Source organism: Xanthomonas sp. CFBP 8151 (assembly GCF_011761885.1).
GTDB classification, from domain to species: domain Bacteria; phylum Pseudomonadota; class Gammaproteobacteria; order Xanthomonadales; family Xanthomonadaceae; genus Xanthomonas; species Xanthomonas arboricola_B.
In genome coordinates this window covers 1,266,648-1,497,333 of record NZ_JAASQZ010000001.1, presented here as the reverse complement: position 1 = coordinate 1,497,333, position 230,686 = coordinate 1,266,648, and the positions used below count along the sequence as shown (strand labels likewise).

184 protein-coding genes, 6 tRNA genes and 7 pseudogenes (2 of these 197 only partly in view) are annotated in these 230,686 nt (G+C 63.8%); 42 read left to right on the top strand and 155 right to left on the bottom strand.

Translation table 11 applies throughout. The features are described from left to right. From FHT08_RS06345 to rsmD, 7 genes are all read right to left on the bottom strand, one after another. Positions 1-225 carry the 5' end (the start) of a glycoside hydrolase family 9 protein gene (locus FHT08_RS06345; RefSeq protein ID WP_166774584.1) on the bottom strand. It extends 1,533 nt beyond the left edge of the window, so only the first 225 of its 1,758 coding nucleotides appear in the window; it begins with the start codon at positions 223-225; its stop codon lies beyond the left edge, outside the window. Between the two features lie 241 nt (positions 226-466). After that, positions 467-2,245: a gamma-glutamyltransferase gene (gene ggt, locus FHT08_RS06340; RefSeq protein ID WP_166774583.1), complete on the bottom strand. Its 1,779-nt coding sequence runs from the start codon at positions 2,243-2,245 to the stop codon at positions 467-469. Beyond that, positions 2,242-2,526: a YfhL family 4Fe-4S dicluster ferredoxin gene (locus FHT08_RS06335; protein WP_003489796.1), complete on the bottom strand. Its 285-nt coding sequence runs from the start codon at positions 2,524-2,526 to the stop codon at positions 2,242-2,244. The genes ggt and FHT08_RS06335 overlap by 4 nt, the downstream gene beginning before the upstream one ends. After that, the gene (locus FHT08_RS06330) at positions 2,517-2,699 is read right to left on the bottom strand and encodes a hypothetical protein (protein WP_166774582.1); all 183 of its coding nucleotides are present in this window, start codon (positions 2,697-2,699) and stop codon (positions 2,517-2,519) included. The genes FHT08_RS06335 and FHT08_RS06330 overlap by 10 nt, the downstream gene beginning before the upstream one ends. 58 nt (positions 2,700-2,757) lie before the next feature. Then, the gene (locus FHT08_RS06325; protein WP_065031646.1) at positions 2,758-3,255 is read right to left on the bottom strand and encodes a hypothetical protein; all 498 of its coding nucleotides are present in this window, start codon (positions 3,253-3,255) and stop codon (positions 2,758-2,760) included. 47 nt (positions 3,256-3,302) lie between these two features. Continuing rightward, on the bottom strand, positions 3,303-3,809 hold the full coding sequence (gene coaD, locus FHT08_RS06320) for a pantetheine-phosphate adenylyltransferase (protein ID WP_006448932.1): 507 nt from the start codon (positions 3,807-3,809) through the stop codon (positions 3,303-3,305). Continuing rightward, the gene (gene rsmD / locus FHT08_RS06315) at positions 3,806-4,495 is read right to left on the bottom strand and encodes a 16S rRNA (guanine(966)-N(2))-methyltransferase RsmD (protein ID WP_208408835.1); all 690 of its coding nucleotides are present in this window, start codon (positions 4,493-4,495) and stop codon (positions 3,806-3,808) included. The genes coaD and rsmD overlap by 4 nt, the downstream gene beginning before the upstream one ends. A 173-nt stretch (positions 4,496-4,668) precedes the next feature. Here rsmD and htpG point away from each other — a divergent pair, with 173 nt between their 5' ends. From htpG to FHT08_RS06295, 3 genes and pseudogenes are all read left to right on the top strand, one after another. After that, the gene (gene htpG, locus FHT08_RS06310; RefSeq protein WP_166774581.1) at positions 4,669-6,573 is read left to right on the top strand and encodes a molecular chaperone HtpG; all 1,905 of its coding nucleotides are present in this window, start codon (positions 4,669-4,671) and stop codon (positions 6,571-6,573) included. A gap of 299 nt (positions 6,574-6,872) precedes the next feature. Further along, a pseudogene (locus tag FHT08_RS06300) lies at positions 6,873-11,645 on the top strand (RHS repeat-associated core domain-containing protein). A gap of 4 nt (positions 11,646-11,649) precedes the next feature. After that, positions 11,650-12,141, top strand: coding sequence for a hypothetical protein (locus FHT08_RS06295; protein WP_166774579.1), 492 nt, complete (start codon positions 11,650-11,652; stop codon positions 12,139-12,141). A 209-nt stretch (positions 12,142-12,350) separates the two neighbouring features. Here the strand turns inward: FHT08_RS06295 and FHT08_RS06290 are convergent, their stop codons facing one another. From FHT08_RS06290 to FHT08_RS06280, 3 genes are all read right to left on the bottom strand, one after another. Next, a complete protein-coding gene (locus tag FHT08_RS06290) occupies positions 12,351-14,726 on the bottom strand; it encodes a glycoside hydrolase family 127 protein (RefSeq protein WP_166774578.1) in 2,376 nt (791 codons plus the stop codon). 147 nt (positions 14,727-14,873) lie between these two features. Continuing rightward, entirely contained in the window at positions 14,874-17,771 is a 2,898-nt protein-coding gene (locus FHT08_RS06285) for a TonB-dependent receptor (protein ID WP_166774577.1), read from the bottom strand. Positions 17,772-18,366: 595 nt separating this feature from the next. Further along, entirely contained in the window at positions 18,367-20,724 is a 2,358-nt protein-coding gene (locus FHT08_RS06280) for a Tat pathway signal protein (RefSeq protein ID WP_166774576.1), read from the bottom strand. A gap of 280 nt (positions 20,725-21,004) precedes the next feature. Between FHT08_RS06280 and FHT08_RS06275 the strand changes: the two genes are divergently transcribed. Next, complete coding sequence (locus FHT08_RS06275; protein ID WP_243848951.1) at positions 21,005-22,171, top strand: DUF5694 domain-containing protein; 1,167 nt, start codon at positions 21,005-21,007, stop codon at positions 22,169-22,171. Between the two features lie 645 nt (positions 22,172-22,816). On the opposite strand, the gene FHT08_RS06270 is transcribed toward FHT08_RS06275, so the two are convergent. The 13 genes from FHT08_RS06270 to FHT08_RS06210 all read right to left on the bottom strand — a co-directional run bounded on the left by FHT08_RS06270 (position 22,817) and on the right by FHT08_RS06210 (position 40,351). Beyond that, a complete protein-coding gene (locus FHT08_RS06270; protein WP_104606462.1) occupies positions 22,817-23,113 on the bottom strand; it encodes a hypothetical protein in 297 nt (98 codons plus the stop codon). A 229-nt stretch (positions 23,114-23,342) separates the two neighbouring features. Continuing rightward, a complete protein-coding gene (locus FHT08_RS06265; protein WP_166774575.1) occupies positions 23,343-24,983 on the bottom strand; it encodes a DUF5597 domain-containing protein in 1,641 nt (546 codons plus the stop codon). Beyond that, positions 24,980-27,328: a S9 family peptidase gene (locus FHT08_RS06260; protein WP_166774574.1), complete on the bottom strand. Its 2,349-nt coding sequence runs from the start codon at positions 27,326-27,328 to the stop codon at positions 24,980-24,982. Before FHT08_RS06260 ends, FHT08_RS06265 begins: the two co-directional genes overlap by 4 nt. After that, positions 27,318-28,904 (bottom strand): APC family permease, encoded by a 1,587-nt coding sequence (locus FHT08_RS06255; protein WP_166774573.1) that lies wholly within the window; start codon positions 28,902-28,904, stop codon positions 27,318-27,320. The genes FHT08_RS06260 and FHT08_RS06255 overlap by 11 nt, the downstream gene beginning before the upstream one ends. Before the next feature lie 65 nt (positions 28,905-28,969). Further along, positions 28,970-30,841 (bottom strand): DUF885 family protein, encoded by a 1,872-nt coding sequence (locus FHT08_RS06250; RefSeq protein WP_166774572.1) that lies wholly within the window; start codon positions 30,839-30,841, stop codon positions 28,970-28,972. Continuing rightward, the gene (locus FHT08_RS06245; protein WP_166774571.1) at positions 30,838-32,655 is read right to left on the bottom strand and encodes a DUF885 family protein; all 1,818 of its coding nucleotides are present in this window, start codon (positions 32,653-32,655) and stop codon (positions 30,838-30,840) included. The genes FHT08_RS06250 and FHT08_RS06245 overlap by 4 nt, the downstream gene beginning before the upstream one ends. Positions 32,656-32,770: 115 nt before the next feature. After that, entirely contained in the window at positions 32,771-33,970 is a 1,200-nt protein-coding gene (locus tag FHT08_RS06240) for a Xaa-Pro peptidase family protein (protein WP_166774570.1), read from the bottom strand. After that, positions 33,967-35,583 (bottom strand): aldehyde dehydrogenase family protein, encoded by a 1,617-nt coding sequence (locus tag FHT08_RS06235; protein ID WP_166774569.1) that lies wholly within the window; start codon positions 35,581-35,583, stop codon positions 33,967-33,969. The genes FHT08_RS06240 and FHT08_RS06235 overlap by 4 nt, the downstream gene beginning before the upstream one ends. A gap of 186 nt (positions 35,584-35,769) precedes the next feature. After that, the gene (locus tag FHT08_RS06230; protein ID WP_166774568.1) at positions 35,770-36,678 is read right to left on the bottom strand and encodes a dihydrodipicolinate synthase family protein; all 909 of its coding nucleotides are present in this window, start codon (positions 36,676-36,678) and stop codon (positions 35,770-35,772) included. Further along, positions 36,675-37,988, bottom strand: coding sequence for an FAD/NAD(P)-binding oxidoreductase (locus tag FHT08_RS06225; RefSeq protein WP_166774567.1), 1,314 nt, complete (start codon positions 37,986-37,988; stop codon positions 36,675-36,677). The genes FHT08_RS06230 and FHT08_RS06225 overlap by 4 nt, the downstream gene beginning before the upstream one ends. Beyond that, entirely contained in the window at positions 37,981-38,226 is a 246-nt protein-coding gene (locus FHT08_RS06220) for a 2Fe-2S iron-sulfur cluster-binding protein (RefSeq protein WP_104536954.1), read from the bottom strand. The genes FHT08_RS06225 and FHT08_RS06220 overlap by 8 nt, the downstream gene beginning before the upstream one ends. Next, on the bottom strand, positions 38,223-39,413 hold the full coding sequence (locus FHT08_RS06215; protein ID WP_243848950.1) for an FAD-dependent oxidoreductase: 1,191 nt from the start codon (positions 39,411-39,413) through the stop codon (positions 38,223-38,225). The genes FHT08_RS06220 and FHT08_RS06215 overlap by 4 nt, the downstream gene beginning before the upstream one ends. Beyond that, on the bottom strand, positions 39,413-40,351 hold the full coding sequence (locus FHT08_RS06210; RefSeq protein ID WP_166774566.1) for a proline racemase family protein: 939 nt from the start codon (positions 40,349-40,351) through the stop codon (positions 39,413-39,415). The genes FHT08_RS06215 and FHT08_RS06210 overlap by 1 nt, the downstream gene beginning before the upstream one ends. 160 nt (positions 40,352-40,511) lie before the next feature. Between FHT08_RS06210 and FHT08_RS06205 the strand changes: the two genes are divergently transcribed. The 4 genes from FHT08_RS06205 (at position 40,512) to FHT08_RS06190 (ending at position 44,790) form a co-directional block, all read left to right on the top strand. Further along, a complete protein-coding gene (locus FHT08_RS06205; protein ID WP_104606512.1) occupies positions 40,512-41,228 on the top strand; it encodes an AraC family transcriptional regulator in 717 nt (238 codons plus the stop codon). Between the two features lie 205 nt (positions 41,229-41,433). Continuing rightward, the gene (ftsY, locus tag FHT08_RS06200; protein WP_166774565.1) at positions 41,434-43,089 is read left to right on the top strand and encodes a signal recognition particle-docking protein FtsY; all 1,656 of its coding nucleotides are present in this window, start codon (positions 41,434-41,436) and stop codon (positions 43,087-43,089) included. Positions 43,090-43,415: 326 nt separating this feature from the next. After that, a complete protein-coding gene (gene mutY, locus FHT08_RS06195) occupies positions 43,416-44,489 on the top strand; it encodes an A/G-specific adenine glycosylase (RefSeq protein WP_166774564.1) in 1,074 nt (357 codons plus the stop codon). Positions 44,490-44,511: 22 nt separating this feature from the next. Continuing rightward, entirely contained in the window at positions 44,512-44,790 is a 279-nt protein-coding gene (locus tag FHT08_RS06190; RefSeq protein ID WP_104606474.1) for an oxidative damage protection protein, read from the top strand. 277 nt (positions 44,791-45,067) lie between these two features. Here FHT08_RS06190 and FHT08_RS06185 read toward each other — a convergent pair whose 3' ends face one another. Further along, on the bottom strand, positions 45,068-46,693 hold the full coding sequence (locus tag FHT08_RS06185) for a hybrid sensor histidine kinase/response regulator (RefSeq protein WP_166774563.1): 1,626 nt from the start codon (positions 46,691-46,693) through the stop codon (positions 45,068-45,070). 337 nt (positions 46,694-47,030) lie between these two features. Between FHT08_RS06185 and FHT08_RS06180 the strand changes: the two genes are divergently transcribed. Continuing rightward, a complete protein-coding gene (locus FHT08_RS06180) occupies positions 47,031-47,705 on the top strand; it encodes a methyltransferase domain-containing protein (protein ID WP_104536940.1) in 675 nt (224 codons plus the stop codon). Positions 47,706-47,837: 132 nt separating this feature from the next. Here FHT08_RS06180 and FHT08_RS06175 read toward each other — a convergent pair whose 3' ends face one another. Together FHT08_RS06175 and FHT08_RS06170 are read right to left on the bottom strand one after the other, a co-directional pair. Continuing rightward, a complete protein-coding gene (locus FHT08_RS06175; protein WP_104536938.1) occupies positions 47,838-48,095 on the bottom strand; it encodes a hypothetical protein in 258 nt (85 codons plus the stop codon). A 404-nt stretch (positions 48,096-48,499) separates the two neighbouring features. Then, a tRNA-Phe gene (locus FHT08_RS06170) sits at positions 48,500-48,575 on the bottom strand. A gap of 179 nt (positions 48,576-48,754) precedes the next feature. Here FHT08_RS06170 and FHT08_RS06165 point away from each other — a divergent pair. From FHT08_RS06165 to dxs, 5 genes are all read left to right on the top strand, one after another. Then, entirely contained in the window at positions 48,755-49,291 is a 537-nt protein-coding gene (locus FHT08_RS06165; RefSeq protein WP_104536936.1) for a lipocalin family protein, read from the top strand. 136 nt (positions 49,292-49,427) lie between these two features. Continuing rightward, positions 49,428-49,904, top strand: a complete 477-nt coding sequence (locus FHT08_RS06160) for an LEA type 2 family protein (protein ID WP_166774562.1) — start codon at positions 49,428-49,430, stop codon at positions 49,902-49,904. Between the two features lie 37 nt (positions 49,905-49,941). Next, positions 49,942-51,735 (top strand): acyl-CoA dehydrogenase C-terminal domain-containing protein, encoded by a 1,794-nt coding sequence (locus FHT08_RS06155; RefSeq protein ID WP_166774561.1) that lies wholly within the window; start codon positions 49,942-49,944, stop codon positions 51,733-51,735. Between the two features lie 542 nt (positions 51,736-52,277). After that, a complete protein-coding gene (locus FHT08_RS06150; protein ID WP_104589787.1) occupies positions 52,278-52,934 on the top strand; it encodes an HNH endonuclease in 657 nt (218 codons plus the stop codon). A gap of 359 nt (positions 52,935-53,293) precedes the next feature. Further along, the gene (gene dxs, locus FHT08_RS06145; RefSeq protein WP_047129680.1) at positions 53,294-55,210 is read left to right on the top strand and encodes a 1-deoxy-D-xylulose-5-phosphate synthase; all 1,917 of its coding nucleotides are present in this window, start codon (positions 53,294-53,296) and stop codon (positions 55,208-55,210) included. A 137-nt stretch (positions 55,211-55,347) separates the two neighbouring features. On the opposite strand, the gene FHT08_RS06140 is transcribed toward dxs, so the two are convergent. From FHT08_RS06140 to thrS, 29 genes are all read right to left on the bottom strand, one after another. Next, the gene (locus FHT08_RS06140; RefSeq protein WP_166774560.1) at positions 55,348-56,604 is read right to left on the bottom strand and encodes a glycosyltransferase; all 1,257 of its coding nucleotides are present in this window, start codon (positions 56,602-56,604) and stop codon (positions 55,348-55,350) included. Then, on the bottom strand, positions 56,594-57,205 hold the full coding sequence (locus FHT08_RS06135) for a hypothetical protein (protein WP_166774559.1): 612 nt from the start codon (positions 57,203-57,205) through the stop codon (positions 56,594-56,596). The genes FHT08_RS06140 and FHT08_RS06135 overlap by 11 nt, the downstream gene beginning before the upstream one ends. Continuing rightward, positions 57,183-58,334, bottom strand: coding sequence for a glycosyltransferase (locus FHT08_RS06130; protein ID WP_166774558.1), 1,152 nt, complete (start codon positions 58,332-58,334; stop codon positions 57,183-57,185). Before FHT08_RS06130 ends, FHT08_RS06135 begins: the two co-directional genes overlap by 23 nt. After that, on the bottom strand, positions 58,325-59,284 hold the full coding sequence (locus FHT08_RS06125; protein ID WP_166774557.1) for an NAD(P)-dependent oxidoreductase: 960 nt from the start codon (positions 59,282-59,284) through the stop codon (positions 58,325-58,327). Before FHT08_RS06125 ends, FHT08_RS06130 begins: the two co-directional genes overlap by 10 nt. Next, on the bottom strand, positions 59,281-60,129 hold the full coding sequence (locus FHT08_RS06120) for an MBL fold metallo-hydrolase (protein WP_166774784.1): 849 nt from the start codon (positions 60,127-60,129) through the stop codon (positions 59,281-59,283). The genes FHT08_RS06125 and FHT08_RS06120 overlap by 4 nt, the downstream gene beginning before the upstream one ends. A gap of 35 nt (positions 60,130-60,164) precedes the next feature. Next, positions 60,165-61,196, bottom strand: coding sequence for a 3-oxoacyl-[acyl-carrier-protein] synthase III C-terminal domain-containing protein (locus FHT08_RS06115; protein ID WP_166774783.1), 1,032 nt, complete (start codon positions 61,194-61,196; stop codon positions 60,165-60,167). A gap of 132 nt (positions 61,197-61,328) precedes the next feature. Then, positions 61,329-62,360: a TraB/GumN family protein gene (locus FHT08_RS06110; protein WP_166774556.1), complete on the bottom strand. Its 1,032-nt coding sequence runs from the start codon at positions 62,358-62,360 to the stop codon at positions 61,329-61,331. A 92-nt stretch (positions 62,361-62,452) separates the two neighbouring features. Further along, positions 62,453-62,914 (bottom strand): cupin domain-containing protein, encoded by a 462-nt coding sequence (locus FHT08_RS06105; RefSeq protein ID WP_166774555.1) that lies wholly within the window; start codon positions 62,912-62,914, stop codon positions 62,453-62,455. Positions 62,915-62,949: 35 nt separating this feature from the next. Beyond that, positions 62,950-63,744 carry a WecB/TagA/CpsF family glycosyltransferase gene (locus FHT08_RS06100; RefSeq protein WP_166774554.1) on the bottom strand — a complete coding sequence of 265 codons (795 nt, stop codon included), beginning with the start codon at positions 63,742-63,744 and terminating at the stop codon, positions 62,950-62,952. A 4-nt stretch (positions 63,745-63,748) separates the two neighbouring features. Continuing rightward, positions 63,749-64,543, bottom strand: coding sequence for a polysaccharide pyruvyl transferase family protein (locus FHT08_RS06095; RefSeq protein WP_039522111.1), 795 nt, complete (start codon positions 64,541-64,543; stop codon positions 63,749-63,751). A gap of 33 nt (positions 64,544-64,576) precedes the next feature. After that, positions 64,577-65,776: a glycosyltransferase gene (locus tag FHT08_RS06090; protein WP_104536928.1), complete on the bottom strand. Its 1,200-nt coding sequence runs from the start codon at positions 65,774-65,776 to the stop codon at positions 64,577-64,579. A 64-nt stretch (positions 65,777-65,840) separates the two neighbouring features. After that, complete coding sequence (locus FHT08_RS06085; RefSeq protein WP_104536926.1) at positions 65,841-67,325, bottom strand: lipopolysaccharide biosynthesis protein; 1,485 nt, start codon at positions 67,323-67,325, stop codon at positions 65,841-65,843. 17 nt (positions 67,326-67,342) lie between these two features. After that, positions 67,343-68,392: a glycosyltransferase gene (locus FHT08_RS06080; protein WP_166774553.1), complete on the bottom strand. Its 1,050-nt coding sequence runs from the start codon at positions 68,390-68,392 to the stop codon at positions 67,343-67,345. Further along, positions 68,389-69,531, bottom strand: a complete 1,143-nt coding sequence (locus tag FHT08_RS06075) for a glycosyltransferase family 4 protein (RefSeq protein WP_104606491.1) — start codon at positions 69,529-69,531, stop codon at positions 68,389-68,391. The genes FHT08_RS06080 and FHT08_RS06075 overlap by 4 nt, the downstream gene beginning before the upstream one ends. Positions 69,532-69,598: 67 nt before the next feature. After that, a complete protein-coding gene (locus FHT08_RS06070; protein WP_343204132.1) occupies positions 69,599-70,723 on the bottom strand; it encodes an acyltransferase family protein in 1,125 nt (374 codons plus the stop codon). Continuing rightward, positions 70,701-71,792 carry an acyltransferase family protein gene (locus FHT08_RS06065; RefSeq protein WP_166774551.1) on the bottom strand — a complete coding sequence of 364 codons (1,092 nt, stop codon included), beginning with the start codon at positions 71,790-71,792 and terminating at the stop codon, positions 70,701-70,703. The genes FHT08_RS06070 and FHT08_RS06065 overlap by 23 nt, the downstream gene beginning before the upstream one ends. After that, complete coding sequence (locus tag FHT08_RS06060; RefSeq protein WP_166774782.1) at positions 71,789-73,075, bottom strand: polysaccharide biosynthesis protein GumE; 1,287 nt, start codon at positions 73,073-73,075, stop codon at positions 71,789-71,791. The genes FHT08_RS06065 and FHT08_RS06060 overlap by 4 nt, the downstream gene beginning before the upstream one ends. 94 nt (positions 73,076-73,169) lie before the next feature. Further along, positions 73,170-74,624, bottom strand: coding sequence for an undecaprenyl-phosphate glucose phosphotransferase (locus FHT08_RS06055; RefSeq protein WP_039522126.1), 1,455 nt, complete (start codon positions 74,622-74,624; stop codon positions 73,170-73,172). Positions 74,625-74,867: 243 nt separating this feature from the next. After that, positions 74,868-76,307 (bottom strand): GumC family protein, encoded by a 1,440-nt coding sequence (locus FHT08_RS06050; RefSeq protein WP_181100829.1) that lies wholly within the window; start codon positions 76,305-76,307, stop codon positions 74,868-74,870. After that, positions 76,289-76,987, bottom strand: a complete 699-nt coding sequence (locus FHT08_RS06045; RefSeq protein WP_016903310.1) for a polysaccharide biosynthesis/export family protein — start codon at positions 76,985-76,987, stop codon at positions 76,289-76,291. The genes FHT08_RS06050 and FHT08_RS06045 overlap by 19 nt, the downstream gene beginning before the upstream one ends. 473 nt (positions 76,988-77,460) lie before the next feature. Further along, positions 77,461-77,537, bottom strand: a tRNA-Pro gene (locus FHT08_RS06040). A 60-nt stretch (positions 77,538-77,597) separates the two neighbouring features. Then, the gene (locus FHT08_RS06035) at positions 77,598-77,954 is read right to left on the bottom strand and encodes a MerR family transcriptional regulator (RefSeq protein WP_005995911.1); all 357 of its coding nucleotides are present in this window, start codon (positions 77,952-77,954) and stop codon (positions 77,598-77,600) included. After that, complete coding sequence (locus FHT08_RS06030; RefSeq protein ID WP_002811076.1) at positions 77,935-78,234, bottom strand: integration host factor subunit alpha; 300 nt, start codon at positions 78,232-78,234, stop codon at positions 77,935-77,937. The genes FHT08_RS06035 and FHT08_RS06030 overlap by 20 nt, the downstream gene beginning before the upstream one ends. Positions 78,235-78,255: 21 nt before the next feature. Next, a complete protein-coding gene (gene pheT, locus FHT08_RS06025; RefSeq protein WP_166774550.1) occupies positions 78,256-80,634 on the bottom strand; it encodes a phenylalanine--tRNA ligase subunit beta in 2,379 nt (792 codons plus the stop codon). Between the two features lie 125 nt (positions 80,635-80,759). Then, a complete protein-coding gene (pheS, locus tag FHT08_RS06020; protein WP_104606496.1) occupies positions 80,760-81,755 on the bottom strand; it encodes a phenylalanine--tRNA ligase subunit alpha in 996 nt (331 codons plus the stop codon). A gap of 261 nt (positions 81,756-82,016) precedes the next feature. Continuing rightward, the gene (rplT, locus tag FHT08_RS06015; protein ID WP_003484828.1) at positions 82,017-82,376 is read right to left on the bottom strand and encodes a 50S ribosomal protein L20; all 360 of its coding nucleotides are present in this window, start codon (positions 82,374-82,376) and stop codon (positions 82,017-82,019) included. Positions 82,377-82,386: 10 nt separating this feature from the next. After that, positions 82,387-82,584, bottom strand: coding sequence for a 50S ribosomal protein L35 (rpmI, locus tag FHT08_RS06010; protein ID WP_002811096.1), 198 nt, complete (start codon positions 82,582-82,584; stop codon positions 82,387-82,389). A 240-nt stretch (positions 82,585-82,824) separates the two neighbouring features. Further along, a complete protein-coding gene (infC, locus tag FHT08_RS06005; protein ID WP_304941635.1) occupies positions 82,825-83,352 on the bottom strand; it encodes a translation initiation factor IF-3 in 528 nt (175 codons plus the stop codon). A 63-nt stretch (positions 83,353-83,415) separates the two neighbouring features. After that, a complete protein-coding gene (gene thrS / locus FHT08_RS06000) occupies positions 83,416-85,320 on the bottom strand; it encodes a threonine--tRNA ligase (RefSeq protein ID WP_104536910.1) in 1,905 nt (634 codons plus the stop codon). A gap of 325 nt (positions 85,321-85,645) precedes the next feature. Between thrS and FHT08_RS05995 the strand changes: the two genes are divergently transcribed. Then, positions 85,646-86,767, top strand: a complete 1,122-nt coding sequence (locus FHT08_RS05995; RefSeq protein ID WP_104536908.1) for a LacI family DNA-binding transcriptional regulator — start codon at positions 85,646-85,648, stop codon at positions 86,765-86,767. Positions 86,768-86,888: 121 nt separating this feature from the next. Here FHT08_RS05995 and FHT08_RS05990 read toward each other — a convergent pair whose 3' ends face one another. From FHT08_RS05990 to FHT08_RS05980, 3 genes are read right to left on the bottom strand one after another with little or no spacing between them, the layout of a single operon-like run. Next, the gene (locus FHT08_RS05990) at positions 86,889-88,550 is read right to left on the bottom strand and encodes an alpha-amylase family glycosyl hydrolase (protein WP_166774781.1); all 1,662 of its coding nucleotides are present in this window, start codon (positions 88,548-88,550) and stop codon (positions 86,889-86,891) included. Between the two features lie 11 nt (positions 88,551-88,561). After that, positions 88,562-90,040 (bottom strand): MFS transporter, encoded by a 1,479-nt coding sequence (locus tag FHT08_RS05985; protein WP_166774549.1) that lies wholly within the window; start codon positions 90,038-90,040, stop codon positions 88,562-88,564. Continuing rightward, positions 90,037-92,223 (bottom strand): Six-hairpin glycosidase-like protein, encoded by a 2,187-nt coding sequence (locus FHT08_RS05980; RefSeq protein ID WP_047130687.1) that lies wholly within the window; start codon positions 92,221-92,223, stop codon positions 90,037-90,039. Before FHT08_RS05980 ends, FHT08_RS05985 begins: the two co-directional genes overlap by 4 nt. 242 nt (positions 92,224-92,465) lie before the next feature. On the opposite strand from FHT08_RS05980, the gene FHT08_RS05975 reads away from it, so the two are divergent. After that, positions 92,466-94,544, top strand: a complete 2,079-nt coding sequence (locus FHT08_RS05975) for a glycoside hydrolase family 97 protein (protein WP_166774548.1) — start codon at positions 92,466-92,468, stop codon at positions 94,542-94,544. Between the two features lie 315 nt (positions 94,545-94,859). After that, positions 94,860-97,619 carry a TonB-dependent receptor gene (locus tag FHT08_RS05970; RefSeq protein WP_166774547.1) on the top strand — a complete coding sequence of 920 codons (2,760 nt, stop codon included), beginning with the start codon at positions 94,860-94,862 and terminating at the stop codon, positions 97,617-97,619. An 839-nt stretch (positions 97,620-98,458) separates the two neighbouring features. Here FHT08_RS05970 and FHT08_RS05965 read toward each other — a convergent pair. From FHT08_RS05965 to uvrB, 22 genes and pseudogenes are all read right to left on the bottom strand, one after another. Next, positions 98,459-100,075 (bottom strand): alpha-glucosidase, encoded by a 1,617-nt coding sequence (locus FHT08_RS05965; protein ID WP_166774546.1) that lies wholly within the window; start codon positions 100,073-100,075, stop codon positions 98,459-98,461. Between the two features lie 659 nt (positions 100,076-100,734). Continuing rightward, positions 100,735-101,232, bottom strand: coding sequence for a DUF4189 domain-containing protein (locus tag FHT08_RS05960; protein ID WP_104606517.1), 498 nt, complete (start codon positions 101,230-101,232; stop codon positions 100,735-100,737). A gap of 20 nt (positions 101,233-101,252) precedes the next feature. Continuing rightward, a pseudogene (locus tag FHT08_RS05955) lies at positions 101,253-102,323 on the bottom strand (type IV secretion system protein). Between the two features lie 39 nt (positions 102,324-102,362). Continuing rightward, positions 102,363-103,652 (bottom strand): annotated as a pseudogene (locus tag FHT08_RS05950) (peptidoglycan-binding domain-containing protein). 158 nt (positions 103,653-103,810) lie between these two features. Then, complete coding sequence (locus tag FHT08_RS05945) at positions 103,811-104,173, bottom strand: hypothetical protein (protein ID WP_243848948.1); 363 nt, start codon at positions 104,171-104,173, stop codon at positions 103,811-103,813. A gap of 438 nt (positions 104,174-104,611) precedes the next feature. Next, positions 104,612-105,016 (bottom strand): DUF4189 domain-containing protein, encoded by a 405-nt coding sequence (locus FHT08_RS05940; protein ID WP_166774780.1) that lies wholly within the window; start codon positions 105,014-105,016, stop codon positions 104,612-104,614. A gap of 33 nt (positions 105,017-105,049) precedes the next feature. Beyond that, a complete protein-coding gene (locus FHT08_RS05935; protein WP_243848947.1) occupies positions 105,050-105,565 on the bottom strand; it encodes a DUF4189 domain-containing protein in 516 nt (171 codons plus the stop codon). After that, positions 105,562-106,641 carry a type IV secretion system protein gene (locus tag FHT08_RS05930; RefSeq protein ID WP_166774545.1) on the bottom strand — a complete coding sequence of 360 codons (1,080 nt, stop codon included), beginning with the start codon at positions 106,639-106,641 and terminating at the stop codon, positions 105,562-105,564. The genes FHT08_RS05935 and FHT08_RS05930 overlap by 4 nt, the downstream gene beginning before the upstream one ends. A 93-nt stretch (positions 106,642-106,734) precedes the next feature. Further along, on the bottom strand, positions 106,735-107,556 hold the full coding sequence (locus tag FHT08_RS05925; protein ID WP_181141489.1) for a hypothetical protein: 822 nt from the start codon (positions 107,554-107,556) through the stop codon (positions 106,735-106,737). Beyond that, positions 107,549-110,002, bottom strand: coding sequence for a VirB4 family type IV secretion/conjugal transfer ATPase (locus tag FHT08_RS05920; protein ID WP_166774544.1), 2,454 nt, complete (start codon positions 110,000-110,002; stop codon positions 107,549-107,551). Before FHT08_RS05920 ends, FHT08_RS05925 begins: the two co-directional genes overlap by 8 nt. 102 nt (positions 110,003-110,104) lie before the next feature. Continuing rightward, complete coding sequence (locus FHT08_RS05915; RefSeq protein ID WP_104533768.1) at positions 110,105-110,416, bottom strand: VirB3 family type IV secretion system protein; 312 nt, start codon at positions 110,414-110,416, stop codon at positions 110,105-110,107. Continuing rightward, positions 110,409-110,819: a TrbC/VirB2 family protein gene (locus FHT08_RS05910; protein ID WP_104606048.1), complete on the bottom strand. Its 411-nt coding sequence runs from the start codon at positions 110,817-110,819 to the stop codon at positions 110,409-110,411. The genes FHT08_RS05915 and FHT08_RS05910 overlap by 8 nt, the downstream gene beginning before the upstream one ends. A gap of 58 nt (positions 110,820-110,877) precedes the next feature. Further along, entirely contained in the window at positions 110,878-111,705 is an 828-nt protein-coding gene (locus FHT08_RS05905; protein WP_166774779.1) for a lytic transglycosylase domain-containing protein, read from the bottom strand. A gap of 61 nt (positions 111,706-111,766) precedes the next feature. Then, positions 111,767-112,807: a P-type DNA transfer ATPase VirB11 gene (gene virB11, locus FHT08_RS05900; protein ID WP_166774543.1), complete on the bottom strand. Its 1,041-nt coding sequence runs from the start codon at positions 112,805-112,807 to the stop codon at positions 111,767-111,769. Positions 112,808-112,821: 14 nt separating this feature from the next. Continuing rightward, entirely contained in the window at positions 112,822-113,991 is a 1,170-nt protein-coding gene (locus tag FHT08_RS05895; protein WP_104606045.1) for a TrbI/VirB10 family protein, read from the bottom strand. Continuing rightward, positions 113,988-114,755: a TrbG/VirB9 family P-type conjugative transfer protein gene (locus FHT08_RS05890; RefSeq protein WP_039516403.1), complete on the bottom strand. Its 768-nt coding sequence runs from the start codon at positions 114,753-114,755 to the stop codon at positions 113,988-113,990. Before FHT08_RS05890 ends, FHT08_RS05895 begins: the two co-directional genes overlap by 4 nt. Continuing rightward, a complete protein-coding gene (locus FHT08_RS05885) occupies positions 114,752-115,771 on the bottom strand; it encodes a type IV secretion system protein (protein ID WP_166774542.1) in 1,020 nt (339 codons plus the stop codon). The genes FHT08_RS05890 and FHT08_RS05885 overlap by 4 nt, the downstream gene beginning before the upstream one ends. A 126-nt stretch (positions 115,772-115,897) precedes the next feature. Beyond that, positions 115,898-116,308 carry a TcpQ domain-containing protein gene (locus FHT08_RS05880; protein ID WP_024937947.1) on the bottom strand — a complete coding sequence of 137 codons (411 nt, stop codon included), beginning with the start codon at positions 116,306-116,308 and terminating at the stop codon, positions 115,898-115,900. Positions 116,309-116,656: 348 nt separating this feature from the next. Then, positions 116,657-118,330: a type IV secretory system conjugative DNA transfer family protein gene (locus FHT08_RS05875; RefSeq protein ID WP_166774541.1), complete on the bottom strand. Its 1,674-nt coding sequence runs from the start codon at positions 118,328-118,330 to the stop codon at positions 116,657-116,659. A 35-nt stretch (positions 118,331-118,365) separates the two neighbouring features. Beyond that, positions 118,366-118,608 carry a hypothetical protein gene (locus tag FHT08_RS05870; protein WP_166774540.1) on the bottom strand — a complete coding sequence of 81 codons (243 nt, stop codon included), beginning with the start codon at positions 118,606-118,608 and terminating at the stop codon, positions 118,366-118,368. A gap of 526 nt (positions 118,609-119,134) precedes the next feature. Next, positions 119,135-119,209 (bottom strand) — tRNA-Val (locus FHT08_RS05865). Positions 119,210-119,327: 118 nt separating this feature from the next. Continuing rightward, entirely contained in the window at positions 119,328-121,349 is a 2,022-nt protein-coding gene (uvrB, locus tag FHT08_RS05860; protein WP_166774539.1) for an excinuclease ABC subunit UvrB, read from the bottom strand. A gap of 140 nt (positions 121,350-121,489) precedes the next feature. Here uvrB and FHT08_RS05855 point away from each other — a divergent pair, with 140 nt between their 5' ends. After that, positions 121,490-122,032: a GspH/FimT family pseudopilin gene (locus FHT08_RS05855; protein ID WP_026064032.1), complete on the top strand. Its 543-nt coding sequence runs from the start codon at positions 121,490-121,492 to the stop codon at positions 122,030-122,032. Between the two features lie 51 nt (positions 122,033-122,083). Here the strand turns inward: FHT08_RS05855 and FHT08_RS05850 are convergent. The 12 genes from FHT08_RS05850 to grxD form a co-directional block, all read right to left on the bottom strand. Further along, positions 122,084-122,160: transfer RNA gene (locus FHT08_RS05850), tRNA-Asn, on the bottom strand. A gap of 66 nt (positions 122,161-122,226) precedes the next feature. After that, positions 122,227-122,670: a type IV pilin protein gene (locus tag FHT08_RS05845; RefSeq protein WP_166774538.1), complete on the bottom strand. Its 444-nt coding sequence runs from the start codon at positions 122,668-122,670 to the stop codon at positions 122,227-122,229. Continuing rightward, positions 122,667-126,413, bottom strand: coding sequence for a PilC/PilY family type IV pilus protein (locus FHT08_RS05840; protein WP_166774537.1), 3,747 nt, complete (start codon positions 126,411-126,413; stop codon positions 122,667-122,669). Before FHT08_RS05840 ends, FHT08_RS05845 begins: the two co-directional genes overlap by 4 nt. A gap of 10 nt (positions 126,414-126,423) precedes the next feature. Continuing rightward, positions 126,424-126,951 carry a PilX N-terminal domain-containing pilus assembly protein gene (locus tag FHT08_RS05835; protein WP_166774536.1) on the bottom strand — a complete coding sequence of 176 codons (528 nt, stop codon included), beginning with the start codon at positions 126,949-126,951 and terminating at the stop codon, positions 126,424-126,426. A gap of 2 nt (positions 126,952-126,953) precedes the next feature. Next, on the bottom strand, positions 126,954-128,114 hold the full coding sequence (locus FHT08_RS05830) for a PilW family protein (RefSeq protein WP_046343307.1): 1,161 nt from the start codon (positions 128,112-128,114) through the stop codon (positions 126,954-126,956). A 4-nt stretch (positions 128,115-128,118) separates the two neighbouring features. Then, the gene (gene pilV, locus FHT08_RS05825) at positions 128,119-128,598 is read right to left on the bottom strand and encodes a type IV pilus modification protein PilV (RefSeq protein ID WP_046343309.1); all 480 of its coding nucleotides are present in this window, start codon (positions 128,596-128,598) and stop codon (positions 128,119-128,121) included. Beyond that, positions 128,595-129,113: a Tfp pilus assembly protein FimT/FimU gene (locus tag FHT08_RS05820; protein ID WP_046343312.1), complete on the bottom strand. Its 519-nt coding sequence runs from the start codon at positions 129,111-129,113 to the stop codon at positions 128,595-128,597. Before FHT08_RS05820 ends, pilV begins: the two co-directional genes overlap by 4 nt. 131 nt (positions 129,114-129,244) lie before the next feature. Continuing rightward, complete coding sequence (gene ppnN / locus FHT08_RS05815) at positions 129,245-130,630, bottom strand: nucleotide 5'-monophosphate nucleosidase PpnN (protein WP_166774535.1); 1,386 nt, start codon at positions 130,628-130,630, stop codon at positions 129,245-129,247. Between the two features lie 105 nt (positions 130,631-130,735). Continuing rightward, positions 130,736-133,981 carry a TonB-dependent receptor gene (locus FHT08_RS05810; RefSeq protein WP_126943988.1) on the bottom strand — a complete coding sequence of 1,082 codons (3,246 nt, stop codon included), beginning with the start codon at positions 133,979-133,981 and terminating at the stop codon, positions 130,736-130,738. A gap of 453 nt (positions 133,982-134,434) precedes the next feature. Beyond that, positions 134,435-135,034: a YhgN family NAAT transporter gene (locus FHT08_RS05805; protein ID WP_005996031.1), complete on the bottom strand. Its 600-nt coding sequence runs from the start codon at positions 135,032-135,034 to the stop codon at positions 134,435-134,437. Next, the gene (locus FHT08_RS05800) at positions 135,031-135,774 is read right to left on the bottom strand and encodes an SDR family NAD(P)-dependent oxidoreductase (RefSeq protein ID WP_166774534.1); all 744 of its coding nucleotides are present in this window, start codon (positions 135,772-135,774) and stop codon (positions 135,031-135,033) included. Before FHT08_RS05800 ends, FHT08_RS05805 begins: the two co-directional genes overlap by 4 nt. Beyond that, positions 135,771-136,091 (bottom strand): Grx4 family monothiol glutaredoxin, encoded by a 321-nt coding sequence (gene grxD, locus FHT08_RS05795; RefSeq protein ID WP_006450539.1) that lies wholly within the window; start codon positions 136,089-136,091, stop codon positions 135,771-135,773. Before grxD ends, FHT08_RS05800 begins: the two co-directional genes overlap by 4 nt. A gap of 121 nt (positions 136,092-136,212) precedes the next feature. Here grxD and FHT08_RS05790 point away from each other — a divergent pair, with 121 nt between their 5' ends. Continuing rightward, positions 136,213-136,791 (top strand): Fe-Mn family superoxide dismutase, encoded by a 579-nt coding sequence (locus tag FHT08_RS05790; protein ID WP_166774533.1) that lies wholly within the window; start codon positions 136,213-136,215, stop codon positions 136,789-136,791. Between the two features lie 110 nt (positions 136,792-136,901). Here FHT08_RS05790 and FHT08_RS05785 read toward each other — a convergent pair whose 3' ends face one another. Both FHT08_RS05785 and purE read right to left on the bottom strand, forming a co-directional pair. Continuing rightward, on the bottom strand, positions 136,902-138,047 hold the full coding sequence (locus FHT08_RS05785; RefSeq protein WP_104606037.1) for a 5-(carboxyamino)imidazole ribonucleotide synthase: 1,146 nt from the start codon (positions 138,045-138,047) through the stop codon (positions 136,902-136,904). Continuing rightward, positions 138,044-138,547, bottom strand: a complete 504-nt coding sequence (purE, locus tag FHT08_RS05780; RefSeq protein ID WP_166774532.1) for a 5-(carboxyamino)imidazole ribonucleotide mutase — start codon at positions 138,545-138,547, stop codon at positions 138,044-138,046. Before purE ends, FHT08_RS05785 begins: the two co-directional genes overlap by 4 nt. Positions 138,548-138,605: 58 nt before the next feature. Here purE and FHT08_RS05775 point away from each other — a divergent pair, with 58 nt between their 5' ends. From FHT08_RS05775 to FHT08_RS05765, 3 genes are all read left to right on the top strand, one after another. Next, on the top strand, positions 138,606-138,875 hold the full coding sequence (locus tag FHT08_RS05775) for a Trm112 family protein (RefSeq protein WP_016901089.1): 270 nt from the start codon (positions 138,606-138,608) through the stop codon (positions 138,873-138,875). Next, entirely contained in the window at positions 138,872-139,756 is an 885-nt protein-coding gene (nadC, locus tag FHT08_RS05770; RefSeq protein ID WP_104606036.1) for a carboxylating nicotinate-nucleotide diphosphorylase, read from the top strand. The genes FHT08_RS05775 and nadC overlap by 4 nt, the downstream gene beginning before the upstream one ends. A gap of 62 nt (positions 139,757-139,818) precedes the next feature. After that, on the top strand, positions 139,819-140,871 hold the full coding sequence (locus tag FHT08_RS05765) for a DUF2272 domain-containing protein (protein ID WP_104606035.1): 1,053 nt from the start codon (positions 139,819-139,821) through the stop codon (positions 140,869-140,871). 223 nt (positions 140,872-141,094) lie between these two features. Here the strand turns inward: FHT08_RS05765 and pnp are convergent, their stop codons facing one another. The 25 genes from pnp to tpiA form a co-directional block, all read right to left on the bottom strand. Next, positions 141,095-143,209: a polyribonucleotide nucleotidyltransferase gene (gene pnp, locus FHT08_RS05760; RefSeq protein WP_104606034.1), complete on the bottom strand. Its 2,115-nt coding sequence runs from the start codon at positions 143,207-143,209 to the stop codon at positions 141,095-141,097. A 169-nt stretch (positions 143,210-143,378) separates the two neighbouring features. Continuing rightward, the gene (gene rpsO, locus FHT08_RS05755; RefSeq protein ID WP_166774531.1) at positions 143,379-143,639 is read right to left on the bottom strand and encodes a 30S ribosomal protein S15; all 261 of its coding nucleotides are present in this window, start codon (positions 143,637-143,639) and stop codon (positions 143,379-143,381) included. A 157-nt stretch (positions 143,640-143,796) separates the two neighbouring features. After that, positions 143,797-144,723: a tRNA pseudouridine(55) synthase TruB gene (truB, locus tag FHT08_RS05750; RefSeq protein ID WP_166774530.1), complete on the bottom strand. Its 927-nt coding sequence runs from the start codon at positions 144,721-144,723 to the stop codon at positions 143,797-143,799. Between the two features lie 80 nt (positions 144,724-144,803). Next, positions 144,804-145,196, bottom strand: a complete 393-nt coding sequence (gene rbfA / locus FHT08_RS05745) for a 30S ribosome-binding factor RbfA (RefSeq protein ID WP_024937968.1) — start codon at positions 145,194-145,196, stop codon at positions 144,804-144,806. Positions 145,197-145,337: 141 nt separating this feature from the next. Beyond that, positions 145,338-148,046, bottom strand: a complete 2,709-nt coding sequence (gene infB, locus FHT08_RS05740) for a translation initiation factor IF-2 (RefSeq protein ID WP_166774529.1) — start codon at positions 148,044-148,046, stop codon at positions 145,338-145,340. Positions 148,047-148,141: 95 nt separating this feature from the next. Then, on the bottom strand, positions 148,142-149,653 hold the full coding sequence (gene nusA, locus FHT08_RS05735; protein WP_016903006.1) for a transcription termination factor NusA: 1,512 nt from the start codon (positions 149,651-149,653) through the stop codon (positions 148,142-148,144). A gap of 4 nt (positions 149,654-149,657) precedes the next feature. Next, positions 149,658-150,248 (bottom strand): ribosome maturation factor RimP, encoded by a 591-nt coding sequence (gene rimP / locus FHT08_RS05730; protein WP_104606032.1) that lies wholly within the window; start codon positions 150,246-150,248, stop codon positions 149,658-149,660. Between the two features lie 210 nt (positions 150,249-150,458). Then, positions 150,459-150,535: transfer RNA gene (locus FHT08_RS05725), tRNA-Met, on the bottom strand. Positions 150,536-150,736: 201 nt separating this feature from the next. Further along, positions 150,737-152,197, bottom strand: a complete 1,461-nt coding sequence (gene nuoN, locus FHT08_RS05720; protein WP_166774528.1) for an NADH-quinone oxidoreductase subunit NuoN — start codon at positions 152,195-152,197, stop codon at positions 150,737-150,739. Positions 152,198-152,233: 36 nt separating this feature from the next. Then, positions 152,234-153,736 (bottom strand): NADH-quinone oxidoreductase subunit M, encoded by a 1,503-nt coding sequence (locus FHT08_RS05715; RefSeq protein WP_166774527.1) that lies wholly within the window; start codon positions 153,734-153,736, stop codon positions 152,234-152,236. A gap of 20 nt (positions 153,737-153,756) precedes the next feature. After that, positions 153,757-155,931 carry an NADH-quinone oxidoreductase subunit L gene (gene nuoL, locus FHT08_RS05710; RefSeq protein ID WP_104536849.1) on the bottom strand — a complete coding sequence of 725 codons (2,175 nt, stop codon included), beginning with the start codon at positions 155,929-155,931 and terminating at the stop codon, positions 153,757-153,759. 7 nt (positions 155,932-155,938) lie between these two features. Next, positions 155,939-156,244, bottom strand: coding sequence for an NADH-quinone oxidoreductase subunit NuoK (gene nuoK, locus FHT08_RS05705; RefSeq protein WP_006450557.1), 306 nt, complete (start codon positions 156,242-156,244; stop codon positions 155,939-155,941). After that, positions 156,241-156,903, bottom strand: coding sequence for an NADH-quinone oxidoreductase subunit J (locus FHT08_RS05700; protein ID WP_181109131.1), 663 nt, complete (start codon positions 156,901-156,903; stop codon positions 156,241-156,243). The genes nuoK and FHT08_RS05700 overlap by 4 nt, the downstream gene beginning before the upstream one ends. A gap of 4 nt (positions 156,904-156,907) precedes the next feature. After that, a complete protein-coding gene (gene nuoI, locus FHT08_RS05695; RefSeq protein WP_002810206.1) occupies positions 156,908-157,396 on the bottom strand; it encodes an NADH-quinone oxidoreductase subunit NuoI in 489 nt (162 codons plus the stop codon). A gap of 3 nt (positions 157,397-157,399) precedes the next feature. Then, on the bottom strand, positions 157,400-158,491 hold the full coding sequence (gene nuoH / locus FHT08_RS05690) for an NADH-quinone oxidoreductase subunit NuoH (protein WP_104536848.1): 1,092 nt from the start codon (positions 158,489-158,491) through the stop codon (positions 157,400-157,402). Further along, on the bottom strand, positions 158,488-160,722 hold the full coding sequence (nuoG, locus tag FHT08_RS05685) for an NADH-quinone oxidoreductase subunit NuoG (protein ID WP_166774526.1): 2,235 nt from the start codon (positions 160,720-160,722) through the stop codon (positions 158,488-158,490). Before nuoG ends, nuoH begins: the two co-directional genes overlap by 4 nt. Then, complete coding sequence (gene nuoF / locus FHT08_RS05680; protein WP_024937978.1) at positions 160,719-162,053, bottom strand: NADH-quinone oxidoreductase subunit NuoF; 1,335 nt, start codon at positions 162,051-162,053, stop codon at positions 160,719-160,721. The genes nuoG and nuoF overlap by 4 nt, the downstream gene beginning before the upstream one ends. A 3-nt stretch (positions 162,054-162,056) precedes the next feature. Next, a complete protein-coding gene (gene nuoE, locus FHT08_RS05675; protein WP_166774525.1) occupies positions 162,057-162,584 on the bottom strand; it encodes an NADH-quinone oxidoreductase subunit NuoE in 528 nt (175 codons plus the stop codon). Then, on the bottom strand, positions 162,581-163,888 hold the full coding sequence (locus tag FHT08_RS05670; protein WP_016902995.1) for an NADH-quinone oxidoreductase subunit D: 1,308 nt from the start codon (positions 163,886-163,888) through the stop codon (positions 162,581-162,583). Before FHT08_RS05670 ends, nuoE begins: the two co-directional genes overlap by 4 nt. Further along, positions 163,885-164,637, bottom strand: a complete 753-nt coding sequence (locus tag FHT08_RS05665) for an NADH-quinone oxidoreductase subunit C (RefSeq protein ID WP_024937980.1) — start codon at positions 164,635-164,637, stop codon at positions 163,885-163,887. Before FHT08_RS05665 ends, FHT08_RS05670 begins: the two co-directional genes overlap by 4 nt. Before the next feature lie 36 nt (positions 164,638-164,673). Beyond that, the gene (locus FHT08_RS05660) at positions 164,674-165,228 is read right to left on the bottom strand and encodes an NADH-quinone oxidoreductase subunit B (protein ID WP_166774524.1); all 555 of its coding nucleotides are present in this window, start codon (positions 165,226-165,228) and stop codon (positions 164,674-164,676) included. Continuing rightward, positions 165,219-165,575, bottom strand: a complete 357-nt coding sequence (locus FHT08_RS05655; RefSeq protein WP_003485539.1) for an NADH-quinone oxidoreductase subunit A — start codon at positions 165,573-165,575, stop codon at positions 165,219-165,221. The genes FHT08_RS05660 and FHT08_RS05655 overlap by 10 nt, the downstream gene beginning before the upstream one ends. A gap of 102 nt (positions 165,576-165,677) precedes the next feature. Further along, positions 165,678-165,762 (bottom strand) — tRNA-Leu (locus tag FHT08_RS05650). A gap of 49 nt (positions 165,763-165,811) precedes the next feature. Then, positions 165,812-166,273: a preprotein translocase subunit SecG gene (gene secG, locus FHT08_RS05645; protein ID WP_104606026.1), complete on the bottom strand. Its 462-nt coding sequence runs from the start codon at positions 166,271-166,273 to the stop codon at positions 165,812-165,814. Between the two features lie 33 nt (positions 166,274-166,306). After that, a complete protein-coding gene (gene tpiA / locus FHT08_RS05640; RefSeq protein ID WP_104606025.1) occupies positions 166,307-167,062 on the bottom strand; it encodes a triose-phosphate isomerase in 756 nt (251 codons plus the stop codon). A 112-nt stretch (positions 167,063-167,174) separates the two neighbouring features. Here tpiA and FHT08_RS05635 point away from each other — a divergent pair, with 112 nt between their 5' ends. Next, on the top strand, positions 167,175-167,975 hold the full coding sequence (locus FHT08_RS05635) for an SDR family oxidoreductase (protein ID WP_104606024.1): 801 nt from the start codon (positions 167,175-167,177) through the stop codon (positions 167,973-167,975). A gap of 281 nt (positions 167,976-168,256) precedes the next feature. On the opposite strand, the gene FHT08_RS05630 is transcribed toward FHT08_RS05635, so the two are convergent. The 7 genes from FHT08_RS05630 to accD form a co-directional block, all read right to left on the bottom strand. Next, positions 168,257-168,685, bottom strand: coding sequence for a group 1 truncated hemoglobin (locus FHT08_RS05630; protein WP_166774523.1), 429 nt, complete (start codon positions 168,683-168,685; stop codon positions 168,257-168,259). Then, positions 168,685-169,557 carry a DUF3034 family protein gene (locus tag FHT08_RS05625; RefSeq protein ID WP_166774522.1) on the bottom strand — a complete coding sequence of 291 codons (873 nt, stop codon included), beginning with the start codon at positions 169,555-169,557 and terminating at the stop codon, positions 168,685-168,687. The genes FHT08_RS05630 and FHT08_RS05625 overlap by 1 nt, the downstream gene beginning before the upstream one ends. Then, the gene (locus FHT08_RS05620) at positions 169,557-171,920 is read right to left on the bottom strand and encodes an EAL domain-containing protein (RefSeq protein WP_166774521.1); all 2,364 of its coding nucleotides are present in this window, start codon (positions 171,918-171,920) and stop codon (positions 169,557-169,559) included. Before FHT08_RS05620 ends, FHT08_RS05625 begins: the two co-directional genes overlap by 1 nt. Next, complete coding sequence (locus tag FHT08_RS05615) at positions 171,917-172,603, bottom strand: methylamine utilization protein (RefSeq protein ID WP_166774520.1); 687 nt, start codon at positions 172,601-172,603, stop codon at positions 171,917-171,919. The genes FHT08_RS05620 and FHT08_RS05615 overlap by 4 nt, the downstream gene beginning before the upstream one ends. A gap of 198 nt (positions 172,604-172,801) precedes the next feature. Beyond that, positions 172,802-173,740 carry a 2-oxoglutarate and iron-dependent oxygenase domain-containing protein gene (locus tag FHT08_RS05610; protein WP_104536830.1) on the bottom strand — a complete coding sequence of 313 codons (939 nt, stop codon included), beginning with the start codon at positions 173,738-173,740 and terminating at the stop codon, positions 172,802-172,804. 124 nt (positions 173,741-173,864) lie between these two features. After that, entirely contained in the window at positions 173,865-175,214 is a 1,350-nt protein-coding gene (glmM, locus tag FHT08_RS05605; RefSeq protein ID WP_104536828.1) for a phosphoglucosamine mutase, read from the bottom strand. A gap of 82 nt (positions 175,215-175,296) precedes the next feature. Continuing rightward, positions 175,297-176,181 (bottom strand): acetyl-CoA carboxylase, carboxyltransferase subunit beta, encoded by an 885-nt coding sequence (gene accD / locus FHT08_RS05600; protein ID WP_166774519.1) that lies wholly within the window; start codon positions 176,179-176,181, stop codon positions 175,297-175,299. A 280-nt stretch (positions 176,182-176,461) separates the two neighbouring features. Here accD and FHT08_RS05595 point away from each other — a divergent pair, with 280 nt between their 5' ends. After that, positions 176,462-177,214 carry a hypothetical protein gene (locus tag FHT08_RS05595; protein ID WP_146096297.1) on the top strand — a complete coding sequence of 251 codons (753 nt, stop codon included), beginning with the start codon at positions 176,462-176,464 and terminating at the stop codon, positions 177,212-177,214. 12 nt (positions 177,215-177,226) lie between these two features. On the opposite strand, the gene trpA is transcribed toward FHT08_RS05595, so the two are convergent. Genes trpA through trpB form a run of 3 tightly spaced genes read right to left on the bottom strand, consistent with a single transcriptional unit; the run spans position 177,227 to position 179,496 of the window. Continuing rightward, the gene (trpA, locus tag FHT08_RS05590) at positions 177,227-178,030 is read right to left on the bottom strand and encodes a tryptophan synthase subunit alpha (protein WP_104536825.1); all 804 of its coding nucleotides are present in this window, start codon (positions 178,028-178,030) and stop codon (positions 177,227-177,229) included. 39 nt (positions 178,031-178,069) lie between these two features. Next, positions 178,070-178,279: a hypothetical protein gene (locus tag FHT08_RS05585; RefSeq protein WP_104536822.1), complete on the bottom strand. Its 210-nt coding sequence runs from the start codon at positions 178,277-178,279 to the stop codon at positions 178,070-178,072. After that, positions 178,279-179,496, bottom strand: a complete 1,218-nt coding sequence (trpB, locus tag FHT08_RS05580; RefSeq protein ID WP_104536820.1) for a tryptophan synthase subunit beta — start codon at positions 179,494-179,496, stop codon at positions 178,279-178,281. The genes FHT08_RS05585 and trpB overlap by 1 nt, the downstream gene beginning before the upstream one ends. A gap of 106 nt (positions 179,497-179,602) precedes the next feature. On the opposite strand from trpB, the gene FHT08_RS05575 reads away from it, so the two are divergent. Beyond that, entirely contained in the window at positions 179,603-180,523 is a 921-nt protein-coding gene (locus FHT08_RS05575; RefSeq protein WP_166774518.1) for a LysR family transcriptional regulator, read from the top strand. 133 nt (positions 180,524-180,656) lie between these two features. Here the strand turns inward: FHT08_RS05575 and FHT08_RS05570 are convergent, their stop codons facing one another. The 9 genes from FHT08_RS05570 to prmB form a co-directional block, all read right to left on the bottom strand. Further along, the gene (locus FHT08_RS05570) at positions 180,657-181,325 is read right to left on the bottom strand and encodes a phosphoribosylanthranilate isomerase (RefSeq protein ID WP_104536816.1); all 669 of its coding nucleotides are present in this window, start codon (positions 181,323-181,325) and stop codon (positions 180,657-180,659) included. Then, positions 181,322-182,095: a tRNA pseudouridine(38-40) synthase TruA gene (gene truA / locus FHT08_RS05565; protein ID WP_104536814.1), complete on the bottom strand. Its 774-nt coding sequence runs from the start codon at positions 182,093-182,095 to the stop codon at positions 181,322-181,324. Before truA ends, FHT08_RS05570 begins: the two co-directional genes overlap by 4 nt. Positions 182,096-182,135: 40 nt before the next feature. After that, entirely contained in the window at positions 182,136-182,522 is a 387-nt protein-coding gene (locus FHT08_RS05560; RefSeq protein ID WP_166774517.1) for a VOC family protein, read from the bottom strand. Further along, a complete protein-coding gene (locus tag FHT08_RS05555; RefSeq protein WP_166774516.1) occupies positions 182,519-184,489 on the bottom strand; it encodes a FimV/HubP family polar landmark protein in 1,971 nt (656 codons plus the stop codon). Before FHT08_RS05555 ends, FHT08_RS05560 begins: the two co-directional genes overlap by 4 nt. A 219-nt stretch (positions 184,490-184,708) precedes the next feature. Next, the gene (locus FHT08_RS05550) at positions 184,709-185,734 is read right to left on the bottom strand and encodes an aspartate-semialdehyde dehydrogenase (protein WP_104536811.1); all 1,026 of its coding nucleotides are present in this window, start codon (positions 185,732-185,734) and stop codon (positions 184,709-184,711) included. An 87-nt stretch (positions 185,735-185,821) separates the two neighbouring features. After that, a complete protein-coding gene (locus FHT08_RS05545; RefSeq protein ID WP_166774515.1) occupies positions 185,822-186,904 on the bottom strand; it encodes a D-glycerate dehydrogenase in 1,083 nt (360 codons plus the stop codon). Beyond that, complete coding sequence (gene aroC / locus FHT08_RS05540) at positions 186,897-188,000, bottom strand: chorismate synthase (RefSeq protein WP_166774514.1); 1,104 nt, start codon at positions 187,998-188,000, stop codon at positions 186,897-186,899. Before aroC ends, FHT08_RS05545 begins: the two co-directional genes overlap by 8 nt. Then, on the bottom strand, positions 187,990-188,478 hold the full coding sequence (locus FHT08_RS05535) for a hypothetical protein (protein WP_166774513.1): 489 nt from the start codon (positions 188,476-188,478) through the stop codon (positions 187,990-187,992). The genes aroC and FHT08_RS05535 overlap by 11 nt, the downstream gene beginning before the upstream one ends. Further along, positions 188,468-189,394, bottom strand: coding sequence for a 50S ribosomal protein L3 N(5)-glutamine methyltransferase (gene prmB / locus FHT08_RS05530; protein ID WP_166774512.1), 927 nt, complete (start codon positions 189,392-189,394; stop codon positions 188,468-188,470). Before prmB ends, FHT08_RS05535 begins: the two co-directional genes overlap by 11 nt. An 80-nt stretch (positions 189,395-189,474) precedes the next feature. Between prmB and FHT08_RS05525 the strand changes: the two genes are divergently transcribed. Next, positions 189,475-190,125, top strand: coding sequence for an SCO family protein (locus FHT08_RS05525; RefSeq protein ID WP_166774511.1), 651 nt, complete (start codon positions 189,475-189,477; stop codon positions 190,123-190,125). Continuing rightward, complete coding sequence (gene asd / locus FHT08_RS05520) at positions 190,122-190,970, top strand: archaetidylserine decarboxylase (RefSeq protein ID WP_166774510.1); 849 nt, start codon at positions 190,122-190,124, stop codon at positions 190,968-190,970. Before FHT08_RS05525 ends, asd begins: the two co-directional genes overlap by 4 nt. A 627-nt stretch (positions 190,971-191,597) precedes the next feature. Here asd and FHT08_RS05515 read toward each other — a convergent pair. After that, positions 191,598-193,181 carry a transglycosylase SLT domain-containing protein gene (locus FHT08_RS05515; protein ID WP_166774509.1) on the bottom strand — a complete coding sequence of 528 codons (1,584 nt, stop codon included), beginning with the start codon at positions 193,179-193,181 and terminating at the stop codon, positions 191,598-191,600. Between the two features lie 281 nt (positions 193,182-193,462). Here FHT08_RS05515 and FHT08_RS05510 point away from each other — a divergent pair, with 281 nt between their 5' ends. Next, the gene (locus FHT08_RS05510; RefSeq protein ID WP_166774508.1) at positions 193,463-194,968 is read left to right on the top strand and encodes a helicase HerA-like domain-containing protein; all 1,506 of its coding nucleotides are present in this window, start codon (positions 193,463-193,465) and stop codon (positions 194,966-194,968) included. 72 nt (positions 194,969-195,040) lie between these two features. Here the strand turns inward: FHT08_RS05510 and nudK are convergent, their stop codons facing one another. Next, the gene (gene nudK, locus FHT08_RS05505) at positions 195,041-195,640 is read right to left on the bottom strand and encodes a GDP-mannose pyrophosphatase NudK (protein ID WP_104536796.1); all 600 of its coding nucleotides are present in this window, start codon (positions 195,638-195,640) and stop codon (positions 195,041-195,043) included. A gap of 357 nt (positions 195,641-195,997) precedes the next feature. Here nudK and FHT08_RS05500 point away from each other — a divergent pair, with 357 nt between their 5' ends. Then, positions 195,998-197,272, top strand: coding sequence for a hypothetical protein (locus FHT08_RS05500; RefSeq protein WP_166774507.1), 1,275 nt, complete (start codon positions 195,998-196,000; stop codon positions 197,270-197,272). A 412-nt stretch (positions 197,273-197,684) separates the two neighbouring features. Here FHT08_RS05500 and FHT08_RS05495 read toward each other — a convergent pair whose 3' ends face one another. Continuing rightward, positions 197,685-199,151 (bottom strand): rhomboid family intramembrane serine protease, encoded by a 1,467-nt coding sequence (locus FHT08_RS05495; RefSeq protein ID WP_166774506.1) that lies wholly within the window; start codon positions 199,149-199,151, stop codon positions 197,685-197,687. 106 nt (positions 199,152-199,257) lie between these two features. On the opposite strand from FHT08_RS05495, the gene greB reads away from it, so the two are divergent. Further along, positions 199,258-199,764, top strand: coding sequence for a transcription elongation factor GreB (gene greB / locus FHT08_RS05490; RefSeq protein WP_104537844.1), 507 nt, complete (start codon positions 199,258-199,260; stop codon positions 199,762-199,764). Between the two features lie 79 nt (positions 199,765-199,843). Here the strand turns inward: greB and rimO are convergent, their stop codons facing one another. Continuing rightward, positions 199,844-201,217, bottom strand: coding sequence for a 30S ribosomal protein S12 methylthiotransferase RimO (rimO, locus tag FHT08_RS05485; protein WP_104536792.1), 1,374 nt, complete (start codon positions 201,215-201,217; stop codon positions 199,844-199,846). A gap of 182 nt (positions 201,218-201,399) precedes the next feature. Between rimO and FHT08_RS05480 the strand changes: the two genes are divergently transcribed. The 4 genes from FHT08_RS05480 to FHT08_RS05465 all read left to right on the top strand — a co-directional run bounded on the left by FHT08_RS05480 (position 201,400) and on the right by FHT08_RS05465 (position 203,272). Then, the gene (locus FHT08_RS05480; protein WP_047126793.1) at positions 201,400-202,062 is read left to right on the top strand and encodes a dienelactone hydrolase family protein; all 663 of its coding nucleotides are present in this window, start codon (positions 201,400-201,402) and stop codon (positions 202,060-202,062) included. Continuing rightward, complete coding sequence (locus tag FHT08_RS05475; protein WP_047126794.1) at positions 202,059-202,496, top strand: HIT family protein; 438 nt, start codon at positions 202,059-202,061, stop codon at positions 202,494-202,496. The genes FHT08_RS05480 and FHT08_RS05475 overlap by 4 nt, the downstream gene beginning before the upstream one ends. Before the next feature lie 27 nt (positions 202,497-202,523). After that, positions 202,524-202,691 (top strand): DUF5668 domain-containing protein, encoded by a 168-nt coding sequence (locus FHT08_RS05470; RefSeq protein WP_006452352.1) that lies wholly within the window; start codon positions 202,524-202,526, stop codon positions 202,689-202,691. 395 nt (positions 202,692-203,086) lie between these two features. Further along, positions 203,087-203,272 carry a DUF5668 domain-containing protein gene (locus tag FHT08_RS05465; RefSeq protein WP_166774505.1) on the top strand — a complete coding sequence of 62 codons (186 nt, stop codon included), beginning with the start codon at positions 203,087-203,089 and terminating at the stop codon, positions 203,270-203,272. A 21-nt stretch (positions 203,273-203,293) separates the two neighbouring features. Here the strand turns inward: FHT08_RS05465 and dcd are convergent, their stop codons facing one another. Together dcd and apbC are read right to left on the bottom strand one after the other, a co-directional pair. Further along, entirely contained in the window at positions 203,294-203,863 is a 570-nt protein-coding gene (dcd, locus tag FHT08_RS05460; protein WP_010366727.1) for a dCTP deaminase, read from the bottom strand. A gap of 97 nt (positions 203,864-203,960) precedes the next feature. Then, positions 203,961-204,812 carry an iron-sulfur cluster carrier protein ApbC gene (gene apbC, locus FHT08_RS05455; protein WP_166774504.1) on the bottom strand — a complete coding sequence of 284 codons (852 nt, stop codon included), beginning with the start codon at positions 204,810-204,812 and terminating at the stop codon, positions 203,961-203,963. A gap of 337 nt (positions 204,813-205,149) precedes the next feature. Between apbC and FHT08_RS05450 the strand changes: the two are divergent. Further along, a pseudogene (locus FHT08_RS05450) lies at positions 205,150-208,139 on the top strand (TonB-dependent receptor). A 375-nt stretch (positions 208,140-208,514) separates the two neighbouring features. Then, positions 208,515-211,589, top strand: coding sequence for a TonB-dependent receptor (locus tag FHT08_RS05445; protein WP_166774503.1), 3,075 nt, complete (start codon positions 208,515-208,517; stop codon positions 211,587-211,589). 349 nt (positions 211,590-211,938) lie between these two features. Here the strand turns inward: FHT08_RS05445 and FHT08_RS19955 are convergent. From FHT08_RS19955 to FHT08_RS05435, 3 genes and pseudogenes are all read right to left on the bottom strand, one after another. Then, positions 211,939-212,034, bottom strand: a pseudogene (locus FHT08_RS19955) (transposase); the annotation flags it as partial. A 423-nt stretch (positions 212,035-212,457) separates the two neighbouring features. Beyond that, positions 212,458-212,853, bottom strand: a complete 396-nt coding sequence (locus FHT08_RS05440) for a hypothetical protein (protein ID WP_322634238.1) — start codon at positions 212,851-212,853, stop codon at positions 212,458-212,460. Between the two features lie 178 nt (positions 212,854-213,031). Beyond that, positions 213,032-214,645, bottom strand: a pseudogene (locus FHT08_RS05435) (NAD(P)/FAD-dependent oxidoreductase). 346 nt (positions 214,646-214,991) lie between these two features. On the opposite strand from FHT08_RS05435, the gene FHT08_RS05430 reads away from it, so the two are divergent. Together FHT08_RS05430 and FHT08_RS05425 are read left to right on the top strand one after the other, a co-directional pair. Further along, the gene (locus FHT08_RS05430) at positions 214,992-217,094 is read left to right on the top strand and encodes a M13-type metalloendopeptidase (protein WP_166774777.1); all 2,103 of its coding nucleotides are present in this window, start codon (positions 214,992-214,994) and stop codon (positions 217,092-217,094) included. 370 nt (positions 217,095-217,464) lie between these two features. Next, positions 217,465-219,477 carry a M13 family metallopeptidase gene (locus FHT08_RS05425; protein WP_166774502.1) on the top strand — a complete coding sequence of 671 codons (2,013 nt, stop codon included), beginning with the start codon at positions 217,465-217,467 and terminating at the stop codon, positions 219,475-219,477. A gap of 215 nt (positions 219,478-219,692) precedes the next feature. Here FHT08_RS05425 and FHT08_RS05420 read toward each other — a convergent pair whose 3' ends face one another. The 6 genes and pseudogenes from FHT08_RS05420 to FHT08_RS05395 all read right to left on the bottom strand — a co-directional run bounded on the left by FHT08_RS05420 (position 219,693) and on the right by FHT08_RS05395 (position 224,700). Continuing rightward, positions 219,693-220,391: a rhomboid family intramembrane serine protease gene (locus tag FHT08_RS05420; RefSeq protein WP_166774501.1), complete on the bottom strand. Its 699-nt coding sequence runs from the start codon at positions 220,389-220,391 to the stop codon at positions 219,693-219,695. A 40-nt stretch (positions 220,392-220,431) separates the two neighbouring features. Continuing rightward, the gene (locus tag FHT08_RS05415) at positions 220,432-220,839 is read right to left on the bottom strand and encodes an MGMT family protein (RefSeq protein ID WP_166774500.1); all 408 of its coding nucleotides are present in this window, start codon (positions 220,837-220,839) and stop codon (positions 220,432-220,434) included. Positions 220,840-221,029: 190 nt separating this feature from the next. Next, on the bottom strand, positions 221,030-222,400 hold the full coding sequence (gorA, locus tag FHT08_RS05410) for a glutathione-disulfide reductase (protein WP_104535806.1): 1,371 nt from the start codon (positions 222,398-222,400) through the stop codon (positions 221,030-221,032). After that, positions 222,397-222,647, bottom strand: a pseudogene (locus FHT08_RS05405) (amino acid dehydrogenase); the annotation flags it as partial. The pseudogene FHT08_RS05405 and the gene gorA, both read right to left, overlap by 4 nt. Before the next feature lie 121 nt (positions 222,648-222,768). Beyond that, entirely contained in the window at positions 222,769-224,013 is a 1,245-nt protein-coding gene (locus FHT08_RS05400) for a DUF418 domain-containing protein (RefSeq protein WP_166774499.1), read from the bottom strand. Positions 224,014-224,220: 207 nt separating this feature from the next. Further along, the gene (locus FHT08_RS05395) at positions 224,221-224,700 is read right to left on the bottom strand and encodes a peptidylprolyl isomerase (protein ID WP_104535809.1); all 480 of its coding nucleotides are present in this window, start codon (positions 224,698-224,700) and stop codon (positions 224,221-224,223) included. A 108-nt stretch (positions 224,701-224,808) separates the two neighbouring features. Between FHT08_RS05395 and FHT08_RS05390 the strand changes: the two genes are divergently transcribed. Beyond that, on the top strand, positions 224,809-225,354 hold the full coding sequence (locus FHT08_RS05390) for a C40 family peptidase (protein WP_166774498.1): 546 nt from the start codon (positions 224,809-224,811) through the stop codon (positions 225,352-225,354). Between the two features lie 172 nt (positions 225,355-225,526). Then, positions 225,527-226,213 (top strand): C40 family peptidase, encoded by a 687-nt coding sequence (locus FHT08_RS05385; protein WP_308686135.1) that lies wholly within the window; start codon positions 225,527-225,529, stop codon positions 226,211-226,213. A 146-nt stretch (positions 226,214-226,359) separates the two neighbouring features. Here the strand turns inward: FHT08_RS05385 and FHT08_RS05380 are convergent, their stop codons facing one another. Both FHT08_RS05380 and FHT08_RS05375 read right to left on the bottom strand, forming a co-directional pair. Beyond that, a complete protein-coding gene (locus FHT08_RS05380) occupies positions 226,360-226,851 on the bottom strand; it encodes an acyl-CoA thioesterase (protein ID WP_104535811.1) in 492 nt (163 codons plus the stop codon). A gap of 362 nt (positions 226,852-227,213) precedes the next feature. Beyond that, on the bottom strand, positions 227,214-228,554 hold the full coding sequence (locus tag FHT08_RS05375) for a dicarboxylate/amino acid:cation symporter (protein ID WP_104535812.1): 1,341 nt from the start codon (positions 228,552-228,554) through the stop codon (positions 227,214-227,216). A 142-nt stretch (positions 228,555-228,696) separates the two neighbouring features. On the opposite strand from FHT08_RS05375, the gene FHT08_RS05370 reads away from it, so the two are divergent. Next, positions 228,697-230,403 (top strand): alkaline phosphatase, encoded by a 1,707-nt coding sequence (locus FHT08_RS05370; RefSeq protein ID WP_166774497.1) that lies wholly within the window; start codon positions 228,697-228,699, stop codon positions 230,401-230,403. 94 nt (positions 230,404-230,497) lie between these two features. Then, positions 230,498-230,686, top strand: the 5' portion of a protein-coding gene (gene tilS / locus FHT08_RS05365; RefSeq protein WP_166774776.1) for a tRNA lysidine(34) synthetase TilS. The gene runs 1,107 nt beyond the window's last position; 189 of the gene's 1,296 nt are visible here — the first part of the coding sequence; its start codon is at positions 230,498-230,500; its stop codon lies beyond the right edge, outside the window.

Below are 230,686 nucleotides of genomic sequence, written 5' to 3'. Positions count from 1 at the left end.
GCGGCCCTGCGCATCCTCGACCGTGAAACGGTCCGCGATGGGCGCCGCGCCTTGCGGCAATCCGAGCACCGCAAGCTTGGCCGAACCCGGCAGATAGCCGAGCTGATTGACGTGGATGGCAGCGCCCGTTGCCGCTAAGGTCTGGTCGCCGGTGGTATCGGCCGCGCAGGCGGCGATGGGCGATGCGATCACCATGCCGGTGAGCAGAGTCTGGAAAATGTTCATGCCGCGATGGTCGCTGCATTGGCGCAGGGCGACAAGTCCAATCCGGGCATAGGCAACCGCGTGGAAATGCATCGCTGCGGTCGCGTGCCTGCATCGATGGTGGCGAGCACCTGCGGCCAACCGCTTCATCGCGCAGGCCATACCCTGGCACGGGGCGGCAGATGCAACCCGCAACACCCGCTGCCATCCGGCGATGCCTGCCCTCGCCTACGAGGACAGGCACATCTTGATCAATCAGCCGTCAGCGCGCCGCAGCCTCCAGCTGCACCTGCGCCTTGCCCACCGGGTTGCGCGGGTCGCTTCCGCCGGTGAGCACGTTGCTGCGCTTGTCCCATTCCACCGTCTGCAGGTTGCCCCAGACGTGGCTGGAACCGCGGCCGCCCTCGGCGGTGTCGCCCGGCAGCTTGAGCGCGTGGCCCATCGCCTGCAGCGCCTTGGCGGTCTGCGGCGAGAACGCGTTGCTCTCGGCCTCGATCACGTCCGGCAGCCACTGGTGGTGATAGCGCGGCAAGGCGCTGACCTGCTGCGCGTCCAGGCCGGCGTCGTAGCCCAAGATGCCGAGCAGCACCATGGTGATGATGCGGCTGCCGCCCGGGGTGCCGATCACCGCGACCTTGTCGGCCGATTCCATGAAGGTCGGCGTCATCGAGCTGAGCATGCGCTTGCCCGGCTTGGGCGCGTTGGCCGCGTAGCCCATCACGCCGAAGGCATTGGGTGTGCCCGGCTTGAGCGCGAAGTCGTCCATCTCGTCGTTGAGCAGCACGCCGGTGCCCTTGGGGATCAGGCCCGAGCCGTACAGCAGGTTGACGGTCTGAGTGGCGCCGACGCGGTTGCCTTCGCCATCGATGATGGAAAAGTGCGTGGTTTCGTCGTCTTCCAGCGGGGTCGGGTTGCCCGACAGCAGATCGCTGGGGGTGGCCTTGTCCGGGTTGATCGTGGCGCGCAGGCCTTGCGCGTAATCCTTGCTGGTCAGCACGCGCTGCGGCACGGCGACAAAGTCCGGGTCGCCCAGGAAGAAGGTGCGGTCGCGGTAGGCGCGGCGCATCGCCTCCACCACCAGATGGGTGCGGTGCGCATCGTCGAGCGTGTCCAGCTCCCAGCCTTCCAGGATCTGCAGCATGGCGGCGAGTGCGATCCCGCCGGAGGATGGCGGCGGCGCGGTGGTGATCTTCCAGCCGCGGTAGTCGAACTGGATCGGCGTGCGCTGCTTGACCCGGTACCCGGACAGCTCGGCGGCCTTCCACTGTCCGCCGGCCTGCTTGACGCCGGCCAGCAGCTTCTTGGCGGTTTCGCCCTTGTAGAAGCCATCGAAGCCCTTGTCGCCGAGCAGCTGCAGGGTATGCGCCAGCTCTGGCTGCTTGAAGATGTCGCCTTCGGCAATCGGCTTGCCGCCGCGCAGATACACCTGGCGCGTGCCGGGGTAACGCTCCATCACCTCGCGCCGCGAGGCGTAGCCCTTGGCCATGCGCGCGTACACCGGGAAGCCTTCGCTGGCGATGCGGATCGACGGCGCCAGCGACTGCTTCAGCGGCAGCCGGCCGTGCCTGGTGGCCAGTTCCACCAGCGCTGCAGGCAGCCCGGGAATACCGGCCGACCAGGGGCCGTTGACCGAGCGGTCGCGGTCCAGCGCGCCCTGCTTGTCGAGGAATTGCGCCTCGCTGGCCGACTCGGGCGCGGTCTCGCGCGCGTCCAGCATCACGTCCTTGCCGGTCTTGGCATCGTGCAGCAGGAAGAAGCCGCCACCACCCAGCCCCGAGCTGATCGGCTCGACCACCGCCAGCGTGGACGACACCGCGATCGCCGCATCGAACGCATTGCCGCCCTCGCGCAGGATCTGCAGGCCGGCGTCGGTGGCCAGTGCATGACCGCTGGCAATCGCCGCACCGGGCGGATGCTCCGCCACCGGCGAGGTCGTCGATGCTGCAGGCTTGGCGCCATCGGCAGCCCAGGCCGGCGGTGCCAGCACCAGAGCCAGCAGCAACAGGCCGCGCAAAGAAACACGTCGGGAAAAGATGCTCACGGGGCGGGAGGCTCCTGTTCGTACAGTTCGGGGTGGTCGCGCTGCAGCTGCATGAGCTTGGCGAGCAGTTGATCGTGGGTTTCCGGTATCGCCGGGTCCGGGTCGATGCATTCGACCGGGCACACCACCACGCATTGCGCTTCGTCGAAATGGCCCACGCACTCGGTGCAGCGTGCCGGGTCGATCACGTAGATGGTTTCGCCCATCGAGATGGCCTGGTTCGGGCACGCCGGCTCGCAGACATCGCAGTTGACGCAGAGCTCGTTGATCTTCAGCGACATAGCGGCACCACCATGCGATGCGGCGCGGCGCGATGCAACGCCAGGCGCTGGAACGCAACGTACTGCCGGAAGCGGACGCACGGGGCGTAGCGCGGTGCACGGACAACGCCATGCGCGTGGCCGGCAACCGGTCCGAGCGGACCGGCGCCGACGGTGTGCGGGATCAGCAGCATGCTGCGATCCCGCACGGCGGCCGGACGCGCCCTCCCGCGCCTCCGGCCTGGTACGGCATTACTTGGCTTCAACGAAGGTGTATTCCACGCCCTTGGGCTGGACGATGCTCTGCACGCGCGCATTCTCGGCCGCATTGCCGATGAACAGCACGCGCACGCCCTTCATCGAATCGGCCGGCACGTCCTTGAACGCGGCGTCGATCAGGTCGGCCATCTTGGTCGAGGCGGACGAACCGAAGGCCAGCATGTTGCCCGGCTGCACGCCACGCGCCAGTGCGGTCTTGACGCTTTCCAGCTGACGCTCGTAGCTGCCGGCGAACTCGGCATCGGACTCCGGCGGCAAGTAATACAGGAACGGGCTGTTGGTGGTGGTGCCCAGGTTCTGGCCGACCACTTCCTGCAGGTACTTCTTCCAGCCGGCGTTGTCGTCCTTGGCCGGCGCGGTCAGCGCAGCCGGAGCGGCGGCGGCGGTCGGTGCCGGCTCTTCCTTCTTGCAGGCGGTGACGGCCAGAGCGGCGACCGAAGCGAGCACCAGCGCGCGCATTGTGTGTTTCATGAAACTCCTCCCTTTGAAAAGCATGTGGTGATGTGACTGCTAGAGAATCAGGCCTGCGCGCGGGATTGCCGCACCTGCCGCAAGGCTTCGACGACCGAAGCCGGAACGAAACCGGACACGTCCCCGCCCAGCCGCGCGATTTCGCGCACCAGCGAGGACGAGATGAAGCTGTACTGCTCGGCCGGGGTGAGAAACAGCGTCTCCACCTCCGGGATCAGATGGCGGTTCATGCTGGCCATCTGGAATTCGTATTCGAAGTCGGACACCGCGCGTAGGCCGCGCAACAGCACACCGGCGCCCATGTCGCGCACGAAGTGGGCCAGCAGCGTGTCGAAGCCGCGCACTTCCACATTGGCATGCGCGGCCAGTGCTTCCTGGGCCAGCTCCACGCGGCGTTCCAGCGGCAGGGCCGGACCCTTGGAGGGGCTGTAGGCCACGCCGACCACCACGCGCTCGAACAACGGCGCGGCGCGGTTCACCAGATCGATATGCCCGTTGGTGATCGGGTCGAAGGTACCGGGATAGACGGCGGTGCGGCTGTTGGCCACGCTCATACGGAAACTACCGGGGTCGGATCGCCGTTCAGTGTAGCAGCGGCCCGGCGGTACAGCGCATAGCGCACCTGCTGGGTGGCGCCTTCGCGGTGCAGATGCCAGCCGGCCGGTACCTGCGGCGGGACTTCGGCCGGGCCTTCCAGGTACAGCCAGGCGTCAGCGCTCAGGTGTGCGGGCAGACGTTCCAGCACGCTGGGCCACAGCCCGGCGGCAAACGGCGGGTCGACGAACGCGATGCTGGCCTGCGCCACCGGCGCACGCTCCAGCCAGCGCAGCGCATCCTCCTGCAGCACCTGCACCTGATCGGCCGCATCCAGCCTGGTCACGTGCTGGCGCAGGCGCTGCACCAGGCCAGGGTCGCGCTCGATCAGGGTCGCGTGCGCGGCGCCGCGCGACACCGCCTCCAGGCCCAGCGCGCCCGACCCGGCAAACAGGTCCAGCACGCGCGCGCCGGGCAGGCGCGGCATCAGCCAGTTGAATACCGTTTCGCGGACGCGGTCGCTGCTCGGGCGCAGGCCGGGCAGGTCCGGCACCGCCAGCTTGGTGTTGCGCCAGCGCCCGCCGACGATGCGCACCTGCCCTTCCGCGCCGCGCGGCGCCGGCCGTGCGGGGCGGCTCATCGCCACACGCCGGGTGCGGGCGAACGGGTGCAGGACGGCGGCAGCGCAAATGGCGACATGGTTCAAGGCAGGCGGGACGGACGGCCATGATACCGCCGCAATTGCCGCAGCCGCCCTCCCCCCGCCGGCCTGGACGTAGGCCATCAGGCGCACGCCCGCCTTGAAAAAATCCCCTTACGGCCTCATCCCCCAGGCCATCGGCCGCGTTGCGGCCTGGGCCACCATGGAGCACGACCCCAATGACCGTTGATACCGACAAGCAGACGCTTGGCTTCCAGACCGAGGTCAAGCAGCTGCTGCAGCTGATGATCCACTCGTTGTACTCGAACAAGGAAATCTTCCTGCGCGAGCTGGTCTCCAATGCCGCCGACGCCGCCGACAAGCTGCGTTTCGAGGCACTGGTGAAGCCGGAGCTGCTGGAAGGCGGCGGCGCGCTGCGCATCCGCGTGGACTACGACAAGGACGCGCGCACCGTCACCATCGACGACAACGGCATCGGCATGAGCCGCGAGGATGCGGTCTCGCATCTGGGCACCATCGCCAAGTCCGGCACTGCCGACTTCCTCAAGCACCTCAGCGGCGACCAAAAGAAGGACGCCAACCTGATCGGCCAGTTCGGCGTGGGCTTCTACAGCGCCTTCATCGTCGCCGACCAGGTCGACGTGTACTCGCGTCGCGCCGGCCTGCCCGCCAACGAGGGTGTGCACTGGTCTTCGCGTGGCGAAGGCGAGTTCGAGGTCGCCAGCGTCGACAAGCCCGAGCGCGGCACCCGCATCGTGCTGCACCTGAAGGACGGCGAAGACGGCTTTGCCGACGGCTGGACGCTGCGCGGCATCCTCAAGAAATACTCCGACCACATCGGCCTGCCGATCGAGATGCGCAAGGAGCACCACGGCGAACAGGCCGACGCGCCCGCCGAGCCGGAGTGGGAAGCGGTCAACCGCGCCAGCGCGCTGTGGACGCGGCCCAAGTCCGAGATCAAGGACGAAGAATACCAGGAGTTCTACAAGCACGTCGCGCACGATGCCGGTAACCCGCTGGCGTGGAGCCACAACAAGGTCGAAGGCAAGCTGGAATACACCTCGCTGCTGTTCGTGCCCGGCCGCGCCCCGTTCGACCTGTATCACCGCGATTCGGCCAAGGGCCTGAAGCTGTACGTGCAGCGCGTTTTCATCATGGACCAGGCCGAGCAGTTCCTGCCGCTGTACCTGCGTTTCATCAAGGGCGTGGTGGATTCGTCCGACCTGTCGCTCAATGTGTCGCGCGAGATCCTGCAGTCCGGCCCGGTGGTGGACTCGATGAAGTCGGCGCTGACCAAGCGCTCGCTGGACATGCTGGAGAAGCTGGCCAAGGACAAGCCGGACGACTATGCGACGTTCTGGCGCAACTTCGGCCAGGCGCTGAAGGAAGGCCCGGCCGAGGATTACGCCAACCGCGAAAAGATTGCCGGTCTGCTGCGCTTCTCCTCCACGCACGACACCACCGGCGCGCAGAGCGTGGGCCTGGCCGATTACGTGCGTCGTCTGGCCGAGGGCCAGGACAAGCTGTACTACCTCACCGGCGAAAGCTACGCGCAGATCAAGGACAGCCCGCATCTGGAAGTGTTCCGCAAGAAAGGCATCGAAGTGCTGCTGCTCACCGACCGCATCGACGAATGGTTGATGAGCTACCTCACCGAATTCGACGGCAAGTCGTTCGTGGACGTGGCGCGCGGCGACCTGGACCTGGGTAAGCTGGATTCGGAAGAAGACAAGAAGGCGCAGGAAGAAGTCGCCAAATCCAAGGAAGGCCTGGCCTCGCGCATCAAGGCCGCCCTGGGCGAGGACGTGGCCGAAGTACGCGTCTCGCACCGCCTGACCGATTCCCCGGCGATCCTGGCCATTGGCCAGGGCGACCTGGGCTTGCAGATGCGTCAGCTGCTGGAAGCCAGCGGCCAGGCCGTGCCGGAAACCAAGCCGGTGTTCGAGTTCAACCCGGCTCACCCGCTGATCGAAAAGCTGGATGCGGAAGCCGACATGGACCGCTTCGGCGATCTGAGCCGGGTGCTGTTCGACCAGGCGGCACTGGCGGCGGGCGACAGCCTCAAGGATCCTGCGGCGTATGTGCGGCGGTTGAATAAGTTGTTGTTGGAGTTGTCTGCTTAATCTTAATCAGCAGCGGTGATATGCAAACAAAGACCGGCCTGATGGCCGGTCTTTGTATTTGAGTATCTTCATGGGCCTTTAAAAATCATCTGTCTCGCCAATCGCTCCAGGACCAAATCTCACCGCTGAATAGCCTAGTTCTGACGAATGGCTGCCGCCTACTCTGCTCCAGCACTGGACGCTGTGAGAACGAGAGCGTAGGCTCCGACGCGACTGCATGGATCGTTGCGTCAAACAGGAAGTACTCCCGCCGGCCAAGCCGACAGGAGACTTAAAGGCTCGTATCAAAGGAAGATTGCATGGATAAGGTTTCCCAGGGAAACAATTCCGCATTGCACTGGTGTCTTGTCAAGCTGCCCATCGTCATGGCGAGAGTGGTAGTGTGTTCGATCGCCTATATTGCATCAGTTCCAATCGAGCCAGTTCGCGCGCAGGCGTTGCCACCCGCCGAATTCTGCATCTCGGGAGGATGCTATCCGACTCAGGTGGAGGCACTGGCAGCGTTGGCGGCCAGCACGCGATACGCCGGCGTCGGACAGTATCTCCAACACACATTCACATCTGTGACCAATCCGCTTACGGGGCAGCTTTCGCTCCGTTACGACGTTTTGGACCGTCCAGCGAAACAAATTGCCGATCCGATCTATACGGTTGACATGGGTGTCCACGGCCAAGGCAATCCTGGCTGTGCCGCGCCGCAGGATCCAAATTATTCGACATATTGCACGAACGAGGGTGAACTGATTAGCGCTGCGTTAGCGCATCTTCGTACTCGCATCAAAAGTGGATGCAGCCTCGACCTCGGAAAAACAACCCGCGACTACAACACCACCAACCTCGGCTTGAGCGGAAATGCCATCCGCTACGGTCAAAAAGACTTCAGCAGCGAGACCACCTGCACCGCATCTAACGGCGCAGTGACGAAGGGAAAGCTCAATTGGTCGATCTACAAGCGACGCCTGATTTCGTGTGAGTCCGGACTTTCCCCCAACTTCGGCGGCGGCTGGACCGATAGCGAGCTTCCGCAGGCGCTGATGTGCGGATCTAGCGCGGATTTCTCGTTCATGTCCGCCAGAGCGAGCCAGGTATCGAGTTGCTCCACCGCAAACCCCTGTCACCCCACCACTGGCGACAAGACGCGGACCGAAACCGACTTCATGTTCGCGGGAAAACCCTTTTCCAGGTACTACCACTCACTCGCTCAATTCCACGATCGCGACAATCCTTTTGCGGTTGGCTGGTCGCATAGCTACAGCGACTATATGGTCTCAACGGACACGTACTCTCCCGTCTTGATAGATGCGGAGGGGAACTACGAAAACTTCGTCAAAGTAGATGGAAACATTTATCGAGGAGCAAACTCGAATCGCATTATGATTTATCTAAATACGCCATAGGCGCAGTATCGGCTCTTCGAGGCTTCTGGTGAGACTCGGGACTTCAACCGCAACGGTGCGCTGCTATCCGTACGAAATGCGGCAACCCCTTCTAATGACGTCACACTCTCTTACATCGAAGAACAATTGACTTCGGCGACCGATGCGTCCGGCAGAAAGATCCAATTCAACTACGCACTTGATCGCCTTCGGTCGATCACACTTCCCGATGGCAGCCTGATCAGTTATGAATATGATCGCGACTCAAATCTTACCGCAGCAGATTATGGCGATGGCAGCGTAAAGCGCTATCACTATCACGAGCAAGGTCTTGCCGACCCTAAATTGATACATCACCTCACCGGCATAACATCGGAAGATGGGCGTCGCTACGGCACGTTTAATTACGAACCCTATGGCCGCGTCATTGGTAGTGCTTTGGAGTCAGGAAGCGAACAGGTGGACGCCGTCTCGCTTAGCTACGATAGCTCGACGACAACCAGCGTGACCTATGCACTTGGCGAAAAGAAGATATTCAGTGCAGGATCCGGCCTGTATCGATCGCTGGAGAACCTCGCCAGTGAAGCTGGCAGCGACAAGAATACTTACCTTACCGACGGACGCTTGCAATCGAAAACCGATCGTGCGGGAACCGTCACGAAGTACGAGTACCAGCCGACATATCTATCCGCAATCGTCACGGCTGCGGGGACCGCACAGCAACAACGCGAGGAGTTCGTTCGCGATGTTGCCAAAAACGCACTGCTCGAACACCGGATTTACGACCCCAAAGGCAAGTTACGCCAGTCCACCGTTCTTACCTACAATGGACGTGGCCAGCAAATTGTCCGGACACAAACAGACGCTGTCACCGGTGTAGTGAGAACCTTACGCAATGAATACTGCGAACAAGCAGCTCTCGATGCGGGTGGCTGCACTATCCTGGGGCTGATCACAATGTCCGATGGCGCCCGCACAGATGTACCGGATACGACTGCCTACACCTACTACGGAAGCGACGATAGTTCGTGCGCTGGAGCGCCCACAACTTGCCCGCACCGCAAAGGCGATCTTTGGAAAGCCACAAATGCACTTGGACAGGTGACTGAGTATCTCGCCTACAATGGCGCAGGCCGTCCGCTTTCCATCAAGGATGCAAACGGTAACATTACCGATTACAGCTACCACCGTCGCGGCTGGTTGACCGCAACCAAAGTGCGCGGAGCCAATGCAGCGAGCGACTTGGACGACCGTATCACCCGCATCGACTACTGGCCCACCGGCTTGATCAAGCAAGTTACGCAGCCTGACGGCGCATTCGCTGCTTTTACGTATGACGGTGCGCATCGCCTGACCGATATTGCCGACAATGCCGGCAACACGCTCCACTACACCTTGGACAACGCCGGCAACCGGATCAAGGAAGACACCAGAGATGCCGCCGGAACGCTGAAGCGTACATTGTCACGCATGTATAACCAGCTTGGACAACTCAAGACGCAGGCAACAGCTGCAAGTGATCCGACTGACTTTGCTTATGATGCGAAAGGCAACACCATCGCAGTGAACGACGCCCTGGGCACCGCCGCACTGAGCGATTATGACCCGCTAAATAGGCTCTCACGCACGTTGCAGGATGCTAACGGCATCAAGGCCGAAACCAAGTTTGTCTATGACTACCAAGGCAACCTAGCCAAGGTCACCGATCCGAAGGGGTTGGGCACCACGTACGAGTACAATGGATTCGGCGACCTGACAAAACTGGCAAGTCCAGACACCGGCGTAACCGCTTACACCTACGACAGCGCCGGCAACCGTGCCAATCAGACTGATGCACGCGGGGTTATTACGACTTACGGCTATGACGCGCTCAATCGCCTGACCAAGCTGACCTATCCAAAGCCAACCGATGGCCTGGATATCAATTACACCTACGATATCGTGCCCACCGTCTGCGCGCCTGGCGAAGCATTTCTCATTGGCCGCCTGGCTCGCATGAGCGATGGCAGTGGGACCACCGAGTACTGCTACAACGCGTTTGGCGATGTAACCCGCAAAGTGCAGACCAGCAACGGCAAGACATTAGTGCTGCGCTACGACTACACCGTCGGCGGCCAGCTGCGGCGCATGACCTATCCGGACGGCGCGGTGGTCGATTACGTGCGTAACGCGCAAGGCCAGACCACCGAAGTCGGCGTTACCCCGGCTGGAGGCGGCCGGCAGGTGCTGCTGGGCAATGCCAGCTACTACCCGTTCGGCCCGGCCGCCGGCTGGATCTACGGCAATGGCCGCAGCCTCGCCCGCCAGTACGATCTGGATTACCGCCCGCAGGCCATCCAGGACACCCGCCCAGGTGGGCTGGAAGTGGGCTTCGGCTTCGACCCGGTGGGCAGTCTCACCGCGCTCACCCCAGCAGGCAACCCCACGCCGGAAATCGGTCTGGGCTACGACAGCCTAGGCCGCCTCACCGCCCTCACCGATGGTGTCACCGGAACCGTCATTGACGGCTACAGCTACGACGCCACCGGCAATCGCCTCAGCGCCAAGGTCGGCAGCGTGACACAGGCTTACACCTATCCAACGACCAACCATCGTCTCAGTTCGGTAGCTAGCGTGGCGCGCACTTACGATAAAACGGGAAATACGCTGACGATCGGCGGCAAAGCGAGGGAGTTCTCCTACGACGCCGCCGGCCGCATGAGCATGGCCAAGCGTGCAGGCGCGCTGGTGATGAACTACCGCTACAACGGGCGTGGCGAGCAGGTACGTCGCTTCCTGGGCACAACCAACACCTACACGCTCTACGATGAAGCCGGCCACTGGCTGGGCGACTACGACAACAACGGTGTGCCCAAACAACAGGCAATCTTGCTGGACGACCTACCGGTAGGCTTGCTGGCTAACGCAAACAAGCTGCACTACATCGAACCCGATCACCTGGGCAGCCCACGCGTGGTGATCGACCCAACCCGCGATGTAGCGGTATGGACATGGAGCTTGAAGGGCGAAGCCTTCGGTAATACCGCGCCGAATCAGGATCCTGATGGAGATGGTGCGGCGCTGGTGTTGGATATGCGCTTCCCGGGGCAGCGGTTTGATGCAGCGAGTGGGTTGAATCAGAATTACTTCCGAGATTACGAGGCCGCTACCGGGCGGTATGGGCAGAGTGATCCGATTGGGCTAGACGGTGGCATCAATACATATGGTTATGTTGCCGGGCAACCTTTGAGTTTAATGGACCCAACTGGCCAAAATCCGATTGCTGCTGGCGCATGCTTAATACCTGGAATTGGCTGGGGTGGTTGTGCAATTGTCGGAGCGACAGTGGCAGTTGGCACTTGCTACGTCACCGGTGCATGTCAAAGGGCAGCACAGTCTGCTGGAAACTGGTTAGATGAACAGCTTGGAGCGTTGTCTGAAAGTGGACTCGCCGCTGGCCCAGCCCCCTATGATCACTATCAAGAAAACGCGGCCCTTCACTTTACTCCAGATCCATTTGGCGGTGATGAAGCATGCAAGAAGCTCGCTCACGCAATTAAAGTGTTGCGGGCACAAATTTCGTGGAGGCGAACCGACTTGAATCCGCGCTCCGCAAGTTATAAAGGACACTCCACACGAATTGCAATATTATCAGCGACTCTTGCAAAACTTGAGTCGTCATATAGGAACATTTGTGGCGGAAATTGCCCAGGATAAAAAAATGCGCGAATTTGATATTGAAAAAAGTGTTTCTAGATTGGACGGATTCCTCTCGGGGATTGCATCTTTTAGCGGAAACATTAGAGACTATTCAGCCTATGCTTTTATTGCCTCACTGGAGGATGAAAAATCCTGTGAAGCTGCTATAAAAAACCATTTCAGCTGGCTTCCTGATCTTGAATTTTCAAATATTCAAGTTCTTCAGCATAACTTTCGCGACCTTGAGATTGAGATCAGACCGTTCCTTGTTCGAGACTTTCACTACGGAAATGCCGAAGAAACCACCAAACTTCAGAACTATCTTTCATTTCGCATCATGGATGATATTTCCGCCGCAATAAGTGGAAATAAGGTGAACCAAGTCATAAAATTGACCGCGACCCCTGACTCTCAAAGCTCAGACTCGGTGTTTTTTTGCATATGCACGGAAAATAACGCCATTGTTATGCAATTTAACAATGACATCAATTTCATAAAAATAATTAAAAACTAGAAAGCCGAATAACCACATGGAAAATTTAATTAAAAATGGCTCTGAAGCCATTTTATACAGAACACCCCTATTTTGCAGTGAAAGAAGAGGGCGTGACTGATCTTTTCGCTTAGTTTTTTGGACACCTCCAGGATTTGTTTAGTTGTTGGCTACTTTTTTGATACATCGCAAGAATCCCGTCGCACCCTGGGATGCACTTGCTGCGGCATTCACGCCGACTCCAATAGCCAACACCCAAACGCGGGCCCAGCGGAATAGCCAGTCTCCGGTTCGATACGGATCTGCAGGGTGGCGCGGCCGGCGACTGCTGCAGGCAAGGCGTAATCCACGTCGACGAAGTCCAGGCCGCGGTTGCCGGCCAGGCGTTCGTTGGCGATGAGTTCGCCGTCGGCGAGGATGCGGAAGCGGCGGCGGGTTTCGTCGCCCCAGTAGCGTAGGCGCAGGATGCGGGCCTTCGCGGTGTTGCGCAGGGTGAAGGCGATGAAACCGCCAGTGCGGGCGTCGCGGCCGGCGCGGCGGCGGTAGCTCAGTGCGTAGGAGCTTTCGCTGTGCAGGCCGTGGGCTTTTTCAGAGGCTGCATCGCCCAGGGCGATGCGGTCCAGTGCGCGCGTGTCCAACGCCTGTTGTTTCGCGTCTGCTGCGGCCTGCTCGGCTTGATGCTGCTGCCATGCGGCGGCATCGCGATGCTCCAGGTAGGGCGCGCTGCGGCGATCGAACTGGGCGTAGAACGGGGAGAACCGCCAGTGCTGTGCGCCGTCGCTGTAGTCGAACGCTGTTTTGCCTGGCACCGGCTGCAGGCGCTGCAGGATGTCATCGCCTCCGATCAATGCCGGGGTCTTGCCCGACCAGGGTTTTGCGGCATCGCCCAGGTCGGCCGCCAGCACCAGCGGCCCGCGCAGCACCGAGACCCAGGCCGGGTCGTCCGGTGTGGTTTCCAGGCGCAGCGGCATCTCGAACGACAGCGTGAGCGTGTCGCCGGCGCGCCAGACCCGGGCGATGCGCAGGTAGCCCTCGTTGACGGTGGAATCGACCGGCTGGCCGTTGAGCTGCAGCTTCGGCGACTGCGCCCAACCGGGCACGCGCAGTGCGAGCATGCGTTGCTCGGCCGGCGCGGCGTCGATGCGTAGCGAGGCGCTGCCCTGCTCCGGCATCGTGCTGCGCAGGGTCATGTCCAGCCCGGCGGCATCGTGCACGCTGGAGGGCACATACAGATTGACGTAGACGCCCTGCCCGTCCTGCCAGTAGATCGAATCGCCGAACTGGGCATGCGCCTCCATGCCGCTGCCGACGCAGCACCAGAAATCGTCGAACGGCGAGGACCAGGCGCGCGCTTCGCCGGCCAGCATCGGTGTCATGTAAGTGAACATGCCGGTGCGCGGATGCTGCTGCGCCATTACGTGATTGAGCAGCGTGCGCTCGTAGTAATCGAAGAACTCGGCCTGCGGGCCCCATTGGTAAAGGTGCCGGGTGAGCTTGAGCATGTTGTAGCTGGCGCAGTGCTCGCAGGTCTGCTCGGTGACAAACTTCGAAATGCTATCCGGCTGCTGGAAATACTCGCGGTCGCCATTGCCGCCGATCACGTAGGTATGGTGGTTGGTGACGGTGTGCCAGAAGAAGCGCGCTGCCGCGCCGGATGCTGCATCGCCGGTGACTTCGTACTCGCGTGCCAGGCCGATCAGCTTGGGGATGTTGGTGTTGGAATGCTGGTGCACCAGCTCGTCGCGTTGGGCGATAAGCGGATCCAGCACGGCGTGGTGGTGCAGGCGCTGCGCCAGTGCCAGCCATTGCGCATCGCCGGTCCGCACATGCAGCTCGACGAAGGATTCGTTGAGGCCACCGAATTCGCACGACAGCACCTTCTGCAGCTGCGCGGCGTCGAGCGCGGCGAAGATGCCTTGCAGATAGCCGGCCAGGCCCACCGCCACCTGCAGCGCCTGCGCATTGTCGCAATGCGCGTGCACGTCGAGCAGGCCGGCAAACAACTTGTGCCAGGTGTACAGCGGTGCCCAGCTGCCGTTGAGGTAGAACGGCGCCGGGTCGATCTTGCCGCGCCTGAGTTCATCGAACACCACGCGGCCGCTTTCGATCTTCCCTGCGGCGTTCTTGCGGGTGAACCCGGCGACGTAGCCATCGCCTGCATGCGCCTGGCAGCGTGCCAGCTCTGCGACCAGGTACCCGGCGCGCGTGCGGCATTGCGCATCGCCGGTCTGCGCATGCATCAGTGCCAATGCGCTGAGATAGTGACCGAGCGTATGCCCGGCGATGGTGTCCGCCTCCCAGCCGCCGTATGCAGGCGCCTTGGGATCGAGGCCGGCGTACAGTACGAAGTTGTGCAACAGCCGGTCCGGCTCCAGCCGCATCAGGTAACGTCGATTGGTGTGCAGCGCGTCCAGGAACAACGACGGCGTGAGCCGCACCTGCGCCAGCGGCACGGCGCGCACGCTGCCGGGTTGTGCGGCGCTGGCCTGGGCCGGAAAGCGCAGGAAACCCGCCGCAACCGCCAGGCTGCTCCAGGCCAGAAAACGGCGCCGCGACAAGCTCGGCGCATGGTCGTTGGGCAACTCGCTCGGGTACGTCTCGGTCATGGGCTCAGCTTAGCTCCTGTCGGCGCGTGCAGACCGCGCGCGCCGTTACAACAACAACTGCGCAGTCGCGGTAACTCGCGCGTACACACACATGACGCCCGCGACCGATGGCATCTGGGCGCAGGCCACCGCGATACAGCGGCCCGATCAGAACTTCACCGTGGCACGCGCCCAGTAGAACCGACCCAGCAGATCGTAGGTGGCCACATCGGTATTGGCGTTGCCGACGTTGTTGGAGTAATACAACGGCGGCTGCTTGTTGGCGATATTGTCCACGCCCACTTCGAAGCGCGTGTGCCACGGTTCGACGTTGTAGCCGAGCTGCAGGTTGTTGTAGACGTAGGCGCCGATCTTGCGCACCACCATCGGCTCGCTGGAATCGGCGGACAGGCTCTGGTCCGGATCCGAATTGCCGATGGCGGTGTGGCCCACGTAGCGGATGCGCCAGGTGGCGCTCCAGTCGTCCAACGCCCAGTTCACCGTGCCCAGCGCACGCCAGCGCGGGAAATTGCCGTAGGCCTGGGTGTAGCGGCCGACGTTGTGGATGGTGACCGAGCTGGGGTCGGTGGTATCGGGCAGCACGTCGTAACGGGTGAGATAGGTGCCGTTGAGCCCGGCGCTGAGATTGCCCCATGCGGTGGGCGGCGCGCGGTAGGTCAGATTGAAGTCCATGCCCTTGGCCCACAGCTTACCCAGGTTGACGGTGGGTTCGGCAATGTAATTGATGGTGCCGTTGCCGTTGCGATGGATCAACGCGCAAAAGGAGCTGGCCGGGTTGGCGAAGCATTGATTGAGCACGGTCTGCGCCGACACCGTGGTGATGGTGTCTTCCAGATCGATGCGCCACCAGTCCGCGCTCAGCGACAGGCCATCGATCCACTGCGGGTCGTACACCAGCCCCACGTCGTAGGACTTGCCAGTTTCCGGCTTGAGCTGGTACCCCGCCACTGCCGCGCCGGACACCTTGCCCGACACCTGGCCATCGGATTGCTGGTAGCTGCCGTCGGTGGGCACATTGGCGCAGGCCACGCTATTGCCGCCGGTATAGCCATTGCACGGGTCGTTGACGGTGGCCGCATCGCCGGCCACGCCGGCATACAGCTCGTTGATGTTGGGCGCGCGGAACACCTCCGACACCGTGCCGCGGATCAGCAGGTTCTCGATCGGGCGATATTCCAGCGACACCTTGCTGTTGGTCTTGCTGCCGACCGAGCTGAAGTCGGAAAAGCGCGTGCCCAGCGTGATGTTCAAGGCGTTGATGCCGGGCAGGTCCTTCAGCAGCGGAAACAGCGCTTCTGCATAGGCCTCCTTGACGTCGAAACTGCCGGCCAGGGTGGACGAACAGAATTCGATCACCCCGCACAGGCCGTCTTCATCGCCGGTCCATAGCGGGTCGGAGGCGGTGGTCGAACGCTCCTTGCGATAGGAGACGCCGGTCGCCAGGCTGACCGTGCCGGCCGGCAGTTCGAACAGCGAACCGTTGGCATTGGCCTCGAATTGCTTGACGGTATAGACGCTGGTCACGATGGGGTTGACCACCATGCCCTGCAGGTTGGACAGGTTGGCGCTGTCGTTGAGGTTGAAGAAGTTCAGCGGTGTGCAGCCGGCGATCGCCGCGCCTGCACTGCCGCACTTGACCACGCCATCGCTGTCCAGGAACGAGGGACCGATGGCCTGATTGAACGCGGCATAGTCGAGAAAGCCGTTGTTGATCGACTTCTGTTTGACCTTGCCGTAGTTGAAGGTAGCATCCCACTGCCAGGAACTGTCGCCGAAGCGGCCGCGCAAACCGGGGCTGATCTGGAAGTTGTAGGTGTTGTATTGATAGCTGCGATTGCCCAACACGGTGGCGCGCGTGTTGAGGTCGTTGTAGGAGGTGCCGGTGCTGCGATCGGTGCCGAAGTTCACCCCGAACGGGTTGTAGTAACTCTGCGACGACACCAGGATGTTGTCGCCGTTGGAGAAGATCGGAATCGGCGCAATGATCGAGGCGGATTCGGTTTTACTGAACCAGGTGTTGACGTAGCCCTCGACGTTGTCGGTGAAGCGATAGGTGCCCAGCAAAAACGCATTGGTGCGCTTCTGCGGGGTCTGCAACAGGTTGAACGGCTGGTAGTTGTAGGAGTCGGCGCTGGCGTTGTAACAGTGGAAATCGCCCGGGCCGGCGCGACCGCTCACGCCGCTGTTGAGGGTGACACGCCCGCAGCCGTTGGCCTGCGCAAGCTGCGTGGACTGATCCGAGCCATCGTTGAAATTCACGGTACCGGTCGGCGTTGCGGACGAGCCCTGCTTCACCGGTTGCCCGTTGGTCAACGCAAGCGCGTCCTTGGAATAGTCGCGCGCCGCTGCCGAGACTGGATCGATGTTGTGGTACGACAGGCCGCCGATCAGGCTGCCACGCTCCCAGGTCTTGCCGGTGGTCAGGGTGAAGTTGCGCCGGTTGCCGTCGCCTTCGCTGCTGGTGCCGAAGTCGCTGCTGAACTGCACACCGTCGAACTGGCTGCGCAGGATGAAATTGACCACGCCACCGATAGCGTCGGAGCCATACACCGCGGAGGCACCGTCGCTGAGCACTTCGATGCGCTCGATCATACTGGACGGAATCGCGTTGACGTCGTTGTAGGCCAGTCGAATACCGTTGACCAGCACCAAGGTGCGCTTGTCGCCCAGACCGCGCAGCGAAATGGCCGACGCACCGGTGCCGCCGCCGTTGTTGGTATACGGATTGGTGGCGTTGCCGGCGATCGACGGCAGCTCCTGCAGCAGATCGCCCACCGTGGCCTTGCCGGTCGCGGCGATCTGTTCCTGGCTGACGGTGACCACCGGGTTGGCGGTTTCGGTATCCACGCGGCGCAGACGCGAGCCGGTGACGACCACGCTGTCCAGCGTTTGCGGCGCATCACTACTGCCGCCGGCCTGCTGCGCAGACACCGGTGCGCTGACGCCTGCAGACAGCGCAACCAGCAACGCGGCGCTGAGCATGCTCGGCACCGGGCGCGTGGGCGTGCCGGAGGTCCGGGAGAAAGGCAACAGCGGCATCGGCATGCAAGGCTCCTGATTCGTATGGCAGACAAACGATGGGCAACACACACCCGTGCCGGCGGACGCCAGCGCAGGGCAAGATGGATGGCAGACGCGCACGCAGCGAAACTTCTCGCCAGCGCTGTGCTGCAGACATGCAGACAACCTGCGACGCGCACGACCACGCAGGGTCACGCAGCAGCGCGTGTTGTCAAAAAGGGTGTTGGTTCCGCACCGGAGGCGCCCATGCGCTCCAGTTTCATCAGCTGGTCACAATGTGCCTGTGCGCACGCGCCACGTCTTGTCGCATTTGGCGACAGCGCATGCGGAAAACAGCATGGTTTGCAAATGAACGGGCATGCGGTGGCGTTGCGCCCTGCAGCGATACCCGCAGGTGGACATCACGCGCAAAACGATGGCGATACACCCGAGGCGATGCATCGCTCGCAACCATGTGCGATGACGGTCGATCCCAGGCGTCGAGCAAACCTATGCATGCGGCAACCCAGGACACGGCAGACGGCAACACCGCTTCAGCGATCGCCGGTCGAGGCCGCCGTGGTTGATGACGACCACGATGAGGCGACGAGGCCGGCATGGTCGTCGCGGCAATGGTCCATCACCCGTACCAGGCCTGCACCTTCACTGCCGCTGCGCTGCCGGGCAACGCCACGCGATCTGCATGCGGGCCCTGCGCACGCGCCGGCTTGCCGTCCACGAGCACGCGCGTGAGCGTGCTGCCCTCGGGCACACGCAGGCTCAGCCAGGTGCACCTTGGGGACCGCTCCGGCAGTTGCACTTCGGCATCGATGCGGCGTGCCGCCACGTCGGTGCGCAGTGTCAGCGTGAGCTTGCCCCAGCGTGTGGGCGCAGCCGTGATGCCGATCGTAGCGCCACTGCCCAGCCACGCGCGCGGCAGCGCACGCGCAAGGAACACCTGCTCGCCTGCGCTGTCGTCGCTGACCAGCATCCAGCGCAGCAGCAACGGGATGGTCATCTGCGCAGGGATGCAGAACAGCGGCATGCCACCGGTGATGCCGCTGACCTCGCCGGCGGTCCAGCTGCCGCGGGTATGCACCTGGTAGCGATGCGCATAGACGAACAACAGATACTCTTCGATGCGGTCCAGCCGCAGCAGCTGTTGCGCATAGCCGTAGGAAATGAAGCCGAGCAGATCGCGGCTGCCCGGCTCCGGCGGTGCGATGTTGGCCACCACGCCGATGCTGGTGCCGCCATGGCCGCGCAGGCAATCGATCACCAGGTTGGCCAGGTCGTCGGGCAGGACATCGGCCTGCAGCAATTCCGCATACGCGCGGTGCGGCCATTGCTGCTCGCTGGGCTTTTCCTGCAGCAACGATTGGCGAAACGTCAGTGTGGTGCCCGGCAACGGGCCGACATACGGCGGCGACAGCTCACGACGCACGTTGGCGCGCAGGCTGGTTTCCAGCCGTGCACGCAACTGCCTGGCGCGACGCTGCCATTGCGTGGCCAGGCCGGCATCGCCACCGAGCGTGCTCCAGACCTGGGCGATGTCTTCCCAGCCGCGTATCGTCAGCGCGCTGTTGGCGTAATACGGTTTCCACCACAGCGACGGGTCGGGAAACAGGCAGGCATCGGATTCGTTCCAGCCGTGCAGCAGGCCATGGCCATGCGCGCTGCGCGGTAATGCCAGCGCCTGGTCGTGCAGCTCGCACAGCAGCTGCGCGGTGGCGGCGATCTTGGGCAGCAGGCGGCGCAGCCGCGTCGCATCGCCGGTGTAGCGCAGATAGCGCGCCAGCAGCGACAGGGTCAGCCCGAACTGCCCGACCTCCGGCCCGCGCATGTTCGGCAGGCCATCGTCCTGCACGAAGTCGTCGAAGTAGTTGTCCAGTACCGCGGCGGCCTGCGCGAAGCGGCCCCATTCCAGATTGGCGTAGAACGAGCTGGTGAAGGTGTCCTGGAAACCGTCGTACTCGTTGCCGTAGTAGTCGCGCTCTACCGCACCGTACTTCGGATAGTCGCCACCGGGGCGCACCACCAGCTCGCGCGCGAACGCGAATTGCGCCATGTCGTTCCAGCTGGCATCGGGCAGCTGTGCCTGCACCGTGCCGTCCAGGGCCTGTTGCCAGTACGCGGCGAAATCGATCAACCCCGCATAGAACTGCTCGGCGGTGGCCGGCTTGCGCGACGGCGCAAACGCCGGATAGCTGTGGGTGTAATGCACGCCGACGATCTCGCCGCCGCGTACGTGCATCGTGCGATGCCAGGTCTGCACCACGAAGCGATCGCTGGCACGCACATCGGCAAACACCAGTACGTCGTACCAGCCATCATCCTCGCCTTCGCGCCGCATGACCTTGCGCACCGCCGGCATCCAGCCACCCAGCAAGCCCTCCTCGCGCCGTTTGATCAACGCCTCTTCGCCCAGCTCGGCGAAGGCATGTTCCGGCCGCGAGGTGCGGCTGCGGCCGTTGGGCAGGATCGGCATGGTGTCCAGGCTTTCGCGCGTGCCGACGAAGGTGGTCCACGGCCAGCGCCCGCCATTGTCCTTGGGGTCGAGCAGCGAGGCCGGCGGCGGCGCGACATCGCGCACCTGCGCCTCGTCCGGGTCGCCATCGCGCAGCAGGCGGTCGGCGAGCAGATCGGCCTGCGCCATCGCCACCTCGGCCAGCGACATCCCGAAGTACGGCTTGCCCTCGGCCGGATAGGCCGGCTCGGTGCGTTTGTCCAGGCGCAGCATGCCGCTGTCGGTCCACAGCGTCAGCTGGCCCTGCGGGCTGTCGAGGTGCTCGTAGACGGTCCAGTCCTGCTGCAGATGCCGAAAGCGGCAAAGCGTGCTGCCGACATGCGCGGCCGATGGCAGCGCCTCAAGACGCGGCAGTGCCGGTGGCGGCAACGTCGCCGGGGTGTGCGGCGTGCCCAGCATCGCGAGTGCGGCACCTGCGCCCACCGCCGCGGTTGCCGCCATGCCCTGACGCAAAAAGCTTCTGCGGTCCATCGTCGCGCCCTCGGTTGATCTCATCCACATCGTGCGCGACGGCGCGGCTTGCGTCTTGTGGCAGCTGTCTGGCGCGTATGCGGAAATCCGCACACAAGCAGCTGTTGCTGCGCAGCCATCGCGGCGACGCACAGCGCCTGCCAGTCGCCACCCCTGCCATTTAGCCACGTGACTTTCTGGCCACGCCGGTATCTGCGGTGGCAGCCACACTGGCTGCACAGACGCAGGCGGCACTGTCGCCAGACCGCCGCGCAATCCACGCCCACCCACAAGGAACGTCATGCAGCCATCCCCATCGCGCATCGCACACAGTGCCCGCGCCGCAGCGCGGTTTTTCGATGCCGGCAGCGCGTCCGCCAGGCAGTTGCAACGTCCGGCACATTGCTGGCTGTGGCTGGCCCTGATCGTGCCCTGCCTCGCGCAGGCGCAGGTGGACCTGTCGCAGCTGGATGCCGAGATGGCCGCGCCGCGCACCCAGGTGCTGGTGCTTGGCAGCGTGCACCTGTCGCAGTTGCCCAAGGGCAGCGACATCCGTGCAGCGCGCCTGCAACCGCTGATGGACCGGCTGGCCGCGTACGCGCCGACCATCATCACCACCGAGGACCTGTCGGGCGAAACCTGCGACCTGATGCGGCGCCATCCTGCCGTCTATCTGCCCGAGGACACCACGACCTATTGCCCCGACACCGGCGAGGCAGCACGTGCCACCGGGCTGGACGTTCCCGCCGCTCTCGGCCAGGTCCGTGTAGCGCTCCGCAGCTTGCCCAGTGCGCCCACACCGGCACAGCGTCGGCACCTGGCTGCGCTGTTTCTGGCCTCGGGCGAGCCGCCTTCTGCGCTGGTGCAATGGCTGCAGCTTGCGCCGGCAGAACAGCGCAGCGGCGATGGCCTGGATGCGGCGCTGGTGGCGCGACTGCGCAGCATGGAACAGCGCCCCAACGAGAGTTACCAGATCGCCGCGCGATTGGCGGCGCGTCTTGGCCTGCAGCGCGTCCACCCGGCCGACGATCACACCGGCGACAACGTGGACCTGGGCGACCCGGCGGCGTACGGCAAGGCGATCCAGGCCGCCTGGGACAAGGCCGCGCCGCGGGCGCGCGCCATGCGTGAGCACGAGGACCAGTTGGCAAGTCGAGGCAAGTTGCTGGAGCTCTATCGCGCGATCAACCTGCCGGCCAGCCAGCAACTGGCCATCGCGGTGGATTTTCGCGCCGCATTGAGCGAGGGCTCGCCGCAGCACTACGGCTACCGCTACATGTCCGGCTGGGAAATCCGCAACCTGCGCATGGTGTCCAACGTGCGCGCCAGCTTTGCCGAACAACCCGGCGCAAAAGTGCTGGCAGTGGTCGGTGCCATGCACAAGCCCTGGTTCGACAACTGGCTGGGACAGCTGCAGGGCGTGGATATCGTGGATGCGGCGCAGGTGTTGGGTGCCGACGGAAAGTGAGCGACAGTGAGTACAACGGCTTCAGCGTGACGCTCTAAGTCAAAAGCCTGATTGGTCGAGCGCGCGGTGCCCTCGCCGCTCGTGGGACACGCCGTGAACCTTTCGCTGGGGGCGCGGTTTCGGCATCCATGCCGCCATACGGTCCCGCAACCGGCGAGGACACCGCACCAGAGAGTTGGTCGGTGATTTGGCAAAAATCTGCTTGTTGCTCGGGGTGCATTGGAAGGCTGATCGGAGGCGACGCTCCAAACAACACACGTCATGTTTTGCTCGCGACCTTGCGCGCCGACCATCTCGACTGGTCCTTGCCCGCCTACCGTCGCGGGACCTTACGCGGCATGGATGCCGCGTAAGAGCCTACAAGGACGTACTTGCGGCGTGTCCCGCGATGGTGGGCGGGCAAGGGCCCGGCAGCCGGGTAACAGATCAGCCGCTCTACGCTTGCGAGCTGCCCGCACGGTCCTAACACCCGCAGACAAGACAACTGCAGTTATCGATACCGGCATAAGCAGCAGCCATCAATTCGCTGACTCCACGAAATGCAGAACGTAAATCCGGTTTCAGGTGCAGCCAGATGCGGCATCACGGCGAAGGCCGTGCACCTAATGCACTAGATCGACAACCGGCCTTCGTCAATCCAGGCTCTCAGGTCAGCACATCCAGCAAGCTGCCCAGCATCTCGTCGGAGCGCCGTAGTGCAGTGGCGTTGGCCTGGAAGTCGTTGCGTGCCGAGAGGCCTTCGACCAGATCGGTGGCAGGTGCCGATGGATCGGAGGCGGCATCGACCACGCTGGCCGCCACGCCGGCATTGGCCTGCGTACTGGCTGCAACGGCCTGACGTGGACTGCCGTCCACCGGCTGGCGTGCCACATTGCTGGCGGCCACCTGCTGACGCAGCGCGGCGACCTGCATTCCGGAACTGGCGATGCTGCTGATGCTCATGATGGCTCCGGTGCGGAAACGATGAAAAACCCGATGATGCTCGTCTATTCACAAACCAGCGCAGTGCCGATGACAGGGCGCGCCGTACTGCCGTCGCTATTACCGCAAACAAGCCACACGGCAAGCCTTCCTTGCGCGAACAACACCGGCGGACAGGAACCGCGACCCACCCGTGCCATCCGATTTCAGCCACGCCCGCCTCCAGGCCGCGCAGCGGTCTGACGCAGGCTCAATAGGTGCCTACCCGCACGCGCAACACCACCGGCACCTCGCCCGCCGCATCCACCCGCCCGACGTTGAGTCCGTAGTCGGTCTGGTCGCCGTTGAGCTGTCTTTCGACCTGCCAGCGCCCGTCCACGTACCGCCCCTGCTCCACCCGCAACAGTTGTCCATGACGGGTATCGGCCGCCTCGCGAAAAAATTCAATCCGCGCGGCCATGCCGGTGACCAGGAACTCCTCCGGCCCTAGCTGCGCCACCAGCAGCCGGCCAGCGTGGTCGTCGTTGCCGGGCAGGATCGCCGGCGCATCGCCCCACATCGGCGCACCGAACGACACCTTGGCCTGCCAGTCGCCGAAGCGCAGCGTGCGTTGCGGCGCGCCGGGCTGTTCGGCCACCGCCTGCAGCCGGCCGTCGAAGGCGGCCTGGGCGATCACGTGCTGCAGCGGCGCCAGCAGCTTGAAGTTGGCGGCGTGCGCAGCGATCGCGTCGCGGTTGGCCTGACTGTCCTGGTTGCCATCCATGCCGAACACCGAAAAGCCGATCCCGCCCTGCCCCAGCACATGGAACAGATACGGCGCGGTGGCCGCCTCGAAGCCGGTCTCCGAAACCCAGGCCGGGTTGTCCGGCCGCGCATACTGGCCGATGACCTTGGTGTACTCGTTGTAGTCGTTGGTATAGATATCGGTGCCGATGAAGTCGACCGACGGCGTGGCCGCGCGCCACAGCGCGAACACATTCACCGTCGCACCGCCGGACGGATAATCCATGCCCGGGTAACGCTTGCCCTTGTAGCGCAGCCAGGTGTTGACGTAGAGCGGCAGCGGATACGCGCGCTTGCCGGCCGCGGCCACCTGTTCGATATACGCCGCCGTCGCATGCGCATTGAAGGCTTCGGCGGCTTCGGCACCAAACAACTGCTGCCAGCTACCCTGCGATTTGCCCAGTTTTTGCGCGATCGCGGCGGGTACCGGTTGCGCGAACGCCGCCTCGCCGGCCGGGCCATGGTCGCGCACCGTGCCGATCGCGCCGGGCTCGTTTTCCACCTGTACCAGGATCACCGTGTGGCGGTCGCCATCGACCTTGCGCAGGTGCTGCATCAATGCGGTGAACGCACGCACATCGGCCTGCACGTTGGCGGCCACATGCGGCGACAGCACATCCACCGGCTCGCCATTGGCGTCGCGCATGCGCGGGTAGGTGGCGTCGTCGCGCTTGATCCACTCCGGCACGTAATGCATCTGGCCGTTCTTCCAGCTGCCGAACCACAGCAGGGCCACGCGCAGGCCGCGCTTGCGCGCGCCGGCAATCAAGGCATCCACGTTGGTGGTATCGAAGCGCCCGGGCGCCGGCTCGAACTGCTCCCAGTACACCGGCGCCTCCACCGTGTTGGCGTGCAGCGCGACCACCTCGTCCAGCGCCTTGGGCAGCACCGCCGGCCAGGCGCTGGAATTGTGCAGCTGCGCGGCCAGCACGGTGTACGGCGCGCCATCGACGAACAGCGCATGGCGGCCGTTTTGGGTAACGAAGCGCGGCAGTTCTTCCGCGCTGGCCAGCAATGGCACGCAACCGGCCAACATCGCCAGCGACCACAGCAGGGCTGTGATGCGGCTACGCGGCCGCGGCATCTTCAGGGCAAGCAAACGCGTCATCGCGCCTCCGACGGTAGTGAATTCCAATGCGGCGTGGGTTCGTCGCGCAGATGGCGCACGAAGAAGTCGTACTGGCGACGCTGCACATAGTCGATCGGCCCGCTGGAGCGGCCTACCGAATGCTCGCCACCAGGCACGTTGAGCAGCTCGAAGTCCTTGCCGGCCTTGATCAGCGCATCGACCACCTGCGCGGTGGAGGCCGGGTCCACATTGCTGTCCTGCTCGCCGACGATCAGCAGCAGGTCGCCCTGCAACTTGGCCGCATTGACCACGCCCGAGGCCTGCGCATAACCGGCGTCCACCGGCCACCCCATCCACTGCTCGTTCCAGCTGATCTTGTCCATGCGGTTGTCGTAGCAACCGGCAAACGCCACACCCACCTTGTAGAAGTCCGGATGGCGCTCAAGCGCGCCCAGCGTGCTTTGCCCGCCGGCCGAGGCGCCATAGATGCCGACCCGGCCGATGTCGTAGGAAGGGTCCCTGGCCGCCAATGCACGGTGCCAGGCGATGCGATCGGCAAACCCGGAATCACCCAGGTTCTTCCACGCCACATCGTGGAAGGCCTTGGAGCGGTTGGCGGTGCCCATGCCGTCGATCATCACCACAATAAAGCCCAGATCCGCCTGCGCCTGCATGCCGATCTGCTTGTCGCCGCCGGAGTGATAGCCAAACGGCCAGAACGTCTTGGGCACAAAGGAGTCGTGCGGGCCGGCGTAGATGTTTTCGATCACCGGATACCTCTTGTGCGGGTCGTAATCGCGTGGGCGCACCACCATGCCCCAGATGTCGGTGCGGCCATCGCGGCCCTTGGCCACGAAGGTCTCCGGCGCGCGCCAGCCGGCGGCCAGCAATTTGTCGATCTTGCCCTGTTCCACCTGCTGCTGCAGCCGGCCATCGATGGCGTGCAGCTCCATCACCGGCGGCAGGTCCGGTCGCGAATAGACATCGACGTAATGCCGGCCGTCGTCCGCGATCGCCACATCGTGATCGGCATCGGCGTGGGTCAGCCGGGTCAACTGGCTGCCATCGAAATCCACGCTATACAGCTGCCGGTAGTACTGGTCCTTGCCCGCATCCATGCCGCTGGCGGTGAACCAGATGCGCCGCTGCGCGTCGTCCACGCGCAGTACATCGCGCACGATCCACGGCCCGTGCGTGAGCTGCCGCTTGAACCTGCCGCTGCGGCCATCGACCAGGTACAGGTGCCGCCAGCCGTCGCGCTCGGAGATCCAAAGCAACGCATCGCCGCGCCCATCCACGTCATGGCGAAAGCTGCGGTCGGCGTAGACGAAGGTGCGCGCATCCTCGCCGACCGCCACGTGCGCGCGACCGCTCTGCGCATCCACCGCGATCACCCGCATGCGCTGAAAGCCGCGTTGCACGTAGTCGAAGCTCACGCTGTGGCCATCGCTGCGCCACTGCAGCGGCGACAGCGCATACGGATTGGCGAACAGGGCAGTGTCCACCTCGCGGCGTGTGCCGTCCACGGCAAACAGCACCGGCCGCTCCACATCCACCGCATCGCCGGGCTTGGGGTACAGCTGGGCGCGCACGCGCGGCTGGCCGCCGCCTGCAGGCGCCGCTTCCACACGGGTGACGCGGCGGGCCAACCCGGGACGCACGCGATACACCGCCAGTCGCTGCGAATCCGGCGACCAGGCGATGCTCTCCGGGTCGAAGTAATCGTTTGCGCGGCCATCGTCGCTGAGCCGGGTCAGCTGGCCATCGGCAACGCGACGCAGCAGCAGGTTCCAGCCATCGGCGAGCGCTTCCCAGCGGCCATCGGGCGAACGGCGCGGCGTGTTGTCGGCTGGCACCGCAGGGTCGCGCACCACACCGAAGCCGCGTGGACGCTGCTGTGCAGCGGCGTCATCGCGGGCGCAGCGGTCGTCCGTCAGGCTGCAACGCCAGGGCGCTTCGCCAAGCGCGAAGCGAATCGCCCCGTCGCTGCGCTCGCCGTCCGGCGCATAGGCAAAGCGCTCGAATGGCAACTGCAACGCGGTGTAGGGTGTGCCGGTCGCGGCACTCAATGCCTGCGCCACGCGCAGCTGGTCGAACGCCGGCGTTTTCTGCAGCGTGGCGACATCCATACGGACGAAGGCGAATCCGCCCGGCACCGTCTTGCGGTAATGGAAGCTGCCGGCGGTTTGCCATTGCGCCGGCCAGGCCACGTTCTCGGTCAGCGTGCTCCATTGCGCGCGCAAGCCCAGCGCGCGTTGGTAATCGGCCACACTGGGCGCGGCCTGTGCCGCAGCCGACAGCAACACGATGCACGCAGCCACCCCATTCAAGCAGCCACGCAACCAGCGCGATGCACCCACGCCGTGGCGCAGCTCACTCGCCATCGTCCTCCTCCAACGCCAGCTCATCGCTGCGCAAGCCGCTGCGCGCGCCCCAGTGATAGATGAAGAATGCAATCACCGCCACGCTCAAGGTGTCGAACGGATGCGCGATCCAGCCGTGACCGCCGAACGTGCCGGCCCAGGACACCGCCATCACCAGCACGAAGAACACGATCAACCACAGCGACGCGCGCACCTGGCGCAGCAGGCGTGCCCTGCCCTGGCGCGATGGCAGGCGATACAGCACATACAGCACGAACGCGACCACCTGCAGGCCGAGCAACCACGACAAGGTGGGCCAGGTCGACCAGTAGACGATCAAGGCGGCGACGATGAACGACAGCGGCCCCAGCACGGCAAGGCCACGGACGCGGAACGGCCGCGGCAAGTCCGGCGCACTGCGGCGTAATGCGGCTACGGTGACCGGTGCCACTGCGTAACTCAGCACCAGGGCGGCCGACACCACGCCGATCAGGGTCTCCCACGAGGGGAACGGCAGCGTCCAGAAGATCGACAAGCCCAGGCTCACCCACAATGCCGGACGCGGAATGCCCGATTGCGGATCCACCCGCGTCAGCACCGGCAAGAACCCGCCGCTGCGCGCCCAGCCGTACACCACGCGCGGGGTGGCATTCATATAGATGTTGCCGGTGCCGCTGGGCGAGACCATTGCATCGCAGATCACCAGCGCTGCCAGCCACGCCATTCCCAACGTCAGCGCGATGTCGTGGTACGGCAAGGCAAACACCTTGTCGATGCCGCTCCAACCCGGTGCCAGTTGCGCGGCCGGAATGCTGCCCAGGAATGCCAGCTGCAGCAGCACGTAGATCACCGTGGACAAAGCCACCGACAGGATCAGGGCGATCGGAATATTGCGCTGCGGGTCGCGCACCTCGCTGGCCACCGACACGATCGGGGTCAGGCCCAGGTAGGCAAAGATGATGCCACCGGCAGAGATCGCCGCTTCCACCCCGGCCATGCCCGAGGGCGCAAACCCGTGCACGCTCAGGTTACCCGGATTGAAGTGCTTCATCAGCAGCACGATCACCAGAATCGGCACCAGGAACTTGAAGATGCTGACGATGTTGTTGGCCAGCGCGAAGGTCTTGACGCTGAAATAGTTGAGCAGGAAAAACAGCACCAGCAAGGCCAGTTGCACCAGCCAGCCCCACACGCTGGGATGGCTGCCGCCGGGTTGGTTGAGCAGCGGAAACCACGCCGCCGCATACTGGCGCGCAGCCTCCACCTCGATCGCGATCAGGCTGGAAAACGCGATCAGGGTGATGAAGCCGGTCAACGAGCCGAGCAAGGCGCCATGCGAATACTCCGGGTAGCGCACCACGCCACCGGCGCGTGGCAGCGCGGCGCCGAGTTCGCAATACACCAGGCCGAGCAGCAACACCGCGATGCCGCCGAGGATCCACGACAGGATGCCGGCCGGCCCGGCGATGGAAGAGACATGGCTGGCCGAGAACAACCAGCCCGAGCCGAAGATCGAACCCAGCCCGATAAAGGTCAGGTCGGTCAGGCTGAGTCGCTTGTGGAACTTGCCTTGCGTGGTCGCACCGTGTGTGGTCATTGGTCGCCCCGAAGCGTGGATACGCGGTTGGTGTAGCGAAGAACGTCGGCGGGTGATGTCCTGGATCAGTCGCTGGCAGATGCCTTGGCCGCTGCGGCCGCCGACCCGGTAGCATCTTCGGCGGCATACGGCGAGACACCACCGTCGGCGATGAAGCGGTCGATGCGCGCCTCCAGCACCGGCAAGGGCACCGAGCCGGTCTGCAGCACCGCATCGTGGAAATGGCGCAAATCGAATTTTTCGCCCAGGGCGGCTTCGGCCTTGCGCCGCAGCTGCAGGATCTTCAGCTCGCCCAGGTAATACGACAACGCCTGCCCCGGCCAGGCGATGTAGCGGTCCACCTCGGTGGTGACTTCGTGCTCGCTCAAGGCGGTGTTGTCGCGCAGATAGGCCTGCGCCTGCGCGCGCGTCCAGCCCTTGTGGTGGATGCCGGTATCGATCACCAGGCGGCAGGCGCGCCACATCTGGTAGGTGAGATAGCCGAAGCGGTCATAGGGCGTGTCGTACATGCCCATCTCCTGGCCCAGGTACTCCGAATACAGGGCCCAGCCTTCGCCATAGGCAGAGATGTAGGCGTAGCGGCGAAACTCCGGCAGCCCTTGCGCCTCTGCCGCCAGCGGCATCTGCAGCGCGTGGCCGGGCGAGGACTCGTGCAACGTCAGTGCGGTCAGGTTGTACAGCGGCCGCGACGGCAGGTTGTAGGTGTTGACCAGATAGATGCCCGGGCCACCGCGCCCGCCGGTGTAGAACGGCGCCAGCTCCGGCGGTACCGGCTCGATCGCGAAGCGTCGGCGCGGCAGCCGGCCGATGTAATCGCCCACCTTGGCGTCCACGCGCTTGGCGATCCAGGCGGCCTGCTTGAGCAACTGTTCCGGCGTCTTGGCATAGAACTGCGGGTCGCTGCGCAGGAACTGCAGGAAGGCAGGAAACACCGCCTGCCCGGCCGGCGCCTTGAAGCCGCTGGCGGCGATGGTCTGATCCATCTGCGTGCGCAGCCTGGCCACTTCCTGCAGACCGATCTGGTGGATCTGCTCCGGGCTCAACTCCAGCGTGGTGAACTCGCGGATCTGCGCGCGGTAATACGCCTGCCCGTCCGGCAAGGCCTCGCCGGCCAGCGTGGTGCGCGCGCGCGGCTGGTACTCGTTGCGGATGAAGTCCAGCAGCTTCGCGTAGGCCGGCAGCACCTGCGTATCGATGGTCTGCACTGCCTGCTGGCGCAATTGCGCCTGCACATCGGCAGGCAGCGTGGCCGGCATCTGCTTGAACGGTGCGTAGAACGGATTGGCCTCGCCCTTGGCCTGCACCATGTCGGCGATGGACTGGTCGCGCCCGTTCAGGGTCACCCGGGGCTGGCTGAAACCGCGCGCCAGGCCGGCACGCATATTGTCGGTGTGCTCGGCGAAATAGCGCGGGATATCGGCCAGCATCTTCAGATAGCGCTGGTAGTCCTCGCGCGTACGCAGCTTGGCCTCGGCGCTGAAACCCAGGTCGCTCCAGAACGCCGAGTCGCTGTTGAACGGCATTTCCCAGGCGCGAAAATGCTGCTGATCCAGCAGCACCAGCAACTGCTGCCGGTACACCTGGTAGCTCACCTGATCTTCGGCCGGCAACTGCGTTGCCGGAATCGCATCCAGCTCCTTCAACGCCTGTTGCCAGTACGCAGTGCGCAGGTTTTGCGTGGCCACATCGACCTTGGGCAGATGGTCGGACTGCCTGTCCTGCGTGGCCTGGTTGTCTTCATCCACCGCGCCGGACAGCTGCGCCTGGCGCCAGCGCCATTCGCGCATGTACAGCGCCTTGAAGCGTGCCGCTGCACTGTCTTGCGTGCTTGCTGCGGGTGCAGGTGCAGCGGCCTGTGCTTGCGACACGGTACCGCCCAGGCTGGCAACAATCAGCACACTCAATGCGCTCGCGCGCCAGACACTGCTGGTCTTCATCCGCGTGCCTCCGGCGCCGCCTTGGCCTGTGCAATCCACTGGCGCACGCGCTGCTGCAGCATCGCCAGCGGCATTGCGCCGCCGCCGAGCACCGCATCGTGGAAGGCGCGCACATCGAAGCGATCGCCGAGTTCTTTTTCCGCCTCGGCACGCAGCGCAAGAATCTGCAGCTGCCCCAACTTGTAGCCCAACGCCTGGCCCGGCCAGACGATGTAGCGATCGGTTTCGGACTGGATGCTGGGCTCGTCATCGGACGGATGCGCATGGAAGAAATCCACCATCTGCTGGCGGTTCCAGCGCTTGTAATGCACGCCGGTGTCGAGCACCAGGCGATTGGCGCGCAACAGCTCGCCGGACAGCCGGCCGTAGTCGTTGTACGGGTCCTTGAAGAAACCGATCTCCTTGCCCAGGCGCTCGGCGTACAGCGCCCAGCCTTCGATATAGGCGTTGTAGCCGGCCTGCTGGCGGAACGGCGGCAATGGCAGCGTCTGGGCGAGCGAGATCTGCAGGTGATGGCCCGGCACGCCCTCGTGATAGGCGGTGGTTTCGATATTGACCAGCGTGCGGCTGGCGAAGTCGCTGGTGTTGACCTTGACGATGGCCGGCTTGGTGCCTTCCGGATTGCTCTGCCAGTATTCGGCGCCGGGCGCGCTGCGTCGGAATGCTGGCATCGCCTGCACTTCCAATGGCGTCTTCGGCAAATGGCCGAACAGCTTGGGCAACTCGGGTTCCATCGCGGCGATGTAATCGCGGTACTGCTGCAGGATCTGCTCGCCGGAGCTGGCGAAGTGGCGCTTGTCGGTGTCCACCGCCTTGCGGAAGCTGGCCAGGTCGGCAAAGCCCTGCGCCTTGGCGATCACCGTCATCTCGCCTTCGATGCGCGCCACTTCCTTCAGGCCGATCTGATGGATCTCCTCCGGCGCCATGTCGGTGGTGGTCTGGGTGCGGATGGCGTAGCGATAGCGGCGTTCGCCATCGGGCAGCGACCACAGGCCTTCCTGCGCACGCCCTTGCGCGGCGTACTCGTCGCGCACGAACGCGGCCAGCTTGGCGTAGGCCGGGCGCACCTGCTGCTCGATCGCGGCCAGCAACTGCGTGCGCAGCGCAGCGCGCTGGTCGGCCGGCACTGCGGCATCGAGTTTTTTCAGCGGCGAGGCGAACGGGCTCTGCTCGCCGGTCAGCGCGGCGATCTTGTCGATCTGCTCGGGCAGGCGCTCCAGCAGATAACGCGGCTGCACCAGCCCCTCCTTGGCGCCCTGCCGCGACACCGCAATCACCTGGTCGATCACCGTCGGAATGGTCTGCAGGCGCTTGATGTAGTCCTGATAATCCTTGGCGTTCTCAAACGGAAACGCATCGCCGTAACCGGCCAGCCCCAGCTGGATGCCACCGATCGGCTCCAGCGGCATCGCATAGGTCTTCAGGTCGATGCCTTCCAGCTTGTCGCGCAACTGGCCGAGCATCATCTGCAGGCTGAGCTGGCGTTGCTCGTCCAGCGTCTTGCTGTCGATCGCTTCGAATTGCGTGAGCAGCTCGGCAGTGGCGGTGCGCTCGGCCTGCACGGCCTGAAGCGAATAATCGCTCCAACGATCGTTGTAACGCTTGTCGCCGATGATGCTGGCGAACTCCGGGTTGTGCTGCAACTGGTACTGCCATTGCTTGTCCAGCAGCGCATCGAAGGCCTCGGCGGCCTGTTCGCTGGTTGGCGCAGGCGTGGCCGCAGCTGCCGTCTCCGCTGCCGGCGGTGCCGGCTTGCAGGCAGTGAACAAGGCGGCGGCCAGCAGGCCGATGGCGACGGGACGCAGGTGGTTCATGCAGTGACTCCAAGATGCAACGGCGACTGTAGGAGCGCGCCTGAGCGCGACGGCTTTATCGGGACTGCCCGTCGCGCCCGGGCGCGCTCCTACGCGTGCGTGAGCCTGTAACGGCTCATGCAAACGGTTGATCGATCGCCGGCGACGGCGGCGTAAACCACTGCGCGCCGGTATCGGTGACGTAAAAGTGGTCTTCCAGGCGCACCCCGAACGCACCGGGCACCACGATCATCGGCTCGTTGCTGGCGCACATGCCCGGCTGCAGCGGCTGCGCATTGCCGCGCACCAGATACGGCGCTTCGTGGATCGCCAGGCCGCAGCCATGGCCGGTGCGGTGCGGCAATCCCGGCAAGCGGTAGTCCGGCCCCAGCCCTGCGGCCTCCAGCACGCTGCGCGCGGCCTGGTCCACCGCTTCGCAGGCGAGCCCGGGGCGGATCGCCGCAAACGCCGCTGCCTGCGCCGCCTGCTCCAGGTCCCAGATGCGCCGTTGCGCGTCGTCGGGCGTGCCGTAGATCCAGGTGCGGGTGATATCGGAGTGATAACCCTGCACGGTGCAGCCGGTGTCGATCAGCACCAGTTCGCCTGCGCGCAGGTGCTGCACGCCGGGAATGCCGTGCGGAAACGCGGTGGCATGGCCGAACTGCACGATGCAGAAGGTCGAGCCGTTGTCCGCGCCCAGCGCGCGGTGCGCCTCGTCGATGAAGCGCACCAGCTGGTCGGTGCCGATGCCCTCCTGCGCGATGCCGGCGGCCAGCCGCTGCACCAGCAAGGTCATGTCGCAGGCCTGCTGCATCAGCGCCAGCTCGGCCGGCGACTTGCACATGCGGCAGCCGTCGATGATGGCCGCGGCATCGCGGATCGCCGTGCCCAGGTGCGCGCGCAGGCCGGTGTGCACGGCAAAGGCGATGCCCGGATCCAGCGCCAGCGCATGCGCGTGGCGGTCGTCCATCACCTGCACCACCAGCGCGTACGGATCCTCGTGTTCTTCCCACAGATGTTTGGCGACCGCGATCTTCAGCACCGCATCCAGCGAGCCTTCTTCGAACGCGGGGCAGATCAGCACCGGGTCGCCGTCCAGCGTGAGCAGCAGCGCGACCAGGCGCTCGCTCGCGCCCCAGGGCACGCCGGTGAAATAACGCAGCGAGGTGCCCGCGCCGATCAACAGCGCATCCACGCCGTGCGCGCGCATCAGGCGGCGTGCGCGTTCGATGCGCTGTGCGTACTCCTGCGCGGCGATCGGTGCGGCGCGCTGCGTCCACGGCGTCAACTGCGCGCGCGCCTGCTCCAGCGACACCCCGCCGATCTGGCTGCTCATGCGCCCGCTCCGAGGTCGGCGGTGCTCCATTGCCCATCGACCAGACGCGCCACACCGCCCGGATTGCGCTGGCGCAATTCGGCCGGCAACAAGGCGTCCGGCACCGCGTCGTAGCTGTGCAAGGCGGCGAAGCGGCGGATCGAACCGGGCATGCCCACCGCGGTGAACCCCGGGTGCCCGGTGCTGGGGAACGGCCCGCCATGATTCTGCGCCGCGCTCACCGCCACGCCGGTCGGCATCTTGCTGTTGATCAACCGCCCCACCCGCGCCCGCAGCACCGGTGCGATGGCCTGCCAGGCCGCATCGTCGCTGCCATCGGTTGCGCGATACAAGGTGCCGGTGAGATTGCCTTCGAACGCAGCGGCGACCTGCGTCATCTGCGCGAGGTCGCGCGCACGTACCAGCAGGCTCACTGGCCCGAAGGCCTCGGTCTGCAGCGCATGCGGGCTGGCGAGGAACGCCTGCCCATCCACGCTCAACAACGTCGGCGCATAGCGATAGCCGTCTTCGCCGGTATGCCCGCCGGCAAGCAGCGCGGCGCCGGCAGCGCGCAGGGCTGCCACACCGTGTTGCACGCCTTCCACGCCGGCACCGGAAAACAGCACCATCGGCATGGCGGCCTCGAAATGCGCCGTGGTCGCGGCCACGAACGCATCGCCGGCCTCGCCCTGCGGCACCACCACCACCCCGGGATTGGTGCAGAACTGGCCGCTGCCCAGGGTGCACGAGGAGAAGAATTCCTGCGCCAGCGCGGCGCCGCGTTCGGCCAGTGCGCCCGGCAGCAGGAACACCGGGTTGACGCTGGACAGCTCGGCATAGAACGGCACGCCGGCCGCATCGGCGGCCGCCTTCAGCGCCAGCCCGCCCGCACGGCTGCCGGTGAAGCCGATCGCTCCCAGCCGCGCATCGCCGGCCAGCCGCAGGCCGGTGGCGTTGTCGACGTGATACAGCAGCTGCACCGCCGCAGCCGGCAGGCCCGCCGCAAGCAAGGCTGTGTGCGCAAGCTGGGCCATGCGCCGGCTGGTGGCCGGATGCAGCGGATGCGCCTTGGCGATTACCGGGTTGCGCGCGGCAATGGCAGAGGCGAAATCGCTGCCGGCAATGGCATTGAAGGCGAACGGGAAATTGTTCGGGCCAAACACCACCACCGGCTTGCCGAGCGGCGCCAGATGCGAACGCAGATCGGCAGCGGTGTCGATGATGGGCTGGGTCCAGCCATAGCTGCGCACTGCCTGGGCGGCCTGACGCAACTGCCCGCTGGTGCGCGGCAGCTCGTTGCCACGCAGGCGCGTGGGCGCCGGCAATGCGGTTTCTGCATGGGCAAGCGCCACCAGGGTGTCGGCATCGGCATCCAGCGCGTCGGCGTAGGCGTCCAGGAATGCGGCAATCCTTTCGACCGGTGCTGCCGCAAGTTCCGCTGCAACCGCCTGCGCTGCCGCAACCGCAATGTCGACATCCTCCGCACCGCTGACCGGAAACTGCGGCCCGATCGCCTTGCCCGTGCTCGGGTCGGCGGCACGGAAGCTGGCGCTCGCCGCGCGACTGGGTTGCCACCGGCCGGCCAGCAATACCTCGGCCTGCTGTGTTGGCGGGGAGTGGAGCGTCTCGTTCATTGCGGCACCTTCGGTTGCATGAGGACAGACCCTGCGCACTGTGCAGCAGGGGCCGACCAAAAAACGACGCGGATGTCGCGCTGATGCGACATCCTCATCGACCCACCTCGCGCTACGCCGGCCACCGCGTCCGCGCGTGAATCCGCGCGCGGCCTCCATCCGGTGGCGTGCAGCGCGAGCTCATCGTCAGGACAGTTTGGGCGCAGTGGCGATGGCGTGATCGATGACCTTGAGCGCCGCCTCGCGCTCGGCGCCGTCGACCACCAGGCGCGGGGCGCGCACGCGCTCGCTGCCCACGCCGACCTTTTCCTGCACCAGTTTGATCAACTGCACGAACTTGGGCACGGTATCCAGGCGCAGCAGCGGCAGGAACCAGTCGTAGAGTTCCTTCGCCGCCGGGTAGCCGCCGTCGCGCGCGAGTTCGAACAGGCGCACCGATTCCTTCGGGTACGCGTTGACCAGGCCGGCGATCCAGCCCTTGGCGCCCATGCTCAGGCCTTCGACGATGGCATCGTCCATACCCACCAGCAGCGCCAGACGCTCGCCCAGCAGCTCCTGCAGCGCGGCGAAGCGGCGCACGTCGCCCGAGGATTCCTTCACTGCCTGCAGGTTGGGGAATTCGGCGGCCAGCTCGGCGATCTGCGCCGGGCCGAAATCGGTCTTGTAGGCCACCGGGTTGTTGTACAGGATCACCGGCAGGTCGGTGGCGGCGATCACCGCGCGCACATGCGCGCCCATCTCGCGCCAGTCGGTGGAGTAGACGTAGGGCGGCAACACCATCAGCCCGCCGCAACCGAGGTCCTTGGCCGCCTTGGCCAGCGCCACCGCCTCACCGGTCGCCAGGCTGGCGATGCCCGGCACCACCGGCACGCGGCCGTTCAATGCGCCGACCAGCGTCTTGAGCACGGCCAGCTTGTCGTCCACGCTCAAGGTGGCCGCTTCGCCCAGCGAACCCAGCGGCACGATCGCGGTGCAGCCGGCATCCACCAGTTGATTGGCGTGCTTGGCGAGGAAGTCGTGATCGATCTCGCCGGAGGCGGTGAACGGGGTGGTGATGGCCGGCAGCACGCCGTGCCAGAACGCAGCAATACTCATGGATGATTCCCTTGCGAGTCGGAAGTGAACGGGTCGGCTAGCGCCGCGAGGCGGACCGGGAACAACGGCGGCCGGCGGCCGGCGTCGGTGGAAAGCGTGGGCGGGCAACGCCCCAGTTCGGTGAGCGCGGTGCCGCAGATGCGGCCCTGGCAGGCGCCCATGCCGCAGCGCGAAGCGAGCTTGGCATCGCGTGCATCGTTGAAGTTGTCCAGCGCGGCCAGCGGCACGTCCTCGCAGCGGCACACCAGCGTGTCGGGCTGCGCCAGCGCGCGGATGCGTGGATTCAGCGCGAACTGCCGTTGCAGCACCTCGGCGAACGCACGCGCGGCACGCCGCCGCGGCTGCAGGCGCAGCGCAGCGTCCGGTGCGTCGGCAGCCATGTGCCCGGCCATGGCGCCCTCGATCAGCGCGCAGTCGCGTCCGCCGATGCCGCAGGCTTCGCCGGCTGCAAAGACCTGCCTGACGCTGGTGCGCAGCAACGCATCCACATGCACCTGTTGATGCGCGCCATACGCATCCAGCCGGCAACCGAGCAGCTGTGCAAGCTCGGTGTTGGGCACCAGGCCATAGCCCACCGCCAACTGGTCGCAGGCAAGCCGCGTGCGACCGGCAGGCCCTTCGATCTCGATTTCGCGCAGTTGTGTGTCGCCATCTGCGGAGACGACAAAGCTGCCGGCGCGATAGGCCACCGCGCGCAATTGCAGGCGTAGCGCCACCGCCTGCGCCGCCTTGCCCGGCCAGCGCCACAACTGCAATGCAAACTGCCGCAACGCAGCTTTAGAGGTCTGTTCGTGGATGCCGAGCACCCGCGCGCCATGCCGTTGCAGCGTGGCCGCACTGGCCAGCAGCAGCGGGCCGCTGCCGGCGACCACCACGCGCTTGCCGGCCAGCGGCCAGCCCTGCTTGGCCAGCGCCTGCGCCGCGCCGGCGCCGGTGACGCCGGGCAAGGTCCAGCCCGGAAACGGCAGCAGCAATTCGCGTGCGCCGGTGGCCAGCACCAGGGCGGCGTAATGCAGTTGCACGGAACCGTCCGGGCCATCGGCCAACAGCCAGCCCGGCTGCGCCAGCAGGATCTGCGTCTGCGTCAGCAGCGTGATCGATGACGCGGCCTGTACCTGCCGCAACAGCGCGCGCGCATCGGCCGGTGCGCCGTGCCGCACATCGTTGCGCCACACCTGCCCGCCGGCACGCGGCTGCATGTCGACCACGCCGACCCGCACGCCATGACCGGCTGCCGCCTGCGCCGCCGCCAGGCCGGCCGGGCCGGCGCCGATCACCAGCACGTCGAAATGCTGCACGCGCTCAGCCATCGGTGCGTACCTGCATGCCGTTACGCGCATCCACCAGGCAGGCGCGTTGCTGGCCGACGCCGTCGATGCGCACCCGGCATTCGAAACACACGCCCATGCCGCACAACGGCGCGCGCGGCTGGCCGCTGCATGATTGCCGGAAATGCAGCGTCGCCAGCGCCACCGCAGCGGCCACGCTGGCGCCGGCCGGCACCTCGACCGCTTGCGCATCCACGTGCAGACGCACCATCGCGCTCATGCGGCCGCACCGTGCACGGCGCGCGCCGGAGCGTACGGGCTGGGGTCGATGGCCGGGGTACGCCCGAGCAGGCTGTCCACGATCACCCGCGCGCTCCCCAGCGCCGTGGTGACCCCCAACCCCTCGTGACCGGCGGCCACCCACACGTCGCGCCGGCCGGGCACCGCCCCGAGATACGGGCGCCCGTCCGGCGTGGCCGGGCGCAGCCCGGTCCACACCCGGATCGCCTGCAACTCGCGCAGCACCGGCAGATACGCGAATGCGCGCTGCAACATCTGCTGCAGCACCGGCAGCGACAGCGCGCGGTCGTGCTCGCCGAACTGGCGCGAGGAGCCGATCAGGATCTGCCCGGTCGGCCGCGGCTGCACATTGAACGCCACGCTGGTGGCGTCGGCGCCATGCGCCGAATCGGCGTAGCCCAGTTCCAGTAGCTGATGCCGGATCAAGCCCGGATGCCGGTCGGTGATGACCAGATGGCCCTTGCGCGGGCGCAGTGCCAGCTCGGGCAACAACTGCGGCAAGGCCACGCCGCTGGCCACCAGCACCGGGCCGGCCAACAGCTGGCCATCGTCCAGACGCACCCCATGCGCCTGCAGCTGCTCCACCTTGCGGCCCGCAAACAGGTGCGCACCTGCCTTGCAGGCCAGGCTCACCAGATGCCGCGCCACCCGCGGCGGATACACCACGGCTTCACCGGGCACGCGCATGCCGCCGGCCAGGCCCGGCGCCAGTTGCGGCTCCAGTGCATACAACTGGCCGGCATCGATGGCGTCGGCATGCAGGCCGGCCGCCGCCAGCCGCGCGATCTTGGCCGGCACCGTCGCCAGTTCGCGCGCATCGCGGGCCACCCACAGCGTGCCGCAGCGGCTGAATTCGGCCTCGCTCAGTTGTGCAAAACGCTCCCACAGCCGCAGCGAATACGCCGACAGCGCCAGCTCGGCGGGGTCGTCGTCCATCGCCACCAAGTGCCCCATCGCCGCCGCGGTGGAACCGCCACCGATCGGCCCCGGCTCGACGATCGCCACGCGCAGCCCTTCGCACGCGGCCGCCTCGGCGCAGGCCGCGCCGACGATGCCCGCGCCCACCACGATCAGGTCGTAGCTGCGTCGCGTGGACGCTGCCGACGGCGCCGCATCGGCGGCCGGCGCGCTGCCAACTCCCTCCGATGCTGGCCGCACGGCGTCCATCAGGCCACGATTCCCCAGGCGAACGGGTCGGCCGGGTCGATCAGCAGCTGCGCGCGTGCGGTGATGTAGGCGTGCCCGCTGATGCGTGGCGCAATGCCACGCCCGCTGAGGCGATAGCTGCCTTCGAAGGCGCTGCCCAGAATGCCCTGCTGCACCCAGCGCTCGCCTTCGGCCAGCTTGCCGTCGGCGGCCAGGCAGGCCAGCTTGGCACTGGTGCCGGTGCCGCACGGCGAGCGGTCGTAGGCCAGCCCCGGGCACAGCACGAAGTTGCGCGCCGCGCCGCTGCCGTCGGGCGCGGCGCCGTTGATTTCGATATGGTCGATCTCGCCGCCGGCCTCGCCGCTGATGCCGGCCGCGTCCAGCGCCAGCCGGATCGCTTCGGTATAGGCGGTCAGCTCGCGCTGATGCGCCAGGTCCAGCGCACACGGCGCCTGCCCGGTGATGAAGAACCAGTTGCCGCCCCAGGCCACATCGCCGCGCACCGTTCCGTAACCCGGTACGTCCACGTCCACCTCGGTCGCTATGCGATAGCTCTCGACATTGTCGACCGACACCGTGCCGTCTTCGGCCAGTTCCACGCCCACCGTGCCGACCGGCGTCTCGATGCGGTGCTGGCCCGGCGCGATGCGCCCCAGCTCGGCCAGCGTGCGCACCACCCCCATGGTGCCGTGCCCGCACATACCCAGGTAGCCGACGTTGTTGAAGAAGATCACCCCGGTGCAGGCGCTAGGGTCGCGGGCGGGCAGCAGCAAGGCGCCGACCATGGTGTCCGAGCCGCGCGGTTCGCAGGCGATCGCGCTGCGCCACTGGTCGAATTCGCGGCCAAACCGCTCGCGGCATTGCGCCAGATCGCCATCGCCCAGATCGGGGAAGCCGGAGAGGACCACGCGGGTAGGTTCGCCGGCCGTATGGGAATCGATGACGTCGATGCTGTGCATGGCTCATGCTCCCACTGCCGGCTGGCAGGCGACTAGCGTCCAATGCGAGTTGCAAATGCGGAACTCTGCACAATCGACAAGCCGGCCCACAGCCCCGCGTTTGCGCTAGGATCAATACAGGGCCGCGCCTTTCGTGCAGCCGTCAATCGTGACCGCCACCATGACGCCGATGGACCTCAACCTTCCCGCGCTGGAAATGCAGACGCTGTTCGATGCGCTGCCGGACGTGGTGTTCTTCATCAAGGACAGCGAGGGCCGCTACACCCACTGCAACCTGACGCTGGTGCGCCGGCTCGGACGCAAGCTGCGTAGCGAAATCATCGGCCGCTCGCCACTGGAAGTGTTTCCGCTGCCGCTGGGCGGAAGCTACATGATGCAGGACCGCCGCGTGCTGTGTGGCGAGCTCATCGACAACCAGTTGGAGGTGCATCTGTATCCCAACCGCCTGCCCGGCTGGTGCCTGACCTTCAAGCGCCCGCTCTGCGAGGCCAACGAAGTGATTGGCGTGGTCGGCATCTCGCGCGATCTGGGCCAGCCCGACAGCCGGCACTCGGCGTACGAGCGTCTGAGCCAGGTGATGGATCACATGCAGGCCCATTTCGGCGACAACCTGCGCGTGCAGAGTCTGGCCGACCTGGCCGGTCTGTCGGTGGCGCAGCTGGAACGGCACTTCCGTCGCGTGTTCCAGGTGACCCCGCAGCAACTGCTGACCAAGCTGCGCATCGAATCGGCGATGCGGCTGCTGTACGGCGACGACAGCATCGCCAGCATCGGGCAACGCTGCGGCTTCGCCGACCAGAGCGCATTCGCACGTCAGTTCAAGGCAACCGTCGGCATGACCCCGCGCGATTACCGTGCGCTCAAGGGTCAATTGTAGGCACGTAAACATACCCTGACACAGCGCTGGCACAAATGCCGAATTCGGCAGCATTTGTGGTGCTGCGGCGACGCAGTTTGCCCCGGTTGTTGCACTGCTGTTGCGGTGCTTAGGATGTGGCCCGGACAGGGTCGCGCTGAAGGTCGCGTCAAGGCGACCCTGGGCCCGGATGGTAGAATTTCGGGTTTCCCCTACTGCGTTGCCAATGGCCAGCTTTTTCCGCCGCAACAAACCAACCACGCCCGACAGCGCGCGTACCTCGCGCTATAGCCTGGAAGAACTGGCAGCCGCATTCCCCACCGCGCCGTCTGCCGCCACCCCGGCATCGCCGGTCGAGGCAATGCCGACTGCCGAACCCGGCACATCGGCAACGACAGCGTCGCCCGCCCCCACCACACCCGCGCGCAGCGATGCGGTAACGCCAACGCCAGCCGCAACGCCGCCTGTTGCGGCGCCGGCCGAACAGCTTGCGCAGGACATCGCCACGCGCACTGGCCAGGCGCAGAGCATTGCCGCGGTTCCCAGCGCGCCCGCGCCGCCGGCGACGCCCGCGCCTGCGGCCTTGCAGGCGCTGCCCGATCCGGTTCCGTCTGCCGCGTCACAGGCTCCCATTGCAGTGGTGGTGCCGACAGTAGTGGTGCCACCAGTAGTCGCGCAGCCTCATAGCGCGCCCATGCAGCCGGCAGGCACGCCGGCACCGACGCCTGCGCAAGGCGCCATGCCCGCAGTCGTACCGTCGACCACAACGCCTGCTGTCGTTGCACCTGCTGTCGTGACGCCTGCCGCCACAACAGCTGCGCCCGCAGTGCAACCGGCCCTCGCCCCGTTGCCCGCCGCCGCGCCCAGTGTCGTCGCCCCTGCCGTGATCGGCGCTCCAGCGCCGGCCAGCTCCGACAACGACAGCATCGTCGGCCAGCGCGATGCGCTACCGGCCGCTCCGGCCGGCAAGCCGGGCTGGCGCGATCGTCTGCGCAACAGCAGCTTCGCGCGCAGCTTCGGCGGTCTGTTCTCACGCAACCCCAAGCTCGACGACGATCTGCTTGACGAGATCGAAACCGCGCTGATCACCGCCGACGTCGGGATCGGCGCGACCACCGCCCTGGTCGAAGGGCTGCGCAAGCGCATGAAGTCGCGCGAGTTCGTCGATGCGCAGGCGATGTTCAAGGCCTTGCGCGCCGACCTCATCGCGCTGTTGCAGCCGGTCTCCAAACCGCTGGTCATCGACCGTTCGGCCAAGCCCTTCGTGGTGCTCACCGTCGGCGTCAACGGGGTCGGCAAGACCACCACCATCGGCAAGCTGGCCAAGCGCTTCAAGGACGACGGCAACAGCCTGATGCTGGCCGCCGGCGACACCTTCCGCGCCGCGGCAGTGGCGCAGCTGCAGGCCTGGGGCGATCGCAACGGCGTGGCGGTGATCGCGCAGGGGCAGAATGCCGACGCGGCCTCGGTGGCGTTCGACGCGCTGCAGGCCGCCAAGGCGCGCGGCACCGAGGTATTGATCGCCGACACCGCCGGCCGCCTGCATACCCAGACCGGGCTGATGAACGAGCTGGGCAAGATCCGCCGCGTGCTCGGCAAGATCGATGCCGCCGCACCGCACGAGGTGCTGATGGTCATCGACGGCACCACCGGCCAGAACGCCATCTCGCAGCTGCGCCAGTTCCATGCCGCAGTCGGCGTCACCGGCCTGGTCGTGACCAAGCTCGATGGCACCGCCAAGGGCGGCGTGGTGTTCGCACTGGCGCGCGAGTTCAATATTCCGATCCGCTTCGCCGGCATCGGCGAGCGCCCGGAAGACCTGCGCGTATTCGACCCGGTCGCCTTCGTCGATGCCTTGCTGCCGGAAGCCTTGGGCAGCTGAGTGGAAGACGCCTGCCCGCATCTGCAGCCCCTGTACGCAAGCGCGTTGCAGGCCGGCCGCGCGGTGCAGCAGGTGTCGCACGGCTGGTCGCGTGCCAAACGCGTGCTGGAGTTCGCGCGCCCCATGCCCGCTGCGCTGCGTGCAACGCAGTGCAGCGATGCTGCAGTGTCTTACTACCACGCACCTCAGGCGCCGCATTGGCCTGGCGATGAAGGCTTCTTCTGCCAGCAGTGCCTGGTCTGCATTGCGTTCCCACTGCGCTGAGATCGCCACCGCAACACCGCGCTTGTGCTCAGCACCGCCCTCCTTCGCCGCCAGCAGACCTCATGCCCGCAGATCTCGCCGCTTCATCCGCTGACGCCTTCGTCGCCCTGTTGCTGCACTGGTTCGACGGCCATGGCCGCCACGACCTGCCCTGGCAACATCCGCGCGCGCCGTACCGGGTGTGGCTGTCGGAAATCATGCTGCAGCAGACCCAGGTCGCGGTGGTCATTCCGTACTTCCACAAGTTCGTCGCCCGCTTTCCGACCCTGGCCGACCTGGCCGCAGCCGACAACGACACGGTGATGGCGCACTGGGCCGGGCTGGGCTATTACGCACGTGCACGCAATCTGCATGCTGCGGCCAAACAATGCGTCGCCCTGCACGGTGGCGAGTTGCCGCGCGATTTCGATGCGTTGCTGGCGTTGCCCGGCATCGGCCGCAGCACCGCCGGCGCCATCCTCAGCCAGGCCTGGAACGACCGCTTCGCGATCATGGACGGCAACGTCAAACGCGTGCTGACGCGCTTCCACGGCATTGCCGGCTACCCCGGCTTGCCGGCGATCGAAAAGCAGTTGTGGCAACTGGCAACGACACATGTGGCGCAGGTGCCGGCCGGCCGCCTGGCCGACTACACCCAGGCGCAAATGGATTTCGGCGCCACACTGTGCACACGCGCCAAACCGGCCTGCGTGCTGTGCCCGCTGCAGGACGACTGCGTGGCGCGCCGCGACGGCCTGGTGGAAGCACTGCCCACGCCCAAGCCCGGCAAGGCGTTGCCCGAGCGCGAAGCCACCGCCTTGCTGCTGGAAAACGCGGACAGGCAGATCCTGCTGCAGCGCCGCCCGCCGACCGGCATCTGGGCCTCGCTGTGGACGCTGCCGCAGGCCGAGACCGACAGCGGCATGCGCGCATGGTTCGACAACCACATCGAGGGCGACTACGAACGCGCCGACGAGATGCCGTTGATCGTGCACACTTTCAGCCATTACCGCCTGCATCTGCAGCCGTTGCGCGTACGCAAGGTCGCACTGCGCCCTGCGGTACGCGACAATGACGACCTGCGCTGGGTCGCCCGCGCCGATCTCGCATCGCTGGGTCTGCCGGCGCCGATCCGCAAGCTGCTCGACGCACTGTAAGCACGCACTTCAAGGAATCCGCATGTCCCGCACCGTGTTCTGCCAGTACCAGCAAAGCGACGCCGAAGGCCTGGATTTCGTACCGTATCCCGGCGAGCTCGGCCAGCGCATCTTCGCGCAGATCGGCAAGACCGCCTGGCAAGCGTGGTTGGCACACCAGACCATGCTGATCAACGAAAACCGGCTGTCGCCGCGCGACCCCAAGCACCGCGCCTTTCTCGAAGCCGAGTTGCAGAAGTTCCTGTTCGAACGCAACGCTGACAAGCCGGATGGCTATGTCGCGCCGATGAGCGAAGAGTAAGCACGTCGGGATTCAGCGCGGCCAACAGACCACTGCGCTCACTGCCGGGCGGGCGCGGCCGGTAACCGGGATCGGCGTGCATCACGCATGCCCTCCAGATCCTGCGCAACACTTCCTTCGGGCCGGGCACTGCTGGCCGCGGCTTTAGCCGTTCTCAGATAGGACAGAACGAGCGGAGCGCAGCGAAGGATAGGCCTGCAACGCAGCAGCCGCTACACGATCGCAGCGATCATCTGCAGGCGACATCCGGGCATCGCATCGCCCGGATGCGTGCGCCTCAACCGACGCCGGTCGGCCCGTCCAGCAGCATGCGGATCCGCTTGAGCAGCTCCTTCTGCGTATACGGTTTGTTGACCACGTCGAACTCCGCGCCGCCCACGTCGGTGCGCTGAATGCTGGCATCGGCATAGCCGGTGGTCAGCAGGACCTTGATCCTGGGCAGCATGCGCCGCGCCTCGCGGGCCAGCACCACGCCATTCATGCCGCCGGGCATGATCAGATCGGTGAACAGCGCATCCACTTCCGCATGCTGCTCGAGTAACTCGATCGCCTCGCGCCCGCTGGCTGCAGAGAGAATGCGGTAACCGGTGTTTTCCAGGAACATCCTGGCCACCACCGCCACGTCCTGCTTGTCTTCCACCACCAGGATAGTTTCGCTGCCGCCCTTGTCGATGGCACGGCTCTTGACGGCCTGCAGGTCGTTCTCGAACTCGTTGGATGCGGGAAAATACAACCGCACCGTGGTGCCTTCGCCTACTTCGCTGTAGATGCGCACGGTGCCGCCGGACTGCTTGACGAAGCCGTACACCATCGACAGGCCCAGGCCCGTCCCCTGCCCTTCGTCCTTGGTGGTGAAGAACGGCTCCATGACCCGGCTGGCGACGTCCGGTGGCATCCCCGAGCCGGTGTCGCTGACGGCAATGCTCACATAGCGACCCGGCGCCAACTGGTGGTGCATGGCCAGATCGTGGCTGGTGATTTCCACGTTATGGGTCTGCACGGTCACTTCCTTGCGCTCGGACTGCGCCATCGCATCGCGCGCATTGATCAGCACGTTCAACAGCGCCACTTCGGCCTGGGTGGTGTCGATCTGGCAGTTCCACAGCCCCTCTTCCAGCGACTGTCGCAGACTGATGCCGCCCCCTAGCGTGCGCTCGGCCATGTTGTTCATGCCCGACACCAGGCCATTGAGATTGACCACCCGCCCCCGCAATTTCTGCTTGCGCGAAAACGCAAGCAGTTGCTGGGTCAGGGTGGCCGCCTTGGCCGCGGCCGTTGCGGCATGTTCGGCGCTGAAGGCGATGCGTTCGGCATTCCTGGCGGCATCGCCGGAGACCATCATCTGGATCACTTCCAGATGCCCGGACATCACCTGCAGCAGATTGTTGAAATCGTGCGCGATGCCGCCGGTCAACTGCCCCAGCGCTTCCATCTTCTGCGCCTGGCGCAAGGCGTCCTCGGCATCGCGACGACGACTCACGTCCAGCTGCGAACCGAAGAAGTAGACCAGGTTGCCTTGCTCGTCGAACACCGGCGAGACGAAAAGTGCGTTCCAGAACGAGGAGCCATCCTTGCGGTAATTCAGCACCTCGGTGGCGAATTCGCGGCGTTGCTCGATGGACTCGCGCACGTCCTGCACGCTGGCCGGATCGGTTTCCGGACCCTGCAGGAAACGGCAGTTGTTGCCGATGATCTCCTCAGACGAATACCCGGTCATTTCCAGGAACGCCCGGTTGGCGAACACGATCGGATTGTCCGGCAGATGCGGATCGGTCACGGTCATCGGCATTCGCGTGGTTTCCACCGCCGCAAAGAAGATATCCGAGCGGTGCTTATCGACAGGAAGACTGCGCGATTCGCCGATGTGAGGCGCCCTTAGCTCTGCGTCGCCGGGATCGTTCAAGTGCATGTTCTCCGCGGGGCCATTCCCGTGGCAATAGTCTAGTCAGGGCCGGTGAGCTGATCCCTCACATCCAAACGAAATGCCTAGCTCACGGTGAGCAGCAATGGCCATGAGCAGCGCATGCAAGCGTGCACCCGTGAGCGATGGCCTGCGCCGTCGCTTGCTGAAAGCAGGTTAATGGCGGCACGGCGGGCCAGCATTGGCAGGCAGGTGCATCGGTCGTTTTGCCGTAGCATGCGCGGGCAGCAAGTAGCTCTTGCGCTTCGTTCGGCCGTTCTGGCGCCGTTGCGCGCGTCTTTCCAGCCAGCGCAGGCTCTGGCAATCATGCGATGCCACCATGCCGGGCTACCAGACCCAGATTCACGAGTTGACCTTCGGGCAACTGACCTACGTCATCCGCGCACTTGCCGACAAACAGCAATACGCCGATCCGGACGAGAGTGCGGCCGATGCAGGCATCTCATCGGCGCAATGGAGCCTGTTCGGGCAGGTCTGGCCTGCCGGTCGGCTACTGGCCGAGGCAATGGCCACGCGCCCGATCGAAGGCCGGCGCATTCTCGAACTCGGCTGCGGCCTGGGGCTGGCCAGCCTGGTCTTACGCCGGCGCGGCGCCGACGTGGTCGCCAGCGATCATCACCCGCTGGCCGAAGTGTTCCTGGCGTACAACGCCGCGCTCAACTCCCTGGACTCGGTGCCGTATCGCCGGCTCGACTGGGACGCCGGCGCACTGAACATGGGCCAGTTCGACATGATCATCGCCAGCGACGTGCTGTACGAGACCCGCCACGCCACCATGTTGGCCAGCCTCATTCCCGCGCTGGCCAGGCCTTCGTGCGAGATCGTCATCAGCGACCCGGGCCGCGGCAACGCCAACGCGCTCTCGCGCATGCTGGCCGACATCGGGTTTTCGCTGATCGCCGGCGAACGCCAGGCAGCCGCGCAGGTGGCCAAGGCACCGCGCCTGTTCGTCTACCGGCGCAACATGGACAACTGGTGGCCAGCAGGCCGCTAATCGCTCTGCCGCGTCAATCGGGTGCAGGGTATAGGCAGACAATGCGATCGGCTTGCGCGGATCGACTTTGAGCACCTTGTGCCCGCTCATGCGTATCAGCGCAGCCTGGCGCCGCGGTGCCGGCGCCTAGCCTCAGAGCCGGTATTCCTTCGGGTCCAGAAACTCGGCCAGACACGAACCCACGCGCAGCGCCTGCTCGCGCGCATCGCCGCGGTACTCACCCTGCCCCGCGCCCTCGATCGTGGCGATCGGCAAGGGGTGGTCGCGGTGATACACGAACGCCGTCGACGACCACTGGGTCTGTCCAGGGGCCTGACTTTCCATCGTTTCCACGCGGAACTCACCGCAGTAGCCGTGAATCAACGTGCGTCGAAGTGTTTTGTGCGTCATGCGCGGAAGTATCGCCACGCGCAGTTGAAGACCACGTGGAAAACCACCGCGATCCGGCAGCGCGCGAGCCGACTCCAACCCCTTGGGTCACCGGACGCAATCTGCCAAGCCCATTCAAGGGCGGGCCTTACCCGCATCCGCCCTTCGGGCACATTCTCCCGAGGGGAGAAGGAACAATCAGGCGCTGCGCAGCAGCTGGAGTTCGATCAACGCACGCGCCGCCCAGAAGTCGGCGTTACAGCGCGGAGCAACACAGCAGTTCGTTTAGCCGCAGGCGACAGGTCTGCCAGCAAACGCAAGCAATCCATTTGCAGCAATCGCTGCAACGTGGCGGTGACAAAACCGGGAAGAGAGTTTGCACATCCGGCGACTGCCGGGAAGCCTTGCGAACGAAGGCTGGGAAATGGTGGCCGAGGACGGAATCGAACCGCCGACACGGGGATTTTCAATCCCCTGCTCTACCAACTGAGCTACTCGGCCACTATCGCAACATGCTGCCTGCGTTGCGAGGACGCGCATCATAGCGAGCAGGCGCAGTTTGAGCAAGCCTTGCGATGAACTTTGTTGCGGGCCGGCGCGGCGACCGTGCTTTCTTGCATCGGTTCACACCGCACCGAAGGCGGCATGGCCTAGCCTGCGCGGGTCCCGAGGAGATTGTCATGCGCCTGCCCCGCCTGCTGTTGTCGTTCGCCTTGCTGCTGCCGTTGATGGCCGCGGCCCAACAGCCGGTACGCGCAGTGCCGCAATTGGACATATCCCGCTACGCCGGCCAGTGGCATGAGATCGCGCATCTTCCGGTGTCGTTCCAGAAGAAGTGCCGCAGCGACATCACCGCCAGCTACACCTTGCGCGACGATGGCTTGATCGGCGTGCGCAACGGCTGCCGCGCCGCCGATGGCGAGCTGACCCAGGCCGAGGGAGTGGCACGGCCGGTCGAGGGCCGGCCCGGGCAGCTGCAGGTGCGCTTTGCGCCGGAGTGGCTGAGCTGGTTGCCGCTGGTGTGGGCCGACTACTGGGTGATCGCACTCGACCCGGACTACCAATGGGCGGTGGTCGGCGAACCGGACCGCACCTATCTGTGGATCCTGTCGCGCTCGCCACAGATGCAGCGCGCGCAGTTCGAGCAACTCAAGCGTCAGGCCACGCAGATGGGCTACGACCTGTCGCCGCTGGTCGTGGCTGCGCCATTGCGTTGACGCCAACGGCCTGAACGCGGGCCGCGCCGGGCATACTCCGCAACGCCTGCACCCGGACACGCCGTAAGGCAGCAAGGCAGCAACCGTACTGCGTAGTATTCTTGGCGCCGCCTCATCCCGCCAAGGACTTCAGTACATGCGTCGTGCCTACCGTTTCCTGATCGTCTCGCTGGCCTGTGGCCTGCTGCTGAGCGCTTGCGGCGGTGCGGTACGCCGCGTGTCCGAGCCGGCCGCCAGCATCCAGCAATTGACCGTGCGTGCCGACGGCTCCTGGTCGGTGGACCTGCGCCTGCAGAACTACAGCAGCATCCCGATGCAGTTCGAGCGCGTGGCGCTGGAGATTTCCGCCGGCGATCAGCTGGCCGGCAAGCTCGACCGGAGCGTCGGCATCTCGATCGGCCCGGAAACCGCCGACGTGGTGACCGTCAGCGTGCAGCCGACCTCGCTGGGCCGTCTCACCGTGGCCGATGTGCTCGCCGGCGGCCGCTCGCTGTCTTACTCGCTCAAGGGCACGGTGTGGGCGACGCCGCAGGACAAGAAGCAGCGCGATTTCAGCGTCGAATCGCGCAACACGCTCAGCCCGGCCCCCGGCCTCAACGGCGTGCTGCGCTGACGCGCACGCCTTCCCGCACTCGTTTGAAGGATTCCGCATGAGCAGCTACACCGCCCCGCTGACCGATTTCCGCTTCGCCCTGCACGACGTGCTTGGCGCCGAGGCGTTGTTCGCCCGGCTCGGCTATGCCGACGCCAGCACCGACATCATCGACGCCGTGCTCGAAGAGGCCGGCCGCTTCACCGCGCAGGTGCTGGCGCCGCTCAACAGCATCGGCGACGAAATCGGCTGTGCCTTCGACAAGAGCACCCATGCGGTGACCACCCCGCCCGGCTTCCGTGCGGCCTACGACCAGTTCGTGGAAGGCGGCTGGAACGGGCTCACCGCCGAGACGCAGTTCGGTGGCCAGGGCATGCCGCACACGCTGGGCGTGCCATTGAGCGAAATGATCAACGCCGCCAACCTGGCCTGGGGCAACTTCCCGCTGCTGTCGCACGGCGCGATGGAAGCGCTGCGCCAGCACGGCGAAACCTGGCAGCAGGATGTCTTCCTCAAGCCGCTGATCGACGGCCGCTGGACCGGCACCATGTGCCTGACCGAGCCGCATTGCGGCACCGACCTGGGCCTGCTCAAGACCCGCGCCGAGCCCAACGCCGACGGCAGCTATGCCATCACCGGCACCAAGATCTTCATCACTGCCGGCGAGCATGATCTCACCGACAACATCGTGCATCTGGTGCTGGCCAAGTTGCCGGACGCACCGCCCGGTGCCAAGGGCATCTCGCTGTTCGTCACCCCCAAGTTCAAGGTGGACCGCGACGGCAACGTGGGCGAACGCAACGCACTGCATTGCGGCTCGATCGAGCACAAGATGGGCATCAAGGGTTCGGTGACCTGCGTGATGAACTTCGAAGGCGCGCAGGGCTACCTGGTCGGCCAGCCGCACAAGGGCCTGCAGGCCATGTTTACGATGATGAATACCGCACGCCTGAGCGTGGGCCTGCAGGGCATCGGCCTGTCCGAACGGGCGTACCAGAACGCGCTGCGCTACACCCGCGAGCGCCTGCAATCGCGCGCGCTCAGCGGCGCCAGGTTTCCCGACAAGCCGGCCGACCCGATCATCGTGCACCCGGACGTGCGCCGCATGCTGCTGACCATCAAGTCGCTGACCGAAGGCAGCCGCCTGCTCGCGCTGTACGCCGCCAGCCTGGTCGACGTGGCCCACCGCGGCGCCACCGAGCAGGAGCGCGCCGACGCCGAGACCCTGGTGAGCTTCCTCACTCCGATCTCCAAGGCCTGCCAGACCGAATGGTCGATCGAGAACACCTACCACGCGCTGCAGTGCTTCGGCGGCCACGGCTACATCCGCGAATACGGCATGGAGCAGCTGGCCCGCGACGCGCGCATCACCACCATCTACGAAGGCACCACCGGCATCCAGGCGCTGGACCTGATCGGCCGCAAGACCGCTGCCAGCCAGGCGGCAGGACTGAAGCTGTTCCTGGCCGATGTCGAACGCTTCGCCAATGCGCAGCAGGACGCGGCGGCGCTGGCCGAGTTCATCGAGCCGCTGCGCGACAAGTGCAGCGAGTGGGCGATGCTGACCCGCGATGTGCTCGATCGCGCCGCCCGCAACCCGGACGAACTCGGTGCCGCCAGCTATGACTACCTGTTCTATTCCGGCTATGTGGTGCTGGCGTACTGGTGGGCGCGCAGCGTGGCCGCTGCCGATGCTTCCGCGCACAGCGAGGAGTTCAAGCGCGCCAAGCGCGAAACCGCCCGCTTCTACTTCGCACGCGTGCTGCCGCGCACGCTGACCCATGCCGCCACCATCCGCAGCGGCGCAGCGCCGTTGATGACGCTGGACGCGGAGTTGTTCGGCGAAGCCTGAGCAAGTGCCATCATCGCGGCCAGGGCCGCTGTCGTAGCGGCCCTGGCCGCGATGCGGCGGTACCGATCTGCGAGACGTCGCGCCCGGGTGCGCTCCTACGGCAACATCGCAGGATTCCGTCGCTGTCGTAGGAGCGGACCTGGCCACGACGAGGCGGTACCGATCGGCGAGACGTCGCGCCCGGGTGCGCTCCTACGGCAACACCGCAGGATTCCGCCACCGTCGTAGGAGCGGACCTGGCCGCGACGAGGCAGTACCGATCGGCGAGACGTCGCGCCCGGGTGTGCTCCTATGGCAACACCCCAGGATTCTGCCGCTGTCGTAGGAGCGGACCTGGCCGCGATGAGGCGGTACCGATCGGCAAGACGTCGCGCCCGGGTGCGCTCCTACGGACAAGGCCTGCAACGCGCCCGAAGATGGGTGACGCAGCGCGGCCGGGGCGGCTGGGCGGGGACGTGCTGATCCCTGATTGCAAGACGCGCGCCAAAGCCGTTCGCTGCGATACACAAACTGTCAACGATCGGGTATAAGCTGTTTTCCCGATGGAGACAGACACGCACGCAGGTGATGTGATCTTCCCCGGAGGCTCTTCTGCTCCGGTCGCGGGCAGCGCTGTCGCTGCAATCCAGCAGCTTCCTACCTTGCGCCTGCTTTCGCTCGATGCGCATGGCCGGGTGCTGGACTGGATCAACTGGCAGGACGCCGCCTGTCTGTACGCACGCGATGCGGTGTCCTGGACGCTGGGCGAGCCCTGCATGCAGATCCATGGCGGCATTTCGCGCCTGACCGGCGCGCGCAGCGTGCTGGAATTGCATCCCATCATCGCCGCACGTGGGCACGCGCGTTCGCGTGCGCTGGACCCGACGCCGACGCTCAGCAACACTGCGCTGTTCGCGCGCGATGCGCAGCTGTGTATGTATTGCGGCCAGCACTTCAGTCGCCCGCAGCTGACCCGCGATCACGTCATGCCGGTCTCCAAGGGCGGCCGCGACAGCTGGGAGAACGTGGTCACCGCCTGCTTCCAGTGCAACTCGCGCAAGGCCAACCGGACGCCACAGCAGGCGCATATGCCGTTGCTGGCGGTGCCGTACCGGCCGAGCTGGATCGAACATCTGATCCTGTCCAACCGCAACATCCTCTCCGACCAGATGGCGTTCCTGCGCGCGCAGTTGCCCAAGCGCTCGAAACTGTCGCTGTAGCCGGCTCGGCACCACGCGCCGAGCGCCAAGTTGCGAGCATTGGCAACGGCCGCCTGAGAGAAGGCGTCGTCGACGGTGTCGAGTGTGTCGTTTCACAACGACGCATAGCCTTGCATGGCTTCGCACCCATTCCCCATGCGCCGGCTCAACCCGCGAGCCATGAAGGCCAGGCAACATCCCTGGCCCGTGCCGCAGGCCTCTGACCCGGGTGCGGCAGATTGCCGCAGCCCTGGGAACCCGGCACGCACGCCTGCACTGCCGACAGGCTCGGCCCTCACTTCCCGCTGACAGCTGAACCGGCTTGCTTGCCGGGCCTTCGCATGGGGAGGACAATATGGCTTCAGAACATTGACACGATGATGATCGACTCCACCCGCTATCCGCGCCTGTCCCGCATCCAGACCCCCGACGACCTGCGCACTTTCGACGAGGCCGATCTCACCGCGATCGCCGAAGAGCTGCGCGCCTACCTCATCGAATCGGTGGGCAAGAGCGGCGGGCATTTTGCGGCCGGCCTGGGCGTGATCGAACTCACCGTCGCCCTGCACTATCTATATCAGACCCCGGTCGATCAGCTGGTATGGGATGTGGGTCACCAGACTTACCCGCACAAGATCCTCACCGGCCGCCGCGACCAGATCCACACGGTCAAGCAGAAGGACGGCGTGGCGCCGTTCCCCAAGCGCGAAGAGAGCGTCTACGACACCTTCGGCGTCGGGCATTCCTCGACTTCGATCTCGGCCGCGCTGGGCATGGCGATCGCCGCGCAACGCAGTGGCGACGAGCGCAAGGTGGTGGCGGTGATCGGCGACGGCGCGATGACCGCCGGCATGGTCTACGAGGCGCTCAACCACGCCGGCGGCATGGACCCGGAGCCGAACCTGCTGGTGATCCTCAACGACAACCGCATGTCGATCTCCGAAGCGGTCGGCGGGCTGACCAAGATGCTGGGGCGTGCCAGCGGCAGCCGCACCCTCAACGCGATCCGCGAGGGCGGCAAGAAGATCCTCGGCGACAAGAAGAACAACCCCACCGCGCGTTTCGTACGGCGCTGGGAAGAACACTGGAAGGGCATGTTCGTGCCGTCCACGCTGTTCGAGGAAATGGGCTTCCATTACACCGGCCCGATCGACGGCCACGACCTGCCCGGCCTGGTCGGCGCACTGAAGACCCTGAAGACGCTCAAGGGCCCGCAGCTGCTGCACGTGATCACCACCAAGGGCAAGGGTTACGAACTGGCCGAAGGCGACCAGATCGGGTACCACGCCGTGGGTCCGTTCGATCCGAGCAAGGGCCTGGTCGCCAAGGCCGGCGCCAAGAAACCGACCTACACCGACATCTTCAGCGACTGGGTCTGCGACATGGCCGCGGCCGAACCCAGGCTGCTGGTGATCACCCCGGCAATGCGCGAAGGTTCGGGCCTGGTGCGTTTCAGCAAGGAGTATCCGCAGCGCTATTTCGACGTGGCGATTGCCGAGCAACACGCGGTGACGCTGGCTGCCGGCATGGCGACCCAAGGCGCCAAACCGGTGGTGGCGATCTACTCCACCTTCCTCCAGCGCGGCTACGACCAGCTGGTGCACGACGTGGCGGTGCAGAAGCTCGACGTGCTGTTCGCGATCGACCGCGGCGGCGTGGTCGGCCCGGATGGCGCCACCCACGCCGGCAACCTGGACCTGAGCTTCCTGCGCTGCGTCCCGCACATGGTGGTGATGGCGCCGGCCGACGAAGCCGAGTGCCGTCAGATGCTCACCACCGGCGTGCGTTACGAAGGCCCGGCGGCAGTGCGCTATCCACGCGGCACCGGCCCCGGCAGCGCACTCGATACAGCGCTCACCACCTTGCCGATCGGCAAGGCACAGTTGCGTCACAGCGGCACACGCATCGCCCTGTTGGGCTTTGGTGCAAGCGTGGATGCGGCAGAAGCGGTCGGCCGCGAACTTGGCCTGACCGTGGTCAACATGCGCTTCGTCAAACCGCTCGATAAGGCCATGCTGCTGGAACTGGCTGAAAGCCACGAAGGCTTCGTCACCATCGAAGACAATGTCGTTGCCGGCGGCGCCGGCTCGGGCGTGGCCGAACTGCTCAACGCCGAAGCGGTCACCATGCCGATGCTGCACCTGGGCCTGCCGGACAGCTTCCAGCACCACGCCAGCCGCGAAGACCTGCTGGCCGAGGCCGGCATCGACCAGGCCGGCATCCGCGCTGCGGTGCTCAAGCGCTGGCCGCAGCTGATGGCAGGCAAGCCGCCCGCGTTGAATGCCGCTGCAGGCTGAGGCCTGCGCGGGTCGCACGCGGCAGCAGTTGCGGCAGGCGGTTGGACGAATCGCCTGCCTGTGTCGGCAATGACCTATGCCGCGTGCTGACGCTGATGTTTCGACCCGACACACGACCGATCCCGCGCGATAACGCATTAAATCTGCGGCACCGCACCGGTGCGTGCAAATTCGTCCACCAGCCGCACGATGCGCGCCTGCGCCTCCATGTCGTGCAGCTCTGCCTGCAATCTGCGTACGCCTGCTGGCAGCTCGGTGGCGGCCAATGCATCGCGCAACAGCGCAGGCAGACCGTCCAGCTCGCGCAGCCACCACGACGCACCTGCGCTGTGCAGACGCGCGGCATGGTCGAACTGATCGTAATCCAGCGGGTAGACGATCGACGGCAGCCCCGCCGCCAGGCAGGCATACAGGATGCCGGCACCGCCATGGTGGATGACCAGGTCGTAGCGATGCAGCTGCTGCGCGTAATCCACGTACGGCAGGCGCTGGTAGTTGCCGTGCGTCTGCGCTGGCGGCGCGGCGCTATCGCCATCGCTGAAGTGGAAGATCACCGGCGGAAACTGCACTGCGACGGCACGCAGCACCTGGTCCATCCGCTGCTTGACCCATTGCAGATGGGTGCCCAGCGTCACCAGCACATGCCGACGACCGGGGACGAACTGCGGCGGCGCAACCGCCGCGGGCGGCGTACACAGCTGCGGCCCGACGAAGCGCACCGCCGCCGGCCAGCGCCGTGCCAACTCGAACGACGGCAGCCCCAGGGCCAGGATGCAGTGCGGCGAATACACCGCCTCGCTGCGATCGCTGCGATAGATCGCCGGCAATCCGGATGCGCGCATCTGACGGCGATAACACAGGTGCAGGCCCCGTTTGAAGCCACGCGTCAGCCGCCGCGCCATCGCCTGCCAGATCCGCTGCCTCGCCGTGGATGCCGGAAGCAGGCCACCGAAATACGCCGGAGGCCCGTCGCCGGTTTCGATCACGCATGGCGACGGCATGCTGGTCCACCAGGCGATGCCCATCGCCTGTGCCGCCAGCCCCGCGCTGGGCAGGGTGAAGTCGGCGATCACCAGATCCGGCCTCCGCTCGCGCCAGCGCTGCCGTACCGCATCGCCCACCCGCGTCATCAGGCCAAGCGCGCTGTGCAACTGTCGGCGCAGCCGCAAGGGATTGTGGCCGACCGCATGCGGTGGGTTGGCGATGTCGAGCAAGTGCCGGTCGGCGTGCGCATCCAGCACGCCGACCGCGCTCAGTCCGCATGCACGGATGCGCGCCAGTGCGGCCGGCGTGCTGATGACGTGCACATCGTGATGTGGCGCCAGCTGCCGGGCGATCGCCAGGATCGGATGCAGATGCCCGCTATACGGCGGCGCGATCAGATCAATGCGCATGCCCGCTCCCCTGCACTGCCTGCTCGACCTGCGCGATGAAGGCCTGGCAATCGGCCAACACCATCGCATCGCGCAGATACGCCATATGCCCGCATGCAGGGGTCAGGTCTGGCGTACCGCCGAACAGCGCGCGCGAGATCCAGTCGCCGCTGCCCTGGACGACGCGCAGCTGCCCGAACGTGGCAGGCGCATTGCACACCGGGCCATAGGCGAACACGGCAAGGCGTGCGCGCAGCGCCTGCGGCAGCCGTAACGCCGTCAGCAGCTGCAGGCCACAACTGCCGGCCAGCAGCACCGTCGTCGGCGCCTGCTCCAGCAGCGCGACCACGCGCAGGCGATCTGCATCGGCAACGCGTGCGGCGCGTGCGGCCAGATACTGGCGCGCGTTGGACACGCTGGCGCGCCACAGCGGCGTATGTCGTTGCGGTGGACTATCAAGGCGATACGGATAATTGCAGTCAATCAGCCGCCGGCCCGGGCCTTGCAGCTGCTTCAGAAAATGCTGCTGTTGCATGCTCAATGCGCAACGCTCCGGATCGCTTTGCCCGGTGAGGAAGGCGATCTGCAGGGTGGCGCCGTCAGTCCGCACGAAAACGCCCATCCGGCAACACGCGATAATGCCGGGTGCGCCAGCGGATCGTGCGCACCAGCGCCGCATGCAGCAGATGCAGCGGCTGCAGACACTCCGCAACCACCGACAGCAATGCCCGGTGGCGAACCGCACCGGTCAACCGCCATTGCACCAGGCACAGCACCAGCGCACGCAGCAGCACGGTGCCCAGCACCCAGGCCAGCGCCGGCCAGCTCGCCTGCACGCAGGCACAGGCCAGCAAGGCCAGCAGCAACAACGGCGGCAGCCCCTGCAGCACGCCGATCACCGAACGCACGCCCACGCTCTGCCGACGCAGCAGGATCGACGCGAACAGCATCCATCGATGCATCTGGCGTGCGTAGCTGGCCAGATCCGGCATCGCGGTGCGCATCGCCACCGGCGCGACGGATTGGCGCAGTCGCCCGCCGCGCTCACGCACCAAGGTGGCAACGGCCAGATCGTCGGTGAGCTGCTGCAGTAACGCGGCAAACCCGCCCCATGCGCGCAGCTGCTCGGTACGCGCGGCATAGCACATGCCGTTGATGGTCAGCGGCGCGGCGAACGGCAGCCAGCCCAGATAGGTCAGCGCCGCATTGTTGTTGACGAACTGCGACAACAGGCGGCCTGCCAAAGTGGCACTGTCCTGGTAGTACGGCAACGCGGTGACCATATCGGCGTCGGTCAGATCCTGCAGCAGGCGTGCGAGCGCGCTGGCGCTCAGCTGTGCATCGTCGTCGAGGATCAGGCTGATCGGCGCGCGCACATGCGCCAGCGCGTGCTCGAGCTTCCAGGCCTTGGGGTTGATGCCGGCTGGCGCGGCCGGCACCCACATGCGCTGGATGCGTGCATGCGGATGCAGCGCAACCAAGGCGTCAGCAACGCTATTTCCCGGGCCATCGTCTGCATCCAGCAGCCAGACAAACTGGGCGTCCGGCAGCGCTTGCAGGTTGGCCGCAAGCACCTGCTGCAAATGCGCATCGCCGCCCAGCACCGGCTGCAGGATCGCCACCTCGGCTTGGGTGGTGGCGCCGCCTGGCGGCAGCGCGCGTGCCTCACGCAGCACCCACAGCACCGCAGCCGTCCTGACCATCAGCACCGCCAGGTAGGCAGCTGCCACTATCGGAACGACTACGCCCACTGCGCCGCCTGCCAACGCACGAATGCCTCGATGCCTTGTTCCAGACTGACGCTGGGCGGCCCGAGATCGGCGAGCGTGCGTCGTGGATCGAAGGTCTTGGAATAGGCGAACGCACCCACGCCGAAGCGCGTGATCGGCGGCTCGCCGCGCAGACGCAGCAGGCGATACGCCGCTTCCACCACGCTGGCCATGCGCAATGCAGTAGCGATGCGCACCTCGCGCCGCGGCAGCGGCAGCTGCAGACGCGTGAGCAGGTCCAACAACAACTGCTGCAGATCCACCGGCTGCGCATTGGTGAGGTTATAGGCCGGCTGCAACTGCGGCGCGGTCGCGGCGCGATAGAGGTAATCGCACAGCGTATCGATGTAGATCAGGTCGCCGATCACCGGCTGCGTCTGGCCGACGAAGCGTGGCAGCGCACCCTTGCGCGCAGCGGCGATCACCCGCGGGAACAGCACCGTGTCTCCCGGCCCGAACACCGCACGCGGGCGCAGCACGGATTTGTCGCCTGGATAGTGCTCCAGCAGTGTTTCGCCAAGGTATTTGGTCTGTGCGTAGGTGTTGACGAATGCCGGCCCTATCGGGCTGTCCTCGCTGAGGTCGTATTGATGCTCCTCGCGATAGAACACCGAACTGGACGACACATACAGCAGACGCGGGCCGCCATGGCGCTTGCAGAAGTCGATGACGTTGGCGGTAGCCTGGACGTTGTGCAGGTGGAACTGCGCGCGCGTGCCCCACGGCGAGGCCAATGCCGCAGCGTGGATCACCACATCCGGCTGCCACGGCAGCGAGAACGGCTGGCTCAGATCGATGCGATGGTAGTTGGGCAGATCGCTGGCGCGACGACCGATGCCGTGGATCTCCACACCCGGCTGCCCCTGAAAACGCCGCAAAAAGGCACCACCGACAAAGCCGGATGCACCGGTCACGAGAATACGCAGGCTCATCGCCACTCCGGTTGATAACGGTCAAGACTGGGTTGGCAATGCGACGGCAGGATGGTCAACTCCGGGTGCGCGTGCGACAGCGCGTGCAGCTGCTGCACGGTGCGCCGGAACGCACGCCAATCGTGCATCAACAAACGTGTGGGCCAGGCAGGCCACTGCAGTGCCGACCAGGTCGCCGACGACCACACCGCGTCGGCGCACAGCAGCACCTCGCGGTCGTGTTGATCGCGCAACCACAGGCCCATCTGCCCAGGCACGTGCCCGGGCAACGACACGGCCAGCACGCTGCCGTCTTCGAACAGATCGTAGGCCTCACCCAGACCTTGCCAGGCGCCGGTCAGCGCACGCAACGGCGCCTGCTCGGCAAACTGCAGGCGCCGATCGAAATCCTCAGGCAGCAGCTGCGGCAACAAGGCACGCCGCAGGCCGCCGAGGCGCGAACAACTGCGCAGTTGTTGATAGTCGGCGCGCAGGCACAGGAAGCGCGCGTTGGGCAGATCGCGCAGACCGCCGACATGGTCGGCATGGAAGTGCGAAATCAGGCACCAGGCGATCTCTTCCAGCTGCACGCCGCGGCGTGCCAGCTGTGCGCCCAGCGTCTCGTGCGCGGGCAGGCGCACCGGCGTGGTCCAGCGATACAGGCGCTCGGGCCAGGGATCGGTCGCGCGGAAAAAATGCTCCGCATACCCGGTGTCGTACAACAGCGCGCCGCGCTGCGGATGCCGGATCAGCACGCTCAACGCGGGAAATTCCACCGCATGCCAGTGGCCGTCCGCACGCACCATGCGCTCGCAGTGGCGGCAATGGCCGATGCGCAGCAACTCGAGCGACACGCGCGGCGGCATCAGGGCGCGACCTGTTCGGACCATGCGCACATGCCCTAGTACCGCAACACCATGCCGCCGATCGCCAGCCCGGCACCGGTGCCGAGCAGCGCAACCAGATCGCCACGCTGCACGCGTTGTTCGATCCGGGCGTGATGCAAGGCATGCGGCAACGAGGCGGCGACCTGGTTGCCGGTGGCCTGCAGGATGCGAATCACCTGATCGGGGCGCAGCCCCAGCGCCTGCACCACATGATCCAGGCCGCCACCGGAGGCCTGGTGCGGCACCAGGCAGCGCAACGCTGCCGTGGTGGTGCCGGCCTCGCCCAGCAACCGTTCCCAGAATGCAGGCAGATGGCGTGCCGCGAACCGGTAGGCGCCGCGCCCATCCATGCTGAAGCTGCGCAAGGCCTCGGGCGACTGCTCTTCGCCGCGCGGATAGCGGGTGCCGCCGCCGCGAATGCGGCACAGCTCCGCGCCATCGCCGTAACTGGACAGGCGGCTGGACAGCAGTGCCGAGCCGTCATCGGCGGCGCTGCGCCCCACGACCACCGCGGCCGCCCCATCGCCAAACAAGCCGGCGGTGGCCGGCGACGATGCATCCAGCCCGCCCGATGCCACCTCGCTGGAAACGATCAACACGCACCGGTAGCGCCCGAGCGCCAGCGCATTCGCGGCCATGTCCAGCGCCACCAGGAAGCTCAGGCAGGTCGCGTTGACGTCGAAGGCCGGAATGCCCGAATCGCCCAGCCCGAGTGCGCGCTGGATCAGCACCGCCTGGCAGGGAATCGGCTGCTCCATGACGCTGCAGGCCGAGATCAGGCAATCGACCTGACTGGCGTCGATGCCAGCGCTTGCCAGTGCTTGGGTCGCCGCCGCCGCCCCCATCGACGACGCCGTCTCGTCCTGGCCCACGTAATGGCGCGTGGCCACTCCCGAGCGCGCGAAGGTGGTGCCTGCCGGCAGCTGCCAGCGTTGATCCAGCTGGTGCGAGGTCACCTCCGTGGCGGGAACATGGCGCCCGGTGCCCAGGATGCGCAGCGGCAATGCATTCAACACGGAGGTCTCGTTGGACAAGGCGCGCAGCATACCGTGGCTGGCGTGGGCCGAGCCGATCGATCGCCGGAGCGCGGTGCGCATGCCTGCCTGCGTGGACGGCGATCGGTCAGTCGATCGCCATCTCGTTCCAGACGACAACTGCAGGGCAGTCGTGCCGACGCGTCAAGGCGCTTCCACCGCATATCCCAGCGCCTGCAGTCGCGCCAGATAGCCATCGGCTGCGGTCAGCCGGCTGATCGGCAGCACCGCGAAGGTGCTGCGATTGCGTTGCAGCGCGGCGGTGGCGATGCTCAGCCAGCGCTCGCGCATGCGCCGTTCCAGATCGTCGATGCCGCGCTTCCTGGCGGCACCGGAACTGGCCATGGCGCTCATGCAGGCGGCCTGAGGATCTTCGCGTGGCAACTGGCGCAGTGCATCGATATCGCCCACCGACCAGGCGTTGGCGCGCTCGACCATCGTGGGCAAGTCGCGCTCGACGGTGATCAGGATGCTGCGAAAGCATGCGACATCGTCCATACCGCCGGCGCGGAACTCCTTGATGGCCTGGCGCGGGTCGGAGATCTTGTAATCCAGCGCGGTGGGGGTCGGCTTGATCCCGGCGCGCTTGGCGGCACGCTCCACCACCGACCAGATCACCGGCGAGCGTGCCAGGCCGGAACGTTTGATCGCCGCCTGATACAACTCGCCGGCGGCAAGCATCGGGCGCTTGCGCTCCACGCCACGGTCGCTGCCGAGATAGCGTGCCTTGGCAACCGACCAGCGCGCATACAGCTCGGCCGGCAGCAGCTCGCGCAGTTCGCGGCCGTCCTCGTTCTTCATCGCCTTCATCGCCGAGGGCAGCAGGGTCAGTTTGCCGAACAACCCCATGTCCGCATCGATCTGCACGGTCGGTGCCATCAGCACCTGCTGCGACTGGCCGATGATCGTTTCCACCTCGGTCGCCTGCCACTGCAGCCGCTTCGGCAGCGGCGACACGGTGCCCAGGATCCACAGCACATGGTCGTCCTTGCTGACCTTCCACAGGCCCGGGCCGGGCTGTACGCCGCGCACCACCATCGCTTCCAGATCGACCACGGCCGGCGGCGATGGCGCGGCCGGCTGCGGCCTCGTGCCATCGCTGGCCGACGCCAGCAACGACACCAGCAACGACACCAGCATCATTCCCACGCCCCACCCCGCCCGCTGGCCTCGCATCACGTCTCGCCCCCTGTGTGAGAACGCGGACACTACGCCAAGCCGGCCATGGCCGCGTTAGGGAAATGTTCGCCGCCGCAGCCGCCGATGGCTCAGCGTGGGTCCAGGCTGGCCAGGCGCGCGGCCAGGGGCGAGGCGCCGTCGAGCAGCGCAAACCCTTCCCACACGAATCCCGGCGAGACCGTGCAGCCCACCAGGGTGAAATCGCCAAGCGGCCGCGCCGCCTGCCAGCACCCTGCCGGCACCACGTGCATCGGCTCGCCGCGCTCGGCGGCATCCAGAATCAGGCGTTGCAGCTGTCCGCTGATCTCGTCGTAGATCGACAGCTCCAGCGCATCGCCCTGCTGCCAGTGCCAGACCTCTTCTGCATCCACGCGATGCCAGGCGCTGGATTCGCCGGCAGCGAGCAGGAAGCGGATGGCGGTCAGCGCCGGGCGCGGCTGGCCGCCATCGCTCACCTGGTGCGCAGACGCATACGTGCGACGGAAATGCCCGCCCTCCGGATGCGGGGCGAGTTCAAGCGAACGGATCAGCTTGGCGGCGGTCGGATGCATGCCTACATGCTAAGCCCGCCAACGCCGCGCGCGCATCACGGCAGGTGCTTGCCCGCGCGCAGGCAGGTGCGGAAGAACACCAGCAAATCCCAGCTATAGCGCTTGAGCAGACGGCGCGGCTCGTTGAGCAGCCGGTACATCCATTCCATATGCAGGCGCCGCACCCAATCCGGCGCACGCTTGGCGGTGCCGGACAGGAAATCCAGCAACGCGCCGACACCGAATACCAGCGGCACGTTCAAGGCATGGTTGTGATCCAGGATCCAGCGCTCCTGCAGCGGGTTGCCGAAGGCCACCAGCAGCACATCGGCGCCCGAGCGATTGATGCGCTCGGCCAGGCCCTCGCCGGCGGCGGCAAATTCGCCGTAACCGTCGCACATGCCCACCACTTGCTGCCCCAGTGTCCCAGTCAAGGTCGCGGCAGCGGTCTTGCCCACGCCGGGACGACCGCCGAGCAGGAAGAACGTGAGCGGCTGCGCGGCCTCGCGACACAGGTACGGAATCAGGTCGGTGCCATTGAGGTTGCCGGCAAAGCGGCGGCCATGGATCAGGCGCGCCGCCAGATCCATGCCGATGCCGTCATTGACGATGCGCACGCTGGGCTCGCGCACCCGCGGGCGCAGTGCCTGGCATTGCACGATGAAATTGGTGTTGGCGAAAAACACCCGGCGTGGCTGCCGGGCGGCCAACGCCTGAAACAACTCCAGTGCAAACGCTTCCTGCGTGGTGGAAAGCACCGGAAATCCGCCGAGCGGAATCACCACGTCCTGCGGCGTCGCCAAGTTGGCGGTTGCTGTCGTCTCCGTATCCACGTGCCGGCCCTGCATCATCGGATCACCAAAGATCGTAAGGGAACGCGGCCAGCAGCCCGGCCTGCAGTTTCTCCAGGTCGAAATCACCGTTGCCGCCAAGCTTCAGACACTCTTCCACGCTGTTGCCGGAGTGCCACTGCATGCGTCCGGTGCCGTTGTAGTAGTCGTCGTACTTGAAGCGATCCTCGCCGTTACCCCAATCCAGGTAAACGGCCGGAATCCCGTACGCCTCGGCAAGAATCAGCCCATGCAGCGAGCTGCTGATCACCAACTCGGCGCCCAGCAACGCGCTCATGAACGTCGCAGGCTTGACGTTGGGAAACACCAGATGATCCGCGTAGGCGCTGTACTTCTCGACCGGTTCGTTGAAATGCGGAACGATGGCGAAGGGGCGCTTGTTCGCCGTTCCCAGCGCATCGGCGGGGAAAAACATCGGGGTCAGCAGACCGGGGTCGCCGTAGACCTCCGGCACCGCGATCCCGCGATCGAGCAGGAATTGACGCGTCTTCGGGCCACGCACCGCACGCACATCGAGGGTGCTGAAGGTATTTCGCTCGGCGGGAATCTTGCCGTTGATGCCGCTGCCCCAGACGGTGTCGCCGTCCTTGGCGAAATGCAGCACCGACCCGATGGCAATCAGCTTCTTGCTGAGATCGCGCTTCTCGATCAGCGTCTTGTCCTGCAAGGAGAGCACGCAGGACACAATCACCTTGGACAGATGATCGCCCATGTTGACGCCGGCGTTCTTCGGCTGCCACCAGAACAAGGCACGGCGCTCCGCATGTTCGATCCATTTCTGCAGCAAAGCATTGGCCATAACGAGCAGTCTCCTAAAGTTGGGTGCGCGGCATCAGTGCGAGAGCACGGCCTCCGAAGAAGCGCGCGCAGCTGCGCCATTCTGCTGCGGGTACAAACGGGTTTCCGGATACGCACCGGGATTCAGTACGCGGTCGGTGGTGTCGGACCAATTCAGGCATTGGCGGTAACGCACGCGCGGTGCGTCCAGCGCGCGACTGATGGCCGCAATGACCGATTCACCGTTGCCGGGAGTGTAGCCGAAACGCGATTGATACGGCCCCACGACGGCATTCGGACACACCGCAGGCAGGCCGAAGAAATCGTATTGCAACAACTTCATCGAGCTATCGGCCAGATACACCGGCACCTGCTCGGATGCGTAAGGCGCGATCCCGAAACGGGCGTGCTTGATGTAGCCGATGGTCTCGGCGTGCTTCATCTCGCCATAGACGATCACGTTGTCGCCATAGCCGGGATGCCGGCCCATGCCCGACCCGATCACGTGGAACGTGACCTGCGGGAACGCCTTGCTGGCAACCACGAAGAAGTCCGGGTCGAACAACATCGAGCCCACCGCAACCGCATGGATGCCTTCGCCATACGGCGACGGGTCGCCCAGCTGATCCAGGTTGTGGTCCACCCCGTGACCGACGTGATACACGTTGTCGCGGCTTGCCACTTCCTCTGCCATTGCCGGCGACACCAGTGCGATGACATCCAGCGTCGGTGCAACCCGATCGAACTCGCGTTCGATATAGGACGCGACATTGATCGTGCTCAGGCCATCGGAGGCGCGGTAGACCAGCTTCGCTGCCGGGTTGACGCGCTTGGCCAGCTCGATGAAAGCCACCGCGATCCCGCTTTCGAACACGATCACGTCGGCCTCGCGCATCCAGTCCAGCAACTGGCGTGGCGGGTGCGCGGCATACCAGCGGAACATCGCATCTTCGACAGAACGCAGCCAGGCGCGGCGCGTGTTGAACGGATGCACCGTCGTGCGCCACAGGTAGCAGTCCACGCCCTTGTGCGACACCACGGTGTTTGCGGTGTCGTCCAGCGGCAGCCGCATGTCGCCTTTCATGCGCGACAGCCGGCTGTAGCGCAGCGAGAAAAACCGGGTGGTGCCGCGTAGCGCGAGTTGATCGGTGATGAAGTGGATATTGGCGCGCCGTGGCGTGCGGTAATCGTGGGCGGACAGGACCAGGTAGCAAGGCCGGCGAATGCCGGAAGCGGCGGCGGGTGTATCGCTCATGGGCCGTGTCCTATGAATGAGTGGGAGAAAGCATGCAAGAACGCAGGCGAAGACGAGGTCGATCTCATTGGCGTGCCTTGGCCTGCTTGAGCAACTTGCGGATATTGAGGATGGCAATGACGTCGCGGCGGAACGCGGGCCAGATCGCCAACGCCAGCAGACAGACCGCCGCCATCGTGGCCGCACCAACGGCCAGCTGCTGCCACAGCGGGCCACCGACGGTGATGGATGCGTAATACGCGCACGCCCCCGCCACGCCATACGCCGTCATCGCGCGCACCGCATTGGTGAACAGTGCGCCTACCGGTGCGTCGGAAATCTTGCCGACCCAGACCAGCGACAACGGCCAGGTCACCAGCAGGCCGAACGAATAACCGATCGCCACGCCCATCGCGCCCCAGCGCGAGCCGACGAAGATGCAGCCGATCAGCACGATGCGGCTGACCAGCGAGAACAGCAACTGCGCACGCATCAAGCCCCTGGCAAGGAATACCCAGTAGGTTGCATACGACGCAGTCTGGAAAATACCGCCCAGCGTCAGCACCTGGAACAGGGGCACGGCCTCGCGCCACTGCTCGCCCAGCACCAGCACGATCAGCGGCATGGCCAGCGCGCAGGCGAAGGCGAACAGCGCAACGATCAGATGCACCATCACCGTCTGCCCGCGCAGCAGGAAGGCGCTGAAGCGTTCGCGGTCGTCCTGCAACTGCGACAACACCGGCAACGCCACACTGGTGGCGGGCGCGTTGATCTGATTCAACGGCATCATCAGTAGCTGAAACGCACGGTTGTACAGACCCAGTGCGTCCGGGCCGGTGCGCCAACCGATGATGACCTGCCCGACGTTGCGGCTGGCATAGCCCAGCAACTGCGCGGCCATCAGGTTCCAGCCGAAGCTCATGAAGTCGCGCATCGGCGCCGAACGTTGATACCCGCCCGGCAACCAGCGCGCGCAGCTTGCAGCGATGATGAAATTGACCACCGCCTGCACCACCTGCTGCACCACCAGCGCCCAATAGCCCCAACCCAGCAAGGCGGCAGCGACGGCCGCGCCCAGGCCCAGCACCTGCGATCCCACATCGCTGAGCGCGACCTGGCCAAACCGTAGCCCGCGGCTCAGATGCGCGCGGTATTGCGTGGTCATGCCATTGATCAGGAACGTCACCGCCAACGCCTGGGAGATCGTCACCAGCGCCGGTTCTTTGTAGAAATTGGCGATCACGTGGGCAGAGGCGTACACCGCCACCGACAGCGACAAGCCGATGCCGCTGTTGATCCAGAACAGGTTGTCGCGCTGCTCGCGGCTGACATGCTTGGCCTGTACGGCAGCGGCGGACAGGCCGAAGTCGCGCAGGATCTCGGCCGCACCGACAATGGCGGTGACCATCGCCATCAGGCCGTAGTCGTAAGGCGTCAGCAAGCGCGCCAGCAGGATGATGCCGCCGAATTGCACGACCATCTTGGCCGACTGGCCGATCATGGTCACCGCTGCGCCACCAGCGGCGCGCGAACCGAGGCTGCGCTGTGGCGGCGGCGTGGGGGAATTCATCGTCGGGATCTCTGCGGTCACAGCGCGGCGTCTCCATGCTTGCCGAGCGCTTCCAGGTAGGTGCGGTAGTGCAGCTGTCCGATCCGTGGCCAGTCACGTTGCGAGAGATCCGGCGCCGGGCCGCGCGACGCGGCGCGCACTTGGTCCAGCATGCCGGTCAGCAATGCCGCATCGAATTCGCCCTCGTAGAGAAACACCCAACCCGGCCCCACTTCGTCGGCAATCGCCGCGTTGGATTCGCTCCACGGTGCCAGCACCGGGCGCGCCAGCGACAACGCCAGCAACAAGGTGCCGGAGTTGTGCATCTGCCGGTACGGCAGCACCACCAACTCGGCCTCGCTGACTTCGCGTGCCAGCACCGGTTCTTCGACATAGGCCAGCAAGGCGCTCATACGCGGATCCTGCGCGCAGGCCTCCTCCACCAGGCTGCGCATCTGCGGCGTGGCCGGGTTGCCGACGATACGCAGCTTCAGGCGCGGATCGTCGACCTGACGCATCACCTCCAGCAGCGTTTCCACACCCTTGTACGGGCGAATCAGGCCGAAGTGCAGCAACCGCCCAGGAACCGGCGTGCCTTGCGGCATCTTCGCAAACCACTCGCGATAATGGCCGTGCAGGATGGTGTCGGTGAAGGGCGGCCGCGGCGGCGTGGTCGCGTTGATGCGGATCCAGCGGCGCGTCAGCCGATCGATCCAGCGCAACAGGCCGCGTTCGCGCCAGCCACGATCTTCGTGCGGCGCCAGGTTGTGCAAGGTACGCACCACCGGCGTGCCGGTCAGCTGCAGCTTGAGCAGCAACAGCGTCGCACACACCTGTTTTGCCAGGGTGCCGACCGCACTGGGATGGCGCAACAGATATTCCGGCCAATGCAGATGCAGCACGTCGTAGCGCGACAGCAGCGCATCGCGCATCGAAAAGAAGCGCGGCTGCACTGCGGCGGGCAGCGATGCGTAAAGCTGGGTCAGATATGGATTGGTGCTGGCATTGGGCTTCTCCGTGGAGAACAGCACGGTGACCTGTTGCTGCGCGCTCGCCCGCGCAGTCGTTGCCGCTGCAGGCGCGCTCATCGCACTGCCTCCCGGGTAGCGCGCGTGCCCAACGCAGTGTGGTACTCGTCGACGTAGCGTCCGACCACATGCTTCCAGTCGTAGCGGCTCACGTACGCCATGGACGCTGCACGACGCGTATCGAAATCCGCATCCGCCTGCAGCGCAAGCGCCTGTACCTGGTCTGCGGCCGCATCGATCCGGTCGCGGTTGACGATCACGCCCTGGCCCGATTCGCTGGCAAGTCGCACGAATGGCGGGATGTCGCTGAGGATCGGAATCAGGCCTGCACTCATCGCCTCGACCGCAGCGATGCCGAAGCCTTCATGGCGCGACAGGCAGACGAAGAACTGCGCCTGCTGCATCAGGCTGCGCAGCTGCTCCTGCGAGGGCGACATGCTGAGTTGCACCTTGTCCTGCAAGCCCCGCTCGGCAATCGCCTTGCGCAGGTCGGCCTCGTTCAAGTCGTATTCGCGCCCTGCAATGATCAACCGCCACTGCGGATCACGTTGCAATACCGCCTGCAGCAGCTCCAGGGTTTCGATCAGGCCCTTGTTCACCGACCAGCGGCCGAAATACATCATGGTCCGCCCCGGCCTCGCTGCGCCCTGCCCTGCGTATTTTTCCACGTCCACGCCGTTTTCGATCACCCGCAAACGCGCCGGCGAGACCACCTTGGCGAACAGCTCGCCGTCGTTCTCGCTGGTTGCGATCACCCGCGCATACGCCAATGCCGAGGTGCGGGTGAGCGTCTGAAACCATAGCTGCTTCATCCGCGAGGCGTACGCGGTGTGGAAGAAGCCGCCGTGCGTGGACACCACCATCGGCTTGCCATGCAGCGGCTTGGTCAGCGCCAGATAGTCGTAGAAAAAATCGATGCCGTGCAGATGCACCAGATCGGCCGAGCGGATCGCGCTCAGCACGGACGGCGCCAACGGATAACGCGACGAGCCGCGATAACCGATGCGTCGGATCGGCAAGCCCTGATGTGTCTCCTGCTCCGCAAGCTGCGCGCTCGGATCGGTAAACACCCGATCCAGGGTCACGATCTCCACCGTATCGGCACTGGTGGCCTGGTGTTGCCGGGCCACATTGAGAACGACTTCCTCCATGCCTCCGATCGAAGGATGGAATTGGCGGACGACATGCACCACTTTCATTACGCCAATCTCCTGTGCCAGCGACGCAGACACATCTGCATGCTCGGCTGATCATTCTGGAAGCTCGTCATTTACGTTTCAATCCCAACATCCATGGCGCAACGCGCATCAGCACCGCACGCATCGGCACACTGACAGCGACAGCAAACGCGCTCAGACCCATCGCCCAGGCCGGTGTGCCGATCAGGCTGCGAGCGGTCACGCCCGTTCGTGCCACCACACTGGTGAGCACCAGAAACACCAATGTGTGCGTGCACAGGATCAGCAAGGTATTGCCACCGATCCACTGCAGCCAACGCCGCTGTCGAACGAAGTACGCCACACACAATGTCATTGCGGTACCCAGCAGGCTGACCAGCAGGAACACCGCAGCGGAACGCCCGAACTGCAGATTGTTCACATCCACCTGCCCGTTCCATCCGGCCAGCCACCACCACGCTGCCGCCAGCACCGGCAGTGCCGGCGCCCAGAAAGAGGCGCCAAGCGCCCGCAGTGGATCGGCATAGCGCGACAGCCATCCGCCCACGGCGATGAAGAACAGCGCAACAGGCAATACATCCAGCGCCAACGGCAGCCGCAGGTGCACTGACGGAAACCAGCCCGCCCATGCCGAGGCGAGCAACAGACTGGCTGCAGCCAGGGCCGCCGTCGTCAGGCGCGTGCGCAAGGCGAGATAGGCCAGCGTGGTGACGAACAAGGCCGGCAGGAACCACAACGCCGGAAGCACGTACAGGCGTGTGCCGTTGGCCCAGAACAGGCCGACAAACGGATCCCACCACGGCAGCACATGCGATGGATGCGGCGCGCGGCTGGTCACTCCCATCAGCAACCAGCAGGCGTAGGCCACCATGAAAAACGCGACATAGGGAACCAGCAACGTGCGCGCCAACTTCGCGATCGTCGCCACCGTCAATGCGCGGTGGCCGAAGCGCTCGCCCACCCAGCCGGACAGCACGAAAAACAGCGGCACATGAAAACTGTAGGCGAACAACTTGTAGCCGGCCGGCATGCCGTTGGCATGCCCCAACACCACCAGGACGATGGCCAGCGCCTTTGCGGCATCGATCTGCCAATCGCGGGTCAACGCAGGCGCCGGTGCGGCCTTGGCGCCCAGGCCGCCGTGCCCGGCCGCGTCGGAATACGGCGCGGTGGTCATGGTGCAGCGCCGCTCATGCCGCCACCGGGCGGGCACCCAGGGTCCACGGCGCAAAACGCATCAGCAACCAGCGCAGCGGCACGCACGCGAGCAGCGCAAATACCGTCACGAACACTGCCCAGCCGAGCCCCGGACGCGAGGCACCGAATCCGCCGGCCAGCGCCGCGACACCGGAGAGCACGAAGAACACCAGCATGTGGGTGCACAGGATCAGCAAGGTATTGCGGCCGATCCACTGTATCCAGGCCCAGCCCTGCACCAACCGTGCGGCACAGATCACCATCAGTGAGCCGAGTACTGCGCTGACCACAAACCCGGCGTGGTTGCGGCCGAACTCCAGCATGTTGACGTCGATCCGGCCATTACGATCAGCCAGCCAGGCCACCGGCAGCGCCAGCAATACCGTCGCCAGCGCGCTCACCGGCAAGGAGGTCGGCAGACGTGCAGAAACGTGGATCAACAGGGCGCCCAGCGCATAAAAGCACAGCGACACCGGCAGGACGTCCAGGCCAAAAAAAAGTCGCACTTGCTGGCCCGGAAACCAGCGCATCCAGCACCAGGCCAGGATCAACGATGCCACCGCGATCACCACCGGCGACATCCAGCGGCGCAACACCACATAGCTCAGCACCGTCACCAGCATCACCGGCAGGAACCACAACGGGGGCTGCACATACAAATCGGGGCCGATGCCGGTGAACATCGCCACGATCGGCTCCCACCACGGGTGGCTTCCCCAGCGCGCCGCCTTCTCGCCGATGTTGCGCGTCAGCAACCAATATGCGTAACCGAGCAGATAGAACGTCACATACGGCAGCAACAAACTGCGTGCCTGCTTGCCGATGGTCTGCGGCAAGCCGGTGGTCCGCGACGCATAGCCCGCCGCCAGCCAACCGGACACCATGAAAAACAGCGGCACGTGAAAGCTGTAGGCAAACAACGTCATTGCATGCGGCACGCCCTTGGCGTGGCAGAACACCACCAGCAGAATCGCCAGGGCCTTGGCGGCGTCGATACGCGGGTCGCGGCTGCGCCCGCCGGTGGCAACGGACGCGCCGGCGACCGGTGCGACCGGCCGGGGTGCCTGCGTTGCCGCCACACTCATCGCGCGCCTCCTGCGGACAGTGGCAATCGCGCCGCGTCGTCGGCCGGATCCTGTCCGGGCAGGCGCGCAGCGGTTGCAGCAGACCAGGTCGGCAGCATGTGCCACAGGCAGCCGCACACGAACCACCACAATGCAGACGTCTTGATCGAAAAATAGCCGTTGGATACCAGCAGGCTCAGTGCGAACGCAAAGATCGCCAGGTTCTTGAACAGCTGCCCTTCCTTGCTCGGCATCAACAACAGGAATGAATACGACAGCAGGAATGCGAGCACGCCGACGATCGACTGCGATGCGATGAAGTAGGCGATGCCACTGTCGAAGTAACGATACGCCTGCGCAAAATCCAGACCCATCCACGAGTTGAAGGACAGGTTATTCATCGAATTGACTGTGAAAAATACCCGGCCCATCGTGGTGTCCTGATAGGCGCTGATTCCGGTGATCCACACCAGCAACCACGCAGTCATGATCACGATCAGAAAAATCAGGAACGCCAGCCGTTGATCCAGACGTTTCAACAGCGGCGACAACAGCACCATCAATACGCAGGTGCCCGCCGCGAGTCGGCCATCGGAGGCCACGATCATGAAACCGATCAAACCGACCGATAGAATCAGCATCGCCGGCCGCATCCAGCGCCAGAACACCAACACGATCGCGGTAAAGAAGCAGATGTAGTTACCCATCGTCACCGGCTCGATGAACATCGAGGAGGCGCGGGGAAGATTGGAGCCCGGCAGGAAGTTGCGCTCGCCCGGTCGCGTGGCGCTGACGAACAGGTTGCTGTCTTCGTTCCAGAACCCTTCCGCGCTCATGCCACGTGCGTTGACGAAGAAGCTCTTCGGATTGACCAGATCGCCGTAGGCGCTCGGCATCGCCAGTTCGAACGCTGCAACCAGCGACACGATGATGGTCATCCGCACGAACAGTTTTGGCACCGACCCGGTGTAAGCCGAACCAAGCACCACGAACGCAAACACCACCAACGCGTCGCGGAAGAACTTCGGATCGATCTGCCAGTTCACCAGGAAGCGCACGAACATCAAGGTAACGATCAGCCCCAGTCCGCTGATGATCAATGCGATGCGCTTGCGGCTCTGCGAACCCAACCCGAGCAGGAAACATGCGGCGTAGATGATGAACTCGACTGCGTAGGTGATCACCGGACGTACGGTGAACACATTCGCGTTGATCAGCGCCAGCACCAGGTTATAACCGACGCCGATCAGCAGCGTCAGCTCGATCAGCAGGTTGTGCCAGCGAACGCGGGCCTCGTCGCTCATTCGGATCAGCATGCAGACGCCTGCTTGAAGGGGACGGCTGCGATGCAGCCGCCCGCGGCGCCCAGCGCGCCAGGTCGCACACTCCCCGCCATCATCAGTACGCGGTCTTCTGTCCGAGCACACGTACTGCGGTCAGCACGATGATGCGGATATCCAGCCACAACGACCAGCGACGGATGTAGTCCAGGTCGTACTGAATGCGCTTCTTCATCGTGCGCAGCTCCGGAGTTTCGCCACGGAATCCATTGACCTGCGCCCAACCGGTGATGCCCGGCTTGACATAATGGCGCTGCATGTAGTGATTGATCAGCTTTTCGTAATGGGTGTTGTGCTGCGCGGCATGCGGGCGCGGCCCCACGATCGACATGCTGCCACCGAGCACGTTGAAGATCTGCGGCAACTCGTCCAGGCTGCTGCGGCGCAGGAACGCACCGAAACGGGTAATACGGGTATCGTTCTTGGTCGCCTGCTGAATGGTGGTGCCATGGTCGTCATGCACGCGCATTGAGCGGAACTTGAACATGTAGAACTCGCGCCCACCCAGACCATGGCGACGCTGGCGGAAGAACACCGGACCAGGCGAGCTCATCTTCACACCGACGGCGATCGCTGCCATCAGCGGCCACAGCCCCATCAGCGCGATCACGGCCAGGATCTTGTCCTGCAAGGCCTTGGCGACCACGAAGTAGTTGTCGCGATCCACGCCGCCCTGGCGCAGGTTGATCACCGGCACATTGCCGATCTGCTCGCCGGACTGGTTCAACAGACCGAAGTCGAACAGGTCCGGAACCAGCTTCACGTTGATCGGATAGCGATCCAGACGCTGCAGCAACTGCTTGATGTGGTCACGTTCGCCCAGCGGCAGCGAGATCCATACCTGCTCGACCTGGTTGTCTTTCAGATACTCGATCAGCGCGTCCGGATCGCCCAAGCACGGCAACGACTGACGCTGCTCGGTCACGGCGATGTCGTACGGCGTGCGGAAGTAGCCGACCAGGTTCATGCCGACCCAGGGATTGCGGCTGAGGTAGTGATTGATCTTCATCACCGGATGGCGCAAACCCACCACCACCACGCGTTGCACGTCCACCCCCTGGGTGCGCAGGTGATTCAGGAAGCCGCGCAGCACCGTGCGGGCCGCCACCAACGAAGCCAGCCCACCGACAAACCACAGGCCAATCCAGCCGCGCGAGACCTGCTCACCCACTTGCACGATCAGTGCGTGCACCGCGAACAGCGCAAACACGCCGCCAAAGGCACCACCCAGCACCATCAGCTCGCTCAACAGTCCGCGACCGCGCCAGCTGCGATACAGCGGGAACAGCGCAAAGCAGATCACCGAATACAACAGCGTGGTGGCGATGGCGACCCGGTACGGTGCCGCAGGCACCCAGGAGCCGAAGACGATGCGATAAGCGATCAGCCCGGAGACCACGACCATGGTGAGGTCGAAGACGCGCAGGACCAGGTCGGCTGCAGCCGAATACTTGGACAACAATCGCGGCGAGGATGTGGTGTAAGTCGCGCTACTCAAGTCTGCCAAAAGCATGGGGATGTCCTCCAAACTCGATACGGCGCATGCGGGGGAACATACGAATCGCACGCGAGCTTTCAATCATCTCCGTCGAACGATCACCGCGGTAATACCTACCGACCCCAGATCGCACGACAGCCCTTTGTTTCAACAGAGACAAACTTTCAAACGAAGGAGCCCGAAACATACGGGATCCACCCTTTTCCACGCTGAATCAGTTGTCACTTCAATTAACCATCGTTGTGCAACACGACGATGTCAGTCCAGCCGCGTCTGCGCTGCCGTGCCACGCAGGAAGTAGCGCACAAGAGCCACAGCCACGCCCAGGAATACGCCAAAGATGAAGCCCAACGCGAGGTTCAATTTGAGTTTCGGCGAAGTCTTCGACGTAGGCACGTCTGCGGTATCGACGATGGTCACGTTGTTGGATCCGACGTTGCTCGCCACACCGATCTCCTTGTAGCGCTGCAGGAGCGCATCGTAGAGCTGGCGGTTGGTATCGACGTCGCGCTTGAGCATGTTGTAGCGGATGCTGCGGCTCTGCAGGTCCAGCTCATCGGTCCGCAGTCCGGCGATGCGCTGGTTGAGCAACTGCTCCTGATGCACCGACGCGTCGTACGTCGCCTTGAGCGACTGGCGGATATTGATGACCTCGCCATTGATCTGGCGACGCGACTCTTCGATCTGCGCCTTCAGGCGCTGCATTTCCGGATAGTCCGGCTTGAAGGTCGACAGCTTCTGCTGATAATCGGTGTTCAAGCGGATCTGCTCGCCGCGCAGGCTCTGAATCAGCGGGTTGCTCAGCACCTGTGGCAGCGACATCGCGTCACCGCTGCTGACTTGACGCCAGGCGGCCTCTGCCTTGATGCGGGTGTCCTGCGCCGATGCCAACATCGCATTGAGGTCGCTCAGGTTCTGTGCCGGAAGCGACGGCTTGTCGTCGCCTACCGACACGATCTGCTCGTCGGTGGAATAGGAGACCAGATCCTTTTCCGAGTCCTCCACCTTGTCGCGCAACTGCTCCAGGCGCTCGGCCAGGAACTTGGTCGCGAACGACGATGCCTTGATGCGGCGTTCCTGGGTACTGACAATGAACACCTTGGTGTAGGTGTTGGCGATCTTGGCAGCCAGCACCGGATCCGGCGAATCGTAATTGACGTAGACCAGACGCGAATTGAGGATCGGCTCGACCACCAGTCCGGCCAGCAGGGTATCGGTCAGGCTGCGCTCGACGATCGCCTGACGCGAGTCGACCGACTTACCGGCTTCCGGATTCTTGGCAGCGGCCTTCTCAAGCGCTTCGTCGACCTGCTGCTTGAATGCCGGCTCCTGATCGAGCTTGGCTTCGCGGATCACCGCGCGGGCCAACGAACGGCTCTGCAGCAGCTGGTACTGGGTCTGGTAGAAATCGCGATCCTGCGGTGATTCCACCGGCATCAGATTGTCGACATTCACCACGTTGAGCGAGTCGCGCTCGATCTGCAGCGTGCTGGTGGCGCGGTATTTTTCCGGCATCAGCAGGGTGACGCCAAGAGCCAGCGCCACTGCCGCGGCGGTGATCAGAATGATCAGCCAGCGCTGCGACACCAGCGCGCGCCAGTAGTCGAGCAAGCCGACGTCGGCCACCTCAAGATGCCCATGACGATGAGACGGGGAGGAACGATTGTCTGAATTCATGCTCATCGGTAAGCGCGCCACACCATCACAAGGGGGGTCAGTTCCAACATGGTGCGCAGCCAGACGCGTGCGTCCGAGCGGTACACCACCACGATGTCGCCGCCGTAGATCTCAGGGTCCGGGTTGGCCCCCTTCTCGATCTGGGTCAGATCGAATCTGGCGATCATCTTTTGCCCGTTGACGGTGCGGAACACAATGACGTTGCCGCGGCTGGCCACCGTGCTGACACCCTTGGCCTGCGCGATGGCCTGCTGCAGGGTCAGGTTGGCGCCGATCACCGGATAGATACCCGGCTCGTCAACCGCACCGGTCACCGTGACCCGGCGACCATTGGATTCCTGCACGAACACCGACACCTGCGGCTGTTGCAGATAGCCGGCGGCGTAGCGTTCTGCCACCAGTTTTTCCAGCTCTCCGACGCCCAGACCGGCCGCCTTGACGTCGCCGATCAACGGCAGCGAGATGTGGCCGTTCTGATCGATGCGGACCTGCCGCTCCAGATCGTCGACCTGGAACACCTTGAACAACAGCAAGTCGCCTGGGGCGAGTCGATACTCCGGCTGCACTGCGGACATCGCCAGCGGATCCGGAAGCGGCAGGGAATCCGCCATCTTCGGACCAGTGCTGCATGCACCCAGTGCCATCGAGCAGATCAACGCCAGGCTGAGGCCTTGGCAAAATCGTCCGATCAGTTTTTTCATGCGTGTGGCTGGCTGCCTCGGTTGGGTGGGACAGGACCTCGCGCAGCACTCGACCGGCCAACGCGCCAGCAAGAACGTACGACAGAGAAATTCATCCCAAGATGCTCGGGATCACGACGGGTGTGACGTGTTGCAGTGCACTATGGCATAGAACCAACGCATCGCAAGACACTGCTCGCCATTTTTTTGACGGCGTTGGCCTATTGATTCAAGTTCGTCGTTGCCGCGTTAACAAAACGTGATCCACGTACTGATCCGACGCTAATGTTTTAGAGCATTTTCGGATACTTAGCAGCGTTCCGTGATCCAGGTCCACGTCGCATAGAACCGCACACAAACGGGCTCGACCGGTGGTTTCATGCTGCTGTGCAGTATGCCGATGGACATACCGTGTCACGTACCTGACAGGCCCGGAGTCGCATGTTGCGACGCAACAAAAAAGCCCATGTCCGTGAAGACATGGGCTCCGTATTTGGTCGGGGTAGCCGGATTCGAACCGACGACCACTAGTCCCCCAGACTAGTGCGCTACCAGGCTGCGCTATACCCCGAAGATGTTGCATCCGCCGCAATGGCGGCCTGCCATTATAGCGGCTTTGTGAAGCGTTTTCCTAGCGGCGCAACAGTTGCAGGACCTCTTCCAGTTCCATACGCACCTGCTTGATGATCTGGTTGCTCAGTGCCGACTCGCTCTTGGCGCCATCGCCTTCCAGACGCAGGCGTGCGCCGCCGATGGTGTAGCCCTGCTCGTACAGCAGGCCACGAATCTGGCGCACCATCAGCACGTCGTGGCGCTGGTAGTAGCGCCGGTTGCCGCGCCGCTTGACCGGTTCCAGGCTCGGAAATTCGGTTTCCCAATAGCGCAGCACATGCGGCTTGACGTCGCACAGCTCGCTGACTTCGCCGATGGTGAAGTAGCGCTTGGCCGGGATTGGCGGTAGTTCGCGATTACTGCCCGGATCCAGCATAAGCCTCCACCCGCTCCTTGAGCTTCTGGCCCGGACGGAAGGTCACCACCGTGCGCGCCGAGATCGGAATTTCCTCGCCGGTCTTGGGATTGCGACCGGGCCGTTGATTCTTGCGCCGCAGATCGAAGTTGCCGAAACCGGACAGCTTCACCTGACGGCCCTGCTCCAGCGCATCGCGCAGCACATCGAAGAACGCGTCGACAAATTCCTTTGCCTCGCGCTTGTTCAGACCGACCTCGTCGAACAGACGTTCGGCCATCTCCGCTTTCGTCAATGCCATGCCAATCCCCTGGTTACCGCCTCAACTCCGGATCCGGGCGCGGTGCTCGCGCTCGATCACGGCCACTGCATCGGCAACGACTGCGTCGACGTCCCGGTCGGTGAGAGTGCGCGAGTTATCCTGCAAAATCAAGCCCATAGCCAGACTCTTGAAACCTGGCTCGACCCCCTGCCCGACATAGCGGTCGAACAGCTGCACCTCGCGCAGCAACGGCCCGACGGTGGTGCGCACGCTGCTCGACAGCGCCGCCCAGCTCACCTCTTCCGGCACCAGGAAGGCCAGATCGCGACGTACCGAGGGGAACCGCGACAGCTCGCCGGCACGCGGCAGCGCACGTTTGACCAACGCCGTCAGTTCCAGCTCGAACGCGATCACATCCACGTCGATGTCCAACGCCTTGGCCAGGCGCGGATGCACCTGCCCGATCCAGCCGATGCAGACGCCGTCGCGATGGATGTCGGCCGAGCGCCCCGGATGCCCGAAGGGCCGGGCAGAAGGCTGGAACTCCAGCACCGCGCCACTGGCCGCGGCCAGCGCCATCAGGTCGCCCTTCAGATCATGGAAGTCCACCTTGCGCGCGGGCTCGCCCCACTGCAGCGCCAGGGCATCGCCACACACGGCCGCGGCGACATGCTGCGACTCCTGTGGGGCAGCGCCGGCGTCGGATGCGGCCGCGAACACCTTTCCCAGCTCGAACAGGCGCACCCGCCCGGCCTGGCGGGCGGCATTGCGGCCCAGCGTCGCCACCAGGCCCGGCAACAGGCGCGGACGCATGATCGCAAGCTCGGCGCTGAGCGGATTGGCCAACGGCACCAGGCCGTCGCTCAGCTGCCAGCGCTGCAGCAAGGTAGCGTCGACGAAAGCGTAGTTGATGGTTTCCTGCAGCTCGCGCGCCACCAGCTGGCGCCGCACGCTGAGCTCATCGAGCTGGGTTTCGCTCGGCATCGCAATCCGGCTCGCCCCACCCGGCAGCGTGGTCGGCACGCGGTCGTACCCGTGGATACGCGCCAGTTCCTCGATCAGATCCTCTTCGATGGCGATATCGAAGCGACGGCTCGGCGCCATCACCTGCCAGCCTTCGGCAACCGACTCGAGCTGCATGCCGAGCGCGCCCAGAATGCGCACGACCTCGGCATCGTCGATCTGGATACCGAGCACGCGCGCGATCCGCACACGCCGCAACAGGATGCGCGACGGCTGCGGCAGATGCTGCGGCAATTGCGCATGCACGACCGGGCCGGGCGTACCACCGGCCAGTTCCAGCACCAGCCGCGTCGCCACTTCGATCGCTTGCGGCGGCAATGCCGGATCCACACCACGCTCGAAGCGATGGCCGGCATCGGTATGCAGACCGAACTTGCGGCCACGCCCCATGATCGCGGCCGGATCGAAGTACGCCGACTCCAGGAACACGTTGCGCGTGGTCTCGGTGACGCGGGTATCCAGGCCGCCCATCAGACCGGCCAATGCGATCGGGCGGTCGGCATCGGTGATGGTCAGGAAGCTGTCGTCCAGCGTGACCTGACGCCCGTCCAGCAATGCCAGCTGCTCGCCGCCGCGCGAGTGGCGTACGCCGATCGGGCCTTGCAGCGTATCCAGATCGAACGCATGCATCGGCTGGCCAAGTTCCAGCATCACGTACTGGGTGATGTCCACCAGCAGCGAAACCGGACGCACGCCGCTGCGACGCAGCCGCTCGGCCAGCCACACCGGCGTTTTCACGGCCGGGTCGATGCCTTCGATCACCCGTCCGCAATAACGCGGCGCGGCGTTGCCGGCATGCAATTCCACCGCCAGTGTGCGCGTCGACACCGGCGCCACCGCACCGGCATCGAAGGCCACCACTTCACTGGCGCAGGCGGCCGCCACATCGAAGGCGATGCCGCGCACACTGAAGCAGTCGGCGCGATTGGGCGTCAGCTTGATCTCGATGCTGGCATCGGGCAGGCCCAGATACTCGGCCAGCGCCTGACCCACCGGCGCATCGTCGGGCAGCTCGAACAGACCGGACGCATCGCTGTCCAGCCCCAGCTCCTTGGCCGAGCACAGCATCCCGTTGGACGCCACCCCGCGCAGCTTGGCCGCGGTGATGGTGAGCGCGCCGATCTGCGCACCGACCAGCGCCAACGGCGCCAGCAGACCGGCACGCGCGTTGGGCGCGCCACACACGATCTGCAGCAACTCGCCCTGCCCTGCATCGACACTGCAGACCTGCAGACGATCGGCTTCCGGATGACGCACCGCCTCGACGATACGCGCCACCACCACCTGCCCCAGCGCCTCGCCCAACGGCGTGACCTCTTCGACCTCCAGACCGATCGCCGTCAGCGTCGCGGCAAGCTCGTCGCGGCTCGCCTGGATGGGAACGTGGCTGCGCAGCCAATTTTCAGAGAATTTCATGAGGGGCCGGGAATCGGAAATGGAGAATGGGGAACCGCAAAAGCGGGGTGTCGGGCCTGGGGGACGGAATCCAAGGAGCGCGCGGCTCCAACGATTCCCCATTCCCAATTCCCGATTCCCCGCCGTCAGGCGAACTGCCTGAGGAAACGCACATCGTTTTCGAAGAACGCACGCAGGTCGTTGACGCCGTAGCGCAGCATCGCGAAGCGCTCCACGCCCAGGCCGAACGCGAAGCCGGTGTAGCGCTCCGGGTCGATGCCGACGCTGCGCAGCACGTTCGGATGCACCATGCCGCAGCCGAGCACTTCCAGCCAGCGCGTGCTGCCGTCGGGCTGCTGCCAGGCGATGTCCACTTCCGCACCCGGTTCCACGAATGGGAAATAGCTGGGGCGGAAGCGCATTTCGAAATCACGCTCGAAGAACGCCCGCACGAACTCGGACAAGGTGCCCTTGAGATCGGCGAAGTTGGAATGCTCGTCCACCAGCAGGCCTTCGACCTGATGGAACATCGGCGAATGGGTCTGATCCGAGTCGGAGCGATACACCTTGCCGGCCGCGATCATGCGCAGCGGCGGCTTGTGCGCATCCATGTAGCGCACCTGCACGCCGGAAGTATGGGTGCGCAGCAGGCGGCCATCGCCGAAGTAGAACGTATCGTGCATCGCGCGCGCCGGATGGTGCGGCGGAAAGTTCAGGGCTTCGAAGTTGTGCCAGTCGTCCTCGATCTCCGGACCATCGGACAACTCATAGCCCAGGCGCGCAAAGATCTCGACGATGCGCTCGAGCGTGCGCGTGACCGGGTGCAATCCGCCACGTTCGCCGCGACGACCCGGCAAGGTGACATCGATCCGCTCGCCGGCCAGACGTGCATCCAGTGCGGCGTTTTCCAGCGTGTGCTTGCGCTCGGACAACGCAGCGGTCAGCGCATCGCGCGACAGGTTGATCGCTTCGCCAGCGGCCTTTCGCTGATCGGCCGGCAGCGTGCCGAGCTGCTTGAGCTGGGCGGTGATGCTGCCACTCTTGCCCAGCAGTGCGACGCGCAAGGCTTCCAGTTGGTCCGGCGTCTGCGCGGCGGCGACATCGGCCAGCGCACGCTCGGTCAGGGATTGAATCTCACTCATTGCACTCGCGCCTCAACTGCGTCAACCGAACGGTGTTTCCGGGTGCACCGGAACGCATTGCCACTCAAATTTCATCTTGCCAGGCATCCAACCAGCGATGCCGGCCATCCAAAACGCAAAAGGGGAAGGACTCGCGCCCTTCCCCCCGCATATCTGCTTGCCCTCGCCGAAGGCCTGTACACCAACGGTGCAAGCCCCCTCGAGAAACTACCCCTTGAAAAGTCCGCACATGATGTGCGGGCTCTTGCACGGGACCTGCATTTACGCCGCCAGCGCGCCCTTGGCCTTCTCAGCCAGCGCGGCAAAGCCGGCGGCGTCGTGCACGGCGATATCAGCCAGCACCTTACGGTCCAGGGTGATGCCAGCCTTGAGCAGGCCATTCATGAAACGGCTGTAGCTCAAGCCGTTGATGCGGGCAGCCGCATTGATGCGGGTGATCCACAACGAACGGAAATTACGCTTCTTCTGCTTGCGGCCAATGTAGGCGTATTGCTGCGCCTTGATGACTGCCTGCTTGGCAACGCGGAAGACCTTGCGGCGAGCGTTGTAGTAGCCCTTCGCCAGGGTCAGAATTTTCTTGTGGCGGCGACGCGCCTGTACGCCACGCTTTACTCGTGCCATGGGTCAGTCCTCAGAGATAGGGAAGCATACGATCGAGACGGCCAGCATCTTCGGCACGGACGTGGTTCGTCTGCCGCAGGTTGCGCTTCCGCTTGGTCGCTTTCTTCGTGAGGATATGGCTACGGTTTGCGTGGCCGCACTTGTACTTGCCGGAGGCGGTCTTGCGGAAACGCTTGGCCGCCGCCCGGTTGGTCTTGATCTTGGGCATTGCAATGTCCTTGATGGTGTTTTGTCACTGACCCGGGCGGCAGTCTTGCGACCACGCTTTCCATCCTTGCCCTTGCCTGCTTGTAAGTCCTTGATCGAACACGATCCGGACAGGTCCTGTACCGCTTGCGCGGCGCCCCGGCAAAACCGGGCCGCGCAGTATGCCCGTTAACGGGAATTCTTGCAAATGGCTGCTGTCGCCGGCCTGGCGGACCCATGAGGGCCCGTCCTGGCGCGGGAATCAGATCTTCTTCTTCGGCGCGATCATCATGACCATCTGGCGCCCTTCCAGGCGCGGACGCGACTCGATGACGATGTCGTCGCCCAAGTCGGCCTCGATCCGGGACGCCATCTCGCGCCCAAGTTCCTGGTGGCTCATTTCACGGCCACGGAAGCGGATATTGACCTTGACCTTGTCGCCCTCCTCCAGGAAGCGGCGCATGTTGCGCAGCTTGATCTGATAGTCGCCCTCGTCCGTGACCGGACGGAACTTGAGTTCCTTGATCTCGACCTGCTTGGTCTTCTTCTTGGCCTCGTTGGCCTTTTTCTGCTGCTCGAACTTGAACTTGCCGAAATCCATGATCTTGCAGACCGGCGGATCGGCCTGCGGCTGGATTTCGACCAGGTCCAGGCCTTCTTCCTCGGCCTTGGCGAGCGCTTCGTCGCGCGACAACACGCCGACCATCTCACCGTCACTGCCGATCACGCGGACGCGCGGCACACGGATTTCTTGGTTCTTGCGGTTCTGTTTGTTGTCAGGGGTACTGATATTGCAATCTCCCAGGGGAATCGAACCGGCGCATCCGGATCATCCAGACCGGCCGGGGTTGGCTCACGCTGCCTGCTCTGCCTGCAGACGTTCGATGAAGGCCGAAACCGTCATGGTCCCGAGGTCCTCTCCCGAACGTGTCCGCACGGCGACGGCGCCGTTTTCCTTCTCGCGGTCACCGACGACGAGGAGATAAGGGACGCGTTGCAGCGTATGCTCGCGAATCTTATATCCGATCTTCTCGTTACGCAAATCGGCGTTCACACGGAAGCCTTGATTTGCAAGGGTTTTCCGAACCGAGTCGACATAGTCTGCCTGGGCATCGGTGATATTTGCGACAACGACCTGGACCGGGGCGAGCCAGGCCGGGAAGGCGCCGGCGTGGTGTTCGATCAAGATGCCGATGAAACGTTCCATCGAACCAACGATCGCCCGGTGCAGCATGACCGGATGCTTCTTCTGGCTGTGCTCGTCAACGTACTCGGCGCCGAGGCGACCCGGCATCATGAAATCGACCTGCATGGTGCCCAGCTGCCAGGTGCGGCCGATGGCGTCCTTGAGGTGGTACTCGATCTTGGGACCGTAGAAGGCGCCCTCGCCCGGCAGCTCCTGCCATTCCACCCCGCACACGCCCAGCGCGCTGCGCAGCGCGGCTTCGGCCTTGTCCCAGGTGACGTCGTCGCCCAGGCGCTTTTCCGGGCGCAGCGCGATCTTGATCTCGATGTCGTCAAAGCCGAACGCGGTGTAGACCGCCAGTGCCTGCTGATGGAACGCGGTGACTTCGGCTTCGATCTGCGATTCCAGGCAGAACACGTGCCCGTCGTCCTGGGTGAAGCCGCGCACGCGCAGGATGCCGTGCAGCGCGCCGGAGGGCTCGTTGCGGTGGCAGGCGCCGAACTCGCCATAGCGGATCGGCAGGTCGCGGTAGCTGTGCAGGCCCTGGTTGAACACCTGCACGTGGCCGGGGCAGTTCATCGGCTTGACCGCGTAGGTGCGCTTCTCCGACTCGGTGAAGAACATCGCGTCCTGGTAGTTGTCCCAGTGGCCGGATTTCTGCCACAGCGACACGTCCAGGATCTGCGGGCAACGCACTTCGCCGTAGCCGCTGTCGCGATAGACCTTGCGCATGTACTGCTCGACCACCTGCCACAGCGACCAGCCCTTGGGATGCCAGAACACCAGGCCGGGCGCCTCTTCCTGCAGGTGGAACAGGTCCTGCTGCTTGCCGATGCGGCGATGGTCGCGCTTGTCGGCTTCTTCCATGCGCAGGATGTAGGCGTCCAGCTGTTTCTTGTCGGCCCAGGCGGTGCCGTAGATGCGCTGCAGCTGCTCGTTCTTGGCATCGCCGCGCCAGTAGGCGCCGGAAATGCGGGTCAGCTTGAAGGCCTTGAGGAAGCGCGTGTTGGGCACGTGCGGGCCGCGGCACATGTCCACGTATTCCTGGTGGTAGTACAGGCCCATCGCGGTGATGTCGTCGGGCATGTCCTCGATCAGGCGCAGCTTGTACTCCTCGCCGCGCTGGGCGAATACCTCGATCACCTCGGCGCGCGGGGTGACCTTCTTGATCACCTCGTAGTCCTGCGCGATCAACTCCTGCATGCGCTGCTCGATCGCGGCCATGTCGTCCGGCGTGAACGGGCGTTCGCTGTAGATGTCGTAGTAGAAGCCTTCGGCGATGACCGGGCCGATCACCATCTTGACCTCCGGGTACAGCTGCTTGACCGCATGCCCGACCAGATGCGCGCAGGAGTGGCGGATGATCTCCACCCCTTCGGCATCCTTGGCGGTGATGATGCGCAAACTGGCATCGTGGTCGATGACGTCGCTGGCATCGACCAGCTGGCCATCGACCTGGCCGGCGATGGTGGCCTTGGCCAGGCCGGCGCCGATCGACTGGGCGACCTGCATCACCGAGACAGGGGATTCGAATTCGCGGCGGCTGCCGTCGGGGAGCGTGATGTTGATCATGGGCAAGGATGAGGTCTGTGCTGGCTGCAGCGCGACGACTGCAAGGGAGATCTGCCCGTTGCGGCGCAGGCTCGGATAGAGGTATGGCGAGAAGTGGGGCGGAACGAACGCCGTACGCGCGCCCTGCGGACTGGCGCGGCCGGAATCAGCGGTGGGCGGTGGTAGTGCTCATGTCGCACGCTGGGCCGGCGCGGGGCGCGGGCCACCTTCTCGCAAGGGGTCTTGGAAGCGAATGGTAAACCAATCAGCCCGCTGTTGCGCATGCCGGCACGGGGCCGGCATGCGCGTGGCATGATGCCGGCCACCTGTGCTGCCAGTACCGACCATGACCATCAAGGGTAAAGCCACCTCGCTGGATATCGCCTACCTGGCCGGCGTGTCGCAACCGACCGTGTCGCGCGCACTGCGCGGCAGCCCGATGGTCAACGAAGAAACCCGCAAGCGCATCCTGCGCATCGCCAACGAATTGAACTACAAGGTCGACAAGAACGCCTCGTCGCTGCGGCTGCGCAATGCCGGCACGCTGGCGCTGCTGTTCTTCGAAGACCCCACCGCCGACGATTCGCTGATCAACCCGTTCTTCCATTCGATGCTGGGCTCGATTACTCGCGCCTGCGCGCTGCAGGGCTACGACCTGCTGGTATCCTTCCAGCAGCTGTCCAAGGACTGGCAGGCCGATTACGAAGACAGCAACAAGGCCGACGGCATCATTCTGCTCGGCTACGGCGATTATCAGCAGTCGCGCCAGCGGTTGCAGTTGCTGGTCGAACAAGGCACCCACTTCGTACGCTGGGGCGCGGCGCTGCCGGGGCAGCCGGGCATTTCGATCGGCAGCGACAATTATCAGGGCGGGCTGGACATCACCGAGCATCTGCTCGCGCAGGGCTGCCGACGCATCGCCTTTCTCGGCCACGCGTCCAATCATTACCCCGAGTTCGAAGAGCGCTACCGCGGCTACGTCGCCGCGCTGAAACAGCAGGCCTTGGTGGCAGATCGCGCGCTGCAGTTCGATGCGATCACCACCGAGTCGTCCGGCCATGCCGCGTGCCTGGAGCTGCTCGACAGCGGCAAGGCGTTCGATGCGGTGTGTGCGGCCAGCGACCTCATTGCGATCGGCGCAATGCGCGCCTTGCGCGAGCGTGGCCTGCGGGTGCCGCAGGATGTGGCAGTAAGCGGCTTCGACGATATCGCATTGGCGGCGTCGGTGGCACCTGCACTGTCGACGGTGCAACAGGACACCAAGCAGGCCGGCACGCTCCTGGTGGAGAGCCTGGTGGCGCTGATCCGCGGCGAAGCGGCGCAGAGCCGCACCATTCCGGTAAAGCTGGCAGTGCGCGACTCCTCGCGTAGCAGCGGCCTGCAACCACCGCTGGGCTGGGGGCCGGCCGGCCCGGAGACCGGCGACCCGGTGGCTGGTCGGGCCGCTGATGGAGCTGTCAGGCGTTGATTCGGGAATTGGGAATTGGGAATCGTGCGCGACAGGCTGCGAGACCATTGATGCCTCGTAGGAGCGCACCCGGGCGCGATTAGGCGTTCCCGGTAATGCCGCGTCGCGCCCGGGTGCGCTCCTACCTGTTGCGGGAATCGCGCGCGGCTTGTTCGGCCATCTGCGCGTCGAGCTGCCTGCGCAAGGCCGGGTCGGTGATCGGCGCGTCCGAGAGCAGCACCCGCACCCCGTGTGCGGGCACCGGCGTCAGCAGCCGACGCTGCACCGGCACCTGCTCGCCACTCATCGCGTCGCGCCAGGTGCCTGGCTGCAGAAAATGCGTCACCTCGATGTTCGCCGCCACATCGCCCTTGTTGAGCAGCACCAGCGCCGTCTGGCTGGTGCCCGCATGCTGATAGACACGGAAGAACGCCGCTTGATCCCCACATAGCAGCACATCCACCTGCACGCCGCGCTGCAATGCCGGGGTATGCCGACGCAACCGCGCGATCTGCTGCAGCGGGCCGAAGATCGGGCTTTGCGGTGCAGTGCGGATGCGCTCGGCACCGAAGTAATTGCGGTTGCCGGCATGTTCGGCACGCCCGCGCATGAAGCCGGTTTCCGAGCCGTAATAGATCACCGGGATGCCGCGCGCGGTAAACAGCCAGTTGTGCGCATCGATGAAGCCGGTGTCGCTGGCATCCAGGCGCGCCATGTCGTGGTTGTCGTAGAAACTCATCAACTCGTACGGATTGGCATACGGTCCCTGGCGCAGAAACAGCGGCGCGGCAAGCTTCTCGAACCCGGCCTGCTCATGCCCGAAGACAGCGGACAGCTGCTGCTTCAACGGGAAATCCAGCACGCTGACGCCGGCATTGCGCGCCCAGGTATGCCCGGCAATCTTGTTGGCGTCGTAATCGAAGGCTTCGCCGAACATGAAGAACCCAGGACGTTTTTCACGGATGCGCGCGACGAAGGCATGCCAGAAACGGTCGGGCATCCAGCCGATGGTGTCGATACGAAACGCGTCGGCGCCCTGCTCCATCCACTGCAGATACGCGCCGGCCAGATAATCGAGCACCGCAGGATTGTTTTCGTTGAGATCGGACAACTCGGCCAGGCCGCCGCCGGTGTTGTAGAACGCGTGCAGCGGAACGTGCTGCGGATCCAGCTGCGCGGGCGGCAGATTCTGGTGATCGGCGAACAGGCGGCCATCGGCGTCGTACAACTTGCCGAAGCCCGGCTGCGCCACCGGCATGCTGTAGGCCGGCGAGCCGTGATTGCCCACGATATCCAGCACGACCTTCAAGCGGTTGGCATGCATGGCGCGGGTGAAGCCGGCAAAGTCCAGCCCTGGGCTGGGCAGATGCTCGTCGAGCTTGTAGAAGTTCACGCCCCAGTAGCCGTGATAGCCGGTCTTGCCGTGGTCGCTGAGCGTACTGCCGCAGCTGATCGGCTTGCCGCCGGTGAAAGCCTCATCCGGATTGTCGACGATCGGCGTGATCCATACCGCGCCGAACCCCAGCTCGCGGATGTAATCGGCATGCTCGACGATGCCCTTGAAGTCGCCCCCCAGGTAACCGATGTTGTCGCCGACCGCATCCGCGCAAGGCGTCGGCACATCGAACGTGCGATGCGCACCGCCCTGGTCGCGCTGATCGTTGCCGGGGTCGCCATTGACGAAACGGTCGGTCACCACGAAATACACCGCGTCGGCAGCGAACGGTTCCAGCGTACCGTAGTAATCGCCATGTGCAGTCGCTGCGTTCGCCGCTCCTGCATACACGATCAGTCCAGCCATCATTACATGACGCATCACCGCCCTCCCGAAGCCACTGGAACCCGCACCACGCACACACCGGCAAGGAGCAAACTGGCGCCGCCGATGGCCAGCGCGTAGATCGGTTGACCGCCCAGCCAGACGTGCAGCACGAAGCCCAGTGCGCTGGCCGCGACCAGCTGCGGAATCACGATGAAGAAATTGAAGATGCCCATGTACACGCCCATCTTGGCGGCAGGCACGCTGTCGGACAGCAAGGCGTAAGGCAGCGACAGAATCGAAGCCCAGGCAAAGCCGACACCCAGCATCGACAGCAACAGCCATTGCGGGTCGCGGATCGCCAGCATCGACAACAGCCCGGCCGCACCCAGCCATAGGTTGCACAGATGGCTCCAGCGCAGGCCGATCGCACGCACCAGCGGTGGAATGGCCAATGCCGCCAACGCCGCAAACCCGTTATAGGCGCCGAACAACACGCCCACCCAGTTCGCGCCCTCGTTGTAGGCCGCCGATGTGGTGTCCTGGGCACCGAAGTGCACCTGGGTGACCGCGGCGGTGGTGTAGATCCACATCGCAAACAGCGCAAACCAGGAGAAGAACTGGACCCAGGCCAGACGCCGCATCGTCAGCGGCATGCTGCGCACGTCCTGCACGATCGCCACCAGCATGCTGGTCGATGGCAGCACGCGCGCCAACCCAAGCAGCGCACCGTAGGCGATGCACAGGCCGGCCAGCACGTAGAGCATGCGGTCGCCGTGCTGCCAGGCGATCGCAGCGGCGAGCAGCACACCGATGCCGCACCAGAGCACGCTCGCACGCTGCGGTGGCAAGGTGCCGGCGATTGCTGCAGCCGCTACAGGCGGATGCGCATCGTCGAAACTGGCCAGCTGCTGCGGGCTGTATTCGCGCGTACGCAGCACCGTCCAGCTGATCGACAGCAACAGCACCGCGGCACCGAGGTAGAAGGCGTAGCGCACGCTGTCGGGCAACTGCCCTGGCGGCGCGGTATTGGCCACGCCCCAGTGCGTCAGCAACCACGGCAGGAAACTCGCCACGATCGCGCCGACCCCGATGAAGAAGCTCTGCATCGCATAGCCGGCAGGCCGCTGCGCCGGTGGCAGTTGATCGCCGACCAGGGCGCGGAATGGCTCCATCGAGATGTTGATCGATGCATCCAGCACCCACAACGTGCCGGCGGCGATCCACAGCATCGGCGCGTTGGGCATCACCAGCAAGGCCAGTGTGGTGAATACCGCGCCAAGCATGAAATACGGACGCCGGCGCCCCCATCGGGTCCAGGTGCGGTCGGACAGGTAGCCGATGATGGGCTGCACGATCAGACCGGTGAGCGGCGCGGCGATCCACAAGCCGGGCACATCGTCGACCTGGGCACCCAGGGTCTGAAAGATGCGGCTGGCGTTGGCGTTCTGCAGCGCGAAGCCGAACTGGATCCCGAGAAAGCCGAAACACATGTTCCAGATCTGCCAGAAACTCAGGCGTGGCTTGGCGGTCATTGCGCAGCCTCCGTGCGCGCCGCAGGCCCGACCAGCAGCGCGCTCACCTGCGCGGTGTTGACCACGCCATCGCGACCGCCGCGGCCGCCGTTGTACTGCGAAAAATGCGCGAGCGCGCTCATGTTGAAGCCGTTTTCCAGCCGGAACCGGCACTGCTGCCCGGCCACCGCAGTGAAGCTAACCTGCGTGGACAGCTGCTCGCCCGCGCTATGCGGCATCACCACGACCTGCGACTGCGTGGCCTGCCCCGGGCATTCCAGCAGCAGGCGTTTGACCGCCGCAGTGACGCCGGTATTGATCGGGCCGTTTGCGTTGCGATAACGCAGCGATACGCGATGCTGGCCCGCGCGCCTGGCAGTCCAAACCCAGGCCTCGCTACCCGGGACTTCCTGCAACGGGCCCAGCGTCAGCGCCGGACTGTGCAGCGACTCCAGGCCATCGGCGCGCCGGGTCAGGCTGAGCACGTGCAGCAGACCGTCATCGCGCAAGTCCCAGTGCCGCGTGGCGTCCAACGCATGCCCATCCATGTGCAGCGTCGCCCCGGCCGGAATCACGACGCGATAACCATCGCCATGCCGTTGCGCGACGGGCGCCTCGGGCGTGCTGGGCGCGAACACCTGGTCTGGCTGCGGCGGGGGTGTGGTGTCGGCCTTGCGGCCGACCAGATGTACCAACGTGGTCTGGCCTTGTTGCTCGACCTTCCCCGCCACCAGCAACTCACCTGCACTCGCCGTCGGCCGCTGCAGCACGTACCGTCGTTTGCCCTGTTCAAGCACGATCTGCTGGCGGTCGCCGAACAACAGCGGCACCAACGTACGCGGCAGTTTCGGCGCTACGCTGCCATCGGCGCCAATGCCGAACACGCCTTCCAGCACTGCGGAGAGATAGCCGGCAACCGACCACAATTGCCGTGGCGAATTCACCACCGGGCCACTGCGGGCGCCCTCCTCCACATGCACCGCCAGGCTGTGCATCTCGTAGTTTTCCATGTTGGAGCCGGCCAGCGCGCTGCCGCGCATCAACGACTGCAGCTCCAGCGCAATGCGCGGCGCGTCGTCCAGCTGGCGTGCGGCACGTAGCGCATACGCACTAACGAAAGGCCAGACGGCACGATTGTGATAAATCGGCTGTTCGGCATCTTGCGGCCACACCACCGGGCTGCCGCCGGCAACCACCGGATAGGTGCGCAGCGCGGCACGCGCACGGTCCTTCGGAAACACCTCGGCCAGCACGCCAAGCGATACGCCGAGCAGATCGACCTTGGCATAGCGCACCGGATGCGCCGCATTGCCCAGGTAGCTCACATACCGATTGCTGCGCGCATCCCAGAAGCGCGTGGCGATGGCCTGACGCAACGCATCGGCCCACTGGGCGTACGTGGACGCGCGCGCATCGCCATGCTGGCGCGCCAGCTGCTCGGCCAGGCGCAGGGCCTGGTAGTGCAATACGTTGGTGGACAAGGCGAAGGACTCGGCGATGAAGCGCACATCCTCGCGCGTCCACTCCGGGTAGGTCTGCTCGCGCCAATCCAGAAACGAGGTTTCGCCGCGGTAGAGGCCGATTCGCGCGTCGAAGACCGCGTCACGATCCTGCGCGAGTGTGGCCTGCAACGCCTGCCAGACGTCTTCAGCGAACGCCTTGTCATCCAGCAGGCCGCGCGCGGCAAGAAACCACACCACGCGGTCGCTGCTGATCGGCCAGCTGCCACCGGAGCCGGTGTCCTGCGCAACGAACACCCCCGGCATCTGCCCGTCGCGCGCCGCCGACAGCTTGAAGCGCAGCGCATTGCGCGTGCGCGCCGGCTCCAGCCGCGCCAATGCCAGATCGGCGGCGAAGCTGACATCGCGCGTCCACACGTAAGGCCAGCGCTCACCGGTCTCAAAACACGCGCACGGCACCGGCTTGCCGTCGTTGAAGGCCGGATCGCGGATCGCCTCGACACGGTCGTCGGCCATGTCCTGCTGCGCCATCGCGAACAGGGCGTCGAATAACGCACTGGCGGTGTGGGTGCGCATCGGCTGCGGCCCGATGCTGCGCTCGCCCTGCGGCCAGCGCAGCACGAAACCACCGTCTGCTAGCGCCTGCGCCTGCGCACGGCGGCCCTGGAATTCCAGCTCATCGGCCAGTACCGGCGAGCTTGCCGCAACGCCGAGCGTTGCAGCCATGCAGATCATCTTCAGCATCGAAGCGGCCAGACGGCTTGCACCGTCGGCTTCCCTCCCTCGTTGCACGCGTTGTAGTGCGCGGCACTGGCGTGCCACGGGCGCGGACCCTCCCAGGTGCCGTGACGCCATGGTAGACGCGCGCTCCGGGGTTCCGCATCAATGCATACGTATTCATGGCACTGGCCGCAGTGCAGCATGGCCTATCCACGCCGCGGCGCTGCATAGTCGCCGCTGACGCAACGGCCGCCTTGGGAGGGGATATGCCGCTGGTTTCACATCGCGTGCGTTCGATAGCGCGCGTCGCATGCAGTGCGCGACTGCTTGTCCTGTTGCTTGGCAGTCTTGCGGGCATCGCGCAGGCCGAGCGCATCGCCATCAGTGCCGATTCGCCCGGCAACGTCCTGCAGGTCACGCTGGAAGTGGACGGCGGAACGCCCTACTACCGCGTGCAACGCCTGGGCCAGCCGGTGCTGGAACGCTCGCGGCTGGGCTTCCAGCTGCGCGACGGCCGGCTGGACCGCGGTCTGGTCGTCCTCTCGCAAGCACGCCAAGCCCATGACGATACCTGGGAACAACCCTGGGGCGAGACGCGCCTGGTGCGCAACCACTACAACGAACTAAGCGTCAGCCTGGGCGAACGCAGCGGCGCGCAACGCCGCTTCGATGTGATCTTGCGCGTGTACGACGATGGCATCGGCCTGCGCTATCACTTCCCCCAACAAGCGGGATTGCGCGAAGCCATCATCGACGAGGAAGTCACCGAATTCGCCGTCGCGCAACCTTCAGAAGCATGGTGGATTCCGGCAGGCGAGCCGATCCACTACGAATACCTGTATCAGCGCACGCCATTGAACCAGGTCGCGCTGGCACATACGCCGCTCACCTTGCGTACCGAGAGCGGGCTGCATGTCGCGCTGCATGAAGCGGCGCTGGTCGACTACGCCGGCATGTGGCTGCGCCGTACTGAAGGCCAGCGCCTGCGCGCGCAGCTGTCGCCCGCCGCCGAAGGCTGGAAGGTGCGGCGCAAGCTGCCCTTCGATACGCCGTGGCGCACGCTGCAGATCGCCGACCAGGCCACCGGGCTGGTGGAATCCAACCTGATCCTCAACCTCAACGCGCCCAATGCCTTGGGCGATGTGAGCTGGGTCAAGCCGTCCAAGTATGTCGGGGTGTGGTGGTCCATGCATCTCAACCAGCAGACCTGGGCGACCGGGCCGACACACGGCGCCACCACTGCCAACACCAAGCGCCTTATCGATTTTGCCGCGGCACACGGCTTTCGTGGCGTACTGGTGGAAGGCTGGAATCCGGGCTGGGACGGCGAATGGTTCGGCAACGGCGGCAGTTTCGATTTCACCAGGCCGACGCAGGATTTCGACCTGCCCGCATTGAGCAAATATGCCGCCGGCAAGGGCGTGCATCTGATCGGCCATCATGAAACGGGGTGCGCAGTGGATCATTACGAAGACCAGATCGCCGAGGCGATGGACCTGTACGCCCGGTTCGGCGTGGACTCGGTCAAGACCGGCTATGTCTGCGACGACGGCCAGGTGGAACGTCGCAACCCGGCAGGCGGCACACCGCTGCGCGAATGGCACGACGGCCAATGGATGGCGCGCCATCATCTGCATGTGGTGCAGGAAGCCGCCGCGCGCCACCTCGCAGTCAACGCGCACGAGCCGATCAAGGACACTGGCCTGCGCCGCACCTATCCCAACTGGATCTCGCGCGAAGGTGCGCGTGGCATGGAATACAACGCCTGGGGCCAGCCACCGAATCCGCCCGAGCACGAGGTCAACCTGGTGTTTACCCGCCTGCTTGCCGGGCCGATGGATTACACGCCCGGTATCGTCAGCCTGAAAGGCCGCAACGGCCAGGCGATTCCCAGCACGCTTGCGCGCCAGCTGGCGCTGTACGTGACGCTTTACAGCCCGATCCAGATGGCCGCCGATCTGCCCGAACATTATCTGCAGCACCGCGACGCCTTCCGCTTCATCGAAGACGTGGCCGTGGATTGGGATCAGACCCGTGCCTTGAATGGCGAAGTCGGCGACTACGTCACCATCGCGCGCAAGGACCGGCATAGCCGCGACTGGTTCCTGGGCAGCATCACCGACGAGCACGGCCGCCTGCTGCAGGTGCCGCTCGGATTCCTTGAGCCCGGCGTGCGTTACACCGCGCAGATCTATCGCGACGGCGACGGTGCGGACTATGTCAGCAATCCATTCGCCTTTGTCAGCGAACAACGCCAGGTCAGCAGCGCCGACACGCTGGAACTGCGTCTTGCGCCGGGCGGTGGGCAGGCGATTCGCTTCGTGCCGGTGGATAGCCGGCGCTGATCTGCTTGCGACGGCTTGCCCAGGCAGCTTGCAACGCGATCGATTGCATCACGCAGCGGCACGGCAGCCGCTGCGGATTGCGCATCGGCGTTGCCTCACGACAGGCCCAGGTCGTACCGCGCCGCAGCGACGCCCGCGTGGAATCGATTCCAGCGCAGTCAGCCGGGATGAATACGTATGCAGTGCCCGTTTGCACCCAGGTGCCGTGTCTACCATACGTCGCAGTCGTGACGTCCGTCGTGGCGCGCGATGCAATGCATCCAGCGGTCTGCCGGATCGAAAAATCAAAGAACAACATGTACCTGGGAGGGGAAAATGTTGAAGCACAAGCGCTCTGCGCTGAGTATCGCCCTGGCCGTCGCCATGGCACCGACGTTGTCTGCCGCGCAATCGTCGACGCCGGCGCAAACGACCGACCCCGAACAAACCGCCGGCGCGGTGACCGACTTGGACAAGGTCCAGGTCACCGGCCTGCGCCGCGCAATCGAAGGTGCCATCTCGGTCAAGCGGGATTCGACCTCGATCGTGGAAGCCATTTCGGCCGAGGATATCGGCCGGCTGCCGGACGTCAGCATCGCCGAGTCGCTCGCGCGCTTGCCTGGCCTGGCAGCACAGCGTGTGGCCGGTCGCGCACAGGTCATCAGCGTGCGCGGGCTCTCGCCGGACTTCTCCACCACCCTGCTCAACGGCCGCGAGGTGGTCAGCACCGGCGATAACCGCAGCGTGGAATTCGATCAGTACCCGTCCGAACTGGTCAGCGGCGTCACCGTCTACAAGACGCCCGACGCCGGCCTGGTCGGCCAGGGCCTGTCCGGCACCGTCGACATGCAGACCGCACGCCCGCTCAGCTACAACGAGCGGGTGATCGCCATCGGCGGCCGTTACCAGCGCAATTCGCTGGGCAAGGCCGCCAATGTCGATCCGTACGGCAATCGCTTCAATGTCAGCTACATCGACCAGTTCGCCGACCGCACCATCGGCCTGACCATCGGCTATGCGCACACCGACATGCCGATCCAGGAGAACCAGGTCGGCCTGTACGAACCATGGCAGCCGGTCAACGCACAGCGCCCGCGCCCCGGCGTGGCCGACGGCGTGTATTTTTCCGACGGCATCAAGGCATTGCGCCGTACCGGCAACCAGAAGCGCGACGGCGTCATGGCCACCTTGCAATACCGCCCGTCCAACGCCTGGACCAGCACGCTCGACGCCTTCCACACCAAGGCCGAGCAGATCGACACCGCCAACCAGTTCGAGCTCAACCTGAGCAACTACAACGGCGGCTACACGCCCGGCTTGAACATCAGCAACGTGCGCGTCAACGACAGCAACAGCTTCACCGGCGGCGACGCCAGCGGCGTCTATCCGCTGGTGCGCGGCATGTACAACAAGCGCGAAGACACCATCGACGCGTTCGGCTGGAACAACGAGCTCACCGCCGGTGCGGTCAAGATCGTTGCCGATCTCAATTACTCCAAGGCCACGCGCGACGAACTGAACCTGGAGAACAATCTCCAGCGTGCGCCGATGCCGCAACTGGATACCGTCGGCGTATCGGTTGTCGGCAACGGCTTCTCCCAGCTTGCGCCGGGAATGGATTACTCCAATCCCGATCAGCTGTTTCTGACCAACACCATCTACGGCTCCGGCTACGGCAAGGTGCCGCGCGTGGAAGACGTGCTCAAGGGCGCACGCCTGCAGGCCAGCTTCCCGATGCCCGAAGCGTTTAGCTGGTTTTCGGATCTGGATGTGGGCGTCAACTACGCCAATCGCGAAAAACAGAAAACCCAGCCGGAAGGCAACATCACCCTCGGTGCGCAGGGCGAATCCACCATCGCACCGGACCTGCAATACGCGCCGGTCAACCTGGGCTTTGCCGGCATCGGCACCCTGCCCGCCTGGAACGTGCCGGCGGTGGTCTCGCGTTACATGCTGTTCAATCCCAGCGACGATGCCTCGTTCCTGGTGTCCAAGGCCTGGACCGTCGAAGAGAAGATCACCACCGCCTGGCTGCGCGCCAATCTCGATACCGAGTGGGGCGATGTGGGCGTGCGCGGCAATATCGGCGTGCAGCTGCAGAGCGCCGACCAATCCTCGCGCGCAAATTACTGGGACGCGTCGCAGCCGGTGGGCAGTGAAGTGCGCCCGATCGACGACGGCAAGAGCTATCGCGACTGGCTGCCCAGCCTGAATCTGGCTTTCCAGTTCCCGTACGAGCAGACACTGCGCTTTGCGATGGCAAAGCAGGTCGCACGCCCACGCGTGGATCAGTTGCGCGCCTCGCTGGAATTCGGCGTCGACACCTCCACCGGCCGCCCCGGCGCCAGCGGTGGTAACCCGATGCTGGATCCCTGGCGCGCGAACGCCATCGACCTTTCCTACGAAAAATATTTCGCCGAACGCGCCTACGTGGCCGCCGCGTTTTTCTACAAGGACCTGAAGAGCTACATCTACACCCAGAGCCGCGACAACTACGACTTCTCCGCGCTGGTGGCCGGCTATGTGCCGCCGCCGGGCTCGGCGCCGGTACTGACCACCGGCACCTTCAGCGCCCCGTTCAACGGCAAGGGCGGCACCCTGCGCGGCGTCGAACTCACCGCTTCGTTGCCGCTGGATCTGGTCTTCGCTCCGTTGGAAGGTTTCGGCATCCAGGCCAGCGCCACCTTCAACGACAGCGACGTCAAGATCCGCGACCCGGAGAGCGCCTCCAGCGTCGGTGATGGCGAGATCAGCCTGCCCGGCCTGTCCGAACGCGTCTACAACCTCACTGCCTACTACGAGCACAAAGGCTTCGAGGCGCGCGTCAGCCAGCGCCGCCGCTCGGACTTCATCGGCGAGATCGGCAACTTCAACGGCAACCGCACACTGCGCTACGTGGTCGGCGAAAACATCACCGACGCGCAGATCAGCTACAGCTTCAACGACAGCAGCGACCTTGCCGGCCTGACCCTGCTGCTGCAGGCCAGCAATCTCAGCAACTCGCCCTACCGCACCTATGCCGAAACCAAGGACCGTCCGCTGGAATACATCGAATGGGGCCGTACCTTCGTGCTGGGCGTCAACTACAAGTTCTGATGAGCTGTGAACTGCAAACGATGCGCTGATTGGCTGCATCTTTATCTGTGGCTACGACGTTACCTTTGGCCACATCGCTAAGGGTGGCTACGCTACCTACGTGACAATCAGCGCATCACCAAGCTGGCCGGCCCTGGCGCCAGCCCTCTCCACCGGGACACCAAAGCCCCTCTCCCACCGGGAGAGGGGTTGGGGTGAGGGTACGGCACAAGCGCAACGCGCATCAGTAAGCAGCCAGCTCTGCTCTATCGGCTCCATGAGCGATCACTCAAGATGCGGCTTCTAACTAGAAGAACCGAATATTCTCCTGATCAAAGCGACAAAGTCGATCAAAGAAAACCCGCCGACGTGATACCGGCGGGTTTTCTTTTGATCCAAAAATTTTCAGAATCCGAGCTAGCATAGCCCTCTGCAAAAGCGCACAGGATCAAGCGCCAATCACGCAACCCTTGCGCATCGGCACTCCCCTGCGCAAAGCATTCGCTTGTAGCACCGGAACGTCTCCAATCGCGGCACCATCAGCGCCTGCCTGCATCAACACGAATCCAAGCCGCTGCTACAAGGCCGCCGGATAACGCTGACGTCCTCACAGTCAAGCGCAATCCATGTGCGGCCTTCCGGTCAAAACACCCCGACTGGCATGGAGAACAGGGCACCGTGCCTCATCCAGAGAGCAAGAACCTGATCGGCTTGGAACAGCCGCAAAGCTGGCGCAACGCTATAAATGCTTGGCGAACCAAGCAACCGTCAACTACAAAAAAAGCGAGGCACTCCCCCAAGGAATGCCTCGCTGCGTTCCAGACAATCACGTACCGACGGTTAGCTGGCGCGACACACCGTCAACCACCCTCGATCGCACAAACCACCGCATACCCGGCCAGGCGCAGATGGGCATGTTCGATAGCTCCGCGCTCCACGCCGGGCACATCGACCTGCTTCCACGCGCCAGCCGGCAGTCTGAGCTCGGCTGTGTCGGCCGACAGATTGAATGCCAGCAACACCACCTGGCCGGCATGCTCGCGCCGGAACATCAGCACAGGCTCGTCAGTGTCGTAGAACGTGATCGCACCCTCGCGCAACGCAGGCTCGCCCTTGCGCCAAGCCAGGAACTGGCGCACCGCGCTGAGCACGGACAACGGATTTTCCTGCTGCACGCTCACCGCAGCCGCACGATGCTCCTCAGCCAGTGGCAACCACGGCTTGCCGCTGCTGAAGCCTGCCGACGACGCATCCGTCCAAGGCATCGGCGTCCTGCAGCCATCGCGGCCCTTGAAGGTCGGCCAGAAGGTGATGCCATACGGATCGCGCAGATCCTCGAACGCCACATCCGTCTCGCCCAGGCCCAGCTCCTCGCCCTGGTACAGGCAGATCGACCCGCGCAGCGAGCACAGCATCGCCACCACCATCCGCGCGAACGCCGGCGACGCATCGGCCCCGCCCCAGCGCGTCACTGCACGCACCACATCGTGGTTGGAAATGGCCCAGCACGGCCAACCTTCCAGCATCGTGGCTTCGAGCCGGCTCACCGTCTCGCGAATATAAGCCGCGCTGTAGTCCTGCACCAGCAGCTCGAAGCTGTAGCCCATATGTAGGCGGCCATGAGCGGTGTACTCGGCAGTGGTCGCCAATGAGTCTTCCGACGAGATCTCGCCAAGACTCACGGCATTCGGGTAAAGATCCAGCAACCCGCGCAAGCGCTCCAGAAACGGCAGATTTTCCGGCTGCGTATTGTTGAAGTAGTGGTACTGATACGCGTACGGATTGTCGGCACTGAACCCGCGCCCCACCCGCTTGTCGGCCGACTTGGCCGGATTGTCGCGCAGCTGCGCATCGTGGAAGCAGAAGTTGATCGCATCCAGGCGGAACCCATCCACTCCGCGATCCAGCCAGAAGCGCACGTTATCCAGCGTCGCCTGTTGCACCTCGGCGTTGTGGAAATTGAGGTCCGGCTGATCCACCAAGAAATTGTGCAGGTAATACTGCTCGCGCCGCGGCTCCCACTGCCATGCCCCCCCTCCGAACAGCGACAACCAGTTATTGGGCGGCGCCCCGTCCTCACGCGGATCGGCCCACACGTACCAATCCGCCTTTGCGTTGGTCCGGTCCTGCCGGCTCTCCTGGAACCATGCATGCGCGATCGAGGTGTGGCTCAACACCTGGTCGATCATCACCTTCAAGCCAAGGCCATGCGCCTTGTCGAGCAGACGATCGAAGTCGTCCAACGTCCCGAACAGCGGATCCACCGCGCGGTAGTCCGCGATGTCGTAGCCGAAATCGGCCATTGGCGACTTGAAGAACGGCGAGATCCAGATCGCATCCACACCCAACCCGGCAATGTAGTCGAGCTTGGCGATGATGCCGGGCAGATCGCCCACCCCATCGCCATTGGAATCCAGAAAACTCCGTGGATAAATTTGATAGATGACGGCCCCGCGCCACCATGGTGTCTGCGACATGTACGCCCCTCCCGGGCCAATGTGGGCACAGAGATGAGCACCCAGCCAAGAGCGTTAGCGTAGCGGCGTAACAGACCCAGAGCGTGCCCGTGCATACGTATTCATGGACAGCCGCATGTGTAACGACTCAGCTGCTTTTTCTCAGGTCACGCGATTAATGAAGCGGCGTATGCAGCAGGGGAGCACCGTCTGCGTGCCTGAATATAGACATATTCTGCACACTGAACGATATGCACGAGCAACCAAGCAATGGTCACCAACCACAATAAACGAACACGGCAAGATAGCTCGGATGGGCTGATGCCCGCCGAGTTCCGTGATCAACATCAACCACAGACCTCTAATTTTAGCTGGCACTGAATTGTGGGGAGTCGACACCACTTATTTCTTCTTGTTCTTGCAGCATAACGCCTGAAGTAGAAAATAATAAAATTATTATATTTCCGCCACTACAGAAGCGACCCGCTAATCATAATGAAAATGTCATAAATGTCGACAAAACTCAAATGCCCGCAGCATATATCTACTCGCTATATATCATAACTTCCTTAATGGTATTTAATCTAAATAAATCATAAATAATATTTGACATTTCAATCAAGCCACGATCAAACTTACATCCGAAAAGTAAAGTCAGCATGGAAATCGCTAGTCGAAAACTAGAAATTACGGAATACTGGTTTAGTGCAATCCTTATAAATAACAGAGCAATCTAGCCCACCCTTTTTCCTGCACATATCCATAGCATCGCTTTCGGCAAGCGCTATACTTGGCGCACCAGCAACACCTGCCCGGCCCTGCGCAGAGCTTGGAGAAGCAAGTGCAACACATTGATTTCGGTAAGTAAAGGTAACCGCGCATCCACGATGCCCTGCTACTTGACATTGATCAATCGCATCAGCCTCCGCGTCGCCTTTTGAAAATTTACCTATAGAAGCCCAAGCTTCAGAACTATCTTCAGCATTTACGATAGCCCCCCAAGTTTTGATCCATTCACCTGTGGGACGGGGTGGAGCGGGCGGCGTATTACCCCTTGAAGTTCCAGAATCAGGACCGCATTGCGGACTACCTGACGCAACGCCGGAAGGACAAGCAGTTTGGGCATTTGCAAATCCAGAAAAACCCAATATGATAATTATCATTGATAGAAATTTCATAAGCATTACCTTAGTGTAGTTTAACCAATTTGATTATTAGAAGCTGCGCCACGAGCACCTGTACTCACCGCGGCATTGGGAGTCTCACTACCGCTAACTCGTGTATTAACTTGAGTGATGCTTTTCTGACTGTCTGCAGTACGCGCACCATCATTAGCGGGCGCCGAGGGCGCATAAGGCAGCCCAGCACCCGACTCTTGGTTAGCTCGATCCAGCTGACCTAATGCCGAGTACGCCGTGAACTGGCCCAGCGTGCCCTGGAAGAAGGCGGCGGCCATCGGCGGTGCGGTGACGATCAAGGTTGTCATGACCAAACCTAGCCCTCCTTGTTGCAATGCCATGCTGCTGATGCCCTCGCCACTGTTCCCTGGGAATGCGTACTTGGCAAGGAATGCAACAGCCACTGCGCCGATCACCTTCGTTGCCAGGCTCACCGTGAAGCTCAACACCGACAACGAAAACACCATACCTAACCCATATAGCAGCCACTTGCTGAACAACGACTTCGTCGCCTGAAACAGCAGGCACATGATGAAGAAGGGACCGAAGCCCACAAACAGCGCCATACCAATCTTGTTCAACAGAAGCAGTGAGCCCCCCACCACGCCGGGGCCTGCCATCCCTACCCCAGTGAACCAGCGCGCCCGGGTCTTCTCGTCGTCGCGCTGTTGGTTGCCTGCTGTCTAGATCTGATTGATGCTCATCATCGCAATTTGCATCAAACCCAAATTCTTGTCGATCGCATCGTAGGGACTTTTCGAATCCCCGGTCACCACTTGGGTAATGGACTGGCTAACACCGTCAGTCAGCGTCCAGTACAGTTTCGACGAACCTTCGGCCATGCTCGTCGCCAGACCGATGATCAGCGAGGCGCGCAACGCCGTCACCACCAAGCCCATGGCCGCCTCGCGGGACTGGCCGGTCACGATGCGATACCCCTGGATAGAAATCCAAAGCGTCGGCACCGTCAATGACACCATACCTACTTAGAATGTCGTGCGCTTTAACAACTCCCACTGGAAGATCGCTATCTCATCGCGCAGGTCGTTGCGAGTAAAGCCAAGGCGAACATTCCTGACCTCCTTGGCGATGTACCAGATCGCTGAAGCGCAACGACCAACACGCCCGACTTACATGGACATCGAGCGGGAAGCAGTTTCCTGGGCCTGCACCTGAGTGGCCTGATGCCGGCTTTCCTCGGCCGCTTGCCTGCTGCTGTTTTCCAACGGCTGATTCTGCGCTTGGTTGCGGGCCACAAAAACCCGCTGCATTGCCGGGTCGGTCATTTCGCCCTGTACTGCGAAGAAGCCGTCGCCGCTCTTGTTGGGCACCACATGGTCGATGCGTTGGAGACCGCTGACCTTTGACTCGAACACGATTTGGCCGGCTGCCTGCTCAAGTTCTTTACGGTTGGCAAAGCCACTACGTTCACATAAGGCTTCCAGCTTGCTCACTGCACCGTTGTACATCGCGTTGTCGGGATGGCGAGGGTCAGACAACAAGGGGCTGGATGCTGCCCGTGCCGGCGCAGCAGGAGCGGTCGTGTGCTCAGGTTGCTTGAGTGCCGCCTGGGTCAACGCCTTGGCCAAAGCGGCCTGAGTCTGCTGACCTGCGACGCCGTCTATCTGCAACCCGTGCTCGCGCTGGAATTGCTCGACCGCATATTTTGTGTTGCCGCCGAAATCGCCATCCGCGTGCAGCGGCTTGCCATCGCGGCCAACAGCGCCAAGCTGAGCAAGCTGGCCTTGAAGGTGCTTCACCTGCGCGCCGCGCTCGCCTTGTTCTAGTTTCCCGTCATGCGATGCATCGCGCTTCGGCTGCTGAGGCACAGCAGAGGTATTCGTATGCATAGCATGCGAACGGCCCGGCTGCATGTATTGATCCATTCCATCACGATTACGTGTGATGTCGTGCATGTAGTCGTAGTTGCTGGTGCCGTTGCTGTCGCTGATGACCCGCCCGCCAGTGACAGCTTCGCGCGCACCACCGTAGCCTGAGATATGGCGGGCTTTCAGAAAGCCTGCCACCTTGGCTGGATCATCAACTTCGTCCAACACGCCATTGCGGATCGCTTGGCTATACGCCTTGTGGCTGTTGATCTTGAACGCACCATCCTACAATGCGGCCGATGACTTGTATTGCTCAAGGCTCAACCCGTTCTTCCAGTTAGAGGAGTCCTCAAGAAAACGCGTCATACCACCGCTACTCGCCTACTTCCATTCCGCACCACGTACCTTTTGTGGATCGAAACCGGCATCAGTCATCGCATCGTTGAGCTTGGCACGATCTACATATCCCGCATCGGCTAACCAGCCTGCCCCCGCTTGATAACGACCGACGCAACCCTGTTTATTAGTAATCCGCAAATCGCCGCCATTGCTTTTGGTCATGACGGTCGATGCAATCAGACGATGCGTCATCGCGTCATCGACACCCGCGATGTTGCCTTGATCGTAGCCTTGGGCGGTGGCCGCCGCTTTTTCTCGTCTATCAGCCATGATGCATGTCCACTGGATATGACGATTAGGAAAAACACCAGCCTTCTACTGATGCCTGGGGGTGGCTCCTTCACGACTCTTTACACTGCAGCGCTTAAATTCTTTTTTTGTGGCTTCGTTTTCGTAAAAACGAATGTTGTGGAGCCTGGCCCACGCGTTTCTTCACCATCGTCCAGATAGGCCTCTACAAATGCCTCACCTGCATCAAGACCGATCGCATGGAACTTGGTATGCAATGGATCTGGCCCACCGTCCTCGTCTCCCGCACAGTTGTCTGCAATCAATCGCACCGCTGTAGCCGTCGGCAACTGGCGCCTCAAGACCTCGACATACTCTGGACTGGCGTAGAACTTCTTCACTACAATAGAATGCACAGTACGCGCATCGCCATTGAGCGTGATGCCTGACTCGCCTTCATGGCTTGTTTCGCCCCCCATCTGCACCCTAGCCTCCATCCGGCACATCTACCGCGCCGAATCCATCGAGCAGCAAGGTCCCGCTGCGACACTGCGCATTCTCTGGGTCGGTGCCGTCGGAATTATCTTTCGGGGAGATATCCCTCCATTGCACACTGGGAACCGCATCGAAACTCGACCAAGGCGTACCATTTTGGGCAACAAGTAACGAAACGACCTGATAAATCGATGTCATTCGCTCTTTTTCTCCTGAATTCTTGGTCTGCGAAACGGGCTCATTTTAACTTTCCTGCAAATTTTGCCGTGTACTCGATGAAGTGTCAGCTACTTTTTCTGGAGTAGCCTCCTGCTTGCACGCCGCCAGCAACAGAAAACCACTGAACATCAAAACTGCGGACAGCTTTCGCGAAGAATTATCACACTGGTTCTCGCTTATTATTATTTCAATACTATTTGAATGCTGAATCAATACATTTTGGAAATGAAATTCTGCACTGACACCTGGCCAGTTCGCCCTTTAGCAGCTTGCACCACAGCGACACATTGATTTTTGTAGGTAAAGTTAACCTCACAATCAGAGTTGCCAAAATTCGTGCAAATTTTAATCGCCTCTACCTTAGCATCCTCCTCAGAAAACTTCCCTGTACTACTTCCAATATCACCGTTATCAGAGCTAGCAATTGCGCCCCACGTCCTAATCCATTCCCCAGTGATTTGGGATGGAGCATTTTGAGGCTTCATCTCCGGCGTGTCGGAGATGAACTGAGTACTCCCCATCTGGGTACCGATCGAGCAGCGTGCTTGTGCGAAAGCACCAGAAGCAGGATAAATAAGCAAAATCAAGATAGGTTTAACCCAAGAGCGAGCCATCACTTTGCGTCATCCCGAACGGCTCTATTATTACTAGTATTTTCTAAAAAATGGTTCAGAGCACTCAGAATAGATAACTGTACATGATCCAGAATCACTTGCTTCACAGCTTTTGGATGCAGATTTTATAGCAGCCTTTTTTGAAGCAGACGACTGATAGAAACTTTTAGAAATTGAAGAGACCAAGGCAGCACATTGATTTTGATAGCTTAATCGGACCTCACAATCTTTAGCGCCACCCAAAGCACATTGTTCAGTTGCTGCTTGCTGAGCTTCACTTTCAGAAAATTTACCCACGGCGCTCCCAGCCTCGCCAGTGGAACTGGAACGAGCAATCGCGCCCCACGTCTTAATCCACTCGCCTGTTGGATTAGAGGGAGGTGCTTGTTGGCCTTGCATATCGGGCGTATCGGGAATGCATTGCATGCTTCCCATCTGAGTACCAATAGGACATCTAGTTTGGGCATTCAGAGAAGGACAGAGGATAAAAAACCAAGAGATACAAATAATCAGTTGAGGAAACTGCATCACGACCGCCTTGTTTTTCATTTTTGAGCAAGACCACGGCTACCCGCATTCGACTCTTGACCGGCAGTAGGTTCATTGCGCATCACAGTTGGCGCTCCGGTGTGATCTTGAGTGCGCTGATTTTCGATATTTTTAGCCGGCGCACTCATCTGCGCATTCGGCCCCTGTCGATTGGCGTTAGACGCCGCATCCGACGAGCCCAGTGAGCCAATCGCCGAATAAGGTGCGAACTGACCTAACGTGCCCTGGAAGAACGCTGCCGCCATCGGTGGCGCGGTTAGAATTAACGTCGTCAAGACCAAGCCTACTCCTCCCTGCTGCAACGCCATGCTGCTGATGCCTTCACCATTGCCGCCGCTGACCGCCCACTTGGCAAGAAACGCCACACCCACCGCACCCACAACCTTTGTTGCCAAGCTCACCGTAAACGTCAGCACCGAAAGTGAAAACATCGTGCCTAGTCCGTATAGCAGCCATTTGCTGAACAACGACTTCGTGGCCTGGAACAGCAGGCACAGGATGAAGAGTGGTCCAAAGCCAACAACCAGCGCCATCGCCAGCTTGTTCAACAGCAGCATTGAGCCTGCCACCACGCCGGGGCCGGCCATGCCGATACCAGTGAACCAGCGCGCCCGGTTCTTGGCGTCTTCGCTTTCTTTATCGCCGCCTGTCTTGATCTGATCCAACCCAGCCAGCGCCATCTGCATCAACATCAGGTTCTTGTCGATCGCCTCGTACGGGCTGTCCGAGTCGCCGGTCACCGTCTTGGTGATCGCTGCGCTGATCCCGTCGGTCAAGCTCCAGTAAAGTTGCGGCGAGCCCTTGGCCATGCTCGTCGCCAACCCGATGATCAGCGCAGCGCGCAGCGCTGTGACCACTAGGCCCATCGCGGCTTCACGAGATTGGCCCGTCGCTAGGCGGTAGCCCTGGATCAAGATCCATAGCGTCAGCACCGTCAACGCCACCATGCCTACCCAGGCCGTCGTCCGCGTCAACAATTCCCACTGGAAAATCGCGATCTCGTCGCGTAGGTACTTATTGATCAGACGAAAAAATTCGTAGTTGGCGATGTTCGTCAAGAAATCACTGAGTTTCATATGTCACCACATCCACTGAGACGGCTACGCCGTGGGCAGCTACTGCCCGAAGTTGAGTCCATTGCCTACACGCTCCACCACAGTGAGTGCGCATCAATCCTTGTCGATTGCCAATTGCCGGTAGCCGTCAGGCTCTTTGCTCTTGATGGTCTCGAATGCACCCTTCATCGCCGCGCCAGCGATGGCCGTCTTGCCAAGACTCCACAAATCGCCAGTGATTTGAGACCACCAGGAGGATTCGCCCTCCGGATCCGGTGGCTTGGTGCCACTCATCGCTGCCAACGCCGCACCAGTCTGCTTGTCGGTTAAATAGGCCAGACGCCTGTCGTAGGCAAACATCGCCGACTCCATCTGCTGACGGTCGATATCCATCATCGCCTTCAACGCCAGCAGCTTATTGGTGTTGCTGTCCAGCAAGCCAATTTGCCCGTCCTTGATCCCAGCTCGATCCTTCTCCAGTTTACGCAGACGCTTCAGTCGCTCGGTGGTGATCTCATTCATCGCCACCATGTAGTTGTATTGCGCATTGCGCGTGCGCTGGGTCAACTCACAGACCTGCTTCTGCACGCTGGACACCGGCGTGCCAGACGTGGAGGACGCACACCCCGAAACACCAAAGTCGTCAGCCACCTTCTTTAGCGCCTCCTTCGGCTTTTCGACCTCCTTGCCACTCGACTCTTCGCCTTCACCCTTGCCGACCTTCTGATTCTCAAGCATCTTTTCGGTCGTTGTATTGAGCTTGTTGTCGATCACTTCCCACTGCGCACTGGCGGCTCCGGCCATGCAGAGCAGCACTAGTCCCGTCAATACCCGAGAAAAATGTCTGAACTTGGTTGTCATGGTGTTTTTCGCCTCCTGTGACACAGATGGATATATTGCCGGGTGAATATATTGATTGATATCGGAGTTACGCATCTTCAACTTCCTTGTCCTTGACCGACTTGCGCTTGCCCGAACCCTTGCGGTTGGCATAGAAGTCCTCCAGCCACTGCTCCGGAGTTAGTTGGTCAACACTCACGCCTAACTTATCGGCTTTGCGCGACAGAATCTGATGCATGATCTCGATGTTGTCGGTCGAGGACGAAATGACCGCCAGTGCGTCGTCCATACCACGCAGGTTGAGCTGGCACACCGCAGAGGCATGGCCTTGCTTGACCAGGAAGCAGCGCGAGCGCTCGTCGAGCGAGACGACCACCTGGTACTCGGCATCGGTCAGCTTGAGGCCTTCGATGTAGTCGTCACGACTGGCGTTGGGGTTGGGCAGCAGCACCATCGTGGCGGTCTGCTCGATCAAAGCGGCGGCGATGTCGCTGGCCAGGGCGTCTTCCGGGCTCTGGGTCGCGAAGATGCCCAGGCCGTTCTGTTTACGGATGGTCTTCTGCTTGTTCTTGGCGAACTCCTTCAGGCCGCCCTTGCCGTCCAGGATCTTCCAGAATTCGTCCATCACGTAGATCAGCGGGCGGCCGTCGATCAGTGCCTCCAGGCGGTGCAGCAGATAGTTGATCACCGGCACGCGCACCTCGGCGTTGTCGATCACGTCGGTATAGTCGAAGCCGATGATCGACGCACGCGTCAGGTCGATGGTGTCCACCGGGTTATCGAACACCCAGCCCAGCGAATTGCCGGCGGTCCAGCGACGCAGGCGCGCATACAGCCCGTCGTCGCCCATGTTGGGCAGGCTCTTGCGGAAGTTGCTCATGCTGCGCAGATGCATCGGCGTGTCCAGCATGCCTTCCACCGCGCGGTAGATGTCTTCCTCCTCGCGTGCGCTGTATTCGGGCTTGCCACCGAGCACCTTGATCAATTCGGCAAGGAATTGGGTGTTGGCCTCATTGCGCTCGCACTGGAACGGGTTAAAGCCGGTCGGGGAGCCATTCTCCAGCGCCAGGTAGTTCCCGCCACAGGCACGTACGAAGATCTCCGCGCCGCGATCCTTGTCGAAGAAGAAGATCGTCGGGATCGGATCGAACTTCTGCACCTGGCTCAACAGGAAGTTGATCAGCGCCGTCTTGCCGGTACCGGACTTGCCGATCACCATCGTATTGCCGATCGCCTTCTCACCCAGGGAGTTCTCGGCCGGGTGGGTCGCGTGGAAATTGAAATAATACGGCTGGCCGTTGGTGGTCTGCAGGGTGGTGACACAGTCGCCCCAAGGGTTGTTGTGCTGCTTACCCTGGGCAAAGTTATGCAACGGCGACAAACCGAGGAAGTTGAGCGAACTCAAGTTGGCGATACGCGTGCGGAAGCGCCAGTTACCCGGCAGCTGCGCATAGAACGACGAGGCGATCGCCAGATCTTCCTTGGCCGAGACGAAGCCGGCATTGGAGAGCTCTGCGCGCGTCGTCGCGATCTGCCTTGCCAACTTCTCCTGGCTGTCGGCATACACCGCTAGGGTGAAGTGGTACTCGCCCAACACAAAATTGCCGGAGGCCACGTCATCCATCGCCAGGTCCAGGTCGCGGATCTGGCTGGAGGATTTGTCGCCCGACGAAATCATCATGCCCTTGGTGCGTTCCAGCACCTTCAGCGCGTCGTGGCGGCCGACCGGGCTGAAGGAATGCGTCATGACATACTCGAAATCGAGATACTTCAGACCGTTGAGAATGCCGGGATAGGTTCCATCGGCGTACTCCTTGATATTAAGGATCGCGCCGAAGTGATTGATGCCATCCGGGGTCCGGACGACGAAGTCGCCTGTCTTGTTGGCGAACATATGCTTGCTGACGGGCAGGTACGCAGGCACCGGGGCTTGCAGTACCGGCACCGGTTCGTCAATGCGATTAAGTAAATAACCGAGAAATTCCAAGGTCTCGGAGAACACCACGCCATTCTTGGCCTCATACATTCCAAGACGATATGGCGAATAATCTTTCAGAACCGCTTCAACGTTAGTAGCAAGCTCAACGATCTTGGAAACAGCTTGCTCTTCCTCCACACGCAGCCTTTCGGGATCGGCAGACTTTTCAACCAAACGGCGACCCGTCACAACCGGCCGATAAATCATGCTGAAATATAGTTCGTTCTGCATGATCTTTTGCGACGACAATGCAGTGTAATACTCGTCGGACAGGTTCTGATTGAACCCCTGCTTGAAGCGCCCGCCAGTCCCAATCCTGCGCCTACGGCGAACATCGTGTACCCAGAATGCGATGTTGGCAAAATCAGGTGCACGCAGCGTTTGTAGTAAACGATTGAACGTGTTGTGTCGCTGCTCGAGCTCGAACTCGTCCCGCCCCACGAACGGCAAGCCAGCCAGGTGCCAGATCAACAGGTAGTCACCACCGGTCGTCTTGACGACGGACGGCGCCACATGGGTTGAAATGGAGATGAACTCACTGATCGGACTGTCTGGACTGAACATGGTCGTACCAATTTAAAAGGGAAGCGTCACACCAACATGACCATCGCAAACACCAACCCCACGCAGGTTGCACGCGTGGGGTTGGTTCATCGGTTCACATACTCATCGAGGTTTTCCCGGAGGACCCTTGCGATACTCATTTGGAGTGAACACCCACATCCCAGAATAACGCTGGATGTTTCGAGCACGCATTCGAAACAGCCAGCGCAATCCGAGCAACCTGAAGATCATCTCGTCACGCTTGGCCATCTGTTGCATGCCGAAGATGATGACCGGGATGGTCAACAGGTACCAAAGATTGATGTACATCCCCAACAGCAGGCCACCGCCCGCGCCGATGAAGAAGGGGATATAGGGCACCCCCAAAAACATCGCCGGACGGGTGCATCCGCGGAAGAGCACGTCTTTATGCATAGTACTGAGCGACCTGCACCAACGAACCTGTGATCGTGGAGCATTCGCCCGAATCCGAGCCGTTGTTTTGCAGAATCATGTTGGCGATCTGACCAGCTGCGCCAATCAGCACCCCACCGATGAGAATCGGGGACACCTCGGAGATGCGCTTGTGTGCGAAGGCGATCTGGTAACCAGCCACGATGACGGCGATGGTGACCACTGCGATCGAGCCCATATTCAGCAGCTTTGTCACATTGTTCAAAAATCCGCAAACGCGCGTATCGGTATCTGCGAGATCGTTTCCATCAGCCGCCGCGCCACCTGCCACCATCAGCAGCGAGATGAACACCAGTGCCTTCATCGCCTGAGTGCCAACCATCTTGGCATCTGCCATTGTCTTCTTGTCGATTTCAAACTTCATGTCTAACTCCTTGGGAACAGAGGGGGTCCAGCAGCCATATCCGTGGCGATCTTCCATCCTAAAAAACAAATGCACTATCTACTTGCGGAGCCATCTGTGGTGCACGCGGCACGGAGACGGGATTTGCGGGTTGGTCTGTCTGCGTCGAGGCTTGCGGTGCGACAGCGGGCAACGCTACCCCACGCCCTTGGCCTGTCGGCTTTATCACATACAACTCGTCCTCCGCTGCAGGAGCCACGGGGGTGGCCCGACTCGGCAGAGAGTAAGGTGCTGAAGGTGCCGATAGAATAGGCCCCGACGGTGAAGCCACCGTGTTGCCCGCTCCAGATAGATCCTGAATACGACGCGCCACGATCGCATCTGCCAATTCGGCGGCTGCCTGCTTGAGCGGATTGGCAGGCCGCAACTGCACCTGGCGCGTCGGCACGACCGAAATGGGTTCGGCTCCAGAGGATGATGCTACCGACTGACGAATGGATGCATAGATCTTCTGGACATAACCATGCTTGAAGCCGGTTTCGAAGTTTCCGGAATAATAACAGGAGAACGACTTGCCCCAATTGGCGCCAGAGCGCGAGTGGCACTCAGCAAGGATTCTCGAGGCGGCGACCAGATTGGGGCACTTCTCGAAAGCCATTTCATAGGTGGTCAGGCCGTATTTCTGCAGGTTGTACCGATTGACCTGGCCAAGTCCCAGGGAAAAGTTGTAGCCCTTTTGCTCCAGCATCTTGGCGGTGGCAACCGCCTCAGCCAAACCACGTGGCTCACGCACCAGCCGCCCGCCAACCACGCCGATGGCGTAAGGGTTGCGCGACGACTCGACACGGACAACGTGCTGCATCACCTCGCCAGGGACGGCCAGTCCAGTGCACCCCATCAGTTCCATGCCAGGCAACATGTCATTTCTCCTTCCAGAACAGCTCAACCTCAATTGCAAAATCGATGTCTCAGCCGCTGCGCAATGTTCTCAGGGGGTCGAAATCGATGCCCGTGATGAAGCGCCGCCCGGCATGAGCCTTGATGTGAACGACGATATCGATGGTCATTCTCAGCAAGCGCTTGATCACTTCGAATTCCAGACCGGAGCCTTCGTTCGATGCCTTCACCATCAACGCCAACTGGTCCCACGTTTGCTCGACACTTCCGGCGTGGCAACTGGTAATGGAACCCGGATGCCCGGATGCGCAGTTACGAATGAAGTAGAACGACTCATCACCACGCAGCTCGGCCAGGATGATGCGATCCGGCTTCATGCGCAAACAGGCTTCCATGCAGCTTTTTGCTGTCACGTTACTGGCGCTCTGCCCGCCCTTCGAGTACAGCAGGTGCACGGAATTGGGCTGACTGATGAACAGTTCCCGAGCGTCCTCGATCGTCACCAGGCGCTCTTCGCTCGGAATATGATTGACGAGCGCCTTCATGAAGGTGGTCTTTCCGCTACCTGTCGCCCCGGCGACGACGACGTTCTTCTTGTACAGCACGCACTTTTTAAAGAATTCTGCGTAATCGCGCTTGCGGCGCAACTCCAGCAATTCTTGATCGTGATCGCTGACGTCTGCCGATTGCTCAAGCACCTCGTCGAAGAACCCGTCGTGCTTGTATTGTTCGAGGGATTTGGTGTGTTTGGAGGGCAGCCGGATGGTGATAGACACCTTGCCTGCATCGCACGCAGGCGGCATGACGAACTGCGCACGCTGCCCTGTAGGAAACGTCAGCGAGACCACGGGATCTGCATCGGTAATGCGCTGCCCGGTGTTGCTTTCGTTCACAACCGCCGTGCAGAACTGGCGGGCGCGGTCATATGTCAAGGATGGCACGTCGACCCGCTGCCATCCGTGGATCGTTTCAAGATATAGCTCGCCAGGCCGATTGATGCAGATTTCAGTCACGTCAGGCGAATTCAGGTAGTCCAGGATGCCCAGCACCGAGTACTGGTAATCCAGGAAATCATTCGAAATGCGCGCTGTCGGGGAATCGTCAATCGTCATGGCAGGCTGTTCATTCACTTCGGCAGGACCGCCGAGAAATCGACGTCCTTGGCAACGTAGACGTTCAATACCGTTCCTTGATTGATCGTCAGGGTGGCAGGACGACGTCCTGATTTTTCGACTGCCTGCTCCGCAAGCTGCTGCATGCTGCGTGCGGTGTTACTTTCGAAAGGCTGCTGGGTGATGATTCCCGAGCCCACACCGATTGTCGTTGTCTCAGGACCGTATTCAGCAGCCGCATACTTGAATGCATCGCTCAACAAGCTGATGAACAGCGCCGATGCAATCTTGTTACCCCAATGCGCGTTGTAGTCACCCGGGTGGCCAGCGCTACCGAGCGTGTCGATACCAGGGCCGACCAGCGTGACATCCAGTCCGGTCGGCGTGGTGACGCGATCCCACACTACCTGCAGGCGCCTTGTCGTCGGCTCTCCGGCGCCGTACTGGCCGAGCATCTTGGAACCCTTCGGCAAGAGCAGGTTGTGGCCGTTGATCGAGTACACCGGCTCGGTGACGATACACGAGGTGTAGCCACCGAAGTCGGAAATGATCCGTGTCTCCAGGATGCAACGGATGTAGGTGCCACGTACCAACAGGCCATCCGGATTGCTGATCGGCTTAGCCAGCGTAACAGGACTCTCTTCTTGGCCGGGTGCAGGCTGAGCGCCCGTTTGCCCAGGCATGGCTGTGCCGTTTGTTGCGGATTCGGCAAGGATACGACGCTCCAGTAATGTCGGGCCGCGCTGACGCTCCGGTGCTGAGCTGACCTCTTCGCTGTCATCGGTCGGCATTGGCGGAAGAGGCGGCAAGCTGGGTTGCTGGGCTAGCGGAACCGGCGCCTCTTCCACCGGCGCAGTCATGTTCTGCGGCAACGCTGGCGCAACCACCGTCTCCGTACGCTGTTTCGGCGGGGGAGAATCCTCTCCGCTTTGTGTCGCCAACCAGAAGATGACGAGAATCAATAACGCGGCAATGGCAGCCAGAAACACAAGCGCCTTGCGATTCAGACGCTTGATGTCGCTGGAACGCAACACTGGTTCATTGGCGTCGAGGTCCGGCTCGGCACCTGCCTGCTGACGCGCAAAGTAAGGATTGTTGCGCTCGTTGTACTCACCGTTGCGTAGCTCTTCCCCGCCATTGTTCGGGGAGCGCTCATCAGGGCTGTTTGGAATATTCGAGTTCACTTTTGCTTGTTCCTTCGCAGACCGACGACGTTATCGCCATGGCGAACCACCAGGAAAGGATAGGTCCCGTGCACGATCAGGGTGTTGCCCTCCACCGTGGTATTGACGAGAAAATCCTCCGCGTGTTCCTTTTCGCGGGCAAAAACTGCCGGGAAATTTCCGGTCGGAAACCGCGTCAAATCCATATTGATATAGGTGAACTTGCCGTCGTCATAGACGCGGCTTGGAATCAGCCAGGACTTCTTGGCACGCGTCGCATAGTCGTAGTCGTAGTAATAACGCCGATCCTTCAAAATCTTGGCGTTCAACAACGGGCCTTTCTTCGATGTATCCGCGTCTTCGACATTATTGAAGCTTGTATCCTTCGGATAGGTGAACACGACCTTGTATTGAACGCCAGCCTGCTTTGCCTGCTCGAGGCGCTGCCAGTCTGTTGCAACCACCTTGAGTTCAAGAATGTAAGAATGCGTTGCCGTACGAATCATCATGTTCGTATCGACGTCGACATTCTTGGGCTTGAGATAAAAGACATTCTCGCGACGCGTCAGCTCCCAGCCGCCAGTAAAGCCTGTGCTGTAATCCAGGATCTTTTCGTTCGGGCTTAGCTCGACCTGAGTGGTAATCCCGAGACCGGTGCGTACCTGGTAGATGCGGTCCGGGGCATACTCATACTCCTGAACCACTTGAGCGGCAGCCGAGAAAGCGCATATTGCAAGTGGCAGTGCTGAAAATAACGCAGCACTGTACCGATTAAAAAGTTTCATCGACCACTCGCTCCATTGACATTGTTCTGCATCCCTTGGGGTTGAATCGCGGGCTGCGCCGCAGGCTGAGCTGCCGGCTGCATTTGATCGGGAAACGCGGGCTGCACCTGCTGTTGAGGCACGCCACCCTGCGGAAGTGCTCCCTGCTGCAACGGGACGCCTGCCTGCTGAACTGCACCAGAGGCGTTTGCCGCGCTAGGATCGATCATGCCAGTACCAGCCTGCTGTGCCGCTGGCTGAGGCTGAGGGTTGATCCCGCCGCCACCGGCAGGAGTAGCTGGCAACGAGGAGTAGTCGTTGTCTACCCGATAATCAGTTACTCGGAAGCCTAGAGGATTTTCGACTCGCAGGCTGTCATTCATCTCCAGATTATCTTGGTAGACAAATCCCATCGTCGCGATCTTGTTGTCAAGCAACGTAGAGACCGTCGAATTTTTGTCGTACACGGTCCGTTGAAAACGTACGGTCGCCCCTTTGTAGGGCTGTCCTTTTCCGCCAATCAACGTAATACTCAAAATATTGATGCGGATGGCACGCAGCTTTCCGTACGTATTCAAGGGCCGTAGCGGATTGTTCGCGGAGTGCAGCGCCCGATACTCATTGACAACGTTCGTGGCACCCATTGCCGACACAGTATTCCAGTCGCGCTGACCGATGATGGTAAGATCGAATGATTCGCGGGCAATAATGAACCGGGCAATATTGCTACGTGCTAACGCCTCACTGGTACTGATCGTCCGCCCACCAAAATTCGCCTCGAGTTTTGCAATCGTGCTGGTTCCCGAATAGGCGTCAGCCATCACCAGGTACGGCACCTTTTCCTTCAGCGGCAACATGTAGTAGTAGCCGCCCGCCGTCAGGACGGTGACCAGCATCGATAGGGTCGCCACCATCCATGCGCGCTTTTCGCTGCGGCGCGCGAGGTCGGCGATGCTGACCTCGTAGTTCATCGCTTTCTGGACGGCCGCACCCACTTGGGCAGATCCGTCCTTTTCACTGACCTTCTTACGCAACATGTCTAGATCCGTCACCGTAGGGCCTTGTCAGGCCTGAAACTATCGCCGCGACGAGCGCGGGCACATGGGAGGCTTGAACAGATTCATCGACCGAATGCTGAGAGCATCGAATCAGCAGTTCGGTTCTTAGAGCTTGGCTCCAGACGATACCGGCACCGGCTGTACCAGCAACTTGTTGGCGGAGACCGAAACCGACACACCTTGTGCCGCGTACACCGCGCTCAGCTCGGTGGCGGCTTGCTGCACGCTGGTGGTGCTGATATTGGAAACCGGGGCGATCAAGGTGTAATCCGAAGGCAGGTTGTAGGACAGCTGCATGTTGGAATCCGCGGCCCACCGCTCCAGCATCGTCTTCAACGTGCCGTCCATCGGCGTAGCCTGATACGTGTAGGAGGTGTAAAGCGGAATTTCAGTGGGCGCCTCGTCGAAGTGATTGACGTGCTTCCAACGTCCACCAAAATCGGGAGCTGGCTTGGTTGCGCAGGCGCCTACCAACGCAGCGACCACCAAGACCAGTGACAGCTTGGACACATACATCGGATTCACTCTGACTTCTCCAACTCATGAGATTTCGGGCTTAAGACGGACAGCACAACGGCCCCGCTCACCTTCGGGTGACGGAGGGAATCTGCCTCTAATGACTCGCTCAAGCGCATGCTGCCACCTGGGCCAGCCGGAAGAGGCCGGTCAGCGACACGTGCACGCGCGATCGATAAAAATGAATACGCCGAAGAACCATCCATAGCCTTACTCCTGTACGACCCCGTCCGGCGCCGCCCCCTTAACAAAAAATCAACAATGCGCGAATTCTGGGTCACTTTGCCCTTAACGCACACATGAGTCAAGAATTACCGGCGCACCCTCGCGGCAATTATGAGACGACGGTCACAACTTGATAGACAGCGTTTTCACGTCGGTCTTGGGCAACAAACGCGCGGTGAAATAGCGATCTTCGTAGTAGCGGATCTTGTCGCATTGCACCGGGTGCGGGATGCCCTCGTACAGGAAGACTTCTTTCTCATTGCCCATTGCCTTGAGCTCCTGTGGAAGCATCAGGGCCCGCCGCTCCTCGGAGACACTTCGGGTGGTCTCTCTGCCACGGGTAACGTTCTTCTTCTTGATGGTGGTGTAGCCCAACATCTCGGAGTAGTCGTTTGCGTCCTGTTGCTCGCGCGGCGCGTACAGGATCTGCAACGCATGGTTGGTGATGATCGTGCGCGACAGGTCCTTGCCGTAGGTCGCATCCAGCTGCGCCATGCTCTGAATGATGGGAAGCAGACGAAGGTTGTAGCCCGCCATATAGGCGACTGCAGTGGCGATGATGTCGACTTTGCCGATCGAGGTGAATTCGTCCATCAACAGCAGGCATTGGTACTTCAGCTCCGGATTGGACTTCGGCAGTTCGCGGGTGTTGAGGTTGATGATCTGGCTGAAGAGCAGGTTGATGATGAGCCGGCTTTCGGCCAGCTTGTTGGGCTGGATGCCAATGTAGATCGTCATCTTCTTCTTGCGCAGATCGGTGAGCAGGAAATCGTCCGCGCTGGTTGCCGCATCCAGGACCGGGTTGATCCATGCGTTGAGTGGCTCTTTCAGGGTACCCATGATGGACGCAAAGGTCTCATCGGCCTGGGAGAGCATATTGGCGAATGCCGAGCGCGCATTGCCGCTGAGGAATCTGCGCTCGGACAGCGACTTGAGGTACTTCTTGAGGTCTGTGCCGTCCCCGGACGACAGGCGGTAGATGCCGCCAAGCGTAGGAGCCCCTGCCCCGCCCGGAAAGCCGAGCGACAGCTCTTCGTCCTGGTTTTCGAACAGATACAGGGCGAACGCCATGAAGGCATTACGCGCCTGACTGACCCAGAATTTCTGGTCGTCCGACCCGTCCGGATACAGCATCGCGGCGATGCTCATCAGATCAGACACACGGAAGGCCGGATCGCTGGAAACGTAAGTCAGCGGATTCCAGCGATGTGTACGGCGATCCTCGGCGAAGGGATTGAAAAGGAACACCTCATGCCCCTGACTGGCGCGCCAGCCACTGGTGAGGTCGAAGTTCTCCTGCTTGATGTCCAGAACCACTACCGATTCCTGATACTCAAGCAGGTTGGGAATGACCACGCCCACGCCCTTGCCGGAGCGCGTCGGCGCGGCGAGGATCACGAACTGCTGCCCGCTCAGCCGCACGAGTTTGCCGTTGAACTTGCCCACGACAATGCCGTTGCCGCTCGGCTTGAACAAACCGTGCTTGGAAAGGTCTGCAGCTCCGGCAAAGCGCGCATCGCCATGCAACGCCCGCGTCTTCGGCTTGACCAGGAGCACGACCATGATGGCCCAGACGATCCCGGTCAGACCAAAACCGAGAATGCCGGACATCTTGATCTTGGTTGCGTAAGGCGCCACTTCCGGCAGGCCCAGCGCCTTGACGTAGCGATAGTAGGTGTCCCACGCGTACAGCCCGGTATCGAGCCGCAACAGCAGAAGCGTCAGATATCCGGACAGGACGTATCCAACGAGCAATGTCACCACGGTGGCGATTGCAATTATTTTGGCTTTGGACACGCGCCCCTACTCCTTGGCTTACTTCTGAACGGCACTTAGCGACGGACGACGGGCTTGTGATCGACCAGATCCGACTTGCGTCCACCACTCTCGCTCTCGACGAGCGAGTCAATCCAGACTCTGGCTTGATCCAGGGAAAGATCCGGCGTGATCCGAGTTCCGGCATCCGTCACGATGGCATAGGCCACCACGGCGTCGGGTGCATAGGTGTCTTCCCGGGTGATTGCCACGACACGGTACCCGCCCCTGGTCAGCACGGTGTGCTGATACTCGTCCATCGCCAGCCTTCCTTTTCGTCAGCGCGGAGGCGATGCTAAAGCAAGACGTGTGATGGAGAAAGCGGTTTCGGCGAAGCCGGCACAACCGCGCGCGCATTCGAGCCAGGCGAGGATCGGGATGGATCAGCGCCGGTGGAATTCCGTTGGCGCCTGATGTGCTTCCAGAGCCACACGCGCGCCTGGCAGTAAAAAGCCTGCGCCGCTTCGTAGATGCGGCGACCAGCGCCGCGACGAAATGGCACGCCGTGCAGAGGCCGCGGCTTGACACCAGGAATCTCGCACGCAGGGACCGCCCAGGCCGCCCGGCCTGCCAGGACACCGCTCCGCCGCAGCGACGCCGGACCATTGCACGCAATTCGTCCAGCACGCCTGGGCGATGCATAGAGGCAAGTGATCGATCGTCGAAAACCAAATAAGCAACGCGCGGAAGCTGCAAGAGCTGATGCGCATGTCACTTGGGGATCCGTGGCAGCAGTGCCTGCCGATGTTGAAGCCACTCAAGTCGCCGTGCCGCCTGGACTTGGAGTGGTGGGCGGTACAGGGTTCGAACCTGTGACCCCTACCATGTCAAGGTAGTGCTCTACCGCTGAGCTAACCGCCCGTTTCCTGCGTCAGCATTGCGCTGTGCAGGGCGCGCATTCTAGCGCAGGGTTTGGATCACCACAAGCCCTCCCTGCGCTCGAACTTCTGCGCTGTCGCTCTGCCCTATGCCCTATGCCCTATGCCAGGCTGGCAGCTTTCAGTTTCTGGATCTGGTCGCGGATCTGCGCAGCCGCCTCGAACTCCAGGGCCTTGGCATGCTGGTACATCTGCTGCTCCAGGCTCTTGAGTTTGCCGGCGATCTGGGCAGGCCCCATCGCGCGGTAATCGGGCATTTCCTCCGCCACCTGGCGCGACTTCGAACGTCCCTTGCCGGCCTTCTTCTCGGCGGCATCCTCGCGCGCACCTTCCATGATGTCGGAGATCGGACGCGCCACCGACTTGGGGGTGATGCCATGCTCCAGGTTGTACTCGACCTGCTTCTCGCGGCGGCGGTCGGTCTCATCGATTGCCGCCTGCATCGAACGCGTCATCTTGTCGGCATATAGAATGGCCTTGCCGCGCAGGTTGCGCGCGGCGCGACCGATGGTCTGAATCAGCGAGCCGGTGGAGCGCAGGAAGCCTTCCTTGTCCGCATCCAGGATCGCCACCAGCGACACTTCCGGCATATCCAGGCCTTCTCGCAGGAGATTGATGCCGACCAGCACATCGAACTTGCCCAGGCGCAGGTCGCGGATGATCTCCACGCGCTCCACTGTGTCGATATCCGAATGCAGATAGCGCACGCGAATGCCGTGCTCGCCGAGGTACTCGGTGAGGTTCTCGGACATGCGCTTGGTCAGCGTCGTCACCAACACGCGATCACCGAGCTTGATGCGCTCGTGGATTTCGGACATCAGGTCGTCCACCTGCGTTCCGACCGGGCGGATCTCGACCACCGGATCGATCAGGCCGGTCGGGCGCACCACCAGCTCGGTGATCTCGCCCGCGGACTCGCGCAGCTCGTAGGGACCCGGTGTGGCCGAGACATAGATGCTGCGTGGCGAACGCGCCTCCCATTCCTCGAAACGCAGCGGCCGGTTGTCCAGTGCCGACGGCAGGCGGAAGCCGAATTCCACCAGCGTCTCCTTGCGCGAGCGATCGCCCTTGTACATCGCGCCAATCTGCGGAATGGTCACGTGCGACTCGTCGATGACCAGCAACGCGTCCGGCGGCAGGTAGTCGAACAACGTCGGCGGCGGCTCGCCAGGCGCTTTGCCGGTGAGATGCCGCGAGTAGTTCTCGATACCGTTGCAGAAGCCGACTTCGGCCATCATTTCCAGATCGAACTGGGTGCGCTGCGCCAGCCGCTGTGCTTCGACCAGCTTGTTCTGCGAATACAGCTGCTCCAACCGCTCCTTCAACTCGTCCTTGATCGTATCCACCGCACTCAGCGTGCGCTCGCGCGTGGTCGCGTAATGGGTCTTGGGATACACGGTGTAGCGCTGCAGCTTGCGCAGCGTTTCGCCGGTCAACGGATCGAACAGGGTCAGCTGCTCGATGTCGCCATCGAACAACTCGATACGCAACGCCTCGGTGTCGGATTCTGCCGGGAACACGTCCAGCACTTCGCCACGCACGCGGAACGCGCCACGGGTCAGCTCGAATTCGTTGCGGGTGTACTGCAGATCGGTGAGATGGCGGATCAACTGCCGCTGGTCGATGTGCTCGCCCACCGACAGGATCAAGCGCAGTGACAGATAGTCTTCCGGCGCGCCCAGGCCGTAGATCGCCGACACCGTGGCCACCACCAGCGAATCACGACGCGACAGCAAGGTCTTGGTCGCCGACAGACGCATCTGCTCAATGTGCTCGTTGATCGAACTGTCCTTCTCGATGAAGGTGTCCGACGACGGCACATAGGCCTCGGGCTGGTAGTAATCGTAGTAGCTGACGAAGTACTCCACCGCGTTGTGCGGAAAAAACGACTTGAACTCACCGTACAGCTGCGCCGCCAGCGTCTTGTTCGGCGCCATCACCAGCGTTGGCTTCTGCACCTGCTGAATCACATTGGCAATGGTGTAGGTCTTGCCGGAGCCGGTCACACCCAACAAGGTCTGCTTGACCAGGCCGGCCTCGAAGCTGGCCACCAGCTTGTCGATGGCGGCAGGCTGATCGCCAGCTGGGGAGTACGGGGATACGAGCTGAAAACGGTCGGTCATGGAGCGGGTCTCGGGGGAGGACTGCACGAACGGCGGAGGCCACCTTCGGTAAAAGTCTGACCCGTCATCACGTGAGAGCCGACCTTACCTGAGCCATAGACGCCGTAGAGACTGCTTGTTCCGAGCCAGGGAGCAGGACGGTGAAAGCAGTGACTCGTTCGTGCGAAAAAGGGTACACGGCACTACAGCTAGTGATCGTGATGGCGATCATCGGGATCGTGGCAGCCATCGGCCTGCCCAGCTTCAACGCTTTGATCGAGTGGCAGCGAGCACAGGCAAGGGTTCACTTACTCACCGCACATCTGGCGATGGCCAGAAGCCTGGCTGTCACGCATCGCTTGCCGGTCAGCATCTGCCCGTCTGGTGATGGGGCAAATTGTCGATCTGGAAGGGACTGGAGCCAGGGTTGGATCCTTTTTAAGGATCCGCTGCGCACTGGCCAGCCTGCAGATACGGACTCGGTCCTGCAGGTTGAGCAGTACGCTGCGAGCGACAACATCAGTATCACTGGAACGACCGGCCGATCGCTTGTCCGATTTCTTCCGAACGGCCGCAACAGCGGCACCAACATCACGATCAGCCTCTGCACGCGTGCGCAGCGTCTGGCAGATGTCATTGTCAACAACTCAGGGCGAACGCGGTCTGTTCGCTACAGGCAACCAACCACATGCCCCGCACGGTGAGCTACGGCCAAAACGAAGAGGCCGCGACTAGTCGCGGCCTCTTCAACATCTTGGCGCCCGAAGTTGGACTCGAACCAACGACCCCCTGATTAACAGTCAAGTGCTCTAACCGGCTGAGCTATTCGGGCGGGGTCGGCATTGTAGCAAGATTTCGGGGCATTGCAACAGCCATCACCATCCCTAGAAACACACCCTCACCAACAGTCCGACAAGGCTCCCCTAGAGTTGGTCTTGCGGCTGGCCTGGTCGATGCTTAGAGTGCCGCACTTGTCGGCTGACTGGATGTTGGCGGGGGTCGCAGTGATCACAAAGGTGGACTGAGTCACCTGTGGCGATGGAAGGTTATACGCATTGGTCCCACCCTCCCGCGGCGAAAAATTCTTGGGCAGCGTAAAGCCTACATAGGTGTTCTGCACCGTGTGATACCGCTCAGCCAACTGCGCATACTCGACAAGATCTGCCTTGGCCTGCGCACGGCGAGACTTGCGCACGTATTCCGAGTAGCTGGGATAGGCGATCGCAGCCAAAATCGCCACGACAGCAACAACAATCATCAGCTCGATCAGGGTGAAGCCTCGCGAAGCCAACCGTGGAGCGAACCCATTGCATGCACTCGATACTCTGACCAAATATCTCATTGCACCTGCCTCCAGGATTGGCGCCCACATGGATAGGGAACATACATCGGTTCGGCACCGGCAACGCTTACCACCATCCAACAGGAACTTCCACCTGGCGGCAGCGCTCCACCAGACTCTGCCGGCGTCAGTCGTGGAACGGCGGATACACCCACATCCTTCACCGGCGTAGTTCCCTGAGTTGTCAGCGACGTCGCTGCAGTCCCCGACGCGAACGACGACCCTGTCGGCGAGCTACGGCGAGCCACGTCGAGTGCGGCTCCACCAGTCTTAGTGTTCAGCCCAAACAGCCAATTGCTCCCCTGAGCAGCACAGCCCACGCTGTTCGGATTGGGGACATAGGTCGGGATGAAAACAATGCCCGACGCGACGCTCGGATTTCCGACCATACGCTCCCCGGCCGGCAAGTCGACATACCAGCCACGCCCCCCTGCTGGGCTCGCTCCCAACACCAGACTCCGCGTGCCGCCAGAACTGGAGATTGTATTAGCCTGCAGGTTGGTGCGCGTCAACGCACTCGTAATTGCTCCAGAGGAAACGTCATTGACGCCATACAACGACTGGATAGCAGTATCAAATGGATCGTTTACAAATGAGAAGCTTCCAGTTCCAAAGAAAAGCATGACACCGCTGTTATCACCAGCGGTAGCAACGAGTCCACCGGTAATCGGTTGACGATAGGTAGAGCCGTTCTCGGTTGAAGTACGGCTTGTGAAAAGCGGCACGGAAACAGATGTCACCGTGCTACGAAGATCAAACTTCCAAACGGCCCCTTTTTGATCGGCTGCGTAAACAGTGTCCGCGTATCCATCACGAACCCGATCAGCTTGGTTGGCACCGCCCCAGCGATCAACAACAACGATGTTGCCAAGACCGTTGCTTCCGGCGCCCCCCCCACCGCTCTCCGTCGCTTCGATCATAGTAATAGCGGGTGCGCCTGCCTTGATATCAACAACAAAGAGAACGGCCTTTCCACTGGCGCTGTTATAGCCATTTCCAAAAATCGCTTTCCATGTCACAACGCCAGATGCGTTAGCAACTGGAACGATAACAGGCTTGCCAAGCACATAGCCTATATTATTACGAACTGCCGCAGAGAGTGTGCTATCGAGATCGCTGATCTCCCAAAGGCGACTGCTGGTCGAAATACTTGTCGGCGTCGTAACGTCCATTGCAAAAACGCTGCGTCCACCCGCACCCGCAGTCCCTACAAGAGCTGTCTTCCAGGATCCACCATAGTAAGCATCCGATACGGTCAGCGGACCATCAACATAGTAACGATGATTAAATTCCTGATCGCTTTGATCAAGTGGATCGTAGGGAAGCAGCAAGTTACCCATATGACCGATCGCCGTTGAAGGAATGTAAGCAAATCGCTCCGTGCCCCCATTGGAATTCATCACACCGCTTGCATTCATTCCTCCATCGAAGCCATGCAACATGCCATCGTTGGCTCCAACATAAACCATATAATTTCTATTTGCTTTCTTTGAATCCAAGTAAGCGCCGTACGTGCTTCCCGGCACTCCCGACAGACTACGATAACCATAGTCGTCCAATGGAGAGCTGATGACAGGCGTCGAATTGACGATATCGCCAAGCACAGTGGTTCGATCGCGCAAGCGACCACCGCTGCGGACTTCCCCAGACGCATCTCCACGCAAGTACGCGGTAGCGGTAGCTGCGGTCGCCCCCAGCGCGGAAAGGTCCGACTCAGCGCACAGCGACATCCCTGGATACAGCGACGTCGATTTGTTGCAAAGATCCGCAAGAGAAACATTAGTCGCATTGAAGGCGCTAACTGATCCTGCCTTGCTGACCAAGACATTGCGCGCCGCGGCAGACGGCATTCGTGAACTTGCCTCCCACGCTGCGGTGGTCACTGCGACCCGAGTCGTTGGATTGATAGAAACGGTATAGCCGGTAAGACGGCCAAACCAATCTGTGCCCTCATTGGCGATTTCGTAGTTGGGCACTACTGAGAACGAGCCAGCGCCGATGCGCGCACCGCTCTGTGCAAGCGTCCCCGAAGGAGACGAACCGGATGTCACCGAAGAGAGAACTCTCCGCATCGCAGCCGTAATTTCAGCCGGAGTCCTTGCGTTGATGTACTGACCGCGAGTGTTGGTTGCAGCGTGCCAGATGTCATCAACAGTGCTTCTTTCGTCATTTTCACGCGGCGGCCAATTCTGGTAAATCGCTGGAGTGGTATAAGCATCCTGCACCACATCCGGGTCAAATAAGTTCCCCCGCGCACCCAGTGTGATACCGTAAAAATTTACGTGCAGATTCTTCTGACAGTCCAATCTTACGTTGGCATTCGCGGTGTTGCAGGAACTTGGAACGGGCACCAGCCCAGAGGCCAAGTCAGGACGAATGGGAGATCCGCCATCGATGTTGTTGTAATATCTGGCAGCGATGTCACCCATGGTATTGTCATAGCTGTCGCTAAATGGAACTCCCATTCCGCCATCGCCAGCTGCGTTACTGACCTGCGGCCCATTCTGATTACTATAACCATCCGTAAAAAGCATCACGGCGTTCTTCTGGCAAGCCAGCTGGACTGGAGCGGCGCCGTCTGTACGCTGGAATTGGACTCCCGCAGCATTTACTGCCTGGCGATTTGGCGTACCGCCGCTTGCAGGCAATGCAAGGATCGAATTGTAAAGCGCGGTTTTCTCGCTTGCCGTTGCCATATTTCGCATTGGCAACCGGTCCGTAATGGCGTCATAGCTGGCGTACTGATTGATGCGAAAGAATCCTACCCGCATATTATTGACGTCAGCCAACGACCTGGTCATACCCGCGATAATTGCCCTATTGCGATTACCGTAGAAAGAAAACCAATTTGCGAAGTTTTGCAAGGCAACGGTATTAGTGGTACCGATCGTGTACTTCCACATATCACAGCCCGTTCCGCATACATCTCGTACACGCTCACGCGGCACTGAGTCATACGCGGAGGCAGAGCCGGGAAGGACTGGCCGAGCATCATTATTACCCGTGTAAGGAACGAAAAATGTTGCAGGCCAAAACCTTATCAGCAGTGTCTGCGAACCACCACTCCAAGTGACATCAGTTGTCGTCGTTGTCTCAGCTCCGAAATAGAGATTATTGTTATTATCCCTGAAACGCTGCCTGTAACTTGTACCTCGGGGTAACACCATTCTGTTCTGAATTCGAAAACTACTATTGAAATCCTCACCCATGTAATTCGATGCCAACGCGATGGTTGCGGATTGCAGCGGATTAATACGGGTATTCATCGGATCGGCTTGAGGAAATGATGTGCCGTCATTATTGATCCATGGCTCGTATTTGACCGTCGGATCATAATATGTTGGATTGTAGGCAGCCGAGCGCGCGAAGCCCAGGCTATCCAACGGAGGAACACCCAGTCGATTCTCGTCGATACGGACACCAGGAAGCACGTGGTTGTAACCACATCCAACGCTTCTTGTATCTTCCGTATTGAGTACCCCAGGGCTTGAGAAAAACGTATATTGCGCAGTACTCCAGCAGCCTTGGCCATCCTGCCCTGGAAACTGGGTTTGAAAGGTCATCGACCCCGAATCGTCAACAGCCATGATGAACGCGGGCGGCGTCTGCACTTGATTATTCATTGGCGCCTGGGCCAGAACACCCTGGCCCTGCGCGGCGATTAACGCATAGATAAAGCACCCCAGGCCAACGGCACCGGCGGCTGCAGAAGCAAGAATTACTTTCGTTCTATGAGATTTCATATGCTTCTCTTCAAAGCTTGAAGATAGTGTCTACGGCTGCTTCGGAGCTGGCGTTGCTCACGTCGTCAGCAGCGACGCCGGTAATCTGGAAAACAGGAGATGCGGGATCTACAGGCTGCCCCATGCCGATGTTTGCCTCTCCCTGAATACATTGATCGATCTGGCGGACATTGACCGCGCGAGCCGAGGTCTGTGCCTGCGCCCACTGTATCGGGTCAAAACCATCGTCGCAGACACGATTGATATCTCCGGCAGCAACTGAACTCGTGGTACCGGCTGGCGCAGTTGTTCGATTGGAAATATTTTCAACTGAATTCTCGGCATTTCTGACGATGCCCTCGGCCTCCTCGAAAGCAAGGTTTACAGCGCGATAATTGGCTGCCATTTTCTCTTGCATTCCAGAAACCTGGATTCCTGCAATGCCGATCAGCGCAAGCAGCACCAACATGATCAGCGCCACATATAAGACTGCACCGCGCTGACGAGTCATTGCCGGATAGTTAATCGCACGATTTCGAGCGAGACGTTTTATCTGCATTATCAGTTACCGAAAAGGCGATTGCGGAGGGCAATGGACAACTCGTAACTGGCACGATAACGTCCATCGTTGTTTGTCGGCGGAACGATCGTGACACCTAGCACGCCCAGTCGATTCGCCTCAACTTGAGTACCTGCAGCTGCTGCCGTCGGACTGCGAGCAAGGATACCGACCTGCACTTGCCCAACGCGACGCCACTGGTTGGCGGCCACCGAATCGGCTCCGGTAGCAACTCCACTAGCCACACGTTGCTCGGTAATATTACCGACAGGCGGAGTTTGGGTCGCGATCGCCGGCGTCGTATCCAATCCATACAGGAATTGTAGGCTTTCTATTCCTTCAACCAACTCCTCGCTGACATATACACCGTTGCTACCCGCGCGAGCGCGCCTTAGCGCGGGCTCTCCGGTATCGGGACTGTTGGCAACGTAATACACCAAGGACTCGGCGCGATAAACCATCGTCTGACCGGTGGGCTGCACAACATAACGCCCGGAAAGATTGACACCACTGGCAGTTACGGACCCTGCAGTTGTGGTACCAGCAAATACATCCGCGTGGGCGCAATCCGCAATTCCAAACAGCGTGGGAGCCGCCACTCCATCGTCGGTCAGGCGTGCCCAACGTGTTGCATTCATCGTCAAGGTGCTGTTGGACCCAGCTGCAGCGATCCCTGTCGCAGGTACGCCTTCGGCAGAAAGATAACGCAATACAATGATGTCGCTGCCCGGCCTCGGCGCGGGGTTTAAGTTCTGAATGGACGCTGGCAGGCCAACTATCGAATTCGCACTGCCACCGATCGTTATTTGATCTTTCGGAGCTGTTCCCGGTGCTTCATAGCCTTGAATTGATACCGAGAAATCCAGAGGACTCCCGCTTCCTGTTGTCGCAGAAAGATTGACCCTGGGATCTCCTTCCCCCTTGACGAATTGCGCTTGATCGTTGACGCACCCAAAGTGGCCCGCCATTCGAATGTCTCGAGCCAGATAGTCAAGCGCAAAACGTCCATTCTCCTGCGCTCGCGAAGCACCTTCGGATAGTTGGGCGGCCGTGCGTGAAGCTGAAAATACTTGGATTACCCCTAATAAAAGCACTAACCCGATCACTAACGCAATCATTAGCTCGATCAATGAAAGGCCAGACATTCGCGAACGCAATTTCATTCCCTTAGATCTCCGTGCGTAACGCAAAGCTGGTCACTGCCTCAGGGTTTTCCTTGTCCCAGCGCTGATCGCCCCAACTGATCGCCACAGTGGCGACCCCATTAACATAGGTAACTGTAGCAGCAGCCTTATCTCCGAGTGCCTTGGCTACCTGACATTGCCATCTTGTTATGTTCTGGCTTACCGATACGGTTTCGCCTGTCGGATATTCACACGCGCCAGTCGCCGTCACGGCCCCAGCAGCGAATGTGGCGGCGGTGTATTGGCCGACCTGATAACGATTGGATCGCATCTGATCGATGAGGTCGTAGGCCAGATTGGTTGCTTGTGTGCGATAGTTAGCGCTTTGGACGAATCGCACATTCATGGTCTGCAGCAGCGCGAATCCAAGCAAGCCAACTGCAAGCACAAGAATGGCAATCAGCACTTCGATTAGGGTGAAGCCTGCTGTAGAACGGCGATGAAAAGAACGGTCTCGGTTCATGTGCACGCCTCTTTTTTGCTGCGGATCTGCCCGGACGCATTGACTGTTAAAGAGCGCTTCAACGGTTGCCCGCCACACTGATCGGGTTGCAACGTGACCTGTTGATCGGCAGCAGCACGGCGTCGTCCCCGCGCATCGAACGCGATGACCGTCCCTGTCGTTGGCCCCTGAACGACCAGCCTTGGATTTCCCAGCGAGTAACGGAGCACGGTTTCGCCTGAGTCATAACTCCCGTTTCCGTTTGCGTCGCTCCAGGCCATCACCCCTGCACTCCAGCTCCCGTTGCAGGCCGTTCCGTTCGCACTGCCACAGATGCCGCTGCCTTGGCCGTTCCGGATGGCTTCGCTTCTGGAAAGCGTGAGCAATGCCATCATTTCGTTATTCGACGCGGCCACCCGATTTGAGCGTAATACGCCTTGGAAACTCGGATACGCGATCGCTGCGGTGATGGCTAGCACCGCAACAGTCACCATGAGTTCGATCAATGTGAATCCGCGCATACGGACGACGGACATCAAGACGCTCCCCAGCGTTGTTGCTGGAGAGCATGAACCTTGACGCACCACCGGACAAGCACTGGACCGACAGGCGGACTGACTGGACCGACAAGCGTCATGCCGCCCCTTGCCGGTACCGTCCTAGGCGACTAAGTCACCACCCGATAACAGGGCCGGTAATCCCCTGAGATCTTCATCCGGCGCTGCTCGACAAAGCCGCGCAACAGCTCGTCCAGGGCCTGCATGATGTCTGGGTCGCCGTGAATCTCGAAGGGGCCAGATTCCTCGATGCGGCGCATGCCGTCTTCCTTGACGTTGCCGGCGACGATGCCGGAAAAGGCGCGGCGCAGATCGGCGGCCAACGCGGGAGCCGGGCGGCCGTGGTGCAGGTCCAGGGCGGCCATGGCCTCGTGGCTGGGTTCGAACGGCTGCTGGTACTCGAGCGGGATGTGCACGGACCAGTTGAAGTAGTACGAGTCCTTGTGATCCTTGCGGTGCGCACGTACCGTGTGGATGCCTTCGGCCATGCGACGCGCCACGGCGACCGGGTCGCCGACGATGATCTCGTAGCGGGAAGCGACAGCTTCGCCTAGGGTGAGCCGGATGAAGCGGTCGATCTGCTCGAAATACGGCGCGGCAATGGTCGGGCCGGTCAGGATCAGCGGGAACGGCAGGTCGGCGTTCTCCTCGCGCAGCAGGATGCCGAGCAGGTAGAGGATTTCTTCTGCCGTGCCGACGCCGCCCGGAAACACAAGGATGCCGTGACCGATGCGGACGAAGGCCTCCAGGCGCTTTTCGATATCCGGCATGATTACCAGGTGGTTGACGATCGGGTTCGGCGACTCGGCGGCGATGATGCCCGGCTCTGTCACACCGATGTAGCGCGTGTGATGCTTGCGCTGCTTGGCGTGTGCAATGGTGGCTCCCTTCATCGGGCCCTTCATGGCGCCCGGGCCGCAGCCGGTGCAGATGTCCAGGCCGCGCAGGCCCAGTTCGTAGCCCACCTGCTTGGTATAGAGGTATTCGTCGCGCGAGATGGAATGGCCGCCCCAGCATACGACCAGGTTCGGGTCCGACGGCTGCAGGATGCGCGCGTTGCGCAGCTGCCCGAACACTGCATTGGTGATGCCTTCGCTGGTATCCAGATCCCCGCGCTGGGCTTCGAGCTCGATCGCCATGTAGGCCAGGTCGCGCACCACGGCGAACAGCAGCTCGGCCACACCCCGGATGATCTCGCCATCGACGAAGGCCATTGCCGGTGCGTTGCTCAGATCGATGCGGATGCCGCGATCCTGCTGGTTCACCTGGATATCGAAATCCGGATACAGGTCGCGCGCGGCGCGCGGGTCGTCCGACGCGCTACCACTGGTGAGCACGGCCAGCGCACACCGGCGCAACAGCTCGTGCATGCCGCCGCTGGAGGCGTCGCGCAGACGCGCCACTTCCGCCTTGGACAACACATCCAGGCCACCGCGCGGATAGATCCGCGCATCCACCACCGGCAGCGCCCGTGCTGCCGTACTGCTGAGTTCCATAGCTTGCTCCTGTCGTATCTCAGAACTTTAGCGTACTCACCCGCACAAAAGAAAACGGCCGGGAGAACCCGGCCGTTTTTGCAAGCTTCGACACGCTAGCCAGCTTTAGAACTGGTAGCGGAAGCCCAGCTGCAGCGCCCAGCGGGAGATGCCGCGATCGTCGTAGACCGTGGACTGGTCCGGGGTATTGAAGCGGTACACGTACTTGCCGCTGGCCGCATCGACACCACCGTATTCCACCACACCACGCATGCCCGGGAAGCCGTACTCTTCGACACGGCCCCACTTCTTGTTCAGCAGGTTGCCGACGTTCATGACGTCAAGCCAGAGAGAGGCCTTGTTGTCCTTGAAGAAGCCGGGGATCTCCTGCTCGATGTGCAGGTCGAACTGGTTGATCCAGGAGTTGCGCGCGCCGTTGCGCTCGGCCACCTGACCACGGCGGGCAGCCAGATACTCGTTGCCTTCGATGTAGTTCCAGAACGCCTGTTCTTCTCGAGCGGTACCGAACAGCACATCGCCGCGGCCGGCCGGGATATACAACAGGTCGTTCAGGCGGCCGTCGCCATTGGCGTCGTTGTCGAACGCATAGCTATACGGGCGACCATTGCGACCTTGGTAGATCAGGCCCAACTTGGTCTCGTAGTCGCCGAAGAACGCATGCTTCCAGTTCAACGTGCCGAGGATGCTGTTCTTCACTTCGTACGCAGCGGTCGAGGCAACATTTTCGTTGGCCTGGAAGACCGCATTGTTGCCCAGCTGCGAACCCGAGGTCGAACTGGTCAGGCCGCTGACTTCGTCGGCGTCGGTGTAGGTGTAGTACAAGCCCCACGACCAGTCGCCGCCATTGAAGGGTTTGTTCAGGCCGACGGTGAAGCTCTCGCTGCCGCCCTTATCGGTTGGGCGCGCGATGATCGCATCGTTGAAGCGCCCATCACGCGAGCCGCGCGCATCGACCACCGAGGCGGTGCCGCGCACACAAGCCGCCGGAGCGCCGGCACCGGTCGGGTTACGGCCGTCGTCCAACCAGCAGGCCGGATTCAAGCCTGCAGTATTCCAGTACAGGTTACGACCATCCTGACCCACGCGGCTGGTATTGCCCAGATTGAGCTGCTGGTAGTAGATCGCCTCGTTGACCTTGGTCACCACCGCCTCGGCAGATGCCACGATGCCGTACCAGGGCAGCTCGGTATCGAATGCCAGGTTGGCCTTCCATACCGACGGCTGACCCAGCTTGCTGTCGACGAAATCGACGGACTGCGTAGCGCCATTCAACGAACCATTACCGATCGGCTGGTTATTGATGTCAGGCGTGAAACGAATGCCATTGGTGTTCACCAGTGTCTGGCTGGAGAAGTTGTAATCGGTGTACGCCAGGCCGGTGTTGGAGTACGGGTTGGACAACCACACGGTTGCCGCGGCACCCTGGAACAGACCCACGCCGCCACGCAGCTGGGTCGGGCGGTCGCTGTCGAAGGTGTAGTTGAAACCGAAGCGCGGCTCAAACAGGCCGTTGCCGTCGATGGTCTGGTCGTTGCGGAAACCGAACAGCGTCGAGGCGGTTGCGTTGTAGGCCGGGCTGTTCTTGACCATCGGTTCGTCGTAACGCACACCGAACGTCAGCGTCAGGTTGTTGTTGACGGCCCAGGTGTCCTGCAGGAAGACGCCGACATTGCGCATGCCCCAGTCTGCGGCGATGTCGTCGATGTTTCCGCTGTTGGACCGCGAATAACGATAGTTCAGCGGGCGATTGGCGGCGTAGTCGGCAATCGAGTTGAACGTGTAGGAACCGAAGACGCGCTGGCCGAACAGGTTGAACAGATCGTTGTCTTCGTAGTCGAAGCCGAACTTGACGGTGTGGTCGTTCAAGAACAACGTGCCGGCAAAGAAGGCATTCCAGGTTTCGGTTCGCAGTTCGTTGGCCTGGGTGCTCTGCTCGGTGCCCAGGTTGACGGTGTTGTTACCGATGCGCACAGCAACGGCCGGCAGCTGCGATGCAGCAGTACGCACGGCCGAGTAGTCGCGGTAAGACACCTTGGCTTCGGTCGAGAAGGTGTCGGTCCAATCGCTGAACAACTGGGCCGTATAGGTCTTGAGGCTGAAGTCGCGCACGTAGTGATACGAATTCAGCGACAGCGCCTGATTGCCGAAACCGTTGAGGTTGGCAGTGCTCTGCTCGCTCTCGCCATAACGGAACGAGGCGCGATGCTTGTCGGAGATGTTCCAGTCAAGCTTGAAGCCCTTTTCTTCCGAATCCGAATCGAGCGCTGGCAGCGCCAGGGTTCCCGGGTCAAACCCGTAGACGTTACGTGAGATGTCGATGATCCGATCGATGTCCGCCTGCGGGATCTGCACGATGTTGCTCGCGCCAGAACCGATCGGGCCGTAGCCGGAGGCTCCGGTGAACACGCCCTTGCCCTTGTACTTTTCGTAGTTGGCGAAGAAGAACAGCTTGTCCTTGATGACCGGGCCGCCCAGGGTCAGGCCGTAGGTGGTTTCGTTATCGAACAGCTGCGGGCGGATATCGTTCTGGTTCTTGCCCGACCAATCGTTCTCACGGTAGGTGCCGTACACCGAACCGTGGAACTCGTTGGTACCGGACTTGGTGACCGCATTGATCACGCCGCCGGTGGCGCCGGTGATGGTGACGTCGTAGTTGGCGACGTCGACGGAGATTTCGTCGATGACATCCATCGAGAACGGCTGGCGCGGCGTCGGCAAGCCGTTGGATTCCAGGCCGAACGCGTCGTTGGTGCTGATACCGTCGACACGGATCAGGTTGAAGCGCGGATTCTGGCCGCCCACGGAAATTTCATTACGCGCCTTGTCGGTCTGCGCCACGCGCGGATCCAGACGTACGTAGTCCTGCAGGTTGCGGTTGATCGACGGCAGCGATTCGATCTGCTCGCGGGTCACGTTGGTGCCGGTGCCCATCTTGTTGGCGCTGAACAGCGCCGAGCCGTAATCGCCACCGATGGCCTGTACCGCGCCCAGCGTGGTCACGTCACCGCCCAGGGATGCGTCGACGCTATTGACCTGATTGAGGTTCAGGTACACGCCCTCTTCCGTCTTCGTCCCTTCACCCGACTTGGTGATCGTGATGGTGTACGGCCCGCCCACACGCAGGCCGCGCGCGTTGTAGCGTCCACTGGCATCGGTGGTGGCGCGGCTGACGGTTCCCGATTCGACGTGGGTGATCGTCACTTCGGCATTCGGCACCGGCTGACCGCCGCTGCTGGTAACCAGGCCAGCGACGCCGGCAGAGGTGCTCTGAGCGAACACGGGGGCGGCGGCGAGCGCGGCAACAAGGCCAAGCGTCAGCTTGGACATGCGAAGACAACGGGGGTGGGTCATTTCGGTAGCCTCGATACAGGTTGGGCAGTGACAAAAAGGCGCAGTCAGCCCAACCGTTCCCGGGGGTGGGCTGCCGATGATCTGGGGTCCCTCGCCGCGCGGCGGTTGCTGCCGCAACGGTTAACAACAGATTAACACGCTAAGGCCTGATTGTGACGGCGGCGTGACAAAGTTCGCGCAGTGCAACATGAACTTCGCATGTGAAGGCGTAAACGCCAACTTGCGCAAAGTCGCGCGGCATCTGCGACCAGCGTCGCGCTATTGAGCCAATTGATCGAAAACAGGGCTCATTTGGCCCGAAAGCGCGGCAAGGGCTGTCGAAGGCCCTTGTTACAGAGGCATCCCGGCGCCGCCGGCGGCTTGCACCGCTACGCGTCAGTGGCGTGGCTTCAGATTCTCGCTAGGCAGTGTCACAGATCGCTCCACTCCCCTGCCCGCCTATCACCGACCGGCTCAGATCGACACCGGCAGCTTGAAATAAGTCCCCAGGCCATCCAGGAACATCTGCACCGAAATGGCCACCAGCAACATGCCCATCAGGCGCTCGATCGCGGTCAGTGCGCGATGACCGAGCAGTTTGTACAACAGCGGGGCCGAGGCCAGGATGGTGGATGCACCGATCCAGGCGATCATCAAGGCCAGGCTCCAATCCCACAGCCGGGTGGGTTCGTTGCTGCCCATCAGCATCACCGCCGCCATCCCGGACGGGCCGGCCACCAGCGGGATCGCCAGCGGCACGATGAAGGGCTCGCCATCGGGGATCTCGCCCATCAGGCCTTCCGGACGCGGGAAGATCATGCGGATACCGATCAGAAACAGCACGATGCCGCCGGCGATCGCCACCGACTCCTGGCGCAGGTGCATCAGCTCCAGCGCGTACTTGCCGCCCCACAGAAACGCCATCAGCACGCACAGGGCGATCAGCAACTCGCGCGCGAGCACGAAGCGCTGCCGCTTCGGTGGCAGCGGCTTGAGCACGCTGAGAAACACCGGGATGTTGCCCAGCGGGTCGAGGATCAGGAACAGCAGCAGCGCCGCCGAAAGAATGGTCATGCGGAAGGGCTCCAGATCGCACCGCGGTGCGAAGCACCTGCCATGGACAACAAGGTGACGCAGGCGGACGCATAGCGCGCGGGGTCCACCGCGTCGCTGTCTTCCTGATGGGTAAAGGCGCGCGCGCGCAAGGCGGTGCGCATCGGGCCGGGCTGCAGTCCGCTGATGCGGACCGGGCCGGCGACGGTTTCGTGATGCAGGCTGGCGAGCAGGCCACGCTGCGCATGCTGGGCAGCGCCATAGGCGCCCCAATAGGCCTGGCCAACGCGTGCAGGGTCGTCGACGACGAAGACCACCGCCGCATCGACCTGCCGCCGCAGCAGCGGCAGGCAGGCCTGGGTCAACCAAGCGCGCGCAGTGAGGTTGATATGGAGGTTGCGTGCAAAATCGGCAGGCGCCGCGAGTTCGGCCGGGGTCAAGCCGGCGAAATCGGCAGCGCAGTGCAGCAGGCCGTGCAGGCCGGCGAGCTCGGCCTGCAGCCGCTGCGCCAGCGCGGCGTAGTCCTCCGGCGTGGCGCCGGCCAGATCCAGCGGATACAGCGACGGCTCCGGCCCCAGCTTGGCAACTGCGTCATAGATGCGCTCCAGCGGGCGCAGCTTGCGACCGAGCAATACCACGGTCGCACCGGCGCATGCACACGCCTGCGCCGCAGCGCTCCCCAGGCCGCCGGCTGCACCGGTGATCAGCACCACGCGGCCGGCAAGCGCCGCCGCATCGGGCCGGGCCTGCGCCAGACTCACGGCTGATAGGCCTCGCTGACGATGCGCTTGAGCTCGCCGGCTTCGAACAGTTCCAGCGTGATGTCGCAACCGCCGATCAGCTCGCCGTGGATGAACAATTGCGGGAAGGTCGGCCAGTTGGAATAGCGTGGTAGATTGGCGCGCACTTCAGGCTCTTCGAGCACGTTGACCGTGCGCAGCTGGTCGGCGCCGGCAGCGACCAACGCCTGCACCGCGCGGCTGGAAAACCCGCACATCGGAAATTGCGGGGTACCTTTCATGAACAGCACGATCGGGTGTTGTTCGACTTCGGCCTGGATCCGTTCCATCACCGGCATTGGACTCTCCTGACTGGGAGCGGCAGGCCCGACCGCCGGGTCGGATAGACTTCCGCAAAGGCGCGCATTGTAAGCCTTCAGCGCGACCTGTCGCCGCACTCCCTTCGCTGCCCTTGCCATCATGCCGATCGAACACCTTGCATTGCCCTACTCCCGCGCTGCCCTGGAGCCGCATCTTTCCGCCGCCACATTGGAGGCGCACCACGGCATCTGTCACCGCAACGAGGTCGATCGGCTCAATGCGCGCATCGAAGGCAGCGAGTTCGCCGAGCTGACGCTGGAAGACATCATCGCGCAGGCGCAAGGCACGCTGTTCCATCTGGCCGCGCAGGTGTGGAACCACAATTTCTATTGGCAGTGCCTGCGCCCACGCGGCGGCGGCGAGCCACTGGGCCGGCTGGCCGACCGCATCGCCAAATCGTTCGGCGACTTCGTGCATTTCAAGCAGGAATTCAACCGCGTCGCCGTGGGCACCTTCGGCTCGGGCTGGGTGTGGCTGGTGCAGCGTCCGGATGGCGCACTGGCGGTCGTCGCCACGCCGAATGCGTCCACGCCGCTCACCGGGCCGGACACCCCGCTGCTCGCCTGCGACCTCTGGGAGCACGCCTATTACCTGGATTACCGGCAGGACCGCGCGCAATATCTGGACGCGTTCTGGAAGTTGATCAACTGGGAGTTCGTGGCCAGCCGGTTGGGCTAGCGGCCCGCGCCGTTGCAACGGCGCATTTGGAGGCACCGCGCACTGCTGTCCATCTTCGCCACGAATGCACATCAACCAGGCCACGGCAGCGCCACCGATGGTTCTGCGAATTACCCTTCGCTCAAACGCGCGAGCACCGGTTCCACCTGCGCATCACGCTGCAACGCGGTGCCTGCTTCGCTCAATGTCTGTGCAAGCGCCTGCGGCGTCTCGGCGCGCAGCGTGGCGTGGCCGACCTTGCGGCCCTCGCGCGCCTGCTTGCCGTAGTCGTGCCAATGCCCACCGGGCACCGCCAAAAATGCGGCAGCATCCGGCATCGCGCCCAGCCAGTTGAGCATGCAGGCATGCCCGCGCATCGCGGTGCTGCCGAGCGGCAAACCCAGCACCGCGCGCACATGATTTTCGAACTGCGAGGTTTCGGCACCTTCGATGGTCCAGTGCCCGGAGTTGTGCACGCGCGGCGCCATCTCGTTGGCGAGCAGCTGGCCATCGCGCACGAACAGTTCCAGCGCGAAGACGCCGACGTAGTCCAGGCGCTCGGCGATCGCGCGCGCATGCGCCTGTGCCGCAGCCTGCAACCCGGCATCCACACGCGCTGGCGCAAGACTGGCCGAGAGCACGCCGTCCACATGCCAGTTCTCGGTCAGCGGCCAGGCGCGCAATTCGCCGTCGCGCCCACGCACTGCCACCACGCTGACCTCGCGCTCGAACGGCACGAAGGCCTCCACGATCAGCCCGACCTTCTCCGCCTGCGCGCCGAGCGCGTCCCACGCGGCATCGGCATCGGCAAGCGCCTTGATGCGGAACTGGCCCTTGCCGTCGTAGCCGAAGCGACGCGTCTTGAGCACGCACGGCGTGCCGATACGGGCCAATGCGGCGTCGAGTCCTGCACGGTCGTCGATGGCAGCGAACTCGGGCACCGGAATGCCGAGCTCGCGGAAGAGGGTTTTTTCGCTGAGCCGGTCCTGCGCCACCGCCAATGCGGCAGCGCTGGGGAACACCGGCACCTGCGCGGCCAACTGCTGCGCGCCGGCGGCCGGCACGTTCTCGAAATCGAAGGTGATCACATCCACCTGTGCGGCGAATGCGGCAAGCGCGGACGTGTCGTCGAAGGCGCCGACCTGCAGCGGCGCCACCTGCCCTGCGCAGGCATCGGCGGCCGGGTCGAACACCGCAAAGCGCAAGCCCAACGGCGCGCCGGCCAACACCAGCATGCGGGCCAGCTGGCCGCCACCCAGAATGCCGACCGTGGTCATTGGCGCGGGTCGTCGCTGGCCATGACATCGTCGGTCTGCCTGGCGCGGAACTGCGCCAGCGCCTGACCGATCTGCGCCTGCTCCGGTGCCAGCATCGCTGCGGCGAACAAGGCCGCATTGGCCGCGCCGGCATTGCCGATCGCAAACGTCGCCACCGGAATGCCGGCCGGCATCTGCACGATCGACAGCAGCGAATCCATGCCGTTGAGCGCCTTGGACTGTACCGGCACACCGAGCACCGGCACCGCCGTCTTGGCCGCCAGCATGCCCGGCAGATGCGCCGCACCACCGGCACCGGCGATGATCGCGCGCAGACCGCGCGGGCCAGCCTGCTCGGCATAGCTGAACAACACATCCGGTGTGCGGTGCGCCGAAACCACCTTGACTTCGTAAGGCACGCCCAGCGCATCGAGCTTCTGAGCTGCGTGTTGCATGGTTTCCCAATCGGAACGGGAACCCATCACGATGCCGACCAGCGGCGCGGAGTGGTTGGAGGTCATGGCCCTGCCCTGCGGTAAAGACGTATTCTAGCCATCTTCCACGCAAGACAAGACTTCGATGGATCGCAAACTGCTCGACCTGCTGTGCTCGCCCGACACCCGCCAGCCGCTTTCGCTGCTCGACGGCAAGGGCCTGGAGGCACTCAACACCGCCATCGCCGGCGGAACCCTGCAGCGTGCCGACGGCACCGCGCAGGCACAGCCACTGCGCGAGGCACTGATCACGCGCGACCGCAAGCAGATCTTCCGCGTCGACGACGGCATTCCGGTGCTGCTGGCCGAAGAAGCCATCGGCACTGCGCAGATCGCCGACTTCCCCGAAAAGTGAATTCTCCCCTGCGCACCACCGTGCCGGAGGCACCACCGGCCGCACTGGTGGACGCCGATGTGGCGCGCGCGCTGGCCGAGGACATCGGCACCGGCGATGTGACCGCAGCGCTGTTGCCCGATCGGGCCGACAGCGCGTATCTGCTGTGCAAGCAGGACGCCGTGATCGCCGGGCGTCCCTGGTTCGACGCCACGCACCGCGCGCTCGATCCGCAGGTGCGGATCGACTGGCAGGTGCACGAAGGCCAGCACGTCGCCGCCGGCACGGTGCTGGCGCTGCTGCATGGCCGCAGCCGCAGCCTGGTCAGCGCCGAGCGCACCTCGCTCAATTTCCTGCAGACGCTGTCGGCCACCGCGACCGCCACCGCTGCATACGTCGCTGCCGTGGCCGGCACCGGAACGCGCATCCTGGATACGCGCAAGACGCTGCCGGGCCTGCGCGCCGCGCAGAAGTACGCCGTGCGCTGCGGCGGTGGCGACAATCACCGCATCGGCCTGTTCGACACGGTGATGCTCAAGGAAAACCATATCCGCACCGCCGGGTCGCTGAGCGCCGCCGTGCATGCCGCACGTGCGCAGCAACCACAGTTGCCGCTGGTGGTCGAGGTGGAAACACTGGAGCAGTTGCGCGAAGCCTTGCAGGTCGGCTGCACGCGCATCCTGATCGACGATTTCGACCCGGCAATGCGTCGCGACGCGGTGCGCATCGTTGCCACCCTGCCGCGAGAACAACGCATTCCGCTGGAAGTCTCCGGCAGCGTGGATCTGGCCGGCATTGCCGCCATTGCGGCCGATGGCGTGGATTGCATCTCCATCGGCGGGCTCACCAAGCACGTGCACGCGGTCGATCTGTCGCTCAAACTGGGCCCGCCGCCGCGCTGATTTCACGCTTGCCCGCAGCCGGCTCTGTCAGCCTGCTGCGATTGTTCTGTGCAGGATCTGCGATGACTGGAAAACCTTGGCCGTGGCTCTATCTGGTGTTGGCGGCATGGGGCGGCACCGCGGCCGCCGCGGAAGTCTGCGATGTGCCCCCGCGCTTCGGCACCAGCCCTGCGGCAATCGCCATCGTGCGCAGCGCCTGCAACGAGCACCGCCTGTGGCAGCACCCGTTTATCGATGCCAAGGGCCGTCTGGCCAGCCTGGGCGTGACCGAGGCCGAATCGGGCTATCTGGCCGACCACGGCGTGGTCGCCTGGCAACGCGTGGCCGGCTACTGGCGCGACAGCGGCACGCTGGCATCGATGGGCGGCCGCCCCGGCGCATCGAGCTGCGCGGCACTGGATGGCACGCGCTATACCGCCAGCGATTGCCGCGCGTTCCTGGTCGACAACCCGTGGTCGGCCGCCTTCATCTCCTGGGTGATGACGCAGGCCGGCCTGAGCGGTTTCCATCGCTCTGCACGCCATCTGGATTACATCCGCAGCGCCTACAACGATGGCGCCAGCGGCCCGTACCAGTTCACTGACCCGGCGGTAGAGAAGCCCGCCCCCGGCGATCTGCTGTGCCTGCTGCGCGGGCGCAGCGCCGCGCTCGGCTACGCCGGCCTCAAGGCCGGGCTTGGCGGCAGCGCGCCGATGCCGTGGCAATCGCATTGCGATGTGGTGGTGGCTGCCAACGTCGGTGGCGATCGCACCCTGTATCTGATCGGCGGCAATGTGTTCAATACGGTGATGATGCGCAAGATGCCGCTGGACCGCGCCGGCCGCGTGGAGTTGCCGACACCGCAGTCCGACGGCAGCCAGGACCAGAGCGAGGACGGCCTGGGCATCGCCAGCGAGTGCACGCCGGCACACGAAGAACTCTGCGATTTCAATCGACGCGACTGGGCGGCCCTGTTGAAGCTGCGTCCGGATGCGGTACTGACCGCACCACCGCCGGTCGAGCAGCTGCCTTCGCCAACCACCTTGCCCACGGACCAGACGATGCCGCCGGGTTTCCCACGCGTGGTGCCGCCGCGTCCGGAAGCACAGCCCGAGCCGAAACAACAGCCCAGGTAAGCAGGGCTCAAACCCCTCTCCCGTCGGGAGAGGGGTTGGGGTGAGGGTACGAAGGCGATGCCTTGGCCAAGGTTCAACCGCACGATGCTTCGCCCGTACCCTCATCCGCCCCTGCGGGGCACCTTCTCCCGCAGGAGAAGGATCAAGTCACGCGCCATTGCCGGACAGCCAACGAAAAAGCGGGCCGAAGCCCGCTTTTTCGTGACGCGTCAAACAGTGACAGTTACTCGGCAGACGCCGGCAGGCCTTCGCCTTCTTCCACTGCCTTGATCGACAGACGGATACGGCCCTGCTTGTCCACTTCCAGCACCTTGACGCGGACCAGATCGCCTTCCTTCAGCTTGTCGCCGACCTTTTCCACGCGCTCGCTGGAGATCTGCGAGACGTGCACCAGGCCGTCCTTGCCCGGCAGGATGGTGACGAACGCACCGAAGTCCATGATCTTGGCGACCTTGCCTTCGTAGATGCGGCCCGGCTCCACGTCCGAGGTGATCTGCTCGATGCGCGACTTCGCAGCTTGCGCAGCAATGGCGTTGACCGAGGCGATGATGATCGTGCCGTCGTCCTGGATGTCGATCTGGGTACCGGTTTCCTTGGTGATGGCCTGGATGGTCGAACCACCCTTGCCGATCACTTCGCGGATCTTGTCCGGGTGGATCTTGATGGTCAGCAGACGCGGCGCGTAATCGCTCAGCTCCAGACGCGGGGTGGTCAGGGCATGCGCCATCTCGCCGAGGATGTGCAGACGGCCGGCCTTGGCCTGCTGCAATGCCTGCTTCATGATCTCTTCGGTGATGCCTTCGATCTTGATGTCCATCTGCAGCGCGGACACGCCTTCGGCAGTACCGGCCACCTTGAAGTCCATGTCGCCGAGGTGATCTTCATCGCCCAGGATGTCCGACAGCACGACGAAGTCGTTGCCTTCCTTGACCAGACCCATCGCGATACCGGCGACCGGCGCCTTGATCGGCACACCGGCGTCCATCAGCGCCAGCGAGCTGCCGCAGACCGATGCCATCGAGGACGAACCGTTGGACTCGGTGATTTCCGAGACCACGCGGATGGTGTACGGGAACTCTTCCAGGCTCGGCATCACCGCCAGTACGCCGCGCTTGGCCAGACGGCCATGGCCGATCTCGCGACGCTTCGGCGCACCGAAGCGACCGCACTCGCCCACCGAGTACGGAGGGAAGTTGTAATGGAACAGGAAGTTCTCTTTGTACTCGCCCGAGACGGCGTCGATGACCTGACCGTCGCGTGCGGTGCCGAGCGTGGTGATCACGATGGCCTGGGTCTCGCCGCGGGTGAACAGCGCCGAGCCATGGGTACGCGGCAGCACGCCGGCCTTGGCGCTGATCGGACGCACGGTATCCAGTGCACGGCCGTCGATGCGCACCTTGGTGCTCAGCACCGAGCCGCGCATGGTCTGGTATTCCAGCTCGCCGAATTCCTTGGACAGATCACCGGCAGCCCAGCCTTCGATCGTGGCGCGCGGTGCCAGCGCACCCAGCACGTCCTTCTTGATCGCCGAAATCGCATCGCGGCGCTGCAGCTTGTCGCGCACCTGGAAGGCCGAAGCGAGCTGCTCGCCCACTGCTTCCTTCAGCGCGGCGATCATGCCGTCGTTCTTGGCCGGAGCCACCCAGTCGGACGGCTTGGTGCCGGCTTCGACGGTCAGCTCGTTGATGATGTTGATGACCTTCTGCATCTCGCGATGGCCGAACGTCACCGCGCCCAGCATCACTTCTTCCGACAGCAGCTCGGCTTCGGACTCGACCATCAGCACCGCATTGGCGGTACCGGCCACGACCAGCTCCAGCTGCGAATCCTTCAGCTCGGTCACGGTCGGGTTGAGGATGTATTCGCCATTCTTGTAACCGACCTTCGCCGCAGCGATCGGGCCGTTGAACGGAGTGCCGGCCAGCGACAGCGCGGCCGATGCGCCGATCAGCGCGGCGATATCGCCGTCGATGTCCGGGTTCATCGACATCACGGTGGCGATGATCTGCACTTCGTTCTTGTAGTCCTCGGGGAACAGCGGACGGATCGGGCGATCGATCAGGCGCGAGATCAACGTTTCCTTCTCGGTCGCACGTCCTTCGCGCTTGAAGAAGCCGCCCGGGATGCGGCCGCCGGCGTAGAACTTCTCCTGGTAATCAACCGTCAGAGGAAAGAAGTCCTGTCCTTCGCGCGCGCTCTTGGCGGCGACGGCGGTGACCAGCAGTACGGTGTCGTCGAACTTGACGATGACGGCGCCGCCTGCCTGGCGAGCGATTTCGCCCGTCTCCAGGGTGACGGTGTGCTTGCCGTACTGGAAGGTTTTGGTGATTTTTGCCACGGAGGTTTTTTCCCTTAGGTGTTGCTGTCTTCGTTGGACCGTCGTCGACCCATGCCGAGAACGGGCGGCCGGGAGGCTCCGGCCCATGAACCACATGCTGCAGATAACGTGATGCGAATGACCAAAACAAAGCCGCGGCGCATCGCTGCGCCGCGGCGGTATGACTCGATTAGCGGCGCAGGCCGAGCTTCTCGATCAAGGACTTGTAACGCTCGTTGTCATTCTTCTTCAGGTAGTCGAGCAGGCTGCGGCGGCGGTTGACCATCTGCAGCAGGCCACGACGGCTGTGGTGATCCTTCTTGTGGGTCTTGAAGTGGCCGGTCAGCAGCTCGATGCGCGCGGTCAGCAGGGCGACCTGCACTTCCGGCGAACCGGTGTCCTGTGCGCTGCGCTTGTTGTCTTCAATAACTTTCTGGGTGTCGACGGACATGATGTTTACTCGATAGATGCGTGGTCGGCAGGAACGTGCATGACGCACCGCCGGACTCGCCGTTTGCTAGGGATGAGCGCGCTTGGCGCTGGAGATGCCCCGATTGGGGCCGCAAAATTGTAACGTCGTGCGGGCCCGGGAACAAGTTGACCAAAACTTAACAAGCTACGGCGTCGTTCAGTCCATTGAATAGACGCTGCGGCGACAAACGCCCCTCCGCGTCCACCAGGCCTAGCCCCGAGGGGATTCCGTCCGGTCCGAACACGGCCACCTGGCCGGTCGGAAATGCGGCATCGCGCAGGCGCTGGCCCATGCGAAAACGTGCCGCATGCGATGCATCGAGCACGATCCGCGCAAAATCGGCCAGTCCGGCCTCGATCGGCAACAACAGCTCCTGCGCGTCGGTGCCCGCCTCCAGGGCTGCCGACAACGCCTCCAGCGTGATCATCTGCGGCGCGCGAAACGGCTCGACCCAGAGCCGGCGCAGCGAGGCGATATGCGCACCGCAGCCAAGCACCTCGCCCAGATCGCGCGCCAGGCTGCGGATGTAGGTGCCCGAGCCGCAGGTCACGCGCAACTTCAGCCGCGACGCGGCGTAACCGAGTACCTCGATCGCATGTACATCGACCTCGCGCACCGGCGCGGCGATCACCTCGCCCCGGCGTGCCTTGGCGTACAGCGGCTCGCCGCCCTGCTTGAGCGCGGAATAGATCGGCGCTTGTTGGCGGATACGGCCGATGAAGGGCGTCAGCGCCGCACGCAGCGCGCCTTCGTCCAGTGCCGGCACCGCACACTCGCGCAACATCTGGCCATCGGCATCGTCGGTATCGGTGGTGACACCCAGCACGATCTCGGCGTCGTAGGCCTTGGCCGCACCGAGCAGCAGGCCGGCAATCTTGGTGGCCTCGCCCAGACACAGCGGCAGCAAGCCGGTGGCCAGCGGGTCCAGGCTGCCGGTGTGGCCGCCCTTTTCGGCACGCAACAAGCGGCGCGCGGACTGCAAGGCCGTGTTGGAGCTGACTCCAGCCGGCTTGTCGAGCAACAGGATGCCGTGCAACGGGCGATAGACGATACGGGGTTTCAACAGATCGGTGCTCGAATCGGGCACTGTGCGCGCCCGTTGAAATCAGGGCCGCTGATCGACAGGCGGCCGGCCGGCAGCGCTCAGCGCTGCTCGGCGTCCTCGTCGCTGGACGCGGCCTCGGGGCCGACATCGTCCAGGTCACGCAGCAGGTTGTCGATGCGCTCGCCGCGGTCGACCGAATCGTCGTAATGGAAATGCAGCTCGGGCACGTGGCGCAGCTTCATCGCGCGCGCCAGCTGCGTGCGCAGCTGACCGGCGATTTCCTTGAGCCCCTTGACGGCTTCGGCCGAACGTTCCTGCTGCAGCGCGGTAACGAACACCTTGGCATGTGCCAGGTCGCGGCTGATTTCGACGTCGGAAACGCTGACCGACGGCAGGCCGTGGTCGCGCACGGCCGCGTGCACGATCGTGCCGAGGTCGCGACGCACCTGCGCCGAAACGCGGTCGGTGCGATGGAATGATTTGGTTGGCATGGTCATGGACCTGGTTGATTCGGAGGGCCAGTTGGCACCGAAGCCAAAAACGGACGCGGGCGGCCATGCCGCCCTCGCCTTGCAGAACTTGCCTTGCAACTCCGCCTGACGGAGTCCGGGGCCCGCAGGCCCCGGCAGCCGTTATAGCGTACGGGCGACTTCGATACGCTCGAAGCACTCGATCTGGTCGCCGGCCTTGACGTCGTTGTAGGCCTTCACGCCGATACCGCACTCGGTACCGTTGCGCACTTCCTCGACGTTTTCCTTGAAGCGACGCAGCGATTCCAGCTCGCCCTCGAACACCACGACGCTGTCGCGGAGCACGCGGATCGGCTTGCTGCGCTTCACCACGCCTTCGATGATCATGCAGCCTGCAACCGCGCCGAACTTGGAGCTGCGGAACACGTCGCGGACCTGCGCGATACCGATGATCTCTTCGCGGATTTCCACGCCGAGCAGACCCGACGCCACCTGCTTCACCTGGTCGATCACGTCATAGATGATCGAGAAGTAACGCAGATCGATGCCGTTGGACTCGACGATCTTGCGGGCCGAGGCATCGGCACGCACGTTGAAGCCGATCACCGTGGCCTTGGAGGCCGCTGCCGAATTGGCATCGGATTCGGTGATGCCGCCCACACCGGAGTGGATCACGTTGATGCGGATGTCGTCGTTGGACAACGCCACCAGCGACTGCTTGAGCGCTTCCACCGAGCCCTGCACGTCGGCCTTGATCACCAGGTTCAGCACCTGCTGGCCTTCGCCCTTGCCCATCTGGGCCAGGATGTCTTCCATGCGGTTGCTGGCCGAGGCCACCAGACGCGACTCGCGACGCTTGGTTTCGCGCTGCTGCGCCACGTCCTTGGCCAGACGCTCGTCGTCGACGACCACGAAGTCGTCGCCGGCTTCCGGCACGCCGGACAGCCCGAGCACCTGTACCGGAATCGACGGGCCGGCCGAGGCCGGCTGGTGGCCGGTCTCGTCGAACAGCGCACGCACGCGGCCGTACTGGATGCCGCACACCAGGTAGTCGCCACGCTTCAGCGCGCCCTGCTGCACCAGCACCGTGGCCACCGGGCCGCGGCCCTTGTCCAGCGAGGATTCGATCACGGTACCGCTGGCGCGGCCCTCGGCCACTGCCTTCAGCTCCAGCACCTCGGCCTGCAGCGAGATCGCGTCCAGCAGCGTGTCCACACCGGTACCGACCTTGGCCGACACTTCGATGAACTGGGTATCGCCACCGAACTCTTCGGCCACCACGTTTTCAGCCAGCAATTCGTTCTTGACCCGCAGCGGATCCGCGCCGGCCTTGTCGATCTTGTTCACCGCCACGATCAACGGCACGCCTGCCGCCTTGGCGTGCGCCACCGCTTCCTTGGTCTGCGGCATCACACCGTCATCGGCCGCCACGACCAGCACGACGATGTCGGTGATCTTGGCGCCACGGGCACGCATCGAGGTAAACGCGGCATGGCCGGGCGTATCCAGGAAACTGATGACGCCACGGCCGGTTTCGACGTGGTACGCACCGATATGCTGGGTGATGCCACCGGCTTCGCCCGAGGCGATCTTGGTGCGACGGATGTAATCCAGCAGCGAGGTCTTGCCGTGATCGACGTGACCCATGATGGTCACCACCGGCGGACGCGACGTAGCATCGCCCTGCGCATCCTCGGCATGCGCCAGCAGCGCATCCTCGAAGTCGGCATTGTCGGCACGCACGGCCTTGTGGCCGAGTTCCTCGGTCACCAGCGCGGCGGTGTCATGGTCGATGCTTTGGGTGATGGTCGCCATGACGCCCATCTTGAACAGCGCCTTGACTACATCGCCGCCCTTGAGCGCAAGCTTCTGCGCCAGGTCGGCCACGGTGATGGTTTCGCCGATCGCCACTTCGCGTACCACCGGCGCGGTCGGACGCTCGAACCCGTGCGGACCGCTATTGCCCTGGTTGCCGCCACGGCCGTTGTCGTTGCCACGACGCGAGGACGACGAACCCGGACGACCGGTCGGCTTGCCGCGCACGTTGGAACGGCGCGCACGATCGGCCGCGGACAGATGCAACTGCCCGGCAAAACGCTTGGTCGCATCGTCGTCTTCGACACCCGCCACCATGACGTGCGAACCGCGCGTCTTGTGCTTGGCCGCATTGGAACGGTCGTCCGGACGCGCCGGCGTGGCAGGACGCGATGCCGGCGGTGCGCCAGCCGGACGGGCCGGACGCGGCGCAGACGGCGACGACGGCGTGCGTGCGGCAGAGGCTGCAGGCGGTGCGGCTGCGGCAGCCACCGGCGCCGGCGCACTGGCAGCCGCAGCGGCTTCCTCGGCAGCCTTGCGCTCGGCTTCGGCGCGGTCGCGCGCAGCCTGTTCCTCTTCGCGCTTGCGCTGGATCGCTTCGTCGCGCACGCGGTCGCTTTCGGCCAGCGCCTGCTGCTCGTCGAGATTGCGCTGACGCGAGGCGGCGAGCTTGGCCAGAATGTCGGCGCGCTCCTCGTCCGGCGTCATCGGCGCAGGACGGCCGCTGCCTTCGTTTTCGGACTTCACGTAGGTGCGCTTCTGCCGCACTTCCACGTTGACCGTGGTCTTGGTGCGGCCGGCGCTGACCGTGACTTCCTGCAGCTTGCGCCGGTTGAGCGTGATCTTCTTGGCTGCTTCGCTCGCCGCTTCGGCAGGCGTCTCGGCCTTGCCATGCGTGCGACGCAGGAAGCCAAGCAGTTTCATCTTCTCGGTGCTGGTCACGACCTGGTCGGGACCGCTGAACTTCATTCCGGCCTCGGCCAGTTGAACCAGCAGTTTATCGACCGGCGTATTGACCAGTTCGGCAAGCTTGCGGATAGTGGTTTGCTGCGACATTCGGATCCTATGATCTGGTTGGCGCCCCCTCGCCCAGAGCAAGGGAAACGCTGATTCTAAGCCCTGATGGGGTCAGGGCGCGGTTCATTGCCGGCTCATTCGCCGCGCTCCAAACGGGCGATCTCCTCGGCGCGGGCCGCCAGGATCAGCGCCGCGGCGCGCTCCTGGGTCAGACCCTCGATGCCGAAGTCGACGATCTCGTCCGCTGCCAGGTCGGACAAGTCCTCGCTGGTGCGCACGCCATGCTCGGCCAGAGCAAAGGCCGTTTCCTCGTCCATCCCCTCCAGCGCCAGCAGGTCCTCGGTGGGCTGAGTTCCTTCCAGGCCTTCTTCTTCTGCCAGCGCGGCGTTGAGCAACGCATCGCGGGCACGGGCGCGCAGCTCTTCGACGATGTCTTCGTCGAAGCCTTCCACCGCCAGCAACTCGCCGACCGGCACGTAGGCGATTTCCTCGACCGTATTGAAGCCTTCGGTCACCAGGATCGCTGCGATTTCCTCGTCCACTTCCAGGCGATCCATGAACAACTGGCGCGCGGAGGTCTGCTCGGCTTCGGACTTGGCGGCCACCTGGTCGGCGGTCATCACGTTGAGCTGCCAACCGGTCAGGCGGCTGGCCAGACGCACGTTCTGGCCGCCCTTGCCGATCGCCTGGGCCAGGCGGTCTTCCGCCACGGCCAGATCCATCGAGTGCTTGTCTTCATCGACGATGATCGACTGCACTTCGGCCGGCGCCATCGCATTGATGACGAAGTTGGCCGGGTTCTCGTTCCACAGCACGATGTCCACGCGCTCGCCATTGAGCTCGTTGGACACCGCCTGCACGCGCGACCCACGCATGCCGATGCACGCGCCGATCGGATCGGTACGGGTGTCGTGCGCGATCACCGCGATCTTGGCGCGGTCGCCCGGATCGCGTGCGCAGGCCTTGATCTCGACCAGGCCCTGGCCCACTTCCGGCACTTCGAGCTTGAACAGCTCGATCATGAATTCCGGCGCGGCGCGGCTGATGAACAGCTGCGGGCCACGGGGTTCGGAACGCACTTCGGCCAGATAACCGCGCACGCGGTCGCCCGGGCGCAGCACGTCGCGCGGGATGCCCTTGTCCTTGGGAATGAAGGCTTCGGCATTGCCGCCCAGGTCGACAAAGATGTTGCCGCGCTCGGCGCGCTTGACCACACCGGTGATCAACTCGCCGACGCGATCCTTCCAGGCATCGACCACCTGCTGACGCTCGGCTTCGCGCACCCGCTGCACGATCACCTGCTTGGCAGCCTGCGCCGCGATACGGCCGAAGTCCGGGTTTTCGATCTGTTCTTCGATGTAGTCGCCCACATCCACGCCGTCGGCTTCGTCGACGGCATCCATCAGACGCACCTGGCGATCCGGGGATTCCATCACGACATCGTCGGCAACCACTTCCCAACGACGATAGGTTTCGTAGTTACCGTCCTTGTGGTCGATGGTCACGCGCGTCAGCACGTCCTGGTCGGGATAGCGCTTCTTCGCTGCGGAAGCCAGCGCGGCCTCGATCGCATCGAAGATCACTTCGCGCGGCACGCCCTTTTCGTTGGCCACCGCATCCACTACCAGCAAAAGTTCCTTGCTCATTTCGTCACTCCGCGCGCGGCTTGCCAGCCGCCGACTCGTTGGATGGTTTCTTCTTCTCGTGCCCGGGTTTTTTCGGGCCGGGCTTGTTCGGTTTTTGCGGGGCCAGGCCCAGGGCGACCCAATCCGGCAGGATGCGCGCCTTGTCAATGTTGTCGAAGCCCACCTGCACATCCTTGCCATCGATGACGAACACCACCGTATCGGCCTCGGAGTCGATCCGCGCGATCTGGCCCTGGAAGCGGCGCCGGCCATCCTGCGCCAGCTTCAACACGATCTTGGCGGACTCGCCAACGTGACGGCCGAACTGCTCCAGCGTGAACAACGGGCGGTCCACACCCGGCGAGGACACCTCGAGCGTGTAGTTGCCGGTGATGGGGTCCTCGACGTCGAGCTGGGCCGAGACTTCGCGGCTCACGCGCTCGCAGTCGTCGACATTGATCACGCGCTCGGGCTGTTCGGCCAGCGGCACATCGATGTACAGGCGCAATGTGGCGCCACCTGGAGCGGGAAGATATTCCACACCCAGCAGTTCCAAGCCCAAGGACTCAACCGTTGGACTCAGCAGATTCGCGATTTCGGTCGCTTTTTCGCTCACAGACTGCCCTGATCAGATGATTGCCAGTAGAACCCCGGCAACCGGCAGCAAACTTTCCGGTTCCGGAAAAAACAAGGGGCCCGATGGGCCCCTTGCGTAAAAAAAGCCCGACCTCTCAGGGTCGGCGCAAAGACGGGAACATGCGTCTTTGCGATCCAAGAAGCTGAAGTACTGCCCTAAGGCATTGCATTAAAGCAGTACTTCAAAACTTGGTAGCGGGGGCAGGATTTGAACCTGCGACCTTCGGGTTATGAGCCCGACGAGCTGCCAGACTGCTCCACCCCGCAGCAGAAGCGGAATTATGAAGAACTTGAGCGGCAATTGCAAGCCCTAGTTTTTCATCGATTGAAAACCCTGGGGTCTTCAACGTCGCGGCAAATGATAACCGCATTGCAACAAAAACGAAACAGCAATCACGACTTTATTTCAGGCCTCCATCGACGGCGCGCATAGCACACGCGCCGCGAGGTCATGCGAGGATGCGTGCCTTAGGCAAGGCCCGCAAATGCCCGCTGGCACCACACCATGATCGGGCTCCAGGCCAGGCCTAGCGCAAGCAAGGCCAGCGCATTGACGCTAAGCACGGTGCCGAGCACACGATCGTTGTTGGCCGGCAACGGCTCGCCCACCGGCTCATCAAAATACATGACCTTGATGACACGCAGATAGTAGAAGGCGCCGATCACCGCGCAAAGCACGCCGACCAGGGCCAGCCACAGCATGTCGCCCTTCACCGCGGCGCCGAGCACCGCCAGCTTGGTCCAGAAACCCAGGAACGGCGGGATACCCGCAAGCGAGGCCATGATGCACAGCACCAGGCCGGCCATCCACGGATTGCGTGCGTTGAGTCCCTTGAAGTCGTCGATGTTCTCGGCTTCGAAGCCATTGCGCGACAACGCGATGATCGCGCCGAACGCGGCGGTCGACATGATGGTATAGCTCACCGCGTAGAACATCGCCGCGGCATAGCCTTCCTCGCCACCGCCGGCCACGCCCATCAACAAAAAGCCGATGTGCGAGACGGTCGAGTACGCCAGCATGCGCTTGAGGTTGCTCTGCGCAATTGCCATCAGGTTGCCGATCACCAGCGACACTGCCGACAGGCCACCGATCAACAGATGCCACTGCGGCGACAGCGGACCCATTCCCACTTCGAGCAGGCGATACGCCATACCGAAGGCGGCGAGCTTGGGCGCGGAGCTGATGAACAAGGCGATCGGCGCAGGCGCGCCCTGGTACACGTCGGGCAACCACATGTGAAACGGCGCAGCACCCAGCTTGAAGGCCACGCCGGCGATCATGAAGATGGTGCCGGTCAGCAGCAGCGTGCGCTCGCTGGAGCCGTCGATCGCGTCGTGGATGCCGCTCAGGCTCAGCGTGCCGGTGGCGCCGTAGACCAGCGACATACCGTACAGCAGCAGACCCGAGGCCAGCGAACCGAGCACGAAATACTTCATCGCCGCTTCGGTGGCCAGGCCGTTGTCGCGGTTGGAGGCGACCAAAGCGTACGAGCACAGCGCGAGCAGCTCCAGGCCCAGATACACCATCAGCAGGCTGCCCGCCGAGGTCAGCAGCATCATGCCAGCGGTGGCGAACAACACCAGCACCGGGATCTCACCCTGATAGAGATTGCGTTCGCGCAAGTACGTCCAGCCGTAGACCAGGCTCAGGCCGCTGACCAGCACGATCACCGTCTTCATCACGTCGGCCGCGGTGTCGCGCACGAACATGCCGTGGAAGATCTCGCCCTGCCCGCCCGTGCCGGTCGCCAACAGCGCGAACACCACCGCAAGCACGGCGACGGAGAACAGGTGGGTCCAGACCTTGTTCCGCTGGCTCACGAACAGGTCGAGCATCAGCAGTGCAAAGGCGCCGCCGATCAGCACCAGCTCCGGAACAAGCGGAGCCAGGTCAGCGGTGGTCAACGGCGCGAGCGTTGGCGTGGTCATCATCAAATCCTGGAAATCAAAACGTACGGCAAGCTGTTACAGCTTGGACGCGGCAATCTGGGTAGCCAGCTTGGCGATCGATGGTTCCATCAGATCGGTCAGCGGCTTCGGATACAGGCCCAGGGCCAGCACGCCAACGGCGAACACCCCCAGCACGAACGCCTCACGGCCATTGATGTCCTTCAGCTCGGCCACATGGGCGTTGGCCACTTCGCCGAAGAACACGCGCTTGTAGAGCCACAGCGTGTAAGCGGCGGTGATCACCAGCGTGGTGGCGGCAGCGAAGGCAACCAGCGGGTGTTTCTGGAAGCTGGCCAGGATCACCATGAACTCGCCGACGAAACCACTGGTACCCGGCAGGCCGGCGTTGGCCATGAAGAACAGCATGGAGAACGTCGCGAACCACGGCATCACATTGACCACACCGCCGTAATCGGCGATGCGGCGGGTATGCATGCGGTCGTACAGCACGCCGATGCAGGAGAACATCGCACCGGACACGAAGCCGTGCGAAACCATCTGCACCATTGCACCCTGCAGGCCCAGACGGGCGGCGTCGGTGCTGCCGTACTCACGGACCAGGGTGAAGGCGATAAAGGTGCCGAGGGTGACAAAGCCCATGTGCGCGATGGACGAATACGCCACCAGCTTCTTCATGTCGTCCTGCACCAGGGCCACCAAGCCGACGTAGACCACCGCGATCAGCGACAGCGCGATCACCAGCCAGGCGAACTCATGGCTTGCATCCGGCACGATCGGCAGGTTGAAGCGCAGGAAGCCGTAGCCGCCGATCTTCAGCGCGATCGCAGCCAGGATCACCGAACCGGCAGTCGGCGCTTCGACGTGCGCATCCGGCAGCCAGGTGTGCACCGGGAACATCGGCACCTTGACCGCAAATGCGATCAGGAAGGCGAAGAAGATCCAGGTCTGCTCCTTGGCGGTCAGCTGCAGCGCGTACAGGTCGGCCAGCTGGAAGCTGCCACCCTTCAGATACAGGTAGACCAGGCCCACCAGCATCAGCACCGAGCCGAGGAAGGTGTACAGGAAGAACTTCATCGCCGCGTAAATACGCCGCGGACCGCCCCAGACGCCGATAATCAGGAACATCGGGATCAGCATGGCTTCGAAGAAGACATAGAACAGCATCGCATCGGTCGCAGCGAAGATGCCGACCGTGACGCCTTCCAGGATCAGGAAGGCGGCGACGTACTGATTGACGCGCTTGTCGATCGAGCGCCAGGCGCCGATCAGGGCCAGCACCGTCACCAGCGTGGTCAGCACGATCAACGCGACCGCGATACCGTCCACGCCCAGGTTGTAGCCGATGTTGTAGGCCGGAATCCAGGCATGCAGTTCGATGAACTGCATGGCGTCATTGGCCGTATCGTAGCCCAGCAGCGGCAGACTCAGCACAAAGGTCGCCACCGCCACCGCCAACGATGCCCAGCGGGCGGTCTCGGCGTTGCGCAACGCAAGGATCAAGGCGCCACCGATAATCGGCAGCCAGATCAAGATAGACAGTAAAGGCCAGTTCGACACGTTTTCTTATTCCGTACAGGTCAACGCCAGAAATGCATCAGTACCGCCAACAAGGCGATCAAACCGATGATCATTGCGAAGGCGTAGTGATAGAGGAAACCGGATTGCGTGCGACGCAGCAGATTTGCAGCCAGGTCGATCAGTCGGGCAGAACCATTGACGACGACACCGTCGACCACATGGGTATCGATGGCACGTGACGCCTTGCCAAGGACCACGCCGCCACCGGCGAAGCCATTGATCCAGAGCTTGTCGAAGCCGTACTTGTTTTCCAGCAGCCACACCACCGGCGCGAACGCCTTGCGCGACTTGGTAGCCAGTTCCGGCTTCCACAGATAGAACAGCGCAGCCAGCAGCAGACCGGCGACCGTCAGGAAGAACGGCGCCGCCATCATGCCATGCAGCGCGAAGGCGACCGGGCCGTGGAACTCTTCGGCCAGTGCGCCGACGGTGTCGCGTGCCGGATCGTAGAAATCGACGATGCCGGTGAAGAACGACACTGCCTGCCCCTTGATCGCATGCGCGGCGTGGTGGCCCTGCCAATCGGTGCCGAACAGCATCGGGCCGATGGTGAAGAAACCGATCGCCACCGACGGGATCGCCAGCAGGATCAACGGCAACGTCACCACCCACTTGGATTCGTGCGGCTCGTGGGCACCATGGTGACCATGACCGTGATCGTCGTGACCGTGCGTATCGTGTGCATGTGCGTCGTGCGCATGACTGTCGTGCGCGTGGACCTGCGCCTCGGCATCGGTATGCGCGCTGTCATGGTGACCATGGACGTCGTGCGCATGGGCATCGCGGAAGCGCTCCTTGCCATGGAAGGTCAGGAACAGCAGGCGGAAGCTGTAGAAGCTGGTCACCAGTACGCCACCGAGCACTGCCCAGTACCCGTACGTCGCGATCCAGCTATGCGACTCGTGGGCATGGTGTGCGGCTGCCTCGATGATGGTGTCCTTGGAGTAGAAGCCGGAGAAGAACGGCGTACCGACCAGTGCCAGCGTACCGATCACGCTGGTCCAGTAGGTCACCTTCATGTACTTGCGCAGGCCGCCCATCTTGCGCATGTCCTGCTCGTGGTGCATGCCGATGATGACCGAGCCGGCCGCCAGGAACAGCAGCGCCTTGAAGAAGGCATGCGTCATCAGGTGGAACACGGCGGCCGAATAGGCCGACACGCCCAGCGCCACCGTCATGTAGCCCAGCTGCGACAGCGTGGAGTACGCAACCACGCGCTTGATGTCGTTCTGCACAATGCCGATCAGGCCGGTGAAGAAGGCCGTGGTCGCACCGATGAACAGGATGAAGTTCAACGCGGTTTCCGACAGCTCGAACAGCGGCGACATGCGCGCGACCATGAAGATGCCGGCGGTGACCATCGTGGCGGCATGGATCAGTGCCGAAATCGGCGTCGGGCCTTCCATCGAGTCCGGCAGCCACACGTGCAGCGGCACCTGCGCCGACTTGCCCATCGCACCGATGAACAGGCAGATGCAGATCAGCGTCATCACGCTCCATTCGTGGCCTGCGAACAGCTGCACCTTGGCGCCGGCCATGGTGGTCGCGTTGGCGAACACGGTGGAGTAATCCAGCGAGCCAAACCACAGCAGCACGCCGGCGATACCGAGAATGAAGCCGAAGTCGCCGACGCGATTGACCAGGAACGCCTTCATGTTGGCGAACACGGCAGTCGGGCGCTTGAACCAGAAACCGATCAACAGATAGGACACCAGGCCCACCGCTTCCCAGCCGAAGAACAGCTGCAGGAAGTTGTTGCTCATCACCAGCGTGAGCATGGAGAAGGTGAACAACGAGATGTAGCTGAAGAAGCGCTGGTAACCCGGGTCTTCTTCCATGTAGCCGATGGTGTAGATGTGCACCAGCAGCGACACGAAGGTCACCACCACCATCATCATCGCGGTCAGGCGATCGACCATGAAGCCGACGTGCGCCGAGTAGTTACCGACATCGAAGAAGGTGTACAGGTTCTGGTTGAACGGGCTGGCGCCCTGCTCCACCAGTTGATACAGCGTCAGGCACGACAGCACGCAGCTGACCGCCACGCCCAGGATGGTGACGTATTGCGCGCCCTTGCGCCCTACCTGGCGACCGAACAGGCCGGCGATGATGCTGCCGACCAGCGGTGCAAGCACCACCGCAATCAACAGACTCTTGGAGAGAGTGATTTCCATCTACAGGTCAGCCCTTCAACGTATCGACTTCGGCCACATTGATCGTGCGGCGCGTGCGGAACAGAGTCACCAGGATCGCAAGGCCGATCGCAGCCTCCGCAGCGGCAACGGTCAGGATGAAGAACACGAACAGCTGACCGGCAGGGTCGCCAAGCTCGCGCGAGAACGCAATGAAGTTGACGTTGACCGACAGCAGCATTAGCTCGATCGACATCAGCAACACGATGACGTTCTTGCGGTTGAGGAAGATGCCGGCCAGGGAGATGCAGAACAGCACCGCGCCCAGTCCAAGCAGGTGGCCCAAGGTAATCAAGACTTCGCCTCCTGTCCGTCGGCTGCGTCGAGCTTCGGCGCAACCTGTACCGGCTTTTCAACCGCCATTTTGACCATGCGCAGACGATCGCCCGCCTTCACCCGCGACTGTTCGCCCGCGTTCTGGTGCTTGATGCCGGTGCGCTTGCGCAGGGTCAGCATCACGGCAGCCACCACGGCCACGGTCAGGATCACCGCAGCGAACTCGAACGGCAGCAGGAACTCGGTGTAGAGGGTCTTGGCCAGCCAGGTCAGGTTCGACACGTCGGCCGCCTGCGCGGCGGCGTTGTCGGCCGGGAACGGTGCGGCACTGCGCGCCTTGACGCCGATCAGGGTGACCATCTGCGCCAGCATGGCGACCGCCACGATGACGCCGACCGGCATGTACTTGACCCACCCTTCGCGCAGACGGCTGGTGTCGATGTCCAGCATCATCACCACGAACAGGAACAGCACCATCACCGCGCCGACGTAGACCAGCACCAGCGTTACGCCGAGGAACTCGGCGCCGACCAGCAACCAGATGCATGCCATCGAGAAGAAGGTGAGGATCAGGCACAACACGGCGTACACCGGGTTGCGCACGCTGATCACCGCACCGGCGGACACGACCGCGACGGCGGAGAAGGCGTAAAAAGCAATAGTGACCCAGTCCATCATGACCTCAACGGAAGGCGGCATCGGCAGCGCGACGCTCGGCGATCTCGGTTTCGAACCGGTCTCCGATCGCCAGCAGCTGCGGCTTGTTGACAATGTTCTCGCCACGCTTCTCGAAGTGGTACTCGAGGATGTGCGTCTCGACGATCGAGTCCACCGGGCAGCTTTCTTCGCAGAAGCCGCAGAAGATGCACTTGAACAGATCGATGTCGTAGCGCGTGGTGCGGCGCGAGCCGTCCTCGCGTTTGGCCGAGTCGATGGTGATCGCCAGCGCCGGGCACACCGCTTCGCACAGCTTGCAGGCGATGCAGCGCTCTTCGCCGTTGGGATAGCGACGCAATGCGTGCAGGCCACGGAAACGCGGCGACTGCGGGAACTTCTCCATCGGATACAGCACGGTGTACTTGGGCTTGAACGTGTATTTCAACGTCAGCCACAGGCCGCCTAGCAGTTCGAGCAGGAGCAGGCTCTTGAAGTAATGGGTGATCTTGTTCATCGGTTACACGCCCTTCTGGATCACGCCGTAAAACACCATCAACGCCGTCACTGCGATCCATACGATCGTGAGCGGAATGAACACCTTCCAGCCCAGACGCATGATCTGGTCATAGCGGTAACGCGGGAAGCTGGCACGGAACCAGATGTAGGCGCTGGCGAAGAAGAACACCTTCATCAGCAGCCACGGCCAACCACCCTTCCACACCCAGTCGATCCACGGCGAAATATCCGCATTGACCCACCCCTGGATCGGGCTCAACCAGCCGCCGAGGAAGAAGATCGAGATCAGGAAGCTGACCAGGATCATGTTGGCGTATTCGGCCAGGAAGAACAGCGCGAACGCACCGCCCGAATACTCCACCATGTGACCGGCGACGATTTCCGATTCGCCTTCCACCACGTCGAACGGCGCTCGGTTGGTTTCGGCGACGCCGGACACCCAGTACACGATGAACAACGGGAACAGCGGAATCAGGAACCAGTCGAAGAAGCCGGAGCTTCCCGCCTGTGCGAACACGATCTGGCTCAGGTTGACGCTGCCCGAGGCGATCATCACGCCGACCAGCGCAAAGCCCATCGCGATTTCGTAGCTGACCACCTGCGCGGCCGAGCGCATCGCGCCCAGGAACGCGTACTTGGAGTTGGATGCCCAGCCGGCCAGGATGATGCCGTACACGCCCAGCGAGGTCATTGCCAGAAGGTACAGCAAACCCACGTTGGCGTTGGACAGCACCAGCTGCGTGTCGAACGGCACCACCGACCAGGCCGCGAAGGCCGGTGCCAGCGTCAGCAACGGCGCGATGATGAACATCGCCTTGTGCGAGCTGCTCGGCTGCACGATCTCCTTGAACAGGAGTTTGAACACGTCGGCGAAGGCCTGGAAGATGCCCATGCCCACGTACATCGGCCCGTGACGCACGTGCATCCAGCCGATCAGCTTGCGCTCCCAGACCACGTAGAAGGCCACCGACACGATCACCGGCACGGTGATCAGCAGGATCTTCAGCACGGTCCACAGCACCACGCCGCCATCGCCCAGACCGACAAACCACTGGTGCAGGGGATCCACCAGGTTCAACAGCAATTCGTTCATGCAGCCACCACCGTTACACGACCGGCACCGAGCGGCGCGGTTGCGCCATGGCCGGATTCGATCCACACCGTGCCCGGTGCGACGCGCTTGTCCAGCACCACCGGCAACGTCGCCTTACCGACGTCGGTACCGACCTTGACCATCTGACCGGCGCCGACCTGCAGCTGCGCAGCCTGCTCCGGATGCATCGCCACACACGGCGCGATGTTGAGCGGATGCGACTGCAGCGCGGCGGCGCGACGCACCACCGCATCGGTGCGATAGATCGCAGCGGTGGCGGCAACTTCCAGCCCGTCATTGCTCGAAGCCGGCTGCGCCGAGGCGACAGGGCTGACGATACGGTTCTGCATGCCGGCACGCAGGCCGACCAGATCGGTGAATTCGAAACCGGCCAGGCCAAGCTCGCCACCGAGGGCACGCAATACGCGCCAACCTTCGCGCGCTTCGACCGGCAGGCGACCGGCGGCACGTGCGGTCTGCACGCGACCATCCAGATTGGTCAGCGATGCGTCGATTTCCGGCAGTGCGCCGATCGGCAGGATCACATCGGCCACATCGCGCGTCGAGGCGCAGGCGAACTGACTGAATGCGACCACCTTGGCACCCGCCAACGCACTGCGTGCAGCGGCGGCATCGGCGAAATCCAGGCCCGGCTCGATGCCATACAGCAGGTAGGCCTGGCGCGGCTGCGCCAGCATGCCGGCGACATCGCGAGCGATCGGCAGCACACCTTGCGCCACCAGACCGACTGCGTTCGCACCCTGCGGGATCCGGCACAGCGAGGCGCCGGTTGCAGCGGCAAAGTCGCGTGCAGCGGCACGCAACGCGGCAGCCTGCGGGTGGTTTTCAGCCAGTGCGCCGACCACGATCACGGCGCGCGTGGCGCCCTTGACCGCATCGCGCAATGCCGTATCGTCCAGGGCACTGGCCAGCTGCGACGGCGCAACGACCGTACGGCTTGCCTGGGTGAAGGCGAAATCGAAATCGACCGGATTGACCGAATGGATCTGCGTCCCGTTCTGGATGCTGGCCTTGCGCAGGCGTGCATGCAGCAACGGCAGCTCGTGACGCACATTGGTGCCGAACAGCACCACCACATCGGCGCGCTCGATCTCGGCCAGCGGCGTGGCGAACACTTCGGCCACCGCGGCATCGGAGAAATCGCGGTTGAGCAGGCGGTGATCCAGATTGCCGCTGTTCAGGCCTTCGGCCAGACGTGCAAGCAATGCGCCCTCTTCGTTGGAGGTGGACGGATGCACGAGCACACCGAGCGGGTCGCCGGCGTTGTCACGCAGGATCTGCGTCGCGGCGGCCAGAGCTTCGGCCCAGCTCACCTCGGTCCACTGCCCGTTGACCTTTTTCAACGGCTTGACCGCACGGTCTTCCGAATACAAGCCCTGATGCGAATACCGGTCGCGGTCGGACAGCCAGCACTCGTTGACCGCCTCGTTCTCGCGCGGCACGGTGCGCAGCACTTCGCCGCGACGCACATGCAGGAACAGGTTCGAGCCCATCGCATCGTGATAGCCGAGCGATTCGCGCGCCATCAATTCCCACGGACGCGCGCGGAACTGGAACACCTTGTTGGTCAGCGCGCCGACCGGGCAGACGTCGATGACGTTGCCGGAGATTTCGGTGGTCAGCGGCTTGCCGTCGTAGGTGCCGATCTGCAGGTTCTCGCCGCGATACATGCCGCCCAGCTCATAGGTGCCGGCAATGTCTGCGGTGAAACGCACGCAGCGGGTGCACTGGATGCAGCGGGTCATTTCGGTGGCGACCAGCGGCCCGATGTCCTCGTCCGGCACCACGCGCTTGCGCTCGTTGAAGCGGCTGACCGAACGGCCGTAACCGAGCGACACGTCCTGCAGCTCGCACTCGCCGCCCTGATCGCAGATCGGGCAGTCCAACGGGTGGTTGATCAGCAGGAATTCCATCACGCTGCGCTGGTACTTCAACGCCTTTTCGCTACGCGTGGTGACCTTCATGCCATCCATCACCGGCGTGGCACAGGCAGGCGACGGCTTCGGGGATTTTTCGACATCCACCAGGCACATGCGGCAGTTGGCCGCGATCGGCAGCTTCTCGTGGTAGCAGAAGCGCGGGATCGGGATGCCGGCCTTGTCGGCCGCCTGGATGATCATCGAACCCTTCGGCACCACCAGGGACTGCCCGTCGATCTCGACGGTGACATGGTCCGGTGGCACGTTCGGGTTCACTGGTTGGGCGCTCATGCAGCCACTCCGACATGCGTGTCGACGATCGAACGACCGTTGACGATGTAGTACTCGAACTCGTCCCAGAACTGGCGCAGGAAGCCTTGAATCGGCCACGCCGCCGCTTCGCCGAAGGCACAGATGGTGTGCCCTTCGATCTGGCCGGCAACGGTGCGCAGCTGATGCAGGTCTTCCATCGTGGCCTTGCCGGCGACGATGCGCTCCAGCACGCGGTGCATCCAGCCGGTGCCCTCGCGGCACGGGGTGCACTGGCCGCAGGATTCCTTGTGGAAGAACTGCGAGATGCGGCAGGCGAAGCGCACGCAGCAGACGCTGTCGTCCAACACCACGATCGCGCCCGACCCCAGGCCGGTCCCGAGCGCACGCAAGGTGTCGTAGTCCATCTGCAGCCCGGCAACCTGGTCGGCCTTCAGCACCGGCATCGACACGCCGCCAGGCACCACGCCCTTGAGCTTGCGGCCCGGACGCAGGCCACCGGCCATTTCCAGCAACTCGTCGAAGGTGGTGCCGAGCGGCACTTCGAAATTACCGCCCTTCTGCACGCAGCCGGACACCGAGAAGATCTTCGGGCCGCCGTTCTTGGTCTTGCTCAGCCCCAGGAACCACTCCGGGCCGTTGCGAATGATCGCCGGCACCGACGCGTAGGTCTCGGTGTTGTTGATGGTGGTCGGCTTGCCGTACAGGCCGAAGTTGGCCGGGAACGGCGGCTTGTAGCGCGGCTGGCCCTTCTTGCCTTCCAGCGATTCCATCAGCGCGGTTTCTTCGCCGCAGATGTAGGCACCGGCACCCAGCGCACCGTAGATATCGATATCCACGCCGCTGCCGAGAATGTTCTTGCCCAGCCAGCCGTTGGCGTATGCATCGGCCAGCGCCAGTTCGAAGTTCTCGAACGGCTCGTGGTGGAACTCGCCACGCAGGTAGTTGTAGCCAACGGTCGAGCCGGTGGCATAGCAGGCGATCGCCATGCCCTCCACCACCGAATGCGGGTTGTAGCGCAGGATGTCGCGGTCCTTGCAGGTTCCCGGCTCGGATTCGTCCGAGTTGCACAGGATGTACTTCTGCATCGTGCCCTTGGGCATGAACGACCACTTCAGACCGGTCGGGAAGCCCGCGCCGCCACGGCCGCGCAGATTGGACGCCTTGACCATCTCGATGACGTCGGCCGGCGCGATCTTCTCTTCCAGGATCTTGCGCAGCGCGGCATAGCCACCGGTCTTCAGATAGCTCTCGTACGACCACGGAGTGTCGTAGTGCAGCGTCGTGTAGACGACCTGATGCGGCAACGGCGCCGGACCGACCGGGCCTGAGGGTGCGTGATGATGTGCCATGTCTTACTCCAGCCCGTCCAGCAGCGCGTCGACTTTCTCTTTCGTCAGGTGCTCGTGGTAATGGCCGTTGATGACCATCATCGGCGCTGCAGAGCAGGCCGCCAGGCACTCTTCTTCGCGCTTGAGGTAGACGCGGCCATCGGCCGTCGACTGCCCCAGCTTGCACCCCAGTTTCTTTTCCGCGTGCGCCAGCAGATCTTCGGCGCCGTTGAGCCAGCAGCTGATGTTGGTGCAGAACGCCACGTTGTGGCGGCCGACCTTTTCGGTCTCGAACATCGAGTAGAAGCTGGCGACTTCGTAGGCCCACACCGGCGGCAGATCCAGATACTTGGCCACGCCGACGATCAGCTCGTCGGTCAGCCAGCCCTGGTTCTGCTCCTGCGCAGCGTGCAGGCCCTGCAGCACGGCCGAACGCTTGCGATCGGGCGGAAACTTGCCCAGCCAATGATCGATGTGCGCACGCGTCTTGTCGCTCAGCACCACCTGCGGATCGACGTCGCGCGCCGCTTCGAAATTACCCGTCGCCTTCATCGGTCAACCTCACCGAAAACCAAATCGTAAGTACCGATCATCGCCACGACGTCGGCCAGCAGATAGCCACGCACCACCGCGTCCATCGACGACAGATGCGCAAAGCCCGGCGCGCGCAGATGTACGCGGAATGGCTTGTTGGCGCCATCGGACATCAGGTAGCAGCCGAACTCGCCCTTGGGCGCCTCGACCGCGCAGTAGGTTTCGCCGGCCGGCACGCAGTAGCCCTCGCTGAACAGCTTGAAGTGATGGATCAGCGCTTCCATGTCGTCCTTCATGCCTTCGCGGCTTGGCGGAGCGACCTTGAAATTGGTGACCATGACCGGGCCAGGATTGGCCTTCAGCCACTTCACGCACTGCTTGATGATGCGGTTGGACTCGCGCATCTCGGCCACGCGCACCAGATAGCGGTCGTAGCAATCGCCATTGGTGCCGACCGGCACATCGAACTCCACCGCGTCGTACTTGGCGTAAGGCTGTTTCTTGCGCAGGTCCCACTCGATGCCCGAGCCACGCAGCATCGGGCCGGTCATGCCCCAGGCACGCGCCAGATCCGGGCTGATGATGCCGACGTCGACGGTACGCTGCTTCCAGATACGGTTGTCGGTCAGCAGCGTCTCGTACTCGTCCACGCGCGACGGGAAGGTATTGGTGAAATCCTCGAGGAAGTCCAGCATCGAGCCTTCGCGCGCTGCGTTGAGCTTCTTCAGTGCCCCACCCTTGTGCCAGCGGGATTCCTTGTACTTGGGCATGCGATCGGGCAGATCGCGATACACGCCGCCGGGACGGTAGTAGGCAGCGTGCATGCGCGCGCCACTGACCGCCTCGTAGACGTCCATCAATTCCTCGCGCTCGCGGAACGCGTACAGCATCACCGCCATCGCGCCCAGGTCGAGCGCGTTGGACCCGACCCACATCAGGTGGTTCTTGATGCGGGTGATCTCGTCGAACATGGTGCGGATGTAGTGCGCACGCTCGGGCACTTCGATGCCCATCAAGGACTCGATCGCGCGCACGTAGGCGTGCTCGTTGCACATCATCGACACGTAATCCAGGCGGTCCATGTACGGAACCGACTGGTTGAACGGTTTGGATTCGGCCAGCTTCTCGGTACCACGGTGCAGCAGGCCGATATGCGGATCGGCACGCACCACGGTTTCGCCGTCCATTTCCAGGATCAGGCGCAGCACGCCGTGCGCCGCAGGATGCTGCGGGCCGAAGTTCATCGTGTAATTGCGGATTTCCTGCTTGCTTTCGACAGGATTGCTCGCGAAGGCATCGGTTGCCTGGCGGAACTCACTCACTTGGCGGTCTCCGACTTGCCCACTTCACCAGCGGCAGTCTCATAACGGGCGTCGTCGCGGATCACGCGCGGCACACCGACGCGCGGCTCGACCGAGGTCACCGGCTCGTACACGACACGCTTGCGCTCATCGTCGTAACGCACTTCGACGTTGCCGATCAGCGGGAAATCCTTGCGGAACGGATGGCCGACAAATCCGTAGTCGGTCAGGATGCGGCGCAGGTCCGGATGGCCATCGAAGACGATGCCGAACAGGTCGAAGGCTTCGCGCTCGAACCAGTTCACGCCGGGCCAGATGTCGGTCAACGACGCCACCACCGGCACTTGTTCGTCCGGTGCGTAGCAACGCACGCGCAGACGCTGGTTGTGCTGGTAGGAGATCAGCTGTGCGACCACCGCAAAACGCTGCTTGGGCATGTGCTGCGGATGGGCGCCGTCGGAGCTTTCCTGGCTGGGAAATTCGCCCCAGGCGAAACGACCGACGGCCTTGCCCTCGACGCCGCGGCTGAAGCCCTGCGACGACACGTCGGCGGTGTCCCACTCGTCGCTGCCGTAGCCCAGGTAATCGACGCCGCACAGATCGCTGAGCTGCTCAAAACCGAGCTCGTCGCGCAGGGCCAGACAGGTGGCGTGCCAATCGGCCGCAGCGACTTCCAGCGTCACTTCGCCGCGCGGCAATGCCACGGCGATCTGCGCACCGGCGAAACGTGCCGCAAGTCGGTCAGTGAAGGAAGATGCTTGCTCTGCCATGGGGGCTTGGCTGCTCTCAGTAGAAGAAGACGGGTGTCAGCGCGCGATGGTCTGGGTACGCCAGATCTTCTTCTGCAGCTGCAGGATGCCGTAAACCAGCGCCTCGGCGGTCGGCGGGCAACCGGGGACGTAGATGTCCACCGGCACGACGCGATCGCAACCGCGCACCACCGAATACGAATAATGATAGTAGCCGCCGCCATTGGCGCAGCTGCCCATCGAGATGACCCACTTCGGGTCCGGCATCTGGTCGTAGACCTTGCGCAACGCCGGGGCCATCTTGTTGACCAGCGTACCGGCCACGATCATCACGTCGGACTGGCGCGGCGACGGACGAAACACCACGCCGTAGCGGTCCAGATCCAGGCGCGCTGCGCCGGCATGCATCATCTCGACCGCGCAGCAGGCCAGACCGAAGGTCATCGGCCACATCGAGCCGGTGCGCGCCCAGTTCAGCAGCGCATCGACGCTGGTGGTCACGTAGCCCTTCTCGAGCAGCGGGTTTTCGCCTTCCGGGCGCAGGATGTCTTCCACCCGGCCTTCCGGCATCGGGTTGGTCATCAGACGATCCAGGGTCTGAATCACTCCCATTCCAGCGCTCCCTTCTTCCACACATAGATAAAGCCGAGGAACAACATGCCGACGAACAGCCCCATGGTGACCAGCGAACGTGCGCCAATCTCCATGAACACCTGCGTCCACGGCACGATGAAGATGATTTCCAGATCGAACACGATGAACTGGATCGCGATCAGGTAGTAGCGCACGTCGAACTTCATGCGCGCGTCTTCGAAGGCTTCGAAGCCACACTCGTAAGGCGAGAGCTTGCGCGGGTCCGGACTACGCGGACCGAGGAATCGACCGACCAGCATCAGCACGATGCCGATACCGGTGGCGACGATCAGAAACAGCAGACTCGGCAAATATTCGGCCAGCACAGCGATTCTCTCTTGCCTCTGCCCGCACGCGCCGCGTGCCGGCATGGGGTATAGGCAGACCCCGCGCGCGACAAGCGATGCGCAGGAACTGCAGCCAAACAATGGTGCCCAAGAGGGGACTCGAACCCCTACGACCTAAGTCGCTACCACCTCAAGGTAGTGCGTCTACCAATTCCGCCACCTGGGCATACGTTGCGCCGCTGGGCATCCCAGTGCGCAGCGCATTGTAACCGGCTTCAGCGTTTTTGTGCTGGTTCTGAAGCGTTTTCTTCGCGTGCCGCGGGGGCCTGCTGGACCGGTGCGGACTGCGCCGGCGTTGCGGCAGGCACTGGCTGCGAAGGAGCAGTCGGCACGGCGCCGGCAGCCGGCGCCTGCGGCAATGGCTGAGTCAGCTCGCCCGCAGCGGCAGGCGCCGGGGCAGCCGACTGCGACATCACGCCCAGGTTCTGGTCGGTGGGACGCGCGCCGTGGGTGGCGTACCACGCCATGAACAGACTGATGCTGAAGAACACCACCGCCAGCCACTTGGTGGACTTGGACAGGAAGTTCGACGCGCCCTGCGAGCCGAACACGGTGCCCGACGCGCCGGCGCCGAAGCCGGAACCGGCTGCCGCACCCGCACCACGCTGCATCAGGATCAGCGCAATCATCGCCAGCGCGACCAGCACGTAGACCACATTGAGGATCAACATCAGCATTTCGAAATCCGTCCCCGGACAAAACTTAATGGGTTAACAAGCGGCCGCCGCACGCGCGATGGCCAGGAAGTCCTCGGCGACCAGCGAGGCGCCTCCGACCAGCCCGCCATCGACATCGGGCTGCGCAAACAGCTCGCTGGCGTTATCGGGCTTGACACTGCCCCCGTACAGGATGGGCAGAGAATCGGCAATTCTAGCATCCGCCCTCGCGACTTCGCCACGCAGGAACGCATGGACCGCCTGCGCCTGCTCCGGGCTGGCAGTACGGCCGGTGCCGATGGCCCAGATCGGCTCGTAAGCGAGCACGGCGCGGGCGAAGCCCGCGCTCCCTACCAGCGCCAGCACCGGTTCGAGCTGGGCGCGCAGCACCGCCTCGGTCTGGTCGGCCTCGCGCTGTTCCAGCGACTCGCCCACGCACAGCACCGGGATCAGCCCGGCATGCATGGCGGCGGCGAATTTGCGCGCCACCAGCTCACTGCTCTCACGATGGTACTGGCGGCGTTCGGAGTGGCCGACCAAGCCGTATTCGGCGCCCACATCGACCAGCATGGTGGCCGAGACTTCACCGGTATAGGCGCCCTTCTCGTTGCTGCTGACATCCTGGGCACCGAAACACAGGTGGTGCTCCTCGAAATCCTCGATCAGGTCGCCCAGGTAAGGCAATGGCGGCAGGATGACGACATCGACACCCTCCAGGGGCATGTGGGCAGCGATCCGGGCCACCAGTTCGGTGGCGAAGGCGCGGCTGCCATGCAGCTTCCAATTTCCGGCAACAAGTTTTCGACGCATCAGGTGCAGGCTCCTGAGTGGAAGACAGGCGACAGAATAGCCCATGCCCTGTCGGTAGCCGGCACACTTCTGTCCCCCGCCTGTCCTGTCTCTCCTTCAACGGGAACCTGCCATGTCCGTTTCGCCTGTCTTCGCGCTGGTCACCGGCGCCTCCAGCGGCATCGGCCGCGAGATTGCGCGCGCCTACGCAAGGCGTGGCGTGCCGCTGATCCTGACCGCGCGCCGGGTCGACCGGCTGCAGGCGCTGGCCGTGGAGTTGCGGCCGTCGGTGCGGGTGGAAGTAGTGCCGGCCGATCTGAGCGATCCCGGCGCGGCCGCAACACTGGTCGCGCAGATCCAGCGCAATGGCTGGACGGTGGGCACCCTGGTCAACAACGCCGGCTACGGCGTGCCGGGCCGCTACCTGCACAACGACTGGCCCACGCATGCACGCTTCCTGCAGGTAATGGTAGGCGCGGTATGCGAGTTGACCTGGCGGCTCTTGCCGATGATCCGCGCCAGCGGCCGGGGCCGCATCCTCAACGTGGCCTCGTTCGCCGCACTGGCGCCGAGTGCCGACGGGCAGACGCTGTACGCAGCCAGCAAGAGCTTCCTGCTGCGCTTCAGCGAATCACTGGCGCTGGAAAACGCCGACTGCGCGGTCAAGGTCTGCGCGCTGTGTCCCGGCTTTGCCTGGTCGGAATTTCACGATGTCACCGGCACCCGCGCGGCGATGTCCACCCTGCCCCGCTGGGCATGGCTGCAGGCCGACGACGTGGCCGAGTACGGCATTGCCGCGCTGGAGCGTGGCCAGGTACTGGCTGTGCCGGGCTGGCGCTATCGCCTGGTCAACGCGGCGTTGCGCGTGTTGCCGCATGCGCTCGCGTTGCGCCTGATGGCGCGCGGATCGCATCGGGTACGTCCGTTGCAGTGAGGCGGCTGCGCTTCGGCTGCCTGCAGCGTTTTGCGTGCGCAGCCACACGCCCGTGACTGCGCGCCGTCTGCAGCAGCCAGCTCGTCCATTGCGATGGTCGCGGCCGATACCGGCCGCGGCCTCGGTCCTGTCTGCAGCGCAGGGCGACTGGCAACACGTCGCGGGCGGACTTCCGGTGCCATGGACGACCCGCTCAAGGTCGTCGTCCGTGGGTGGAAAGCTGCCGTCATGAGGATCGACCACGCGCGTCCATCACTGCGCGCGGCAGTGGTGCGACACCCTCAGTGATTGACGATGTCACCGTGCATGGCCGCCAGCCGCGCCAGCAGACCGTTCTGCGTGCGGCGCGGAATCTTGCGCTGATCCATCGCCCAGTTGAGATCCTCGACCAGCGCGTTGAAGTCGCCTTCGCGAATGGCCAGGTGCGCGTGCGCCTGCTGCATCGACTTGGCGGTATCCGGGCACGGGCCGTCGGCGACATGGCAGAACTTCTGCACCAGGCGCTCGTTGAGCATCACGATGTTGACGCGCGCGAACTTGTCGACGATGCGCTGGTCGTCGGCGATGCGCGACAGCATGGTTTCCACCAGCGCTTCGATACCGGCCTGCCCGCCGAGTTCGTCGTAGAGCGTGGGGCGCGGCTGCGTGATGGCGCAGGCACTCATCAGCGCCAGCATGCACAGCAAGGGCCAGCGCAGCCGTCGATTCATCAGAACGCCACCTGCAGGGAAAGATAGGGGCCGCGTTGGTCGGTGAGCGTGGCGATGTCGCCAAGCTCGGCCCATGCCGCGGTCAGGGACACATGCTTGCTGGGAAACCAGGCCACGAATGCATCGCCCCAGGCCTGCTCGCGGGCGAAGCCGAGGTTGTCGGGTTTGTCGCGATACTCCACGCCGACCACCCACGCCGGCGACAGCACGACGGCGGCGCTGGCTTCGCCGACCAGCCGACGGGCGTTGCGACGATCGCCGCCGAAACCGAGCAAGCCGGTCTGATTGGCGCGGGTCGTGCGCAACGTGCCGTTGAGCAGCAGTTGATAGCCGCCCGCTGCCTGCAGGAACAGACGGCTGGCGCTGACATAGACGTCGGTGCCGTGATCGTCGCGTGCGCCGATCGCCAGCGGCAACGCGCCATCGCGCAGGCGCTTGTACTGCACGCCCACACTGACCTGTGGCGCATGTCCGTAGACCAGATCGCCGTAGACCCGCAGCTTGGCGCCGAACACATCCTGGCCGAGCGCATTCCACGGCAGGCCCAGCCGATCCTGCAGGGTACCCAGATCCAGACGTTGCCGCGCCAGCGAAAGTTCCAGCCGGTTACCGACCGTCAGCGCGGCACCCTGCACGTCGAGCCGGTAGTCGCCGCTGTCCACATGCGTGGCGAACAGCACGCTGCCCAGTTCGTCGCGGGTGCCGTATCCCGACAGCGTGGCCCACGGCACGATGCCGCCACCGCTGCTGCCTTCGATCATGGACACGCCACCGGTGGCGAGCAGGCGCCCCTCGCCTGCGATCGCCGCCGCGGGTGCGAGGCCCAGCCCGGCCAATGCCGCAGACAGCAGCGTGCCTCGCCACCTGTGCATCAATGCATCCCTGCTTGCGCCGTCGGCGCCAGATCGAGTTGACGCATGCACCAGGCGATCAGCGGCACTTCCTCCAATGCGGGCGAATAGAGATAGCCCTGCACCATGTCGCAGCCGTAACCGCGCAGCAGGCTCAGCGCGGTGGCGCTCTCTACGCCTTCGGCGATGACGCTCAAGCCGAGGTTATGGCCAAGATCGATCGTGCTGCGCACGATGAACGCATCGTCGGTGCCTTCGGCCAGCTGCATGACAAAGCTCTTGTCGATCTTCAATTCGTCCACCGGCATGCGCTTGAGTTGCGCCAATGAGGAGTAGCCGGTGCCGAAGTCGTCGATGGACAGACGTACGCCGACGCTGCGCAGCTGATGCAGCATGTGCAGGGCGGACTCGACATCGCGCATCAAGGCGCTTTCGGTCAGTTCCAGCGTGACCGACTGCGCCGGCACCGCGTGATGCTCCAGACGGCCACGCACGTAATCCGGCAAACCGGGGTCGGACAGATCCAGTGCGGAGAGATTGATCGCCATGCCCAGCTCCAGCCCCTGCCTGCGCCATTGCGCCTGGCAGCGTAGCGCCTCGTCCAGCACGAAGCGGGTCAAGGGATGGATCACGCCGGAGTGCTCGGCCAAGGGAATGAATTCGTCCGGGCCGATCGCCCCGAGCGCCGGATGGTGCCAGCGCACCAGCACCTCCACCTGTTCGACGCGATCGTTGCGCAGGCAGATCTTGGGCTGAAAGCGCAAGGTCAGCTCATTGCCGCCGATGGCCTGGCGCAGGTCGCCGGTCAGGCGCAACCGGCGCAGATGCTGCTCGTCCTGACCCAGGCGATACACGCTGGCGCCGATGATGGTGGCGTTGCCGCCCTGGCGACGTGCGATGTCGGCGCGGCGCAACAGGGTGTCCGGATCGGCGCCGTGTTCGGGAATCAGGGCGATGCCGATGCTGGCTTCCAGCTGGATGCGCGCCTGCGGCAGCGCCAGCGGGCGGCGCAACTGCAGCAGCAAGCGCTGCGCATCCTGTTGCACAGTGGTGACGTCGGTCTGCGCCACCACCACCATGAATTCGTCGCTGCCCAGTCGCCCGACGAGATTGGGCTCCTGCACCACGTCGGCAAGGCGGCGGCCCGCCTCGATCAGGATCTGATCGGCGAAATCGTGGCCCAGGCTGTCGTTGAGCTCCTTGAAGCGTTCCAGATCCAGGATCAACACCGCCGCCGTGCCGCCGGAAGCCACGGTCTGGTCCACCACCTCCTTCAGCCGCTCCAGCAACCAGATGCGATTGGGCAGACCGGTCAAGGCATCGTGGCGCGCCTGATGCAGGATGCGCTGCTCGCGACTGGCGATCTGCTGCTGCATGCGCCCGAAGCTGTCGGCCAACTCGGCCAGTTCGCGCCCGGGTGGCACCTGGACCACAGTGTGATAATCGCCGCGTTGGATGCGCCGTGCTGCCTGTACCAGTTGTGCGACCGGCTGGCTGACGCTGCGCGCCAGGAAGATCGCCACACCCAGCGCCGCAGCCGTCGCCAGACCGGCCAACAGCAGGATGCGCAATCTGAGGACGCGGTAGGGCTCCACCGCGCGATCCAGCGAGGCCTGCAGCGCGACTCGCACATGGCTGTCGCCCTGGATCGACCGCAGTTTGACCAGGTAACGCGACTCGGCCAGGGTCAACGCAACCGCCGCACCCTGCGCGCGTTGAGCGGCCGGCAACTGCTGCGCAAATTCGGCGCGCGCCGCCGGCTCCAGGGTGGAGGCCAGCACGCGCACCGGCGGACCATCGGTGAAGAAGGTCGCATCCAGCCCGGTGGTGGAACGGAAATCCTGCGCGAGACCGTCGCCGGATTCGTTGCCGATCGCGATCCAGCCTACCCGGCTCGGTGCCAGAACCTGGACCACCGCCAGCCGCACGATGCGTCGGTCCAATGCGACCACGCCGACCGCGTGCCCATCGCGCTGCGCCTGCTGCAGCAGGGTCTGCACCGCACGCAGCTGCTCGGCTTGCGGCAGATCGGCGAGCCCGGTCAAGAATTCGCCATCCGGCGCCAGCAGTAGCGCGGTCTGGGCCGACATGCGCGCCGCGTGATTGCGCAATGCCGATTGCATGGTTGGCACATCGCCGCTGGCCACGGCGGCGCGAAAACCGAAATCGTCGGCCAGCACCGAGGCCGACTGCATCAGCTGTTCGTCGCGGCGCAGATTGATGCGTTGCCAGACGCGCTCGCCGATCCGCAATTCCTCGTCGAGCTGCGCCTTGACGCTGCGCTCGGTGGCGACCTGCACCGCGATGAAGGTCAATGCCTGCGTGGCGAGCACGACCAGCACCAGAAAGGCCGCGATCCGGGTATGCAGGCGCATGGCCTTCATGGCTTCGGCGTCTTCGGGTCGGCGCGACGGAACTTGTCCTGCAGCGCACGCACGCGCGCATCCGGTGGCACCGCTGGCGCGGCGCCGGTGGTCTGCAAGGTCACGCGCCGTTGCACAGCCTCGCGCGCAAGCGCCACAGGCTCGGCAAGCATGGCGCCCTTGATGCGCGGATGCCAGACCCGCAGCGTGTAGCTGCCTGCCGGCGCATCCAGCTGCACCCGACCGTCGCTGCCGGTCTTGCCGAAATACGGCGTGTCCATCACCACGATATAGCCCAGCATCCAGTCATGGATATTGCAGCCCAACGTTACCAGACCAGCCTGGTCGAAGCGCACCGGGGCCGCAGTGCTGCCCTGGAACAGCGGCAACTCGAACCGCTTTGCGGCTGAGAACGAATAGACCTGATGGCGAATCTGGTCGCTGTTGGGAAACCGCACCAGGGTGCCGGTGCGCACCGCCAGCACGGCAGGCACGAACTGCGAATTGACCTGGTCCATCTCCACGGTCCTGGGCGCCCCGGCGGCAACCGCACGAGCCGGCTCCAGACTCACCACCGCATCGACCAACATGCCGTTGCCATCGACCACGGTCACGCTGATCGGCGTTGCCGATGCGCAGCTTGCGGCGCAGGACGCCAGCAACCCCGCAACCGGGCCGATCCGTTTGAACCACTGCGTCCTCATGCGCCCCCCGAGCTCTAATGCAATCGGCAGCGGCGCCAGGCGAATCCGACGTCGCGCTAGCGATCAGACTGGGTTATCGGCTGAGGTGAATGCAAGCTTTAACCAGACGCGAACAGAGCTTCATGAATCAAACTGTGCCAGCGGTCATTGCTTCTGCTGTAAGCGCAGCTGCTGCACGGGCTGGTCGCTGCGAACGTATCATTTCAGCTTGATTTCGCGCAGACGTTCTTCCAGAAAACCGTGCGCGGTGATCGGCTCGGGATAGCGGCTCGGATTGTCGGCGGTGATGCACGAAGGCAGCACGTCGATCAGGAAATCCGGATTGGGGTGCAGGAAGAACGGCACCGAATAGCGCGGCTTGCGCGCCTGTTCGCCCGGCGGATTGACCACCCGGTGGATGGTGGACGGATACACGTGGTTGGTCAGGCGCTGCAGCATGTCGCCGATGTTGACCACGATGGTGTCGGCATCGGCAGTGAACGGCACCCACTCGCCGTCGTTGGAGCGTACTTCCAGCCCGGCCGCGCTGGCACCGACCAGCAAGGTGATGAAATTGATGTCGCCGTGCGCCCCGGCGCGCACGTTGGGAATGTCGTCGCTGGTGATCGGCGGGTAGTGGATCGGCCGCAGGATCGAATTGCCGTTGTTGGTCTTGTCGACAAAGTAGTCCTGCGGCAGGCCGATATGCAGCGCCAGCGCCGACAGCACGCGCGAGCCCAGCTGGTCCAGCTGCTGGTACAGGCGATAGCCGCGCTCACGGAAACCGGGCACCTCTTCGGGCCACAGGTTCGGCGACATCACCGCGCGGTACGGCGAATCGTCCGTGATCTCGCGGCCGATGTGCCAGAACTCCTTCAGGTCGAAATGCTTGGAATCCTTGGCGGTCTCCACGCCGAACGCGGTATAGCCGCGCGCACCGCCGCTGCCTTCGACGTGATAGCGACGCTTGACCTGCTCAGGCAGCGCGAAGAACGCCTTGAACACGTCATACGCCGCGTCGATATCGGCTTGCGCGATGCCGTGGTTGCGGATGCCGGCAAAGCCCCACTGCCGATAGGCCGCACCGAGCTCGGCGACGAAAGCGTCGCGGTCGCTGTCGAAACGGGTGATGTCCAGGGTCGGGATGCGGGCGCTCATACGGATATCTGCAGTTGAAGTCGGGAAGTCAAAAGGAAAGCCTGCCGCTCAGGACAGCAGGCGATACAGCAGGTAGAACGTCGCGGCCTTGGCAAAGACCACGCAGACACCAATGATCAGCGACTCACGCCGCGTCACGCACGGCTCCGGAGAGACGGTCGAGCGTGTCCTGCATCAGACCGGCGTCGTCGGCCTCCACGGTCACGCGCACCACCGGCTCGGTGCCGGAAGGACGCAGGAACGCACGCCCACGGCCCTGCACGGCGGTCTGCGCCTGCTGTAGCGCCTGCTGCACGCCGGCGGCCTCGACAATCGCCTTGGCGGCACCGCCGTCCAGCCGCACATTGACGGTCTTCTGCGGCACCTTGCTCAGACTGCCCAGTGCCTGGCGCAGGCTCTGTCCATCGCGCCCCAGCGCCTCGAGCACCTGCAACGCACTGACGATCCCATCGCCTGTTGTGGCGCGATCCAGACACAGCAGATGGCCGGAGGTTTCGCCGCCCAGCGTGCCGCCACCTTCGACCAGGGCCTGGTGCACATAGCGGTCGCCGACCTTGGCACGCTGGAACGGGATGTCCGATGCAGCCAGCGCCTGCTCCAGGCCGTAGTTGGTCATCAACGTGCCGACCACGGTGCCGGTAAGCCGGCCGCTGGCCTGCCAGGAACGCGCGAGCACGTACAGCAGATCGTCGCCATCGACCGGGTTGCCCTGGTCGTCGGCCATCAGCACGCGATCACCATCGCCATCGAAGGCGATGCCGAGCTGTGCACCGCTCTCGCGCACCTTGGCGGCGAGATTGTCGATATGGGTGGAGCCGACACCGGCATTGATATTGAGCCCGTCGGGTGCGGCACCGATGACGACCACGTCCGCACCCAGCTCGCGGAACAGCATCGGCGCGATGTGATACGTCGCGCCGTGTGCGCAGTCCAGCACCATCTTCAGGCCATGCAGGGTGAACCCGCGCGCCACGCTGGCCTTGCAGAACTCGATGTAACGGCCGATCGCATCGCGGGTGCGGATCGCCTTGCCCAGACGCTCCGATTCCACGGTGTGGAACGGCTCGTCCAGCGCGGCCTCGATCGACGCTTCGGTGGCGTCATCGAGCTTCTCGCCTTCGGCGGAAAAGAACTTGATGCCGTTGTCGTAGTGCGGATTGTGCGAGGCGCTGATCACCACGCCGGCATCGGCGCGCAGGGTGTTGGTCAGGAAGGCGATGGCCGGAGTCGGCATCGGGCCGATCAGCTGCACGTCGGCGCCGGCGGCGACCAGGCCGGCCTCCAGTGCGGCTTCGAACATGTAGCCGGAAATCCGGGTGTCCTTGCCGATCAGCACCAGCGGACGCTTGCTACGGCCACGGGTCAGCACGCGACCGAGCGCATTGCCCAGCCTCAGCACGAAATCGGCCGAGATCACGCCCTGCCCGACCCGACCGCGGATGCCGTCGGTTCCAAAATACTTGCGACTGCTCATGCGTTGCGGTGTTCCTGCCTACGGGTGGGCGCACACGCAGCAGCGCGTGCGAAGTTGTCGCGCGCGCGCGCAACCACCGGCCTCATGCAGCCGCGTCCTGCGGATGCGGCTGACGCATCATCATCGCGGTCAGATCGGCGATGCGGTCGCGCATTGCGCGACGATCGCAGATCTGGTCGATGGCACCGTGGTCGAGCAGGAACTCCGAACGCTGGAAGCCTTCCGGCAAGGTCTCGCGCACGGTTTGCTCGATCACGCGCGGGCCGGCGAAGCCGATCAACGCATGCGGCTCGGCGATATTGATATCCCCCAGCATCGCGAACGAGGCCGACACGCCACCGGTGGTGGGATGGGTCAGCACCGAGATGTACGGCAGGCCGGCCTCGCGCAGGCGACCGAGCGCAGCGGATGTCTTGGCCATCTGCATCAGCGAGAACAGGCCTTCCTGCATGCGTGCGCCACCGCTGGCGGAGAAGCACACGAACGGACAGCCGACTTCCAGCGCCACTTCGGCCGCGCGTGCGAAGCGCTCGCCGACCACCGAGCCCATCGAGCCGCCCATGAAGGCGAAGTCGAAGGCGGCGGCCACCAGCGGATTGCCCTTGAGCGTGCCGCGCATGGCGATCAGCGCGTCGTACTCGCCGCTGCTCTTCTGGCTGGCCTTGATGCGCTCGCCGTAGCGCTTCTGGTCCTTGAACTTGAGCACGTCGACCGGACCCAGCTGGGCGGCGATCTCGGTGGTTGCGGTGTCGGGATCGAACAGCGAATTCAGGCGCGCGCGCGCGCGGATGGCCATATGGTGGCCGCACTTGGGACACACCTCGAGGTTTTCCTCGAGCTCGGGGCCGTACAGCGCGCTGCCGCAGTTGCTGCACTTCTCCCACAGGCCCTCGGGGACGCTGCGCTTCTTGGCCGGGGTGTTCTCGGTGCGGATGCCGGAGGGCATCAATTTGCTGAGCCAGCTCATTCGATTCCGTAAAAGCACCCCTTATGGGGCATCAGAATGCGGAGTGTAAACCAGCCCGGCGCCCGACGCTTTCGCAGACCTACGCGGCGAAACACCAGCAAGATAGTCGAGCGGACAGCCGCCGATCGGCACAGGCTTTTACAAGCAACGCGATTATGATATTAGCGACCTGGCGCCCAGGGATCGGGGCTGGAGTGCTCCAGCAGCCATACGCCTGCTTAAATGCGTATCGCCCAAACGAAACAAGCCCCCTAGAAGCCTCAGTGAACAAGGATCGATCATGAAAACACCGGCATGCATTGCAGCTCTCTTACTCCTGGTCTCCGTTATCGGTAGCAGCCAAGCCCAAGTAAAGATGTGCGGAACTGAGACCAGCGCACAGCTTCCAAGCAAGACGACGTCGCACATCAATCCAGATGGCTCGATGACAATAAGGGTACCTACTGGCTGGTTCATGTTTACCCAGGAAAAAGGTGTCTGGGCAATCAGTCCGACCGCCATCCTGACCTGCGCATGTCCTGGAGGATCTGGATGCAGCCCCACGTTACTTCCCAATGGTCAGACTTTCTGTGCAATGAGCTCAGACTGCACACAATGCAACCGTGGTGGAAGCACAGCGATGTACCCGGTTCGGCAGGATCAAATAGGTGCGACCTTTGCCAGTGCTGACGAAGTTAGAAGCTTGCCGCGGATCGATGCACGCCTGCTGTCGGTCCCCGACGTCAGAAAGGATCTACTTGCATTCAAAAAGACCCTGGACATTCCGGTGGACGCCAGCGGGCGCGATGCGGTGTGGATCCGTCTGTATGGTTATGTTGCACCGATGGATGTCCCCGATGGCTATCAGATCCCCATGACTGGCTCTGCAACTGAGAATATGGCACTAGGCTTGCTGGCAAGCCAATCCATTCAGGTCCCTTCTGCCGCAGTGAAATGTAGTTGCGCTAGCGGCGGAAGTTGCAAGCTTGAGTCCAATTTCGGGGTCAAGGTATGCAATGCAGCCGCGTGCGCAACCTGCAGCATGACGTATTGATCGTAGCGCGCATCAGCGATCCAGTGCCTGGCGCAGCGGGACCAGGAAGGCTTCGGCGCGTTCGCGGGCGCTGCGGACGTCGGCAGCTTCGGCCAGCGCGGCGACCAGGGCGCTGCCGACCACCACACCTTCGGCGTCGACGGCCATTGCGGCGGCGCTGGCAGCGTCCTTGATGCCGAAACCGGCCACCACCGGGGCCCCGGCACGCCGACGCAGCTGGCGCAGGCGGTCGCTGGCGGCATGGGTGTCGAGCAGATTCGAGGCGCCGGTGACGCCGGCGAAGCTGACGTAGTACAGATAGCCCTGGGCACTGCTGCACAGCATGTCCAGGCGCTGCTCGCTGGTGGTCGGCGAGGCCAGCGCAATCAGGGCTAGGCCGACCTCGGTGAAGACGGCGCGGGTCTCGGCCGCTTCTTCGGGCGGCAGGTCGACCAGGAGCAGGCCATCCACTCCGGCAGCGACAGCGGCTTGCGCGAAGCGCCGGGTGCCGTGGATCTCGATCGGGTTGAGGTAGCCCATCAACACCACCGGCGTGGTGGCGTCTTCACGACGAAATTCGTGCACCGCCTCCAGCACGTAGGCCAGGCCGGCACCACGGCCCAGCGCGCGCTCGGAACTGCGCTGGATGGTGGGGCCGTCGGCCATGGGATCGGAAAACGGCACGCCGAGCTCGATGACATCGGCACCGGCACGCACCAGCGCATGCATGACCGGCACGGTGGCTTCCAGCGACGGGTCGCCGGCAGTGATGAAGGGGATGAGCGCCTTGCGGCCATCGGCGCGCAGGCGCTGGAAGGTTTCGTCGATACGACGCATTGAAAGACCTTGCAAAAGTTTAGAGGCGGTACGACCGCTTCAATGGATGTCCTGGTACATGGCAGGCGGCAGTTCGGCCAATGCCTGGGCCTCGACCTCGAGGTCGAAACTGTCCAGGCAGCAGCCGCAGCCGCTGTTCTCCGAGCAGGTACGGATCTGCGGCGCCCAGCGGTCGAGCCAGGCGAGCAGCAGCTCCTGTTCGCCTGGCTGGTCGGCCAGCGCGGTCACGGTGACGCGCCGCAGTGGCATCAGACCTGCACGCCTTCGCGCGCAGCGATGGTGTGCACGTCCTTGTCGCCACGGCCGGACAGGTTGCACAGGATCAATGCGTCCTTGGGCATCTCGCGCGCGAGCTTGATCGACTGCGCCACTGCATGGCTGGATTCGAGTGCGGCCAGGATGCCTTCGGTATGCGCCAGCAGGTGGAAGGCGGCCATCGCTTCGTCGTCGGTGATGCCCTGATAGACCGCGCGGCCGCTGTCGGACAGAAACGAATGCTCAGGGCCCACGCCCGGGTAATCCAGACCGGCGGAGATCGAATGGGTTTCGGTGATTTGGCCGTCGTCGTCGCAGATCACATAGGTGCGGTTGCCATGCAGCACACCGGGGCGCCCGGCCGCGATCGACGCCGCATGGCGGCCGGAGGCGATGCCGTCGCCGGCCGCTTCGGCGCCGTAGATCCTGACGCCTGGGTCGTTGAGGAAGGCATGGAACAGGCCGATCGCGTTACTGCCGCCGCCGACGCAGGCGCTGATCGCATCCGGCAGGCGGCCGAAGTCTTCCAGCATCTGCGCGCGCGCTTCGCGGCCGACAATCGCGTTGAAGTCGCGCACCATGCGCGGATACGGATCCGGGCCGGCCACGGTGCCGATGATGTAGAAGGTGTCCTGCACGTTGGTGACCCAGTCGCGCATCGCCTCGTTGAGCGCATCCTTGAGCGTGGCCGAGCCGGAGGTCACCGGGATCACCGTGGCACCCAACAACTTCATGCGGTAGACGTTGATCTTCTGCCGCTCGATGTCGGTGGCGCCCATATAGACCACGCACTCCAGGCCCAGCCGCGCGGCCACCGTGGCACTGGCCACGCCATGCTGGCCGGCGCCGGTCTCGGCGATGATGCGGGTCTTGCCCATGCGGCTGGCCAGCAGGGCCTGGCCGATGGTGTTGTTGATCTTGTGCGCGCCGGTGTGGTTGAGGTCCTCGCGCTTGAGCAGGATCTGCGCCCCACCCACTTCGCGGCTCAGGCGCTCGGCGTGATAGATCGGGCTGGGCCGACCGACGTAATGCTTGAGATCCTTGTCGTACTCGGCAATGAAGGCCGGGTCCTGGCGCGCCTGGTCGTACGCGGCAGCCAGCTCCTGCAACGGGCCGATCAAGGTCTCGGCGACGAACCGGCCCCCGAACTTGCCGAAGTGGCCGGCAGCGTCCGGATAGGCGTGAAAGTCACTGATGGGCTGGGCCGACATGGGAATCCTCTGCAGCGATGCGGTCATACAAGAGGCATTACTGTAGCGCAGCCACGGCGCGCGATAAATCGATAAGATTGCTGCAACCTGTGACCTGGACTCACATATGAGCACACTGCTTCCGCCACTGGCAGCGCTGCGCGCGTTCGAATCCGCCGCGCGTTTGCAGAGCGTCAGCCGGGCCGCGCAAGAGTTGCACGTGACCCATGGCGCCATCAGCCGGCACATGCGCTCGCTGGAACAGGCGCTGGGCGCGGCGCTGTTTACCCGCCAGGGCCGCGGCCTGGCGCTGACGCCTGCCGGCGCCCGGCTGCGCGATGCGACCGGCGAAGGCTTTGCGCTGATCGGCGACACCTGGGCCGCGTTGCGCCGCCCCACCAGCGAGGCGCCGCTGGTGCTGGGCTGCTCGGGCAGCCTGCTCGCGCGTTGGGTCATCCCGCGGCTGGGCCGGCTGCAGCGGGATCTGCCGCAGGTGCGCTTGCACCTGTCGGCCAACGAGCAGGCGCCCGGCCCGGACCTGGATGGCCTGGATGCGGCACTGCTGCTGGACACCCCGCCATGGCCAGGCGACTGGCAGGTGCACGAACTGGGGGTGGAGTGGATCGGTCCGGTGCTGAGCCCGCAGCTGGCATCGGCGACACAGCTGGCCGGCAAAGCGCCTGCCGCCCTGCTCGATCACGCCTTGCTGCACACCCGCTCGCGCCCGCAGGCCTGGCCGGAATGGGCGCAAAGCCACGGCCTGGCGCCCGACGCGCTGCGCTTCGGCACCGAATTCGAACATCTGGTCTACCTGCTGGAAGCGGCCGCCGCCGGCCTGGGCGTGGCGATCGCACCGCAACCGCTGGTTGCCGCAGACCTGGCCGCCGGACGCCTGCTGGCGCCGTGGGGCTTCACGCCAACCCGCGGCCGCTGGGTGCTCTGCGCCGCAAGGCGCAACCCGGACCCGCGCATCGAACAGCTTGCCGGCTGGTTGCGTAGCGCACTTTCAGAAGATCAGCAGCGCACCACGGATGCCGCAAGCGCCTGATTGGAACGCTCGGTGGTCGGAGAAACTACGACCAAGCAATCAATTACCGGGAATTGGATAACCCAAGAGTAATCAACACAACCAGGCAGACTGCCCGCTCCGATTCCCCAATCCCGATTCCCGATTCCCCAACTCACCCCATCTCATGACAATCGGCCCGGCGCACCTCTTCGACGAACTTGCGCATCATGTGGCCGTCCTTGATGCCGGGCGCAAGTTCCACGCCGCTGGACACATCCACGCCCCACGGCAGCGTTGCCACGATCGCATCGAACACATTATCGGCGGTGATGCCGCCGGCCAGCAGAAACGGGCGATGCAGGCCGGTGGGCAGGCGCGACCAATCGAAGGTCTTGCCGGTACCGCCGCCCGCGCCAGGCGCATGGCTGTCGAACAGGAAACCGGCGGTGTTGGGATAGGCGAGCTGCAAGGTCCGCGCGTTGGCGTCCTCGCCGTTGGTCCCGCCGCTGCCCATCGGCACCGCCTTGAGATACGGCAGGTTGAAGCTGCGGCAGAACGCGTCGTCTTCCTCGCCATGGAACTGCAGCAAGGTCGGGCGCACCGTGCGCACCACCTCACGCACTTCTTCCTTGGAATTGTTGCGGAACAGCGCTACCACATCGACCATCGGCGCGGTGGCTTGGCGCATCGCGCGCGCCTCGGCCGGCGCCACGCGGCGCGGGCTGCCATGCGCAAAGATGAAACCTACCGCGTCCACACCCAGCTCGCCGGCCAGTCGGATATCACCGGCGCGGGTCATGCCACAGAACTTGATGCGGGTGCGGTACAGCGATCGATTCATTGGGTCACCTCAGCGGGCAGATGCCACTCTGCGGGATACAACGGCCCGATGAAGACCAGGCCTTGTGGCGGCGCTGTCGGCCCGGCCACCGTGCGGTCGCGGCCGGCCAGCAACGTCGCGATCCAGTCGCCCGGTTGTTCCCCGGTTCCGATCAGGATCAGCGAGCCAACAATATTCCGCACCATGTGATGAAGGAATGCATTGGCCTGGACCTGCACCTCCACCACCTCGCCGATGCGGTGCACGCTGATGGCCTGCAGGTTGCGGCGTGCGTGCAGGGCCTGGCATTGCACGCTGCGGAATGCGCTGAAGTCGTTCTCGCCCAGCAAGGCCTGCGCGGCAGCGTGCATGGCATCGGCATCCAGCGGGCGCCGTTCCCAGCTCAAGGTCTGACGATACAGCGCCGGGCGTATCTGCCGATTGAGCAGGCGATACCGGTAGCGGCGTGCGCGTGCGGAAAACCGCGCATGGAAGTCGGCCGCGGCCGGCACGCACCAGCGCACCGCGATCGAGGGCGGCAGGCGCGCGGTGGTGCCCAGCATCCAGCCACGCGGCGCGCGGTGCGCGTCGCTGTCGAAATGCACCACCTGGCATTCGCCGTGCACGCCGGCATCGGTGCGGCCTGCGCACACCACCTGCACCGGGGCATCGGCCACCGAGGACAGCGCCGCCTGCAGGCTGGCCTGTACGCTCGGCCCGCCATGTTCACCCAACTGCTGCCAGCCCTGGAACTCGCTGCCGTCGTACTCCACGCCCAGCGCGTAACGCATCGGAACCTGCCTGTTGTCGAATCGATGGAGCGTGCGCGGACTAGCTGACCGCGCGCTCGGACCACACCGCCAGCGTATTACCGCCCGGCTCGCGGAAATGAAACCGGCTGCCGCCGGGAAAGCCGAACACCGGCTTGACGATCTCGCCACCGGCCGCGCGAACGCGCTCGGCCATGGGCTCCAGCGCGTCGGCATACAGCACGACCAATGGGCCAGCGTCTGCCGGCGCTGCGCCAATGGCGCGATAGAAGCCACCGTCCAGACGGCCGTCGTTGAAGGCCAGATAATCCGGGCCATAGGCCTGAAACTGCCAAGCGAACACGGCTTCGAAAAAGGCGCGGCTGGCCTCCAGATCGAGCGAGGCGAATTCCACGTAGTCGATGCGGCGCTCGCGTGCGGCGGCCATGCTGTCCAGCGCAGGGCTCATGCCAGGCGTTCCAGCAGTTCGGCGGCCTCGGCGCGGGTGGCCTCGTCGCCGGTTGCGGCGACTTCCAGCAGCAGACCACGCGCGGTGTCCCTGTCGCCGAGATCCATGTAGGCAACCGCCAGTTCCAGACGATCACGCCCAGCCGAGATGAACTCTCTGCTGGTCACCGCACTGGGCGCAGCGACGGGAGCAACGGGTGCCGGATCGACATCCAGGCTGTCCTGCGCGGCGACAGCTGCGGAGGGCACGCCCGGCGGGAGATCGTTGCTGGCATATGCAGCGCCTGCAAGCTGCGGCTCGCCGTCTTCCGGTTCTGCGTGCGCGGACGTCGTCTGCTGCGGCACCGAATCCTGCGGCGCAACGAACTCCGGCTGCACGACTGGAGGAGCTGGCGGCGTTGCACGCAACGAGCGCCAATCCTCGCTGGCGACCACCGGCGGCGCTGCGACAGACTCGGACAGCAGCGGCTCGCGACGCAGCACATCGGACAGCGGTTGCTGCGTCTGATAGGCGCGTTCTTTTTCGCGCAGATCGGCCTGCTCGAATTCGGCTTCGTGCAGCACATCGTGCTCGCTGGGCACAGTGGCCTGCGCATCGTCCTGCGGCTCGGCGGCGTCTGCCGCAGCGCCGACAGGCACGAAATCGAACTGACGCCGCGGCAACGGCGGCAGCGGCGAGGGTTTGCGCCGGCGCGCCGCCAGCCAGGCGACGACCGCCGCGACGATCAACACCAGGCCACCGATCAGCCATAGCGGAAACCCGCTGCCATGCTGAGCCGCGGCCGGCGTCTGCGACAGCCGCTTCTGCGCGGCCGCCAGGTCGGTGTCCTTCATGGCGATCAGGGCTTGTTGTTGCTGCTTGAGTTTTTCCAGATCGGCCACGCGGGTGCGCAGATCCTGCAGTTCCGCATCGCGGGTGGCGATGTCTTCCCTGGCCTGTTGCAACTGTTGGTTGGCCGCCATGTCGCCCTCGCCTTCGGCACTGGTACCGGACGTAGCGCCGGCGGTATTGGTCTGACTCGCCACTGCAGGGGCGATCTCGAGCCGCGCGCCAGCACCTGCCGACGTCGCAGCTGCGGCAGGCGCGGGCGTTGCAGCGGCAGCGCCGGCCTCGGCCGGCTGCGGAATCGCCGAGCGCGCCTGTCGCCACTGCGCGGCCTGCTCGCGCACCATCACCGCCGCTTCGGCGGCGCCGACCTGCGCCAACGCATCTTCCTGTGGGGTGCGCAGCACTGCGCCCTGCTTCAACCGGTTGATGTTGCCGCCGATGAAGGCGTCCGGGTTGGTACGCAGCAGCGCCAGCATGGTCTGGTCGAGCGAATGTCCGCTGGAACGGGCCACGGCGGCAGCGATCTCCGACAAGGTCTGGCCCGAGCGCACCGCCGGCAACGCATCGCCGGCCGGCAGCGGCGCGGCAGCGCGTGTGCTGGAACGTGCGCCGGGCGCCACCGTGTCGGCTGGCTGCCCGGCGCGCTCGGCGTTGGCGGCCGGCGCGGCGGCCGGCGCGCGTGCGATGGTGTTGCTGGCCCCGGCGCGCGGCGCCTCGATGCCTGGCTCGGCAATCGCCGCGGCGGTGTTGGGCGCATCGACCAGTGCGGAGTATTCGCGCACCAGCCGGCCCTGGCCCCACTCCACCTCGATCAGGAAGTTGATCGCCGGCTGCTCCACGGCCTGGCTGCTGGTCACGCGGATCACCGCACGCCCGCGCGCGTCCTGCGCGAACTGGAATTGCAGGTTGCTGACCAGGCCCTGCGGGCGCTCCAGGCCGACCCGTGCGAACGTGGTGGCCGATGCCAGCGCCACGCGTGCGTTGTCGAGTTCGCCCGGCTCGTTCGAGATGACCGGAATCTCGGCCACCAGTGGCTGCCCGGGCCTGGACAGCACCCGGATATCGCCCAAGCCCAATGCCATGGCAGCGCCGCTGCAGGCCATCAGCAGCAGCGCACCTATCCCTTGTATCGGACGCATCGCGCCCCCGCCCCTATGTTTCATGGGCATCAATATAGCCGCTGCATGAGCGAAAAAGTCGGCGACCGGACGCAGAGCGCACATGCCGCCGCGATGCCTCGATGCGATATCCATGCAGCAGGCCATCGACAACGCATTGGCAGGAGCGCGCTTGCGCGCGAGGAGGCATCACAGGGAAACTCCGTCGCGCGCCAGCGCGCTCCTACGGAAGTACCATGATCAGCCTTCCTGTGCGACTAGCTCGGCCAGCTGCACGGCGTTGAGCGCGGCGCCCTTGCGGATGTTGTCCGAGACGATCCACAGATTCAGGCCGCGCGGATGCGACAGGTCCTCACGGATACGGCCGACGAACACCGCGTCCTTGCCGGAGGCATGCGTGACCGGCGTCGGATAGCCGCCGGGCTTGCGTTCGTCCACCACTTCCACGCCGGGCGATGCAGCCAGCAGCGCGCGCGCGTCTTCGACGCCGATCTTGTCGCGGGTTTCGATCGCCACCGCTTCGGAGTGACCGTAGAACACCGGCACGCGCACCGCGGTGGGATTCACCTGGATGGAGTCGTCGCCCAGGATCTTGCGCGTCTCCCAGACCAGCTTCATCTCTTCCTTGGTGTAGCCGTTGTCCTGGAAGTCGTCGATGTGCGGAATCAGGTTGAAGGCGATCTGCACCGGGAAGCGTTGCGGGTCGATCTGCTGGAAGCTCAGCAGCTCGCTGGTCTGCTTGCCCAGCTCTTCCATCGCCGAACGCCCGCCGCCGGAGACCGACTGGTAGGTGGCCACATTGATGCGCTCGATACCGTACTTGCGGTGGATCGGGCCCAGCGCGACCAGCATCTGCATGGTCGAGCAGTTGGGGTTGGCGACGATGCCGCGCGGGCGCTGCTTCAGCGCTTCGGGATTGACCTCCGACACCACCAGCGGCACGTCGTCGTCGTAGCGGAACGCGGAGGAATTATCGATCACCACCGCGCCGGCGGCGGCGAACTTGGGGCCGTACTCCTTGGACACGCTACCGCCTGCGGAGAACAGCGCGATGTCCACGCCGGTGGGGTCGAAATCGGCCAGATCCAGCACATCGACCTTGCCGCCGTTGAACTCCACCTGCCCGCCGGCCGAACGCGAAGAGGCCAGCGCGTACAGGGTGGCGACCGGGAAGTTGCGCTCGGCCAGGATGCTCAGCATGGTTTCGCCGACAGCGCCGGTGGCGCCCACGACCGCGACGTTGAAACGACGGTTTTCGTTGCTCATGAGATTGTCTTTATCGAATAAGGAAAGAGGGGAAACACGCTTGCGCAGTGGGTTCGGGGAACCTCCAAAGCTGGCCGCGGAGGTTCCCTATCGTTTGGTCGTGATGGTTTTGCCGGCGCCGGCGCCGGTGCTGGTCGCTTCGCCAGCGCGCGCTCCGCCCTGTTTGGCAGCAGCCACCGCATCGGCATTCAGCGCGCTCGGCGGATGGCCGGCATTGGGACCCTTGCCCAGCGCGGCAATCAGGTTGTCCACCGCCAGCTGCACCATCGCGCGGCGCGTGGCCAGGCTGGCGCTGCCGATATGCGGGGTGAGCACGACGTTGCGCAGGGCCAGCAGTTCGGGACGGACGGCCGGCTCGCCTTCGTAGACATCCAGGCCGGCACCGGCCAGACGCCCGTTGGCGAGCGCATCGGCCAGCGCGATTTCATCGACCAGGCCGCCGCGCGCGATATTCACCAGCGTGGCGGTGGGGCGCATCTTGCCCAGCGCCGCGGCATCGATGATGTGGTGCGAATCCTTGCTGTACGGCAGCACCAGCACCAGGTGATCGGCCTGCGCCAGCAACGTATTGCGGTCCACGTACTGCGCGCCGAGCGCCTGTTCGGTGGCGGCCGGCAGCTTGCTGCGATTGTGGTACAGCACGCGCATGCCGAAGCCGTGCGCGCCGCGGCGGGCGATGCCCTGCCCGATCCGGCCCATGCCCAGGATGCCCAGCGTGCTGCCGTGGAGATCGGCACCAAGCATGGTCTTGAACGACCACTGCCCCCACTGCCCGTCGCGCAGCCAGCGCTCGGCTTCGGTGATGCGGCGCGCGGTGGCCATCAGCAAGGCAAAGCCGAGATCGGCTGTGGTCTCGGTCAATACATCCGGGGTGTTGCTGGCCAGGATGCCGGCAGCGCTGAGCGCGTCCAGATCCAGGTTGTTGTAGCCCACGCCGACGTTGGCGATCGCGCGCAGTTGCGGCGCAGAAGCGATTTCCGCCGCGCCGATACGCTCGTTGAGGGTGATCAGCGCACCGTCCAGCGACGCCAGCCGCGCAGCCAGCTCGGCCGGCGAATACGTGGTGACGCGCGCGGTGGTGGTCAGCTCGAAATGCTCGCCCAACTGCGCGACGACATCGTCGAACAGCGGCTGGCTGACCCACACCCTGGCGCGTGGCGACTCAGACATCGGCCTGACCGGGAATGCGTGGCGCCACCTCGCCGACATCGCCGCACTGGGCGCGATGACGCAAGGCCTGGTCCATCAGCACCAATGCCATCATCGCCTCGGCGATCGGGGTGGCGCGGATGCCGACGCAGGGGTCGTGGCGGCCGGTGGTGATCACATCGACCACCGCGCCGTCCGCATCCACGGTCGCGCCGGGCAGGCGCAGGCTGGAGGTCGGCTTGAGCACCATCGAGGCGGTGATCGCCTGGCCGGTGGAAATGCCGCCCAGGATGCCGCCGGCATGATTGCTGAGAAAGCCTTCCGGAGTGATCAGGTCGCGGTGTTCGGTGCCCTTCTGCGCGGCGCTGGCGAAGCCGTCGCCGATCTCCACGCCCTTGACCGCATTGATGCTCATCAAGGCGGCGGCCAGTTCGGCATCGAGCTTGCCGTAGATCGGCTCGCCCCAGCCCGCCGGCACGCCACCGGCCACCACGTCCACGCGCGCGCCGACCGAGTCGCCGGACTTGCGCAGCGCGTCCATATAGGTTTCCAGCTCGGGCACCTGCTCGGTATGCGGCCAGAAAAACGGATTGTCCTCGACCGCATTCCAGTCGAAACCGGTCGGGCGGATCTCGCCCAGCTGCGATAGAAATCCGCGCACCAGCACGCCGTAGCGCTGCTTGAGCCATTTCTTGGCGATCACCCCGGCGGCCACGCGCATGGTGGTCTCGCGCGCGGACGAGCGCCCACCGCCACGCGGATCGCGGATGCCGTACTTCTGCCAATAGGTGTAGTCCGCGTGCCCGGGACGGAACTGCTGGGCGATGTTGCTGTAGTCCTTGCTGCGCTGATCGGTGTTGCGGATCAGCAGGCCGATCGGCGTGCCGGTGGTGCGGCCTTCATAGACGCCGGACAGGATCTCGATCTCGTCGGCCTCGCGGCGTGCCGAGGTGTGCCGGCTCTTGCCGGATGCACGCCGCTGCAGATCGTGGGTGAATTCTTCCGGTGCGATCTCCAGGCCCGGCGGGCAACCGTCGACCACGCAGCCGATCGCCGGCCCGTGCGACTCGCCGAAGGTGGTGACCGTCAACAGGCGGCCGAAACTGTTACTGCCCATGACGGCATCCTCTCAACAGTGCAGCAGGTGGCGTGGCGCGCAGGATGCGCGGCAGGTGACGTGCCGCCACCAGCAACGGCGCCACCGCCAACAGGCCGCTGAACACCAGTACAAATGCATCCAGCCTGTCGCGCCCACTGAGCAGCCAATCGGCGAGCAGGTACAGCGCAACGCCGATTCCGACCAGCAGGCCGAGTGCCACGATGAGCGTGCGGCGCCGGTGCGCGCGCAAGGCCGCATCCGAACTGACCACCACGATCCACGCCGATACCAGGCCGAAAAACGCCATCAGGCCGAAGCCGATCTCCGCCCCCGCGCTCAACCAGCGCTGTGGCGAGGGACCGCCGTACATCGGGTCGAACAGGCGGTACACCACGTCGACCAAACCGAGCGGAATGCCGACGCCGAAGATGGACACCGGCACCAGCAACAGCAGATCGCTCAGCTGCGGCCGCGCGATGGACGACTCAGCGCGCACTGGCCAGCTCGGCGATGCGCGCGCCGTGCGCGATCAGCTCGCGGCATTCGACCGCGAAGATACCCATCTGCCCGACCTTGAACTCGACCCAGGCCAGATCCACTTCCGGCAGCAGCTTGATCAGGTGCTGCTCGGACTCGCCCACTTCGCAGATCAGCAGGCCATCTTCGCTGAGGTGCTGCGGCGCATCGCGCAGGATCTTCAGCACCAGATCCAGGCCGTCGTCGCCGGCACGCAGACCCAGCTCCGGCTCGTAGGAATACTCCTGCGGCAGTGCGTCGGTTTCGTCGTTGGTGACGTACGGCGGATTGGTGACGATCAGGTCGTACTGGCGGCCCCCCAGCCCGGCGAACAGGTCCGACTTGAGCAGGGTGACATTGTCGGCAAGCAGGCGCGCCTTGTTTTCGGCAGCCAGTGCCAGCGCGTCGTCGCTGATGTCCACGCCGTCCACGTCCCACTGCGGGTTGTAGTGGCCCATGGCGATCGCGATGCAGCCCGAACCGGTGCACAGGTCCAGCGCGCGGGTGACTTCGCGGCCGCCCAGCCAGGGCTCGAAGCCGGCCTCGATCAGCTCGGCGATCGGCGAACGCGGCACCAGCGCGCGCGCATCGCTCTTGAAGCTCAGCCCGGCGAACCAGGCCTCGCCGGTCAGGTACGCCGCCGGCACGCGCTCGTGGATGCGGCGCTCGAACAAGCCCAGCACCTGCTCCTTTTCCGAGCGCAGCAGGCGCGCCTGGCCATAGGCAGGGCCCAGATCGTGCGGCAGATGCAGGCTGTGCAGGACCAGCTGGGTGGCCTCGTCCAGCGCATTGTCGTAGCTATGGCCGAAGGTCAGACCGGCTGCATTGAAACGGCTGGTGCCGTAGCGGATCAGGTCGATGATGGTGTGCAGTTCGTCGGCCGCGGCGGCAGTCATGGCAACAACTAAAGAGGAATCGGCCCCCGATTATAGAGGTCGGATCGGTATCATGAGCGTCCGTTGCACTGGAAACCGCCATGTTCAATCGCAATACCGGCATCGTGCTGCTGGTGGCGCTGGCCGCCGGCCTGGGGCTGTTGCTGGGCCAGAAGTTCCTCGGCGCCGCGCCCAGCTCGCCCTGGCCACCCACCCGGACCATCACCTTTTATCCGCAGCCACGCACGCTGCCGCAGTTCAGCCTGCGCCAGTCCGACGGCACCCAGCTGGTACCCGGTGAGCTGAAGGGACATTGGACGCTGGTGTTCCTGGGCTTCACCTTCTGCCCGGACGTCTGCCCGACTACGCTGACCGATCTGGCGGTGGCGCAGCAGCAGTGGGAAAGCATCCCCGATGGCCTGCGCCCGCGCGTGCTGTTCGTGTCGGTGGACCCGCAGCGCGACCCGCCGGCGCGCCTGGGCGAATACTCGCACGCCTTCCACAAGGACACCCTGGCCGCCACCGCGGAGGTGCCGGCATTGCAGCGCTTTGCCACCGCGCTGGGCTTCGTGTTCCAGAAAGTGCCCGGCAAGGGCTTTGCGGACAATCCCAACGACTACAGCATGGATCACTCGGCCGGCATCGCCGTGCTCGACCCGCAGGGCCGCCTAGCCGGGCTGATCCGTCCCCCGCTCGACCCCAAGGCGATCGCCGCCGACCTCCAGCAACTGACCAAGGTAACCGCTCCGTGAGTCTCGTCACTTCCCTGACCTACGTGCTGCCGCACCGGTTGCTGTCCTCGCTGGCGCGTGCGCTGGCCTATTCCGATACGCCGTCCACCAAACAATGGTTGATCGACACGGTCACGCGCAAGTTCGGCGTGAACCTGGGCGAGGCACTGGAACCGGACCCGCGCGCCTATCCCACCTTCAATGCATTCTTCACCCGCGCCTTGAAGCCGGGCGCACGCGTGCCTGATGCCGATCCTGCGGCGCTGCTGATGCCCGCCGACGGCCGCATCAGCCAGCTCGGCCCGATCGAGAACGGCCGCATTTTCCAGGCCAAGGGGCAGTCGTTCACTGCCGCCGAGTTGCTCGGCGACGCCGAAGCGGCGCAGCCGTTCAACGATGGCCTGTTCGCGACGGTCTACCTCTCGCCCAAGGACTACCACCGCGTGCATATGCCGTGGACCGGCACCCTGCGCGAGACCGTGCACGTGCCCGGCCGCCTGTTCAGCGTTGGCCCGGATGCGGTGCGCAATGTGCCGCGGCTGTTCGCGCGCAACGAGCGCCTGGTCTGCCACTTCGACACCGACTTCGGCCCGATGGCCTCGGTGATGGTGGGCGCGCTGCTGGTGTCGGGCGTGGAAACGGTGTGGAGCGGCGTGGAGATCCCGCGCTACGGCGACCGCATCACGCGCAAGGATTATCGCGGCAAGGGCATCGTGCTGGAGCGGTTTGCGGAGATGGCGCGCTTCAATTACGGCTCGACCGTGATCGTGCTGCTGCCGCCAGGTGTCGCAAAGCTCGACGGCGGACTTGCCGCGGAGACATCGGTGCGCCTGGGGCAGGCGCTCGCACGTCGCCAGCCGAGCTGATCACGGCGGCGCGCCTGCGATTGCCCGCTTCGGTACGCAAGTGATGCAACGCAGCGACGTCCTCGTAGGAGCGGGCCTGACCGCGACAGGGCGTTCCCGACGAAGTTCATGCGCAGGCGCATGTCGCACTCCCAGCTTTCGATGTAGAGCGTCATCGCCTGCGCTGGAACGACCGGGACTGCTTCGTCGCGGCCAGGTCCGCTCCTACCATGGCGCAGCCCGGCGCAGTGCCCCGATGCGATACGCCCGCACTGACCAACGATCTCCGCTGGTCAGCTCGATGACCTACGCCGAGCAGGAACACCTGTCCGCGGCGAAACGCCACCATGACAGCGGCGTCGCACTCAGGCTCGCTCGCTACAAGACCGATGCCCAGTCCGGCTCCCAACAAGAACGATGCGGGTGTAGGAGCGGACCCGACCGCGACGTGGCATTCGCAGTGAGGCTGGGGGGCTTGCGCCTCTCGGCACTCCAGCCTCCGATTCGGAGCCTGGAGTTACCGGAGCAGCTTCGTCGCGGCCAGGTCCGCTCCTACGGGGCGCCCGACCGCTCACACAGAAGCGACCCAACGCAGCTCTCCGAAGCAGCTGGCCGATGCTCTAACCCACGCGGTACTGCAAGCGCTGCTCAGCGATCGCAGCCGGCCAGCTTGATGCTCTGCCCGGGCTTGAGCGCATACGACGGCGCCTTCAGGCCATTGGCCCTGGCCAGCTCCTTGATCTCGCACTGATACTTCTGCGCCACGCGACCGAGCGTGTCGCCCCTGGCGATGGTGTAGCTGCGCGCCTGCTTGGCCTTGGGCTTGGCGATCGCGGGCTGGCCGGTGGCCACGGTGGTCGGCACGCCGGCCATCGGGCTGACATCGCCCACCGCCACGCTGGGCACGTACTCGGGGGTGCTGCTGCTGCGCACGATCGCGCTGTTGAGATCGGCGGTGATCAGCGTGCGCGCCAGGTCCGCGCGCGGGCCGTTCACGCAGTAGCGCGTGTACAGACTGACGATGCGGTTGGTGGCGTTGATGACGGTGCCGGCCGGAATCCAGCCATCGGATTCATAGCGCGGGTTGAGGTTGCGCAACGCGCGCATGTAGCCGTCGCGCGCGCCCATGCTGCCCAGGCAGATGGTGAGTTCGTAGATGGTGGTCGACTTGGCCAGCTTCAGCGTGGCCGGCTGCGCGTCGAGCTTGGCGAAGTCCACGCCGTACTGGCGCGGGTGCAGGAAGATCCACGCCGCGGCGATCACCATCGGCACGTAGTCCTTGGTTTCGGCCGGAAACTGGTTGTAGACGTCCTGGTCCCAGAATCCGCGTCCGCCGCTCTGCGAGAACACGCGCGCGGCACGGCCCTCGCCACCGTTGTAGGCGGCCAGCGCCAGCTCGATGTTGCGATTGAGCCCGGCCATGCGCTCGTTGAGGTAGGCGGCGCTGGCTTCGGCGGCGCTGCGTGCATCGAAGCGCGTATCGAAGCCGGTGCCGTCCGGGCCCAGCCCGAAGCGACGCCCGGTGGCCGGCATGAACTGCATCAATCCAGCCGCGCCGGCACGCGAGCTGGCGTGCACCTTGCCGTTGGATTCCTTGGCCATGATGCCGAACAGCAGCGCCTCGGGCAGGCCGCGCTTCTGCCATTCCGGCCACATCACCCCGCGCAGGTTGCTGTAGTTCTCGTAGCTGGTCAGCAGCGCCGGACGCATGTCGGTCAGCCAGCGGCGGATGCCGGCCTGCACCGCCGGGTTGTACTGCACCATCTTGTCGAAATCGTGGCGCTGGTCGTTGAGCAGCGAGGCGGCACGCGCCGCCTCGGGCACGCCGTTCGCCGCAGGGCCGAGGTGGTCCGGGTCGGCCTGCAGCAGGGTGTCGTCGTCCTGCGGATCTTCGGCGGCCGGCGCTTCGGCATCGGCGCGCGCCTTCAGCAGGCGCTTGTAGGTGGCCAGCTGATTGGCGACCAGGCAGCCGCGCTGCTTGATGCAGGCGTCGATGACGTCTTCCATGTCCTCCAGCGCAGCATCGCCTTCGGCGGTGCCCTTGGGGTCGGAGTTGTTCACCAGCACCAGCGCATCGCGATAACGCTTTTCGGCGGCGGCCATGCGGGCATCGAGCACGGCGGCCTTCTCCGTGTCGCGTTTGGAAATGGCGTGGGCAGCGGGGACGACAGACATCAGCGCCACCACGACCAGAACCGGCCATGGGCGCAAACCAAAATGAGCGAGCGGCATCGTAGGCAGTACAGCGGAAAGGCAGGCAGGGTAGCCGCCGGGGCGACACCGCGGCAAGGCGGCGGCGCCCCAGGGTCAGTGGGCCGTTACCTTGGCAGTGGCGCACCGGGCCTGGAATGCCTTGAGGAAGGGCGGCAGGCGGCTGGCAAACCGGCCGCGTCGTTACACCGCCTGTCGGCGGCCGGCAGCCGGACAGCGCGGGCAAACCGGGGTCGATCCCCGCCCGGTTTGCCCGGCCAGATTGCCCGCTAGAATCCGGATTTTCCTACCGGATCTGCGCAATGGCCTCGTTCCTGCTCGGCAAAGGCGTCACCGACGACATCCCGGTTGTGCTGGAAGGGCGCTTCGGCAATCGCCACGGACTGGTGGCCGGCGCCACCGGCACAGGCAAGACCGTGACCTTGATGACCCTGGCCGAAGGCTTCTCGCGCATGGGCGTGCCGGTGTTTCTGGCCGACGTGAAAGGCGATGTCGCCGGCCTGGCGGTGGCGGGCGACGGCGCTGCCGGCGTGCTGCAGCGCGCCACGGAGATCGGCATGGCCGACTACGCGCCGGCCGCCAGCCCGGTGGTGTTCTGGGATCTGTACGGCCAGCTCGGCCACCCGGTGCGCACCACCGTCAGCGAGATGGGCCCCACCCTGCTGGCGCGCATTCTGGAACTCAACGACACCCAGTCCGGTGTGCTCGACATCGTGTTCAAGCTGGCCGACGACCGCGGCCTGCTGTTGCTGGACCTGGATGACCTGCGCGCGCTGCTTGGATTGGTGGTGGAAGAACGCAAGGAACTATCCACCAGTTACGGGCTGGTCTCCAGCCAGTCGGTGGCCGCGATCCAGCGCGCCCTACTGCGGCTGGCGCAGGACGGTGGCGAGCACTTCTTCGGCGAGCCGGCGCTGGAGCTGGCCGACCTGATGCGCGTGTCTGCGGACGGCCGCGGCGTGATCGGCATCCTGGCGGCCAATCAACTGGTGCTCAAGCCGAAGCTGTATTCCACCTTCCTGCTATGGCTGCTGTCGGAACTGTTCGAGCGTCTGCCCGAGGTGGGCGACCTGGAACACCCCAAGCTGGTGTTCGTATTCGACGAAGCGCATCTGCTGTTCGACGATGCGCCGGCTGCGCTGGTGCAGCGGATCGAGCAGGTGGTCCGGCTGATCCGCTCCAAGGGCGTGGGCGTGTATTTCTGCTCGCAGTTTCCCGACGACATTCCCGACACCATCCTCGGCCAGCTCGGCAACCGGGTGCAGCATGCCCTGCGCGCGTTCACCCCGCGCGACCAGAAGGCGGTCAAGACCGCGGCGCAGACCTTCGTGGCCAATCCCAAACTCGATGTGGCCACGGCGATCTCCAGCCTGGGCACCGGCGAGGCGCTGGTGTCGCCGCTGCAAGGCAAGGGGGTGCCGGCACCGGTGCAGCAAACGCTGATCGCCCCGCCACGCTGCCGCATGGGCGCCATCAGCGAGACCGAACGCGCGCAAGTGCGAGCGGCCAGCCCGGTCGGCACCCGCTACGACACCGCGATCAACCGCGAATCAGCTGCCGAACTGCTGGCGCGCCGGGTCGAACAGGTCGCCGAACACAACGCCGCACCGCCGGCACGCACGCGCGAGGACGAGGAAACGCAGGACAGCGGTTTCGGAAAAGCCGTCAAGGATGCCGTGTTCGGCACCGGCCGCCGCCAGGGCATGCTCGAAGCGATGGCCAAGCAGACCTCGCGCACGGTGGGCAACAAGATCGGCCAGCAGATCGTGCGCGGCATCTTCGGCAGTATTTTTGGTGGGAAGCGTTGATCAGCCCTGATCGCCGCCGACACGTTGCGATGACACTGTCGCTTTGAAAGGCTGCCGCGTGTTGGCGTGAACTTACTCCAATACGCCATGCAACTTGGCGTACTGCAACAGCATGATGGTCTTGGCATCGGCGATCTCGCCCGAGCCGATCATCGCCAGCGCTGTATCAAGGGACAGCTCGAGCACCTCGATCTCTTCGCCGTCCTCTTCGAGTCCGCCGCCCTCGCTGACCTTGTCGCCGTCGAAGTATTCGCCGACGAAGAAGTACAGGCGTTCGGTGACCGAGCCAGGGCTCATGAACGCCTCGAACACCTTGCGCACGTTGTCGATGCGGTAGCCGGTTTCTTCTTCGGTTTCCTTGCGGATGCAGGTCAGCGCATCGTCCTGGTCGAGCAGGCCGGCGCAGGCTTCGATCAGCATGCCGTCGGCGTTGCCGTTGAGCAGCGTCGGCAAGCGGAACTGGCGGGTGAGCATCACCGTCTGCTTGGCGCGGCTATACAGCAGGATGGTGGCGCCATTGCCACGATCGTAGGCCTCGCGCGACAGGGTCTGCCAGCGGCCGTCCTTGCGCTGAAAATCGAACGTGACCTTGCGCAGCACATACCAATTGTCCGAGAGCACATCGATGCTGCGAATGCGGACCTGCGGGTTGCCGGTGGCAGAGGGATTCAAGCGACACTCCTTGTGATGCGAGCGATGGCAGCGCCAGGGGCGCGGCGCGCCCGATCGCTCGTACGGGCCGCAAGGATTGCGGCGGGCCACCATTTTACCTGTCGCTGAGTTGGAGCGTCAGACAGATGACGCATGCACTAAATCGGTGGCCTATCGATGCGCGCACGATGCTATCGGACACAGCAAGCTTGGATGCAATGCCGGCACTGACGCATGGCCTGGCCGGCAATATCCGGACCGTGCCGGCGACATGTCGCCAGCCGCTGGCCATCCAGCTTAGTCGGCTCGCCTTCCCCCAATTGCGTGACGACGCGCGCCACCGCACAATCCGGTCACATCACACGCCTGGGGAGCGTCATGGAAGACCGTTTTCGCGCACGCAAGGTTGCCGCGCAGGCCGCGCCGGTACCGTTCTGGACCCGCATTCCCGCCATCGCCACCTATCCGCTGCGCGGCTCGGCGCTGTACGCGTTGATTGCGCTGACGCTGTGCAGCGCGCTGCTGGTGCTGCCGGGCATCCTGAAACTGGTGGTTGCCGGCGTGCTGGGGATGGCGACCTACACCTATGCCTTCGACATCCTGCGCCATACCGCCGACGGGCAAGCCGACGCGCCACGGCTGGGCTACGACAGTTTCGACAGCGCGGTGCTGCGGCTGGTCCTGCTGGCGCTTGCGCTGGGCATCGTCATTGGTGCGGCGGGCGTGCTGGCTGGCAAGCCTGGCCTGACCATCGCCTATCTGGCAGTCCAGTTGCTGCTGCCGGGCATGATGATTGCGCTGGCCATCGACGGCAGCCTGCGCCGCGCGCTCAATCCTGCCGTGTCGATCGACATGGCAGTGCGCATCGGCTGGCCGTATCTGGCCGCATACGGTTTGCTGTACGTGATCCAGGGCAGCGCCACTGCGGCGATCTTCATTGCGGCGAAGTATCTGCCGCCGATCGTGCGCGAGGCGACGATGGTAATCGCCTCGATCTGGAGCCTGTTCGCCAGCTTCCACCTGATGGGGTATCTGGTCTACCAGTACCACGAAGAACTGGGCTACATGCCCAGCGGTGGCGCGGCGTTCGAGCGCGAAGACCCGGATCAACGCCTGCTCGACGAAGCAGAACAGTACGTGCGCGATGGACATTCCGACGAGGCATTTCAGGCGCTGCGCGGCGCGGTGCGTTCGCGTGCGGTGAGCCTGGCGGTGCACGAGCTGTACCAACGGCTGCTGCGTCAACACCATCGCAACGACGAACTGCGCGAGCACACCCGCCAGTACATCAACCGTCTGCTGCAGGAAAAACAGGAGCGCCGCGCGCTCGCATTGCAGCGCGAAGCGCTGGACGGCGACTCCGCGTTTACCCCGCTGACGCCTGAGCAGGCCACCGTGCTGGCCGAGCGCGCAAAGATGGCCGGGCAATTCCAGCTGGCGACCGATGGCCTGCTTGCGGCTATTGCCGCATGGCCGCGCGATCGGATGATGCCGGCATGGTCGCTGGATGCGGGCCTGCTGCTGGGCGAACGGTTCGGCCGCGATGAGCAGGCGCGCGCGGTGCTGCAAAACGCACTGACTCAATGCGACGACGATGCACTACGCGCGAAGCTGGGAGCCGCGCTGAAAGCGGTGGCAATTCAACCAGCTTGAGCGGCCAACAAAATTTTAAAGTCGACAGGTAAATCCACAAAATTGGCGCATCTTGCGACATGCACTGCTCGCAGCCCTGCACACCGACCATCTCGGCTGGTCCTTGTCCGCTCACCGTCGCGGGACCTTACGCGGCATGGATGCCGCGTAAGAGCCTACAAGGACGTACTTGCGGCGTGTCCCGCGAGGGTGGGCGGGCAAGGTCCCTGCAGCCAGGCTGCAGATCCACCGCTCTGCAACTCATCCATCCGCGCTAGATAATTCTGCTCGAGGCAGAAGACACAACAGCAACCCGGACCTCGCGTAGCAGTGTCTTTCAAGTGCAGTCAAATGCCAGGTCAAAAGCTCCGGTGAGTCGAGTGTACGGAGCCCTCACCGCTTGCTTTGGCAACACGGATCAAGCAGAAATCACTCACCCGTTCTCGAGCAAAAAGCGCGCCTTGCTGGCCTGCGCCTGCTCGGGGAACTGCTCCAGCAGCTGACGCAGCAAGCGCGCACGCTGCGCGCCGTCCTGCAGCTCGCCGTGTCGCAGGGCCAGCACGAACCAGTGGTGCGCCAGCTCGGCGCGCGGCATCCCCGACTCGCCTTCCTTCAACAGACGTTCGGCATCGGCCAACAATCCAGTGCGCAGACATGCGCCGATCAGTGCCGTGCGTGCCGATGGCGCGTACCCGATCCCGGCCTTGCTCAGTTCTGCAGCGACCGTCAGCTGGATGCGGCTCTGCTCGGCGTGATGTGTGTGCAGATGCAGCAGCGTCTGCGCTAGCCGCACTCTGTCCTGGTTGCGGCCGGCATTGCGTGCGGTGCGGTAGCGCGCGAGCGCCACGTCCAGGTTATGCGGCTGCTCGCTGGCCAGCTCCGCCAACAGGCGTTCGGCTTCCACGTTCTCCATGCGTCCCAGATGCCGCTGCGCGCGCTCCCAGCGATCGTCCACCAGCATTGCCTCGCTCTCCTGCATGAAGGCCGGGCGCGTGCGCCGCAACAGCACCAGTACGACACCGAGCAGCGCGCCACTGATCAGCCCACCGGCGTGCGCCTCGAAGGCGACGCTGCCGTTGTCGCTCCATAGCAGGCTGTAAAGCTCCCAGCCCAACCACAGCGGCAGCAGCAGGATCGCCGGCCCGCGCACGTAGTCGAACACCACAAAGAACCAGTAGAAGAAGCGCACCCTGCGCCTGCCCCAGACCGCGCAGAACGCGCCCATCAAGGCGGCGATCGCACCGGAGGCGCCCAAGCCGCCACCCGGCGCGCCCCAGCGCCACCACAGGCTGGCTGCGCTGGCGCCGAACCCGCCCAGCAGATACAGCAGAAGGAACCAGCCGCTGCCGATCGCACCTTCCAGCAAGGTGCCCAGCGCCAGCAGAAACAGCATGTTGCCCAGCAAGTGATCAAAGCTTCCATGCAGGAAAGTGGCCGTCAGCATCCTCGCAGGTGACCACTCGGAGCTACGCTGCAGATGCCGCAGCGTGAACACCCTGGACAGGTGCGCATCGTAGGGCGCGCGCAATGTGCGCCATTCGCGCAGACGCTGCTCGTCCTCGAACAATGCGCCGCTGCGCAATGCCTCTGTAAAGGCCAGGTCGTGCATCGTCAGGTGCGCCAGATACGCAAGGCGTTGCCGCGCCGGCACGCTGTCCAGCCTGGCCTGGCGCGCAACACGCAGCCTGGTGTCGCCGGTCTGCTGCAGATAGCGCACATGGGCCTGCGCCTCCACCGCACCGAGGCCGGATTCGACGTAGTAGCGCACCGCGTTTTCGACCAGCGCGTCGTCCTTGCGCTGATAGCCCAGGTAGACCACCGCATTGATCATTACCAGCAGCAGGGTCACCCAGGGAATGTTCTGGCGCGACCAGGGTTTGTGCAGCGGCATCAGCAACATGACAACGTCCGTGTCCCGGAAGGCGCAAAGCTTCGCCGTGCGACGGCAGATGCGCAAGCCGGCCATGCGCGCTAGCATCGCGCCCCCGCTGTCCGACGCACCGCCCATGAGCCGCTGGCGCCCGCCTGCCGAAAAAAGCACCGCACTGATCACGCCCGACGGCCACGCCCGGCTCAAGGCCGAGCTGGAAGAGCTCTGGCGCGTGCGTCGGCCGGAGGTGGTGCGTGCGCTGGCCGCCGCCGCGGCAGAGGGCGACCGCTCGGAGAACGCCGAGTACACCTATCGCAAGAAGCAGCTGGGCGAGATCGACCGCCGCGTGCGTTATCTGAGCAAACGCCTGGAAGCGCTACGCGTGGTGGACACCGCGCCGACCGACCCGCGCGCGGTGTTCTTCGGCGCACAGGTCGAGCTGGAGGACGCCGACAGCGGCGAGCTGCTGCACTACCGCATCGTCGGCCCGGACGAAACCGACGCCGGACGCGGCTGGATCAGCATCGACTCGCCGTTGGCGCGCGCCTTGTTGAAAAAACGCGTGGACGACGAGTTCGAAGCGCAGTTGCCGTCGGGCAAGCACACCTTCGTGGTGGTGTCGGTGGATTACGCGATCCCATAGGCATCCATTCGCAATCTGCTGACATGTAGGAGCGCACTTGTACGCTCCTACGGACAGATGCGGACGAATCCGCACCTAGTTACACCATCTGCAGATTCAACGCGCGCCCCTGCTGGGGTGCGACATTGGCCGGCAGCGCATCGCCGAACAGATCGTGCTCGTCGCTGTCGGTGATCTCCACATCGACCAGGTCGCCGACCTTCAACCCGCGTTCGCCGCCGTTCTGGATATGCACCAGCCCATCGATTTCCGGTGCGTCCGCGCGTGAGCGCGCCACTGCGATGTCGTCTTCGATCAGGTCGACCAGGCATTGCTGCACGCTGCCGATCTTGGATTCCAAACGCGCGGCAGAAATCTCCGCCTGCCTGGCCATGAAGCGGGCCAGACGTTCCTGCTTGAGCTCTTCCGGCACCGGATCGGGCAGCGCGTTGGCGCTGGCGCCTTCCACCGGCGAATACGCAAACGCGCCGACACGGTCCAGCTGGGCCTGATCCAGGAAGTCGAGCATGGATTCGAATTCGGCATCGGTCTCGCCGGGGAAGCCGACGATGAAGGTGGAGCGCACCGTGATCTCCGGGCACATCGCCTTCCAGCGCTGCACGCGCTCCAGCGTCTTGTCGACTGCGCCCGGCCGCTTCATCAGCTTGAGGATGCGCGGGCTGGCGTGCTGGAACGGGATGTCCAGGTACGGCAGCAGCTTGCCTTCGGCCATCAGCGGAATCACATCGTCCACGTGCGGGTACGGATAGACGTAGTGCAGCCGCGTCCACACGCCCAGTTCCGACAAGCCTTCGCATAGCGCCTTCATGCGGGTCTGGTACATGCGGTCGCGCCACGGGCGCTCGGCATATTTCAGGTCCACGCCGTAGGCCGAGGTGTCCTGCGAGACCACCAGCAATTCCTTGACCCCGCCGCGGACCAGCCGCTCGGCTTCGCGCAGCACCTCATCGACCGGGCGCGAGGCCAGATCGCCACGCATCGACGGAATGATGCAGAAGCTGCAACGGTGGTTGCAGCCTTCGGAGATCTTCAGGTACGCGTAATGGCGCGGGGTCAGTTTGATGCCGTAGTCGGGCACCAGATCCACGAACGGGTCGTGGCGCGGCGGCAACGCGGCGTGCACCGCCTCCATCACGCTCTGGTAGTCCTGCGGGCCGGACACCGCCAGCACCTGCGGATAGGCCTCGCGGATCTGCTCCGGGCGCTTGCCCAGGCAGCCGGTGACGATCACCTTGCCATTGGCGTTCATCGCCTCGCCGATCGCGTCCAGCGACTCGGTCACCGCCGAATCGATGAAGCCGCAGGTGTTGACCACCACCACGTCGGCAGCGTCGTAACTGGGCACGATGTCGTAGCCCTCCACGCGCAGCTGGGTGAGGATGCGTTCGGAGTCGACGAGCGCCTTCGGACAGCCAAGGCTGACGAAGCCGACTTTGGGGTTCAGCTGGGACATGGAAGCAGGAGCCTGGGAACGGAGCGGCCTGGGGCCTGAGTAGGGCAATTATAGCGGCGCGCGGGCAGCGCTCTGAACCGTGCGCCGGGGCAAGCGAGGTCATCTCAGCGAGACCCTCACCTGCAGCGCCGTCGATCCGGCCGATAATGCGCGCCTTCCCCCATCCTGCATCAGGAGTTCCCATGGGTCACTGGACCACGCTCGACACCCCCGACGGCCAGGTTGCCGCCTGGCACGCCACCCCGACTACCAGCCCGCGCGGCGGCCTGGTGGTGATCCAGGAGATCTTCGGCGTCAACGAACATATTCGCGCGGTGGCCGACGATTACGCCGCGCGCGGCTACGAAGTGCTGGCGCCGGCCTTCTTCGACCTGCAGGAGAAGGACGTGCAGCTGCCCTACGACCAGGAAAGCTTGCAGCGCGGCCTGGCACTGGCCAATGCGGTCGGCCTGGAGCGCCCGGTGGAGGTGGTCAAATCCGCCGCCACCCTGCTCAGCCGCGCCGGCAAGGTCGGCACCGTGGGCTATTGCTGGGGCGGCTCGGTGGCGCTGCTGTCGGCGATCCGCCTGGGCCTGCCCTCGGTGAGCTACTACGGCGGGCGCAACACCCAATTGCTGGACGAAACCCCGAAAGCGCCGGTGATGTTCCACTTCGGCGAGCGGGATACCAGCATTCCGCCCGAGGCGATCCAGGCCCACCGCGAGAAGCTGCCGCAAATGGAAACCTTCGTGTATCCGACCGGCCACGCCTTCAACCGCAGCATCGACCCCACCCACTACGACGCCGACAGCGCCGAGCGTGCCCTGGAGCGTACCCTGGGTTTTTTCGAAGCGCATCTGGGATGAGTGGGACGGCAGCGGGCATGTCCGAGGCGAGCGGCTTCCAACTCGATGCGCGGCTGGCAGCGGACAGCGTGTTCGTCGCCGACGGACCGCTGTCGCAGGTGCGGCTGATGGACGACAGCCGCTTCCCGTGGCTGGTGCTGGTGCCGCGGGTCGCCGATGTCAGCGAATGGATCGATCTGGATGGCGGCCAGCAACGCCTGTTGCTGGCCGAGATCAATCAGCTCTCGCAGTTGCTGCGGGTCGAGCCCGGGGTCGCCAAGCTCAATATCGGGGCGTTGGGCAACGTCGTGCGGCAGCTGCACGTGCATCTGGTCGGCCGGCATCCGGGCGATGCGGCCTGGCCAGGCCCGGTCTGGGGCAGCGGCAGCGCGCAGCGCTTCGAGGCCGATGCGCTGCGCCAGCATGTCGCTACGTGGGCGCAGCGGCTACGATAGGCGCCCGTCTTGCAACCACCTTTCCGCATGAAATCCAATGTCGTCGCCGCGCTGATCCTGATCCTCGTCGGCCTGCTGTTTCTGGCCAATAACCTGGGCTGGACCAATGTCAGTCTTGGCCGGCTGATCGCCACATGGTGGCCGGCGGCGTTGGTCGCTTGCGGTGTGGGGATGTTGTTTGGGCGCGGCAAATAGCCGGGAATCGGGAATCGGGATTGGGGAATCGTAAGGGCGCGCTTCTGGCGCTGTTGATTCCCGAACTACCCGGCCGTAGCTTCTGATCTGTCACTGATTGGATGCGGCAATGCGCCTTGAGGCGCGGCTCTCGCCCGTGTGCATGATGGGCGTTAGCTCCCATGAACATGGAATGGAGCGATTCCAGCAGTCGATCAGCCCCAGCGTCTGGTCAGAGCGCCGACATCCCTTCTCCCATCGGGAGAAGGTGAGACTGCCAGCGAACACGACACGGCCACCAATGCAGCCATGACCTTGCCGGCATGACGTCTGTCATCCGCAAGAGTTGACTTCCGGCACCTGATCGGCGGGCGTGTTGCGCGCAGCATGGGCGCACACCTACCGAGGACATCGCCATGCACTATCGCCTGATTCCCGCCCTGTTCCTGATCACGCTGGGCACGCTGTTTCTGTTGGACAACCTCGGGCTGGCCCGTATCGAGCTGGGCAACCTGGTGTCGACCTGGTGGCCGGCGTTGCTGATCGCCGCCGGCGTGCGCCAACTGCTGCGCTACCGCGAGCGGGCCACCGCGACCTGCTGAAGGTCACGGCTGCCCACTGCATCAGGTGCGCGGCAGGGTTACGCCGGTCTGGCCCTGGTACTTGCCGCCACGGTCCTTGTACGAGGTCTCGCAGACTTCGTCGGACTGGAAGAACAGCATCTGCGCCACGCCTTCGTTGGCGTAGATGCGCGCCGGCAGCGGCGTGGTATTGCTGAATTCCAGCGTGACGTGGCCTTCCCACTCCGGCTCCAGCGGGGTCACGTTGACGATGATGCCGCAGCGCGCATAGGTGCTCTTGCCCAGGCATACCACCAAGGTGTCGCGCGGGATGCGGAAGTACTCCACCGTGCGTGCCAGCGCAAAGCTGTTGGGCGGGATGATGCAGACGTCCGATTCGATATCGACAAAGCTGCCCGGATCGAAGTGCTTCGGGTCGACGATCGTCGAGTTGATGTTGGTGAAGATCTTGAACTCGCGCGAGCAGCGCACGTCGTACCCGTAGCTGGAGGTGCCGAAGCTGACGATGCGCTGGCCGGCGGCGTCATGCTTGATCTGGCCGGGTTCGAACGGCTCGATCATCGCGTGCTGTTCGGCCATGCGCTTGATCCAGCGGTCGCTCTTGATGCTCATGCGGTGTTCCTTGAAGACGGAAGGCGGCAGGCCGAGCGGCCTGCGCGAAAGGCAGCGAAGTCTAGCAAGCAGCCGGCACCAGCGGCCGGCCTGCGCGCTACAGCAGCGAAGCCGAAATCGGGATGCTGGCGCGCGGCCGCTTGCCCAGCTCTTCGGACAGACGCGCGGCAGCGGCCAGATAGGCCAGCGCTGCCGCCGACTCCGGCGCGGCCACCACGATCGGCTGGCCGGCATCGCCCTGCTCGCGGATCGCGATCGCCAGCGGCAACGAACCAAGCAGGGGCACGCCGTACTGCGCAGCCATGCGCTCGCCGCCGCCTTCGCCGAACAGGTGCTCGCGGTGGCCGCAATGGCTGCAGGTATGCACGGCCATGTTCTCGACGATGCCAAGCACCGGCACCTCGACCTTTTCGAACATCTTCAAGGCCTTGCGCGCATCCAGCGTGGCGATGTCCTGCGGCGTGGTGACGATGACCGCACCGGCCACCGGGATCTTCTGCGACAAGGTCAGCTGGATATCGCCGGTGCCCGGCGGCAGGTCGATCAGCAGGTAATCGAGGTCGTCCCACAGGGTGTCGTTGAACAGCTGGGTCAGTGCCGAGGTCGCCATCGGCCCGCGCCAGATCATCGGCGTGTCCTGGTCGACCAGCAAGCCGATCGACATCGCCTCGATCCCGAACGCGCGCAGTGGCTCGATCGACTTGTTGTCCGGGCTGTCCGGCCGCCCGCTCAGGCCCAGCATCGCCGGCACGCTCGGCCCGTAGATGTCCGCGTCCAGTACCCCGACGCGCGCACCCTGCTGGCACAAGGCCAGCGCCAGATTCACCGCAGTGGTGGACTTGCCCACCCCCCCTTTGCCGGAACCAACCGCAATCACATTGCGTATCCGCGGGTGCGGCGCCAGCGCGCCCTGCACCGCATGCGCGGGGATTCTGCGCTCGCCGGTCATGCGCATGCGCTCTGGGGGAGGTCGATCGCCTTGCTTGAAGCGCGTTGCACCATCGTCGTCATTGCCTGCCTGATTCGTCGTGCGCTGCCAACGCGGCGATCGCCGCATCGCCAGCCGCAGCGCTGGAAAGATCGCCAGTTTACCGACTCGGCCACGGGCAGACGCGTTTCCCAGCGCGGCCAAACGCCGGCACTGTACGCCAAGCCATGTGTCAGGCAGCGACAAATTTAACAAATATGGACACATGGTTAAGGAATTGTTACGTTCGGGGTTCAGTTCAGCCAGCGCTCAGCGAGCACTGCTGTTTCGCAATATCCGGCAAGGAATCCGCACCGTCATGTCGAGTCGTCTTCAGCAACACACCCAGCGTCATCGTTTGAGCACCGCATTGTTTGCCGTGCTGGCCGCTTCTGCCGGCCACGCCGCGGCGCAGTCAGAAAACGGGATCGCACCCGGCACCACCGATCTGGACAAGGTCACTGTCACCGGCTCGCGCATTGCGCGTACCGGCTTCGTCACGCCCTCACCGGTCACTGCGATCAGTGCCGAGGAAATCCGCGCCACCGGCGCGACCACCATCAGCGACCTGATGGCGCGCATGCCGGCGCTGGCACCGAGCTACACGCTGGGCAATTCCACCCGCTTCATCGGTACCGCCGGGCTGGGCCTGCTCGACCTGCGCGGCATGGGCACCGACCGCACACTGGTGCTGGTCAACGGCCGTCGCCACGTGGGTTCCAGCCCGGGTTCGACTGCCGTGGACGTCAACACGATTCCGGTGGAATGGGCGGAACGCGTCGACGTCATCACCGGTGGTGCCTCGGCCGTCTACGGCGCCGACGCAGTGGCCGGCGTGGTCACTTCATCCTAAAGAAGACCTTCACCGGATTGGAGACGCGCGCGCAGACCGGCCTGGCCGATGAGGGCAACTACAACCGCTCCTTCGCCAGCTTCCCGGCAGGCACCGACTTTGCGGATGGCCGCGGCAACATCGCGGTGTCGGGTGAATACAGCAAGCAGGACCGCTTCGGCCGCGGCAACCGCGCCATCGGCCGCGAGTATCTGGTGTCGGTTCCGAACCCCGCGTTCGACCCGAGCCAACCGCCGAGCGAGCGCAATCCGCAGAATGTGCTCAGCGGCCCGGGCGGCAATCATTCCACGTCCTACGGCGGCACCTTCAACCTGGGCACCTTCGATTTCCGCAACCCGGGCAGCTACGGCAACCGCTACCTGTTCAACCAGGACGGCAGCTTCCGCCGCAATCGCTACAACGGCCCGGTGGTCAGCAATACCTCGTGCGTGGATTGCGATTTCGTCGATCTGAATGCGGTTGCCGACCTGCAGCCCGGCTTCGATCGCAAGAGCGTCAACACCATGATCAACTTCGAGATCAGCGCGAACCATCGCCTGTTCTTCGAGGGCAAGTACAGCGAGACCGATTCGGAATTCTTCGGCCAGCCGGCATTCGACAGCTCGCTGCGCGTGCGTCGTCAGAATCCGTATGTCAGCCCCGAACTCGGTGCGCTGATGGATGCGCGCGGTGCCACCCAGATCCTGATGAACCGCTTCAACGTCGATGCCGGCCGCCGCGGCGAGAACATCGAGCGCAAGACCTACCGCGCAGTGCTCGGCGCCGAAGGCAATTTCACCGACAACTGGAGCTACGACGTGTCTGCCAACTACGGCAAGACCACGGTCGACCGCCTGAACCTCAACAATCGCATCAATGAGCGCTGGCAAGCCGGTATCGACGCCGCACGCGATGCTAGCGGCAACATCGTCTGCCGCACCACGCTGGATCCGAACGCGATCAACCCCAACACCAACCGCGTCTATTCGGCCCTGGCGCGCGAAGGCTGCGTGCCGTTCAGCGTGTTCGGCAACGACGCGGTGACCCCGGAAGCAGCGGCGTGGTTCAACACCACCGCGCGCTCGCAGGCCAAGATCCAGCAGACCGTGTTCAGCGCCTCGGTGGCCAACAGCAACCTGCTGTCGCTGCCGGCCGGCGACATCGGGTTTGCCGGGGGCGTGGAGTACCGCAAGGAGCAGAGCGAGGAGATCACCGATCCGCTGGCGGCCTCGGGCGCGACCTTCCTCAACGCCATCCCCAATAGCGGTGGCGAGTACACCGTCAAGGAAGTCTTCGTCGAGAGCACCATTCCGTTGCTGGCAGGCCTGCCGGGCGTGGACCGGTTGGCGCTGGACGTGGCAGGGCGCTATTCGGACTACGACAGCATCGGCTCGACCAAGACCTGGAACGTGGGCCTGGACTGGACCATCATCCCGTCGCTGCGTTTGCGCGGCACGCTGGCACAGGCGGTACGCGCGCCCAGCATCGGCGAGCTGTACGACTCGCAGAGCGAGAACTTCGCGAGCATCAACGATCCCTGCAACTACCTGCCGACCAACACCAACCGCCCAGGCACCGCGGGCGACGTGGCATTGCGCCAGGCCAACTGCAGTGCGCTGGGCGTGCCGGTGGGCTGGATCGACACCTACACCTCCACCCGCCCCGGCGTGAGCGGCGGCAATCCTGAGTTGAAGCCGGAGCGCGCGCGCAGCCTGTCGTATGGTCTGGTGTGGCAACCGGAGTTCTTCGACGGCTTCGGCATGTCGATCGACTACTGGCGCATCGACCTGCAAGACGCGATCGGCACCGTGACCGCAGAGACCAATGCCACGCGCTGCGTGGACAATCCAGGCGGCATCGACAACAGCTTCTGCGGCTTCGTGCAGCGCGCCCCGCTGGGTGGATTCACCGACCCGCAGGGCCGCATCTATCCCGAACACAGCATCATCGGCTGGCAGGCCCTCAACGAAAACCTGTCCCGCTCGCGGCGTGTGGGCGTGGATCTGGAAATGGACTACCGCTTCCAGCTCGGCGAAGGCAACACCGTACTGCGCCTGGTCGGTACGCGCCTGATCCAGTCGCGCGAATGGGTGTTCCAGGACTTCCCGGCCGAATACGACGAGTACGTCACCTACGTGACCGACCCGCGCTGGCGTGCGCAGTTCCAGACCAAGTACAACTGGAACGAATGGCGCGCCTCGTGGGACATGAACTATGTAGACGGCAACCTGCGCGTGACGCCGGAAAGCTACAACAGCAATCCGGGCTCGGCCAGCCCGATCAAGAACGGCTCGTACACCTACCACAACTTCCAGTTCGGCTACCAGTTCCCCGGCGCGAAGATCGACGTCTACCTCGGCATCGACAATGCCTTCGACAAGGATCCGCCACGCAACTACTTCGGCTCGGACTTCACCTCCGCGCTATACGACAACGTTGGGCGGTTCTTCTATCTGGGCACGACGGTCCGGTTCTGAGTCCGGTTGACGATGCATTGAAAAGACCCCGTCTGACGGGGTCTTTTTTTGATGTTTCAAATGCAACCATACAACCAACCTCTACAACTAAACGCGGGTATATCAGCCAAGTAGCGCTCGGTTCATCGAGCGCAATTTCACGCCGCATTGCGCGCACTGACAAAAATGAATACTTGTGCGGCTTGAGCGCGCGCGTGCTCACATGCCTGACAATTTGTGCGCAGATCCGCATATTTGATGCGGATCTCGCCCTTTTCATTAACGAATCATTCAAAACGCTTGCGACTCAGACCACAGATTCATTACGTTCGGGTTAAGGCCATCTGACTCTCCGATGACCGCCACTTCTCCCGATACCCAGTTGAAAGGTTAGGAATGAGCAATCAATTTCGTCGCCATGTCCTCAAGCGCACCGCTCTGGCTGTCGTGCTCGGCGCCTGTCTCGCCAATGGCGCGGCCTACGCACAAAGCACGACCGGCAGCATCTACGGTAGCGCTCCCTCGGAAGCCGGCAGCACCATCGTCGTGCAGAGCGACACCGGCCTCAGCCGCACGATCACCATCGACGCCAATGGCCGCTACAACCTCGGCTCGTTGCCGGTGGGCGCCTATACCGTCACCCTCAAGCGCGGCGATCAGGTCGTCGATACCCGCAAGAACGTGCAGTTGCGCGTCGGATCCGGCACAGAGGTGTCGTTTGCGGGCGCAGCTGCCAGCGGCAGCACCGATGCAACGACGCTCGGCGCAATCACGGTCACCGCCGCCAACGCGCCGAAGATCGACGTCAGCTCCACCAGTTCGCGGTCGGTGATCACGTCCGAACAGCTGGCAACCCTGCCGCTGGGACGCAGCGCCGAAGCGATTGCGTTGCTTGCACCAGGTGCGATTTCCGGAAGTGGCGCCTTCAACAATGGCTCGCGGTCCACCATCTCGTTCGGCGGCGCTGGTGTGACGGAGAATGCCTATTACATCAACGGCGTTAATGTCACTAATCCGTTCAACAACCTCGGCGGGCTCAGCCTCCCCTACGGCGCAATCGACCAACAGGAAACATATACGGGCGGCTACAGCGCGAAGTACGGCCGCTCGACCGGCGGCGTCATCAGCCAAGTGGGTAAGCGCGGCACCAACGAGTGGCATTTTGGTGCGCAAGCGGTATGGGAACCGAAATCGCTGGCGAGCTCACGCGGCGATGCTTGGTATCCGAATAGCGAACTTCCGGAGAATTATGGTTATGAAGATGACGACCTGCCCGGGACGATCTATCGCCGCGGCAAGGGCGACGTGCAGAACAGGACCGTTTACAGCGCGTACGCGGGTGGCCCGCTGATTGAGGATCGCCTATTCCTGTTCGTGGCCGGCGAAACGGACAAGGTCGACGGAGCAACCACCAATATTGCGACGGCCGCCAGCGACCAGGGACGCAGCCATTATGAGAACAGTTCGCCGAAGTTCTACGGCAAACTGGACTGGAATATCAACGACAGCAACATTCTCGAATACACACGCATCGAAAATAACGATCGACGCTCCGGTGTCTACAGCAATTACGACTATGCGACACTGACGGATCAGGGCCCTTCTGGCTTGTTCACGGATACGTACAAGCTCAAAGACAGTGTCGATATCGTCAAGTTCACCAGTTACATCACAGACGACCTGACCCTCAATGCAACGTGGGGACGCGATACTCAGCACAACCAACAGTTCAATCCTGGTGCATCGGCATTGCCCAACATCGCCAGTTCGACTCTGCAGGACCCGGCAATCACCGGCGGCCGGCGTATTACCAACGGGCAGGCCACCACGACTGTCAAGGCATCAGACCCGATCAATAAGAGTCGCAATCTGCGTCTGGAGCTGAACTATCGTCTAGGCGATCATGACTTGACCGCCGGCGTGGACAATATGTACTTCAACGCCTACGACGAAGGCGTATTTACCAGTGGTCCAGGGTATCGCTGGATCTACGGCAGCCAGGACGATCCCAGCGAACCCATCAATGGTGCACTGGGCGTTGGCCCCTCCGGAGGTAATGGCTACTTCGTGAACCGCCGTATCTTGACCACAGTTACCAGCATGGCCGTCGAGCAGAAGGCCTACTACTTGGAAGATCGGTGGCAGGTCAACGATAACTGGCTCCTCACGCTGGGTATCCGCAACGACAAGTTCACCAACTACAACAGCGATCATGTGGCTTACGTGGACAGTGGTGACCAGTGGGCTCCGCGTGTCGGGGTGAGCTGGGATGTCTTTGGCGACTCTTCCTTTAAGGTGTTCGCTAACGTCGGTCGCTACTATCTTGCGCTGCCGAATCAGGTCGCCATTCGCGGGGCATCGGCCTCGACGTTCACGAACGAATATTTCACCTACACCGGGATCGACGCCAACGGCGAACCAACTGGCCTGACTGCACTCGGTCCCGGCCCGGTCTCCTCCAACGGTGAATATGGTGAGGCACCGGATCCGAACTCGTTCGCCCCAAGCGATCTGAAGTCGCAGTATCAAGACGAGTTCCTGATTGGCTTCGAAAAGACGCTCGGCGAGAAGTGGAATTCGGGCGCCAAAGTCACTTATCGCAAACTCCAGACTGCGATCGATGACGTCTGCGATCCCGGCCGTATGTCCGATGCGCTTACCGCAGCGGGCGGTGATGCCAGCAGCGTGAGTATTCCTGGTTGCGTGATGTTCAACCCGGGCGAGACCAACACCTACAACCTTGCCAACACTGACGGATCTGGCTATACCCAGCTGCGTATGTCGCAGTCCGATTGGGGCTTCACCGACAAAGCCAAGCGCAACTACGTTGCCGTGGATCTCTTCATCGAGCATCCCTTCGATGAAAAGTGGTACGGCCGCGTCGATTACACCTGGTCGCACCTATACGGCAACACCGAAGGGCAGGTGAAGTCAGATCTTGGGCAAGCCGACATCTCCAAGACTCAGGACTGGGATGCAGCCCAGCTTATGTACTACGCAGGTGGCAATCTGGCCAATGATCGTCGCCATCAGTTGAAGGCGTTCGGTGCCTACCAATTCACTCCAGAATGGCTGGCATCTGCCACGGTCAGGGTGATGTCGGGCACACCGAAGTCCTGCCTGGGTTATTACGCCGGCCCTGACGCTGCAGCGCTGAACTACGATCCGGTCGGTTATGGCTCGTCGTATCACTACTGCTATGGCCAACCTGTATCTGCCGGCGGCGCTGGGGAGACTCCATGGATCAAAAATCTCGATCTAGGCGTCACGTATCGTCCAGGCTTCGCCGATCACAAGCTGGCGTTTTCGCTGAATGTATTCAATGTACTGAATGATCGTTCGGTCAATCGCATCTCCAGCACCAATGAAGTCACTCGCCGGACCGTGTCCAATACGTATGGGCTCGGTACAGAAGCCTGGAGCTACAACCAGCCGCGCTACATGCGTCTGACTGCGTCCTACGACTTCTGATCGTTTGATCGCGTGCAAAGGCGGAGGTGGGATACCCACCTTCGCCCTGCAGACGTACTGTCTATGGCCCCGGTCTTTCCGGGGCTTTTTTTGGGCTGCCATCGCTGCCTGCGTCAGCCGGCCAAATCACCTGCGCCGCATTATGCCCAGGCGCTCCACCACCGGGATGCGTGCCCGATCCGCATAGATACAGACCTGGCACCGCACCGCGATACGCGCCCTGGCCAGCATCGGGCGTGCGCTGAAGAGTTGATTGAGGCTGACGGCGCCCTGAGCCCTTGGTGATCACCTCCGAGCAGCTCGCAACGCTGCAGCTTTGCCGTAACAATCGCGCTGTTGTTGTCACGCCCCCCAACTCTGGAGCCACTTGGGCGCAGCTGACGCCCAGCTGGCTCGCCGGCTCAACCGCACCACGCTTGAACTCTGTGCTGAACTTCCTTCGCCTAACCTAAACACTTCTCAGGCCTCGATCGGCCTTTTTTTGTAAGTGTCTGTGATAAAGGGAGTGACCCCGATCTCTGATCGCAAGAAACACGGAGATGTCGTCGCGACGATTCCGACAGGTTTGCCATTGCTCCAGAGACCGGTTATCCGGACCTCTTTTGAGGTTTTAAGAAACTGATCAGCGGCAGGACTAGACGCGGCGCGCGCTACCCGAACATGCCACCCCGAGGTTTCGAACCACTACAGGCATACCGGTCTGTAGCGAAGCAGACGGGTAGCAAGGACCTCGCAGTCCGCAGATCTTTTGGCAGCTAAACCTGCGAACGCAAGCAAAATCCTCCTTTGGAGGCACGACGATAATCGACGCAGGAGGCGCTGTACCGGTGTAAAAGAACCTATACCGCCAGCCCTGAAGTTGACTCATCTAACCCCTTACAGGCGTCCATCCAAAATCCCACAGAAGTTCAGGCTCAGTTGTCTGGCACGGAAAGCGTCCGATCAGATCACATGCCTCTTCTTCTGTGAACGGGGCACTGCTTGGTACCGAATAAGTTACCGATGTATCGTTTTGAATGTTGCAAGTTCCACCGCCCGGCGGACAAATGACTTCACTATTGCAGCCGCCCTTAATCGTCAAACGATATGGCGCAGAAGTATCTCCTCCATGCCATCGGGCATTATTGCAGAAGTACGCCTGCTGACCAACGGGCACGCCCTCGGCACTAAAATAGACGTAATTGATCGAGTTCTTACGGGCAGCCTGGACGTCTGCCACAGCACATGCGAGGACAATCAACAATGCAGCAGAAGTAATCTTCACCGGACATCTCCTTGTGAGTGAAATTCGCGCAGTTACCACGAGCGCACATCATTATTATCATTTTCTAAAATAGATTTTAGATATAGATCACGTTTTTACAATATAAAGCAGTAAAATTATTGAATTTTTCAGAGGAGTGTCGACTTCAAACCAGCTCCTCCCTGGCAGCGAATTCGATTCAATGCATCCCAGCAAAACCTCGATTACCTAAAATCACCCGCGCCGCATTATGCCCAGGCGCTCCGGTCACCCCGCCGCCGGGATGCGTCCCGGACCCGCACAGATAGAGCCCGGGCATCGCGCCGCGATAGGCGCCCTGCCCCAGCATCGGGCGTGCGCTGAAGAGTTGGTTGAGGCTGAGGGCGCCGTGAAAGATATCGCCCCCGATCAGTCCGAAGATGCGTTCCAGATCGAGCGGGCTGAGGATCTGCCGGCCCAGCACCGAGGAGGCGAATCCAGGCGCGTAGCGCTCGACCGTGGCGATCATCAGGTCGGCGACCTCTTCGCGGTGATCGTCCCAGTGCCGGCCATCCGGCAGTTGCGGTGCCACGTGCTGGCAGAACAGGCTAGCCACGTGTTGACCGGGCGGTGCCAGCGTGTCGTCCAGCGTGCTGGGAATCAGCAACTCGACCACCGGTTCGCGTGACCATCCCGAAGCGCGCGCGTCCTGCCAGGCACGGTCCATGTAATCCAGGCTCGGCGCCAGGATGATGCCGGCAGTCAAATGATCGCCCGTACCCGGCAACGCAGTGAAATCCGGTAGCCTCGAGAGCGCGACATTCATGCGGAACGTGCCCGATCCGCAGCGGTAATGCGCCATGCGTTCCCGTGTTGCCGCGCGGACAGCGTCCGGCTGCATCAAACGCTGATACAGCAGCTTCGGATTGACGTTGGCCACCACTGCACGCGCACGTAGCGTCTCTCCTTGGACGGTGATGACACCGACCGCACGACCCTGCTCCACCAGCACGCGCTCCATCGCGCAGCCGGTGCGAATAGTCACGCCAGAGTCGCGCGCACTGGCGGCCATCGCCTGGGTGATCGCGCCCATGCCGCCGATGGCGTGTTCCCAGGCGCCTTTGACGCCATTGCTTTGCCCGAACACGTGATGCAGCAACACGTAGGCGGTGCCCGGCGTGTAGGGGCTGGCGTAATTGCCGACGATGCCGTCGAAGTCGAATAGCGCCTTGATCGGAGCTTTCGAACCAGCGATCCAGCTACTCGGCGGCCGAAATCGTGAACAGGTCGAGCAGCTCCTGCCGCAACGCGAGCGGTAGTCCCTGCAGCTACAGCCCCAGCTTGCCCGCGGCCATAGCTGCGGCAACGCGCGCAGCCATCCACCATCGCTGACACCCGGCGGTGGCTGCAATGCCAGCGCACGCAAGACATCGGCCAGTTGCTCCAGGCGCGCTTCATAGGCAGGCAATGCAGCGGCATCGCGCGCGGAGAACTTGCCGACTTCCATAGCCGTGCGCCCCGCACCGGCCAGCAGGTACTCGCCAGTCGGCAATGGCAGAAAGTTGTTGATGCGGCGCGCCACCACGCGCAGGCCATGTCGCTCCAGGTCAAGATCGGCGATGACCTTGGGTTGCAGCAACGACACCGTGTACGCCGCCACCGAGTTGCGAAACCCCGGATGGAATTCTTCGGTGACCGCTGCGCCGCCGACGACGTCGCGCGCTTCCAGCACCGCTACCAGCTTGCCGGCTTTGGCCAGGTAGGCGGCGCAGACCAGGCCATTATGGCCAGCGCCGATGATCAGGGCATCCAACGGTTCGGAGGCGGTAGGCATGCGCTTGTATATAGCAGTGCTTGCATAGCCGGACCATTGGGCTTTCGCGGCCATCAAGATGGCTGTCCGGCCACCGAAATCGACGGTCAGGCCGGGAGAGCAAGAACGGGATCCGAAGCCACAGCGCGCAGGACTCGCAAACATCGGATTGCCACTGCGCTTGGCGCCCTGCGCAGGACTGCCACGCACCCGGACACCGTGGGCCGTCCCACCTACACACGCCGCACCCATGACCTTCGACACCATGCCATCCGGCTGGCGAGGCGTAGAGTGCCGGCCACAGCCCCGGCGACGGGGCTTCCCACATCTGCTCCCGGAGCCCTTTGTGATTCGTACACCTCATTTGTTGACCCTGTCCCTGGCCGTGGCCGCCGCGCTGAGCGGCTGCAAGAAATCCGAAGACGCCGCGCCGGCCGCGCCCGCGGCCGATACCGCCGCAACCACTGCGGCGGCTCCCAAGGCGCTGACCCTGGACCAGAGCAAGCTGCCGGCTGTGAACCAGTTCACCGCCGCCGACCTGGATACCAACGGCAACGCCTGCACGGATTTGAATGCGTACGCCAACGCCAAGTTCCTGGCCGCCAACCCGGTGCCGAGCGATCGCACCAGCTGGGGCGCGTTCGAGATGCTCGACGAGCGTTCCAATGCGATCCAGCAGCAACTGGTCGAACAGGCGGCGGCCGACACCGGCGCCACCGGCGTGGAAAAGATCGTCGGCGACCTCTGGTCCACCGGCATGGACGAGGCCAAGATCAACGCCCAGGGCATCGAGCCGCTGAAGCCGGAACTGGCCGCGATCGACGCCATCAGCGACCAGACCAAGCTGGTCGACTATCTGCGCAGCAGCGCGGCCAAAGGCAACAACGAGCTCTTCAGCTTCGGCGCCGAGGCGGACTTCAAGAAGTCCAGCCAGAACATCGCCTATGCCATGCAGGGCGGTCTGGGCCTGCCGGATCCGGAGTACTACACCAGCGCCGCCAACAAGGCCAAGCTGGAGGCCTACCAGGCGCACGTGGCCAAGGTGCTGGAACTGTCGGGCGTGACCGCGGCCGATGCCGCCGCGCAGGCCAAGCAGGTGGTCACGTTCGAAACCCGTCTGGCCAAGGTCTCCAAGACCAGCACCCAGATGTCACGCGATGCCTCGCTGGCCTACAACCCGATCTCGCCGGCCGATGCCGACAAGCTGACGCCCAACTGGTCGTGGACCGAGTTCTTCAAGTCGCAGGGCGTGACCACGCCGGAGATGTTCTCGCTGGCGATCCCGGCCTTCCACCAGGAAGTGAGCAAGATGATCGCCGACACCGATCCGGCGAACTGGCGCGCCTACCTGCGGTTCCATACCGTCGATGGCGCCTCGCCGTTCCTCAGCCAGCCGTTCGTCGATGAGAACTTCGCGTTCTACAACCAGACCCTGCGCGGGCAGAAGCAGATCAAGCCGCGCTGGAAGCGTGTGCTGGCGACCATCAATGGCCAGACCGGCGAAGCGCTGGGCCAGATGTACGTCAAGGTCGCCTTCCCGGCCGATTCCAAGGCCAAGATGGAAACCCTGGTGACCAATCTGCGCACCGCGCTGAAGGCCCGCATCGAAAAGCTGGACTGGATGAGCCCGGAGACCAAGACCAAGGCGATCGCCAAGTGGGAAAGCTTCACGCCCAAGATCGGCTACCCGGAAAAGTGGCGCGAGTGGAACGGCTTGAGCACCAGCCGCGACAGCTACCTGGGCAACGTGATGGCCGCGTCCGAGTACAACTACAAGTGGAACCTGTCCAAGATCGGCAAGCCGGTGGACAAGACCGAATGGGGCATGAGTCCGCAGACCGTCAACGCCTACTACAACCCGCTGCAAAACGAGATCGTGTTCCCGGCCGCCATCCTGCAGCCGCCGTTCTTCGACCCGAATGCGCCGGAGGAAATGAACTACGGCGGCATCGGTGCGGTGATCGGGCATGAGATGACCCACGGCTACGACGACCAGGGCAGCCGCTTCGGCGCCGATGGCAACTTCATCGCCGATCCGGGTTGGTGGACGCAGAAGGATCTGGACGCGTTCAAGGCGCGCACCGGCAAGCTGGTCGCGCAGTTCGATGGCTATCGCACCCCGGCCGGCGACAAGGTCAAGGGCGACCTCACGCTGGGCGAGAACATCGCCGACCTGGGCGGCCTCAACACCGCCTATGACGCGATGAAGACCGCCACCGCCGGCAAGGACGACCCCAAGACCGACGGCATCACCCGTGACCAGCGCTTCTTCCTCAACTGGGCCACGGTGTGGCGCCGCAACTTCACTCCGGAAGAACTGGTGGTGCGCCTGAAGACCGACCCGCATGCACCGGCCAACTTCCGCGCCAGCGGTGCGCCGTCGAACATGCCGGCGTTTGCCGCGGCGTTCTCGTGCAAGGCTGGCGATGCGATGGTGCGTCAGGGCGATCAGCAGGTCGTGATCTGGTAACCGCGTAATCGCGGTCCATCATGCGGGCGGCGATCGAAAGATCGTCGCCCGTTTTTTTGTTTTCGATTTTTGCTGCGTGGCAGGTGAATTACGCTGGCCGGCGACAGTCGCTTCTTGCAGCCAATCGCTTCAAGCATTCAAACGTTGCCATCGCGGCACACCGCACGCGCCTTGGCCTGCATCCACACTGCGCAGGTCACCGGCTGCAAGCGCTTCCAGCTCAATGGCACCACACGCTGGCGCGCACGCGCGGGCCTGATGCGTTCATGCAAGCGGCCGGCACCGGGAACCAACGGCGGCTCGCGCCCGCCTGCACGAGGCGCAGCCTTGCTAAACTCCGCCGACTTCAATCTGGCCACCTTTCTTCTCGATGCCCACCATTCGTCCGCTTGCCCTCGCTCTTGGCTTCAGCCTGATCACGCTGCTGTCCGCCCCCGACGCCGACGCCGCTCGCAAGAAGAAGGCCGCCCCCAAGGCCCCGGCCGTATCGGCGGCCTGCACCGACTTCTACGATTACGCCAATGCCGGCTGGCTCAAGGCCAACCCGGTGCCGCAGGCCGGTGCCGTCACCGCGCTGGGCCAGCTGTCCGAGCGCGCGCTGCAGCAGCAACGCGAGTTGCTGGATGCATCGATGAAAGCGCCGCAGGGCAATGTGCAGAAACTGCTTGGCGACTTCTGGGCCAGCGGCCTGGACGAAGCGTCGGTCGAAAAGGATGGCTCCAACCCCATCGCCCCCTTGCTGTCGCGCATCGACGCGATCAAGAAGGCCAAGGATGTGCCCGCTTCCATCGCAGCATTGCATCAGGTCGGCATTCCGGTCGGTTTCAATTTCGGCCCGGATGTGGACCTGAAGGCGCTCGATCGCCATATCGGCTATTTCATGCAGGGCGGCATGGGCCTGCCGGACCCGGCGTTCTACACCCGCACCGACGCCGACACCCAGGCGCTGATGGGCCGCTACCGCGCCTACGTCAAGCAGATCCTGGCGCTGACCGGCACCCCGGCCGACAAGCTCGACGCCGATGCCGCCTCGGTGCTGCAGATCGAGACCGTGCTGGCGCGCAGCGCGCAGTCGGTGCAGGGCATCAACAACCCGTTCAACAACTACGCACCCATCGCCATCAAGGACCTGACAAAGCAGTACAAGAATCTGCGTTTGGCCGACTTCCTGGAAGCGCAGGGCGTCAAGGACGACCTGGTGTCGATGGCAGACCCGGCCATGTTCAAGCAGCTCGACAGCATGATCGTCAGCATCAAGCCGGAACAGTGGAAGGCCTATCTGCGTTGGCGCGTGGGCGATGCGATGGCGCCGTACCTGTCCAAGAGCTTCCACGATGCCGAATACCAGTTCCGCGGCCGTCTGCTGCGTGGCGATGCCCTGCCGCCGCAGCGCTGGCAGCAGGTGCTGGACGCGATCAATATCGCTGCCGGCCCGATGCTCGGCCGCGAATACGTGGCGCGCTACCTGAGCAGTGACACGCGCCGCCAGGCCGAGGCCATCGCCGACCAGGTACGCGACGCGCAGCTGGCCGCGCTGGAGCGTACCGGCTGGGGCAACGGTGAAGTGATCGCCGAAGCCAAGGCCAAGCTGTCGGCGATGAAGATCGAGGTCGGCGCGCCGCGTCGCGATCTGGATTACACCGTGCAGCCGATGGGCCGCGGCAGCTTCGGTGGCAACATGCTGATCGCTTCGACCTGGCGTCACCGCGAGGAGATGAAGCGCATTGGCAAGGGCAACGCTGACCGCCGCTGGGACGTGCTGCCGCAGCAGCCGGCAGTGGCCTACGACATCGCACAGAACCGCCTGATCATCACCGCTGCCGTGCTGCAGCCGCCGGTGCTCACTGCGGGCAGCACGCCGGCCGCGCAGTACGGCGCTTACGGCGCGCTGGTTGCCCACGAAATCACCCGTGCCATCGACGCCAAGGGCTCGCTGGTGGATGCCAAGGGCGAGTTGCGCAGCTGGTGGACGCCGGCCGAGAAGACCAGCTGGACCCTGCTGACCGGCAAGGTGGCCAGCCAGTTTGGTGCCTACGCCTACCCGGGCGTGCCCAACGTCAAGGTCAACGGTGCACAGACCGCCGAAGAAAACCTGGCCGACCTGGCCGGCGTCGAACTGGCCTGGCAGGCCTTCAGCAAGGCACAGCCTGCGGCCACCGAGGCCGACAAGCAGGCGTTCTTCACTGCCTGGGCCGCCTTGTGGGCCCAGCAGCTGTCGCCGAACGAAGCGGTGCAGCGCGCCAGCGCCGACATCCGGGCGCCGGGCCAGTGGCGCACCAACGGCCCGCTGTCCAACCTGCCGGAATTCGGTGCGGCGTTCAGCTGCAAGGCCGGCCAGCCGATGCAGCGCATGGATGCCGAGCAGTTGAAGATCTGGCGCTGATTCAAGCGCCAGGAAGTCACTGGCAATCGACATGCAGTGGCTGGAAATGAAAAAAGAGCGCGGACTCCGCGCTCTTTTTTGTGCCTGGCATTTCGTCCATGACAGCGCACGCTTGGCAGGATCGGCACCGGCCGCGATGAAGACTTGCCGGTAACGCCCATCGCGGCCAGGGCCGCTCCTACGGATCAGCGTGGATCTGCCACGCCGCGACTATCTCAACGCACCACGCGCAGCGGCGGCTTGCGCCCCTTGCCACCGCCCTTCTTGCCGCCACTGCCGCCAAACGGCGACTGCCCGCGCCAGTAACGGATCATCAGCCAGCCGAACAGCATGCCGCCCAGATGCGCGAAGTGGGCCACGCCCGGCTGCCAGCCGGTTGCACCCAGGAACAGTTCGATCGCACCGAACACGATCACGAAGGTACGCGCCTTCATCGGGATCGGCGGAAACAGCAGCATCACCCGCTGATTGGGGAACAGCATGCCGTAGGCCAGCAACAGGCCGAACACCCCACCCGACGCCCCCACCACCGGCGCCCCGCTCTGGGTGAACCAGGCCAGCAGCAGCTGGCACACGCCGGCGCCGGCCACGCACACCAGGTAATAGGTCAGAAAGCGCTTCTGGCCCCAGGTCTGTTCCAGCGCCGCGCCGAACATGAAAAGCGCCAGCATGTTGAAGAACAGATGATTGAAGCCGCCATGCAGGAACGCGTAGGTCAGCAGCTGCCACGGCATGAAGCTGGCACCGGGCGAGAAGGCATCGAAGCCGTTGGAAATCGGCCACAACATCAGCGACGACAGCGCCGCATCGGAGGGCAGCACGCCAGCGCCCAGATCGCCCAACGCCCACTGCAGCAGGAACAAGCCAATATTGGCGATCAACAACGCTTTGGTGACGGGCGGCAGTTGGGGCATGACGGCATCCTTCGGAATGCCAACCATCATAACGGCAGGCTTATGAAGGTCCCCACACGGCCGCGTCCAGACGCTGTGCGGCACTGGCACGACGCACCCGGCCCTGCTCGACCGCCACGCCTTCGGCGCGCAGTCGCCGACATTGCTCACGGTAGCCGGACGAGCCTTCCGGCAACGCGATCCGGCCGTCGCTGCGCAGCACCCGGTGCCAGGGCAGCTGCGGATCGTCATTGCCGCTGAGCACGCGGGCCACCAGCCGCGCCCGCCCTGGCAGGCCGGCGCGCAGCGCGACGTCGCCATAACCGGCAACCTGCCCGGAAGGGATTGCGCGAATCGCGGCGAGAATGCGCAGTCGTGCCTGTTCGCCGCAGAGCGCCTCAGCGCTGGAGGCGGCATGCGCAGGCAGGTCGGCAGATCGACGCGTCGTCGGGTTGCGGGGCTTGGACATCACGCAAGGATGCCAGTTACTGGATCAAAAACCCCTCTTCGCTCGGGCGAAAGGGGCACTGCCTGCGCGCCGTCGACGCGTTCGCCCCGAAGCACCCGCGCTGACTGCAGGTTGTCGAACTCCCGACCGATGTCGGTCCCTGCATCAAGCCAGGGACTGATGCCTCGCCCGCCCGGCCACAACTGGCACCTCAATGCATCAACACGATCTCTTCCGAGGAGGTCGGATGGATCGCCACGGTCTCGTCGAAGTCGCGCTTGGTCGCGCCCATCTTCACTGCCACCGCAAAGCCCTGCAGCATTTCGTCGGCGCTCTCGCCCAGCAGATGCACGCCGACCACGCGCTCCTCTTCGCCCACGCACACCAGCTTGAACAGGCTGCGCTGCGGCGCGTCGGCCAGCGCGTGCAACATCGGGCGGAAGTTGCTGCGATAGATGCGTACCGCGCTGCCATGCCGCGCGCGCGCCTGCTCCTCGGTCAGGCCGACCTGCCCGAGCGGCGGATGCGAGAACACCACGCTCGGCACGCCCTCGTAGTCCACGCGCGCATCCGGTTGCTTGCCGAACAGGCGATCCATCAGCTTGCGTCCTGCCGTGATCGCCACCGGCGTCAGTCCGACCTTGCCGCCGACATCGCCGATGGCATGGATGTTGGGCACGCTGGTGGTCTGGCCATCGTCCACCACCACCTCGCCTTTTTCGCCCAGGCGCACCCCGGCCTCTTCCAGACCCAGCCCCGCCGTATTGGCGCGTCGGCCGGTGGCGAAAAACACCTTGTCGAACACGTCGTTGCCCTGCTCGCTGGTGTGTGCGGGATGGCCATGCACATGCAACTTGGCGTCCGCATCGCGTTCCAGAGCGGTGGTCGAGAAACCGAAATGCAGGCGCACGCCCAGATGCCGCAGGTTGTCGGCCAGTTGCAGGGTCAGCTCGGCGTCGAAGCGCTCCAGCAGCCGCTCGCCCTGGACGAACAAATGCACGCGACTGCCCAGCGCCTGCAGCAAGCCGGCGATTTCCACCGCGATATAGCCGCCGCCGACGATGGCCACCTGCTCGGGCGCATGACAGAGATTGAAGAAATCGTCGGACACTTCACCGTGTTCGGCACCCTGCACGTCGGGGCGCAACGGGTGCGCACCGGTTGCGATCACGATGTGCTCGGCGGTGACCGGCACGCCATCGCCGCCCATGATGGTATGGCGATCCTGCAGCACACCGCGCTGCGGGATCATCACCACGCCATCTTCGTTGAGGCGACGCCGATAACTTGCGTGGATGTTGCCGATGTAGCCCTGCCGGTGCGTGACCAGTTCCTGCCATGCCAATGTCGGTCGCGGCACATCGAAACCCAGCGCCCCGGCAAGCGCGATCTTGCCGGCCAGATCGGCCGCCAGCCACATCGCCTTCTTGGGTACACAGCCGAGATTGACGCAGGTGCCGCCCAACGCATTCGGTTCCATCATCGCCACGCGTGCGCCGTGCTTGGCCGCGCGAAAGGCCGCTGCCAATCCACCGGAGCCGCCTCCCAGTATCACCACGTCGTAGTCGTAACGGACACTCATGCGAATTGCTCCGCCCGGTAAGGATGCAGGTCCAGCGCAGGTGCGCGGCCCGTGATCAGGTCGGCCATCAGTTGTTCGCTTGTGGTGCTCATGCTGATGGCGAGCATGCCATGTCCGGCTGCGAGCCAGACGTGAGGACGGCCCTGCCCGCGGCCAGCACCGGCACCTTGTCCCAGTTCGTCGGCCGCCATCCATCCCAGCGCTCGATCACGGCAGGAGCAGCCGGCGCATGCAGATGGTCGGCCGCGCGCTCCAGTGTGAGCGAACAGCCCTTGCCGGCTTGCACCGGCAAACACCCCCCGGCGGCGGCGCCTGTAGTGGCGACCACGGACCGGTGCGATGACCGCCACCGGGCACTCGTGCGCGCACTACCCCACTTGCCCGCTGCTGCGACGCATCGGCGGCACGCGCAGATAGGTCACGCTGCGCCATAGCCATTCCATCGGCCCGAAGCGGAACAAGCGCAGCCACAACCGGCTCAGCACCACCTGCAGCGCAAACAGCGCCAGCGCGAACGGCAGCTGCCATACGCGCGGCAGTTGCTCGAAGTAGCCCAGCCCGTAACCATAGAAGATCCACGTGCACAGCAACGACTGCATCAGGTAGTTGGTCAGCGCCATGCGTCCGGCAGGCGCAAGCCATGCCAGGCGCGGTGCCAGGCGCACCACCCACGCCGCATAGCCCAGGCTCATCAGCGGGCCGGCAATCAGTGACAACGCGAATGCACCCGACAAACGCAGATCCAGGCGCGCCGGATCGATCCACGGCTCCAGCGCGTAACTCACCCCCATCACGCCCAGCCCGAGCGGCAGCACGCCGTAGCGCAGGGCCCGAAACAGGCGCGGGAAGCGCTCGGGCGCGGCGATCGCGCCACTGCGCACAAACCAGCTGCCCAGCAGGAACATGCCGAGCATTGCCGGGCCATTGATGCTCAGCCCGGTCATCGCCTGCTGCAGATCGTGCCAGCGCTGCAGCGTGGCCTGCACATAGCTGCCGCTGCCGAAGGCAGCGCGCTGCGCCTGCACGTTCGCCCCCGCCTGTTGTGCTGCATCGGCCACCGCAGCCTTCCATTCCACGGCAGACGCCGGATCGAGCTGCGTCAACGTGCCTGCGACGCCGTACAGCAGCATCAAGCCAGGCGCGCAACAGTAGACCAACGCGGCAAGCCACGGCAGCGCCACCGTCGGCACCGAGCGTGTAGCGAGCAGCAACAAGGCCAGCAACGCGTAGGTCACCAGAATATCGCCAGACCACAGCAGCAGCGCATGTGCCAGCCCGATCGCCAGCAGCCCGACGGTGCGACGCAGATAGATGCCGAAAAACCCGCGCCCGGCCTGCGCGGCGCGCTGCGCCATCACCGCAAACCCCATGCCGAACAGCAACGAGAACAGCGTGTAGAACTTGCCCTGCACCAACAGGTACACCAGCGCATCGGCGACCCGGTCGGCACCGTGCCAATGCGGCTCGACGCCGGTGATCGCCAGATCGAGCGGACCGACGAAGGCTTCGATGTTCATCAGCAGGATGCCCAGCAGCGCAAAACCGCGCAGCACATCCAGCACCGCGATGCGCTCGCTCATTGCAATGGGCAGCAAAGGATTGCGCGGGGTCATCTCGGCCCGGACAGCGCGGCGCGGCGATCGCGGCGCGCAACATGCAAACGGCCCGCCGGGATGGCGGGCCGCAGAAATGCATCCGGCGAACGCTGGTCAGACCGGCACGATCGGCACCTGCAACCCGGCATCACCGCGCGGTGCATGCCCATCTTGCAGATTACCTGCATCGGTCTGCACACCACACCGACAGCGCGACGGCTGCGCTCAGTGGTGATGGCCGCCTTCGCCATGTACATGTCCGTGGTCGCGCTCTTCCTGGGTGGCTTCACGCACCTCGATGATCTCCACATCGAAGTGCAGGTCCTTGCCGGCCATCGGGTGGTTGAGATCGACGTCGACCACGCTCATGCCGACCTTCTGCACCGTCACTGCGCGCGGGCCGAAGTTGGTCTGCAACACCACCTGGGTGCCCGGTACCAGCTTGGTGGCACCGAAGTGCTTCTTGGGCACGCGCTGGCTCAGGCCTTCGCGATATTCGCCGTACGCTTCAGTGGCCTTGACGTCCACACCGAAGCTGTCGCCGGCCTGCTTGTCCATCATGGCCGCTTCCAGGCCCGGAATGATGTTGCCGTGGCCGATCATGATCGCCAACGGGTCACGCTCCTTGGAGCTCTCGATCGGTTCCTGGCCGAGCTCGGAAACGGTGTAGTGGAAGCGGACGACGCTGTCTTTTTCGATCTTCATGCCTGGCTCTGAATAGGCTGCCCGGTGGCAGACGGTGGAGGACGGCTTGTCGGCCGCCGGGTGCGCCGCCATCATGGCGACCTTTCGACCGCCCATTATCCCGGCTCCATGCATATCACGCCAGTTTTCGCCGTCAGCGCCCGCCGCGCCGCGGCCAGTTCGTTGCTGGGACTGGTCGTGCTGCTGGGCGGTTGCGTACAGGCGCCGGTCCGTCGACCGGCAGCGGCCCCGCCACCGGCACCGCGCGTCTGGCCGCAGGTGCCGCCGTCCAACCCGGCCGCCGCCAACAACATCCTGATGCGAGCGCTGGGCCTGGTCGGCACGCCGTACCGCTTCGGCGGCAACACACCGGAGACCGGCTTCGACTGCAGCGGGCTGGTCACCTATGTCTACAAGGATGTGCTGGCGCTGGCGCTGCCGCGCACCTCGCGTGAACTGGCTGCGGTGCAGGGCCCGCGCATCTCGCCGGAGACGTTGACCACTGGCGATCTGGTGTTTTTCGGCTCCAGCGGCAACGTGACCCATGTCGGCATTTATGTCGGTGAGGGCCGCTTCGTGCATGCGCCCAACACCGGCGGTACCGTCCGGTTGGATTTCCTGGATGGCGCCTACTGGCGTGACCATTATTCAGGCTCAAAGCGGGTTTTGCCCTGATATGCGATACACGTCACGTTTCACAAAACGGAAATTTAACCTTTTTTGAACGTAACGATTCTTTCACCAGGGCATCATCCCGCATCGACAGCAGAATTGTGATTCCCGCGTGACGAACGACGAACAGATCAACACTGGCGCCGCACCGCTTCCGCCCCGGAAACCGCTCCGCCTGCTATGCGCCACTGCCCTTTGGCTCGCAGCCCTACCCGCCCTGGCCCAGACCGCCAACGGCACCCCATCCGCTCCGCAGACGACCACGCCAGACAGCGCCGTCGCCGCCGAGAAAGCCGCAACCCGCAGCCGCGCCGACGCCGCTGCCACCGCAACACTGGCCGCCCTGCTTCCGCACCTGGCCGCCAACGACGCCATTCCGCTGATGGACCGCTCGGCAATGTTCGCCGGTGACCTCAGCCGCCTGCTGGCCAATTACGACGTTTCCCAGAGCGCGGCCAACGCTGCCCAGAACGCCGTCGCCGACAGCCGTGTCCAGGTGATCCTGCAACGCGCCATGGCCCTGCTCGGCACCCCGTACGTCTGGGGCGGCGAGTCCACCGAAGGTTTCGACTGCAGCGGCCTGGTCGGCTATGTGTTCAAGACCGCCCTGGGCATCGACCTGCCGCGTGTGTCGCGCGACATCGCACGCGACGAGTCTGCAGAACTGATCAAGGACCCCAACGCGCTCAAGGCAGGCGACCTGGTGTTCTTCGGCAGGCGTGGCCGCATCGACCATGTGGGTCTGGTAGTCGGCGATGGCAAGTTCCTGCACGCTCCCAGCCGCGGCAAGGACGTGCGGGTGGATTCGCTGGCCAGCGGCTACTGGAGCGAGAAGTTCATCCAGGCGCGTCGGGTGCTTTGACCTGAGCATCTGACCCACTGCATGACAGAAAGGCCGCGGAGATTCCGCGGCCTTTTGCGTTGTGGGCAGTCTTTGCGCCGAAGCTCCCTGCCGCCACCGCGCACGCCTCTGGATCGCGTACGCATGCCGCGCGCGTTGCCCCACGGTCAGCGTGCAGCAGCGGCCTGGTAATGCGCCATGGTGTCCTCGATGCCCTTGCTCAGCTCCATCACCTTGAGCGCGTATTCGGCCAGGCGCTGGTCTTCCGGCGTGTCCGGCTGCCAGGAGGGCACTGCCACCGGGGTGATGCCGTCCGGGTCCATCGCCACGAACACGATGATGCAATGCGTGCATAACCGCGAGTCGCCGCCCATCGGGCTACGCGCCCGCACATCGATGGCAAAGTGCATGCTGGTGCGGCCGGTGTAGACCAGCTTGGCGGACACTGCGACCAGATCGCCGATCCGTACCGGCGCCACGAAGCGAATGCCGCCCACCGCCACGGTAACGCAGTAATGCCCGCTCCAGCCGCTTGCCGCGGCAAAGCCGACCTGATCGATCCACTTCATCACCACCCCGCCGTGCACCTTGCCGCCGAAGTTGACGTCGCTGGGCTCGGCCAGAAAACGAAACGTCAGATCACGCTGTTTGCCAATCACCGCCCGCCCTCGTCAATAGATGGGCGGGCAGTGTGCCATGCGGGTGGACTACCAGTGCGCACAACGGCAATGCCTTGGCGCATCGTCCATCAGCGCCGATGCGTCAAGCGGGGACCTGGCGCCTCCAGTGTTTCCCGCCTGCGTAGACACAACATGGGAAAGTGCGGTTGCCGCACTTCAGCATCCGCCGCAGGCGCGCTCCCGGCGTTGCTGGTCGACCAGTCGCTGCACCGCAAAGCGGTCTGCTCGAACGGGTCGTCGGCCAACGACCGCCGCACCAACATGCCCTCGACGCTGTGCAACTCAGACAGCTACTGCAGGCGATTGCACAGTGTTGGAAATCCAACGCGCATCGGTGGCGGTCAGCGCTGCGTCGGCGCGCGATCGGTCAACGGATCTTCCAGCCCCACATTGGTCGATGCCGACTCGTAGACCGCCTTGTCGAGCAGGCCGGTTTCCTTGGCCACCAGCACCGGCACCAGCATCTGCCCGGTCACGTTGGTCATGGTGCGCATCATGTCGAGGATGCGGTCGATCGCATACAGATAACCGATCACTTCCAGCGGCAGATTGGCCGCACTCAGCACCACGGTGGCCATGATCACCGCAGTGCCGGGCACGCCGGCCGTGCCGAAGCTGCCGAGCACCGAGGCGATCAGCACCACGAAGTACTGGTTGGCAGTCAGCGGCACGCCGGTGTATTGGGCGATGAACACCGCGCACAGGGCCGGGAAGATCGCACCGCAGCCATCCATCTTGATGCTGGCACCCAGCGGCACCGCAAACGCGGCGTAGTCCTTGCTGACGCCCAGGTTATGCGTGATCGAGCGCATCGCCACCGGCATCGCGGCAAAGCTCGATGAACTGACGAACGCCACCTGCATGCCCGGCGCCGCGCCGCGGAAGAACTTCCACGGATTCAATCCATGCAGCAACAACAGGCTGCTGTAGACCACCACGATATGGATCGTGCAGGCCACATACAGCGCCAGCACGAAGTTGCCGAACGGCAGCAGTTTCTCGAAACCATAGCTGCCGACCAGGCTGGCGATCAGCCCGAAGGTGCCGAGCGGGGTCATCTCCAGCACGAAGCGGGTGACCTGGATCATGATGTCGCTCAACTGCGCGGTGAGCTTGCGTGCTTCGGCCACGCGCTCGCCGAGCTTGACCATCGCAAAGCCCAGCAGCGCGGCGAAGAAGATCACCGGCAGGATCGAGCCGCGCCCGGCAGCCAGCACCGTTTCGCCGGCCGCATTGGTCTTGGTGCCGATACCGGTCAGTGCGTAGAACGGGTTGGAGGGCACCACGTCCAGCAGCACCTTGATCGGGCTGGGCACATCGCGCGGTTTCCAGGCCGAATCCACGCTCAGGCTGAAATGCCCGGCGCCGGGTTGCATCAAGGTGCCCACCGCCAGGCCTACGCCCACCGCCAGCGCGGCGGTGATGACGAACCACAGGAAGGTGCGCCCACCGAGCGCGGCGACGGATTTTTGCCCGTGCAGCGAGGAGATCGCATTGATCACCGCAAAGAACACCAGCGGGATCGCGATCATCTTGATCAGGGTGACGTACAGATCGCCGAGTGGGCCGAACCACACATCGGCCGCCGGGCCCATGGCCCAGCCGGCCAGCGCGCCGAGCACGAAGCCGGCCACCACGCGTTGCCAGAACGGAATGCGCAACCAGGCCGAGACCAATGTCATGCGTCGAATCATCCGGGGGGAGAGTGCATGCACCATAGCCCAGGCCCGCGCCGCCGGCGAGGTCACGACTGGAACAGCGGCGTGTCATCCGTGTGACACCAGGCATCCCGGCATAATGCGCACTGATTCAGTCACGAGTTCGATGCCGATGCGTTACCGCCTGCCTGCCCTCGCCGCCCTGACCACCCTGTGTATCGCCGCCTGCGCGTCCAGCGCCGGCACCGGCGCATCCGCGCCCGCCGCCGTGCGCGTGGAGGTGCCGCAGGTGACGCATCCCGCCGGCGAGACGCCGCAATGGTGGTACCGCTCTGGTGCAGCGCGCGCAGCCGGCAACGGCGCAATGGCCGGGCGCGCGCGCAACGTGATCCTGTTCCTGGGCGACGGCATGAGCCTGACCACGGTCGCGGCAGCGCGCATCCTGGATGGCCAGCGCAAGGGCGGGCCGGGCGAAGAGAACCTGCTGTCGTGGGAGCAGTTCCCCGCCACCGCTTTCAGCAAGACCTACAACACCGATTCGCAGACGCCGGATTCGGCCGGCACCATGACCGCGATCACCACCGGGGTGAAGTCGCATATGGGCGCGATCGGCGTCAGCAGCGGCAACCGCAGCGACTGCGCCGACAGCCTGGGCAAGGGCCTGCTGAGCTGGCTGCAGCTGGCCGACAGTGCCGGCATGGCCACCGGCATCGTCACCACCACCCGCCTGACCCACGCCACCCCGGCGGCGACCTATGCGCATTCGCCGGACCGCAACTGGGAAAACGATACCGACCTGCCCGAGTCCGCCCGCACTGCCGGCTGCCAGGACATCGCCCAGCAACTGCTGTCCAGCGCGCGCTTCGGGCGTGGCCCGCAGGTGGTGCTGGGCGGCGGACGCAGCCAGTTCCAGACCGTGCAGGAGCGCGATCCGGAATACGACGACAAGGTCGGCCTGCGCCTGGACGGCCGCGATCTGGTCGCCGAGTGGAAGCAGGCGCACCCGCAGGGCGCCTATGTCTGGAACGAACAACAGCTGAAAGCGGCCGCCGGCGCGCCCGCGCTGCTGGGCCTGTTCGAGCCGGATCACATGCAGTTCGATCACGACCGCAATCGCACTCCGCAAGGCGAGCCCAGCCTGACCGAGATGACCCGCACCGCGATCCAGTCGCTGTCGCGCGACCCGAACGGCTTCGTGCTGATGGTCGAAGGCGGCCGTATCGATCACGCCAACCACGCCGGCAATGCCTACCGTGCGCTCGACGAAACCGTGTCGCTGTCCAACGCGGTGCGCACTGCGGTGCAGACCGCGCCGCCGGACACGCTGATCATCGTCACCGCCGACCATTCGCATACGCTCAACTTCGTCGGCTACCCGGTGCGCGGCAACCCGATCCTGGGCAAGGTGCGCGGTACCGGCGGCGAGGAAGGCGACCGCAGCCAACTGGCCACCGACCTGGCCGGCCAGCCCTACACCACGCTGAGCTACGCCAACGGCCCCGGCTACACCGGCGCCAGCAACGCGCAGCCGGCCGGCCCCAAGAAGTACCCGCACGAGCCCAGCAGCAACGAGCCGGCCGCCGGGCGCCCGGACCTGACCCACGTCGACACCGAGGCGCCCAGCTACATGCAGGAATCGCTGGTGCCGACCAAGTCCGAAAGCCATGGCGGCGAAGACGTCGGCATCTGGGCCACCGGCCCGGGCAGCGCGGCCTTCCGCGGCACGCTGGAAGAGAACGTGATCTACCACGTCATCGTCCAGGCCACCCCGCGCCTGCGCGAGCGCCTGTGCAAGGCCGGCACCTGCGACAGCGCCGGCGTACCGGTGGAGTTGCCGCAGTCGGCAACGTTCGAGACTGCGGCCAAGCGCTGATGGGCCGGCTGCGCGGAGCGCAAGTGGCGGCGACGGCGAGTCATACCTCGCCGCCCGCGTCCGGATGCAGCGTCGCAGCAAGCTCGCTGCGGCGATGACCGGATTGCCGCAACCAGCACCGCCGCCCGTCCCGGTGCTGGTCGCCTACAGCGGCGGCGTGGATTCGAGCGTCTTGCTGCATCTGCTGGCAACGACGCCGCGTTACCGCGACACGGGGCTGCGTGCGGTGCATGTGCATCATGGCCTGCATGCCGATGCCGACGCCTGGGCCGCGCATTGCCAG

What these genes read in the sequence shown, in the direction of transcription:
- nuoN (WP_166774528.1), bottom strand. Translation starts at nt 152,197, where the DNA reads ATGACCACGCCAACGCTCGCGCCGTTGACCACCGCTGACCTGGCTCCG.
- FHT08_RS06060 (WP_166774782.1), bottom strand. Translation starts at nt 73,075, where the DNA reads ATGAGCGACGAGGCCCGCGTTCGCTGGCACAACCTGCTGATCGAGCTG.
- FHT08_RS06045 (WP_016903310.1), bottom strand. Translation starts at nt 76,987, where the DNA reads ATGAAAAAACTGATCGGACGATTTTGCCAAGGCCTCAGCCTGGCGTTG.
- FHT08_RS06175 (WP_104536938.1), bottom strand. Translation starts at nt 48,095, where the DNA reads ATGACGCACAAAACACTTCGACGCACGTTGATTCACGGCTACTGCGGT.
- FHT08_RS05375 (WP_104535812.1), bottom strand. Translation starts at nt 228,554, where the DNA reads ATGACATTGGTCTCGGCCTGGTTGCGCATTCCGTTCTGGCAACGCGTG.
- FHT08_RS06210 (WP_166774566.1), bottom strand. Translation starts at nt 40,351, where the DNA reads ATGCACAGCATCGACGTCATCGATTCCCATACGGCCGGCGAACCTACC.
- FHT08_RS05575 (WP_166774518.1), top strand. Translation starts at nt 179,603, where the DNA reads ATGAGCACACTGCTTCCGCCACTGGCAGCGCTGCGCGCGTTCGAATCC.
- FHT08_RS06090 (WP_104536928.1), bottom strand. Translation starts at nt 65,776, where the DNA reads ATGAGCGATACACCCGCCGCCGCTTCCGGCATTCGCCGGCCTTGCTAC.
- FHT08_RS06285 (WP_166774577.1), bottom strand. Translation starts at nt 17,771, where the DNA reads ATGCCGATGCCGCTGTTGCCTTTCTCCCGGACCTCCGGCACGCCCACG.
- uvrB (WP_166774539.1), bottom strand. Translation starts at nt 121,349, where the DNA reads ATGACCGACCGTTTTCAGCTCGTATCCCCGTACTCCCCAGCTGGCGAT.
- virB11 (WP_166774543.1), bottom strand. Translation starts at nt 112,807, where the DNA reads ATGACGATTGACGATTCCCCGACAGCGCGCATTTCGAATGATTTCCTG.
- FHT08_RS06235 (WP_166774569.1), bottom strand. Translation starts at nt 35,583, where the DNA reads ATGAACGAGACGCTCCACTCCCCGCCAACACAGCAGGCCGAGGTATTG.
- FHT08_RS06260 (WP_166774574.1), bottom strand. Translation starts at nt 27,328, where the DNA reads ATGGCGAGTGAGCTGCGCCACGGCGTGGGTGCATCGCGCTGGTTGCGT.
- FHT08_RS05560 (WP_166774517.1), bottom strand. Translation starts at nt 182,522, where the DNA reads ATGAGCCCTGCGCTGGACAGCATGGCCGCCGCACGCGAGCGCCGCATC.
- FHT08_RS05935 (WP_243848947.1), bottom strand. Translation starts at nt 105,565, where the DNA reads ATGAAAAACAAGGCGGTCGTGATGCAGTTTCCTCAACTGATTATTTGT.
- FHT08_RS05960 (WP_104606517.1), bottom strand. Translation starts at nt 101,232, where the DNA reads ATGAAATTTCTATCAATGATAATTATCATATTGGGTTTTTCTGGATTT.
- FHT08_RS05785 (WP_104606037.1), bottom strand. Translation starts at nt 138,047, where the DNA reads ATGACCACGGTCGGCATTCTGGGTGGCGGCCAGCTGGCCCGCATGCTG.
- truA (WP_104536814.1), bottom strand. Translation starts at nt 182,095, where the DNA reads ATGCGTTACGCGCTGGGCGTGGAGTACGACGGCAGCGAGTTCCAGGGC.
- FHT08_RS06255 (WP_166774573.1), bottom strand. Translation starts at nt 28,904, where the DNA reads ATGACCACACACGGTGCGACCACGCAAGGCAAGTTCCACAAGCGACTC.
- FHT08_RS06205 (WP_104606512.1), top strand. Translation starts at nt 40,512, where the DNA reads ATGACGCCGATGGACCTCAACCTTCCCGCGCTGGAAATGCAGACGCTG.
- FHT08_RS05910 (WP_104606048.1), bottom strand. Translation starts at nt 110,819, where the DNA reads ATGAAGTTTGAAATCGACAAGAAGACAATGGCAGATGCCAAGATGGTT.
- FHT08_RS06085 (WP_104536926.1), bottom strand. Translation starts at nt 67,325, where the DNA reads ATGAATTCCCCCACGCCGCCGCCACAGCGCAGCCTCGGTTCGCGCGCC.
- FHT08_RS05635 (WP_104606024.1), top strand. Translation starts at nt 167,175, where the DNA reads ATGTCCGTTTCGCCTGTCTTCGCGCTGGTCACCGGCGCCTCCAGCGGC.
- pheS (WP_104606496.1), bottom strand. Translation starts at nt 81,755, where the DNA reads ATGAGTGAGATTCAATCCCTGACCGAGCGTGCGCTGGCCGATGTCGCC.
- FHT08_RS05390 (WP_166774498.1), top strand. Translation starts at nt 224,809, where the DNA reads ATGCATATCACGCCAGTTTTCGCCGTCAGCGCCCGCCGCGCCGCGGCC.
- FHT08_RS05915 (WP_104533768.1), bottom strand. Translation starts at nt 110,416, where the DNA reads ATGCATAAAGACGTGCTCTTCCGCGGATGCACCCGTCCGGCGATGTTT.
- ftsY (WP_166774565.1), top strand. Translation starts at nt 41,434, where the DNA reads ATGGCCAGCTTTTTCCGCCGCAACAAACCAACCACGCCCGACAGCGCG.
- pheT (WP_166774550.1), bottom strand. Translation starts at nt 80,634, where the DNA reads ATGAAATTCTCTGAAAATTGGCTGCGCAGCCACGTTCCCATCCAGGCG.
- FHT08_RS06135 (WP_166774559.1), bottom strand. Translation starts at nt 57,205, where the DNA reads ATGGGCGTTTTCGTGCGGACTGACGGCGCCACCCTGCAGATCGCCTTC.
- rpsO (WP_166774531.1), bottom strand. Translation starts at nt 143,639, where the DNA reads ATGTCCGTCGACACCCAGAAAGTTATTGAAGACAACAAGCGCAGCGCA.
- nuoF (WP_024937978.1), bottom strand. Translation starts at nt 162,053, where the DNA reads ATGGCACATCATCACGCACCCTCAGGCCCGGTCGGTCCGGCGCCGTTG.
- FHT08_RS05980 (WP_047130687.1), bottom strand. Translation starts at nt 92,223, where the DNA reads ATGCTGAAGATGATCTGCATGGCTGCAACGCTCGGCGTTGCGGCAAGC.
- FHT08_RS06120 (WP_166774784.1), bottom strand. Translation starts at nt 60,129, where the DNA reads ATGCCGCCGCGCGTGTCGCTCGAGTTGCTGCGCATCGGCCATTGCCGC.
- FHT08_RS05625 (WP_166774522.1), bottom strand. Translation starts at nt 169,557, where the DNA reads ATGCACAGGTGGCGAGGCACGCTGCTGTCTGCGGCATTGGCCGGGCTG.
- FHT08_RS06325 (WP_065031646.1), bottom strand. Translation starts at nt 3,255, where the DNA reads ATGAAACACACAATGCGCGCGCTGGTGCTCGCTTCGGTCGCCGCTCTG.
- FHT08_RS06245 (WP_166774571.1), bottom strand. Translation starts at nt 32,655, where the DNA reads ATGAACCACCTGCGTCCCGTCGCCATCGGCCTGCTGGCCGCCGCCTTG.
- glmM (WP_104536828.1), bottom strand. Translation starts at nt 175,214, where the DNA reads ATGAGCAGTCGCAAGTATTTTGGAACCGACGGCATCCGCGGTCGGGTC.
- FHT08_RS05805 (WP_005996031.1), bottom strand. Translation starts at nt 135,034, where the DNA reads ATGACCATTCTTTCGGCGGCGCTGCTGCTGTTCCTGATCCTCGACCCG.
- FHT08_RS06240 (WP_166774570.1), bottom strand. Translation starts at nt 33,970, where the DNA reads ATGAGCAGCCAGATCGGCGGGGTGTCGCTGGAGCAGGCGCGCGCGCAG.
- FHT08_RS05395 (WP_104535809.1), bottom strand. Translation starts at nt 224,700, where the DNA reads ATGAAGATCGAAAAAGACAGCGTCGTCCGCTTCCACTACACCGTTTCC.
- FHT08_RS06095 (WP_039522111.1), bottom strand. Translation starts at nt 64,543, where the DNA reads ATGGCCAATGCTTTGCTGCAGAAATGGATCGAACATGCGGAGCGCCGT.
- FHT08_RS05595 (WP_146096297.1), top strand. Translation starts at nt 176,462, where the DNA reads ATGAAAACACCGGCATGCATTGCAGCTCTCTTACTCCTGGTCTCCGTT.
- grxD (WP_006450539.1), bottom strand. Translation starts at nt 136,091, where the DNA reads ATGCCGGTGATGGAACGGATCCAGGCCGAAGTCGAACAACACCCGATC.
- FHT08_RS05370 (WP_166774497.1), top strand. Translation starts at nt 228,697, where the DNA reads ATGCCGATGCGTTACCGCCTGCCTGCCCTCGCCGCCCTGACCACCCTG.
- FHT08_RS06215 (WP_243848950.1), bottom strand. Translation starts at nt 39,413, where the DNA reads ATGGACGCCGTGCGGCCAGCATCGGAGGGAGTTGGCAGCGCGCCGGCC.
- aroC (WP_166774514.1), bottom strand. Translation starts at nt 188,000, where the DNA reads ATGGGCAGTAACAGTTTCGGCCGCCTGTTGACGGTCACCACCTTCGGC.
- dcd (WP_010366727.1), bottom strand. Translation starts at nt 203,863, where the DNA reads ATGAGCATCAAGAGCGACCGCTGGATCAAGCGCATGGCCGAACAGCAC.
- FHT08_RS05765 (WP_104606035.1), top strand. Translation starts at nt 139,819, where the DNA reads ATGACTGGAAAACCTTGGCCGTGGCTCTATCTGGTGTTGGCGGCATGG.
- thrS (WP_104536910.1), bottom strand. Translation starts at nt 85,320, where the DNA reads ATGATCAACATCACGCTCCCCGACGGCAGCCGCCGCGAATTCGAATCC.
- mutY (WP_166774564.1), top strand. Translation starts at nt 43,416, where the DNA reads ATGCCCGCAGATCTCGCCGCTTCATCCGCTGACGCCTTCGTCGCCCTG.
- nuoL (WP_104536849.1), bottom strand. Translation starts at nt 155,931, where the DNA reads ATGGAAATCACTCTCTCCAAGAGTCTGTTGATTGCGGTGGTGCTTGCA.
- FHT08_RS06250 (WP_166774572.1), bottom strand. Translation starts at nt 30,841, where the DNA reads ATGAAGACCAGCAGTGTCTGGCGCGCGAGCGCATTGAGTGTGCTGATT.
- FHT08_RS05515 (WP_166774509.1), bottom strand. Translation starts at nt 193,181, where the DNA reads ATGCCGCTCGCTCATTTTGGTTTGCGCCCATGGCCGGTTCTGGTCGTG.
- FHT08_RS05555 (WP_166774516.1), bottom strand. Translation starts at nt 184,489, where the DNA reads ATGCGTCCGATACAAGGGATAGGTGCGCTGCTGCTGATGGCCTGCAGC.
- nusA (WP_016903006.1), bottom strand. Translation starts at nt 149,653, where the DNA reads ATGAGCAAGGAACTTTTGCTGGTAGTGGATGCGGTGGCCAACGAAAAG.
- FHT08_RS06140 (WP_166774560.1), bottom strand. Translation starts at nt 56,604, where the DNA reads ATGCGCATTGATCTGATCGCGCCGCCGTATAGCGGGCATCTGCATCCG.
- FHT08_RS05545 (WP_166774515.1), bottom strand. Translation starts at nt 186,904, where the DNA reads ATGTCTGAGTCGCCACGCGCCAGGGTGTGGGTCAGCCAGCCGCTGTTC.
- FHT08_RS06035 (WP_005995911.1), bottom strand. Translation starts at nt 77,954, where the DNA reads ATGCTGGATCCGGGCAGTAATCGCGAACTACCGCCAATCCCGGCCAAG.
- FHT08_RS05445 (WP_166774503.1), top strand. Translation starts at nt 208,515, where the DNA reads ATGAGCAATCAATTTCGTCGCCATGTCCTCAAGCGCACCGCTCTGGCT.
- nuoE (WP_166774525.1), bottom strand. Translation starts at nt 162,584, where the DNA reads ATGAAGGCGACGGGTAATTTCGAAGCGGCGCGCGACGTCGATCCGCAG.
- rpmI (WP_002811096.1), bottom strand. Translation starts at nt 82,584, where the DNA reads ATGCCCAAGATCAAGACCAACCGGGCGGCGGCCAAGCGTTTCCGCAAG.
- prmB (WP_166774512.1), bottom strand. Translation starts at nt 189,394, where the DNA reads ATGACTGCCGCCGCGGCCGACGAACTGCACACCATCATCGACCTGATC.
- trpB (WP_104536820.1), bottom strand. Translation starts at nt 179,496, where the DNA reads ATGTCGGCCCAGCCCATCAGTGACTTTCACGCCTATCCGGACGCTGCC.
- FHT08_RS05425 (WP_166774502.1), top strand. Translation starts at nt 217,465, where the DNA reads ATGCCCACCATTCGTCCGCTTGCCCTCGCTCTTGGCTTCAGCCTGATC.
- FHT08_RS05700 (WP_181109131.1), bottom strand. Translation starts at nt 156,903, where the DNA reads ATGATGGACTGGGTCACTATTGCTTTTTACGCCTTCTCCGCCGTCGCG.
- FHT08_RS05620 (WP_166774521.1), bottom strand. Translation starts at nt 171,920, where the DNA reads ATGAAGGCCATGCGCCTGCATACCCGGATCGCGGCCTTTCTGGTGCTG.
- apbC (WP_166774504.1), bottom strand. Translation starts at nt 204,812, where the DNA reads ATGACCGGCGAGCGCAGAATCCCCGCGCATGCGGTGCAGGGCGCGCTG.
- FHT08_RS06295 (WP_166774579.1), top strand. Translation starts at nt 11,650, where the DNA reads ATGCGCGAATTTGATATTGAAAAAAGTGTTTCTAGATTGGACGGATTC.
- FHT08_RS05400 (WP_166774499.1), bottom strand. Translation starts at nt 224,013, where the DNA reads ATGACCCCGCGCAATCCTTTGCTGCCCATTGCAATGAGCGAGCGCATC.
- FHT08_RS05925 (WP_181141489.1), bottom strand. Translation starts at nt 107,556, where the DNA reads ATGCGTAACTCCGATATCAATCAATATATTCACCCGGCAATATATCCA.
- secG (WP_104606026.1), bottom strand. Translation starts at nt 166,273, where the DNA reads ATGCTGATGTTGATCCTCAATGTGGTCTACGTGCTGGTCGCGCTGGCG.
- accD (WP_166774519.1), bottom strand. Translation starts at nt 176,181, where the DNA reads ATGAGCTGGCTCAGCAAATTGATGCCCTCCGGCATCCGCACCGAGAAC.
- dxs (WP_047129680.1), top strand. Translation starts at nt 53,294, where the DNA reads ATGATCGACTCCACCCGCTATCCGCGCCTGTCCCGCATCCAGACCCCC.
- FHT08_RS05810 (WP_126943988.1), bottom strand. Translation starts at nt 133,981, where the DNA reads ATGACCCACCCCCGTTGTCTTCGCATGTCCAAGCTGACGCTTGGCCTT.
- FHT08_RS05475 (WP_047126794.1), top strand. Translation starts at nt 202,059, where the DNA reads ATGAGTGGGACGGCAGCGGGCATGTCCGAGGCGAGCGGCTTCCAACTC.
- FHT08_RS05790 (WP_166774533.1), top strand. Translation starts at nt 136,213, where the DNA reads ATGCCGATCGAACACCTTGCATTGCCCTACTCCCGCGCTGCCCTGGAG.
- FHT08_RS06110 (WP_166774556.1), bottom strand. Translation starts at nt 62,360, where the DNA reads ATGCGAGGCCAGCGGGCGGGGTGGGGCGTGGGAATGATGCTGGTGTCG.
- FHT08_RS06125 (WP_166774557.1), bottom strand. Translation starts at nt 59,284, where the DNA reads ATGAGCCTGCGTATTCTCGTGACCGGTGCATCCGGCTTTGTCGGTGGT.
- FHT08_RS05465 (WP_166774505.1), top strand. Translation starts at nt 203,087, where the DNA reads ATGCACTATCGCCTGATTCCCGCCCTGTTCCTGATCACGCTGGGCACG.
- nuoG (WP_166774526.1), bottom strand. Translation starts at nt 160,722, where the DNA reads ATGAGCGCCCAACCAGTGAACCCGAACGTGCCACCGGACCATGTCACC.
- trpA (WP_104536825.1), bottom strand. Translation starts at nt 178,030, where the DNA reads ATGCGTCGTATCGACGAAACCTTCCAGCGCCTGCGCGCCGATGGCCGC.
- FHT08_RS06220 (WP_104536954.1), bottom strand. Translation starts at nt 38,226, where the DNA reads ATGAGCGCGATGGTGCGTCTGCACGTGGATGCGCAAGCGGTCGAGGTG.
- FHT08_RS05990 (WP_166774781.1), bottom strand. Translation starts at nt 88,550, where the DNA reads ATGATGGCTGGACTGATCGTGTATGCAGGAGCGGCGAACGCAGCGACT.
- FHT08_RS05550 (WP_104536811.1), bottom strand. Translation starts at nt 185,734, where the DNA reads ATGAGCAACGAAAACCGTCGTTTCAACGTCGCGGTCGTGGGCGCCACC.
- FHT08_RS06330 (WP_166774582.1), bottom strand. Translation starts at nt 2,699, where the DNA reads ATGCTGCTGATCCCGCACACCGTCGGCGCCGGTCCGCTCGGACCGGTT.
- FHT08_RS05570 (WP_104536816.1), bottom strand. Translation starts at nt 181,325, where the DNA reads ATGAATCGATCGCTGTACCGCACCCGCATCAAGTTCTGTGGCATGACC.
- FHT08_RS05630 (WP_166774523.1), bottom strand. Translation starts at nt 168,685, where the DNA reads ATGAATCGACGGCTGCGCTGGCCCTTGCTGTGCATGCTGGCGCTGATG.
- FHT08_RS06080 (WP_166774553.1), bottom strand. Translation starts at nt 68,392, where the DNA reads ATGAGCGCGCCTGCAGCGGCAACGACTGCGCGGGCGAGCGCGCAGCAA.
- FHT08_RS05610 (WP_104536830.1), bottom strand. Translation starts at nt 173,740, where the DNA reads ATGAGCGCCCGCATCCCGACCCTGGACATCACCCGTTTCGACAGCGAC.
- FHT08_RS05940 (WP_166774780.1), bottom strand. Translation starts at nt 105,016, where the DNA reads ATGGCTCGCTCTTGGGTTAAACCTATCTTGATTTTGCTTATTTATCCT.
- rimO (WP_104536792.1), bottom strand. Translation starts at nt 201,217, where the DNA reads ATGTCCCAGCTGAACCCCAAAGTCGGCTTCGTCAGCCTTGGCTGTCCG.
- purE (WP_166774532.1), bottom strand. Translation starts at nt 138,547, where the DNA reads ATGACCTCCAACCACTCCGCGCCGCTGGTCGGCATCGTGATGGGTTCC.
- FHT08_RS06275 (WP_243848951.1), top strand. Translation starts at nt 21,005, where the DNA reads ATGCAGCCATCCCCATCGCGCATCGCACACAGTGCCCGCGCCGCAGCG.
- greB (WP_104537844.1), top strand. Translation starts at nt 199,258, where the DNA reads ATGAGCCGCTGGCGCCCGCCTGCCGAAAAAAGCACCGCACTGATCACG.
- FHT08_RS06230 (WP_166774568.1), bottom strand. Translation starts at nt 36,678, where the DNA reads ATGAGTATTGCTGCGTTCTGGCACGGCGTGCTGCCGGCCATCACCACC.
- FHT08_RS05920 (WP_166774544.1), bottom strand. Translation starts at nt 110,002, where the DNA reads ATGTTCAGTCCAGACAGTCCGATCAGTGAGTTCATCTCCATTTCAACC.
- rplT (WP_003484828.1), bottom strand. Translation starts at nt 82,376, where the DNA reads ATGGCACGAGTAAAGCGTGGCGTACAGGCGCGTCGCCGCCACAAGAAA.
- pilV (WP_046343309.1), bottom strand. Translation starts at nt 128,598, where the DNA reads ATGAACCGAGACCGTTCTTTTCATCGCCGTTCTACAGCAGGCTTCACC.
- FHT08_RS06280 (WP_166774576.1), bottom strand. Translation starts at nt 20,724, where the DNA reads ATGGACCGCAGAAGCTTTTTGCGTCAGGGCATGGCGGCAACCGCGGCG.
- FHT08_RS05470 (WP_006452352.1), top strand. Translation starts at nt 202,524, where the DNA reads ATGAAATCCAATGTCGTCGCCGCGCTGATCCTGATCCTCGTCGGCCTG.
- FHT08_RS05880 (WP_024937947.1), bottom strand. Translation starts at nt 116,308, where the DNA reads ATGTATGTGTCCAAGCTGTCACTGGTCTTGGTGGTCGCTGCGTTGGTA.
- FHT08_RS05615 (WP_166774520.1), bottom strand. Translation starts at nt 172,603, where the DNA reads ATGAGGACGCAGTGGTTCAAACGGATCGGCCCGGTTGCGGGGTTGCTG.
- FHT08_RS05525 (WP_166774511.1), top strand. Translation starts at nt 189,475, where the DNA reads ATGTTCAATCGCAATACCGGCATCGTGCTGCTGGTGGCGCTGGCCGCC.
- FHT08_RS05835 (WP_166774536.1), bottom strand. Translation starts at nt 126,951, where the DNA reads ATGCAGATAAAACGTCTCGCTCGAAATCGTGCGATTAACTATCCGGCA.
- FHT08_RS05775 (WP_016901089.1), top strand. Translation starts at nt 138,606, where the DNA reads ATGGATCGCAAACTGCTCGACCTGCTGTGCTCGCCCGACACCCGCCAG.
- FHT08_RS05415 (WP_166774500.1), bottom strand. Translation starts at nt 220,839, where the DNA reads ATGTCCAAGCCCCGCAACCCGACGACGCGTCGATCTGCCGACCTGCCT.
- FHT08_RS06265 (WP_166774575.1), bottom strand. Translation starts at nt 24,983, where the DNA reads ATGACGCGTTTGCTTGCCCTGAAGATGCCGCGGCCGCGTAGCCGCATC.
- FHT08_RS05840 (WP_166774537.1), bottom strand. Translation starts at nt 126,413, where the DNA reads ATGAAATCTCATAGAACGAAAGTAATTCTTGCTTCTGCAGCCGCCGGT.
- FHT08_RS06030 (WP_002811076.1), bottom strand. Translation starts at nt 78,234, where the DNA reads ATGGCATTGACGAAAGCGGAGATGGCCGAACGTCTGTTCGACGAGGTC.
- nuoI (WP_002810206.1), bottom strand. Translation starts at nt 157,396, where the DNA reads ATGAACAAGATCACCCATTACTTCAAGAGCCTGCTCCTGCTCGAACTG.
- FHT08_RS05890 (WP_039516403.1), bottom strand. Translation starts at nt 114,755, where the DNA reads ATGAAACTTTTTAATCGGTACAGTGCTGCGTTATTTTCAGCACTGCCA.
- FHT08_RS06105 (WP_166774555.1), bottom strand. Translation starts at nt 62,914, where the DNA reads ATGCATCCGACCGCCGCCAAGCTGATCCGTTCGCTTGAACTCGCCCCG.
- FHT08_RS06100 (WP_166774554.1), bottom strand. Translation starts at nt 63,744, where the DNA reads ATGATGCAGGGCCGGCACGTGGATACGGAGACGACAGCAACCGCCAAC.
- htpG (WP_166774581.1), top strand. Translation starts at nt 4,669, where the DNA reads ATGACCGTTGATACCGACAAGCAGACGCTTGGCTTCCAGACCGAGGTC.
- gorA (WP_104535806.1), bottom strand. Translation starts at nt 222,400, where the DNA reads ATGAGTGTCCGTTACGACTACGACGTGGTGATACTGGGAGGCGGCTCC.
- ppnN (WP_166774535.1), bottom strand. Translation starts at nt 130,630, where the DNA reads ATGGAACTCAGCAGTACGGCAGCACGGGCGCTGCCGGTGGTGGATGCG.
- FHT08_RS06055 (WP_039522126.1), bottom strand. Translation starts at nt 74,624, where the DNA reads ATGCTTTTGGCAGACTTGAGTAGCGCGACTTACACCACATCCTCGCCG.
- FHT08_RS06075 (WP_104606491.1), bottom strand. Translation starts at nt 69,531, where the DNA reads ATGAAAGTGGTGCATGTCGTCCGCCAATTCCATCCTTCGATCGGAGGC.
- rbfA (WP_024937968.1), bottom strand. Translation starts at nt 145,196, where the DNA reads ATGCCAACCAAATCATTCCATCGCACCGACCGCGTTTCGGCGCAGGTG.
- FHT08_RS05965 (WP_166774546.1), bottom strand. Translation starts at nt 100,075, where the DNA reads ATGTCGCAGACACCATGGTGGCGCGGGGCCGTCATCTATCAAATTTAT.
- tpiA (WP_104606025.1), bottom strand. Translation starts at nt 167,062, where the DNA reads ATGCGTCGAAAACTTGTTGCCGGAAATTGGAAGCTGCATGGCAGCCGC.
- FHT08_RS06290 (WP_166774578.1), bottom strand. Translation starts at nt 14,726, where the DNA reads ATGACCGAGACGTACCCGAGCGAGTTGCCCAACGACCATGCGCCGAGC.
- FHT08_RS05500 (WP_166774507.1), top strand. Translation starts at nt 195,998, where the DNA reads ATGGAAGACCGTTTTCGCGCACGCAAGGTTGCCGCGCAGGCCGCGCCG.
- nuoH (WP_104536848.1), bottom strand. Translation starts at nt 158,491, where the DNA reads ATGAACGAATTGCTGTTGAACCTGGTGGATCCCCTGCACCAGTGGTTT.
- FHT08_RS06155 (WP_166774561.1), top strand. Translation starts at nt 49,942, where the DNA reads ATGAGCAGCTACACCGCCCCGCTGACCGATTTCCGCTTCGCCCTGCAC.
- FHT08_RS05975 (WP_166774548.1), top strand. Translation starts at nt 92,466, where the DNA reads ATGCCGCTGGTTTCACATCGCGTGCGTTCGATAGCGCGCGTCGCATGC.
- FHT08_RS05510 (WP_166774508.1), top strand. Translation starts at nt 193,463, where the DNA reads ATGGCCTCGTTCCTGCTCGGCAAAGGCGTCACCGACGACATCCCGGTT.
- FHT08_RS05665 (WP_024937980.1), bottom strand. Translation starts at nt 164,637, where the DNA reads ATGGCAGAGCAAGCATCTTCCTTCACTGACCGACTTGCGGCACGTTTC.
- FHT08_RS05660 (WP_166774524.1), bottom strand. Translation starts at nt 165,228, where the DNA reads ATGGGAGTGATTCAGACCCTGGATCGTCTGATGACCAACCCGATGCCG.
- FHT08_RS06225 (WP_166774567.1), bottom strand. Translation starts at nt 37,988, where the DNA reads ATGGCTGAGCGCGTGCAGCATTTCGACGTGCTGGTGATCGGCGCCGGC.
- FHT08_RS05495 (WP_166774506.1), bottom strand. Translation starts at nt 199,151, where the DNA reads ATGTTGCTGATGCCGCTGCACAAACCCTGGTCGCGCCAGAACATTCCC.
- FHT08_RS05480 (WP_047126793.1), top strand. Translation starts at nt 201,400, where the DNA reads ATGGGTCACTGGACCACGCTCGACACCCCCGACGGCCAGGTTGCCGCC.
- FHT08_RS05820 (WP_046343312.1), bottom strand. Translation starts at nt 129,113, where the DNA reads ATGTCCGTCGTCCGTATGCGCGGATTCACATTGATCGAACTCATGGTG.
- FHT08_RS06270 (WP_104606462.1), bottom strand. Translation starts at nt 23,113, where the DNA reads ATGAGCATCAGCAGCATCGCCAGTTCCGGAATGCAGGTCGCCGCGCTG.
- FHT08_RS05970 (WP_166774547.1), top strand. Translation starts at nt 94,860, where the DNA reads ATGTTGAAGCACAAGCGCTCTGCGCTGAGTATCGCCCTGGCCGTCGCC.
- FHT08_RS05585 (WP_104536822.1), bottom strand. Translation starts at nt 178,279, where the DNA reads ATGCCACTGCGGCGCGTCACCGTGACCGCGCTGGCCGACCAGCCAGGC.
- FHT08_RS06165 (WP_104536936.1), top strand. Translation starts at nt 48,755, where the DNA reads ATGCGCCTGCCCCGCCTGCTGTTGTCGTTCGCCTTGCTGCTGCCGTTG.
- FHT08_RS05930 (WP_166774545.1), bottom strand. Translation starts at nt 106,641, where the DNA reads ATGAAACTCAGTGATTTCTTGACGAACATCGCCAACTACGAATTTTTT.
- infB (WP_166774529.1), bottom strand. Translation starts at nt 148,046, where the DNA reads ATGTCGCAGCAAACCACTATCCGCAAGCTTGCCGAACTGGTCAATACG.
- FHT08_RS06115 (WP_166774783.1), bottom strand. Translation starts at nt 61,196, where the DNA reads ATGCTGCGCGCCTTGTCCAACGAGACCTCCGTGTTGAATGCATTGCCG.
- coaD (WP_006448932.1), bottom strand. Translation starts at nt 3,809, where the DNA reads ATGAGCGTGGCCAACAGCCGCACCGCCGTCTATCCCGGTACCTTCGAC.
- FHT08_RS06335 (WP_003489796.1), bottom strand. Translation starts at nt 2,526, where the DNA reads ATGTCGCTGAAGATCAACGAGCTCTGCGTCAACTGCGATGTCTGCGAG.
- FHT08_RS05830 (WP_046343307.1), bottom strand. Translation starts at nt 128,114, where the DNA reads ATGAAATTGCGTTCGCGAATGTCTGGCCTTTCATTGATCGAGCTAATG.
- FHT08_RS06180 (WP_104536940.1), top strand. Translation starts at nt 47,031, where the DNA reads ATGCCGGGCTACCAGACCCAGATTCACGAGTTGACCTTCGGGCAACTG.
- FHT08_RS05985 (WP_166774549.1), bottom strand. Translation starts at nt 90,040, where the DNA reads ATGACCGCCAAGCCACGCCTGAGTTTCTGGCAGATCTGGAACATGTGT.
- FHT08_RS06150 (WP_104589787.1), top strand. Translation starts at nt 52,278, where the DNA reads ATGGAGACAGACACGCACGCAGGTGATGTGATCTTCCCCGGAGGCTCT.
- FHT08_RS05845 (WP_166774538.1), bottom strand. Translation starts at nt 122,670, where the DNA reads ATGAGATATTTGGTCAGAGTATCGAGTGCATGCAATGGGTTCGCTCCA.
- FHT08_RS06160 (WP_166774562.1), top strand. Translation starts at nt 49,428, where the DNA reads ATGCGTCGTGCCTACCGTTTCCTGATCGTCTCGCTGGCCTGTGGCCTG.
- FHT08_RS05905 (WP_166774779.1), bottom strand. Translation starts at nt 111,705, where the DNA reads ATGGAACTGATGGGGTGCACTGGACTGGCCGTCCCTGGCGAGGTGATG.
- FHT08_RS05995 (WP_104536908.1), top strand. Translation starts at nt 85,646, where the DNA reads ATGACCATCAAGGGTAAAGCCACCTCGCTGGATATCGCCTACCTGGCC.
- FHT08_RS05870 (WP_166774540.1), bottom strand. Translation starts at nt 118,608, where the DNA reads ATGGACGAGTATCAGCACACCGTGCTGACCAGGGGCGGGTACCGTGTC.
- FHT08_RS06065 (WP_166774551.1), bottom strand. Translation starts at nt 71,792, where the DNA reads ATGAGTGTGGCGGCAACGCAGGCACCCCGGCCGGTCGCACCGGTCGCC.
- FHT08_RS05420 (WP_166774501.1), bottom strand. Translation starts at nt 220,391, where the DNA reads ATGCCCCAACTGCCGCCCGTCACCAAAGCGTTGTTGATCGCCAATATT.
- FHT08_RS05885 (WP_166774542.1), bottom strand. Translation starts at nt 115,771, where the DNA reads ATGTTGCGTAAGAAGGTCAGTGAAAAGGACGGATCTGCCCAAGTGGGT.
- FHT08_RS06190 (WP_104606474.1), top strand. Translation starts at nt 44,512, where the DNA reads ATGTCCCGCACCGTGTTCTGCCAGTACCAGCAAAGCGACGCCGAAGGC.